Raw genomic sequence first — 230,686 nt, 5'->3', positions numbered from 1 at the left:
TCCTTACGTACAAAGTCAAAGAATGGATGTTTATTTAAAATATGCAAAAGAACTTATAGAAAAAGGTGAAGCATACTACTGCTTCTGTACAAAGGAAAGACTAGACTCACTCAGAAATAATTCAGATACTTATAAATATGATAAACACTGCTTACACCTCTCAAAAGAAGAGATAGAAAAAAACTTAGCATCAGGAATTCCCTATGTTATAAGACAAAACAACCCTGAAGTGGGTGTTACTTCATTTAACGATGAAATTTATGGTAACATATCTGTGGACAATTCTGAATTAGATGACATGATACTTATAAAATCAGATGGATATCCTACTTATAATTTTGCAAACGTAATAGACGATCATCTTATGGGAATAACTCATGTAGTAAGAGGAAGTGAGTATCTTTCTTCTGCTCCTAAATACAATAGATTATATGAAGCTTTCGGATGGGAAATTCCAATATACGTTCACTGTCCCCCAATAATGAAAGATGAGCATAATAAACTCAGCAAAAGAAACGGTGATGCATCTTTTGAGGACTTGATAGAAAAAGGTTATTTAAAAGAAGCTGTGCTTAATTATATAGCACTTTTAGGATGGAACCCAAGGAGTGAACAGGAAATCTTCAATTTAGAAGAACTTGTAAAAGAATTTGACTATAGAAATATCAATAAATCACCTGCCATATTTGATAATGTAAAACTCAAGTGGATGAATGGAGAATATATAAAGAAACTACCTTTAGAAGAGTTCAATTCTCTTGCCCTTCCTTATTATAAGAAAGTAATTTCAAAGGACTTAGATTTTTTAAAGATAAGTAGTTTACTCCAAACAAGAGTTGAGGTATTAAGCGAGATACCAGACTTTCTAGATTTCTTTGAGAAGCTTCCAGAATACACTGAAGACATATATGTTCACAAAAGAATGAAATCAAATTTGGAAAGCTCACTTACAGTACTTGAAAAAATTCTTCCAAAGTTTAAAGAACTATCACCCTGGACTTTTGAAAATATAGAAAAATGCTGCATGGACTTAATATCCGAAATGGATGTTAAAAACGGAGTAGTACTGTGGCCTGTACGAATTGGTCTTTCCGGTAAAAAATCTACCCCTGGTGGCGCTTTTGAAATAGCCGATATTATCGGCAAAGAAGAATCTATAAAGAGAACAGAAATTGGTATTGAAAAGTTAAAAAATGCTCAATAATAAAAACGTACCTATACTTTAGGTACGTTTTTATTATCAGTTTTCTGCTCTGGCATCCCATGTGCTTTCTTTAATTCTCTTACAAATAGTATATTGTAAAATGTTACCATTGTATTATTATCTACTATAACAAATCCTTTACCTACATTTGTAACAGTCTTATTTTTTAAATGCTTAAAGCTTTCTTCACCCTTTGTACAAAGCTCTATAACTTTTCCCTTTAAAGAACTAAAATACTCTCTCATAGTTTTTTCAAGAGGACAGCTAATTTTATAGTTGTCTTCCTCTGATAGCTTTTCCATAGAGGACAGCTTAGTAGAATATAATCCTACTATATTTTTTATAGGTACTACAATATCAGAATCTTCACCATTAAATCTAACAAGTTCCCCATCTGAATGCACTACATTTACCTGTTTAAAAATATCACTTGTATCATTTTTAACATACAAGTCTAATTTTTCATTGCCTAATTTATTCAGCAAACCCATTACTCCTGAATTACAGTTTAAAAAACATTTATTTTTAAACATTATAGTACCATCTTTTTTAATTTTTCCATCCAACTTTTTTAAATTTTTATCTTTTCTATGGGAGCTATGTTTTTTTGATGCTTGCTTTTTATCGTCATTCTTTTTTTCCTCTGATTTATCTTTTTCTTCTTTCTTATCTTTTTCCTCTTTTTTCTCATTTCCCTCTTTTACATTTTTGTCTTTCTCAATAACATTTTTAGTCTTATCTCCTGATTCACTTTTTAATAGATCTATATTTTTTTCTATAATATTTTTCTGTATAAAATCAAATATTTCTTTATTGTCAGCATATTCCTGCTCATAGTACTCTTTTTCATTATCAGAATCAGCATACATCTTATTATATTTTTGTATTCTTTTCATATACTTTGGCACCATATATAAAGCTAATTGCATTAAATCATCTGCATTATTTCTTTTGGACAATTTAAAACACCTCCATAACTAAGGCTATAGGGTAATCCTATAGTATTAGAATATGAAGGCTTTAATTTAAGTTGCAGATTTAATTTTTATTTTTACATATTTATTCTATAGCTTAAGGCATTTGAAAGAAAATAACAAGTCAAATATCCTAGCATACTGACTAGTTATTTCTTTGAAAATGCCTAAACATCTATTTCAGCTTCTTCTCCTAAAATATCTTTGCTTTTATCAAGAAGAGGTTTTATTTGCTGCTGGATAAAGTCAACTACCTGGCCAGGTGCCCTACCTATAAACTTCTTAGAATCCACTAGTGAAAGTATCTCTTCTTCACTCATCTTAAAGAAAGAATCTCCTATTATTCTTTCCAATAAGTCGTTCTTCTTTCCCTCAACTTTTACCACTTTAGCTGCTTCCATAGAATGAACCCTAATTCTTTCATGAAGTTCCTGTCTGTCTCCACCTTTTTTAACAGCTTCCATTATTATGTTTTCTGTAGCCATAAAAGGAAGTTCAGAAGCCACATGAGATTCAATTACCTTAGGATAAACTACCATATTTTCCGATACATTCATATATAAGTTTAGCACTCCATCAAGAGCTAGAAAAGCTTCTGGTATAGATATTCTCTTATTTGCTGAATCATCAAGAGTTCTTTCAAACCATTGAGTTGAAGCTGTTATAGCAGGATTTAAAGCTGTTACTATTATATATCTTGCAAGAGAACCTATTCTCTCACATCTCATAGGATTTCGCTTGTATGCCATAGCAGAAGATCCTATTTGATTTTTTTCAAAAGGTTCCTCCATCTCTTTCATATTCTGCAATATTCTTAAATCATTGCTGAACTTATATGCACTTTGAGCAATTTCTGATAGGGTATTTAATATTATGGAATCAAGTTTTCTAGTATAAGTCTGTCCTGTAACCATAAACTCCTTTTCAAATCCCATTTTCTTAGTTACCATTGTATCTAATCTCTTTACTTTTTCTTCATCTCCATTAAAAAGTTCCATAAAGCTAGCTTGAGTTCCGGTAGTTCCCTTCACACCTCTAAATCTCATATTTTGTATGACAAATTCTATATTTTCAATATCTAAATAAAGGTCTTGAAGCCATAAAGTTGCCCTTTTTCCTACTGTAGTAAGCTGTGCAGGTTGAAGATGTGTAAAACCCAAAGTTGGCATATCTTTATATTTCAAAGCAAACTTAGTAAGATAGCTTATTACATTTATAACTTTTCTCTTTATTATATGAAGGGCTTCTCTCATAATTATAAGATCAGTATTATCCCCCACATAACAACTAGTTGCACCCAAATGTATTATTCCCTTAGCTTTAGGGCATTGTAAACCATAAGCATATACATGACTCATTACATCATGTCTTACTTCTTTTTCTCTTTTTTTTGCATCTTCATAATTTATATTTTCCATATTAGCTTTCAGCTCATCTATTTGCTCAGAAGTTATATTAAGTCCAAGCTCCTTTTCACACTCTGCAAGAGCTACCCAGAGTTTTCTCCAAGTTTTAAATTTCTTTTCATCAGAAAATATATAGCTCATCTCTTTAGATGCATATCTTGTGTTTAAAGGAGTAGTATATGTGTCTCTCATTTTAAAAATACCTCCGTACGTATGTAATATAATTGTTTTTATCATTCATATTATAACATATATTTTTCCTATATTACACGTTTATATTCACTAAAATAATAGATTTAACAAATTTTATCCAATAAATAAAGTATACAAACTGTTCTATTTTATTATATAGCTAATATACTTTAATTAAGAACTAATAAAAAAAGAAAGAGGTGAACTTTATTGGGTTTGGGCAGATTTACCCACCCAGTAAGCAAAATATGTATAAACTTAGTATCATAGATAAAGTTTCTTTAATTTTAGTACTTATCGGAGCCATAAACTGGGGACTAATAGGTTTATTAGATTTTAACATAGTGGAGATTTTATTTGGTGACCCTGTTAATTTAATTGGAAGAATACTATATATACTTATAGGAACTGCAGGAATAGATATGATTATACTATTTTTTAAAGCCAAAAAAGGCTATCAATGAATCTTACTTAGTGGGAATTTTGTTTTTCCCACTAAGTTTAGATGAATTATCTAGGGGCGTAGCTACTGTTAGCTCCCACTTTGATAGAAGTGGGAGTGTTACAGTAGGTAGCCATCAGATAAATAAATATAAGACCTATACTTTTATATAGGTCTTATATTTATAATCTTACTCTTCTAGTGAGTTTATTAATTTAATAATCTCTTCTACTGCTAGTGATTCATCATTACCTGATGCAGTAATTTTAACTTTAGAATCTTTAGTTACTCCTAATGAAAGAACTCCAATTAAACTCTTTATGTTAGCTTTTTTTCCATCAAATTCTATGGATAAATCTGATTTAAATGAAGAAGCTTTTTTTACTAATAGAGTTGCAGGTCTTGCATGTAATCCTGTAGAACTTTTAACTATAACTTCTTTAGAAATCATTTAATTCACCTCTATGCTTTAATATTATATACCACAATGTGACAAATCTTTCTCTACTTATTATACCATTTTTTGTTTACGTTTCAATACAATTTTTTTGTTCTATGACAAAAACTGTCATAGGCTATTTTAATTGAGATATAAACTTATCTATCCTATCCATTCCATTTTGTATATTTTTCATGGATGTAGCATAGGATAACCTTATGTATCCATCTAGTCCAAAACCCAGACCTGGAATTACTGCTACTTTTTCTTTCTCCAATAATTTCTGTGAAAATTCTAAAGAATTATTTATTACTACACCATCTATAGTTTTACCAAAAAGATTTGATATATTTAACATTACATAAAAAGCTCCTTCTGGATTCAAACAAGAAACATTTTTCATTTTATCTATTTTACTTACCATACAATCTCTTCTATTTTTAAACTCACTTACCATACTTTTAATCTGAGTATCTTTTCCATTTAAAGCAGCCACAGCTGCATATTGTGCTATAGAATTAGGATTTCCAGTAGTATGGCTCTGTATATTAGACATTACCTTTATTATATCTTTATTTGCTGCAGCATAGCCTATTCTCCATCCTGTCATAGCATAGGTTTTTGAAACTCCATTTATAACTATTGTTCTGTTGTAAGCATCTTCTGACAAACTTGCTATACTTATGTGTCCATTAGTACCATATATTAATTTTTCATATATTTCATCAGATAAAATGAGCAAATCCTTTTCCTTTGCAAAATTAGCTATTACTTTAAGTTCTTCTTTTGAATAAATAGTTCCTGTTGGATTATTAGGACTATTTAACAAAATCATTTTAGTATTTTTAGTATATGCTTTTTCTAAAGTTTCTAAAGTATATTTAAATCCGTCTTCTTCTTTTGTATCTGCAAATACAGGCACACCATCTGCAAGTTTAACTAGTTCAGGGTAGCTTACCCAATATGGCGTAGGTATTATAACTTCATCTCCAGGGTTCAATGTAGCTAAAAATGTATTTGAAAGACACTGTTTTGCCCCTGTAGATATTATAATCTGATTTATATTATAGTTCAGTTCATTATCTTTTTTAAATTTTTTAACAATAGCCTCTTTCAGCTCTGAAATACCAGACGCTGGAGTATATTTTGTGCACCCTTTTTTCATAGACTCTATTGCAGCTTCCTGAATATTTTCTGGTGTATTAAAGTCAGGTTCTCCTGCTCCAAAACCTATTACATCAATTCCATCTGATTTCATTCTTTTAGCTTCAGCTGTTATAGCTAAAGTTATAGACGGTTGAATTTTTTCAGCTTTTTTTGACAATATCATTTTCATTCCTCCATTACAATTTAATTTACAACATTCTTTATTTATAATAAGATAAGTCAGAGTTTTTTATTCTAACTTCTTGAAACAAGTATTACCCCAAGCATTATAAAAGCTACTCCTAATATTCTTATAAAAGATATGTTTTCCTTAAACATAAAATAAGAAAACACCATAGTTATTATATATCCTAAACTAACCATAGGATAAGCATAACTTAATTCTACCTTACTCAAAACCTTTATCCATAGTAAGAAACTTAATCCATAGGATATAATTCCTAGCATAACGGGTAAATTTTTTAATATGCTTAAAATACTTGGAATTAAATATTTTATAGTAAAGTTTAGATTGAGATTTACTACTCCATACTTTACAAGTACCTGTCCAATGGCTCCCAAAAAAACCGATATTAATATCAATACAATCATGCCCTTATCCCCTTAACTTTCAATAATAGATGCAATAAGTATTTTAAAGAAAAATAACAGCAATAAACAGCTATAAATATTTCTGGGAAGGAATACCTCCCTTGTCCTTCTGTTACAAAATAAACAGAGGTAAACATAAAAAATAACATTACTAAATAAAGTTTAAATTTATCTAATTCATCACTTCTGCCTTTAAAGATACTATAAAGTGTTCTTAACGAATATAACAAAACATATATAATAGTGGATAAAAACACAATTACCCTTATAATATTGTCAATTGCAAACAGAGTGTGAACATAGCTCTTATTAACTCCACTACCATAAGTACTATACGTTACATCATCACTCCAAAAATATGTATTAAGCAATCTTTTAAATCCCAATTCTATAAAATCAACAGGATGGCCTTTTATCCATTTTTTTGCAGCAGCACTTAACATCTTATTTTGTTCTGTTCTATTTGCCTTTTTATATTCAAGTTTATTTACAATAGAATCTTCCACATCTGCTGCAGGCATCCATCTTCCCAAATGATTTTGTGAGTTATTATTTATATAAAGTACTATTCCACCATTATTAGATACAAAAGTACGTTGTCCCATTAATTTTGTGTTTCTATATATCCAGGGAGAAATAACAATTATACTCATTATAAGAACAATAAGAGAATTTCTAAAAGCCCAAATCAACTTTTTATGCTTTATTACATCTACTAAAAATATAGCAAAGAAAAATACTATAAAAAAGGGCTTCACTATTGTATTAAGTCCTGTAAGTATTCCTATAAAAAAATACTTAAATCTCAAATCACTAAAATAAAGACAAGTGGCTGCAAGCATTATACTTGTAAAAATAAGTTCTGTACCTAAAATACTGTTAAAAAGTATGTTATTAGGGAACAACACAAATAATCCAAATATTATTTTCCTATCTATTTCCTTTAAGTTCACCTTATATAAGATAAACTTAAAACACAAGTAATTTATAAAAGTAATACACAAATTAAATATTTTAGCCGTTAATACACTAGCTCCAAATAGCTTAAATATCCCCCCTAAAACTATGGGATAGCCTACAGAAGTATATGTATCTCCCCAAGGAAGTCCTCTTGATATTTCCTTTGCCAAACTATAATAGTAATCAAAATCTGAAAATGGCTTAGCATTCACAAAAATTACCCACAGTATGGATAAAGCCATACCTAAAGCCATCATAATATAATAATACCTATTGTTATTATTGTAGTTATCATTTCTTGATTGGTAGTAATTATATTCAAAAACGTTAGATTTCATTTAAAACTGGTTTCCCTTCTATAATTTAAAGTATATTATAGCTATAACAACTATAATCCATATTAATATATCCGCAAGAAAAGGTATATCTTTTTGAAATACATCCTCCGGCTTTCCACCTATATTTTCTTTATCCATTAAATATTCATATCTGAGTATACCATACAATACAAAAGGAATAGTAAACATCATAGTTCTACTTTGTGTAGAACTAAAAGTATACAGGCAATAAGCCATAAGTACAGATGGGTTTACTATAGTTAACATTTTATCAATATTCTCAATTGAATATTTTTCTAATATCTTTCTAGAAGAACTTCTCTTGTCCTTTAAAGTTACAATCTCACTTTTTCTTTTGTTTAAACCTAAAAACAGTGCTAGAAGTATCGTACATAAAAACAACCAGGGTGAAACCTGAACTCCTGTAGCTATACTTCCACTTTCAACCCTTAATACAAATCCAAAAGCAATAGTCATAACATCTATTATAACTAAATTTTTAAGTTTAAAGGAGTAGAATATATTCACTATAATATACAACAAAAAAATAAGCAAAATTTCTATATTTAGAAATATATAAGTAAGGCATATTACTAAAATAAATAATAGTATATCTAAGGTGATAGCTTTATTTTTAGATACACGGCCACTTGCAATAGGTCTGTTTTTCTTATCAGGATGGCACTTGTCCTTTTCAACATCTACAATATCATTTAATACATAAATAGTAGAAGATGTCATACAAAATAAAATAAAAGTTAATATATTATTCTCTAATACACTGGTGTGTAAAAAATTTCCTGAAAAAATAATTGCAGCGAAAACGAAAAAATTTTTACTCCACTGCTTAGGTCTCATTAGTTCAATTATTGCTCCCATAACTTTCCTCCCTAGCTGTATATATGTTAAAGTTGAATTATGCGTCTTTTTACATTTTAACATAGTCTATATTATAGTCAATATGTCATTTTAATCGTAATATAATAAAGGACTTGAGATAAATCACAAGTCCTTTGATAAAAATTAATTTTTATTGTTATCTTGGCTGTATTATTAATTTAATTGCAGTTCTCTCTTCTCCATCTATTTCAATGTCCGTAAATGCCGGAATACATATTAAATCGATTCCACTAGGTGCTACGAACCCTCTAGCAATAGCTACAGCTTTAACAGCTTGATTTAACGCTCCTGCTCCTATAGCTTGTATCTCTGCTGCTCCCCTTTCCCTTAAAACTCCTGCTAATGCTCCTGCCACCGAATTTGGACTTGATTTTGTTGAAACTTTTAATACTTCCATAATTAAACCTCCTATATATTATAATAACTCTTTACATTAACTTTAATTATTACTACTACATATATATAGTATTCTACAAAAAATCAAAAATTCCTTTTAGGTTACAAAACCTAAAAGGAATATTTTTCTATGTTATAACAATACTATTTATTATTTTGCATATTCAATTGCACGAGTCTCTCTAATGACATTTACTTTAATCTGACCAGGATACTCTAGCTCTTCTTCAATTTTCTTTACTATGTTCCTTGCCATTTCAATAGCACCTGCATCATCAATATTTTCTGGTTTAACCATTATTCTAAGTTCTCTTCCCGCTTGAATGGCATATGACTTTTCTACACCTTCACATGTATTTGCTATTTCTTCAAGTTTTTCTAGACGCTTAATGTAAGCTTCCAGTGTTTCTCTTCTAGCACCAGGTCTTGCAGCAGAAATAGCATCCGCCGCTTGAACGAGTACAGCTTCTAAGGATTGAAATTCTACATCTCCATGATGAGCTGCAATAGCATTTACAATTATTGGTGATTCTCTGTATTTTTTAGCAACCTCTGAACCTATAACGGCATGAGGGCCTTCAACTTCATGATCCACTGCTTTACCTATATCATGAAGCAATCCTGCTCTTTTAGCTATAGTTGGATCTATGCCAATTTCTGATGCCATAAGTCCAGCCAAATAGGCAACTTCCACAGAGTGTTTTAAAACATTTTGACCATAGCTGGTTCTATACTTCAATCTTCCTAATAACTTTACTAATTCCATATGAAGGCCGTGCACGCCAGTTTCAAAAGTGGCCTGTTCTCCTTCTTCTTTAACATTATTTTCAACTTCTTTTTCAGCTTTTTGAACCATTTCTTCGATTCTTGCTGGGTGTATTCTTCCATCAATTATAAGTTTCTCCAGTGCTATTCTTGCAACCTCTCTCCTTATAGGATCAAAGCCCGACAATATTACAGCTTCAGGTGTATCATCTATTATAAGATCTACACCAGTTAACGTTTCAAGAGTCCTTATATTTCTACCCTCTCTACCTATTATTCTGCCCTTCATTTCGTCATTAGGTAAAGGTACAACATGTACTGTAGTCTCTGCTACATGATCAGCAGCACATCTCTGGATAGCACAAGTTATAATTTCTCTTGCTTTTTTATCAGCTTCTTCTTTAGCTTTTGTTTCAATTTCTTTAATCATCATCGCAGATTCATGTTTTATTTCCTTATTAACTTGTTCTAGTAAAATATTCTTAGCCTCTTCAGAACTTAGTCCTGATAACTTTTCTAGCTTTTCTCTTTGTTTCTTATATAATTCCTCTACACTTATCTGTAATTTATCTATGTCCTGCTGTTTTTTATCTAGGCCACTATCTCTCTTTTCAAGAGTATCACTTTTCTTATCTAATAACTCTTCTCTCTGGATTAACCTTCTTTCAAGTCTTTGATTTTCATTTCTTCTATCTCTAGACTCTTTGTCAAAATCATTTCTTAATTTATGAATTTCCTCTTTAGCTTCTAGTATAGCCTCTTTTTTTTGGGTTTCAGCTTGTTTTTTTGCCTCTTCCTTCAATCTATTAGACTCTTCTAAAGCCTGTGATTTTATAACAACTGCTTTCTTTTTGATCATATTGAATTGAACTATCAAGGCAGCTGCTATTAGTATACCAGCAATAACCTCATATATTATTATGGAATTCACATGAACACCTCCTTTGCTCTTATTATGTAAATCTATAATTCAGTTAAATATGCAAGCATAGAAAAGGTGCCATATTTATTCAATTGGTAATTCCTAAATACATGATAAACCAGAATTTGTCTTAATTTTATATTATATTTTAATTATTGTCAAGTTATATGCATTTTATTCTCTTAAACAAAATTTGGTACTTATTTTTACTTATAAAAGGGAGTAAATTACTCCCTTTTATAAGCTATTTATCAGAATGTTTTAAATTATCTTTTTTTGAATCAGTTTTACTACCAGCATTACTTTTATCTTTGTCTTCAAGAGAATTCTTTTTTAAAGAAGGTAATTTATATTTTTCCCTTATCTTGCTTTCTATCTCAACTAATATATCATTATTTTCTTTCAAAAATTGTTTTGCATTTTCCCTGCCTTGTCCAAGCCGTGTTTCTTTATAGGAAAACCATGCACCACTTTTCTGTACCAATTCTTCTCTAACACCTACATCCAACACATTTCCTTCTCTTGAAATACCTTGATTGTACATTATGTCAAACTCTGCCTGTTTAAAAGGTGGAGCTACTTTATTTTTAATAACCTTTACTCTTGTTCTATTACCTACTATGGTATCTCCTTGCTTTATAGAATCTATTCTTCTTACATCCATTCTAACTGAAGAATAAAACTTTAAAGCTCTTCCACCAGGCGTAACCTCAGGATTGCCGAACATAACTCCTACTTTTTCTCTTAATTGATTTATAAATACTGTTACACACTTTGATTTATTTATAGAAGATGTAAGTTTTCTAAGAGCTTGGGACATAAGCCTAGCTTGAAGTCCCACATGTGAGTCTCCCATTTCTCCCTCTATTTCAGCCTTTGGCACAAGTGCTGCTACTGAATCCACTACCAAAACATCTATAGCATTGGATCTTACAAGTGCTTCTGTTATCTCCATAGCCTGTTCTCCAGTATCTGGTTGGGATACAATAAGATTATTTATATCTACTCCTAAATTTTGGGCATAAGAAGGATCTAGTGCATGCTCTGCATCTATAAAAGCTGCAGCACCTCCATTTTTCTGAGCTTCTGCAATTATATGAAGTGCCACCGTAGTCTTACCTGAAGATTCAGGGCCAAATATTTCTATTACCCTTCCTCTTGGAACACCACCTATACCTAATGCTATATCTAAGTCAAGGCAGCCTGTTGAAATGGCATCCACATTTAATACACTGTGTTCTCCTAGTTTCATTATGGCACCTTTTCCAAATTGTTTTTCTATCTGTCCCATAGCTGATTCTATAGCCTGTAATTTCTCATTACTTAAATTTGCCAAGAAGTTCACTTCCTCTCTAATACGAACGCATGTTCTGTATAAATTATATACTATCTACACTATACAGTCAACAGTTTTTTTCATAATTCTGTATTTAGCTTTAATTATGAACACTTAAAAACATTTTAATCAATATGACTTAATTATCTGTCTGTCCTTATAACTTCTTTATTTTTTAGGAAGTAATCTATACCTGAAATTAAAGTCATTATTATAGCTATACCCATAGCAACATCTGTAACTAAATTTAAAACTTTGTGAGGACGGTTCAAAAATCCCCTAAGTAAACTTAATGATACATGATTATAAGTTAAATTTAAAAGAGCAAGAATTATAGCAATTATTTGTGTTGCAGTTTTAGCTTTTCCCCAAGGACTTGCAGCTATTACCATTCCTTCTGCTGCTGCAATTGTTCTCAGTCCTGTAACTGCAAATTCTCTAGCTACTATTATCACCGCAACCCAAGATGGTATTATATGGTACTCTACAAGACATATAAGTGCAGTAGTAACCAAAAGTTTATCCGCTAGGGGATCCATGAATTTTCCAAAATTTGTTATTTGATTTCTGCTTCTAGCTATATACCCATCTAATTTATCTGTAATAGATGCTAATATAAAAATAGCTATTGCAATAAGTTTACCATAGGGCATCCCCTTTACCGTTATAAATATTAAAAAAAACGGAATCAATATCATTCTAAGCATTGTAAGCTTGTTTGCTAGATTCATTTCATACAACTCCTACCAAATCATATTCAAGGCTATGAGTAATTTTTACATTAACCATAGTACCTATTTTTAAAGTTTTTTTACACTTTATGTATATAACTCCGTCTATATCTGGAGCCATTTCATAACTTCTTCCGTACCACAGTTCTCCCTTTTTTCCCTCTACAATTACTTTGTAAGTTCTTCCAATTTTACTCTTATTTATGGAACTCATTACCTTCTTTTGAAGTACCATAAGTTCTCCTTCCCTTGCAGATTTAATCTCCTCAGGAACCTGATCTCTCATTTCTGCAGCTGCAGTTCCTTCCTCTCTGGAATACTTAAATACACCTAAGTTATCAAATTTCATAGTACTTACAAAGTCCTTTAGTTCTTCAAAATTTTCTTCTGTCTCTCCAGGAAAGCCAACTATTATTGTAGTCCTAATTGCAATACCCTTTGCTCTAGCTCTAAGCTTATCTATATTTTCTATTATGTCTAATTTTCTTCCTCTTCTTCCCATAAGCTTCAGTATAGAATCACTTATATGTTGAATAGGTATATCTATATACTTACATACTTTATCATTTATTGAAATTTCATTTATAATTTCATCCGTTAATTCCTCAGGGTAGCAATATAAAAGCCTTATCCACTCTATTCCATTAATTTTAGATATTTTTTGAATGAGTTCAGGAAGCACTTTTTTACCATATATGTCTATTCCATATCTTGTAGTGTCCTGTGCAATAAGTATTATCTCCTTAACACCTTGATTAGCTAAATCATTACATTCGTTTATTATGTTTTCAATGGTTCTACTTCTATACTTTCCCCTTATTTTAGGAATTATACAATAGGTACAATGATTGTCACATCCTTCTGCAATTCTCAAATAAGCAGTGTGTGTTGACGTAGTAAGTATTCTTTTTCCTTCATTTATATTAGAATCACTGTAATCACAATTATAAATCCTACTGTTGTTAGTTTCAATACATTTCTTTATAGTTTCATTTAACTTATCATAATCATTTACTCCAAGCATTATATCTACTTCAGGTAATAACTTCATAAGTTCCTTACCATACCTTTGAGCCAGGCATCCTGTTGCCACAATTAATTTGCAATTAAATTTTTCTTTATACTGTGACATTTCAAGTATTGTATCTATGGATTCCTGCTTAGCTGATTCTATAAACCCACATGTATTTATAATTATTACATCCGCTAATTTAGGATCATGAACTAAACTGTATTCTTGATTTAAATTACTTAACATTATTTCAGAATCCAATCTATTTTTGTCACAGCCTAAACTTATTAGTCCAACTCTTAGTTTATCCACCAAACTTCCTCCTATTTAGTTATTTTTAATCTTATATAAAATATTACTATTGCATTAATTTACGTATTTTCATAATGATTTCTGTCAATTAGAATTTGTCTTGGCTTTGTTCCATCCTTTTTTGATATTATTTCTCTGTCTTCCATTTCTTCTATTATTCTAGCCGCTCTATTATATCCTATTCTAAGCCTTCTTTGAAGTAAAGATGTAGATGCTTGTCCTGCATCTACTACAATTCTAATTGCCTCATCTAAAAGTTCATCGCTATCACTACTAGTTTTCACTACATTTGTATCTATTTGCTCGATTATTTTATCCTCATAATTAGGTCCACCTTGTTCATCTTTTATATAATTTACTACTTTTTCAACTTCACCTTCGGATATAAAGGCTCCCTGTATTCTTATAGGTTTTGCTTCACCTACAGGATAAAATAACATATCTCCTTTTCCAAGTAATTTCTCAGCTCCAGCACTATCCAGTATAGTTCTAGAATCAATTTGACTAGATACTGCAAAAGATATTCTTGAAGGTATATTTGCCTTAATTACTCCAGTAATTACATCTACAGAAGGTCTCTGAGTAGCTATAACCAAATGCATTCCAGCTGCCCTTGCCATTTGAGCGAGACGTCCTATATAATCTTCAATTTCATTTGGACATACCATCATTAAATCAGAAAGTTCATCAATTATTATAACTACAAAAGGAAGCTTACTATCTGTTTTTCCTTCTTGAAACAATTGATTATATCCCTCTATATTTCTTACATTATTTTCTGCAAAGAGCTTATATCTCCTTGTCATTTCTTGTACAGCCCAATTTAATGCACCTGATGCCTTTTTAGGGTCTACAACTACGGGTATAAGAAGATGTGGGATGCCATTATATACATTTAATTCCACCACTTTAGGATCTACCATCAAAAGTTTAACATCATCAGGAGAATACTTATAGATCAAGCTTATTATAAGAGCATTTATACACACACTTTTACCTGACCCCGTTGCACCTGCAATAAGCATATGTGGCATTTTAGTAAGATCTGATACTATACAATTTCCTCCTATGTCTTTTCCAAGACAGTAAGCTAGTTTACACTTTGAATTTATAAACTCCTCTGATTCTACAACTTCCCTTAAATAAACTGGTGTCAAATCTTTATTTGGCACTTCTATACCTATGGCAGATTTTCCTGGTATGGGAGCTTCTATTCTCACTCCTGAAGCTGCAAGTCCAAGGGCTATGTCATCTGATAAATTTACAATTTTACTTACTTTAACTCCAGGACTTGGCTGAAGTTCAAATCTAGTTACAGAAGGTCCCTTGCTTACTTGAAGCACCTTTGCATCTACTCCAAAATTTCCAAGAGTTTCTTCTAGCTTATTGGCACTGCTTATTAATTCCTTTTTATCATGCTTATTTAACTTTGACTGTACATTTTGTCTCAATAAATCCACTGAAGGAAAATTATATACTGAAACTAAGTTTTTTTCACTTTCTGTCATATTTTTTTCAAGCTCTTCATTTATTAATTCACAATTTTTTTTGTAAGTGTCATTTTCAAGTTCAGTAGGATACGTTAAATTTTCACTGTTTTCCTTAGGCTTTTCTGATCTATAATTATCCTTTATATCTGATGATTTCATAAAATCTAATATCTTTATTCTATTGTTTATAGTTTTAATGAAATCATCTTTGTTTACTTCTTCATTTTCAATTTTACCTTGATTTAAAATTTTGTCTTCTATTTTAGTGTCATTGTTTGTATTTTTTTCAAGGAAAAAAGCTTTTATATTATGTAATACATCGTATATAGTAACCTTACTCATTATTATAAAAGATATTATGTAAATTGATATAAATATAACATAGCAGCCTGTTTTTCCAAACAATTTAAAAAGTGGAACATCTATTAGGAAACTTATTATTCCTCCATGAAATACAGTATTTGATTCATACAATCGTTCTATACCTGAAATCAAGCTATATTCTACATAATAGTCAGACATAACTATTAGTTGTATGAATAACAGTGTATTTATAATAAAGAGTAAAATTCCATAAAATTTTTTGTTGAAATTTATCTTATTTTTCTTTGCTATACAGCAGCATCCTATAAATATTATAAAAAATGGTAATATATAAGATCCTATTCCGAATACTGCTATTAAGATTTTTTTTATAAATCTACCGATAATACCAGAGGAAGACGGTGAAAATACACTTATTATCATAAGCACGCCTACTGTAAATAGCACTATGCCCTTTATTTCTTTGTCAAGTACATGAGTTTCTTTTTTTCTGCTTTTAGCCATATCTATATCGCCTCCAGTAAATTACAGACACACTTTAATTTAAAAATAGATATTTCTAAATTAAATATTCTACATAGCTTTCCTTTTTCCTTTAATGTTTTTAATAGATAAGACTTTAAATATTTATATTAAAACATAAATTACCATAGGATAAATCCTATGGCTAATTTAATAAAAGTAAATTTATTTTGCCATCATTTCATTTAGTTTGTTAATAGCCTGACTTATTCCACCCACTTCATCAATTAAGCCTTGCTCCACTGCCTGTTTCCCAATCAATATAGTACCCATATCATTTAAAAGTTCATCTGTCTGAAGCATCAACTCAGTTAACTTTTCTCCAGTTATTTTAGATGTTCGAACTATAAATTCATTTATTCTCTCCTGCATTTTATTAAAATATTCAAAAGTCTGAGGTACTCCAATAACCATACCACTCATTCTTATTGGATGTATAATCATGGTTGCACTAGGAGATATAAAGGAATAATCAGAGGCTGTAGCAAGTGGCACACCTATAGAATGTCCTCCTCCTATAACAAGAGATACCGTCGGTTTACTTAAGCTTCTTATCATCTCTGCTATAGCAAGGCCCGCTTCTACATCTCCTCCTACAGTATTTAAAACTACAAGCAATCCTTCTACTCTTTTATCATTTTCAATTTCTATTAAATTTGGTATCACATGTTCATATTTAGTGGTTTTAGTTTCAGATGAAAGATTTACATGACCTTCTATTTGACCTATTATTGGAAGTATCTGAATATTGTCTCTTCCTTCAGCTACATTTACAGACCCTAGTTCTTTAATATTTTCCAATTTTCTATTCTTAGTTTCATCTTCTGGCATTTTAATCTCCTCCTTGAACAAGTTTAGCTTATGCATTTTAGGAGATTCATATACCTTTCTGAATGGAGCTCATAAGTTGATCTTTTATATTAAAATCATATTTATTTTAATGAACTCTTTTTAAAGATTTTTCTTCTACATCTATTATAATAGTCTTAGCCCCTATTTTTTTTACGTATTCCCAAGGAACTTCTATAAATTCGCTTTTACCAAAAATTGAAAATTTTGATTTACTTTCACTTAAAATAAGTATTTTTAAGTTTCCAGAAGAATCCACTATTATATCATTATTTCCAAGGCAATTGTATTTATTTCCATCATTTACATTTATAATCTCATATCTTTCCATTTCACTATAAAACTTTATATTTTCATCCATATTACATCCCCCTATTCAATTGTATATTAAATATTATGAGGGATATTTTCTCTTTATTACCAACTAATTTTTTAATAATTAAATGCTTTACAATAAATTGTGTTCTGATTTTGGAAATAAATCTGTATCTTTCTCTAATAAATTTTCCATAAGATATATATCTACTTTTTCTCCTACAAAAGCAGAATTTACTATTCCCTTACAAAAAGTATTTTTCATAACCCTTTTAATAGTATCTTGATCTATTTTATTTATTTTGTCTATTATATCCGAGGGAGTACTCAACTTATTTAGAAACAAGACTGATTTCCCATTACTAAACATTTTACTACTCATACTTTCAAGTCCTAGTACGTAATTTCCTTTTAATTGTTCCTTTGCTTTTTTCAATCTGTTAGAGTCTACGCCTTCTTTTACAAATTTTTGCAGTTCATCTTTTATCCTGCATATTACATCATAAGAATATTTCACATTTAATCCAGTATAAATATTAACTACTCCTATGTTATTAAAGGAAGCTGGATAAGAATAAATTGAATAACAAATTCCCATTTCCTCTCTTATTTTTTGAAATAGTATGGAAGAAGTCCCTCCCCCATACACATTGTTTAAAAGCAAAAGTGCATAAATATCATCATTGCCATTTTCAACTCCAGGTACACCAAGACTTATGTGTAACTGTTCTATACTTTTTCTTTTAAAAAGATGATTTTTTAAAAATTGGGGTCTAGAATAATTTATTAGGCTCTTTCCATTGGAATTCCATTTTTCAAAATACTTTTCCATCAATTTTTCAACTGTATTCATGTCAATTTTGCCTGCTATGGACACTACAGAATTTTCAGGTATATAATGAGACCTTATATATTCTAGCAGTTCTTCTCTTGTAAAAGATTTTACAGTATCAGCATTCCCCAGTATTGGTAATGATATCGAATCATCTCCCCACATAGCTTTGCTATGAAGGTCTGAAAGTACATCTTCTGGAGAATCGTCATTCATATTTATCTCCTCAATTACAACTCCCTTTTCCTTTTCTATGTCTTCAGGGGAAAATTTGCTGTTAAATAGCATATCAGATATAACATCTATTGCCAGTTCGAAATGTGAATCCAGTGCTTTTACGTAAAAGCATGTAGCTTCTTTACCTGTAAAAGCATTTATCTGCCCTCCTACATCTTCTATGCATTCAGCTATTTCAAGAGATGTTCTATTTGATGTTCCTTTAAAAAACATATGTTCTATAAAGTGTGAGATGCCATTATTTTCTTCATTTTCATTTCTAGATCCATTTTTTACCCATAGACCTACACTTATAGAATTTACATAATCTATATTCTCTACAATTATCTTAAGTCCATTATCCAATTGAAACAGATTATACATTGGCTTTTACTGCCCTATAGTGATATTAACCCTACACACTATACTGCAAGAGTTTTCACCCCTTTCATCTTTAAAAAATAAAAAGGCATATAAGCCCTTCTATTTATTACTTATTTTGCTTTAAGTTATTTTCTTTAGAACTATTTTCCTTAGAGTTATTTTCTTCAGAATCCTTTATCGCATCTTTTCTGGATAAATTTATTCTACCCTGATTGTCTATATCAGTTACCTTTACTAATATCTTATCTCCTACTGAAACTACATCTTCTACCTTATTAACTCTGGTAAAATCTAATTTTGATATGTGTACTAATCCTTCTTTTCCTGGAAGTATTTCTACAAAGGCACCAAAATTAGTTGTTTTAGTTACTTTACCTAAGTATATTTCTCCTGCTTTTACCTCTCTAGTAAGGTCCTCTATAATCTTCAATGCTTTCTTAGCACTACTACTGTCCTCTGACATTACAAATATTTTTCCGTCTTCCTTTATGTCTATCTTTACACCAGTTTCTGCTATTATCTTGTTGATAACTTTTCCGCCAGCTCCTATTACATCTCTTATTTTATCTGGAGATATAGACATTGTATATGTCTTTGGGGCATACTCTGATAATTCTTCTCTAGCTTCTGGAATACACTTGTGAATTTTATCCAATATAAATAACCTAGCTGTCCTTGCCCTGTTAAGAGTTTCTCTTATACAGTTTTCAGATAATCCATGAATCTTTGTATCAAATTGAATGGCAGTAATACCTTTTTCTGTTCCACCAACTTTAAAATCCATGTCTCCAAAGAAGTCCTCAATTCCTTGTATGTCAGTAACTATTTCTTCCTTTGACAAATCTTCACTAGTTATAAGTCCCATGGCTATTCCAGCTGCTGGTCTCTTTATAGGAACTCCTGCATCTAAAAGTGCTAGTGTACTTCCACATATACTTGCCTGGGAAGTAGATCCATTGGAACTCAATACCTCTGATACAAGTCTTATGGTATATGGGAATTGATCCTCACTTGGTATAAGTGGTTCTAATGCTTTCTCAGCTAACGCACCGTGTCCTATTTCTCTTCTTCCAGGTCCTCTTAAAGGTCTAGTCTCACCCGTACTGTACGATGGGAAATTATAATGATGTATATATCTCTTTGATTCTTCAGTGCCTACTCCATCAAGTATTTGTACATCACCTAAAGAACCAAGGGTGGCAACAGTCATTACCTGGGTCAATCCTCTTGTAAACAATCCAGTTCCATGAGTTCTTGGAAGAATACCAACTTCACAACTTATTGGCCTTATTTCATCAAAAGCCCTTCCATCAACTCTCCTGTGTTCGTTTAACATCATATTTCTTACTATTTCTTTCTTAATCTTATATACTACATCTGCTATATCTGATCCATTATCAGGATACTTCTCTGAAAATTGCTCATTTAACTCTTTATCCACATCTTCTAAAGCTGCATTTCTCTCGTCTCTATCCATTATGTACATGGCATCCTTTATTTTTTGAAATGCAAATTTTCTAACTTCTTCTTCTATGGATTCCTCTACTTTATAGAGTTCTGGTTCTTCCTTTTGTTTTCCATATTTATTCATAGTCTCTTTTTGAAATGCAACTATCTTCTTACATTCTTCAAATCCAAACATTATAGCATCATACATGGTATCTTCTGGTATTTCATCTCCACCAGCCTCTACCATCATAACTCTTTCATCCGTAGCGCATACTGTAAGATTTAAACTGCTTTTACTTCTTTCCTCTAAACCAGGATTTATTACAAACTTACCATCTACAAGTCCTACAGATACTGCTCCTACTGGAGTAGTAAAAGGAATGCTTGACATACAAAGAGCCAGTGATGCACCATTTATAGCTAATATATCTGGTGCATTATCTTGATCTACAGATACCACCGTACAAACGACTTGAACATCATTTCTATATCCTTTTGGAAACAGTGGTCTAAGAGGTCTATCTATTGCCCTTGCGTGTAATATAGCCTTTTCAGAAGGCTTTCCTTCCCTCTTTATAAAACCTCCAGGTATTTTTCCAACAGAATACAACCTTTCCTCATATTCTATACTTAAAGGAAAAAAGTCCACTCCTTCTCTAGGTTTATCTGAAGCATTAGCATTGATTAAAACTACCGTATCACCATAACTTATAAAAAAAGCACAATTAGAAAGTCTTCCTATTTTACCATAATCAACTTTCAAAGTTCTTCCAGCAATAGTAGTTTGAATAATTTCACTCATAAAAAACATACCTCCTCTCAATAGGTTACAATTTTGTTAAAATAATAGAGCGGTTACAGCCGCTCTAAAGATTACTTTCTTAAATTCAACGCTTTAATAATAGCACGGTATCTTTCAATATCTTGCTTAATTAAATAGTTAAGAAGACCTCTTCTCTTACCAACCATCATTAAAAGACCTCTTCTTGAGTGATGATCTTTCTTATGAATCTTTAAATGATCATTTAAATGATTAATTCTCTCAGTAAGTAATGCTATCTGAACTTCTGGTGAGCCTGTATCTCCTTCGTGTCTTGCATATTTCTTCATTATTTCTTCTTTAAATGCCTTTTCCATTTTGTTACACCTCCAATTGTTAATCCCCTATATTCCAAGAATGTCGTCGGCAATTCGGAATTCTTAGCATACGGATCACGATTGTAATTATAGCAAATAAAGTCGTTATTGTAAATTAATTTTTTAAATTAATTTCTATTCTTTTCTTACTTGCATACATCTTATCCTTTTTTAATTGATCTGCCAGTTCTGTTAAACTGCCAAATTTTGATTCATCCCTAATTCTCTCAATAAAATATATCTTTATATTCTTATCATACATGTTTTCATTAAAATTAAGTATATGTGTTTCAATGCTCAACTTATTGTCACAGGTAGTCGGATTATAACCTACATTTGTTATACCTTTAAACAAATCATTATTGCATTCAACTATAGTGTAATATACGCCACCTTTAGGTATAACAAATCTCTTGTCATAATCAAGGTTTACAGTTGGAAATCCTAATTTTCTTCCTAGTTGTTTACCGTGTATTACCTCACCCTGCAGCATAAAAGGTCTTGTTAAAAGTTTATTCGCTTTTTTTATATCCCCTTCATCGGATATAATAGTTCTTATTATTGAACTACTAACTACCTGACCTTTATATTTTACTGAATCTATAACATTTAAAGAAAACTTATGTGCCTTGCTCATTTTTTTAAGTAAGCTTACATCTCCCAAGTTCTTATACCCAAATCTATAGTTAAAACCAACTACGAGTCCTTTAGCTCTATAATTGTTTAAAAGATGAATAACAAAATCCTCAGGACATATTTTCATAAATTCTTCATTAAAGTTAGCCATATTTATTATGTCTAAACCAGCATCTTTCAATACACTTATTTTGGATTCATTATTCATTAAAATTTTAGGAGATACCTCAGGGTTTATTGTAGAAAGTGGATGATTTTTAAAGGTAAACACCATGCTATTTGCCTTGTTATTTCTTGCAAGTTTAACAGTTTTATTTATAAGGTTTATATGTCCTAAATGAAGTCCATCAAAACTTCCTAAAGCAATATATGTACTTTTCGTAAAATGTTTTTTAAAATTATCTTCCATTATTATCATAATTAGTTACCTCTAACGAATAATTTTACCATCTTAAATCCAAAAGTTCCCCTACTTCCAATACCTATAAATTTATTTTCATGTATATATACCCTATAGATTTTACCTTCTTGAACTTTATCTATAAACTCTTTGTCTTTTATTGTGATACCATTTAAAACGTGTTTTAAATATCTATCTCCAACTATAACCTTAGGATATTCTTCTAGTGCTTTATCTACTGGAATAATGTATTTTGATATGCTATCTTTCTGCAGGTCTTCTAGTAAAATGGAATTTGAAATATTAAAATTTCCCGTAGCCATTCTCTTTAGGTTCCACATTATGCCACCGCAATTTAATTTTTCACCAATATCATGGCATAAACTTCTTATATAAGTTCCTTTAGAACACTTAACTTGAAACACTACATAAGGTAATTTCATATTAATAATTTCTATAGAATATATGTTGATTTTTCTTTTATTTCTCTCTATTTCTATACCTTGTCTTGCTAAATCATAAAGCTTTTTTCCATTAATCTTGATTGCTGAATACATAGGTGGAAGTTGTTCTATTTCCCCTTGAAAACTTAAAATTGTATCTCTTACACTTTTTTCATCAAGCTTAACTTCTAAAGTATCTACTATAGTTCCTTCCCTATCATAGGTATCCGTATTAACTCCAAGCTTCAACTCGGCTAGATAAATTTTGTGGCTTTTCATTATATAATCTGCAAATTTTGTGGCACCACCTATACAAATGGGAAGTACTCCTGATGCAATAGGGTCAAGAGTACCTGTGTGGCCAACTTTTTTATTACCTGATATTGATCTAATTTTCTTAACTACATCAAAGGAAGTCATTCCAACAGGTTTATTTATGTTTAAAATTCCATCAATCATATCAGTTCTTTCTCAACCTCTTTTAATATCATATCTTTTACTTCATCTATAGATTTATCACTAACTGCAAGACCACTTGCTCTTACATGTCCCCCGCCATTGAATTTTTCTGCTATCTTTCTTACATCTACCTTTGATTTAGACCTCAAACTTACTTTTATCTTATCTTCTACTTCCTTTAACAAAATTCCAACTTCTACAGTATTCACCTTCATGCCTATATTTACAATATCTGAAGTGTCTGTATCTCCTTCTATACCAACTTGAGACAGCATATCTTTAGTGATACTTATTACACAGATACTGTCTTTTATAAGCTCCATACTCTCAATTGCTTTTCCATAAAGTTTTATTCTACTAAACTTCTTGTTTTCAAAAATTATCCTGTGAATTTCACTAAAATCCATACCTGTATTTATCAAATCTCCTGCTATAGTATGGGTTACACAAGTAGTTGAGGGATATCTAAAGGATCCGCTGTCTGTTATTATTGAAGTATAAAGACACTGAGCTATATTTTTATCCAGTTCAACATCCATAAGTTTTAATAACTGATATACTATTTCAGATACAGCAGCTGCATTAGTATCTACATAGTTTAAATTTCCATATAACTCATTTGTTAGATGATGGTCTATATTTATTACAGTATAGCTTCCTTGCTCAAATTTCAAATCTGCATTTATTCTTTTTACATCTCCGCAATCAAGCACTATAACACATTCTACTTCAGGGTCCACTTCAAACTTTTTGCCATTTATATTTTCACTATAGGGTAAAAAGCTGAAACTCTCCGGAATTTTTTCCTTTGAGAGTATTTCAACTTCCTTTCCCAATTTTCTCATGCCTTGAAATAGTGCTAAAGAACTTCCTATAGAATCACCATCTGGAGAAGAATGAAAAGTAATTGCAATTTTATTACTTCTTCTTATCTCACTTATAATATCATTCATTATCATTTTTCTCATTCTCCTTTATCTCTTGGAGAATTTTATCTATATGCATGCCGTATTCTATAGTATTGTCCAGTTCTATAATTATTTCTGGAGTATTTCTAAGTTTTACTCTATGCCCAACTTCTCTCCTTATAAAACCTGCTGAATTTTTAAGTGCCTCAAAAGTATCTTCCTTTGATTTGCCTTCACCATAAACGCTCACATATACTTTTGCATATTTTTGATCTTTTGTAACATCAACCTTAGTAACACTTATCATAGCAGTAACTCTAGGATCCTTGATATCATTTCTAATTATATTGCTTATTTCCTTTTTCATTTCTTCGTTTATTCTTCCACTTCTGTAGTTAGTCATAAACTACCACCTCACTATTTATAACTCTTTTTTCTTAATTTCCTCCATGGTATAAGCTTCAACTATGTCTCCATCTTTTATATCATTGAACTTATCAATAGAAAGTCCGCATTCATATCCTTCTGCTACTTCCTTTACATCATCTTTAAATCTCTTTAGGGAAGCAAGCTCAGACTCAAATATAACTATACCATCCCTTATTATCCTTACCTGGGAGTTTCTAACTATCTTTCCTTCCTGTACATAACATCCTGCAATAGTTCCTACATTGGATATTTTATAAGTCTGCCTAATCTCAGCTTTTCCAAGCACAACTTCTTTATAATCAGGTTCAAGCATACCAACCATAGCAGCCTTTATATCTTCTATTGCATTATATATAACTCTATAAGTTTTTATATCAACTGATTCTTTTTCTGCCGCTGCCTGAGCATTGCTATCAGGTCTAACATTAAATCCTATTATTATAGCATTTGATGCAGATGCTAATGTGACGTCTGTTTCTGTTATAGCACCAACTGCTCCATGAAGTACTCTTACCTTAACCTCTTCATTTGATAATTTTTGAAGAGATTGTTTTAATGCCTCTATAGATCCCTGTACGTCTGCCTTAACTATTATGTTAAGTTCCTTTACTTTTCCCTCTTTTATTTGATTGTAAAGATCCTCCAGAGAAACTTTATGAGCGGACTGCAGATATTCCTCTCTTACCTTTTGTTTTCTCTTTGCTGCTATATCCCTTGCAGTCTTTTCATCTTTAACTTGATGAAATCTGTCTCCTGCTGCAGGCACTTCTGATAATCCAAGTATCTCTACTGGTATAGAAGGTCCTGCAATTTTAATTTTCTTTCCTTTATCATCAAACATAGCTCTAATTCTACCATAAGTACTTCCAACTATTATAGAATCTCCAACATGAAGAGTTCCATTTTGAACAAGAAGTGTAGCAACTGCTCCTCTTCCCTTATCCAGTTTTGCTTCTATTACTGTTCCCTTTGCATTTCTATGAGGATTTGCCTTAATTTCCTGCATTTCAGCAGTTAAAAGTACCATTTCAAGTAAACTATCAATACCTTCTTTAGTATGAGCAGACACTGGTACACATATAGTATCTCCACCCCAGTCCTCTGGTATTAGCCCATAATCGGATAATTCCTGTTTAACTTTATCTACATTAGCTCCTGGTCTATCTATTTTATTTATAGCTACTACTATAGGTACATTTGCAGCTTTACAGTGATTTATTGCTTCTGCAGTTTGCGGCATTATTCCATCATCTGCAGCTACAACTAAAATAACTATATCTGTAATTTGAGCTCCTCTTGCTCTCATGGCAGTAAAAGCTTCGTGACCTGGAGTATCTAAGAAAGTTATCTTTTCTCCATTTATATTAACAGTATAAGCACCTATGTGCTGGGTTATACCTCCAGCTTCTGTCTCAGTTACTTTTGATTTCCTTATAGCATCTAAAAGAGAAGTCTTACCATGGTCAACGTGTCCCATAACAGTTATAACTGGCGGTCTTTTTTCTGAATTAGGATCATCATCCTCAGCATCTTCTTGTTCCACTGCTTCCTTATTAATGTCTTCTTCTTTTCGAAGTACGGTTACATCAAATTTTTCTCCTAATTTTTCAGCTGTACTAAAATCTATTTCTTGATTTATAGCTGCCATTACTCCCATAAATATAAGTTGTTTAATAACTTCTGTAGATGGTTTACCTATTTTTTCAGAAAACTCTTTTACAGTTATAGTGTCTTCCATTTCTATTTCAGCTCTTTCAGTTTCTTGTAACTCTCCATCCTTTGATTCTTTCTTTCCTTGAGTGTTTTTACTCTTAGTATTATTTTTAACACCTATAGTTTTCTTTTTAACTTTTGGAGAATTTTCCTGCACTAAATTTTTGTATTTATCCTCTATGCCCTCTTCTCCGTCTTCGCTGCTTTCATTTTCTTCCATAAATTCTTTAATTAGTTCTGCATCTTCCTCTTCTATTACGCTCATATGGTTTTTCACTTTTACTCCAAACTCATCTAGAAGTATGGATATTAATGTTTTACTGGATATATTTAACTCTTTGGCTAATTCATATATTCTTATTTTTGACAAATTATACACCCCCGAAACTAAAGTTTCTCATTTTTCTTCAATAAATTCATTAGTGCCTTACCCATGTTTTTATCTGTAACCCCTACAACTTTTATTTCACTTGATCCAATTGCATTTCCAATTTCTTCTCCAGTATATATTGTCTTTACAACTGGTACTTTATATTTATCATTGTAGTTTAAAAATTTTTCCCATGTATTTTTAGAAACATCTTGAGACATTATCACAAAATGCACTCTATTCCTCCTAATTGCTTCTTCACATTTATTATATCCTTCTAAAAGTTTTCCTGCACGCTTTATTAATCCCATAAACTGAAGAAATTTATCTACCATTTTCTATCTGTTCCTTTAAACTTTGGTATAAGGTTTCGTCTATCTGAATTTCAAGATTTTTCTGGAGCCTTTTGTTCTTAAAAGCTTTCTCCAAACATTCCACATTTTTGCATACATAGGCTCCCCTACCATTTTTCTTTCCTGTAGGGTCTACAGAAACTTCACCCTCTTTGCTTTTTACTATTCGTATGAGTTCTTTTTTGGGCTTCATTTCCATGCATCCTGTACACATTCTCTGTGGTACTTTTTTTTGCTTCATTCTAAACACCACCTTAATTAATTTTCTTCATCTTGCGTCTCAGCCTGTGATTTGCTCTTTATGTCTATTTTCCATCCTGTAAGTTTTGCTGCCAGTCTTACATTTTGACCTTCTTTACCTATAGCCAGAGATAACTGATTGTCATCTACTACAATTTGTGCAAATTTAATGTCTTCATTTAAATCCACATCTAATACCTTAGCAGGGCTTAGGGAATTAGCTATATACTCTTCTGGAAGTTTGCTCCATTTTATTATATCTATCTTTTCATTTTTTAGCTCGTTTACTATATTTTGAACCCTTACTCCTTTAGGTCCTACACAAGCTCCCATAGGATCTACATTTTCATCATTAGAGTGTACTGCAATTTTTGTTCTAGAGCCAGCTTCCCTTGCTATGGACTTTATATCAACCGTTCCATCAAATATTTCAGGTACCTCTAGTTCAAACAATCTCTTTATAAGTCCAGGATGAGTTCTTGATATTACAATTTGAGCTCCTTTTGTAGTATTCTTTACCTCAATAATATATAATTTCAGTTTGTCATTGAAGTTATACTTTTCTCCCGGTATCTGTTCATTTGGTCCAAGTACTGCTTCTGTCTTTCCTAAGTCTATAAGTACATTGTTTTTATCTTTTCTTATGACTGTACCTGTTATTATATCGTCTTCCTTTTCCGCAAAATCACTGTATATAATTCTTCTTTCTTCTTCTTTTATCCTCTGTATAACTACTTGTTTTGCAGCCTGTGCAGCTACCCTTCCAAATTTTCTAGGTGTAACTTCTATGTTTGCTATATCACCTACCTCATAACTTGAATCCATGCCTTTAGCATCTTCTACACTTATCTCACCGAATTTATCACAAACTTCCTCTACTACATTTTTTTGTGAATACACATGAATTTCTCCATTTTCTCTATTCATAGTAACCTTAACATTTTGGCTACCTACTCCATGCCCCATATAATTCTTTTTATACGCAGCTACTAATGCATCCTCTATGGTAGTAAATAGTAAATCCTCACTTATTCCCTTTTCCTTAACTATTTCTTTTAAGGCCTCTATAAACTCCTGATTCATTTTAAAATATACCTCCCCTAAAAATCACCTTTTAAATTTACGTTTAAAATTTTGTCCCTTGGAATAGCGATATCTTCTTCTTCACATTTTATCTTCAATTCCTCTGAATTAAAATCCAGAAGTTCCCCCTCATACTTTTTCTTTCCTTTTAAAAGTCCTGATATATTAACCTGTACGCTATATCCAATGTATCTTTTTAAGTGTTCTTCCGTATATAGCTTTCTCTCTAAACCTGGCGATGAAACTTCTAGGTAATAAGGATCTTTTATAGGATCTTCTTTATCCAACATATCACTAACTGCTCTACTTACACTTTCACAATCTTCTAACGATATGTTTCCTTCTCTTTTATCTATGTATATTCTTAAATAATTATTGTTACCTTCTTTTTTAAACTCTAAATAGTATAATTCATAATTTAAATTATTAACTATAGGCTGTATTAATGCTGACATTCTTTCCATAAAAGTATTTTTTGTCATTTAAATCCTCCTCTATTTACAGGTTATACGTTTATGTTATACAATCTTGCTAAAAAAAATGTTAAATAGCTAATTAAATTTAAAAACGCAACTTTCGCTGCGTTTTTCACAAATAGAAAGAGCGGGTTAAAACCCACTCCTACATTCTAAATAAACTTCTGTAGATTTACCATTTATATTTTAACACACTGTAATTCTTATTTCAAGAAAAATTATTCACAAGGTTACCCAAAATGTAAATAATTTGAATTAATCATGCAAAATTTAAATGTTTTTTATCTCTTCTATAAGTGATTCTACTAAATTTTCCTCACTTACTTTTTTTACTATTTTTCCTTTTTTAAATATAATGCCTTCACCTTTTCCACCTGCTATACCAATATCCGCTTCCCTAGCCTCACCTGGTCCATTTACTACACATCCCATAACTGCAACCTTTATGTTTTTATGCATATTTAAAAGTCTTTTTTCCACTTGCTCAGCTATTTTAATTAAATCAATTTCAGTTCTGCCACAGGTAGGACATGATATAAATTCCACACCTTCTTTTATAAGTCCACAAGATTTTAATATTTCTTTTCCCACTCTTACTTCTTCCACTGGATTTCCTGTAAGGGATACTCTTATAGTGTCTCCTATACCTTCCATCAAAAGAGTACCTATGCCTATGCTCGATTTTATAGTTCCGCGCCAAATAGTTCCTGCTTCTGTTACTCCAAGGTGAAGTGGATAATCTACAATTTGAGATATTTTTCTGTAACTTTCTACCATTTGATTTACATTTGAAGATTTTATGGATATGACTATATCATAAAATCCTACATTTTCTAATATTTTTACATGTTCTAAGGCACTATCTACTAGTGCATCTGAACAAACTCTACCATATTTATTTAAAATATCCTTTTTTAATGATCCAGAGTTTACCCCTATTCTAATTGGAATATTAGCTTCTTTTGCTGCTCTTGCCACTTCTCGTACTCTTTCTATGTTTCCAATATTTCCAGGATTTATTCTAAGTGCAGATATTCCATTTTCTATACATTTAAGTGCCAGCTTATAATCAAAATGTATATCTGCTACAAGTGGAATATCTACTTTTTCTATGATTTTTTTCATGGAACTGCAAGCTATATCGTCAGGCACTGCACATCTGACGATATCACAACCTGCTTCTTTTAGCTCAAATATCTGAGCTGTAGTGGTTTCTACATTCCTAGTATCTGTATTTGTCATAGACTGTACGGCTACTGGAAAATCTCCACCCAAAAATATATTGCCCACTTTTACTGTTTTCTTTTTTGCTCTATTCAAAATTTCACCACCAATTTATTCAATTCACAATTCACAATTCACAATTCACAGTTCACAGTTCACAATTTCGGTAGTTTTTTCATTAATACTATGAAAAATCTAAAAACTAAGTAGTATGAACATTAAATTTTTAGATTTTCTGTTACCACAGAAAATCATGCTTAATTGTAAATTGTGCATAGTACATTGTGAATTGATTTTTTAGTATTACTTAAAATTTTATAGGATAGAATATATCCTTTACTGTAACTAGTACCATAAGTGCCATAAGTATTGCAAATCCAACATAATTTATCATTCCGACCCTGTTTTCATCTACCTTTTTACCTGTTATTATTTCAAACAAAAATAAAAATATATATCCTCCGTCCAAAGCTGGAAAAGGTATTATGTTAAATATAGCAAGCTGTATACTTATATAAGCTGAAAATGCCATCAAACTCAATATACCTGCTTTTGCTGCTGCACCTGATATCTTTATTATAGTAACAGGTCCCCCTACATCATTCATAGATGCTTTTCCTCTAAATAGTGTTTTAAAAAAGCTAAATGTCTGCTTGATTAAGGATTTAGTTTCTATAAACCCATAGGATACTGACTGCCCTAAAGTAGGTTTAGTCACTTGAGTTGCTTCAATTCCTACAATATATCTATTCTCTTTTTTATCTTTTACAGGAGTTACTCTAACTTGATTTGTACTTCCACTACGTTCATAAGTTATATTAATTGGATTTCCACTTGTAGTATAAACTTCTGTTACAAAATCCTCCCAGGTAGATATCTTTGAATTATTCACTCTGGTTATTTTATCCCCCAATTTAATACCTGCTAAAGCTGCAGGTTGATTTGGGGTTACTTTATTTACTACAGGAGATAGATACCCCCTTGCAGAAGCTATTATTGCAAACAATATAACTCCAAGTACAAAATTCATTATAGGTCCAGCTATTACTACACTTAGCTTTCTAAGAGGGCTTTTATTATTAAATGCCATAGGATCATCACTTTCTCCCTCATCACCAAGCATTTTCACATATCCACCAATTGGAAGAAGTCTTATATGATATTCCGTCTCCTTGCCCTTTATTCCAAAGAGTTTAGGCCCCATTCCTATAGAAAATTCTTCAACTTTTACCCCATTTAATTTTGCCATAGTAAAATGTCCCAGTTCATGAATTATAATCAATACGCCAAAGGCTATTATCGCTGCTATTATATACAAATGGTATTCCTCCCAATCTTATTTGATAAATTTATCTTTTACATATTTCTTAACTTTTATTTCTACGTTAAGTAAATCTTCCAAAGTGTATTTATTTTGTGAAGTAAATTTATTCATACATTCTTCTAATATATTACCTATATCCAAAAAATTTATTTTATTTGCAAGGAATAAACTTACTGCTTCCTCATTGGCACAATTTAATATAGCTGGCATTGTACCTCCTGTTTTTCCTGCTTGGTAAGCCAATTTAAGTGGTTTAAATGTATCTGTATCAGGCTTTTCAAAACTTAAATTTCCTACACTATAGAAGTCCAATTTATCTATTACAGCTTCCTTTCTTTTCGGATAATTCAGTGCATATTGTATAGGCAACCTCATATCTGCAGTGGCAAGCTGTGCCATAACACTTCCATCCCTATATTCCACCATAGAATGTACTATACTTTGTGGATGAACTACAACTTTTATGTTTTCATAAGGTAAGTTAAATAGGAAGTGAGCTTCTATAACCTCAAGTCCCTTATTCATAAGAGTAGCAGAATCTATCGTGAGCTTTTTTCCCATACTCCAATTTGGATGATTCAACGCCTCTTTTACAGTTACTTGTGAGAGTTGATCTTTTGTTTTTCCTCTAAAAGGTCCACCTGAAGCAGTTAAAATCAAATTAGCAACTTCGTCAAAATTATTTCCTTGAAGGCATTGAAAAACAGCACTATGTTCTGAATCTACGGGAAATATTTTGACATTATTTTCCTGTGATAATTTTGTAACCAGCTCTCCACCTACAACTAATGTCTCTTTATTAGCTAAGGCTATGTCTTTCTTCGCCCTAATTGCTTTTATAGTTGGTACAAGCCCTATCATTCCAACTACAGATGTTACCACCATATCAACTTCAGGAAGACTAGCTATAGTATTTAATCCATCTACTCCAAATAATATTTTTGTATTTGATTTTTTATTACTAAAAATATCTTTAAGCTTTAAATAAGATTCTTTTTCGGTTAGCACCGCATACTTGGGGTTAAATTCATCTATTATATGTAAAAGTTTATCTATACTACTATTTGCAGATATGCCTATAAGCTGAAAATCTCCTTTTTGTTTTCTAAGTACATCAAGAGTTTGGGTCCCTATAGAACCTGTGGCTCCAATTATTGAAATTCTTTTCATTCATAACAACTCCTTATTTCCCTCTAGTCCTTATACCACATTACATAAGATTTTTAACATGATTAACTATACCATATTTATGCTATAAAATAAACATGCACATGATCTATATTAAACTCACAGCTAATACTTGAAATAAAATAATAGAGAAATATACCCCTTTTATAGAATATATTTCTCTATTATTAACTCAACTTTCGCACATATAAAACTTTTTTAATTAATAGTTAAAAATGAAGAATTAATAATTAATGTAGATTTTCATCACTCGTTTGGCTAAAACGAAATATTGCTGATTTATATAAATTTAAGAATTTTTTGCGATAGCTAAAAATCATCCTTCACTATTAACTTTTAATTATTAATTCTTAACTTGTTAAGATTTGGGTTCTAATTTTAGTAACTCCTTCTCCTTTCAGTGGAATGAGTAAGCGATTCACTCCAAATCAAAGATTTGGGTTCTCTGCTTAAATTACAGCTACAAAGGTTAAATAGTAATAAACTATAACTCCTGAAAAAAGTATGCTGTCAAATCTATCTAATATCCCACCATGACCTGGTATGAGATTGCTATAATCCTTTACTCCCACATATCTCTTTATAGAAGAAGCTGCTAGATCCCCGAACTGACAAAATGCTCCACAAATTATTCCCATTACTATATAATGATAAAATGATATGGGAACACCCCTTTGAATTGAAAAAAATCCAAAGATTCCACAAGCCACTGCACTACCAATTATTCCACCTATAGAACCTTCAATAGTCTTTTTAGGACTAACCTTAGGGCATAATTTTCTCTTACCTAAAAATTTCCCCGTATAATAAGCTGCTGTATCACAGCACCAGGAAGATATAACTATAATCCACACTAAATAGTTACCATAACTACTGCTATTTACTAAAACTATAGTGCTAAAAAATACTGCCACATACAGAAAACCAAATAGCGTAGTTGCTACATCTAAAAAATTATATTCCACATCTAAAACTGGAATACAAAGCGTCATAAAAATTGACACTATAATAGCAAAAAATACAAATTTATAATTTACCTCTACTCTTAAGGTTACATAGTAGGATATACAAAGCAGATATCCTACTATATTTATAGAATTTATATTTTTTTGTTTTATTACTTTATAAAATTCATACATTCCCATAAGTGAAATGATCATAATCCCATATTTTAAATAAATTCCACCTAAGAATAATATTAAAATAAATGGTATGAGTGCAAATGCTCCCAAATATCTATTATTCAAAGCTCCACCTCCATAGAATAAAGTATCCATGGGGATTTTAAGTAAACTAACTTACATCCCCAATATACAGTTATTTTAATCCTCCAAATCTTCTATCTCTATTTTGATAATCAGAAATAGCTTTATAAAGATGTTCTTTTTTAAAATCAGGCCACTTTATGTTGGAAGTCCAAAATTCAGAGTATGCACACTGCCACAATAGAAAATTGCTTAAACGCTGTTCCCCACTTGGCCTTATTATAATATCAGGATCTGGCATACCTCTAGTATACAAATACTTTGATATAGTGTCCTCATTTATATCTTCTTCTTTTATTTTTTTAGATTTTATATCTTCATACATAAGTTTAAAAGCCCTTACAATTTCATTTCTTCCACCATAATTTACCGCCAAATTTAGAACAAGTCCGGTATTAGTTTTAGTTTTCTTATGAGATATGATTAATTGCTCTTGACAAGGCACAGGCAGCTTACTTATATCTCCAATATAGTTTATAATAACATTATTTTCATTTAACTCATTTAATTCCTTTTTTAAATATTGAACTAAAAGTTTCATAAGAGCACTTACTTCATCCTTAGGTCTTTTCCAATTTTCTGTAGAAAAAACATATAGCGTTAAATATTTTACATTTAACTTACTGCACTCTTTTACAATCTCTCTTACAGCTTCTACTCCTGCTTTATGTCCCATAGCTCTAGGCAAGTTTCTTTCTTTAGCCCATCTACCATTTCCATCCATTATAATAGCTATATGTTTTGGAACATTGTTTAAATCAATATGTACTTCTTTATCATCTTGGTCTTTGTTTTTATTTAAGCCAAAAAATTTTACCATAGTACACCTCATTTCTTACAATACAAAGTTTTAGTGAAACCATATTTAACAAAAACCTGCGGATTTGCGCAGGTTTTAAAAATCTAAATATATTTTTGATACAATAACTGCTTGCTTTATAATGACATAATTTCATTTTCTTTCTTTCTAATTATTTCATCTATCTTTTTTATAAAATCATCAGTTTTTTTCTGAACATCTGCCTCAGCCTTTTTTATTTCATCTTCAGAAATATCATTTTCTTTTTTAAGAGCTTTAATATTATCATTACACTCTCTTCTTATTGCTCTTACAGCAACCTTTGAATCTTCCCCTGCTTTCTTTACATTCTTTACTATATCTTTTCTAGTTTCTTCTGTAAGTTCAGGTATAACCAATCTGATAACTTCTCCGTCATTAGATGGATTTATACCTAGGTCAGATTTCAATATTGCCTTTTCTATTGCCTTTAAGGCCGTTTTATCCCAAGGTTGTATACAAAGTACCCTTGGTTCTGGAATAGATATGTTTCCCAATTGATTTATAGGAGTCATTGAGCCATAGTATTCTGCCTCTATTCTATCAAGAAGTGCTGCACTAGCCCTCCCTGCTTTCATAGAAGCTAATTCACTTTTTAAAGCATCTATGGTCTTACCCATTTTTCCATCTGCTTTATTTAAAGTATCCTTGATCATAAGAAAATACCTCCTCATTTTTATTCTTTACAAACAAGTGTACCAATTTTTTCTCCAAGAACAATCTTTTTTATGTTTTCTGGATTATCTAATCCAAATACTAATATAGGTATATCATTATCCATACAAAGTGATGTAGCTGTAGAATCCATAACTTGAAGTCCTTTATCCAATACTTGAATATAAGTTAACTTATCAAATTTTTGAGCATCTTTATACTTATGAGGGTCTTTGTCATATACACCATCTACTTTTTTAGCCAAAAGTATAACATCTGCCTCTATTTCTGCTGCCCTAAGAGCTGCAGTTGTATCTGTTGAAAAATACGGATTTCCAGTGCCCGCCGCAAATATAACCACTCTATTTTTTTCTAAATGCCGCATTGCCCTTCTTCTTATAAATGGTTCTGCTACTTCTCTCATCTCGATAGCTGTCTGAACCCTAGTATTTACGCCTAAATTTTCCAGTGAATCCTGAAGTGCCAGAGCATTTATACATGTAGCAAGCATTCCCATATAATCTGCAGTGGTTCTGTCCATACCTTCTCCGCTTCTTCCTCTCCAGATATTGCCGCCACCTACAACTACTCCTACTGATATTCCCATAGATGTGAGTTCTTTTATTTCAATTGCTATACTTTTTGCTACATCAAAATCCAGCCCATATCCTTTTTCTCCTGCCAAAGCTTCCCCTGAAAGTTTAAGCATTACCCTTTTGTATTTAAGATTACCCATTTATATTATACCTCCAAATTATGATAAAATGAAATATAAAACTTAAAAAGTTCATACCCCAAAAAAAGAGAACACGGCGTGTTCTCTTTTCAGTTACTATTTACCTTCCATCTGCTTACGAACCTCTTCGGCAAAGTTTTCTTCTTTCTTCTCTATTCCTTCACCTTTTTCAAATCTAACAAAATCAGAAATCTTTATTTCAGCTCCAACTTCCTTTGATTTATCCTTAAGGTATTTATCGATAGTAAAGTCTGAATCCTTAACCCATACTTGATTTACTAAGCAGTTTTCTTTATAATATTTTTGAACTTTTCCCATAACTATCTTATCAACGATTTTTTCTGGTTTTCCTTCATTTAAAGCTTGAACTTTATATATTTCCTTTTCTTTTTCTAAAGCATCACTATCAACTGTATTCTTATCTAAGAATAGTGGATTAGCAGCAGCTACCTGCATAGCTACATCTTTTGCCACTTCCTTTAGAACAGGACTCTCATTTTCACATTCAAGTTTAACCAAAACTCCTATTCTTCCGCCACCATGAATATAGCTTTCGATTAAACCCTTTGAAACAGAAAACTTCTTAAATCTTCTAAGCGTCATATTTTCACCTAATTTTGCAATTAAGTCTACTAATGCATCTTTTACAGTCTTAGTATCATCTGCTATATATTTTTCTTTTTCTAATTCTTCTACAGTAGTTGCACTTGTTAAAGCTGTCTGTTTTGCTATATTATCTGCAAAACCTACAAAATCTTCATTTACAGATACAAAATCTGTTTCACAGTTTACTTCTACTATTGAAGCAATTTTTCCATCCTCTGAAATATATGTTTTAACTAATCCTTCAGAAGCTACTCTGCTAGATTTTTTAGCTGCAGCTGATAGACCCTTTTCCCTTAATATTTCAATGGCTTTTTCAGTATCACCATTTGCTTCATTTAAAGCTTTTTTGCAGTTCATCATTCCTGCTCCGGTTCTTTCTCTAAGTTCTTTTACCATCTGTGCAGTTATCATAATTATATTCCGTCATCTAAAAGCTATAGATTATTCAAAAATACAATAAAACCTTATAGCTTACTTCTCTGCTCACAGTGTCTGAAGCTTTGTCTTCTTTTGGTCTGACACTCCCAGAGCGTAAATTCGGATGCATTACACCCTACTTATATGGCAATCATAATTTTTAAGCAATTGCCAATCAACGGTTTTTCAGCTCCTCTCCTACTTGTATTCGACCTATATATAAACATTCTCTAATTTTCATATATTATTCTTCTTCAGCTAATTGTTCTCCCTGTCTTCCTTCCATTACTGCATCTGCAACTTTAGACGTAATTAATTTTACAGCTCTTATTGCATCGTCATTTCCAGGTATAACATAATCTATTTCATCAGGATCACAATTTGTATCAACTATAGCTACTACTGGAATGCCTAAAATTTTAGCTTCAGATATAGCATTCTTTTCTTTTCTTGGATCAACAATGAAAAGTGCTCCTACATTTTCAGCATTCATTGTCTTTATTCCACCTAAATTTTTCTCTAACTTTTCTTTTTCATTATTTAACTTTATAACTTCTTTTTTAGGAAGAACTTCAAATGTTCCATCTTCTTCCATCTTCTCTAATTCTTCTAATTTAGCTATCCTTGTCTTTATAGTTGCAAAGTTTGTAAGCATACCTCCAAGCCATCTGTTGTTTACATAATGCATATTGCTTCTTTTTGCTTCTTCTCTAATAGCTTCCTGAGCTTGCTTTTTAGTTCCAATAAATAATATATCTTTTCCTTCTGCTGCAACTTCCCTTATAAAATTATAAGCTTCTTCTACTTTTTTTACTGTTTTCTGCAAATCTATTATATAGATTCCATTTCTCTCTGTAAAAATATAAGGAGCCATTTTAGGGTTCCATCTTCTTGTTTGATGTCCAAAATGAACACCTGCTTCTAATAATTGTTTCATTGAAATAACTGACATTAATTTTTCCCTCCTAGGTTTTTCCTCCATCATCTTCATATTCACAAAATACCTTTTGGCACCTTTTTGTGAATTAGATAATGTGTGTATTAATTACCTTATGTAGTATACCACAAGGCTTAAATGTATTCAATAAAAAATTAGTATTTTTTATTTTATCCGATCGCTACCATTGCCAACCCCCCATCGCACACAGCGAAAGCGACTATCACCAAATCAAAAATTTGGGATATCTGCTTTTCTTCAAAGTGGTGGGATAAGCACTGCTACGCGCCTGGATAAGTTCTTCTAATGTTCAGATGGAGAAAAGGTATTCCTTATAAGCAAATTCCACCTGAACCTAAGAATCACTTGATCTTCTTCAACTCATCCATTAATTTTTCATTTAATATCTTAATATGAGTTCCCTTCATTCCAAGTGACCTAGATTCTATAACTCCTGCACTTTCAAATTTTCTAAGTGCATTTACAATAACAGACCTAGTTATTCCCACTTTGTCAGCTATTTTTGATGCTACAAGTAATCCTTCATTTCCATCTAACTCACTAAATATATGTTCCACTGCTTCTAATTCTGAGTACGACAAAGTTCCAATAGCTAATTGAACTACTGCTTTTTTCCTAGCTTCCTCTTCTATTTCTTCATTTTTAGATCTTAATATCTCAAGTCCAATTATAGTTGCACTATATTCCCCTAATACTAAATCATCATCTGTAAATTTTTCTCCAAAACTTGCCAATAATAAGGTTCCTAATCTTTCTCTATTACCTACTATAGGAACTATAGTTGTAAGCTTATTATCTATATCACAGGAAGTTCCATCTTCAAAAACACAAATCCCATTATTACTTAAATTGGCCAAAGTCTCATGTACATTTAAAAGCTTATTGTTATACTGCTCAGGAAATTTCATTTCATTTATTACTTTCTCCTTAACCATATAACATTCAAAACCATCTGGGAAATTATATCCTAATATTTTCCCTCTCCTGCTTATAATGTAAACGTTACATTCCAAAACTTCACTTAACAATTTACATATATCTTCAAAAGCTACTGGTTCTGTTCCTGATTTCTGTAATATCTTGTTTAATTTTCTTGTTTTGTCTAATAGTGTTGACATTTATAACCCTCCTTGTTACCGCTGCATTATCTCTTACACATAAACATTGCATATACATTCCTACCTATTAATAAAAAAGATATATCTTTTGCAAATATCCGTATAAAAAATTTTCTTTAATTACATTATTAATAATTTAGACTTTTTGAAATATTTAGAATTATTCTTTATCCACTAATTATGATAACATAATAATGATTCTAATTCAATATAATCATTTTAATTCGACTAGATTTTACCTTTATCTACACTCGAAGATTATACTTTTAACTAGTTTTTATTTTAAATGTTTATTAAAATGTAAAATATATAACTTTTACTTAGCTGTTTTTTCATCTCCATCTTCCACAGCTTTATATTCTCTGTGTTTACATTCTGAATTGGAACATTCCAAATAATTTCCTTTGGATTTATTGTACTTTTTTACCATATAATTTCCACATTCTTTACACTTTTCGTTTGTAGGTTCAAACCAACTTACAAAATCGCAGTCAGGGTAATTACTGCACCCATAAAATTTTCTGCCCTTTCTACTTCTTTTTACCAAAACTTTTCCCTGACATTTAGGACATTCTACATCCAACTCTTCCACTATTGGTTTTGTATTCTTACATTCCGGATATCCTGGGCATGCCAGAAAATCTCCAAATCTTCCATGCTTTATAACCATATTTCTACCACATTTATCGCACTTTATATCTGTAACCTTATCCTCTATAGTAATTCTAGCAACTTCCTTTTCTGCTATCTCAATGGATTTTTTTAAAGGTTCATAAAATTCACCTACTACTTTTCTCCAATCATCTTTTCCTTCTTCAACACTATCCAACTTAGACTCCATTGCAGCAGTAAATTCCACATCTACTACCTGCTTAAAATACTGACTTACTATATTATTAACTATATCTCCTAATTCAGTTGGAATTAAAGTTTTCTTCTCCCTCTGTATATATTTTCTATCCAAAAGAGTTGATAAAATTGGAGCATAAGTGCTAGGCCTGCCTATTCCATTTTCTTCTAAGGTTTTTACAAGAGATGCCTCAGAAAATCTAGCTGGAGGTTGTGTAAAATGCTGTTTTCCATCTATAGACTTTCTTAATAATTTCTCTCCTTCTTCAAGCTTAGGGAGGGATATATCGGATTTTTCTTCTTCTGTGGCATATTTGTAGACTTTCATAAATCCGTCAAATTTTATTCGTGATCCACTGACTTTTAATCCATAATTGTTATTCACTATGTCTATAGATTTAACATCGATCTGGCAAGATGACATTTGGCTTGCTACAAATCTATTCCATATTAAATTATAAAGTTTATACTGTTCTGGTTTTAAATTTTCCTTTGCCATTTCAGGTGTTATTTCTACATTAGTAGGTCTTATAGCTTCATGTGCATCCTGTATATTTTTTTTACTTTTAAAGTTTCTAGGCTTTTCTTCAATATACTCCCTTCCAAATTTATTTGCTACAAAATCTCTACAAGCTTCCTGAGCTTCTTGTGCTATTCTAACTGAATCAGTTCTCATATATGTGATAAGACCTATAGTTCCATACCCTTTTATGTCCACTCCTTCATATATCTGTTGGGCTATGGACATAGTTCGTTTAGTAGAAAAGTTTAATTTTTTATAGGCATCTTGCTGTAATGTACTTGTAGTAAATGGAGGAAGAGGAGTCCTATTTTTATTAGTATTTTTTATTGATTTTACAATAAATTGTCCTTCTTTTAACTCTTCTATAATTTTATCCACTTCATCTTTACTACCAATTTCAATTTTTTTCTTATTAAATGTAGTAAGCTTTACATTAAAACATTTACTCTCATTTTCTTTATTGAGCTCACATTCTATAGTCCAGTATTCTTGTGGCACAAAATCTACTATTTTCTTTTCTCTCTCACATATCATTTTGAGAGCCACTGATTGTACTCTTCCTGCACTTAGACCCCATTTAATTTTTCTCCAAAGTATAGGGCTTATCTTGTATCCAACTAACCTGTCAAGTACTCTCCTAGCCTGCTGTGCATTAACTAAATTTATATTTATTAATCTAGCAGATTTTATTGAACTTTTTACAGCATTTTTTGTAATTTCGTGAAATTCTATTCTACATTTTTCATTTTCATCTAATTTTAACGCATGAGATAGATGCCAGGAAATAGCTTCTCCTTCTCTATCAGGGTCAGTAGCCAAATAGACTTTTTCACTTTTTTTTGCTTCTTTTCTCAGCTTATCTAAAAGCTCACCTTTTCCTCTTATAGTTATATATTTAGGAGTATATTCATTATCTATATCAACTCCTAGTTGACTTTTGGGAAGATCCCTAACATGGCCCATTGAAGCCTTGACTACATAATTTTTACCTAAATATTTTCCTATGGTTTTAGCCTTTGCTGGTGATTCAACTATAACTAATTTTTGTCCCATTTATATATACTCTGGTATATTTAATCTCACCCCAGAGTGTACACCCCCCTTAGATTTTAGCCATCATATTTAAACCCTTGACTAAATATTATTTTTAATTAAATTATATGTACTATCTTGTAATACTCTCGCTGCCTTCAGCTTTTACATAATAATTACCTGCAAGACACATTATTTCACCTTTTAACTGCAATTCAAATAATAACTCATATAATCGTTTTATGTCAACATTAGTTGTTCTACTTATTTCATCTATATGCATGGGAATATGTCCTATTACATTACATATTTTTTCTTCTTTACAGCTTAATTTATTCTTTTTTTCACAGGTTTTATTAATATACTCTACAGGTAGTATATCAAATAAGTCCTCTAAACATGTAAATACATAAGCTCCATCTTTTATAAGTTTATTCGTTCCTCTACTCTTAGGAGAAAATATAGATCCTGGTACTGCCATAACATCTTTGCCCTGTTCCAAAGCACAGCTTGCTGTTATTAGTGTTCCGCTTTTATCCCCTGCTTCAATTACAATTACCACATCACTCAATCCACTTATAATTCTATTCCTGAGTGGAAAATTATAAGGATAAGGTTTTGTCTTAGGAACGAACTCTGACAGCACACATCCTCCCTTCAGAATACTTTCATACAATTTTCTATTTTGTCTGGGATATATAACATCTACCCCCGATCCAAGCACAGCACAGGTATATCCATTTTTTTCAACAGCTGCACTCTGTGCATAACTATCAACTCCTCTTGCCATACCACTTATTATACTTATATTATTTACAGCAACTTCCCTACTTATTAATGTAGCTAAATTTTTACCATACAAGCTACAATCCCTAGCACCTACAATAGACACACTAAAATTATCGTTGAGTTTTTTTATATTCCCTTTATAAAATAGAACTGCTGGAGAATCTTCATAATTTTTTAATCTCGCAGGATATACTTTATCACAAAAGTTTATAGCATTAATTCCATTTGTACTGCAGTATTGCAGCATATTCTGCAATTCATAGCCATTCCAAGCCTTTTTAAATTCATCGTATATTTTAGGATAACTTTTGCGTAAAAATGTAAAACCATCGTTGTAAATACTGTGAACATATACTTCTCTTGTACTTTTAAATTTTTTTAAGATAGAAATTTTCAACTTATTTGATATTTTAACACAAGCAAACCACAAATCATATATATTCATATATTATTCACATCCCATATCTATAATTATGTAAAAATTATGCTCATAATCCATACATTTTATTCAAATCAAAATTAGTATTAGCTTCATAATTTGATTTATTCTCACCTATATTTAAAAGTTTAAAATACAAATTTATTGTCAAGAATTAAGTAGAGGTGATAATAATTATGGCAGTTAAACTGAATACAGCTTCATTTTTAGGTGTAGAAGGAAATATAGTATCCGTAGAAGTAGATATAGAAAGAGGGCTTCCCTGCTTTAATATAGTAGGCCTTGCGGATACTTCTGTAAAAGAATCTAAAGAGAGAGTTAAAGCTTCTATCATAAATTCAGGTTTTGAATTTCCTGTAAAAAAAATAATAGTAAACTTAGCTCCTGCTGATATGCGAAAAGTTGGATCTTTATTTGACTTACCTATAGCCCTTGGTATATTAATGGCCACAAATCAAATAAATTTTGCTGATTGCAGAAACTTTTTAATTATGGGTGAATTGTCTTTATCTGGAGAACTTAACAAGGTAAGAGGTGTCCTTCCTATAACAATAGAAGGTATGAAAAACAACATTAAGAATTTTATAGTTCCTATAGGAAATGCAGAAGAATGCTCTGCCATAAATAAAATTAATTGCTATGCATTCAATAATTTAAAGGAAGTTGTATATTTTATAAAATATAGAGATTTGGTACCATTTAGCCATAAAACAATAAATATTGAAAGTAAAAATGCATTAGATTTCTCAGATATATTAGGACAAGAAAGCTGTAAAAGGGCTTTGGAAGTTGCTGCTGCGGGAAATCATAATATACTAATGATAGGTCCTCCAGGATCTGGTAAGACTATGATGGCAAAGAGGATTCCAACTATACTACCAAATCTGAGTTATGAGGATGCCCTAGAAGTAACTAAAATATATAGTGTAACTGGAAGTTTAAACAAAAATGAAGGTCTAATAACAAAGCCTCCCTTTAGAAATCCACACCATACAAGTACAACCGCTTCTCTAATAGGAGGTGGAAAAAATTTAATGCCTGGTGAAATATCTTTAGCCCATAATGGAGTGCTTTTTTTAGATGAAATTTTGGAATTTAGGAAAAATGTCCTTGAAACTTTAAGGCAGCCTTTAGAAGAAAAAAAGATAACTATAAATAGAGCATATGGTAGGGTAACTTTTCCCTGTAATTTTATGACTGTATTAGCCACTAATCCATGTCCCTGTGGAAATTTTGCCTCTAAAAAAGAGTGCAATTGTACTGAATTTCAAAGGAAAAGATATATATCAAAACTATCTGGCCCTATTCTAGATAGAATAGATTTATTTACTTTCGTAAATTCACTAGACTTCAAAGATATTGAAAACTACTCCAGAGGTGAACCTTCTAAAAATATAAAAAGCCGAGTAGAAAAGGCAAGAAAAATTCAAAAACAAAGATTTAAAAATGAAGGAATACACTACAATTCAGAAATGAGCAGCAAATTAATAAGAAAATACTGCTATCTAGATGAACGATCTCTGTTACTTATAAAATCAATTTATGTTAAGTACAACTTAACAACCAGAGCTTATAGCAGAATATTAAAAGTAGCCAGAACTATAGCTGATTTAAACAATAGCAAAAAAATACAAGAACCTCATCTAATAGAAGCTCTTCACTATAGAAAATTTTTAGATGAGAAATTTTTGTAATTTCCATAAAATTCCTGTAAAAGCTTTATTTTAAGTTTTAAAAATTGTATAATAGAATTAAGTTATTTTTTTACATAAAATCAATTTAATAGGAGTGATATGTATGTACTTTTTACTTGTTATACTTGGTATGTTTTTCAGTTTCATATTATTTTTTACTGGAATACAAAACAAAAATTCTGATACCATAAGTATTGGAAGCGTACTTTCTATATTCTTTTTATTGATTTTCATAAATATATATATACCTGATGTTGTACATAGTTTAAAAACAGGCTTAATAAGTATATCTAGCCTATGGTAATCGTATTCATAATTTGAAAAATAAAAGGAGATTTTTATGCATTCTTTTAATAAAGATATAGGTTCTCTAGGGGAGGATATAGCTGAAATTTACCTCAAACAAATTGGATATACTCTGCTAGAAAGAAATTTTCATTGTAAACTTGGTGAAATAGATATAATAGGAAAAGACGGCAATTATATTTGCTTTATAGAAGTGAAAACACGCTGTAATACTCTATATGGCAGTCCTGGTGAAGCCGTAAATTACACCAAACGTATGAGAATATGCAATACCGCTAAAATGTATATAACCCAAAAAAAGCTATTTAGATTCAATTTTAGGTTTGATGTAATAGAAGTTATGGTTAACCCTCATGACGGCATTTCATCTATAAGGCTAATTAAAGATGCCTTTGAAATATGAATTTATCTACAATATGTTTTTTAAAAAACTTACTCTATGTATTTTACAAATTCCATATTTTTTTATAGATTCTATATGATCTTTAGTTCCATATCCAGAATTTTGCTCAAACTTATAATTTGTATACAGATGAGAGTATTCTTCCATGAGACTATCCCTGTATACCTTGGCAATAATTGAAGCTGCAGCTATACTGGCACTCTTTGCATCACCTTTTATTACAAACTCATTATTGGTGGACAAGTTTTTTACCGCATATCCATCAGATAATGCCATAGCTACAGGTAATTTGAGGCCTTCTACTGCTCTTTTTAACACTTCATTATTACACCATGATATTCCCCTCTTATCTATTTCAATATTGTTTATAACTGCAATATTATAAGCAAGAGCCCTTTCTTTTATAGCTTTTGCAAGCTCGCATCTACGTTTTGGCGTAAGCTTTTTAGAATCCTTTATGCCTAAAATCAATTCTCTATCTTCACTATAATTCAAATTGAGTATCACTGCCCCAGCAGCTATTGGACCTGCCAAAGGTCCTCTTCCAACTTCATCTACACCAGCTGTATATATATGATTTCCAAAAGACTTATCAAATTCATACATTTTTCTTACCCTGGAAATCTCTAAATTTTTATTTAAAATAAATTTGTAAAAGCTTGAAGACAACGACCTCACATTTTTTCTTTTGTCTAACTTTAAATTTCCTATAACTTTTTTGATTTCATCTTGATTTAAGTCAAAATAGCCTTCTTCTAAATTTTTTATTGCATACTTTATTTTGTCAAATTTAAAATTTTCTAATTCATTCCACGAAAAATTTTCTTTATTTATATCAAAATCTACACTTTCGCTATCTTCCATTGCTTAAAATACACCTTTCAGAAGTTTAATTCAATTAAAATCTAATGGATCTTCAAGAGAGATAGGTCCTAGCTTTCCTCCTCTAAATTCATCCAAAATTATAACAGAAACTCTATTGTAATCTATTTTTCCTCCAGATACTATAGCTCCTCTTTTTCTTGCTATATTATCCATATTTACTAAAGGATCTTCACTTAGTTCAGATAACTTATATCTATCCATTAGCCTTTTAGGATATCTTTCACATAAGTCCTTCAAAAGGCTTAATGCAAGTTCCTCAATATCCATGATTTCATCCTTTATGGCTCCCGTAAAGGCTAAATGGAGCTGGGTTTCCTGGCTTTCCAGCTTAGGCCACAATATTCCAGGTGTGTCCATTAGTTCTATTCCAATCTTAGTTTTAATCCACTGCTTGCTTCTTGTGACTCCCGGCTTATCTCCTGTTTTTGCTATGCTATTTTTAGCCATTTTGTTTATAAATGAAGATTTACCTACATTAGGTATACCTACTACCATTACCCTATCAGTTATACCTGAAATGCCCTTATTTTTCATTCTATCATGCTTTTCTTTTAAGAGTTCATTTAATAATGGTTTTATACCTTTAATACCCTGTCCTGTATTTGAATTTACAGCAAGAGCCTTGATGTTTTTATTTGATAAATATTTAATCCACTTTTTGGTTACACTATCCTCACTTAGATCATTCTTATTTAGAAGTATTATTCTAGGTTTTGATCCACAAATATCATCTACCTCTGGATTTTTGCTTGACCTTATTATCCTAGCATCTCTCATCTCTATAACTGCATCTACCAACTTAAGATTTTGTTTCATCTCTCTTTTTGTCTTGGCCATATGACCTGGGAACCAATTTATATCCATATAATTTCTTCCTTTCTACTTATTGACTGACTTCAACGTTCCAAATCTGTTAAATGGATATATTCTAAAAGCAGCTCTTCCCACTACTAGTTTATAGCTTACAAAGCCTACATCAGAAAATCTACTATCCCTGCTGTTATTTCTATTATCTCCAAGTACGAATATCGTATCTTTAGGTACAGTAACTTCATTAAAGTCTCCTGTAACCATAGGTTCTAATATATAAGGTTCATCTTTAGCCACATCATTTATATAAAGTTTTCCATTTTCAATCTTAACTTTGTCTCCACCTACTGCAACTACTCTTTTAATAAACTTTTCTTTAGGATTTGCAGGGTACTTTATTACAACTATATCACCAGGCTTTGGAGCCCTAAAATAATAGCTAACTTTTTCTACAATTAATCTATCCTTATTATTTAAAGTTGGATCCATAGAATGCCCATCTACACTTACTGTTTCAAATACAAAAGTTATAATTAAAAATGCTGCTATTATAGCTACTAGTATGGATTTACCTAGATCTAGCAATTCCTTCATAAAAACTTTTCGCCACCTTAAATACAAAAAAAGGACTTATAAAGCCCCCTTTTCTTATTTTAATATCTCTTTAACTTTAGCTGCTTTACCTACTCTATCTCTTAAATAGTATAATTTAGCTCTTCTAACTTTACCTCTTCTAATTACATCTATCTTATCTATTATAGGAGCATTTACTGGAAAAGTTCTTTCAACACCGACACCATAAGCAACTCTTCTAACAGTAAAGGTTTCTCTTATTCCACCGTTTTGTCTTTTTAAAACTACACCTTCGAAAACCTGTACTCTTTCTCTATTTCCTTCCTTAATCTTTACATGAACTTTTACTGTATCACCTACATTGAATTTTGGAAGATCTGTTCTTATCTGTTCGCTTTCTATTTGTTTTATTATATCTAACACTGTGCATTACCTCCTAATAATTATTCAACGTTCTTATCCAGCTTATAGCAAATAGAGGAACGTCTGTATAGCACACAAAATACATTCTAGCATATTTGCATATCAAATTCAATATATAATTAAAAATTTACATTATATGTTTTTTTCATATAAATCCATGAATTTTTTGTCTTCTGTGGATAATTTAAGTTTTTCAAATAAATCTGGCCTCCTATTTTTAGTTATTACAAGCGATTTCATTCGTCTCCATTTTTTTATATTCTCATGGTGGCCAGATAAAAGAACCTCTGGTACGTTATCACCCTCAAAACATTCCGGTCTAGTATACTGTGGATATTCTAGTGATCCATTATAAAAAGATTCTTCCATATAACTTTCACTTTTAGCAAGTACACCAGGAATCATTCTACATATACTATCTACAATTGGGATACATGCCATTTCTCCGCCAGTTATTACGAAATCTCCTATAGATATTTCAGTGTCTACATATTTATAAACTCTTTCATCTATTCCCTCGTAATGTCCGCATAGAAATATCATTTCACTCTCTTTTGAAAGTTCTTTAGCCATAGACTGGTTAAAAGTTTTTCCTCTAGGTCCTAGATAAATCACTTTTCCATCATTTTGACATTTAACTTTTCTTATACAATCTACAATTGGCTGGGCAGCCATTACCATTCCTGCCCCTCCACCATAGGGATAATCATCTACTTTTCTATGCTTATCCCTAGTAAATTCTCTTATATCAAAAGTATTTATTTGTAAAATATCTTTACTAATTGCTCTTCCAATTATACTATAGTTAAATATGTCAAACATTTCAGGAAAAAGTGTCAATATATCTATTTTTACATCCATGTTTTCACCGGCTTTATAACTATCTTTTCTTTTTCTACATCTATACTAACTACAACATTTTCTATAGCAGGAATTAAAAGTTCATTTTCTCCCTTTATCCAGTAAACATCATTACTATGGGTATGAATCACATCTCCAACCTTGCCATAAAAAGTTCCATCCTCATCCACTACACTGCATCCTACTATATCTGTAATAAAATATGTTCCTTCTTCCAATTTAACTGCATCATTTCGTGGAATTTCTATATATCTTTGTTTATAAGCCATAGCTTCTTCTATAGAATCTATACCCTCAATTTTAAGTATAACCTTATTTGACTGGAGTTTACATTCTACTATATTTTTTAGTGTACCATCTATATATGCAGATTTTAATTTTCTAAATCTTTCAATATCATCAGTTAAAGGATATACCTTTAACTCTCCCTTTATTCCATGAGTATTTATTATCTGTCCTACAGTTATAAAATCTTTCATAGAACAATATCCCGAATATCAAAAATTAAGGTTTTAAGCTTAATTTCTAAAAGAGGATAATTTCACTCCCTTCGCCTAATTTTAAAATTATATATATAAATATAAGAGTTAGAATATCTAACTCTTATATTATCTCTACAACAACTCTTTTATTCTCTTTTATAGCCGCTGCTTTTACAACAGTTCTTATAGCCTTGGCTATTCTTCCCTGTTTTCCTATTACCTTTCCCATATCATCTGGTGCAACTTTTAATTCAAGAATTATAGATTGCTCACCTGCAATTTCATTTACTTGAACCATATCTGGGTTATCCACTAATGACTTAGCAATAATTTCCACTAACTCTTTCACTCAATACACCCCCAGTTACTACTTATCAAGTTTATCTTTTAGCCCAGCTTTATCGAAAAGCTTTTTTATAACATCAGTTGGTTGAGCACCATTTTTTATCCATTTGACAGCTTTTTCTTCATCAAATTTAACAGTGGTTGGATCAGTTGTAGGATTATAGTATCCTATTTCTTCTATAAATCTTCCATCTCTTGGAGATCTAGAATCTGCTACAACTATTCTATAAAATGGAGCTTTTTTAGCACCCATTCTTCTCAATCTTATCTTTACAGCCATTAATAATCACCTCCTTAAAATATTCAAGCATATGGCTTTCATATCAATGAATCTTACTTCTATTTTAAAAAGGCATTTTTCCAAATAATCCCTTTTTAAATCCTTTTTTCATTCCATTTAGCTGTTTCATAGTCTTCTTAATCTTTTCAAAATCCTTCAGAAGTTTATTTACCATCTGTATAGTAGTACCAGAACCCAATGCTATTCTTTTTTTTCTTGAAGAGGAACCACTTATAATAGAAGGATTTCTTCTTTCCTTTACTGTCATGGAGCTAATTATACACTCGATTTTTGCAAGTTCCTGTTCTCCCTTAGAAAAATCTATTCCCTTCAATTCCTTCATGTTAACTCCTGGTACCATCTCCATAAGTTTACTTATAGGTCCCATTTTTTTAGTCTGCTGCATTATAGCCAGAAAATCTTCAAAGTTAAACTCCTTGTTCAGCATTCTATTTCCTAACTTTTCAGCTTCTTCTTTATCTATAGATTGCTGTGCTTTTTCTATAAGTGAAAGCACATCTCCCATGCCAAGTATTCTCGAGGCCATTCTATCTGGATAGAATACTTGAAGGTCATTCATTTTTTCTCCCATACCTACAAATTTTATAGGTTTATCAGTCATAGATCTTATGGATAATGCTGCTCCACCCCTCGTATCTCCATCTAATTTTGTAAGTATGACCCCACTTATATTTAACTGTTCGTTAAAGCTGGAAGCCACATTAACTGCATCTTGGCCTGTCATTGCATCTACTACAAGCATGATTTCATCAGGGGTTACATTTTCCTTAATTTGCTTCAATTCACCCATAAGCTCTTCATCTATTTGAAGTCTACCTGCTGTATCTATTATAACTACATTTAAATTGTTGTTTTTTGCATATTCCAGAGCCCCTTTACATATATCTACTGCTGTCACCTTATCTCCCATTGAAAATACAGGAACATCTATTTCTTTTCCAACTACTTGAAGTTGTTTTATTGCAGCAGGTCTATATATATCACAAGCTGCTAGAAGGGGTTTTTTATTCTTTTTCCTAAGTTGAAGTGCCAATTTTCCACACATGGTAGTTTTTCCTGCGCCTTGAAGTCCGACAAGCATTATTACAGTCAATCCATTGGAATTATACTCAATTCCACTCTCATTTTTACCCATCAATAATGTAAGTTCTTCATTTACTATTTTTATAACTTGTTGCGCTGGAGTCAAACTTTTTAGTACTTCTTCTCCCATACATTTTTCACTGACACTTTTAATAAAATTTTTCACAACTTTGTAATTAACATCTGCCTCTAAAAGTGCCAATTTCACTTCTCTCATAGCATCTTTTATATCTTTTTCAGAAAGTTTGCCTTTACCTCTAAGCTTTTTTAAAGTTTCCTGAAGTTTAGATGCCAATCCTTCAAAAGCCATGATAACCCTCCTAAATTCAAATATTATCTATTATGTAATTCTTTATTTTACTAAGCATTTCTTTATTTTCACTACAGCATAATGAATCTATAAATTTTAAAAGAGATTGCTTGCTTTTTTTCAGCTTTTCATTCTTCTCTAACAAATGAAGTTTTTCCTCATACTGCAATAAAAGTTTGTGGCATCTCTTTATTATGTCATATACTGCCTGCCTACTAGTACTAGTGTGTTCAGATATTTCTGCTAAAGAAAGATCCTCATTATAGTACAAATCCATCACATCTTGCTGTTTCTCAGTTAAAAGCTTACCATATATATCAAGTAATATGGAAAGCTGTACTCTCTCTTCCATAATACCATCTCAACTTAAATTAATTTATTAGAAGCTGGACTGCCTAAATTAAAAGCTCTTCATCCAACGAAATATATGATATCAAAATTTGTGAGTGGTGTCAAGTATTTTTACTTAACAGATTTTAAAATAATGCCTCTACAAAATCTCTGCTACAAAATTCTTGAAGATCATCTATGCCTTCTCCAACTCCTATTAATTTTACAGGTATATCTAAACTGTGTTTAATAGATATTACAATTCCACCCTTAGCGGTACCATCTAGCTTAGTGAGTATTATGCCATCTATAGGACATACTTCGGTAAATTGTTTTGCCTGCTGTACTGCATTTTGTCCCGTAGTTGCATCTAATACAAGTAAAGTTTGTTTAAATGCCTCCTTATATTCTCTGTCTATTACCCTATTTATCTTACTCAATTCGTCCATTAAGTTTTTCTTGTTATGCAATCTACCTGCAGTATCACATATGAGCACATCAGCTTTTCGTGCTTTTGCTGCCTGAATAGCATCAAATATAACTGCTGCAGGATCAGAACCTTCCTGATGCTTTATTATATCAACACCGGCTCTCCTGCTCCACACCTCTAATTGATCTATAGCTGCTGCCCTAAAAGTATCTGCAGCTGCCATAATTACTTTATTACCACTATCTTTAAGTTTTGAAGACATTTTCCCTATTGAAGTAGTCTTTCCCACGCCATTTACTCCTATTACAAGGACTATTTCAGGAGTTTTTTCAGGTTCAATACTATTTTTTTCATCCCCCAATATGTCTATAATAACTTCCTTTAAGCACTGGTTTATAAGAGAAGGTTCCTTTATTTTTTGATCTTTTATCTTTTCTTTTAATTTATCTATAATATAAGTAGTGGTTTCAACACCTATATCTGCTGTTATAAGTATCTCTTCCAATTCTTCATACAAGTCATCATCTATACTGACAGCACTAGTTAACATGTCACTTATTTTTCCAGTTAAATTATTTTTGGTTTTTTCAAGCCCACTTTTTAATTTATCAAAAAATCCTTTTAGCATGTTTGACACATCCTTTCATCTTTTTTAGGTATATTTAATATTCGTCTTTTAAACTTACAGAAACAATTTTTGAAACACCTTTTTCCTCCATAGTAACTCCATAAAGCACATCACTTGCCTCCATAGTTCCTCTTCTATGAGTTATAACAATAAACTGAGTCTCATTTGAAAATTTCTTTAGGAAGCTTGCATATCGTGCTACATTTGCATCGTCAAGAGCAGCTTCTATTTCATCCAATATACAAAAAGGAGTAGGTTTTATCTTAAGTATTGCAAATAGAAGTGCTATAGCAGATAATCCTTTTTCCCCTCCAGACATTAGATTTATGTTTTGAAGCCTTTTTCCTGGGGGCTGAACTGTTATATCTATATTCCCACTAAGTTCATCTCCACCTGTAATTATTAAATCTGCACTTCCACCTTTGAACAACTCTTTAAACGTTTCATTAAAACTTTCTTTTAATCTATCAAAATTTTTTTTGAATACGGTTCTCATTTTTTCCGTCATAGCATCTATTACATTATTTAACTCTTCTTTTGATTTTACCAAATCTTCTCTTTGAGTACTTAAGAATGTTACCTTTTCTCTCAAATCACTATACTCCTGTATAGCACCCAAATTCACTATTCCTAATTTGGAAATACTATTTTTCAAACTTACTACATCTGAATTATATTTATCTAAATTTTCTATGTCCTTTTTATATTTTAGAGCTTCCTCATAGGTAATTTTAATTTCATTTTTTAGTTTTAAACACATATTTTCTTTTTCTGAATTAAGCCTAGCTAAAACTACCTGCACTTTATGAAGCTTTTCTTCTTTCTTATTTATTAAAAGAGTTAAACTTTCTAACTTTTCATTACATTTTTTTACGCTATCCTTTAATTTTATAAGTTCTTTATCATTTTCCTCTATACTATTTTTTAAAATTTCTATATTTTTATTTAAAACTTGTATTTTTTCTTTATTTTCATTTACCTTTAACTCTTGATTATGTATATTATTTTCACAATCTTTGTTTTGCTCAATTATACTGGATTTTTTCACGCTTAATTCTTGTATTTCATCTGTCAATCTCTTAAGCTCTCTGTTTTTATTTAAGATACTTTCATCTAATTGAGCCTTTTTTACTTTGAAATCTAAAAGTTTTTCCTTCATTTTTTCTATATTGATTTTATTTTCTTCCAGTTCCTCTTCTATTTTTAAAATAGAACTGTCATTTTCGTTTTGTTGTCCCAAGGAATTTTCTAATTTCTTCTTCTTATCCTCTATATTCTTTTCCTTCAACTCTTTATTCTTAGTCAAAATATCTATCTCTCTATTTGATATTTTCATATTTTCTATTAATTTAGAGCTTTCATTATCTATATTATTTATTTTTCCCTGAATCTTAGTCAATTCTATATTTTCAGAATAACCTTTTTCCTTTAAATCTAAAATTTCTTCATCCAATTCTTTTATACATTTTTTATATTCTTGCACCTTTGCATTTAAATCTTTTAGGGATTCACTTGTTTTTTTTATTTTAATTGCACTTTCTTCTATTTCACGCTTTCGCCCTATTATATTACTGCTCTTTTTTTGAAAACTTCCACCAGTAAGGGATCCTCCTGAATTTACTACATCTCCAGCTAAAGTAACTATTCTAAAACTATATCCACTTAATTTAGCTATTTTAAGTGCACTATCCATATCCTCACATATAACTGTCCTTCCAAGTACATATTCAAGTGCATTTTTAAATTTATCCTTATAATTTACGATCTCATTAGCGACCCCTATATATCCACTTATACCCTTAAACCTTTCACTATTAGAAATCTTTTTTCCCTTTATTATATTAAGGGGCAAAAAAGTAGCTCTTCCCATATTTTTATTCTTCAAATGCTTTATGAGAGCTTTTGCTGTAATTTCGTCTTCAGTTATTATATTGGATATGGCACTGCCAAGGGCAACCTCTATACAAGTTTCATACTCTTTAGGTAACTCTATAACCTCTCCAAGCAAAAAGCAGCTGTTTTCAGGCACTCTTACTGCCTTATCTTTTATATCCTTCATAAGTGATTTTACAGACCTATTATATCCTTCATAGTGCTGCTGTAAATTCAAAAGCACAGTATAATTTGCCTCTAATTTGTTATAAGTTCTATTTAATTCTTTAAGATTTTTTTCTTCTAAAACAAGATTAGTATTAGATTTTGAAATTTTCTTTTTATTTTCTTTAACTTTGTCTTGATATTCCGATATTAGTTTTTTTATACTAGATACTTTTGCAACCAGCATATCTTTAGTACTAGCATTTATTTTTATAGAATGAACATAGCTTTCGCAGGAGCTTTTCATATTATTAATTTTATCAAGTGTATCTTCTATTTCCTTTTGTGCAGAAGATATTTCATTTTTTAAGTTAGATATATTACTTAAATATTCTATCTGATCATCCTTTAATTTCTTATATAAGTCTTCTCTTTCTACTGCATTTTTTTGTACATTTCCTATATTATCGTTATACTCAGATATACTATTCTCTAACTTATCCTTTTCCTCTTTTAACTTAGAAATGCTATTTTTTTGAAGTTCCACCTGCTGCAGCTTTTTTCTCTTAGATTCTTCAACTTGTTTTAACTCTAAAAAATTTTTTTCTATAGTTTCCTTTAAATTTTCTATTCTTTGTTTTAAAAGTTTTATTTCACCCTCTGTTTGTTGAACACGTTCTCGGTCTCCATAGTAATTTGTTTTACAGTTAGAACTTTTATTATTAAAATCCTCAATTTGTTCATTTCCAGTTGCTATCTTACACTTTAAATCCACAAATTCTAAATTCAATTTTTTAACTTCTTTATCCATAAAATCTGTAGATTTTTGGTTTTCTCCAATTTTACTTTCTATTTTTTCCATAGAATGAACTAATAAATTTATTTCCTTTTCCTTCAGCTGCTTTGATAGTTTCAAAAATTCATTGGCCTTGTCATTTTCCTCTTTAAGTGATTCTAACCTTTCAGTATGAGTTTCTAAAATATCCTCTATTCTTACCAAATTGGCATCAGTATTTGATAGTTTTTTTTCTGCTTCTTCTTTTCTCCACTTAAATTTAACAATACCCGCGGCTTCTTCCAGCACACTCCTTCTATCTTCAGGTTTTCCACTCAATAAGGCATCTATTTTACCTTGTCCTATTATTGAATAACCTTCTCTTCCTATACCTGTGTCCATAAATAGTTCATTTACATCTTTTAATCTACACTGAGTATTATTTATGTAGTATTCACTTTCTCCAGATCTATAAAGTCTTCTTGAAACAGTTACATCAGAATAATCAATAGGAAGTTTCTTATCCTCATTATTTAAGGTAAGAGAAACCTGACATAATCCAACTGGTTTTCTATATTGAGTACCAGCAAAAATTACATCTTCCATCTTTCCGCCTCTAAGGCTTTTCACGCTTTGTTCCCCTAACACCCATTTAATTGCATCAGAAATATTGCTCTTTCCACTTCCATTTGGCCCTACTATAGAGGTAACTCCCCCTTTAAATATAAGTTCCGTCTTGTCCGCAAAGGATTTGAATCCTCTTATCTCTATATTCTTTAAAAACATCGAAAAGCAGCCCCTTATCTAAAAAGCATTGGAAGAAGCGTAACTAAAAACATAAGCACTACAAAAACTATCATTACCTTCATCATTTTATCTCTAGTATTCTTTTTCATAATACACACACTCCTTTAAAAAACTCTACCTTTCCTTACACTTATCTGCTATATATTCATCTATAGATACGGATTTAGTTACTTCCTCTTCAATTATAACTATGTTTTCCCTACTAATTGAAGGATCTTGAATAACTTTTACAAAACATTTACCAAATTTTTTTTTCATCTCATTAAAATATCTTCTTTTATTTGCATACAACTTTGAAATATCCCTATTGTTTATCTTTATAACTACATTTCCCTCATAAGACTCTGATATGCTGTCTTCTATCATATTATTGTAAATACTTCCTTCTACCAATTCCCTAAAGGCAGGATGAAAAGGACCCGCTATTACATCTTTACCTACATTTATTTCTTCTGTAGGCTGAAGTCCCATCCTTATTACATTTATTTTATTTTTCCGCAAGATATAATACAAATTTCTGCATATATCCACTGCTTCATCTAATGTATAAGGTTTATATACACCTTTTTTGTACATGGTCTCCATGAAAGTTCCCTTTATTACAAGAGCAGGGTATAATCTGTATATATCCGGATTCATAAGTACGGACTTTTTTACAGTTTCCATATCTTTTTTGAAAGTATCTGAAGGTAACCCCAGCATAATCTGGTGTCCTAATGTGAATCCATACTCCTTTATAAGAGAAGATGCTTTAACAACATCCTCCGCAGAATGTCCTCTTCCTGATTTTATAAGCACTTCTTCATCTAATGACTGTACACCAAGTTCTATAACGTCTACAGAATAGCTTTTTAAGTTATCCAGTATACTTTTGTCTATATAGTCTGGTCTTGTTGACATATGTATAAGATCTATATCTCCTCTATCTTTATACTCTTTAGCCACACTTAAAAGTTCATTTTGCCTTTCCATAGGAATTGCAGTAAAAGTACCTCCAAAAAAAGATACTTCTACTACGGAATTTTCGCGTTTTATAGTTTTTAAATACTCATTTATAGTATTTCTAGTAAAACAGGCATCAACTTTTTCCTCATTTCCTGTAATTGCAGTCTGGTCACAAAATACACAATTATGAGGGCATCCTTCATTAGGTACAAATATAGGTATTATATAATGTTTCATTTTGACTTATCCTCATTCCTAAAGCATACTTACTTTTACATTTAATTTCATCAAAGCATCCCGAGCTGCATTTTGCTCCGACTCCTTTTTGCTGTATCCTACGCCACTACCCAAAGCATTTTTTTCTGTACACACTTCAGTATAAAACTTTCTTCTATGAGGAGGTCCTTCATATTTTACGAGGTTATATTCTATAGATACATCCCCGTCTTTTTGTAAAGTTTCTTGAAGCTTGGTTTTATAATCCATAATTATTCTATTTTTAATAGCATTTTCTATAATATCTTGAAAATTTTCAATTATAAATTTTCCTGTCTTCTCATATCCAAAATTCAAATAAATTGCAGCAATAATCGCTTCAACACAATCTGCCAATATAGAGGTTCTTTCTCTTCCTCCTGTAATTTCTTCTCCCTTACTCATTTTTATGTATTTACCAACATTCCATTTTTTAGCTACATGATAAAGGGAATTTTCACAAACTATAAGAGACCTTTTTTTTGTAAGCTCTCCTTCAGGTTTACTTTTATATTTTAAAAATAAATATTCTGATATGCAAAGCTGCAATACAGAATCTCCTAAAAATTCTAATCTTTCATTGAATTTTATATTTTTTCTACCATTAGCATATGAACTATGAGTCAAAGCTACTTCTATGATTTCCTTATTGCTAAAACTCATATTGAATTTCTTTTCTAGTAATTCAATAAAGCCTACCTCTTCCATTTTCTAATTCTCCTTTTGAAGTTTATTCTTCAGTTTGCCATAGACCAACTATATAAAAAACAAACTCAAGAATAAATTCATTACTGTAATCAAAGATTTAAATTAAAAGTCCCGATTTAACGGGACTTTTAAGCATATACTCTGTTTATCCGATGACTATCTGCTCTAATACTCCTTGGAGTAAAGAGCAGCTACGTCCCTGGATAACGATTTCTAAGCATCAGGTGGAGTTAAAAACTCCACCTGATGCCAAGAACTCTGTTTATTCTTCAGTATGAGCCTTTATGTACTCAACTACATCTCCCACTGTTTTTACCTTCTCAGCTTCTTCGTCTGGTATTTCAATATCAAACTCTGTTTCAAGAGCCATTATTAACTCAACGATATCAAGGGAATCTGCACCTAAATCGTCAATAAAAGATGATTCCATTTTTATTTCATCAGAGCCAATTCCAAGTTGTTCAGATATTATTTTTTGTATTTTTTCAAAAATCATAATTTCGCCTCCAAAAATTTTTCATACATAAATAATATTACATAAGTTATATACCGTCAATAATAAATATATTTATTATACTAACTTATATTATATCAATACATTTATATTATATACTTTATATATTATTACTTTCTGCATTATGTATTTTTTCTATTTCAGATTTTATTTTTCCAACAACATTATTTTCATAACAGCTTATGGCTTGCATTACTGCATTTTTAAAAGCTTTTCCATCAGAACTTCCATGAGCCTTTACACATATGCCATTACATCCTAAAAAAGGAGAACCACCATATTCTGTATAATCAAATTTACTTTTTAAACTCTTAAAAGCAGGTTTTAAAATAAAAGCTGCCAACTTACTGCTAAAGGATTTCATAATCTCTTCTCTTAACATGGAAAATAAATTTAACGCTACTCCCTCATACATCTTTAAAACTGTGTTTCCTACTACTCCATCACAAACTAATACGTTCACATCTCCATTTGTAACATCTCTTGGTTCTACATTCCCTACAAAGTTAAAATCCATGCTTTTCAAAAGTTTATATGCACTTTTAGCCAGTTCATTTCCCTTTTCTTCTTCTTCACCTATATTTATAAGGCCTATAGATGGGTTATTTACTTTTAGTATGCTTTCAAAATATATCTTGCCCATAAGAGAAAATTGCTGCAAATACTGAGGCTTACAGTCCACATTTGCTCCTGCATCTATCACCATAAAGTTTCCATTTTTTCCTGGCATTACAGGAGCTAATGCTACTCTATCTACCCCTCTAATTCGCCCTACGATTAAAGTTGAACCTGCCATAAATGCCCCTGTACTTCCTGCTGATATAACAGCATCCGCTTTACCTTCTTTTACAAGATTCAGTGCCTTAACTAAGCTAGAGTCCTTTTTTTTCCTTAAAGCCATAACCGGGGATTCACCTGTAGTTATAACCTCTTTAGTATTTAAAATATCTATTTTGTCCTTAGGATAATTATATTTAGCTAATTCATTTTCAATTTGCTCTTTTTGGCCGGTTATTATTATATTTACGTCTTGCTTTTTAACTGCTTCTACCACACCTTCCACTACAGCGCAAGGTGCAAAATCTCCTCCCATACCATCCACAGCAATTATCATATTTTCACATCCTATCCTATAATCTGGACCTTTGTTACTTAATATGGTCTAATTTTTGTAGACCCCATGAACAAAAAAAGAAAGTCAAATGACTTTCTTTTATTTATTTTCAGTTGAAATGATTTCCTTACCCTTATAATATCCACAATTCTTACAAACTCTATGTGCAAGTTTCATTTCATGGCACTGAGGACACTCAACTAAACCTGGTAAACCTAATTTAAAAGTCTGTGCTCTTCTTGAATCTCTTCTTGCTTTTGATATTCTGCTGGCTGGATTTCCCACAGTAAACACCTCCTTAATCAGTGAAAAACATATCTTTTAGCTTTGCCAATCTCGGATCAATATCATCGCTTTTGCACTGACATTTAGAATTATTTAAGTTAGTGCCGCACTGTTGGCATAACCCTTTACAATTCTCGTTGCAAAGCCTCTTAATTGGTAAAATTAATATAATGTTATTTTCTATTATTTCCGTAATATCAATGATATTACTATCTATAAAGATGGCTTCATCATCCTTATTTTCCTTATTATTATTTGTAAATCTTTCAGTAATAGCAACATTCACAGCATAAGAGAATTTACTTAGACATCGTGAACAAGTGAGCTCTAGTAAAGTATTAATTCTTCCTTCTAACAGAAGAATATCTTCCTCTTTACTTAAAGTTCCGCTAAACTTTAGAGGCTCTAATAATTTTATGTATTCACTTCCATCATAGAATCCCTTTTCTTTTACTGTAACATTTACATTCTTTGTAACAACTTCTTCACTTAGTAAATCTGATACATTTAATTTCATATCACTCACCTCTATATATTAGCCACAACCTATTATATAGAGATGAGCATTAAAAGTCAAGTCTTATTTATTTTCAACTATTTCTTTTGTATCCCTAGCTATCATAAGTTCTTCATTTGTAGGAATTACTAATACTTTTATCTTTGAATCAGGTGTGCTTATTTCTAGTGCTTCTCCCCTTTTCTTATTCTTTTCTTCATCTATTTTAATTCCAAAATAGCTTAATCCCTTACATATAGCAGATCTGCTAGTAGCTGAATTTTCTCCAAGTCCTGCTGTAAATATTATAGCATCTGCTCCATTTAAAACTGCAACATAAGCTCCTATGAAAGATTTAACTTTGTGATAATACATATTTAATGCAAGTTTTGCTCTATCATTTCCTGAATTTGCAGCTTCTTCTACATCTCTAAAATCGCTGCTTACTCCTGATACTCCAAGTATTCCTGACTTTTTGTTCATTAAAGTATCCATTTCATCTACAGACATACCTGTTCTTTTCATTACAAATGGTATTATAGCTGGATCTATATCACCACATCTAGTTCCCATTACAAGTCCTGCAAGGGGAGTAAGTCCCATAGTTGTATCTACTGCTTTTCCCTGGTTTACTGCACATATACTAGCTCCATTTCCTAAATGACAAGTTATTAGCTTAAGATCTTTTGGATCTTTCTTTAACAACTTGGCTGCTTCAATTGAAACGAATCTATGAGAAGTTCCATGAAAACCATATTTTCTGATATCATACTTTTCAGATATATCATAAGGTATTGCATAAGTATAAGCATAATCTGGCATTGTCTGATGAAATGCTGTATCAAATACTGCTACCATTGGAGTATTTGGCATTAGTTTTTTACAAGCATCTATTCCCATTATATTAGCTGGATTATGTAATGGTCCTAATGGAATACATTCTTCTATTGCTTTCATTACATTGTCATCAATAAGAATGGATGCCGCATATTTTTTTCCACCATGCAAAACTCTATGCCCTACAGCAGATATTTCTGACATATCTTTTATTACACCATGTTTTTTATCTACAAGAGCATTTAATACTAATTGTATAGCAACTTTATGATCTTCCATTGGCTGCTCTGTAACAAACTTTTCTCCGTTAACTTTATGTGTTAAAACTGAACCTTCTGCTCCTATTCTTTCTACAAGTCCTTTTGCCACAACGCTTTCATCTTTCATATCAATAAGTTGATATTTTAAAGATGAACTTCCACAGTTTACTACTAATATTTTCATGTTTAATATTCCTCCTAAAAATGAATCATTTATGCTTTTTGTTATTACTTTTGAGCTTGTGCCTGAACTGCTGTTACAGCTACTACATTTACTATATCATCGGAGTTACATCCTCTTGACAAATCATTTATAGGTTTTGCAAATCCCTGGCATACAGGTCCTATAGCATCAGCTTTTGCAAATCTTTGAACAAGTTTATAACCTATATTTCCTGCTTGGAGATCTGGAAATACAAGTACATTTGCTTTTCCTGCTACTTCACTTTCAGGAGCCTTTAAACTTGCAACCTTTTCTACGATAGAGGCATCTAATTGTAATTCTCCGTCCAAACTTAAATCTGGTTTAGCTTTTTTGGCAATTTCTACAGCATTTCTAACTTTATCTACTAATTCGTGTTTTGCACTTCCCTTAGTAGAAAATGAAAGCATTGCTACTTTTGGATCCATTCCACATAAGTTCTTTGCAGTTTCTGCTGTACTTATTGCAATTGAAGCCAATTGATCACTATCTGGGCATGGATTTACAGCACAATCAGCAAATAGAAGTACACCATTGTCACCATATTCACAATTTGGTACTTCCATTATAAATGTGCTGGAAACTACTGATGTACCTGGAGCTGTCTTTACTATTTGAAGTCCTGGTCTCAAAAGATCACCTGTAGTATGCACTGCACCTGAAACCAATCCATCTGCATCTCCAAGCTTAACCATCATCGTAGCAAAATATATTGGATCTCTTACTATTTTATCCGCTTTTTCTGGTGTTATTCCCTTCTTCTTTCTCAATTCATAAAAAGCATCTGCATATTTTTTTAGTTTATCCGAGGTTTCTGGATCTACTATTTCTGCTCCATTTAAACTTACGCCTAATTTTGATGCCTTCTCCTCTATTACCTTTTCATTCCCTACAAGGATTAAATTTGCAATACCTTCTTTAATTATTTTTTCACAAGCTTGAAGAGTTCTTTCTTCTTCTCCTTCAGCTAAGACAATCTTTTTTTTGTCTTCCTTTGCCTTATTCCAAATTTTTTCCATCAATTTCATGTTTATTTCCTCCCTTTAAATTTAACACAAAATTACACACACTTATACTATAATCCTTTTTAGTTGTATTTTTCAATAAAAATTATTCAAAAATATAACTTTTGCTAAGAAATTTCACAGATTAAAGTATCACAAAATTTTACTAGTCAATACTTTACTCAATATTATACAATGTAAATCAAATAAGTAAAAATTTAATCTGAAAATAGATACTCTATTTAAAAATCCTACACTAATACTTATTTTATTGTTATAATATGTATATATTTTACTTAGGCATTTTCAAATAAATAATCAATCAGTATGCTAGCCTATTTTTTTAAATGCCCTGTACTCTGTACTTATAGTTTTCTAATGAAATAAACAGAGTTCTTGACATGGAATAAAATATTTTAGAAAGGAAAATTTCTATGAACGTAACTGGAATAATAGTTGAATATAATCCCTTTCACAATGGACATAAATATCATATTGAAAGTGCTCGTTCTGCTACAAAATGCGATGCTGTAATAGCAGTTATGAGTGGTAATTTCGTGCAAAGAGGTGCACCGTCTATAGTTGACAAATGGACTAAAACCAAAATGGCACTTCTAAATGGAGTAGACCTAGTATTTGAACTTCCTGTTATCTACAGTCTATCTTCTGCTGAATTTTTTGCCTACGGTGCTGTAAGTCTCTTAGAAAATTTGGGTGTAGTAAAAAATCTTTGCTTTGGAAGCGAATGCAGTAATATAGACTTGCTAAAATCTATTGCAAAAATTCTTGCAATAGAGCCTGACCAATTTAAGTTATTTTTAAAGGAAAAAATGTCACAGGGTATGTCCTATCCTTCTGCACGAAATAGTGCTTTAAATAATTTTCTATTAAATACTAAAAGTTCTCTTGCAAAGTACAATATAGATGAAATACTTCAATCTCCAAACAATATTTTAGGTATAGAGTATTTAAAAAATCTAATAAGGATAAAAAGCAATATTACTCCCATATCAATAAAAAGAATTGGAAGTTCATATAATAGCTTAAATATAGAGCAATCTTTTTCCAGTGCATCATCTATACGTAATTTCTTAAAATTAAATGGCAACATAAATGACTTAAGTTCTAATATTCCAGAAAATGTACTTTCTATTTTAAAGGAAGTTCAATCTACAGGATGTGGTTTTATTTTCGAAGATTGTATGGTACCTTATTTAAGATATAAATCCTTCCTATATGAAAATAGAATTAAAAGTTTACCTGACATATCCGAAGGAATTGAAAATAGAATACTTAGATCCCTACAGAATAATTATTCCTACAACGATATAATAATTAAATCCAAAACAAAAAGATATACTTACAGCAGAATAAGTAGAATATTATGCCAGTTTTTTTTAGGATTTGAAAATTTAAATTCTGAAATATTGAGAAGAAATATATGCCCCTATGGAAGAGTCTTAGGATTTAATTCTACCGGTATAAAAGTACTTAAGGAAATGAAAAATAGCTCTTCCATTCCAATTTATGTAAAGATTCCAAGAAAAATAAATGAAATGCTGCAATTAGACATACAGTCCTCAAAAGCCTATAGTCTGTTAAACAAAAACATATCCTTTAACAGTGACTACCTTCAAAGTCCTATCATAGCAGATCAAATTTAGAATAAGTTTCCTACTTTTTAAATATAATTTAATAAACTGTGTTCCTCCGATGACTACCTGCTCTAATACTCCCACTTCTCCAAGGAGTAAAGAGCAGCTACGTCCCTGGATAACGATTTTCCCTAAAGGATAACGCCTTCTAAGTGCTAAAGCACTAAGAAGCCTGTTAATAAGCATCAGATGGACTCAAACTCCATCTGATACCAAGAACTCTGTTTATATTCAATAAATTTTTTAAAAAGTAGGTGATATTCTTGGAAGTTTTATTTTATCTATTAATATTTGCAATATTAATACTCCTTTTTATTTTACTAAAAGATAAAAATTTACTTATAACTATAGTATGTTCAATTTTTATAATTGAAATTATACTTGCACCAAAACTATGTATAGATGGGGTAATTTCAGGCAGTCTGCTATTTTTTTACAAAGTATTTCCATCTTTATTTTCATTTTTAGTTGTATCCAACATAATACTCTCTTGTGATGGAGTATACATATACTCAAAATTAATAGGTAAAGCCCTGTGCAAACCCTTAAGGCTCCCAACTAGCTGCAGCTTCGTGTTAATCATAAGCACACTTTGTGGGTATCCCCTTGGAGCAAAGTATGCTTGCCAGCTTTATGAAAAAAAAATAATAGACCTTTTCACCTGCGAGAGGCTTTTAAATATAGCTTCTAATGCAAGTCCTCTCTTTATGCTAGGTTCTGTTGGAGTTTCCATGCTAAAGAGTCCTTTTATAGGATATATACTATTACTTTCTAATTTGCTATCCTGTATAGTTATGAGTTTTTTGATACCTTCTAAAAAAATATATTACAACCCTATTGCTTATAGAAATCATTCTCATGAAAGTGAAAACATCGGAAAAGTATTTAAAAACAGCATTGAAGATTCTTTAAAAAATTGCATATCAATAGGTGGATTTGTCATATTATTTTCTGTTTTAAATAGCATTTTAAAAAATAACATTCTATTTAATTTACTAATCAATAGTATTTCAAGTGTAACTCATATTTCGGGTAATATAATGGAAGGAATCTTCCTTGGAATGATAGAAATGACTAATGGATGCAGTTTAATATCGTCTTCTACTGCCTCCCTTAATTTAAAAATTATACTAGTAAGTTTTTTATTCACCTTTAGCGGACTATCAATTATATCCCAAGTATACTCTTTTACCTATAAATTTAAAATATCTTTAAAAAAATATTCTCTTAGGAAAATACTACAGGGAATAATATGCTCCATATTTAGCTTATCACTTTATAAGCTATTCTCACTAAAATTATCGCAAGAAACTTTTCTACCTTATTATAAAATAACTACATACTTCAACAACTTGTTTATACTTACTATACTTTTACTTATTACTCCCTGGATTTTATATAAATTAAAACATTTATTTCATGTCTCTTAGTTCTTTTATATTTGCTCTTATATCTTCAGTCTTTAGATCCATACTATTTACTAAATTGTTTAACATCTTTTGAAGCTCTACTTTCAGCGTTGCTAGCATCTCATCATTTTTCCTTGATAACTCATTGTCCAGCTGGCTTAATAGTTCATCTGCATAGTCTCGAGCGCCTAGTCTTATTGCCTTGGCGTTTTTCTTCGCAGATGATATAATTTCCTCTGCCCTCATATTAGCTTCTTTGGTAATATCATGATTTTCTATTTGACGTCTTAACAAACTCAAATTTTCTTTTTTCATAGTTTCAGATTCTTGTACAGCTTCACTTAAAATTCTCTCTTTTTCGTTTACTATCCATTGTGCCTTTTTAAGCTCGCTAGGAAGGTAATCAACTATTTTTTGTAGCACATCTAAAATTTCCTTTTTATTTACCATAACCTTCCCTGTCATAGGAACTTTTGCAGATGTATCTATAATTTCTTCAAGATATTCTATTAATTTAATAGCATCCATAATTTTTCCCCCTAAGATACCTTAGCACTTTTTATAAACTCTGTTAATCTTGTTTATAATGTCAAACCTTATTTCTTCAGGTACTAAACCTTTAATACATCCCCCAAACATAGCAACTTGCTTTACCGAGGATGAACTCAAATAGGAATTCATGGCACTAGTCATCATAAATACTGTTTCTTTATCAGAATCTAGCTTTTTATTCATAAGAGACATCTGAAATTCATATTCAAAATCTGATACTGCTCTCAATCCTTTTACTATAACTTGAATGTCATTTTTTTTCATAAAATCTATTAATAGACCACTAAAGCTCTCAACTTTTACATTAGGTATATCTTTCACTACCTTTTGAATCAATTTTACTCTTTCTTCAATATTAAATAGACCCTGCTTTTCAGGATTAATTAGTACTCCAACTATTAAATGATCAAATACTTTAGACGCCCTATTTATTATGTCTAAATGCCCATTGGTTATTGGATCAAAACTCCCGGGGTATACCGCAGTCTTCATAATAATTAATCCTCCTTATATTTATAAAAACATACCGTAGTTTTTCCATATTTTCTATGATCCATTAAAACTATATTAATATTTCCTTGATATAGTTCTTCACTGGTATCAATTTTAGTAACTATAATTCCATCTTTTTGCAATAAATTTTTATTTTCAATTATCTCTACAGCTGGTGGAATCATATCCTTTTTATAAGGTGGATCAATAAATATTATGTCGAACATCAAATTTTTTCTTGAAAGCTCCTGTAAGGCTTCATAAGAATCCTTATTAATAGTTTTACATATATCAGAGAACCCTAAATTTCTCACATTTTTGTCCAAAAAGCAAAAAGTGTCACTACTTCTGTCAACTAAATAACATTTTTCTGCACCACGGCTTGCAGCTTCAAGTCCTAAGCTTCCTGTACCTGCAAATACGTCTAATACTTTTGAACCATAGACTCTATTCTGAATTATATTAAACATAGCTTCCTTAACTCTATCTAAAGTAGGTCTTGTAATATCATATCCATTAGGAGACATTAATTTTCTTCCTCTGGCAAGACCTGCAATTATTCTCATAAATTTTCCTCCTATTTTATGTTTTTTACATACTATAGTCATTCTATAATATTTTAGCATATATTTTTATATTATTCAAAAATTATTTAAAATTAATAATGCACCCTGCACAATTCTCAATTACTGTGAATTATACATTAATTCATTTTTCATTTTTCATTATTCTTATATTAAGTTAATTTATCCGATCGCTACCATTGCTAACACCCCCATCACACTCTGTGAAAGCGACTATCACCAAATCAAAGATTTGGGATATCTGCTTTTCTTCAAAGTGTGGGATAAGCACTGCTACGCGCCTGGATAAGTTCTTCCCCTAAAGGATAACGTATTCTAAGTGCTAAAGACACTAAGAATACTGTTAATAAGGTTCAGATGGAGAAAATGTATTCCTTATAAGCAAACTCCACCTGAACCTAAGAATCACTTGATTATGCGGCCGATTTAAAAACTAATTAAAGCTTATAAATTTTGAAGTTCTTTCTAAGTTATTTAATATTTCTTCTTTTATTCTTATATCTTCCTCATCTTTACTTGCTAAAAGTCTTTTAGCTTCCCCATTAGCTTCCTTAAATACATTTATGTCCTCTACCAGATTAGAGAAAACAAGTCCATCTTCCCCGTGCTGCCTAAATCCAAAAATTTCTCCTGAACCCCTTATCTTCAGATCTTGCTCTGCAATAAAAAATCCATCATTACTGCTTCTCATTATCTCCATTCTTTTTCTTATTATGTCATTTTTAATATCTGCAATCAAAATGCAATATGATTTATAAGAGCCTCTTCCTACTCTTCCTCTTAATTGGTGAAGCTGTGCAAGTCCAAATCTCTCTGCATTTTCTATTATCATAACCGTAGCATTTGGCACATTTATACCTACTTCTATAACCGTAGTTGAAATTATAACCTTTATCTCACCATTTTTAAATTTATTCATCTTTTCTTCTTTAAGTTTCGGCTGCATTTTTCCATACAGTATATCTATCTGTATATCTTTAAAATATTTCTCTTTTAATTCTTCATATATATCTTCTACAGAACTTAAATCCAACTCCTCGTTTTCCTCTACAAGGGGACATACTACATATACTTGTCTTCCTCTCTTTATTTCCTCCAAAGCAAATTTATAAACTTTGTCTCTTGAATTTTTATCTCTATAATAAGTATCTATCTTCTGCCTTCCTGGAGGAAGTTCATCTATAGTTGATACATTTAAATCACCATATAAATACAAACTCAAAGTTCTTGGAATAGGCGTAGCTGTCATAATAAGAGTATCTACATGATCTCCCTTATTTACAAGTTTACTTCTCTGCATCACTCCAAATCTATGCTGCTCATCTGTAACTACTATTCCTATATTTTTAAACTCCACATTGTCTTCAATTAAAGCATGGGTTCCTATTATAATATCTATTTCACCCATTTTTAATTTTTCTTTTATTTCATCTTTATTTTTTGGGGTAACACTTCCACACAATAATCCTATACCTACATCAAAGCCCTTCAAAAGCTTCATAGCTTCTTCATAGTGCTGTTGTGCCAATATTTCGGTGGGAGCCATTAGAACTGCTTGATAACCGTTTTTTACTACATTAAAAATAGATATTAAAGCCACTACAGTCTTTCCACTTCCTACGTCTCCTTGCAGCAGTCTATTCATAGGAACATCTCTTTTTTCATCTATAAGTATTTCTCTTATAACTTTATTTTGAGCTTTTGTAAGTTTATATGGTAATTTATTCTTTAGTTCTATTAACTCTGGGGCTATTTTAAAGGCTACTCCCTTTTTATTTTTTCCAAAGTACTCTTTTAACATCAAAATTTTTAGGGAATAAGTAAAAAGCTCCTGAAATTTAAGCCTCTTTTTTCCTTCTCTCAATTCTCTAAAATTAACTGGGTTATGTATTATCCTTATAGCTCTATCCAAACTACAGAGCTTATATTTTGTAATTATCCACTTAGGTAAATTTTCATCTATACTTACTTTAGTAAGTGCATACGATATAAGTTTTATAAATGTATTGTTAGTTATTCCTGACTTTAAAGGATATATAGGAAGTATTTTTTCTTCCATTTTGCTATTTGAATTAACACTTACCACTTTAGGATTTGTTATAACACTACTTCCTCTGTACTGCTGAATTTTACCTGCTATTCTATATTCAGCATCTATCTTAAACTTCTTTTTCACATAAGGTTGATTAAACCATTTTGCCTTAAAAAGTCCATTTCTATTTTCAAAAACAATTGTAGAGATTATTTTACCAGTCTTAGTCCTTATATCTCTTTCTATTGAATTAACTGTACAATCTATCATGACTTTTCCTTCTGTATTCCCTTTTAAATCACTGCAGCTAGAAATAATGTCATAATCTCTTGGAAAATATAAGAGCAAGTCAAGTATGTTGAATATACAGCATCTGTTTAAGTTTTTACAAGTTACCTCACCTACTCCTTTTAATGATCCAATATCCTCCCTTAGATTCACAACCTCTCACCTGCCTTCTTATTAAATACCAAAAATAAAAAAAGCTTTACGCTTTTTTTATTCAACAGAAACTATAAAATAGTATAAAGGCTGTTTTCCACTATAACATTGTACATCCATTTCTGTATACTTCTTCTCAAACTCTTCTACAAAATGCTTTACTTTTTCTTCTTCACAATCTGTACCATAATATATACTTATAAGTTCGCTATCCTCTTTTATCATATGCTTTAAAAGCTTGCCACAAACTTCAAACATATCCTTTCCAACTTGCATTATCTTTCCATCAATAAGTCCTAATATATCTCCTTTTTTTATGCTTATATCATCTATTTCCGTATCCCTAACTGCATAGGTCACAGAACCAGTAGTCACTGTAGTTAGTGCCCTTTCCATAGTACTTATATTTTTATCTATATCCATATCTGAATTAAAAGATGTTATTGCCGTAATACCTTGTGGTATTGTCTTACTAGGCACAACCTTTACATTTTTATTGGATATCTCTTTTGCCTGATTAGCAGACATAATTATATTTTTATTATTGGGTAATATAATTATATTTTTAGCATTTACTTTATTTATACAATTTAATATGTCTTCAGTACTAGGATTCATGGTCTGTCCGCCTTCTATTACGTAATCTACTCCCAAATCCTCAAATATACTCTTAATTCCCTCTCCCATAGCTACTGAAATAAGTGCATACTTTTGTGACTCAGTTTTTTCTTCATAACTAAGTTTTTCACTATCATAAGCCTTATCTTCATTGGAATTTTCCTCAAAATTTTCTATACTTAAAAGATGTCTGTGCTGTTCTCTCATATTGTCTACTTTTATTTTTGACAATTCCCCTAGCTTAATTGCCTCTGAAAGAATCCAGCCCGGATCATTTGTGTGAATGTGCACTTTAATTATATCTTCATCATCCACCACTACCATGGAATCTCCCATGGTCTCTAATTTTTTCTTAAATTCATTTATACAAGTTCCTTTAGAATGGATAAAGAATTCTGTGCAATATCCATATTTTATATCCTGCTGTCCTAAATCTTTAACTGCAGATTTAACTTCTTTATCGTGAGCTTCTTCTACAACTACATTTTCCTTACCATCCCTTAAAGCTTCCTGCATTCCTTGAAGTATTATTAGAAGGCCCATTCCACCTGCATCTACTACTTTTGCTTTTTTTAGAACAGGAAGCATGTCAGGCGTTTTATTCAATATAGTTCTACTATAACTACATACATCTTGAAGTAACTCAGTTATATCCTTTTTACTAGACTTAACAGCACTTTCACCAGCAACCCTTATAACAGTTAATATGGTTCCTTCTGTAGGACGCATAACAGCTTTATAAGCAGATTTTGCCCCCTCCTGTAGGCTATTTGCAAACTCTTCTGAGTTTACCTGTTTTTTTCCCTGAAGACCTTTTGCTATTCCTCTAAATATCTGAGACAATATCACTCCTGAATTTCCTCTTGCCCCCATAAGCGCACCTCTAGCTAATTGTTTAGAGATACTTTCTATAGAACTATCTTTAGAATTACTTACCTCAAGTACTGCACTTTTAAAGGTCATAGACATATTAGTTCCCGTATCACCATCGGGAACAGGAAATACATTTAATGAGTTAACAAAATCTTTTTGATTCTCCAGCTTATTGCTAGCATTTACAACCATGTTGTAAAAGTGATGTCCATCTATATTTAAGTATTCCATTTTTACGAATTACCTCCCTAGACTCTAACACCTTGAACATTTACTGTAATCGTTGATACTTTGAGTCCTGTGTAGTTTTCTACATTATACTTTATCCTCTGTATTATACTATTTGAAATCACTGATATTTTTGTTCCATATTCCACTATTATATATAACTCTATTATAAGTTCGTTATTTTGAGAACGAACCCTTACTCCTTTATTAAAGCTTCCACCTTTTATTAATTCCCAAAAGCCATCTTTTGCGTTTTTGGAAGCCATACCCACTACTCCATAACATTCCATAGTTGATAACCCAACTATGTTTGCAACTACTTCTTCCGAATAGTCAATATACCCATTTTCTTCGGCAATACTAGCTATCATACAAAAACCTCCTTACTAAAGTATTGTATTCTATAATACCATAAACATATTTTATATTAAATAAAACATTTATTCAAGGAAATATTAACTCTATGAAAAAGGACATTTACTTAAATTTTACTATTTACTTGCACTTATTATGCCTTCTGTGATAAAATAAGTGGTGTTTGAATTTTAGAGGACTCATAAGGAGGTGTTTTTAATGTCAAAGAAGTGTGAAATATGTGGAAAAGGTGTAGTATTTGGAGTACAATACAGCCACTCCCACCGTCAATCTAAAAGGACTTGGACTCCAAACGTAAGAAAAGTTAAAGCTATAGTTAATGGAACACCAAAAACTATACATGTTTGTTCAAGATGCCTTCGTTCAGGAAAGGTTCAACGTGCTATATAAAAAATAAAAATGCAGTTGTTTATATACAATTGCATTTTTGTCTTTAAGTACTTATTTTTTTTTAGTAAAAAACTTTATAATCGCAGATAGAACTCCTGGAAGCTTAAATGCAATAATTTTCATTAAACTACCCCCTTATTTATGATAACTTATTAAATACCATCCACAATAAATTAGTCCCATACCTGCAGCTATTATCCAGCCCCATATTGGGATAATAACTGTCATTAAAAATCCAACACCTATAGATAAAGCTATCAATCCTATTTTTTTCTTTGTTCTTCTTCTAATACAGCTTTTCTTTTTCACGCTATTATCCCTTAAAATTGCTTTATACTATTATATGCATAATATCTTCATATCGTTACTACTTTTTATAATTGCAAGCTTTAAATCTATACCATTAGAAGTTTGTCTTATTATCTGTTCAATCCTTGCTGTGCATGCACAAAAGCATACCGCTATCAAATACTATACGTGCTTCCTCTTGAATAAATTCATTAGATACTGTCCTTGCATCACCTAAAGCCAAATCATAATTACTTAACTTATATCTAGCGCCTATTATATTTAGATTTTTGACTACATTACAGTAGGCATGAAGGGAAAATGTTTCGCCAGGATATCCTTTTATTGTCGTTGTCTTGCATAATAACTCAATAGTATTATGTTCATCCTTTATATATGCCTTCACTCCACTGCGGCTACATTTTAAAAGCATACCTAAGTTAGCTAAAACATGATCCACCCTGGTTCCAGTACACCCAAGCATTACTATCTTGTCTGCCTTTAACGCCAGGGACTTTTCTACTGCAATTTCAGTATCCGTAAAATCCTTAGCCCTAGGATATGTATCTATAGAACATTCTTTACTTTTAAAAAACGTTAAAACATCCTTGTCTATAGAATCAAAATCTCCAATTAAATAATCCGGTATAATTTTATACTCATAGAGACAATTTGCCCCTCCATCTGCACAAATCAAAATAGAATCTTCATCAATTTCCTCTTCAATTAATTTTCTAGATGGAGCACTGCCCCCAGATACTATAATTGCTTTCATTTTAAATTTCCCCTCTTAATAATCTTATGTTTTCTTCTATATTTCCACCCTTAAATACAGCAGAACCCGCTACTATTACATTAGCACCGCTATCTACTATTTTTGCTATATTGCCCTTTGAAACACCACCGTCTACCTCTATCATTAAATTTTTATTACATTTATTGCTTAATTCTTTTATGTACTTGAGTTTATCAGAACAATACTCTATATATTTTTGTCCTCCAAATCCTGGATTTACAGACATTATGAGAACCATGTCTAAATAAGGTATTAAATACTTTATATTATCTACTAAGGTAGCTGGGTTTAATGCAATTGCAACTTTTACTCCAAAACTTTTTATATAATTTATAGTTCTATCTATATGCCTATCCGCTTCGAAATGAACTGTTATAATATCTGCTCCTGCTTTTACAAAATCCTCCACATATTTTGAAGGTTCCTCTATCATCAAATGAACATCAAAAGGTAGCTTGGTGAGCGGCCTTATACTTTTAATAATAGGTACTCCAAAAGATATATTGGGTACAAAATTTCCATCCATTACGTCTATATGAATTAAATCAGCCCCATATTTGTCCAGACTTTTTATATCTTCCCCTAATTTTGAAAAATCTGCAGATAATATTGAAGGTGCTATTCTTATCATATGTTTCTCTCTCCTTAATTTATACTGCTATATGAGCAGCTCAATACTTTTTTTTACTTATAATTTCATTTAAAACCTTAATATAAAACTCATATCTTTTTCTATCTATTTTGCCATCTTCGACAGAAGCTTTAATGGCACAATTTGGTTCTTTATAATGGAAACATCCCGTAAATCTACACTGACCTATAAGGTCAGTAAACTCTGGAAAACAATATTGAAGTTTTTCCTCTGATATATCAGATATATCTAGAGAGGAAAATCCCGGAGTATCCACTATAAGCCCTTCTTCTAATTCTATTAACTCACTGTGTCTTGTAGTGTGTTTTCCTCTCTTCAATTTTTGACTTATCTCACCCGTTTCCATAATCTCTTTTCCTGAAATGGCATTTAAAATAGTAGATTTTCCAACTCCCGATGGACCACACAGTACCGTAATATTTCCTTTAAGCTTTTCTTTAATTTTATCAATTCCGCAATTCTCTTTTGCCGTTAAAAATATTACGTCATAGCCTATTTTTTTCATAGTATTAGCTATATCGGATTTTTCCTTTTCTTCTGCTAAATCCAGCTTATTAAAGCAAACTACTATTTTCAAATTATTCAATTCACAGCTTATAAGAAATCTATTCAATAAATCTTCATTTATTTCAGGACGGGTAAATGCAAAAACTACCAGTGCCTGGGTTACATTAGCTACAGCAGGTCTCTTCAATTTAGTTTTTCTAGGATAGATTTTATTAATAACTCCCTGCTCTTTTTCTAGTGCAATATCCACTTTATCTCCTACCATAGGGGAAAGTGAATTATGCCTAAACCTTCCCCTTGCTTTACATTCAATTATCCCATTATCTGTTTTTATATAATAAAATCCTCCTATACCCTTAACTATAGTTCCCTGCATAAATTCCTCCTAATTTGTTTTATCTGAATTTCCTGTACCACCCGTACTTGTATTTCCGCTGCTTCCTGTACCTCCATCAGAAGAAGAACTACCTGTGCCGCTTCCACTATCGGATTTACTTCCGCTAGACCCGCTTCCGCTGCCTGTTCCGCTTACATCCTTACTTTGTCCGTTACTTCCAGTGTTTTTTCCTCCACTTTGATTCCCTAAATTACTGCTTTGATCATTTTGAGTTTCTTTATATTCATAATAAGTTAAGCTTACCGTAGTGCCTTCTTTAACTTGCTGTGATCCTCCTATGCTTTGACTTGTTACAACTCCACTCTGAGATTTATCTGAAGTAACTACTGGATTTTTAGAAACCTTAAGTCCTGAACCTGCCATTATAGAAGCTGCTTCTTCTATGTTTTTGCCTGAAACATCTGGTACCGTTACATATTTTGCATCTGCTCCCTTGCTTACCACAAGATTTACTTTTGTACCATTTTGAGCTTTGCTATCTGCTGTAGGATCTTGGCTTATAACGTCTCCTTCTGCTACATCCTCACTGTGCCTATAAGATACTGTTCCTAAAGTGAGTCCACTATTTGATATAATATCCTTTGCAGTTGCAAAATCTACTCCAACTAAATTTGGAACAGTCAGTGAATCAGATCCAGTGCTTATAATTACCCTTACATCTGAGTTTGCTTTTACCTTTGTTCCTGATTTAGGAAAACATTCTATTACTGTTCCTTCTGGTTTGTCACTTTTTTCTTTGCCTCCTACTACAAAATTAAGCTTTTTGCTTTCTACTAACTGTTTGGCATCATCCTGTTTCATGCCTACAATACTCGGCACAGTTATGTCTCCGCTGCTATATACCTTGTTATACCAAATATAGCCTGAAATTATACCTATTACAACTACAAGAACACCTATTGCAGTTGTCAATATTCTTTTTTTCTTTTTAGGATCCAAGTTTAATTTAACTGGTCTTCTTGCTGGCTCTACTTCTTCATCATAATCGTCCTCATTTTTATAAGCATTATTTACATCTACAGGATCCATTATCCTAGTCATATCACCACTTAAGTCATCATCTTCCAAATTGATTTTTTCATTATTTTCTATCTTTTTCAAGTCCACTAACATATCTTCCATCGTCTGATATCTTCTTATAGGCTCTTTCTCCACAGCTTTCAGAATAAGTCTATTTAAACTATCTGGTATATTTTCATTTAACTGATTTGGTGGAACTACAGGTTCTTGTATATGTTTTAGTGCTATCGACACAGGACTTTCTGCATCATAGGGAACACGTCCTGTAACCATTTCATACATAACTATGCCAAGGGAGTAAATATCTGTTCTAAAGTCTACAAAGCTTCCTTTTGCTTGTTCTGGGGAAAAGTAGTGTGCAGAACCCATTATCTTATTAGAATTAGTTATTGTAACTGAATCCGAGGCTTTGGCTATACCAAAGTCCGTTACTTTTACTATACCATCTTCTGTCACAAGAATATTATGAGGTTTTATATCTCTATGTATAATATTATTCTTATGGGCACATTTCAAAGCTTTAGCTATTTGAATAGCTACTTCTACTGCCCTTGCAGGAGGTATTTTCTTGTCTTCTTTTATTACTTGTTTTAAAGTCTTTCCAATAACACATTCCATTACTATGTAGTTTATATCCTTCTGTGTACCTACATCATATATGTTCACTATATTATTATCTGAAAGACTTGCTGCTGCTGCTGCTTCCCTTTTAAATTTCTCTACAAATTCTCCGTCACTTGAAAATTCTTCTTTGAGAATTTTAACAGCTACGTTTCTGCTCAAGAGGTGGTCTTTGGCTCTATAAACAATAGCCATACCTCCCTCTCCTATTTTTTCAAGCAACTCATATCTATTCCCTAGCATAGTCCCTATCATTTTTTACACTCTCCTTCAAATACAATAACTGATATATTATCCTTTCCACCTCTAAGTTTACTTAGTTCTATTAGCTGCTTGCAAGCATCTTCGTTATTGTTATTCATTATTATATCATACATTTCGTTCATATTTACTCCATTAGATAGCCCGTCAGTGCACATTATTACCCTATTTACATCTTCTAAATTTACTTTAAATATATCTACTTTTACAGACTTATTAGTTCCAAGCGCTCTTGTTATTATATTTTTATTAGGATGAATTGCAGCTTCTTCTTCAGTTATACTACCTTCATCCACCAGTTGTTGTACTAAAGAGTGATCTTTAGTCACTTTTGTTATACCATCATATTTTACAACATAGCAACTACTATCCCCTACATTTGCTACTATCATATCTTTATCTTTTACAAGGCAGACTGTTATAGTTGTCCCCATTCCACCAAATTGACTGTGGCTAATAGAAAGTTCATAAATTTTATCATTTGCTACACTTACAGCTTTTAATAAGTCTTCCTCCATATTTGATGTTTCATTTGATTTCATGTAAGAAATGGTTGTTTCCACAGCAATTTTGCTAGCTACCTCTCCTGCATTGTGTCCACCCATTCCATCTGCTATTACATATAAGTTAAAATTTTTACCATTATAGAAATCTACAAAATCTTCATTTAGCTTTCTTACCTTACCTACATCTGATAAGATCCCCACCATTTTCTACACCCTCTCTATAACTTTTTCGATTCTAAATAACTTCTCCTCAATTGTCCGCAAGCAGCGTCTATGTCTGAACCCATTTCTCTTCTTATAGTAGTCTCTATTTTATTCTTAATCAACCTATGGTAAAATTTCTTTACATCATCAGAAGAAGATTTTTTTAAGTTATTTTCCTTAACTTCATTGACTGGTATTAAATTAACATGGCACAATAATCCACTTATAAGTTCAGTTAATTCATCACAACATTCTAAACTGTCATTTACTCCACTTACCAAAGCGTATTCAAAAGATACCCTTCTACCCGTCTTCTCTATATAATACTTACATGCATCTATTATATCTTTTATGGAATATTTATTTGCAATAGGCATTATTTTTTTTCTCATAACATCATTTGGAGCATGCAGTGATATAGCCAAAGTTATTTGAAGGTCCCTATCTGCTAAATTCCTTATCTTAGGTACTATGCCACAAGTTGACAAAGTTATATGTCTCTGGCCTATGTTGAAACTGTATTCAGAATTTACTATTTTTAAAAATTTTAACACATTTTCATAATTATCTAGGGGTTCCCCACTTCCCATAAGAACTATATTGGATATTCTCTCTCCTACTTCATTCTGGGATTTTAAAATTTGGCCTAACATTTCTCCTGCTGTCAAGTTCCTAACCATTCCATCTATTGTAGATGCACAAAACTTACATCCCATTCTACATCCTACTTGAGTTGAAATACATATGGAATTACCATGTTTATATTTCATAACTACAGTTTCCACCATATTTCCATCTTTATATTCATATAAAAATTTAAAAGTATCTTTAAATTTTGACTCACATTTTTTAACTAATTCAGTAGTACCTATGTAAAAATTTGTTTTTAACTTTTCTAGTAACTTCTTAGGTATATTGGTCATATTGTCAAAATCGCATTGACCATTTTTATATATCCAGTCCATTATCTGTTTTGCTCTGAATTCACTTTCACAATTGTCATTCATCCAACTTTTCAATTCTTCCATATCAAAGTCAAGAATATTATCCATATATTGCACCTACCTATGTTTTATCATTTTTGCAATAAAAAATCCATCCATATTATCATCGGGCAATATAGTTATATATCCCTCTTTATGATAAATTATGTTGTCAAAATCACCACAATAAATTTTTTCTAGTTTATACTGGGGATTTTCTCTAATAAACCAATTTATGTTATCTTCATTTTCACTTTTATTTAAGGTACAAGTAGAATATATAAGTTTTCCACCATCTTTTACATATCTTGAAGCATTTAACATGATTTTTCTCTGCACATTTATAAGGCTATTTAAAGACTTCCTACTTTTATTCCATTTAATTTCAGGTTTTTTTCTTACTATTCCTAGTCCTGAACATGGCACATCTATTAGCACTCTATCTGCTGTAGCTTCAAACTGTTCTACATATTTTTCCGCATCTAACTTATTACACCTTATGTTTTTAATATCCATTCTATTTGCATTTTCTTCTACAAATCTTAATTTATTCTCATGTAAATCATAGGCATATATCACTCCTGTATTTTTCATAAGTTCTGCCATATGACAGGACTTTCCTCCAGGTGCACTGCACATATCAAGTACGGTCATATTTTCTTTTGGTTCTACAATATGTGCTACAAGCATGGCACTTTCATCCTGTGCTGTTATATATCCTTTTTTAAAAAGTGGATTTTTCTCTATATTGCTGCCTCTATTTATTACTACAGCTTCCTTACATATTTCACCTTTTTCTATGTCATATCCATTTTTTAAAAGTTCATCCCAAACACTTTTATAATCAATTTTTAATCCATTAACCCTAACTGTAACTTTAGGTACGTAATTAAGTGCTTGTAATATACTCTCACCTACAACTTCTCCATATTGATGAATAAAAAGCAAAGTCATCCATCTTGGAAAGGAATATTTAAAACACAGGTTATCTATTTTTTTGTCCTTATGTTCACAGTGCAAATTATCCTTATTTCTTAAGTAATTTCTTAGGACTCCATTGACTAATTTTGAGAGCCCCTTTGACTTTTTTTTTGAAAGTTCTACAGCTTCATTCACTACTGCAAATTCAGGTATTTTATCTAAATATCTGAGTTGATATATAGAAATTCTCAGTATATTTACTATATCTATATTCATCTTCTTTAAATTGCTTTTTATAAAATCACCTAGTATAGTGTCAATAGTATACATATATTTTAAAGTACCATATACTATTTCAGTAACTAAACCCCTATCCTTTTTGTTTAAATTATTCTTATTTAAATACGTATTTAAAATTTTATTAGAATATGCATTATTTCCCAATACTTCATTAAGTATTTCTACAGCTGTACTTCTTGCTCCATTCATCTTTTTACCTCTAACTTAAGGCATTTTAAAAGAAATAACCAGTCAGTATGCTAGCCTATTTTCTTCAAAATGCCTAAAATATATATTTTTAATCTCTGTCCCTACTTATATATATAAGTCTTAATAAGTTAGCTATAGCCGTTAATGCTGCAGCTACATAAGTCATTGCAGCAGCACTTAAAACAGATCTAGCTCCAACTAACTCATCAGAATATAATATATTTCTTCTCTCTAATATTTTCAATGCTCTACTTGACGCATTGAATTCTACTGGAAGAGTTATTATCTGAAACAAAACTACTAAAGTAAATAAAATTATACCTATATTCACAAGTCCCTTAATTCCTAAAATAATTCCTGCTAAAAATAGTATCCAGGATGCACTAGAACCAAAGTTAACTGCCGGTACAATAGAGTTTCTTATAATAAGTGGTACATACCCGTTTTTGTGCTGAATTGCGTGCCCTGTTTCATGAGCTGCAACTCCTATTGACGCCACAGAATTTCCATAATAAACTTCTTCTGAAAGTCTCATAACTCTTTTTGAAGGATCATAGTGATCACTGAGTTTTCCTGGTATTAATTCTACTGGTACATCATATAAACCACTACCATCTAATAGCATTCTGGCTACCTGGGCACCTGTATATCCATTTTGACTTCTATATCTTGAATATTTATTAAAAGTGGCCGATACTTTATACTGCGCCCAAACTGCTATTAAAATCGCAGGAATAAGTATAATAAAACTGCTGTCAAAGAAAAACATAGGTTAACCACCTCCACAAATTACTTTTTTAATACAATGTTTTTTTCTATAGAATGTCCCTTTATATATTCACTTACATTCATAGGTTTTCTTCCAGGAAATTGTATTTTCTTTATGAGTATAGTGCCACTACCACAGGCAACTTTAATACCCTCTTTAGACACATCTATTATACATCCTGGTTCTTTATCATAACTTTCATTTAAGCATTCTGCCTCATATATCTTCATATTATCATTCTTATATTGAGTATATGCAATAGGCCATGGATTTAAACCTCTCACAATGTTTTTTATATTTTTGCAGTTTAAATTCCAATCTATCTTTGCCATACTCTTGCTCAACATTCCAGCATATTCAGTTGTAGTTTCTCCCTGCTTTTTTCTTACAATATCGCCTTTTTCCAGTCCCTTTAATGTTTTCACCAATAGCTCTGCTCCATCTTCCATAAGCACATCGTGGAGTTCACCCGCTGTCATATTGTCTGCGATTTTAACACTGCTGCTTAAAAGCATATCTCCTGTATCAAGCCCTGCATCCATAAACATAGTAGTATTTCCACTTTCACTTTCTCCATTTATAATGCACCAATTTATAGGTGCTGCCCCCCTATATTTAGGTAAAAGCGAAGCATGAAGATTTATGCATCCATACTTAGGTATATCCAGCACTTGTTTTGTAAGTATCTGTCCATAGGCAACCACCACTATGAAATCTGGCCTTATTTTCGTTAAAGCAGAAATTGCCTCTGCATCATCTTTTAACTTAAGAGGTTGGTATATTGGAATATCGTGTTTAAGAGCCTCTTCTTTAACTTCGGAAAAAGATAGCTTTTTACCTCTCCCCTTTGGCTTATCCGGTTGAGTAAATACAGCTTCAACATTAAATTCCTCTATTAGTCTTTTTAAAGATGGCACTGAAAATTCAGGTGTTCCCATAAAAACTATATTCATTGCTTCGTTACCTCACCTTTTTTTATGATTTTATCTATGAAGAGTATGCCATTTAAATGGTCTATTTCATGGCAAAGTGCTCTGGCAAGCAGATCCTCACCTTCTATTATAATCTCTTCACCTTTCTCATTTAATGCTTTTACCTTTACTTTCTTTGGCCTTTCAACCTCTCCTTCACTTCCTGGTATACTCAGGCATCCTTCTATATCTACGGCTTTACCCTCAGAATATGTAATTTCTGGATTCACTAGCTTTAAAATTCCTTCTCCAACATCTATAACTATAACTCTCTTTAAAACACCCACTTGTGGTGCTGCAAGTCCTACACCATCTTCTTCATAAAGGGTTTCCTCCATGTCATCTAACAGTACATGGATTCTTTCATTTATTTCCTCTACTTTCCTACTTTTTTTTCTTAATATACTATCTCCATATTTTCTGACATTTCTCAAAGCCATATTATTCGCCGTTTCAATGAAATCTAATATATATTGATAGATTTTTTACGGCTTATTCAACTCCTCCCTGTTTTATCTTTATAATTGCATCTAAATTAATATATCTTACAACATACTGTTAGGATTTCTATCTATACTAACTCTTATATCATTATAAACATCTTTCAATAAATCATAAACTACTTTTTTAACATTTTGTGCAATATTTATGGTTATTTTTCCTTTTAATATTATCTGCCACCTATACAATTCCTTTATTTTAGATATTTGACAGGGACATGGTCCTAATATTTTAATTTTATCATCTTTTTCAAGAAATTTTTTTAAGAATATACCAACATTTTGTATATTTTTTATTAATACATTTTCATTTTTACTATTCATATTTATAAGAAGTATATCTGCAAATGGGGGATAACTCATATTTTCCCTTATTCCAATTTCTTCCCTATAAAAACTACTGTAATCATTTTTAGCTGCATATCTTATGCTGTAATTTTCAGGATTATAGGTTTGAATAATTACTTTTCCAGGCTTTTCTCCTCTACCTGCTCTTCCTGAAACTTGGGTTATAAGTTCATATGTCCTCTCTGTAGATTTAAAGTCCGGCAAATTAAGGGATAAGTCTGCAGCCACTACACCTACTAAGGTTACATTTTTAAAATCCAAACCTTTTGCTACCATTTGAGTCCCTATAAGTATGTCTGCTTTTCCCTGTTTAAAAGTATTATAGATATTTTCATAAGAATTTTTACTTCTTGTAGTATCAAAATCCATTCTAAGTGTTCTTGCTTTAGGAAAATAAGCTTTTATCTGGTTTTCCACCTTTTCTGTTCCCACACCAAAATATTTAACATATTTACTACCACATTTAGGACAAACTTTAGGTACTTCTATCTTGCTTCCGCAATAATGACAAACGAGTTTTCTTTGATTCTGGTGATAAGTATAGGATATATCACAATTATTGCATTTAAATACATAACCACATTTTCTGCAAGAAACAAAAGTGGAATAGCCTCTCCTATTTAAAAACAATATTATCTGTTCGCCCTTTGAAAGTCTATTACAAATATATTGATAAAGTTCCCTACTGAATATAGATTTATTGTTATTTATAAGTTCCTGTCTCATGTCTACAATTTCAACTTCTGGCATAAGTGCACCATCTGCCCTGTTTTTTATATCTATAAGTTCAATTTCACCAGTCTTACATTTATAATACGTTTCTATAGAAGGTGTGGCTGAACCAAGTATCATTTTACAATTGTATTGTTTACATTTCATCTGTCCAATTTCTCTAGCATTATACTTTGGATTACTATCTGATTTGTAGCTCCACTCATGTTCTTCGTCTATTATTATAAGTCCTAAGTTATTAAATGGAAGGAATACCGCAGATCTTGCACCAATTGCAACTTTCACCTTACCAAGCTTTACCCTCATCCATTCATCATATCTTTCCCCATCTGATAACTTGCTATGAAATACACTTATATTTTTTCCGAATCTTCCTTTAAATCTTTCAACCATCTGTGGAGTAAGTGCAATTTCCGGCACCAGTATTATAGATTCTTTGCCTTTATCCATAGCCTTTTCAACAAGATGCATGTAAATCTCAGTTTTACCACTACCTGTTACTCCATGAATCAAAAATATGTTTTTATCTGAGTTTATTATATTGTCTACTGCATACTGCTGCTCACTATTCAGTACTTTTCTAGAATACGTATTATATTGTCTTACATCATACCTATCTACAGTTTTCTCACTAATCACAAGGAATCCATGTTTTATCATAGTATTTATAGATGATAGGGATAATTTATAATTTTTGCTTATATAATTCTTAGTGTATACTCCATTGTTTTCTTTTACTACTTTATATATATCTATGTAGGGTTCCTTATTAAAGTTTCCTTCTAAATCTTTACCAATATGAATCAGGTTTTCCTTTTTCTTTTTCATTCCTTTAAATATTCCCCTTGGAATAAATACCTTTATACATTCTAGATATGTACACAAGTATACTTCTCTCATTTTTTCTATAAGAATCAGATCTTCCTTTGTAAAAAGCGGAAATTCTTCACATATATCACTTATTTCTTTAATCTTCCTATTTTCTATATCATCTTCATACAATCTAACTACAAATCCATCTAATTTATTGTTTCCCATACCAAAAGGTATTTTTACTCTAGAACCTATACTAATTTTTCCACTTAACTTGTCTGGTATTTTATAGGTAAAAATTTTATCTAATTTTACAGAACTATTGTTTACAATTATACCTGCATATGTATACACTAAATCACCCTTTATATAAACATTAAATAAGAGAGGTATTTTAAATTTAAACCCCTCTCAAACATTTAAACCGATATTTTAGATAAATCAAATTACCTTTGGGATAGTATATTGAATAAATTTCGAGCAACTTCTCTCTTACTCATCTTATTTAAATCTACCTTTTTTCCATCCCTTGATAGTATTGTTACCCTGTTGTCATCTGAAGCAAATCCTGAATCAGATGCCGTTATATTATTGGCAACTATATAGTCAAGATTCTTTTTCTCGAGCTTCTTTGAAGCATTCTCCAAAAGATCATTGCTTTCAGCAGCAAATCCAACTAGAATTTGGTTTTTCTTTAATTTTCCAAGCTCCTTCAATATATCCACATCACTAATAAAATCTAATGAAAATTCATCTTCACTTTTCTTTATCTTCCTCTTTGAATAATTTTTTGCTTTATAATCGGATACTGCAGCAGCTTTTATTACTATATCTTGTCCTTGAAAATTATCAAGCACAGCCTTTAACATCTGTGCATTTGTCCTTACATTTATAAAATTAATTCCAAATGGAATACTTAGCTTTGTAGGTCCAGATATCAAAGTTACATCTGCACCTCTGTCCCTAGCCTCTTCAGCTATGGAATAACCCATTTTTCCTGAAGACCTATTTGTTATATATCTTACTGGGTCTATATCTGCTATAGTAGGACCTGCAGTTACAAGAACCTTTTTTCCACGTAAGTCCTTAATGCCATAAAGCATACTTTCAATCACCTGAGCTATAAAATCAGCATCTGGAAGTTTTCCTTCACCACTATCGCCACATGCCAATCTTCCCACAGCTGGCTTTATGAATTCATATCCAAATTTCATAAGTTTGTTTATATTATCCTGCAGAATTGGATTGGAATACATATTTGTATTCATGGCAGGGGCAAAAATTACAGGAGCCTTAGTTGCCATAATAGTTGTAGTTAGAAGATCATCTGCTACTCCATTTGAAACCTTTCCTATTATATTAGCCGTAGCAGGAACTATTGCTACCAAATCTGCTTTCTTTGCAAGAGAAATATGCTGTATTTCAAAAGCTCGTGGTTCTTCAAACATATCAGTGTGCACTATATTTTGACTTAAAGTCTGGAAAGTAAGGGGAGTAACAAATTTTGCAGCAGACTTTGTCATTATTACATCTATATCAAAATCCTTTTTTTTCAACTTACTTATAACATCCAGTGCTTTATAAGCTGCTATTCCACCAGTTACCCCTATGACAACTGTTTTCTTGCCATTTACCATTATTTAATTCCCTCTTTTACAGTTTCATAGGTAATCAAATCTTGATCTATTTCATTAATAGCTATAGTAACTGGTTTAGTTGAATCCACATCTACAAGTGGTTCCGAATCCTGGATTAGTTGTCTTGCCCTTTTAGCTGTTATAGTAACTAAAGTATACCTATTATCTACCTTTTTAAGTAAATCCACAATAGATGGATTTATCATTGAATTATTCATATAAAATACCCTCCTTAGAATTTAATATTTCATCTTTAATTCTGTCTACTCTACATTTTTCAGCTGTAATTATGCTCTCTATATTTTCCACTGCATTGTCTACAGTATCATTTATAACTGCATAATTATATTTTGAAACATAATTTATTTCCTTATAAGCTGACTTAAATCTTAGATTCAAGGACTCAGGTGTTTCACTTCCCCTACCTACAATCCTATTTTTAAGTTCCTTCATTGAAGGTGGAAGTATAAATATAAACACTCCTTCTGGATAGCTTTCTTTTACCTTTAAGGCTCCCTGAATATCAATTTCAAGCACTACATCTTTTCCTTCATCTATGGCTTTCAAAACTTGAGACTTAGGTGTACCATAATAGTTTTCATAAACTTTGGCATACTCTAGAAAATCCTTATTTTTTATTTTATCCTTAAAAGTCTCCTCAGTCAAAAAATAATAATTTACTCCATCTACCTCCCCTTTTCTTGGAGACCTAGTAGTAGCTGAAGTAGAAATCCAAAAATCATTTTTTTTCAGTAATGCCTTGCAAACTGTACCTTTCCCAGTTCCAGAAGGTCCTGATATGACAATTAGCAATCCTTTTCTTGACATTATTCCTCAACCTCACCAATATCATCTTCACCATCTTTGGAAGACAATCTATGTGCTACAGTTTCAGGTTGAACTGCTGAAAGTATCACATGATCACTATCTGTTATTATAACAGCTCTTGTTCTTCTTCCATAAGTAGCATCTATAAGCATTCCTCTATCTCTTGCTTCCTGAATTATTCTCTTTATGGGAGCGGATTCTGGACTTACTATAGCCACCAATCTATTTGCTGAAACAATATTTCCAAATCCTATGTTTATTAATTTTATACCCATACATTTCCTCCTATCTTACTCCACGTTTTGTATTTGCTCTCTTATTTTTTCTATTTCGTTTTTTATATTCAATGTAACTTTAGTTATATCCAAATTTGTTGATTTAGAAGCAATTGTATTTGCCTCTCTATTCATTTCCTGTAATATAAAATCAAGTTTTCTTCCTACAGGTTCCTTCAATGTTAAGGTTTCTTTAAATTGTACTATATGGCTATTTAACCTTACAATTTCTTCATCAATACAAGATTTATCTGCAAATAGTGCTATTTCCATTGCAACTCTATTCTCATCTACTGGATATTTATCCAGCAAATCCTTCAACCTTTCTGAAAGCTTTTCTTTATATTCCTTTACTACTTGAAAAGATTTATTTTCTATAGTATTTAGTAAAGTTTGAATAGAACTGCATTTTTCAAGTATATTTTTTTCTAGTTTCTCCCCTTCTTTTTCTCTCATACCCACTAGCATTTGTAATGCATCATTAAAAGCACTTAATAAATACTTCCATATATTTTCAAGATCAGCATCGTCTTTTTTTACAGTTATAATTTCTGGAAATTTAGCAATAAGTGAAAGAGATATATTGTCTTTTATATTGTATTTTTCCTTAATAACATTTAAACATTCTACATAGCTATTAGCTAAACCTTCATTTAATACAGCCTTTGTAGACTGATCTTCAAAATTCATTTGAGTTATAAAAACATCTACTTTACCTCTGTTTATTTTTTGCTGAACAATTTTTCTCATTCTGTCTTCCAGAGGCATAAGACTTTTTGGCATTTTAATATTTAAATCACAGTATCTATGATTTACACTTTTTATTTCCACTATAAAACTTTGTTTTTCACTTTCTATAGTGCCTCTTCCAAAACCAGTCATACTTTTAATCATTATAATTTCATCCTTCCATGAAGCCTCATCAATCCACATTTTATTATACATACATATTAATAGCAATTTCAAGAAAAATTTACGAGTACTTTAATTTCAATTGATCTATCATAAACCTAAGTTTAAAAGCAAGATTTAAAATGATTATACCATAAAATATCTCCAACAAACAAACCTGGAAGAATGTTCAATAAAATTTATTTTGAGCTATATATATCATTTTAAATTATACTCAAAAATTTAGGACTCTAGACAATATCAAAATCATCTAAAACCCTAAATTTTAAAAGCACAGATGTTAAAATTTACGCCATTATAGATACTTTTAAGTAAAGTAAACCCCATGATGAAACATTAAAGTAAAATGCATATTAATCCGCCGTTACCTTCATTTATGATTTTTTGAAGTGTTTTTTGTATTTTAATTTGAATATCTTCTGGCATTTTATAAAGCTTGTTTTGTAATCCCTCTTTCACTAATATCTCTAGAGATTTTCCAAACATATTGCTCTGCCATATTTTAGATGGGTCGCTTTCAAATTGCTCCAAAAGAGATTTAACCATCTCTTCGCTTTCTCTTTCTGTACCCATAATAGGAGAAATCTCGGTTTCAATATCTGCTCTAATAAAGTGGAGTGAAGGTGCACTTGCCTTTAATTTTACTCCAAATCTATTTCCCTGCTTTACAATTTCAGGCTCTTCTAATTTCATTTCAGAAAGTTGTGGAGCAACTAGTCCATAACCTGTTTCCTTTACTTCCTTTAATGCACCTGCTATCTTATCATACTCCACTTTTGCACTGTGCATTTCTTTTACTATGTTTAATAAGTCACTTTCACCTTCGATTTTTTTCTCACAGACCTCACTTAATATTTTATAATAAAGGTCTTTTCTAGGTGTTAAATCAATTCTGGCAGTACCTTCTCCCATATTTATTTCTTTTACCATAGATTCTCCAATAAATTCTACATCTTTAAAACTTTCTAGTGACTTTGTTATATCTCTAACCTTGTATATATTACTACACATATCTTTTACTAGGCCTATAAAATCTAACTTCAACCAATGTGACGGATCCATTTTTTCTATCCATTCCGGCATATCAATATTTATCTCTTTAATAGGGAATTCTTTAAGTACTCTTTGAAATACATTTGTTATGTCGTCCTCTTTCATATTAAGTACATCCATAGTTTGGACAGGCACATCATATTTACCTTCTAACTCTTTTTTCAAGGCTACCGTATCAGGATCAAAAGGATGCTGAGAATTTAACACCATTATAAATGGTTTATTGATGGATTTTAGTTCATTAACCACTCTTTCCTCTGCTTCAACGTAATCTCCTCTCTCTATATCCGTTATAGAACCATCTGTAGTAACCAAAAGTCCTATGGTAGAATGTTCGTTTATTACTTTTTTTGTTCCTATTTCAGCTGCTTCTTCAAAAGGAATTTCATAGTCATACCATGGAGTAGTAACCATTTTAGCCTCTTCACCTTCCATATATCCAGCTGCACTTTTAACTATATACCCAACACAATCTACCATTCTAACTTTAAATTTAGTTCCTTCGTTTAAATTTATCTCTATAGCCTCATTTGGTACAAATTTAGGTTCTGTAGTGTGAATAGATTTTCCTGAGGAGCTTTGTGGAAGCTCATCTTTAGCTCTCTGTTTTTTATAGGAATTGTCTATGTTAGGAAGAACCATTATTTCCATAAATCTCTTTATAAAAGTTGATTTTCCAGTTCTTACAGGTCCCACAACACCTACATATATATCCCCCTGAGTTCTGTCTGCAATATCTTTGTATATATCAAAATTTTCCAAAATATACCCTCCAATAATCTAATATTATCAGTATATATATATTTTTATAGGGCATATTTTATTACTAATATTATTGATTAATGCACTTCATCCTTTTTTGCTCTGGTCATAAGCTCATATACGGTATACTTAGGCTCTTTTCCTTGAAACAATATACTGTAAAGTGCCTCCGTTATAGGCATCTGCACATTTAATTTTTCTTTTAATTCATAAAAAGCTCTGCAAGCTTTTATACCTTCTACTACCATTCCTACTTCTTCTACTGCTTTATTTACAGGAATTCCCTGTCCTATAAGTATACCTGCCCTTCGATTTCTACTATGAACACTTGTGCAAGTAACTATAAGATCACCTATACCTGTAAGTCCCGAGAAGGTTTCCCTTCTGCCTCCTAATTTTTCACCAATCCTTACTATCTCAGCAATTCCCCTAGTCATGAGAGCTGCCTTTGAATTATCGCCATAACCTATACCATCTGAAATTCCACAGGCAAGTGCAATTACATTTTTAACTGCTCCCCCAATTTCCACTCCTATAATGTCTTCATTTGTATATATCCTAAACTTATTTGTCATAAACAAATCTTGAATTTTTTTCGCATATTCCATATTTTCTGAAGATACAGCTACTGTAGTTGGTATATCTCTAGCAACTTCTTCCGCATGGCTTGGTCCTGAAAGTACCACTACCTTATTTAAAGGTAATTCTTCCTGTATAACTTTAGAAAGCCTCTTTCCACTTTTTTCTTCTATACCTTTAGCTATGTTTACAATTATTTGATCTTCCCTTATAAAGTTTTTAAAATTTATCAAAACCTCTCTTACTGCCTGGGATGGCACTGACAACACCAAGACTTCTCCTTTTTCAATTACATCCTTTGCATCATTAGATGCCTTTACATCTTGTGGAATAACTACGCCGTGCAAATACCTTATATTTTCTTTCTTTACATTTATATCTTCAACTATACTTTCATTTCTATCCCACAAGTTTACCTTTACACCTTTTTTTGCAAGTATAACTGAGAGGGCCGTTCCAAAACTTCCCCCTCCCAAAAAAGATACAGATGAATACACAATTATTCCTTCCTTTCCCTAAACTCTAACTTTATCCCTGTTCCCGTAAAGTCGAAGTTATTTCTCAATTGATTTTCGATATACCTTCTATAAGAAAAATGAACACAGCTAGGGTCATTTACGAAAAATACAAAAGTAGGAGGTTTATTTCCTATTTGAGTTACATAGTAAATTTTTAATCTCTTACCCAATATAACAGGAGGTTCTTTCATCATAACTGCTTTACTTATTATGTCATTTAACACTCCTGTTTTTATCTTCTTACAATAATTATCATAACATTCTTTTATAAGTTGTAAAACCTTATTTACTCTCTGTCCTGTTTTTGCAGATATAAATAAATAAGGAGCATATGGCATAAAAGAAAGACTTGTTCCTATTTCCGTCTTATATTTGTTAACTGTTTTTGTATCCTTATCTATTAAGTCCCATTTGTTAATTATAACCATAATAGATTTACTTAATTCATGAGCATAGCCTATTATCTTTTCATCCTGCTCACTTATACTGTGAACTGCATCCAATATAAGCACACACACATCTGCCCTCTCTATTGCAGTGTAAGTTCTTATTACACTATATCTCTCTATTTCCTCTTTAACCTTACTCTTTTTTCTAAGACCTGCAGTATCTATAAGTAAAAGCTTACCATAGTCCGTTTCCAGGTAACTATCTATAGCATCCCTTGTGGTTCCAGGAATATCACTTACAATAACTCTTTCTTCCCCTAATAATTTATTTATAAGAGATGATTTTCCTACATTTGGCTTTCCTATAAAAGCTATTTTTATATACTCACTGTCTATATCATCATCTTCATCATCTTTAAAGTTTTCCACTACTTTATCCAGCATATCTCCAAGTCCTAATGCCTGTGATGCAGATATAGCCATAGGTTCTCCTATACCTAAGTTATAAAATTCGTAAACATAATCATTTTGATTTATATTATCTATTTTATTCACAACAAGTACAACCGGTTTTTTACTTTTTCTAAGCATTTGGGCTACTTCTCTATCTGCTGCAGTAACTCCTTCTTTTCCATCTACTATAAATATTATTGTATCTGCAGTTTCTACTGCTACCTGAGCCTGCCTTCTCATTTGAGAAATTATTACATCAGTGCTTTCAGGTTCAATTCCACCTGTATCAATTATGGTAAAATTGTATTTTAACCATTCTGCTTCAGCATACACCCTGTCTCTTGTAACTCCAGGTGTATCTTCCACTATAGATATTCTCTTTCCTGCTAATTTGTTAAATAACGTAGACTTACCTACATTAGGCCTTCCTACTATAGCAACTATTGGTTTTCCCATTAGTTATTCCACCTCACTGTTTTCATTTATAATCTGTATTAAATCATTTCCTGTATAATCACATACCAGTATGTTTCTACTTAAAGTTTTTTCTAATTCATCTAAAGTTATATCATCTAAAAACACCCTTTTATCTGAATTTGAAAGTTCATATCCTTTTCTAAGCATACATTCTGGTATTACTATGTTTTTTCCTAATGTCTTATATTCTAATTGTTCCATTATATCTCTTGCCGTAATAAGCCCAGACACAGTTATAGTATGGCCAAAAAAATTATTTATTATTTTTTTTACATCAATTATTATATCTGGACTGTTTTCCATTATTTTTTCTGCTGCATCTTTTATTTCATTATAGGCTAACTCCCCAGTTAAAAATGTAAACGACCCTCGTGCACCTTTATTTAAACTTTTAAGATGACTTGAGATATTATCCCTAAAAAGTCTTACCATGCCCACACCATCTTCCAACTGGCTGTAATTTTCATAAAAATCAGAGTTTGGAATCTCAGTTTCAGAAACAAGATAAAATTCATCAGATAATCTTACAAAAGGAACTCCTATTTCTTCTATATATTTACGCTGCAATTCTTCTGCAATCTTTAATTGGTTAGATGCAGAATTTTTATCGTATCTAGATAATTTAAAAAGGTTCTGCCTGTACTTTGTAATTCCCACAGGAACTACTGCCGCATTTGTGACTCCAGGATATAATCTATACAAATCCTCTACAGTTCTTTTAAATTCTGCTCCATCATTTATACCCGGACATAATACTATCTGACAATTTATTTTTATACCATTTTGGGTAAGTCTTTTTAATAATGTATATATATTGCCAGCAAATTTGTTATTTATCATTTTAATTCTAAGATCTGGATTAGTAGTATGTACAGATACATTTATAGGACTTATCCTATATTTAATTATTCTATCTATGTCCTCATCATTCATATTAGTAAGTGTCACAAAGTTTCCTTGAAGGAATGCCAATCTTGAGTCATCATCTTTAAAATAAAGGGTATCTCTCATTCCTTTTGGCATCTGATCTATAAAACAAAATATGCATTTATTATGGCAACTTTTAGGTTTATCAATAATAGGTTCCTCAAATTCCAATCCCAGTTCTTCATCATATTCCTTTTCTATCTCTAAATCCCACACTTCTCCACTTTGCTTTTCTATTTCAACTTTAATATACTCATCGCTTATCAAAAATTTATAATCTATAATATCCTTGACTTTCTCTCCATTAATAGATAAAAGACAATCTCCCTTTTCTATTCCCATTTCCTCAGCAATGCTTTCAAATTTAATTGCTTTTATTTTATTTCCCATTTATACAACTCCCGAATAAAATTTATGATATGACACTTTTAATCTATTGGGTTACAATATTGAACTCTAGATACTTTAACATACATTTAGAATATAACCTAATATGCATATTTAGTCAATTATTAAACTTTTTAAATAAAAAATCTCCCTAAATTAATAGAAGAGATTTTGTTAAAATTATAGTAAATTTATTAAAAACAATATAATTCCTGAAATAACAGCACAACTTGGTATGGTAAATACCCAGGTTATAACTATATCTTTAACTACAGACCACCTAACTGCTGAAAGTCTTTTAGCTGAACCAACTCCCATTATAGCTGAATTTATTATATGAGTTGTGCTAACAGGTGCCTGAAACATAGTAGCCGTTAGTATTACCGCAGAAGACCCCATTTCCGCTGCAAAACCATTTACAGGCACTATTTTAGCCATTTTAGAACCCATGGTTTTAATTATCCTTTTTCCTCCCATTGCAGTTCCACATGCCATAGCAAGTGCACAGGTTATTTTTACCCATGTAGGTACTGAAAATTCTTTTATAAACCCAGCACTTACAAGAGTCATAGTTATAACCCCCATAGTTTTTTGAGCATCATTTTCACCATGATTTAAAGCTAAAAACATGGTAGAAAAGATTTCAGCTTTTGAAAATATCTTTGTTACAGTAGAAGGCCTCGTATTTACTAGAAATGCTTTTATTATATTCATAATAATAAATCCCACTATAAATCCTATTACTGGCGACAATATGAGCCACAAAATAACTTTCCAAAAAAGAGTTGACCAATTGACAATTAGAAATGTACCCTTATATATAATTGCTGATCCTACTATTCCTCCTACAAGGGCATGGGAAGAACTACTAGGTATTCCGAAATACCAAGTTATTAAGTTCCATATTATAGCTCCAATGAGGGCTGCTATAATTACTTCCTGAGTTATGTTATTAGGATCAACTATACCTTTTCCCACAGTTTCCGCGACTGAAACGCTTAAAAAAGCACCTGCAAAATTTAAAACTGCAGAAATTACAACAGCCTGCCTTAAAGATAAAGACCTTGTAGATACAGCACAGGCTATAGCATTAGCACTATCATGAAAACCATTAATAACATCAAATATAACTGCAATTACAACTATTAAAATAGTTATTACTAAAGTACTAGGCATTTTTCATTACTACTCCTTCAATAACATTAGCTAAATCCTCACAAGCATCTAAAGTATCCTCAAGATATTGATATATTTCTCTCCATTTTATAACATCTATAACTTCTATGTCTTTTCTAAATATATCACCAATAGCTTTTCTTGAAACTACATCTCCCTCTTCTTCTATCCTATTTACTTCTATTATTTTCTTTGATAACTGTTTACTTGTCTTCATATTTTTTAATTCTTCCATTATAATGATAAGTTCCTTGCAACACTGAACTATCATTTTGCTTAATGAAATAGCATCTTCCGTGCATTCATTTACATTAAACATAACAAATCTACTAGCTGTAGATTCCATATAATCAATAATATTATCCATGTCGTTTGCTATTGCATATATATCTTCCCTATCAATTGGGGTAATAAATGTCTTATTTAGCTGTTCCAATATCTCATGCTGTTTTTTATCTCCTTCATGTTCCACCTCTTTTAATTTTTTTAAATTTTCTTCTGAATTTTCCAAGTTATTTAAAAAATCTAACAACAATTTTGCTTCTGTATAGGCAATATTTGCAGTTTGCACAAAGAACTCATAGAATTTGTCTTCTTTTGGAGTAAAAGCAAACATTATATCCCTCCCTATTATTGAAAATATATATTTTCGACCTTATAAAGTATAACATATAATTAACTAAAATTAAATACAAAATTAACCTCTATATTATATGCGAATATACGATTAATATGCTAACTAAATGCATGAACTATACCATTTTAATATATTACATGACATTAAAAATAAAAAACAATTAAAAATTCTACAAGAATTTACTGATAGCTTAATTTACACCAAAGGCTAATATTTTGCAAAATAAATGCACCTAGTTTCCTAAGTGCACTGCTAAATATATTTATTCATTTAAATCTTTTTGTTCTCCTGTAACTAAATATATGGCCTCTTCACATATATTAGTTACGTGATCTGCTATTCTTTCTAAATATTTGCATACAAATAACAATTGGGCAAATTGATTTATCTTGCTTTTATCTTTATTCATCAATTCCAGCATTTCTTTAAATACACTTTTATATAATTTATCTACCTCATCATCCATTTTGCAAACTTCATACGCTTCTTCCACGTTTCTGTCCACATAAGCATCTAATGCCCTCTTTATCATCTTATTTATTATCTCAGCCATTTGAGGTATATATATAAGCTTTCTTTCATACTTTTCACTTTCCAGTCTCAATGTAACTTTCGCTATGTCTACAGCATGATCAGCTATTCTTTCCAGGTCAGTTACTAATTTAGATGTAGTAAATATTATCCTCAAATCCGTAGCAATAGGTTGTTCTCTTGCTGTCAATCTTATACACTTATTTTCTATTTCTTTCTGCAAATCATCTACTAAATCGTCATTTTTTATAGTTTGTTTTGCAATCTTTACATCTTGATTAACTAAAGCTTCTATACATTGATGAATTTGCTTTTCAACTACACTTCCCATCCTAAGTACATCATTATGCATTTCCGATAATTCATAATCAAATTTACTTCTCGGCACAATATCACCTCTCTTAAATATAATATATACTTTTATTTTAAAATTATAGTTTAGCCAAATCTTCCTGTAATATAATCCTCTGTTCTTTTATCTTTAGGTTTATAAAAAATATTTTCTGTTTTTTGTGCTTCTATAACTTCTCCATTTAGGAAAAAAGCAGTATAATCTGATATTCTACCAGCTTGTTGCATATTATGCGTAACTATTATTATAGTATATTTTTTCTTTAATACATCCATTAATTCTTCTATTTTTAATGTAGATATAGGATCTAATGCAGAAGTAGGTTCATCCATAAGAAGCACCTCTGGTTCTACTGCAAGAGTTCTTGCTATACACAATCTTTGCTGCTGACCACCAGAAAGCCCTAGTGCACTTTTATTTAACCTATCTTTAATTTCATCCCAAATGGCTGCCCCTTTTAAACTATTTTCAACTAATTCATCCAATTTACTTTTGTCCTTTATACCATGTATTCTAGGTCCATATGCTACATTGTCATATATTGACATAGGAAATGGATTAGGGCTTTGAAATACCATTCCAACTCTTTTTCTCAAATCTATTACATCATAATCCTTATATATGTCCTTGTCTTCAAAAAACACTTTTCCCTCTATCTTGACTGAATCTATTAAGTCATTCATTCTATTTAAAGTTCTCAAAAACGTAGATTTTCCACATCCGGAAGGTCCTATTAATGCTGTAACAGAGTTTTTTTCTACATTCAAACTTACTTTTTTAAGAGCCTGAGTAGACCCATAATACAAATCAAGATCTTTAGTATATATTATATCCATCAACTTTCCTCCTTATTTTTTACCAGTATAGGATTCATATATCTTTCTTCCAAGTACTCTGGCTAAAAAATTAAACAATAATACCATAATTACCAAAACTGCAGAAGCCTTATTAGCTATTTGTGCCGCATCTGGTACCATTCCCTCAGAATTTAACTTCCATATATATACTGCTATGGTTTCTGCAGGTCTCATTAAGCTAAAAGCAGAACCATTGTCAATCAAACTTACATAGGAAAAATTTAATTTAGGTGCACTCATTCCTGCTGTATATAGAAGTGCTGCTGCCTCTCCAAATATTCTTCCTGCTGCAAGTATTATACCTGTCAATATTTGTGGTATTGCCGAAGGAAGAACTACTTTTGATATAGTCTGCCATCTAGTTGCCCCAAGTCCAAGACTAGCTTCTTTTACAGGAATTGATGCTATCCTTACAGCATTTTCACTTACCCTAGTTAAAGCTGGCAAATTCAATATAGATATGGCTAGTGCCCCTGATAATAGCGTAAATCCCCAACCGGTCATATTTACAAATATGAGGAGCCCAAACAATCCTACTACAATAGAAGGCAAAGAAGACATGGTTTCTATGCACAATCTTATCATATTTAAAAGCTTTCCTTCTCTAGCATACTCTGCTAAGTATATTCCCCCTCCTATGCCAAAGGGAACACTTATAATAAGTGCAACTATTAACATGTAAAAGGAATTAAAAAGCTGAGGTCCTATACCTCCTCCTGCTTCTCCAAATTTTGCACTTCCAAATAAAAACGATGGTTTAAAAAATCCTATGCCCTTAAACAATATATATCCTATCAAAGCTACCAAAAGAGCTACTATAAAAACAGTTACTGCATAAAAGACTCCAGTCCAAATTTTATCTTTAACTTTAGCATCCATTATTTCATTTCACTCCTTTTTTCAATAGCTCTTATTATTATAATAAATATAAAAGAAATTATTAAAAGAAATAGTGCTAGAGACCATAATGCGTCATTCCATGCAGTTCCAGATACCGTATTTCCCATATCCATAGTCAAAACGCTGGTGAGTGTGGATGTAGGACTCAATAAACTTTTAGGGAATTTCACTGTATTTCCTATTACCATTTGCACTGCAAGAGCTTCTCCAAAAGCTCTTGCAAGACCTAATACTACTCCAGTCAATATACCGCTTTTAGCAGATGGAATTATCACTCTGCTTATAGTCTGCCATCTAGTGGCACCAAGTCCATAAGATGCTTCCATATAATTTTTAGGAATAGTTTTTACAGCATCTGCAGATATGCTTGCTATAGTAGGTAAAATCATTATACTTAAAACCAATATACCTGCAATTAAGCTAAAACCAATTCCTCCAAAACCTCTCTTCAAAAATGGAAGAAGCACACTAAATCCTACCCACCCATATACAACTGAAGGTATACCTACAAATAATTCTAGAGAAGGTTGTAATATCTTAGAACCTACCTTAGGAGATATATAATGCATAAATACAGCAAGTGCTATACCTATAGGTGCACTTATTATAACTGCTCCTACAGAAACAAGTATAGATCCTACGAAAAATATAGCTGCCCCAAGTTTTGGATTGCTGCTGTCAGGAGCCCAATTAGAAGTAAATAAAAATTCAGTTATAGGATATCTCCATTTTATAAATGTATTTATGCCTTTTGAAGCTATAAAAATTATTATGCTAAGCGTAAGAACTATAATAATTAGTCCACAAAGTGTGGCAAATCCTCTTCCTATATACTCATTTTTCAGTTTATTCCAAAATAACTTTTTTTCCATATTCACCGACCTCAAATTTATATTTTTAATGGCTGACTGCTTTTGCAGCCAGCCATTAAAATTTTCCAAATTATTTTTCATTCATATCACTCATTGGTATATATCCAAGTTTTTTTATAGTATCTTTATTTTCATTGCTAAGTACGTAATCTATATATGTTTTTGCCAGTCCTTTTGCTTCTCCCTTTGTATACATATGCTCAAAGGACCAGAAGGGATACTTTTTAGAAGTTATATTGTTTGTTGAAGCTTCAACACCTTCTATTTTTAAAGTTTTAACATTATTTTTTGCTGATCCTGTTAAATAGGAAAGGGCTAAATAGCTTATGGAACCTTGAGTAGTCTTGATTGAATTTTCTACATTTCCATTAGAATCTTGAGTTGTTCCAAGTCCTTCCTTTTCATCTTTTCCGCCCATTACAGTATCTTTAAATGTAGCCCTTGTACCAGATGACTTGGTTCTATTTATTACATTTATCTTAATGTCATCTCCACCTACATCCTTCCAATTAGTAATTTCTCCTGTAAATATTTTTTGTATTTGATCTTTTGTTAGAGAATCTACTTTAACACTAGGATTTACTACTACTGCAAATCCTATTGCACATACTTTATGATCTACTAACTGCTTTGCCTTATCTGCATCTAATTTTGATTCTGCTGTTACATCAGAATTTCCTATATCAGCCGTACCTTGAAGTGCTAGATTTAATCCTGTACCACTTCCTCCACCTTGAACATTAATAGTTGCCTTTGTATTTTTTTCAGAAAATGTCTTTCCAATTTGATCTGCTAAAGGCTGAAGTGCAGTGGATCCTGCTAATGTTATAGCTCCTGATACTTCCTGTTTAGATCCTTCTGATGTACTTCCTGAACTATTTTGATTTTTGCTTCCACCGCATCCAACAAATGCTCCTGCAACTACGGTAATAGTTATCGCTGCTACAAGAGCTCTTAAGCCTTTTTTCTTCATAATATTAGACCTCCTTAAAATTTGATCCCTAACAATGTGTTTTTATGAAATACTTAATTACTACAATGTTTATAATATCCCTCAAAGGTTACTCCTTTATTACATTCATGTTAATTAAAATTAACATCCATACTTATTTTTTAAGTACAGATGTTAATTCATTGCTTAACTATATATTTTCATTTTTACTATTAGCATCTAGAGGGATTTTAACTGTAAATTTACTCCCCTTTCCAACTTCACTTTGGAGGTCTATAGTTCCACTAAGTCCTATAACTATGTGTTTTACTATAGCAAGTCCTAGTCCTGTTCCACCCTGGCTTCTGGATCTAGCTTTATCCACTCTATAAAATCTTTCAAAAAGCCTATTTTGATGTTCTTCTGAAATTCCTACACCGTTGTCCTCTACCCATAGAACGCAATTATTGCCTTGAAGCATTGTTCCAACTTTTATCGTGCCACCATCATTGGTATATTTTATTGAATTGTCCATGAGGTTTATTACCATTTGCTTAAATCTATCTGCATCAGCCCATATGCTAGGTACTTTATCTCCTATTTTTTCTATCTTAATATTCTTTTTATCTGCTGCAGTTTTCATCATATAACATACATCTTTTATTATGTCATCTATTTTTACTTTTCCTAAGTTATCTATACTATTGCTTTCTATATGAGAAAGAGTTAATATGTCATTTATTAACCTGGTAAGCCTGTCTGCTTCATCGTTTATTATATTTAAAAATCTATTTTTATTTTCAGCATCATCTACATACTTTAAAGTTTCTGCAAATCCTTTTATGGAAGTAAGTGGAGTTTTTAATTCATGAGAAACATTAGCTACAAATTGAGACCTCATATTTTCCAACTTTTTTATATCCGTTATATCTTGAATTACTGCCACTTTACCTATTTTTTTACTGCTATTTATAATATAGGCTGTTTTTATCCTTAATTCTCTCTCTCTTGGCCATAGTATTTTGATTTCTCTGTAGTCATCCTCCATACTTTTAAATATATCTTCTAGTTCAAAATCCCTTATATTATCTATCAAACTTTCACCCATTATATCTTTTTTTATACCAAATATCTTTTTTGCATAGGGATTTATCATTATAATATTGTACTTAATATCAACAGCTATTACACCACTGTCCATACTTTTAAGTATTGCCTCTAGTTTGTTTTGCTTATCTAGAGAATCCTTTAGGGTACTTTGAAGAGCATCTGCCATATAATTAAATGTATTTGCCAATTCCCCTATTTCATCTTTAGAATTAATTCTCACTCTCTTATCCAATTCTCCACTTGCTATACTAGCTGTAGTATACTGAAGCTTTTTTATAGGGCCTACTATGGACTTTGAAAGCTTTAAGGCAAATACTATAGAAACAAGTATGGAAAAAAGGGTTATAATTATATAATATTTAAAATAATTATCCTCAAATCCCTTAATTGTCTGCATGGTAAATGCACTTCTTACTACATATCCATCTTTAAATATAGTGGCAAAATAAAGTGTTTTTTTACCCGTAGTATCACTCACTCTTATATCATAACCAGTCCCACTTTTTCTTGCTTCTTGAATTTCCTTTCTGTGATTGTGATTATTCATATCCTTTTCTACTGCCACAGAATCACTTATTACTTTGCCATTCCTATCTATTAAAGTTTCTCTTATAAGTTTATTTTCAAATTGCTTTTTAAAAAAACCTCCCCTGTTATCTATCTTTTCATTTTTCAGTACATTTATTATAATCTGGTTATTCACTTTTAAAGTTTGTTTCATGTTCTCAATGTATTCATGATTTTCAATTACTATAAATAATATAGTTGTTATAACCATATTAAATATAAGAGTACAAAGCATGGAAACCGTTAATCTTTTTTTCATTTTTATCACCAACTACTCTTCTGAGTTAAATCTGTAACCAATACCACGAATAGTTTCAATATACTTAGGTTTGTTGTCAAAGTCCTCTATTTTTTGTCTTAAATGCCTTATGTGAACATCCACTGTTCTAGTTTCTCCAACGTATTCATATCCCCATATTTTATCTAGCAGAAAATCTCTAGTCATTACTCTTCCCCTATTTTTTATAAGCATTTTTAAGAGCTCAAATTCTTTTAATGTTAATTCTACCTTTTCTCCATTTTTAATCACTTCATGTTTATCAAAATCTATGCTTACCTGTCCAAATACATAGCATTTATCTACAGGTTTTACTGCAGTTCTCCTGAGTACAGCTTTAACCCTAGCAACCAATTCCCTTATAGAAAAAGGCTTTGTCATGTAATCATCTGCTCCGAGTTCTAGTCCTAGCACCTTGTCAAATTCCTCTCCTCTTGCAGTTATCATTATTACAGGAATAAAAGATATGGAATTGTCCTTTCTTATTTCTTTACATACATCATATCCATCCATTCCAGGCAGCATTACATCCAGTAAAATTAACTGAGGCATCTCTTCCCTTACAATTTTCAGTGCATCTATTCCATTTCCTGCCACAATGGCCTTATATCCATTTTTCTCAAGATTAAATTTAATAAGTTCACAAATATGTTCTTCATCATCTACTATCAATATCTTTTCTTGTAACATAATAGTCCCCCATTTTTATTTTAGATAAATAAACGAAAACATTCTTCCATAGTCTTTATTTTTTCTATAAGAATGCATTTCATATTCAGTATTACAATAAGTACATATATCTAAATATTTTATATTTTCACTTTCTATATCTCTGTCCTGGAGTTGATACAATATACATTTTTTTAGATCAAGATTTCTATCTCTAAATACATCCTTAAATCTATAAAAATCAGAGTTTTTAAATTTGTCCATTACTTCTTCCCCAACTTCATAACAGCAGCCGTGAATATGTGGCCCTACACATACTATTATGTCTTTAGATTTACTTTTGAAATCCCTTTCAAGTTTTTCAATGGTTTTAGAAAGAATACAAGCTAAAGTACCTTTCCATCCACTGTGAACTGCTGCTATAATCTTATTTTTTTTATCATATAAAAGTATTGGAATACAATCAGCATTAAAAACCCCTACAGCTGTGTTATGCTCATTTGTAATTATTCCATCTGCATCCTCTTCATCTTTGCCCGTATAAACTACACTCTGGAACCCATGAACTTGATTCAAATATCCCACAGTTTTTAAATTAAACCATCTTTTTAAATTTTTAATATTTTCCTTTCCAGCATCTGTGGATTTATTAAAGCTTAAATCATTTTTAGCTGTTGAAAATATTGCTTCTGCACCTGGCAAATCTATTTTTATAAATTCATAACCTTCTACTGTAACTTTCTCCATATTAATCCTCCATCTAGAATTTATTTCAAAATCAAAAATATATTTAGAATTATCTTAAATATATTTTAACATTGTTTTTTTAATTGATGGGACTATAAATATCTTTTAACTTTAATTTAACATAAAATAAATGGTATGCCTTTAAGCACACCATTTATTTATTTGAAATAAGATTTTTTATTTCCTGCATAAAAGTATTTATATCTTTAAACTGCCTGTAAACAGACGCAAACCTGACATAAGACACTTCATCCACCTTTTTTAAATTCTCCATAATAATTTCCCCTATCTCCGAGGAACTTATTTCTGTAATCATATTATTATTTATCTTTTTCTCTACTTCATCGGTTATATTTTCAATTTGTTTTCTTGAAACAGGACGTTTTTCACAAGCTTTTATCAATCCTTTTAATATTTTTGTCCTGTCAAAATATTCTCTATTCATATTTTTCTTTACAACTAAAATGGGTACATTTTCAATTTTTTCATAAGTGGTATATCTTTTATTACACCTTAAACATTCTCTTCTTCTTCTTATGGCCATATTGTCATCTGTAGATCTGGAGTCCACTACTTTAGTTTCATTGTATCCACAATAAGGGCATTTCACTTTAATTCACGTCCTTCATATAAGATAGTATACATATTATAATTATATACTTATTTTGTGGAAACTTCTACTCCTCTACAAGATTTTTCCCATCGACTAAAATTACATCTACACCTATTTTTTTTACATTATCCCATGGTATTTCTATATCTTCATTTTTGCCAAATAACGATATTTTAAAAGTTTGAGATGGTAAAATAATTGACATTATCTTATGCTCTTCACAATTTATCTTTAGATCTTTTATAAAACCTAATTTTGCACCCGTATTTATATCTATTATTTCCATATTTCTTAGATTAGTTAAAGAAAATAAATCTCCTTCTAACTCCATTTATGTACATCCTCCCATTTTTAATTATTTCCTAGCTTAACTTTCACAGTTTAAAAATTTTGTGAAGCAAAGCTTCGCAAGTTAAGAATTAATAATGAAGAATTAATAGTAAATGATGATTTTTAGCTCTCGCAAAAAATTTTTAAATTTATATAAGTCATCTCTTAGTAATGTTTTGCTTTAGCAAAACGAGTGGTAAAAAGCTTAATCAAAAATTTTTTGTAGTGTAACGGAAAAAAATCCACATTAACTATTAATTTTTAATTCTTAACTATTAACTAAAAAAATTACGTCGTAATTTTTTATATTAAGTCAAAATTTCGTATGTGTGAAAATTGAGTTTATAATTATAATAAATTAAACATTATACCTATTTATATATATTTTCGCATATGCCTTAAGGCAGTTTTCTCTAACCTAGATACCTGTGCTTGTGATATGCCTATTTCATCTGCTACTTCCATCTGAGTCCTTCCATCAAAAAATCTTAAATTAAGTATCAATTTCTCCCTGTCATTTAATTTTTTCATGGCTTCTTTTATCGATATGTTTTCCAACCAATTTTCATCCAAATTTTTAGTATCACTTATTTGATCCATTACATAAATTGCATCACCACCATCATGATATATTGGTTCAAACAGGGAAACTGGATCCTGAATGGCATCCAATGCAAATACCACTTCCTCCCTTGGTATATTTAATTCCTCCGCTATCTGTGATATAGTTGGCTCTTTATTATTTTCCCTTATTAATTTATCTCTAACTTGAAGTGCTTTATAAGCAATATCTCTAAGAGATCTACTTACCCTTATGGAATTATTATCCCTTAAGTATCTTCTTATTTCTCCTATAATCATAGGTACAGCATAAGTTGAAAATTTAACATTTTGACTTAAATCAAAGTTGTCAATGGCTTTTATAAGCCCTATACATCCTACTTGAAATAGATCATCTACATTTTCTCCCCTGTTATTAAATCTCTGTATTACACTTAACACCAATCGTAAATTACCCTTTATAAACTTTTCTCTGCATTCATTATCTCCCTGTTGCATTTTTATTAAAAGTTCTTTCATTTCCTTTCCCTTGAGAACTGGCAATTTTGATGTATTTACGCCACAAATTTCTACTTTATTAATTATCATGTAATCAGCCCCTTTAGAATATATAGCATTTTAAGTATTTACTAAGAAGCTGAGTTTTATACTAAAGACAACCCTATAACATTTTATTTATTTCTTTTCTAAGTCTCTTTATTATTCTCTTTTCAAGCCTTGATATATAAGATTGTGATATTCCAAGTAAGTCTGCAACTTCTTTCTGAGTTTTTTCACTTTTGCCATTTAATCCAAACCTTAGATTAACTATCTCCTTTTCTCTGTCACTTAATTTTTTCATGGCTAACATTAGAAGCTGCTTATCCACTTCATCTTCTATAAAATTGTAAACTACGTCATTGTCCGTTCCTAAAATATCAGAAAGCAATAATTCATTTCCATCCCAATCTATGTTGAGTGGTTCATAAAAAGAAATTTCTGCCTTTGTTTTACTATTTCTTCTCAGATACATGAGTATTTCATTTTCTATGCACCTAGAAGCATAAGTAGCTAATTTTATTTTTTTCTCAGGATTAAATGTATTTACTGCTTTTATAAGTCCTATGGTACCTACTGATACTAAATCTTCCACATTTACCCCTGTATTTTCAAACTTTCTAGCTATATAAACTACCAAGCGCAAATTTCTTTCTATAAGAGTAGATCTTACCTTCTCATCTCCAGAAACTAGCTTCAAAACCAAATCCTCTTCTTCTTTTTTGCTAAGTGGAGGTGGTAGTACATCATTTCCCCCTATATAGTATATATTTTTTATTACAAATTTAAATTTTGTAAGTATTCTGTTCAACAATATTTTTAACCTAAGCATAATCATAGCCTCCATCATTTAATTTCCTTTTACATAAGCACATGATGCCTATATCACTCCCCTAGAAAGAAGTGCATGATAATCGTCAAATTTACTCAATTTATCCTTGCAAATAGCAATTATAACTTCTCTATATTTAGTCTCTTGTCCAAAGTCTATTTTTACTACATCTGGTTTAAATCCCTGAAGCTTGCCACACTTGCCGTTTATAACTCTATAGGGTATATAAAACTTATCCATTCCCTCCAGATTTATATTTTGGAATACAGATTTCTCAACTATCACTACTGGCAAATTGGTAGCTGGCTCCCTAAGTTCGTTCCCGGTATCCAAAAAAGCCTTTACAGTCTTGCTTTTGTTTTTAAATACAATATCTACATCATAAATTAGTTTAAACACCTTGTTCCTATCCTTAACATAAATTACTAACCTATCAATTGTTATGTACAACACCATGATAGAAATAAAAAGCCATTCATAAGGGAAATTAATTATCATATAATCTCCTGTATAGGAGCAATTACTATATTCCACAAACATACAAATACCTGCCAGCAGCATAGAATATAAAATAAATACAGCTGAAATTTTGAAATTACATATAAACCCCCTATTACCGAAAGAAATATAAATTAGCATAGCTGCTACCAAAATTTTAAAATAGAAAGCAGAAAATACATTTAAGGCTGGATAAATTAATGTAACCGTATAACCACTTCCTATGGCTGCAGCTAAAATCATAAATTTAAGTTTTACCTTTAACTTAAGAGTTCTTCCTGTAATATACAATAGAAAAAAGTTTACTATAAAGTTTATTAAAATTAGCAAGTCTGCATATACTACCAATTATAAACTCACCTCCACTTTTGTTTTCCTGTATTTACCTTTATTATATACTTATATATTTCAAAATTTTGTCATTTTCTAATCATATACAATATTTTTATTTTCTATATTATGCCAGAAAATCTTTTTTTAGTACTATTTAAAATCATTTCAATTAAAATGATTTACATAAACAGAGTTCTTGGTTTCAGGTGGAGTTTTTTCTCCATCTGAAACTTATTAACAGGATTCTTAGTGCTTTAGCACTTAGAAGGCGTTATCCTTTAGGGGAAATCGTTATCCAGGGGGCGTAGCAGCCGTTATCCCCCCACTTTATAAGAAAAGCAGATGTTCCAAATCTTTGATTTGGCGACAGTCGCTTTCGCTGTGTGCGATGGGGGGATTTACGGCTGGTAGCCATCGGATAAAGTTAGATAATAAAAAATCCGTGTATAGCTTTAAACTATACACGGATTTTTTCTACTTTCTCTGTCTCCTTAGGAAAGCTGGTACTTCCAAATTATTTTCATCAATTTTCTCATATTCCACGGAAGCTGCTGCTTCATCTTCATTATTCATCATACTTCGCCTTGAAGATTTGATATCAGATTTTGTATCCCTCTTAACTTCATCCTTTCCCGTTTCAAAACCTGTAGCTATTACAGTAATTCTTATTTCATCTTTTATTTCCTCATCTATAACGGCTCCAAATATTATGTTTGCATCAGGATCTGCTGCATCTTGAACTATCTCTGCAGCTTCATTTATTTCTAAAAGTCCTAGATCCTGTCCACCCGTTATATTCAAAAGTACTCCAGTAGCCCCTACTATGGAAGTTTCAAGAAGTGGACTTGATATTGCCTGTTTTGCTGCATCCTGTGCCCTATTATCACCATTTCCCTTACCTACGCCCATATGTGCAAGACCCTTGTCTATCATAATTGTTCTAACATCTGCAAAATCTAAATTTACAAGTCCAGGTATAGTAATTAAATCTGATATACCTTGAACGCCTTGTCTTAATACATCATCTGCAAGCCTAAAGGATTCCATTAAAGTTGTCTTTTTATCCACCACAGAAAGTAACCTTTCATTTGGTATTGTAACCAAAGTATCAACTTTATCCTTCAAATCCTTTATTCCCATTTCTGCATGAAGCATTCTCTTTCTTCCTTCAAAAGGAAAAGGTTTAGTAACCACACCTACAGTAAGTATACCCATTGATTTTGCAATTTCTGCAATTATAGGAGCTGCTCCTGTACCAGTTCCACCACCCATACCTGCTGTAATAAATACCATATCCGCACCTTTTATAGCTTGAGATATTTCATCCTTATTTTCCTCTGCAGCCTTTTTTCCTATTTCAGGATTTGCCCCTGCACCAAGTCCTTTTGTAAGCTTATCACCTATTTGTATTTTTTGCGATGCTTGTGAAAGCATTAATGCTTGCTTATCTGTATTTATGGCTATAAATTCAACATTTTTTAATCCTTCTTTTATCATTCTATTTACGGCATTGTTTCCTCCGCCACCGCATCCTATTACTTTTATCTGAGCAAATTGTTGAACATCAACATCAAAATCTAACACAATACCCTGCCTCCTTTATTAAAAAAAATCTGTAAAGAATTGTTTTATTCTTGATACAAAACTACTATCTTTATTTTTTTTACTTGTTTTTTCTTTTTGATCTGCTTCCTCATAATCACATATATCTTTATTTTTAATCGGATCTGTAAATGCCGTATTTTTAACTTTTATTGAATTTGAAACATCTTTTACTACTCCAACTGCTGTAGCATACATAGGACTAGCTGCTCCTATGTATTTTGGAATTCCAATTCTTACAAGCTTCTTCAACACATTTTCGCCAAATTTTTCTATTCCATTTATAGCAGCCATTCCGCCTCCTACCATAACTACTCCTGAAAGTTTATCATAATACTCAGAATTTCTTATTTCCTTATCTATTATAGAAAATAATTCTTCTACCCTAGCTTGTATAATTTGAACTAAAATATTATAATCAACTTTTACTTTGTTATTATAATCAGCATCGACTTCTATCTTAAAGTTTTCTTCATCATGGTTTATTTCAAGACTTCCATATTTTATTTTGAGTTTTTCTGCCTCTGAAGCAGAAAGTTTTAAACAAACTCCAATATCATTTGTTATTATATTTCCACCTAAGCCTATAGTACTTATACTCCTCAAATTTCCACCCTCATAAATATAAATATTTATAGACTCCGCTCCTGCATCAACAAGAGCTACTCCCCGTTGAATTTCATCTTCTTTTAATACTACTTCAGATATAGCTATTGGTTGAAATACTACCCCTAAAACTTTTATTCCTGCTTTATTTACACTTTTAAAAATATTATTTACTATTGCTGACTGAGCCATTATTATTTGTGAGTCTACTTCCAATCTTAATCCGCTCATACCTATGGGATCCTTTATTTTGTCGTAACCATCAATTATGTATTGCTCAGGTATTACCCCTATTATTTCTTTATCATTTGGAACCGTAATAATCTTAGATGCTTTTAAAACTCTTTTTACATCATTTTGTTTTATTTCACGATCTTCTGAAGATACAGCAACTACACCTTTATTCCAAATAATCTCACTTATTCCTCCTGGTAAAGATATATACGCTTCTGATATTTTAGTATCAAGCATTCTTTCTAGAGAACTTATACATTTTTTTATAGATTCTGAAGTATTATCTATATCTACAACTATTCCTCTTTTCACTCCCGTACAATTTGAAGAAGTTATACCCATTATCTGTACTCCAGCATGTTTGTCCACTTTTCCAGCAGCAGCACATATATTGGACGAACCTATATCTATGCCAATTATATACTCATTCATTAAAGTATTTTTTCCCTCCTTTGCATAAACATAATTCCTAGATTCAACTTTTTGAATCTTAGAAGACGTTATCCATGTACGCAACCGCTCCTCAATTTCATAAAGTAAAGATCTTTTTACATTCATACAGTTTTTATTATAAATATAAAATATTATCACATATTAGAGCACGAGCAGGTAGTCATCGGATAAAGAAAACTATAGAAAATACACATTCAAAATATATATTCAACAAAAAATCTAATTTTCCTCTTATATTTTATCACATTTTAATAAAAACTCAAATTAAGTTAAACAATATTAAATTAATTTGGGAATAAATCCTGTTCAAATACACCCCAATAAGGGGAAAAGACTTGCAGCCTTTTCCCCAATAAAAATTTATTTAATTAGCTTTTTCTAAATCCTTTATCTTTACACTTCTACTGTGAATAGTATGATTCCATTCTTTATCGTTTTTGTATATAATTCCTTGAAGAGAAATTGGAAACCATGTTATAACATATAGAGGATAAATTATGTAATACCCAAATATCCTAAGATCTAATTTTTTTTCTAAAATAAGTATAAAAGGAGTATATACAAATTGTAATATAGAAAATAGCACCGCTATAATCGTAAATAAATCAAAATTTATAGAGTATACAACTGTATTGAAATTAGATATTAAATTATATGTCTTCATAAAATATTGAATTACACCGCTTATAGCAGAAATTCCTATAAGAACAGTTACTATAGGTTGAATACTATAAAATGCACAATCAAGAAGTACAAAATTGCAACTTTTTATTGATTTTATCAAAAGTTTAAAAAAATATCTGCTAGATACATCTGCAAATCCCTGCATCCACCTTTTTCTCTGTTTCCAAGACTGGAAAAGTGTAAGTGGCTTTTCATCATATATTATGGCATCATGTGCCCATCCTACCTTATAACCATGCAATACCAATTTACATGTAAACTCTAAATCTTCCGTAAGACACGTGGCACCCCAACCTAATTTTTTTAAAACAGTTATATCTATGCAAAAACCAGTTCCACCAAGTTGAGTTGACAAGCCTAAATTACTTCTAGCTAGTTGAAACATCCTGTTACAGGTCCAAAATGCTATAGAATAACTTCCTGTAATCCACGTATCACAAGGGTTCTTACTATCCAAATAACCTTGAACAACTTTATAGCCTTTGCAAAGCTGCTTATTCATCTCCTTCAAGAAATTTCTATTAACCAAATTATCAGCATCAAATATAGCAACAGCATCGTACTTTTTTTTCATCTTAAAGATCTTATCAAACATCCACTCCAGTGCATAACCTTTACCTCTTTTTCCTTCGGTAAATCTTTCATACACAATGGCTCCTTTTTTTCTAGCCTTTAATGCAGTTTTATCTGTACAGTTATCTGCAATTACAAAAATGTCGTATAATGCCTTAGGATAATCAAGTTTTTTTAAACTTTCTATAATGTCATCAATTACAACTTCTTCATTGTGAGCTGCAACAATTAATGCAAAACTTTTTTCTGGTTTTACCTCTCCAGTATCTTTTTTTCTCCGTATGCCAAAAATTGATATAAACAAATAATAAATAGATATTATATAAACTGTATAAGTTAAAACACGAGAGGCATTATGAATTAATTCCTTAAAAATGCTCAATTTAATCCCCCCTAATTCAAAGTTATTTTAGCACAAATAAAAATTAATTACTATAGTAATTATAATAATTCAGAGATTTAGCACCTAAATTCCAGTGAAAATTTTATTTTTACTGGAATTATATTTTTTTACACTTATTTAAAGGTCTGGTAAGCCCTTAAACCGGTAGATCGTAAAAATTGTTATACACTCCCCTACCCCTAAAAATCTTAATGCAAAGTTTCCAGTTTTTATTTTAAAATTACGTCTTTATGAATAGTGGATTATCCCAATCATCTTCTATAGTAAATCTTTCATCTTTTATATCTTCAATAATATCTATTTGGAGCATTTTTTTCTTCCTAAAACCTCTGATACACCTAAAAAAATATAACTGCATTAAATTAAATGCTAGTATCATAAACATTAAAACTGTCTCTACCCCTGTAGAACTGTGAAGAAAACAATGATCTAAATGCCATTCAGTTTTCAACTGATGAAATACATTATTTTCAATATCCCATCTTTTATGCATTATTTTCCATAAAGTTTCTACTGATATAAATTTATCTGTTGTTATGATCCATTCTTCTTTAATTTCTGCTTTATCTCCAGTATGAATTTCTTCTATAAATTTTATGAATCTTACTTCTATACTTGAATCAGACATTTGAAAATTATCATCATCCCACGCTTTAATCTTTCTATAGGTATTTACATTTTCCTTTACAGTCCAATCTTTATCTGCCTCCCGGCATTTAAATAGGGCTAATGCATCTTTTACAATGTGCAGCCTTTCATCTTTTACTCTTACCAATGCATCCATTCCTATAGAAAGAACTTCTTTTATCCAAGTAGATTTACAGTAAAGAGCATCAGCCACTATGATGTCAGCGAAATGATGATACTTCTTATATAACTTCTTAATTAGTCGTTTACTACCCGTAATTTCACCTTCATCTTTACTTGAACTATCTTTTTTAGGTTCAAGCATCTCTTGACCTAAAATAATATGTGGGTCTGATCCTACTGTTGCACACACTACAGATCTATGAAAATAATGGGTAGTTCCATCTCTATTCTCTCGAGAAAGGCATTTATTGCAACATTTTTTAGTACTTTCAAATAACTCTACACCATCTATGGCAGCTACTTTTAAACCATCAATAGTACCATTTCGAAATACTTTGTTTTTTATAGTTGTTTTTATTATGCTGATATGAATGTTTTTCAAGCCATCCATATCAAAGTTACTTAAACACCGCCTGACTGCGTCAATGTGCAGCATTTTAGTATTTTTAGGTAACACTTTTTTAAATTTATTCTTTTCAATCCAATGTTCTAATCTATTGAAACTTCTTATTTGAAGCATGAATCCAAATAACACTACGAAAACTATTGTTGAAACTTTTACTGGAGATTTTACTCTTTTATCTTTTAAACTATTGATTTTTTCACCTATATCATATACTTTATTAATATAAGTAAGTAATTGTTTTAAATAACTTTTACTCATTTTATCAGCATCCTTTTATTTTTAGTTTTCAGCAAAACCATTATAAAAAGGATGCTTTTATTATGCAAATTTTTTCCGTATAATTTCCAGTAAAAATCGGAATCTATTACTTCTACTGTAAATATTCATAAGACTTTATAATCCAAAGGACTACCGTCCTAAAAATTTTTTAAGTGCTAAACTTCTGATAATAATTAATTAAAATATTTTATTTATGTAAAAAAGCAGCACTTAAAAGTTCTACCTTTTTATATAAATTCTCTATAAAGAAATTATTTTAGTTATTATATTTGCATCACAAGCATAGGCAATGGCAGATTCATAAGATATTAATCCTTTTTTATAAAGTTCCGCCAGTGCTATATCCATTGTCTTCATACCATACTTTGATCCTGTTTGCATTGAAGATTCTATTTGATAGGTTTTTCCTTCTCTTATCATATTTTTAATGGCTGGAGTGGCAATCATAGTCTCAACTGCTGCTACTCTTCCCTTACCATCTTCTCTATGTATAAGCTGCTGAGATACTATTCCCCTTAAGACTGCTGCTAATTGTATTTTTATCTGCTGTTGTTGATACGGTGGAAATACATCTACAATTCTATCTATAGTTTTAGCTGCTCCTATAGTATGTAACGTCGAAAATACCAGATGTCCAGTTTCAGAAGCCGTAAGCACAACAGATATAGTTTCAAGGTCTCTCATTTCTCCCACTAAAATTACATCTGGATCTTCTCTAAGCACTGACTTTAAGGCATTAGCATAGCTAATAGAATCTTTTCCTATTTCCCTCTGATTTATTATAGACTTGTTGTGCTTATGTAAATATTCTATAGGATCTTCTAGAGTTATTATATGTGACGCTCTTGTACAATTTATTTCATTTATCATAGCTGCTAAAGTTGTACTTTTTCCACAACCTGTAGGACCTGTTACCAAAATCAGTCCTTTTTTATAGGATAAAAGATTTTTTATTACCTGTGGAAATTTAAGTTCATTTAAAGTAGGTATTTTCAATCCTACAACTCTCACTGCAATGGCACTACTTCCCCTTTGCTTAAAAATATTTACTCTAAATCTACCAAGCCCAGCTACAGAAAATGATATATCAATTTCTCCAATTTTCATATATTTATCATAATCTTTATCTAATATTTCTTTACTAAATCTTTCTGTATCTGATGGCTGTAGTTTTTCCTTTCCAAGTACTTCAAGTTCTCCATTTACCCTTATTACAGGAGGTACCCCTACAGTAAGGTGCAAATCTGATGCCTCTTCTTTAATAGTTATTTCTAATAAATCTTTTAGTGATAGCAATTTAAGTTCCCCTCTCTAATCCATCTATATTTTCAATAATTATTTTATACAATAAAACTTTAACTCCAAAATTTAAAAGTTATTTATAAAATTATATTATACCTTATTATATTCGTCATTTATGTCTACTTTTTTATAAACAATTTTACTTTTGGCCAAAGTTATTTATAATTATCAAAAAATAAAATAAATTCCATATGCATTTACATAAAATTGTGCAAAAATACATAATGGAATTTATTAAAACCTTTACTCTCTAAGTTTGATCCAAAATTATCCTGTACCGTAATTTAATTCTTTGTACAACTTTTTTAAAGCCTTTTTTTCAATTCTTGATACATAAGATCTTGATATTCCTAGAAGCTTAGCTATCTCTCTTTGAGTCCTTGGTTTTCCCTCCAAAAGGCCATATCGCATTTCTACAACACTTTTTTCTCTTTCAGATAAACAAGTGTTTATTTTAGAATATAATTTTTTTACCTGTAATTTTTGTTCTACAATCTCAATTATAGAACCTTCATCACTACTGAGAACATCCATAAGAGATATTTCATTGCCCTCTTAATGTTATATGTATGTGTTTGAGTTCCTTCCTATATTATATGTTATAATACATAAATATTATTCTATATTATTACCATTATTATGCTTTTCTATTTTAATAACGTCCTCTGCTAAAAAATCAATCTTTTTAAGAAGTTGTTGTTGTTTTATCAAAATGTCTCTATTGTCTAATTTTTTTGCCACGTTACGCATCCCCTTAACTTTTGTTTTTTATTTTATGCAAAGCATATGCTTAAGAACCAAATTTGATTCATACTTATAATTTGTAAATTAGTTTTTAATCGTCCTGACACGCATGATTATACTATATTGTATAAAATTTTTCATATTTTTCGTTTCTCATAATTCGATTTTTAAATTCCATTAAAATACAAAACGGAACTGTGAGTTTCGTTTTGGAAATATATGTTGAAACCGATAGTATTTTTTGTTGAATATTGTCATATTTTCTTGTATAATTTTTTTGAGATTACATAAAGGAGGTACCTCGGTTTACCTATGCAAATAAAAATTAAGCCCTATAGAATTGCTTTTAACTTAACTCTATCTCAAATGTCTAAAAAAACTAATATATCTAGAACACATTTGAGTAATATAGAAAGGAATCTTGAATTGCCTTCACCATTAGTTTTTAATAGACTCTACAACATATTCGAAATATGCCCATATGATCTAATCGATTTTTGCAATGATTGTACATTAAAAAAATGTCCCAAAAATGAAGTTTAATGACGTCATAACGGTATGATGCTTTGATTGCATTATTTAAAATGTGAATGAGGTGTTATGTTATGAATGAAAAGACTACTTTATATTTAGAAGAGGATCTTAAACAAAACGTTAAAATACAGCTTATAAAAAACGGAGAAAATCAAAGCCTTTCTAATCTAGTAAATCAACTTTTATTAAAATGGTATCAAGAACAAAAACAAAAGGAGTAACATATTTACCCCTTTTTTAATTTCAACCTATAAGCTATGTAATAAACTTTTTCAATTCTTCCAATTCGTTCAACCCTATTTCGTCACTCACTTCTACTAGCTTTTCCTCACTTTGAGTAACTACATTATTATCAAGTAGCTCACTTTTACTCACTTCTACTGGCTTTGATTGACTTTGAGTAATTTCCGAGTGAGTAACTTTAAGTAACTGTGAATTACTATTACTTACTACACTATAGAGTATTTCTTTTATAGTACTATTGGGGTTTACAGAAGAATCAAGAAAATTAATTATGGCTTTTTCTTTTTCTTTATCTGCATTAAGTGTAAACTGAACCCTTCTACTATTCTTGCTTATTGCCACAGTTCCACACCTTCTTAGCAGCTTCCCACGCTCCTGTTACATTGCTTGTTTCTGCATTTTCTAATACAATACTACTTTTAAATTTTAATGATTCTATTTGTTCCTTTAGCATTAAACTTGTACCACCAGTCCAGTAAACTTTATAGGTATTAATATTTACATATGGCTTTATCGCGTTTAATATATTATCTAAAAAAGCAATATATTCTTTTGGATCTACTGTTATTATTTCATTATTTATTAACCTTTGTATATCCTCTTCAACATAATCTTTGTTTTCTATGTTTTTAATTTTAGTATAGAAGTCATAACTTCCAAGTTTAACTGTTTGCAGCTTAACGATTTTTCCATTTTCAAATATGGCAATATTTATAGTACGGCTTCCTATATCTAAAATGCAGATATCACCCTTTTTTTGTTCTTGTGTTAAACTGAAGTAACTTGCATAACCTTCTGGAAGGATAAGAGTATCTTTTATATTAACAGTTCTATCCTTTCCATTAAATTTAAAACTTAGATTCTTATATTTATTAAGTAAATTCATAAGTTTTTGCTTGTTTGCCATCTGCATTATAGGAAGTAATATGCTTACTTTTGTATCAATAGTTTTGTCCAACGCATTTGCCATGCAAATTCCATACATAATCTGTGTGATAAGATTCTCTTTATTGGTCTTATCATATTCCTTGCTAAATTCCCCTATAGTTAAGTAAGTAATAAAGCCATCTATTTCTACACGCTGAAAACTATCTGGATAACTCTGATAATCTGTAGTACATTTAGCACTAAATTTGCCTTTGCTAACTCCAATGTATTTCACAAAATAATTTCCCATATCCAACGCTGTTATTTTATTTGTATTTACTTCTTTACTCATTTACAAAACCTCCAAATTTTTAAATTCGTCTAAAAAATATTTAAAAATATTATCATTACTATCAGTCTTTTTAAATACTAACTTTTCAGGTCCATTACTTAAAATTATTTTTTGCCCTTTATTTTGGATTTTATAGCCACCTAAGTCTTTTATATCTTTTATAATGTATAAAGTCTCATCCTCTATTTTTTCTATCTCCTCTTTTCTTACTAAATATTTATGTATTAATCCGCAATCTATAAGCACATAACTTTTTTCCATAATATTCACCTTCCTATACAGGCAATTCATAAAATTTGCCATGCAGTAATGCACTTTCTAACTTTTTGAAATCATAAGTTCTCTGTTTGAAATTGTTGAATGAAGGCTTCTTTTTATTGCTAAATATATTTACGTGATTTGCCAGATTCTTTACTGCCCATTTGGTGTACTTAAATATATTTCTTACATCGTTTTGCTCTTTAGCATATTGGTAGCTCTCCATTACTTTAGAAGTATTATTATTAGCAGCTTCTAAAATTTCTTTAGATTGTTCATCTGTAAAACCTGTAGATTTAGAAATTATCTTTATGTCTAAATCTGTTACAGACATCTCTTGCTTTGTATCAAGCCTTTTTCCTGCCGCATTACCAACTGGCGGCTGTTTTTCTTCTGGCACTTTAGGCTTTTTTATTTCTTCATTAGTGTTTAAGACATACTTATAAATATATCTTCCTTTTTCTCTTAACTTAGCTTCTAGCAATAATCCCTTTTCTTTCAACTCCTTCCAAACTCTGCGGAAAGCAGTTTCACCATAACCGCTAATACCCTTTACGTAATCTCGCCTTATTATAAAATTAGGTATTGTAGATAAATGTTTAAGTATGGAATAAAGTCCTTTAGCTTCTAGGCTTAGACTTGAATTAAGTAATATATTGTTATCCACTTTTGTAAATCCTTTAGTCATAGCTCCGCTCCTCCTTGAATTATTATAAAAATTTGATATAATAAATTTTGTAACGACAACTAATTGTGTTGTAGTTATATGTGTGAGGAAATCTGTAAACTTTGGACGGTGAGCAGGTTTCCTTTTACTTGTTTGATTTTTTTAAGCTGAATTTGACTTCCTTTTGAATTTCAAAATCTCCGTTGATATAGCTTTCCATAAATGCTTCTAATACATCGTTCATTTTAGCCTTATTTTTAGTACAAGTAACTCTGAATTTATCTTGTATATTATCATCTATGGTAGTGGTAAATGGAATTCTTTTCATCTAACCACCTCCTATGTTTAAATTATATATCATTTAAACATATTTGTAAACATATTTGTAAACATATTTTTAAAAATATGTTTACTATGCTACTAAAAATTTGGTTAGTTGTTTATATATTATTATTTATAAATTCTTATTAAGTATAGTCTTATTAAGTGTGGTGTTATTAAATGTGTATGGTATCCACATGTTTGTTTTGGACGTGTGAATTTTAATATGTTTGTTCTAATAGGTTTATTATTCTTATGAACATTTGCTATATTTCTTACAAAAGGTAATTTAAGAACCTAGCAGATTTTATCACTGCTAGGTTCTTAAATTACCTTTTGTAATATTTTTTTCTAAGATCATCCTGTTCTAATTTTCTTTTTTCAACATCTTCTCTTAAATAGATTCCCTTTTTTATTGCTGTTAATTTTCCCTGCCTATTCATATCGGAAAGACGCTGTTTACTTATACCTAAGTATTCTACAACCTCACTTGAATCCATAGTCTTCTCCTGAACTAATTTTATAAGCTCATCACGATCCATAATTCACTCCTTATTCTGCTTTTTTAATAACTTATTTTTTTCATCTTCTAATTTATTCTTTTTTATCTTAACAAACATAAGTCTACATCCTAATGTCACAATTATTATTGCACAAATTATCAAAGAAAAGTTTAATATTTTCATATTATCGTGTATAATAAATAAGTAAATAAAATATTTTTTAGAGAGGGAAGTTATTTCCCTTCCCTCAGTTTTTGGATTTCCAGCTCTAGTTTTTTAATTTCTAATTTCGTTTTCCTGTAAGTCGCGTTCAGTTGACGAATTGTTAGTATTGAAATAACTAGGGCTATTAATTTACTTATCCATTCCACTTCTTCACCTCCTTCTCCTTACAATTATATTATATCAAATCTACGTAAAAAGTCAATAGATATACTAGATTTTTATTACTTTTTTTCTAAAAAATATAAAAATAATATCCTAGAGTAATTTTTATACCACCCTAGGATATTATTTTTATATACACATCTACATTAATAATTTCTAATGATTAATTCACTATATTTATGATCTTTATTTTTGTACCTACCTATAAGATTATGATTTCTTGCAACCTCATCTATATTAAAATCTTTATATAGATTCCTTACAAATTCGCAATTATTATATGAAAGAATAAATTTTCCCTTTACATTTTTCAAACAATTACTTAACCTTATATGATCTTCTTTTGAAAACCTATTCTGATAGTACCTTTCAGTGCCATAGTATGGAGGATCTAAATATATAAGTGCCTCTTCTTTATCATATACCTTAAGTAAATTTTGAAAATCTTTATTTTCAATAACTACTCCTGAAAGTCTCTCTTGAATATCTGTAAGATATTTAGTCATTATATTAATATCTTTTTTAACACAACCGTAAGACTCTAAATTACTTCCATAGCTTGTCTTAATTAGCATAAAGAATCTTGCTGCCCTCTGTATATCTGTCATTCCTCTAGTGTTATATTGATTTATAAAATCATAAAATAATTCTCTTGAATTCAACATAAATGAAAGTTCTTTCTGTAATTCTCCACAGTGATATTTTACACATCTAAATAAATTAACCAGGTCACTATTTACATCATTATATACTTCCATATTAGCTAACTTATCTTTTGAGAATAAAACCCATGCCGCTCCTCCAAATACTTCTATGTACCTGTTAAATTTTTCAGGAAATCTTTTAACTATTTCTTTTCTTAACAGTTTCTTTCCACCTATCCATCCTATAAAACTATTCATTTATAATTTCTCCTTTGTATTTTTGAACTTATGTTCATCTAATAGTAAAAATATATAGTGGCCTGTAAAGACCACTATAATAAAATAAAATTTACTGAACTATTGTACTTCCAGTACCTTGAGAATTAATAGAAGAATTATCTAATTTTTTATTAGTATCTACTACATCTGCCATATCTTTTATGTTATTAAAAGCAGGAGCTAAAATTCCACTAGATACAACTCCTGCATTAACCTTTCCACAAATAGTTTCCCTGAAGTGATCCAGTTCCTCCTGAGATATTCCTGGTATTTTCTCAACTAGCAACTCATCAAATTTCTTTTTCTTTTGTTCTCCTGCTTGAGAAATAAATTTAAACTGTTGCTCTACTATATAGTAAATATCCTGTGCCATCTTATAATCTTCGTTGTACTGATCCGCACCAAGCTGTTTTATTAAAGCTTCCCTTTTCTTCTTAAGATAAGTAACTCCAACAGCTACACCATAAGAAGCTAAAGCTCCTAAAACACTTAATACTCCACTTGAAATTATATTTGCTACTTCATTTCCTAACATACTTTTTTCCTCCTAAAATTTTATTTATATTTTTTATAATTTATAAAAAGGCTATTTTACTAGCCTTGTAAAACAAAATTCTCATCATATCTTTTCATCAATAAAATAAGAATTAAAATAACACTTTAGATCCACCTTGACCTTTGTTATTGTTGTAAACTGCCAATGGTGCTCCACCTTTTCTAATTACTAAATAATTTCCTCTGTCTAGATGAATTCCCATATCGCCATCAGCTCTTGGTTCTATATAAAATTTGGTACCTGGAATCTGAAACACTCCTTCTGGAATTGTTTCAGGATATGTAGGTACTGGTTGTACTACTGCTTTAGGTGTGGTTGGTTGGCTTGATACTGTTTGCCCTGTAATTCCTTTTACAATAGCTGTTGCTAGTTTTTCAGGATCGTACTTGTCACAATCTGACTTTGTGTCACAGAAAAATGGTTCTATAAGAATAGCAGTCATGTTTGTATACTTTAATACATAAAGTCCTGTCCTTAATTGACTACCTCTGTTTCTAAATCCTAATGAACTAGACATTTCAGCACATATCCTATCAGCATAATTTTTACCTGAATCACTTATATACTCTACTTCACAGCCATTGGCCTTATCAGTTTCATAGGCATTAACATGCATACAAATATGGAGCTGTGAACCTATAGAATTAGCTTTGTTAACTCTATAAGCAAGACTTTGTCCTAAAGATAAGCCTGGGCTTGCTGAAGGCGTACAATCATAGCAGGTATGTCCTAGTTGCTGCAATTTCTTAATTACAAGTGCTCCATATTCTCGACAGTCATGTTCCTCGTTTCTATATCCAGATGCACCACGATCCTCACCGGTGCCATGCCCAAAATCGTAAGTAATTATCATGTTATTACTTCCTTCCTATTTAAATATTTTTTCTTTTATATCCTTGATATCATCTTTAATACCTTCGACAATATTAAATTTTTCAGTTAGTTTACTGATTATATTCTGGTTTTCCTTAATGGTTGCTTGATAATTCTTTTCTCTTTCCAAATTATCATTTTGCACTTTATCAACAAAATTTTTATAGTCTTGCCTTTGAAAATACCAAAATATTAACATCAGCGCTAATATTGGCGAAGCCTTTGCCACCTCCATAAATAGATTTTCCATCTTTAGCCTCCCATTTAAGTATTTTTAGGCAAAATAAAAAAAGCTATCTCTAGCTTCTATTTTGCCTTATATTCTAAACTGTTGTACTACTTAAAGCTGCTTGTACTGCTGCTTTATAGTCCGTATTTATAATATCATTTATCGCGAAAGGCTTTCCTGTTTTTATATTTATAGTCCCATTTCTAATAAAAGCAACTAGCCAATTTACGTATTCCTGATTCATTTATATTACCCCCTGTGACTGTAATAATTGCTGCTGCAAAGTTGCTATTTCTGCATCTTTGTCAACTGGTGGATCATAAAGTTCATCAAACACCACAGTTTTCGTTGTTACATCCACATGATAAGATTTAACCCTATTAAACTTATCACTGTCCTGGCCATATAGTAAATCAATATAATCAAGAGAATTAATAGCGACTCTAGGTTCTCCCTGACCTTCTCCTAAATCTAATAACACTTTTCCTGACACACTATCATATATTATTCTTCTTCCAATATTCATCTCAATCCCTCCTTATAATTCCAAAACTGTATAAGTAACTGTTCCAGTTAATGCATTTCCATTAGTTTGCCATACTGTTACTGTACCATCTGAGTTAAAATCTATATCTAAATTACCACCACTACTATTACCTCCACCTGTGCCAACATTCTTTATTCCATATGCTTTTGTATAACCTGGATAATTTGCAATTATAATACCAATAGTAAAACCTACGTCAATAGTTATTTTATATGTTGTATTCGAAGGATTTGAAATAGTTGAACTAGCATATTTTTTACCTACATCTAGTGAACCAGTAATACCACCTATATTTACATCCTTTTTTATATTACTAGCAATTAAATTAGCAAAATTTGCATTAATGCTACCACCTTTTGTATAACCTTCTGGAATACTTATAGATTGTCCTTGATTTGTGATAGTTCCACTTATGGCTCCATTATTAGCCATAGAGCCAGTCCTAAGTTTCCCATCTGAATTAGAAAAAGTAGCTCCACCTAATACTTCACTTTCTACCGCATTTCCCTGTCCTTTTGCTATAGCTTTTATGGCATTTATTACATCATCCCATGTAGCACTAGTACTTAAATTTCCTCCTTTACTATTTACGGCACTAATCGCATTAGATTTTACGTTAGTGCCAGATTGAAAAACCTCATTTATAGCATTTACAAAACTATCTTTAGCAGAAGTTTTTAAAGCAGTAGCATCCCCCAAATGTGAATCAATGGATTTTCCATCACCCATAAATACGGCGGATGATTTTGTTTGTGGATAATAAACATTTCCTGAGTCATCTTGTATCTGTATAGTCCTTTCCTCTGCCATTTACCTCACCTCCTACACCTGTTTGAAAAATAACTTAACACTACTTGCTGTACTATAATTTGTCCCATACTTTAAAGTATCTCCCGGATCTCCTTTGTCCCCTTTAGCTCCTTGTGAACCTGTAGGTCCAGTTGGCCCGGTTGCTCCTGTGTCGCCTTTCGTACCTTGCACTCCTTGAATTCCTTGAGGTCCAATAATACTAACTCCTGTTGGCCATAATCCACTTGCTTTAGGTCCAAAAATCTTATGTGAATTTGTGTTTATATAAAAGTCTCCATCCGTTCCAGTACTGGAAGTTGGATCACTTGTGCCATTCCATATAGTCTTTCCATCTGTACCCTTAGCTCCTGTTGCTCCTGTATCTCCTTTTTGAAGAACTAAACTTGATAGATATGTTTCTAAATCCTGTCCATTAGCAAGTTTTACTCCTTTGGCCTGGGTTAACGGGAAAGCATCAGAAACTACTTCTCCTGTAGTGGAATCTAGTAACTGTATTTGTATTAATGTATCAGCCATATAACATTACCTCCTATACTGTTTTTACGCCCATAGTAGGGCTTACTTTTATAGTTTCATTTGTTGTTGGTGCCTGGTCTGTAACTACAAAATAAACCGCACCCTTTTTTCTTTCAGCAACCGGAATATCTTCTTCAGTTATAACTACACCAGCCTTTTCAGCAAGTTCACGAAAATTACTATTCACCTTGTTATGCCAATCTGATTCGCCTTTAATCAAGTCTTCCATCTAAGCCACCTCCATTAAATTTATTAACATACTTTTAGTTTCTGTTTTATCACTAGAAGCTAAAATATATTTGCTGCTATTTATTTGTTGCAATACAGGGCTTCTAATTAAATAGTTTGCAGGTACATAAATTTTCACATTGTTTGTATCTGGATAACCTATTTTTGCATTAACCAAATAACTCTCTGTACCTCCTGCAGGTGTTTCTCCAGCTCCTCCTACTCCTGCACCATAATTAGTGCAAATGCACCTAACATTAGGGTATGAATTAAAGTTATGTGGAATTGTTATAAGCTCTTTATTTACCAGAGTTTCACCCTCAAAATAATTCAATCTATCATTTAAATTGTCAAAGGTTCCTCTAGCTGCAGATAATTCTAAGTTAGCATCTACATGCTGCATACCTACAAAAGCTGTCTCCCTTGCTGTCTCATTTTGAATTCTAGTAGCTTCATTGTTTTGCCTAACTATTTCATTTTGTTTTCTAGTAGTTTCGTTGCTCTGTCGGACAGCTTCATTGGACTCTCTAGTTTGCTCATTGGACTGCCTAATATCTTCATTTTGCTTTCTAATTGCTTCATCAGTGTCCATTATTTTTTTATAACCAGACCACTTATCATCCATTTTAGTTTCATAATCAGATTGTTCTTTTCTTTGAGCAGTTTGAAAGTCATTTTCATCTTTAGTCAAATCAGATTTATAATTATCAAATTCAGTATCTATCTTATTTTCATAATTTGATTGCTCCTTCTTTTGAGCATTTTCAAAATCTGCCTGTTCTTGATTTTGAGTATCTTCGTATTTATTAACCTCGTCTGCAATTTTAGTAATTCCATCTGCAAGACTACCTCTTACCTCTATTCCATAAGTTTTATGTCTTATATAATCAGCTTCTTTACTTACATCAACTGCCACCTTTATCACCTCCACTGCTCATATGAGCTAATGCGAATTGCTCTGTAGCAAGTCTCTGTCTTATCCCATTAGAATTAACAATAAATGCTACTCCATTACCATTACCATCATCAGCATTTATTTCAGCCTTTACCTCACCATTTGAATTTAATGCTTCTAATACTCCAAAATCTCCACTTTTAGATATGCCTAACTTAAAACGAGGTTTATCAGAACTCTTATTATAACCAATTAAAGTGGCTCCTACATTGTCACTACTCCCAGCTTCAACACCAATTTTAAAGACTAAATTACCATCTATATCATATATATTTTTAATGCCACCATATTCATTAAAAGTATTTTCTATTAACACTTTCCCATCTTTGGTTATTTTTTGTATACCATCCATTATTAAATTACCAGAAGTATCAATATAAAAAACCTGTTTACTATCATTCTTTATTTCAATTCCTACTTTTGGGTCTATGCTTATTTGGGTATTACCTCTATGGAGTTTTATATACCCATCTACCATATTTACATTTCCATCTGCATCCAAATAGAATACTTCTTTGCTGTCATTTTTAATTATTATGCCTTCCTTTCCATTTATAAGTATTTCTACGGAATTATCATGACTTACAACTCTAAGACCATATTTATAACCTAATTGAACTCCTCCATAAGTAGCCATTCTATTAATGCTATTTGATTGAATATCTTCTATAGTCCCACTAAGCTTTGAAGCCTTATTACTTATTGTCAATTTAGGATTCCATGGTTTAGTTAAATCATCATCAAGTTCCACTACCTTGTAGGTATCGTCAACTCCAAGAATTGGGCATCTTATATGGACGGATGTTGCTGTATCTATGCTGTCAACAGATGTATTTGCAAGAGTGCTCAAATCCAGTGCAGATATGTCAAGACTTCCTGCAGGTTGAGTATACTGACTTAAATCAGCAGTACACTCAGTCTTCAATTCCTCGTCGTCATCGATATCTGAGTAGTCAGCTTTCTTATAAATGATTCCGTATTTTTTAACTGCAGCAGGATCTTCGATATAGCTCTTATTGTCATTTACCCTTTCAATTGTCAGGCCATTAGAACCTACTGGAATGATTCTTGTACCAAATACCTGGCTATCATCTATGGTTAAAGATTTAAGATTTTGACCTATAGATACCTCTGCAATTTTATCCTGTGGAGGATTAGCCATATAGTCTAGATAATTTGTTCCGTCCTCAGTTCTAAATTTCAAGAAACCTTTATTTTCATCATAAACATATTTTTCAATTGCTTCTAAAGTCGTTTCAAAGTCTGTAGTAAAAAACAACCAATCCTCTACGTCTATAATTCCAGGTTGCACTTTCTTATAATCTTCAACCTGTGTATTATGGTAGTTCAGAAAATCAATTATAACATCTTTAGGTGTTTTATCTTCATATATAACGCTTTGTACAATAGTATCCTGAAGATAGTTCATTTTGCCTTCACATACAATATCCTTTTTAAATTCTCCACTTTCTGTCATACTAGGCTTAATGCTGAATATTCTACCGCTAAATATTTCTCCATCGTCTCTTACGTCTATACATCTTACCTTAGTTACGAACCTAGTGACTAAATTATATCCTGGATTATCCCAGGGAATAGAAAAAGTCAAGCTGCCTGCCTGACTTCTTTTTAAATTTAGATGCGGGTCTGAAACTTTTGGTGCTTCCGGATCTGGATAATGTACAACTATTTCATCACTTCCATTTATAATAGAAATTTTATACACTACAAAACCTCCCATCTAAACAAAATCTTTGCTGTACCGCTGCCACTGAATAATAAATCATTTCTGCCATTTTGTAGTTTTAAACCCCAAGGTTTATTGTCTCCTTTGGTAAGATTATAAGTTTTACCGTTATAGACTAATGTCATGTCAGAACTACAGTTTATTACTGGAGTTATTGACCTTCCATTGTTATACATAGTTACAGCATTTTCACCATTTATAGCAAATTCATTTGTATATTGGGTATAGTCTGTCAAAAAACAAAATGTATCCCAAATATCATCTCCCATATAACTTGTACTTACTTTGAATGGTTGTGCTGTAAAGCTTATTGTTAAAGTACCCATCTTTATAGTTTCTTCAAATTCTGGTGTATCTTCAACCTCTGCAATAAAATAGAATCCAGGTATGTTATCAAACATTAATTCCTGCCTTCCCGTATCTTCAAGCCATTCAAGAATAAGTTGATATACTATATATAACTCTTCCTTACTTTTAGTACGAAGTCCAAGTTTAACCTGTATTTTTCTTTCTCCATATACCTGATCTCCATTACTTCCAACAGTGCTAAAGTCATATGTGCCATTCATAAAAGGGACGGACTCTTTTATTTTTGTCTTTGCTGGAGGCTGTATTTTTTTCTCCTGAAGCCATACATTAAAATCTTTAAAAGAATGTTTTCCATTAAATATAAAGCCATCTTTTACACTCATTTTTACAACCCCCTTGCACTTAAAGCATTTATTGCGCCTAAATTTTTATCAATATACGGTGTTGATGTTTCGGCCACTTGTTTACCATCTAAATATGTTTTAGTTACTATAACTATAGGTTGGCTGCTCTGTATACTTTTAGGTGCAGTATAAGTTTGCTGTATATTACTTGTAACTGTATTATTTACGTTAGTTGAAAGTGGACTTATAGATGATAAATTTACATTGGTATTTAAATCATTTATTTGTGATTTTAAATTACTTATCATGTCTGAAATTGAAGTAAGAGAACTTTTAAATCCAGCTGCAAATCTATCTCCTAGCGATGAACCTGTAATCTCATAATCCTTACCATAACTTTTAAGCAGTGTTATTATTTCACTTTGGTTATCGTTTATTATCATTTTTTGTGCCTCAGCATCTATATTTGCATCCTTAAGTTTATCAGAGTAAAATTCTTCTATATTTTTAATCATATTATCATTGCTTTCCTTTAACTGGTCAATTTGCTTTTGCAAATCATCTTTTTGCTGGGTAATAGACTCTTTCTGGTGCCTTCTTTCCTCTGTTTTATTAAGATCATCAAGTTCCTCTTGAAGCTCCTTCTTCTTTGCAGCTCCATAATGCATAGATAACTGTCTTTCAAGTTCGGCTCTTTTATCAGCGTCGTCTTCGTCCTGATACTCTATGTCAAGGTCACTTTCTTGCTGATCTAAATTATCTATTTTTGCCTGTAATATTTTGGTTTGGGTATCTGTTGCAAGGTTAACCTGCTTTTCTGCAGCATCCTGCTCATCTTGATACCTTTGTTTTAACGCATCTTTAATCTTATCATCAACCTCATTTATACCATCTATCTCAGATTTTTTAAGATTATCAACTAAAGTTAAAATGTCAGTACCACTTTTTTGATAAGCATCTTTAACATCCTGTATTTTTTTTAGAGCATCCAATGCTTTGTCCGAGTTATACCCATATTGAGTTCCAAGCTTGTTATATTCCGCTGTAAGTATATTTATTTCTGTACTTTGATCTGTCATAACACCTAGCAGATTTCTTGTATCTGTTTCAAAATCGCCAGTCGAGGTTTGAAGATTTTTTATATCAACATCCAATTTAGTTACAGCAGCATCTGAAGAAATAACACCTTTACTATAATCTTCAAAATATTTGCTTCTTGCATTTCTTTCATTCATGACAGAATTGGCAAGTACTGTGTTAAGTTTAACTACGCTGTTATTTATATACACTTCATTGTCATTTAGAGCCTTAGCAAGTTCATTCTTAAACTCATCCCATGCATCATATTGTTTTAATGAGTTTCCAAAAGCATTACTTGCTGCTTTCCCAATATTGGACATTGCGTTACTTATTAAACTTATCTTGCTGCTTATTCCATCTGCTATACCTTTTATAAGTGATGCTCCTATTGTCTTTCCATTGCTATTTGATGAATTAGCACTTAAAACTTTTGATGTATCACTGGCATTTAAAATGGTCTCTCCTCCGCTAGGAGAATACTCTAATTCAGGGCCATTCTCCCCTACTATTCTCCATCCTGCCACAGCATTGGTTGTACCAGCAGCATAACCAACATATGATCCACCACTTGCCATACTCCTTATACCCGGTACGTTCCATATGCTTCCATAGGTTGCTATCATATATCTAATAGCTGCTACAGCATTATCTATAGGATTCCATATATTATCCATACCTGGAAGTGCATACTGCATGTTATCATCTATTAGTTGCATTAAACCTTTGGATGGATGACCTGCTGCTGCGTTACTATCCCATAAATTTATTGCCATGGGATTTCCTCCGCTTTCATGCATTGCTATTTGTTCAAGTGCTGGAAGTGCTGACATAGGCTGTCCTGTTAATGCAAGTGCAGCAGTTAGCCAACTTGCAATCTGTCCACTAGCACCCTCCGCAAAGTTAAGCATGCCACCAATTTTATTCTTAAAGAAATTAAGTACATCTTTCTTGGACATACCATTTATAAAGCCTTGTATTACATTTTCACCATATCCTGTTGTCTTTTTAGAAGGGCTGTGTATATCGAATCCGTCTGGTCCGGTAAAAGCATCTAAAACTTTTTGTGTAAGCTCATGGGCTATACTAACAGCATTGGCTTCGGCAGATTTCATTCCTTCAGAAAGGCCATTGGTAACATTCTGTCCTATCGGGTTTGCAGATGCAGCAAAATTATTTAATACATTTTTATTGTCATTTGATACCTTATTTGTTGCAGATAGTACATTGGGAGAAGCACTATTTATTCCAGCAGTCAGATTTGACATGGAATTAGCTCCATATGTCGTATGGAGCTGTACATAATCACTTAATATAACTTTATTATCTGTAGTTACCTTGGTATTTGCATCAGTAACTACACCTTCATTCCCTGTTATGGCAGTTCCAAGATTGTCCATAGAAGATGTCCCGTAATCAACATGAACCTTGGAATAAGCATCTAAAATACTCTCATTATCATCTGTTACCTTATTTACAGCATTATTTGCAACTGACTCATTTCCTGTTATCCCAGTTCCTAAATTAGATATTGAATCTTGTCCATACTTTGTAAAAGACTGAGTAAGATTAGACGCCGAGGTACCTATTTTCTTATTTAAAGTATTTACTGGATTTATTGCAGAGGCTGAACTTTGAGTTATGCCTAGTCCCATATTTTTACTACTCTGCTGTCCATAACTAAGATATTTTTGTATAAATGAAGTCATTAAAGTATTTACGCTATCTTGTAATACATTTAATGGTTTGGATACTGTAGATATGCTGCTTTCCAAACCATTAGCAAAATACTTATTTAAATTTTCTCCATACTGCTCTGTAGCTCTCAATTGTTCTCCGCTGTCATTTTGGGATGAACCACTACTACTTTTATTTACCTGGCTTAATATTTTATTAGTAGATTTTGCATCTATAACAGTTTCGCCACCAGCAAAATAATAAAGTTCAGGTCCTTCTTCACCAACGATATGCCATCCGGTTGATGCACTATCAGTTCCACTTGCTAAGCCAGGTATACCACCAAGACCATTTCCAGAACCTATACTACTAGTGGCCGGAATTTTTTGGTCTCCACTCCCACTGTGGGCAAATAAACCGCTAAGCCATTTTTTGAAATCTGTCCAAGCTTGTTTAATATTTTTAATTAATTTTGTCCATGGGGCAAGCATATTTCCAGTATCAGTATCCATGTTTTTTAATACTTCGCCATCCATTTTACTTAGATGATCTACAACTTGAGTTCTCTGCTCATTTGCTGCTTGTACACTTTGGTCTCTCTGATTTCCTGCATCTTTTATAACCTTATCAGCCTGGTCGGCAGTCATAGAGTGCGTTACATCTCTTTGATATATTGCATTAGCAACAACATCATTGTATTGTTGATTAGCTGCTGCTATAGCCCCATCACGTTGTTTATTGGCACTTTTTATTATATCCTGTGCCTGCTGCTCAGTTATACTTGTACCATAACTTTTTATTCTTTCTAATATAACCTTGCTTTCTATTTCATTTTGGCTTAAAGATTGTACAGCATTGGTTCTCATTTTATCTTTTAGAGAATTAACTTGCTGTTGTTCTTGCACAGTTAAGTCTCTATGATTATTTGAAGCTTTTTGATATATAGCTGTTATTTGAGCTTCATACTGAGTTATTTTTTGTTTTTTGTTATTATTGTCTTTCTGCATATTCTGCAATATTTTCTGCTCATCTTGAGTACTTAAAGCACTGCTTTTATCAAAAAAATTCTTAAGAGTTGTATATCTGTCATTAGACTGTTTATCCATACCTTCTTTTATTTTCGTACCCATAGCTGTAATTTGCTGGGTTATAGTATTTACTTGCTGCTGGGTTATTCCAACGGACTGCGTCAAGCCATCTCTGAAATTCTTAACCATAGCTTCTTTCTGCTGTTTTGTAAGCCCTGAAACTTTATTTACCATATCAGAATATTTTGCAACAATCTTTTCTACATTGTCTTTAGTCAAATTTCCCGTCTGAGATACCATCTGCTTAAATTGGTTAATAGAATCAGTTTTCATTCCTGTGTTTAAAATTTTGGTGCTATTAGTCATGTCAGTATATTGACTTATAACTGATTTTTTAGTTTGATCGGTAAATTTATCAGCATTAATGTATATGTCTGTCATGGTTTTCTTTACATTATCATCCATTTGGATATAAGACTGAACAGCTTTTTTAGTAGCATCCGATATTTTTATGGTGGTTTGCGTTGTGTCTAAGCCTGCTTTATTAACAGATGCATTAATGCTAGATGTTGATGATTTTATACTACTATCTAAATTTTTAAATGAACCAGAAGCTTTTTCAGTGTCATTTATAGTTCTGTCTGCAAATAGGTCTACAGCAGGTACTGCTTGTTCAGTCATAACATGATGCACAGCAACTCCTGCTGCCACAACACCGCCAATTGCCAATACATATGGTCCGGCTGCTAAAGCTACACTTCCTAGGCTTGCTATAAGTCCACCACTAGCAGCTGTTGCACCTGCCGTTTCAACTCCAGTTTCAGCAGCAGCAAGGCCTACTTTTTTTATCCCTTCTCCGGCTGCTTCAGATGCAACTTTCGCTTCGGCAGACTTTTTCACATGCTTACCTAAAAAATCCAGGATACCACTTCCGCCCTTCACTACACTACCTATAGTTTTCGATGCTACGCCTGCAACTAGAGTGAATCCAGCCACATCAGCTATAGCTCTCTGCATACCTGGGCTTAAATTTCCAAAAGCCTTTACAAGATTGGTAGTCTCTTTTACCATAGGAATTAACGTTGGCAACACATTCTGTCCAAATTCAACTCCTAGCGTATGGACGGATGCACTCAACTCTTTAAATTTATTTGCAGATGTATTTTTCATGCTATCAGATAATTTCTTTACTTCTCCATTAGCATTATCTGCATGAGTGGATAAATCACTTAAATAATCCCCACCTTTATGAACAAGAACATTCCATGTAGCAAGAGATTCTTTGCCAAATATAGCAGCAAGGGCGGCCTGTTTTTGTTCGTTAGTCCAACCTTTTGTACCTTTTTCTATGTTATTTAATAGAGCAGGTAAATCTTTCATATTACCTTTACTATCAAATACCTGTAAATTCATTTCCTTCATAGCTGCCGCCATTTGATCTGTAGGTTTTGTTAAGTTTACAAGTCCCGCTTTTAAGGCATTTGCAGCAGTACTTGCATCAATACCATTACTCTCAAGTATTCCTATAGCCGCCGCAGTTTGTGTCATTGGTATTTTCATTGCATAGGCTGTTGAACCCGTAATACTAAAGGCTTCACCTAAAGATGATATACTAGCTTTTGTATGGTTACTTATATATGTAAAAGCATCAGCCATATGAGCCATGTTCTGTGTTGTTTGAGCTGCATCATTTGTTTTCATTCCATAAGCTTCAAGAGAACTTCCCAACTGGTCTACAACTACAGCTAAATCTTCATTAGCACCACGAGAGGTATCTAATGATGTATTCATAACCTTTATAGATTCATCTGCACTATAGCCATCTTTAACAAGAGTTAACAAACCTTCATTTATATCATCTGTGCTTTGTCCAAAATCTCCAGACCACTGCAGGGAATCCTCTGCCATTTCAGACATAACGGAGTTTACTTTTTCAGTACTTGCTCCGCTTGCTTCAACTTCTTTTCTAATATCAGCTATTTCATGATCAAAACTTGTGGCTGCTTTTGCCGCAACTCCAAGTCCAGCTACTACAGGTGTGGAAAATTTTAATGCTGCGTCTCCAATTTTGCTAAACCCTTCTCCAACAGATTTAAATTTTTTACTTGTTTCTTCTAAAGAGGTACTGAGTGAAGTTAATTTAAAATTAGCAATTTTTTTATTTGTTTCATCCAATTGCCCTTCAAAACCCTTTAACCTGCTTTGTGCATTATTCAGCTGAATTGTGTATCCTTGTACACTCTTTTCATTATTTAAAACAGTTCGCTCATTATTTTTATACTTTTCAGTAAGATCATTGAGACTTTTCTCCAGCTTCTTTGTCTCTTCATTTTCTGATCCTAATGTAGCTTTACTTTCTTCATACGCAGTTTTAGTTGAATCAACTTTACTTTTTAATTCCATCATAGACTTAGAGCTATCTTCTAAAGTCTTCTTTGATTTTTCTAGTTGTTCTGAATAACTTTGAACTATTTTTCGTTGAGTTTCTATTTTATCTCCTAGAGATTGAGCATTGCTTTTCAGGCTATCAAGATTTTTGCCCCAATCTTTTACACCTGCAACACTACTTTTAAATTCACTATCAATTGTCCCTAAATTTCTTTTTAAGTTCTGTATACCCTTGCTAAAGCTTGAATCATCAAGTGCAACCCTTACCGCTAAAGAACTTATTTCTTCATTTTCTGCCACAACTTTCACCTCCTTCCTTGATTATTTTTAGATAAAATAAAAAAGCCTTATTTCTAAGACTTTTTATTACTCTTATTCTTTTTCAATTATAGTAGCAACTATATGGGGAGCCCCAAAACTATCTTTACCATCTACTGTTCCAAATATTTTAACTTTATTATTTTTTACTATATCTTTGCCTACATTACCATGGTCAATATCAAGCGAGGTAATTCCATACATTCCGTATCCATTACCTTCTTGTGCTGATATCGTAAATTCACCACCAGGATTATTTTCATTGGTCACATTAGAAACAGTGCCTTCAATAAATACTTTTTTGCCTTTATATTGATCTTCATGTCCATTGAGTTGGACAAAATCTGCCTTTGTAGCTTCTTTTTTTAATTTAGCATTTAATTCAGCTTGTGTTGGCTCATTTTTTGAAGGTTTCTTTTGAACAGTTTGCTTTGTTGACTCATTACCTTGTTGATTATTAGAAGTATCTCCGCATCCCATAAAAGATAAGCATACAATAATTCCAACGAACAATGATATTATTTTTTTCATAATATCCCCCCTAAATTTAGTATATATTTCTATAATACCAAAATAAGAGTATGTTTTCCATATGGCACAATGTTTCTATGAGTTTCGTGCTATATCTTTTTCATCAATCAAAATATTTATTACTATTTTTTCAGATATCTTATATTAAATTCTCAATAGTGGTTTTATTTACTTCTCTTTCTTCATCTTTATTTATTTTATATATAAGTAAATCTATATAATAAAAAAAGTCCATGTTATCTATTGATTCCATAGACTCACCAGCCGTTAATCTATCCAAGTATATTTCTTTTATAAAATCCTCCAGAGTTATTTTTCTTTTTCCTCCGGAGTTTCGCTGTTTGGGATTTTATTTAAATGTAAACCTAAATTTGATATTACTGCATTTACACACTCATCAAATTTAGGTTTTATGTCTTTAGCATCTAAACCGTCATATACGTCATCTATACTAAACTGTTTTCCAAATGTATCACATATATACTCAGCAATTTTGTCTAGATCTTCCGGCTTTACATTAGCATAATTTATCTTAGTATCATTTAAAAAAGCAAGAGTATCCCTTATAACCCTTGCTTTTGGACGTGGCATAATATATTCTTTATCATTTAACTTTATTTTTATAATTTTTATATCTTTCATTTAATTTACCTCCATTGGACATTTATCCTATATAATTACCTGTAAGTTAAGAAGTCACCCTAACAAGGTTGTATCATCTATACTGCAAAATTAACTACAACATTATTTGCAGGAGCTGACCCTTGTGCAGTTTTAATAGCTTTTGTTGCTATTGCAACATAATTTCCCGCATCCAAAGTGCTCTTAGGTTTCAATGTTACTGTCTTAGCATCTGTGCTTATTACTATAGTAGAATCTATTATAGTACCATCAGCTTTAATTAAAAATGCTGACGAATCATTTACAGTATATGAATTTATTGCTTTACTAAATACAAAGTTAACACCACTAGTTGCTGCAACTCCTGTAGCTCCGTCTGTTGGATTGGTCTCAATAGAAAGAGGAGTATTATCTATATTAGGCTGGTATACTGCATCAAACCAATGTTCCATTACATCATTATCCATACCATTGTTTTCATCAGCAATAAATTTCCAGTTATCATCATCCCTTGTAACAAATGTGGCCTTAAGAGATGGAGTGGCAAAATCAACTTTATCAGATTTAGTTTTATATTCCTCTGTTATTTCTTCAAATTTTCCCTTTAAAAGCCATATAAATCTATAAGTATTATCTCCCTTAAGAGATTTAAACCCTATCGCTACATATGGAGCATTATCATTTCCACTATGAACTAATACTCCTTTACTATCTATAGTGTGTCCTAGTAAATCTGCTTGAGATTGTAAAGGTACATCCTGTGTCTGCAATTCAACATCTATTTCACCTAATGTAGTTGCATTTTCAACTGACTTATCATCAGCATACTGTGTAGCAGTGTTAGTTTTTGGAGTTATTTTAGCTTGTATTGCAGGACTTAATATTTTAGGCGCATCGTATGTTATCCCATCCTCATGCATCTTTGCATAAACTAAATTCTTTAATCCTACTTGTCCACTATGCTTACTCATTATTATTCCTCCTCATTTTTTAATTAAATCTTTCATTTCATTTTACAAATAAAAAAGAACATTTCTATCAATGTTCCTCTGTGTACTTAAATCTTATTATTTTGTGGTTAAGCTTTGTGTCAGTTTCATAGTCTTCAGTCGCATAAGTTCGGCACCAACCCGCTACAATCATAAGATCTAAAACCTGCTTGTATAAATCTTCAAGTTTGCCTTTTGTAAAAATATTTATCTGAACCGAATACGCTGTTACTACCTCTTTATCCTCTGCAAAAACTTTACCATATTCATTGTAGAACTGGTATGTTATATAAGGGTCTTCCCGGCCTGTATAAAACAAGTGCTTAATTGGAGCACCTATAGATTTTAAAATACTTTCTATATCATTCATTTTAAAGCCTGCCTTATCTCTTCTTTAATAATCTCCACCGCTTCCTTCTTATGTCTTTCATAAGCAGGCTGTATAAATGGTTTAGCCACTTCATGGCTACTACCAAATTCTATAAATTTACCATAGTAAACTGCTGATATATCATTTTTATCAATACCTATCTGTATAGATTTAATCCCATTTTTACTTCTTATACTTCCAATAGATAAATCATCTCTTAAATCACCGCTTCTATCTTTAAATGCTTTAGTTGTTTTCATATCATCAAGTATAGGCCGTGCTCCAGCTTTTAACGCCTTATTTTCAACACTATTAAATTTAGCATTTGTAGCTTGAAGTTTTTCAATAAGTTCAGATATTCCAGTAAGTTCAACATCAACACTCATTCACATCATCTCACTTTCAATGTTAAATCTCTGCTAGGAGGGTTAGTATCATATTTATCCTGAATTATCATAATATCATAATCCACACTATCAATAGTTGCATGGTCATAGGTATCTATATTGTCAAGCTGCGGTATTTTTATTACCTTATCTACTTTCATTTGATTAGCATCAGCCTGAAAAAATCTTGTAAGACCTAAAACACACTTAGTAAAGCCAAGATTCTCATACTTGTTATTTTTGTTTCCATCATCATCCTCACTATAAATACTACAGACACCATCACTAAAAGAGACAAAATTAGTAGGTGTTTTTATTTTCATACCATCACCCCACTGTTACATCTGTTTTTCCTGCTCGAATTGCCTTATTATTTTCATCTACTTCAACTATTAAAATTTCATCACCTGAAGTAACTTCAATTTCAGAACTTCCATCCCATATTAAATATCCATTTACAAAATTACATATATCAAAATAGCCAGGGGGAGTAAGCTCTGCACCCAATTTGTATACATAGCTGTCGCCATCATCAAGTCCAGGTGATACAATTATCTTTGTGTGTCCCGCCATTGTTCCTGCTATAGAGACAGTCATCAACTTTTGGGGTTCTTTAAGCTGGTACTGCAGGTGCAAATCAAGAAGCTCACTTTCAAAGTTCTTTTCAAACATTTCAAGAGCCTGGCTATTTGCATACCTGCAATAATCTAAAAGTAGAGACTTCGGCTGGTCATGTGTTATAAAATCAAGAGAAGGCACACCTGCAATATCTTGTAAACGTGCCATACCTCTACTTATGAAACCTTTTAAATTATTGTCCGTATTATCATCCTTCCAAGTTATATGAAGATATGATTTTACTTCCGATAATAATTTTTCTACCCCAATTGTATCAGCCATTTAAATCACCTCAATTAAGCCTGCTCTTTAGTTTTAACAACATTGTTTACTGATACTTGTAGTGTAGCTGGTTCAATATTACTTATATCAAGCAATATAAAAGCATTATCATCAAGTGCCCTGCCATTACCATACATCCTAGTTAAATAAACTCTTTCATCATCTAAAAACTTAAATTCATCAGAATATTCTATTTTACCGCCTCTTTCGCCTGAACCTAAGCCCATGAAATATTTATTTGCTATTCCCACAACAGCCTCATTGGCAGCAACCGCTGGAGATTGTATAACAGTAGTAGGAAACGGAAATACATCATGGCTGTAAGTTCCGTCCGCAGCTCTTACAGTTGTTGCTGGAAAAATCTTAGTAAAATAATCCGAAGGATTTACAACTAAAAGCACATTTGTAATTGGCCTTGTTTTGCCATTAGGTGCTTTAGAAAGTTGTCCCAATATAGCACCATATGAAACTGGATCAAATGCTGTTAATACTTTTGCAGTTTTCTTTGGGTATACTCCACCTGTTACAGTTACATCATCTGCAACACTTCTATCCATTCCTATAGGTTCATCCTTGCCGGTACCATCTATAATAGCTGTTTCTAGCGCAAGAGCTATAGCTTCGCTTAATGTTCCTCTTACATACGCATCTATCCATGTTGGTCCTACATTGAGCATATCTTTACTTATAGGCATATAGGCAGTTAATTTGCAAATAGTTAAATCTATTTTTCCAATAGCTCCTTCAAGTTCTTTAGTTATCTTAGAGTTTAAAGCACCCCACGAGGCTAGTTGAGAGCCTTGCTTATTTACAAGCATTTTAGTCAGTATAGTAGTATTAGTAAAAGTTATTTGATCTAATAACGGATGTGCTGTTGTTATATCATCTAAAATATTATCAATTATTGTCTCTGGAAAGGCTACATCAATGTCACCTATAGCCTGTTTAGGATTACTAGAAGTTGCCGCATTTATAAAAGCTTGATAATATTTTTCTTCTTGAGAAGTTAGTTGGTGTATGCCTCTTTTAGCTAAAATATTAGAATCCTGTGTTTTCTGATACGTGTTATATTCTTCAAGTACATTCTGCTGTACAGTCTCAGCAAAATTAGTGAAAGCTTGTGTTATAGCATCAGGATCTTCAGATTTAAATGCATCCGCCAAATTTTGTTTTAATTCCTGTTGTATTAAATCTTTACTTTTCATTGCCATATTATTTCTCCTCCATTTTCTTTTTAAATATTGCCATCATTTTTTCAGCATTAGTTTTTTGCTTTTGAAATTGTTTTGGTACCTCAATTTTATTTTGTACTTGCATTATCTGTTCTTTTAAAGATTGCTCAAATCTCTGCTGCGCTGCAGATACATTCTTATCTTCTTTGCCTGCTATTTCGTCAGCTAACCCATATTGAAGGCACTGGTCTGCAGTAAGCCATGATTGAGCATCTAAAAGTTGGTTCAAAGTATCTTCATCTAGTTTATCTCCCGCTTTTTGTAAATAACTTGAGCAACTCGATTTATCAATTACTTCAATATCATTGGCAGCTTTTCTAAGTTCATCAGCATTGCCAAAGGCTCCCATGGCTGCATGATGTATCATCATCAAAGTGTTAGGTCCCATAACAACCTTATCCCCAGCCATAGCAATTACACTAGCTATAGAACATGCAAATCCATCAACATACACTGTTTTTTGCGCCGGATGCCTTTTAAGTAAATTGTAAATTCCAAGCCCTTCTTTAACTTCACCGCCATAAGAATTAATATAAATATTAATCTGGCTGATATTTTGAGCCTGTTCAAGCTGTTCTTTTATATAATTAGCAGATGTTTCACTTTGTATAGTTTCACCAGTCCACCAATCTACACCATCACTTTGCACATAGTCATAAATATAAAGTTCTAGTGTATTTGGTTCATCTGCTTGTTTTATTAAAAAAATTGGTTTTGACATCATTTATCACCTCCTTCAATTGTATTTACATCTTGATAATTTTTAGTTATCCAATGCCTTTTACTCCAATCTGTATTCAAAGGTGTATCACCTGCCTTTATCCTTAAATCATCTATAGAATAACCTCCACTAGCAATAAGTTTGTCAAATGCCTCACTTATGTTAAATATATCTATGTGGCGAATACATGTTGTATCTACTTTTATATAGGACCCATTTATAAAAGCTTGTTTTCCATATCTTTTACGGGTGGCTTCCTCACCTATAATTGTTACTAGAGGATCTATACAGAAACTTAAAAAATTATCTGTAATCTTTTCTATATCCGCTATATCACCTCTTAATAAAGATGGTGGTATTCTAAAGGCTTGTGCTATCCTGTCAAAAGCTTCTTTGGTTATATTTTGGATATCTGTTATTTCGGATGTACTTTTCTTAGCTGAGGTATCCTGTTGCTCCGCATATTCCATACCACTATACAAATGTATAACTGCATTTTCAGCTTCAAAGTATTCTTTAAACTGATTTTTAAATAAATCATCAACTTTCTTTTGAAATTCTTTATCTCCATTAGCTGGTTTGTTTAAATGAACAATTCCCTTTCTGCCACCACTGCGTTTATATTTGCCCTCTGCCATATTATTTAGTTCTTCATAGCCATTCACCAAGTCAGCTAATAATGTACGTATATTGGTATCATTCAGCCTAAAATACATAACCTCAGACATCTTAAAGGTTCTGCTAAAATTCATTGTCTTCACAGATACATCTGTAAAATAATTTTCTACTACTGCATATTCAACTTGATTGAAACTATCTGCTACAAGCAGCTGACCATTTACATCTATAACCAAGGCTTCGCCATAAAAAAGTAAATGAGATATAAGCCTTTGTGAAAATTGTGTAGAACTTTCATTTAAATTTGGTTCTATATTCCACAAGTAGTATTCATCACCTTTTACTTCTTTACCGTTTAAAAAGGTTTTAAATTCACATTTGCTTACAGCATTTGCAATAAAATTAATGGCCATTACAATTCCAAACCTTTCTATGTTTAATTTATTGCTTTGTTCTATAGCTTTTTGTGTAATATAGATTGTGTCTTTATCAGGTCCAAAGAAATGTTTAGTCCAATCCCAAAATCCCAAATTCTCACCACCTTTCAAAATAAAATAAAAAAGCCCTTACCGGCTTTAATTATTTTAACTCTTTTTCTCTATATAACCCTTTGAATTCAAAACGTATTTCTTCTCCAAACGAATCATAAAGTTTTTCTTCACGTAAATTAAGAGATTTTGAATTGCAGTTATCTATAAACTCGCATATTCGCTTTTTATATTTTTCTTTCAATTGCTTATCTTTCACAGCTTTTTTATATGCTGCATCTGCAGCACCTTTATTATAATGCCATGCGTCACAAATAGGTATTACTGAGCTCCCACACTTTGGACAACATAACCCATCTTTATCATATCCTATAAATTCAGTATTACATTCTTTGTTTAAGCATTTATATACTATTTTTTTCAATGTACTTTACTCCTTTTTAATAAGTATAAACTCCTATATCAAAATCAACCTCTTCCCCGCTATCTTCAAGTCCAACTCCACCAGCACACATTGCAGCTATAAAAGCCATAAATCCATCTGTTTTCCTTGACTTAGGTTCTATCTTGCCATAAGTCATATTGTCATACTTTTCAGGATGCTTACATGTGTTATTTGTATACCAACGCATCAAAGGATTATCGCCATATACAATATTATGATTTACAAACAAGCTGTTTATAGTTGGAGCAACTAACATCTGGTTACTTGGCCTTGTGAGTTTTATATTATTTGCTCCCTGTTTGTCTGTATCAAATCCAACTTCTCTAAGAGCCTTAGCAAGTAGTGTATATCTGTAATTATCCATACCTAGAGTAGTTATATTATATTTTTGTCCCTGTTCTGCAAGCCATTCCGCAGGAATTGAGGGGGCTATTTCTACATCATTTATAAAAGTAAGTAGTTTCCCACCCTTTTCAGTTTCCCATTCTTCAAGCGGTGCTTTTATTCTTCCAAGGTCATTACATTTTCTACACACCCAAGTATGAGTAATCCAATAATATTTACCTTTGTATTTGAATAGCAAACCCGCTACAACAAAATCTGTAGTATACGCATAGTCAATTCCAGCAATACAAGTACATCCTGTAAGGTCTGGAATAGGTTGATTAGTAGCTAAAATATTATCCCATGAAGTAACTTCAACATCCTTATTTCCTTTAGGAATATTCATTCTTTTAGTCATAAAAGCACTGTTACTAATAGGGTCTTCCTTATAATCAATATGTTCCTTTTCTATTTCTCTAAAAAGTTCTTCATTGTAATGCAAGGTAGGATTAGCTTTATTCCACATTTTTTTATTGCTTGCTTCCTTCTCATTGTCCAACTTACAAATAAAAGGAATCATCCCATTGTCTCCACCCTGTTCATTTAATATTCTTTTTGCCCTTGCTTTTATATTGTCGAGTGGTCCACCTCTAACATCTCCATCAGTTGTAGTTATAGTAGTTCTAGGGTTCTTCTTTTTTCCCAAGCCAGTTTTAAAAACTTGTATAGATTTATAATCCTCATACTGGTGGTATTCATCAAAATCCACTTTTCCAGGTCTACCACCATCTTTTGTTTTAGCATTAGAAGTTCTAAACCTTAGTTTAGATTTTGTTCTTAGATTCTGTATATATTCTTTGTTCCAGTAAAAGTGTTTTTTTAATTTTCTTTCATTATCTTCAAGAACGTTATATACATCATCAAAAGAAGTCTTGGCCTGATCCTCTGCATTGGCACAAATATCAATGTCATAATTTTTAATTTTGTTATATTCAGATATCAAGCAAAAATCTTCAAAAGATAAGTATCCATTTTTGCCAGAACCCCTTCCAACATAAATGAATAAATCTGGCCATCTTAAAATACCTGGCTTTGAGTAAGTACAATTATGGAGAGTAAAGCAAAATACTTCCCATTCATATAAATCAAATGGAAAGTATTTCTGTAAACTTAAATATTTATGGAGAAGATCTTCATCAACAAAGAGATTTTCTTCTTCAAAACATTTTTCAACATAATCGCATAACTGAAACTGTTCTTTACATATTGCTATTGTTCCACTTCGAACTAAGTCAATATAATTTTGTATTTCTGGTATAAGTTTAGAGTTCATCCTCATCATCACTTACAACATTTTCTGTAGTCAGTTCCAGCTCTTTTAGAATTGCTAATTTTTGTTTATTGTAAAGTACTGCGTTTTTGACGGAGGGATTATCTTTTTCATATTCTTTGCCAGATGCAGAAATAGTTTCATAGGTATATCCTCGCTTTTTCACATCCTTTTGCATTAATTTTTCCTGATTAAAATACCAAATATAATCATCAATTAACCCTAAAAAATGCTCTACATTTGCACTTTTATCTTCAAGCTGTTTTATTAAAGATTCCTTGATTTTCTTAGCACTAGCCATACTTTTTATCCCTCCCTTTAAATGTAAATTTATGTCATATATAGGCCAATTTTTCTTCACGCGCGCGAGGCAGACATCTTGTCGTCCCTATATCCCGTTCTCCCAAAGCTCAAGATTTTTCCATTTTTTTGACCGGGGGGTGTGTTGTTTTGTCTCTGCCACTTGCTAAATCTATTCCAACATAGCCTATAAGAATTAAATGTCCCCCACATTTCTTACACATTCTTCTATGATTTGAAACTCTTACAATCTCTTGGCTGGCACATTCTAAACATTCATATAGCATATCCATATAATCACCATCTTTCTTTATTCAATTGAGGTTTTCGTTTACGATAAAATTTTTCTGGATGTTCTTCATCATGGCAACTATTACACAATGAAGTTAAATTACTTAATGTTAACGCAAGCTCTGGATGTTTCTTCAAATGTTCCTTATGATGTACACATTGAGCTTCACTATACAATCCTTTAGCTTTACACTTCTGACACTCATTGTTATCTCTCTCTAATGCTTTAATCCTTACACATTTCCAAAGTTTAGAATTATAAAAAGCTTTTATATTATGTTGCCTTATTAAAGCATTAATCCATTTTACTAACTGTACTGTGTCCATTTAGTTTTCCTCTTTATATTTTTTAATTAAAGTACATGACAACAAATAATTAAGCATAAGAAAAGCACCTAGCTTTTAACTAAGTGCTCTACAAATCTCTGTATAAATGAATTTCTACTATACTTAGTATACTACTTTAAATGGCTTCATTACTGCACACTTTTCAAAAACTTTTATATTCTTAGTCCTCTTTTTTCTGCAAACAACTTTCTTGCTTCTCTTAGCCAGTTATATATCCATCTTTCACTGGCGGGAATATATAACTCTGCTTCATGTACTCTAGTATGTATATCACCTCTTTTTAACTCCTTGTCCACATCTTTAAAATAAACAAGCTTTATAGCTTGTACAATAGCTCTGCCCTGAGTTTTAATTCTAAGTTCTGAAATGGTAAGCTCCACAGCTTCCATATCTCTAATTTCTGCTAGCTTCTTGTTAACTGCTTTTTCCGCTCTCATTATTGCGGCTTCTGTTGGACAGCTTACTCCGCTACCCTTTTGTTTCCTCTGATACTCTTCTAATGCTTCATCATATATTTTTTTCTTGTATTTATCTGCCGACATACTCTGTTTAGCATAAAACCTAAATGCAGCAGTTGCGTAATCTCTAATATGATTTTTCATATTGTCACCTCTAGCATTACGATTTTGTTATTTAAAAATATCCTGCATCTTTATACCCGCTTTTTCAAATAACTTTTGATAATATACACCTATACTATTTTTAGGGAAAGAATGTCCATGTATATATGCCGCTATTATCATTCTTATGCCAAGTTCTATTTCACTATATGCTTTACCTGGCTTATGCATTGTATAAGTAATAACTTTAAAAATATAATCTATCTTTCTTTTAGTTATTCCAAAAATTGTACACATCGGAAACAACTCAGGATATTTCTTTAAAAACAATAAATCTTGTTTTGTAAAATTTCTTTTGATATTTAATTTTAAATACTTTTTATTCTTAACACTTTTGTTCATGATAATTGCCCCTAAATTTAATGCCTCTCATTTAAATCACCTTCATATTCCCATAAACTTAATTTTCCCTTTGCAGGTATTGGATTTTTAAGTAATTCAACTCTATCTAAAATCCAAGCATATCTACCTGGAGTAAAATCTCCAAGCTCTAATTCATTTCCCGTTATTGCTTTACCATTTTCAAGAGTTGCTTTAATGACTTTTAATGAAGTATCTGAAAACCAATCTTTCATTTTTATACAATCAATAAGCTCACATTTTGCAATAATTAAACCTGTTGGAAGATTCTTTTCTGTGCATCCATGATTTTTTAAAGTCGATTTAATTGGTTCTCTTAAACATGATTTTTTATCAATACTTTTACCAGCATGAATTAATAATGGTCCACGATATTTACTTTTCCATGATCTAGTTTCAATTTTCTTTTTACCCAGGGCTATCAGCGTAGCCCAAGGTTGTCTTATAGTTAATGTTTTCACTTTTTTCAACACCTCCTGGACGTAAACTCTTTGTATTACGCATCTATCGCCTTGCATTTCTCTTCTTTATAAACTTTGAAATAAAAGATATTATCGATACATATACCTATAGTCGTTAAAATAAATGCAATGTTACTTGGTATATTAAATAATAAACTTACTGTAAATCCTATTAAACTACTGCCATTTGAAGCTACAACTATATTGTTGTCAAACTTTTCTCTTTCATTTTTTAAGTATCTAGTTGCTTTTAATTTGTTGTTTCCACAAATTAAATTTTTAGATACTATAGAAAATATAAAAGTATCTAGGATACAATAAGCTACATTACTTATAATATTATTTAGAATAAGCAACATCAAAATAATATACCCTATAGTTTCAGCTATTAGAAAGTGTCCATATTCTTTATATATTTTATCTGAAAACTTATTCCATAGAGTAGGAACTATAACACCTGATACACATACAACAATAGAATTAAAAGCTATTATTTTGCTTCCAACAGCAGAAATCAGAATATACTGTATGGTAGGCGCTGCTACAGAATAAAATAAATTGCTTAGAAAATTTGCTGTTATTAATTCATCTGTAAATAGTTTTTTAATATTCTTCACCTCCTGGACGTAAAAATTTCTTAGCCTATTTTAAATACCATCATTAGGTTGTGTAACTGAGGTACATCTGTAACTTTCTTATAGAATTTACCTTTCCCAGATATAAAACCATATTTTACTTTGCATGGCTTGTGTCCAAATTCTTCCCATGCTCCTTTTGCTCCAAGTACTCCATAATAATTAATCCAAGATTTCTTTTCTTTTTCAGGCAATTCATCCCATGTTTTATATAAACTATCTGAATCCTCTATATCACAGATCCTTTTCCATCCTGGATGCTCTTCACACCATTTCAAGGATTTTTGAGCTGCTTGTTCAGTAGTATAAGATTCTTTACTATTAGCATTAATACAATCATTTACAGTGCATCTATTTTCATATGAAGTCCTAACATTGCAATCGTCAGCAAGTATACTATATTCAGGGCAATTATCACATGTCTTATATATAAAGCATGGACATGTTTTACAATTATGCAATTCTATCACACTCATTCTCTCCACCTCCTGGATATACATAAAAATATCATTTTGCATATTAAATATTATCTTCTACAGTTTTGAAATTTCTTCCACAATTATTACAGATAACGATTCCATCATCCGTCCAAAATTCTAAGTCTTTCTTTTCTCCACAAAATGGACAACATTCTATTTCTAAAATATCAACTTCTTTTGCCATTTATAACTCCTCCCACTGAAATTTATTTCATTTATTAAAACAAAACCTTTAGGATCTATTCTCTTTATAGAGTGCCACCGCTTCTGGCATTGTTTTTATTCCATATTTTTTTATCTTTTCAAAAGTCTTATTTGCTTTTACTTTATCAGTTAAAAATTCATGTATATGGTTATAAATTAACTTTCTTAATGTATTTAGCTGCCTTTCATTTAATTCCTTCTTTTTCAAATAGACCACTCTCCTTTATTTTTGCAATTATTTCACATGAATCTAACAATAAGTTATCTCTTATACCTCCATCAAATTTAGTTACCATTTTCATATACATTGCATAATCTATTAAATCATTAAAAGTTTTTATTAGCTTTTGCATAAGCTCCTCTTTGTTAACTTCTTTACTCATTCAAAAGCCCTCTTTCATCTTAGCGACAATATCACAAACCGCTTCTTTATATTTTTCTTTAGCTTTATCATCTCGTATTTCTGATAAAGTATTAATTAATGCTTCAAATGTCTTAGTAAACTCTTTGAGGTATATTGAAAATTTAATTGTTGGCTCATTATTAGAGACTTTTTCTCTAAGATCTTGAAGTTCCTTTTCAACTTCTTCAGGAACTTTTTCAATAGATGCAACTACTTCTATTGGCTTTTCCTTTAATTCTTTTTTAAGCTCATCTATTTCTCCCAAAGCATCTTGAAATTTATTTTGAGTTTCTTCTAAAGACAATTGAAGTCTTTCAATTTCATCATTATCATTGCTAGATTGAGCTTCTAATAATTTTTCTTTACTCTCTTTAATGTAAATTCTAAGGTTTTCAATTTCTACTTCTTTATTAGTCAATGTCTCCTTATTGCGAACTTTTTCCTTTGATGCTTCTTCTTGAAGCATTTTTAACTTATTCTCTAATTTATGATTTTCTTTTATAAGTTTTTGAAGCTCTCTCGTTGACATATTCTCTACATCATTTTTTTCTATAAATCCTTCTCTTTCATCTTCTGGTATTTCTAGTAGAGCTATTGCCTGAGAATAGCTTAAATTGGCAAACGCTTGCGACTTTGAATTATCACCAATAAGTGTAATCTGATCCGCTCCATATTCTTGAAATATTCTCATGAGGTTATTTGCAGTTCTCTGAGAATAATCCACCGATTCTTTTAGCCATTTTCCCCACTCTCCATGAGCCAACATTTGTTTTGCTTCAACCAACCGTCTCCCAATTTCTATACTATTGTATAAGACCATTTTTCTGGTCTTCTCTTTTATATTGTTAATTTCTGCTGCTATTAATGTTACATCTCTATTTATAGGTATATCCTCTATAGAAACTTGGTCCACTTTAGGTTGATTTATTTTATCAATACTTTTAGGCTCTTTAACATCTTCTTTTCCTTTGGATTTATCACTAAGTAAATCAGCCATGTTAAACTTTTTACTCAATTCCCTTTTCCTCCTCTCTGGTTATTTTTAATCACATTCCAGATACTCATTTACTAAAGACAAATAATCTTTTGCCGCAGTACTATTTTTCGCATATTCTTGCAACGATTGACCTGTAAAAGTTGTTTCATCTACTTTTACCGTATTCCTTATAATGGTTTTAAACATAGGATAATTTCCATTATTCCTTATCCATTCCGCTCCCTGCATATTAACTTTATTTTTCCTAAACATAGTTATAAAGCATCCTTTAAATTGTAGATGTTCATTAAATTCCTTAACCTCTTCTATCTGTTCGGTAAGCTGCTCTAACCCCTGACTTACGGACAGTAAATTGGGCTAAATATGAAAGTAATACATAAAAATTATTTATTGTATTATAAATACAAATGAGTTTTATGTACAAATATCCTTATGATGATATTTATACTTATACATGAATTATCTTCAAGCTGAAATAGGTATACTTGTCCCATATTTTTAAGTAAGCTATTTACTTTTTTTACCATACTAAATATCGTAAAGTATAAAACTAAATTTTAACCTGTATTTTTTTCTATCAGAATCATAGCATCTATTAAACCAGGCTAATCCACTTCTAAATAGGCTGTATATTCTAACTGTCTTATTCTTTATTTTCTTAGTTACTCCTATGATTTTGCTCTTCTTATTTTTAGAGCAATCAGCACCTAATACTATCATCCATGTATATGCTATACATAAACATAGATACAGGTTTTCGAAATATACAACATTGTTTGTCCAGGTACCTTCCATATTAAATCCACTGGACTTTAGATCTCTAAACATTTCTTCTATATCAAATCTCTTTTTATATTCATTAACAGCCCTCTTGCTAGACATATTAGTTGCTAGATACCATGTATCCTCTGCTTCTTCAGCCTTACATACTGCTAAATTACATACGTATTCCTCTGCACTCAATAAGACTTTATTGAACTTTTTAACACTTTTCTTTAGAGGTTTTATATATCTAAGGTATTTTATTTTTTCATTTTTCTCTATTTTCACAAGCATATCATTAGTGCATCTTATACAATATTTCCATCCAAGCCCATCTATAAATCTGAATAAATCTATACTTTTAAAGCCTCTATCTGCAAGCAGTATAACTTCATAATTGTATGAAGCAAAAATATCATTGAGTTCTTTTATTCCCTGCTTTACATGTTTAAAACTTTTGCTGCCTCTTTCCTTATACTTGAATATTTTGTACCATAGGGGAATAACCCTTTTACCTACTTTCAATGAAAACTGCAGTATTAAGAATTTATCCTCTATAGTTGTATGGTCAAATATTATGATTATCTTATTATTGTTACTTCTCTTAATGTATTTTCCCATTACCTCAGCAATGAAGTTGTAATATATGTACTCTGATTTTATTATAGAACTTGTTAAAAATCTAAATATTCTTTTTATCTTGCTGGCTTCACTAGCTTCTGTATAATCATCTTTCAGCTTCTCTGATATTTCTGATAGTACAACTGATTTTGATAGTACTATTCCTACTACAATATATACCAAATTTTTTAGTTTGTTGGATGATATGGGTAAAATGTTATATAGTATTTTTCTTAATTCTGTTGTAATATATTCTTGATTGTTTAGCATAGCTAGTCCTCCTAATTTAGTTTTATAACTCATATTCTAGGACTTGGCTATGTTTTTTTCTACCACTTTTTATTGGTAATTTCAACTCATGTATGCGTTTTTATCCTTTATTTATAAACTTATCCTTTTTACTGTCCGTAGGTCAGGCTCTAACCCATCAAATGCAAACTTGTCCACCTTTATTGGTACTAATACATCATCACTAGCAACAAGGGCATTAATAATACTCATATTTATATCCGGAGCATTATCTATAATGCAATAATCATATTTGTATTCAATTTTCTTTAAAGCTCTTTTTAACCTTGTTTGCTGTGGTCTGGACACATCCATCAATATTTCTTTATTCGCCCTTAATAAAGTCATATTTGCTTGTACCACATCCAACCCACTATACTTTGTATTTTTTATTACTCTTTTTATATCGAAATCTTTTATTGTAAGTACCTCAGATATACCTGGTTCATCATAATCATGCACATTGAAAAACTTGCTTGTATTGCCCTGTTTATCATTATCTATAATCAGAACACTATTTCCTTTTGATGCTAATATACACGCTATATTTATAGAGCTTATAGTTTTACCTACTCCACCCTTTAAATTTATTAAAGATATTACTTTCATATCATTTCACCTTCTCCCAAATAATCTAATATTTCTTTTGAAGCTTCTTCCCATCCCTTACAAACTATTGCATAATATCCTTGGGCATTTAAAGCTTTAAGCCAACAATCTTGATTCTTTGTAGTTCCATTTCCTTTTTTCTTTTTAAGCTCTATGTATAATCCATGAAAGCCATTACGTGCAACTGGCAGATGAATGTCAGGTACTCCTGATTTTACGCCTTCCATTTTCAACCTTTTTGCTGTAGTAATATTTCTTTTTCCCCCATTAGGGATATGATGCATAAGTGCTAATTCTGGATATTTTCCCTCTTCATATGCTGCCCACCTAAATAAACATATTTGTTCTACACTTTCACTTGCTACTGGTAATTCATTTTTCCTCATAACATTCTCCTTTCATGTTGATAAGTTGTGCATAAGATGTTAATAACTTGTGCATATTTTTATTCTAGTTTTCTCACAGTCCCGTTAGGAATCTTTATCATGGTATAACTTAAATATCCATATCCAGTAAATTTGCTAATACCTTTTTTAATAGAATTTTTATCAATATAGTATCCTTTTTTTGGAATTACATTTGTTCTAAACCATTCCCTATGACTTACTATTGTTATCTTTGGTTCTGGAATTATTAAGTTTTTACTAGCGTTCCACTTCTTCCCTTGCAGCTCTTTACTTTTGCTAGTATATTTTATTAGATAAGCCGCTAATTCTCCATATTGACCAGTATCATCCAACGGAAAAACTTTAACTCTTCCTTTTATCCAACATTTTTGAAGTATCCTAGTATCTATATAATTTATAACTAAGTGATGATGTATTGCTCCCTTACTACCAATTTCTGCAACTTGTATATATTTCAATTCTCTTCCTTGCTTTTTAAATTCTCCTCTTAATTTTCTGAGAGCTTTATTTAAATCTTTTCGCATTTCTTCTTTTGTATGAGGTCTTTCCTCTTTTCTGTAATCAAATATTATATGGAAATCACCTTTACCAAAATTTGCATTTATCCTACGCCTTAATTTTTTTTCTGCTTGCCTTAAATTTATTTTCTCTTGTTCCTCACTAGTAGGATTTTTTGTTTCACCTCTCTTTACTCCTTTAGCTTTATATCTAAATGTGTAATATTTCTCTACTTCTACTGTCTTACCAGCTTTGGTTACACTCATAACATATGGCATATCTATAACCTCACTTTTTACTCTTCTGTAATATAAATTTTTCTATTTATGTCCTAAAGCTAATAGATTTATCAAGTCTTAAAGCCTTTATCAAAGCTTCATTTTATTTGATTTTTTGCCATACATTTGATATAATGTACTTAGTTAAAACATTGATAAATGTATAGCTTTATGGCTATGATTGTCCTGAAATCATAGCCATATTTTCATATCAAACATTTCATTCTCCTAGCAGCATCTTTTAAATGCAATAGCACATCTTTCAGCAACAATTATTACATCTCGTGCGCTAACTCTTTTACCAAAATCTACAAAATTGAATTTTATATCATCAGCTACCATTTTATTAATTTGTCTAAATTCTTCATCCGAGATAGTTTGTCCAATTTTCCTCTCTAAAAAACTTTTAAATATATTTTCTTTAATCTCTTCCTTTTCTAATCTTCTGGATTCAATTTCAAAAATAGCTTTTGCCATTATTATTTCCCCTTACTCTTTTAATATTTTGGTACTAATTTTCAGCCTATTACATAGAATATATTAGTTAGCTATTTTCATTTTTATTTATAAAAATTTTATAGGCTTTTCAGCCTACTTTATTTTATATGTGTTCTATTGTGCATTCCCCTTGTGTAATAGCTTCTAATGCCTCAATTACTTCTTTCAGGTTTCTCTCATTTTCTTCTTTTGAGATGTCAGGCTCTACTATAATTACTCTTGCCATTCTAAACACCTCAGTATTTTATATGAAATTATTAGTTGTAGTATTCATTGTTGTTTTTCTACAACCATTTGGATTTTTAGATTTTTCAGACAAGAAATCAACCTTTTTTAAAAGTTGCTCTTGCTTCTTTAAAATCTCTTCTCTATTCATTTTTTCCCTCCTCATACATTTCTTTTATAGCAGTAACATCAATACCATAAAAATTTGAAAACTTAGTAGCAACACTTGTTGTTAAATTTACTCTTCCTGCCTCGATATCATTTAAATGTTTGCCACTAATTCCAATCTTTGTGGCAACAAATTTTCTTTGAAATCCTCTATCAGATCGGAGTTCTTTTAAGTCCATTCAAATCACCTTCTTTGTTTTCTGTGCTTATATATTCTCACATTTTGAAAGAATTGTACAACCTTATATTTAATCATTTAAATAAAATAACTCCTTAAAGCTTAAAATAATTACAATTTTCCCCATTTCTCACATTTTGAAAGAAAAAAATGTAGTAAAAATTCTCTTGAAATGTGAGAATATATAAGATATTATAATAGATGTTATCTATTATAATATCTATTATGATTACGAGGTGTTATTGTGAATAAATCATTTTCAGAAAGGTTAAAAGCATATAGGAAAGAACTAAGTATAAAGAGAAATGAAAAAGTCGGTCAGGTTCAACTTGCTAACGAACTTGGAATTAGTAAAGGTGCTATTGGTAATTTGGAATCAGGTGATCGAATCCCATCAAAAGCAATATTAATTAAGCTTGTAGAACATAGCAAAAAATCTTTAGAATATTGGATGAACGGAGTAGAAAACTATGAAGCACCAAATACCGTGGATTTAGTTTTAGATAAAATGATAGAAAAAAATGTAATTAAAAAAGGCGAGTCCATAAGCAACGAAGCTTGGGAAATAATAAAAGAAGCAGTTGAGCTGGAAATTGAAAGGAAACTTCAATAGGAGGCTGTGCTTATATGAAAGTGTGTATATATTTAAGAAAGTCTAGAACAGATGAGGAAATTGAAAAGACTCTAGGTCAAGGCGAAACTTTAAGAAAGCATAGAAAAGCATTGTTAAAATTTGCTAAAGAAAAGGAGTTTAATATAGTAGAAATAAAAGAGGAAATAGTCTCTGGTGAAAGCCTGTTTTTTAGGCCTAAAATGCTTGAGCTTTTAAAAGAAGTTGAATCTAAAACCTATGATGGTGTTTTAGTCATGGATATGCAGCGTTTGGGTAGAGGTGACATGAAGGATCAAGGAATTATTTTAGAAACTTTCAAAAAAAGCAATACTAAAATAATAACACCCATGAAGACGTATGACTTAAACAATGATTTTGATGAGGAATATTCTGAGTTTGAAGCTTTTATGAGCAGAAAAGAGCTTAAAATGATAAATAGGCGTATGCAGGGTGGGCGAGTTAGAAGTATAGAAGATGGAAATTATATTTCACCTAATCCACCGTATGGATATGACATCAAATGGATTAATAAATCCAGAATTTTAAAACCCAATCAAATTGAAAGTGAAGTAGTAAAGCTAATATTTAAAATGTATATCGAAGGTAATGGATCAGGAGCTATTGCAGATAATCTAAATTCTTTGGGGTATAGGACTAAGTTTAATAATGAATTTGAAAGAAGTTCAATTATATTTATTTTAAAAAACCCAATTTATATAGGCAAAGTTACTTGGAAAAAAAAAGAAATAAAAAAATCCAAAAATCCAAACAAAGTTAAAGATACTCGAACGAGGGATAAAAATGAATGGATAATAGCTAACGGAAAGCATGAAGCCATAATTAGTGAAGAAGTATTTAACCAAGCACAGGCCATATTGAAAAACAGGTATCATATTCCATATAAATTAAATAATACTCCTGTTAACCCTCTGGCTGGCTTAATAGTTTGTTCATCATGTGGAAGTAAAATGGTAATGAGAAAATTAAGAGGTATAAATAGAATACTCTGTGTAAAAAAATGTGGAAATGTGAGTTGTAAATTTGATGAATTAGAAAAAATAATACTTGATGAATTAGAATTGTACTTAAAAAAATATAAGGCACAAATTAAAAATAAATCAGTTAATAAAAACACTATTAATATTCATAAAAAGCAACTAACTATATTAAATAATGAATTAATAACTCTTAACAATCAAAAACTAAAATTGTTCGATTTGCTTGAACGTGGTATATATGATGAAAATACATTTTTAGAAAGAAGTAAAAACATAGATGAACGAATAGTAAAAGTAAATGCAGCTATATTAAAAACAAATAAAATTATCAATGACGAAGCAAAATCTTTTACTAAAAATGATATTATAACACTGAAAAATGTAATTACAGCTTATAAAAAAACATCAGATATAAAAAAGAAAAATCAACTAATGAAATCCCTTTTATATAAGATAGAATATAAAAAAGTGAAAAGAGGAAATGACTTTACAATAAAGATATTTCCTAAGATCAAGCCATAAACATATAACATGTTTATGGCTATTCATTTCCTTCTTTATCAACACCTATAGGATCTTCCAAGTATACTTCATTTCTAATTTTCTTATTATTTCTTATAAGCATCAATATCTCATTTTCTATACACTTTGCTGCATATGTTGCTAGTCTAGTTCCCTTAGACATGTCAAAAGAATCTATTGCTTTAATAAGACCAACAGTTCCAATGGAAATTAGCTCATCTACTTCTTTACTAGGATATGAATATTTTTTTACAATATGTGCTACTAGTCTTAAATTTCTCTCCACTAAAATACTTTTAGCAAGCAAATCTCCCTGTTCTAATTTTTTGAGATAATATTCTTCCTCTTCATCACTTAAGGGTTGTGGAAATGAACTACTATTTGTAACGTAAGCCGTCATAAATACTACATTTCCCAGGATATCTAATAAGCAATTTGTTAAAAACACTTGTTGCTCCTCCTAACAGTGCTTATTAATATACTATGAATATATTTTAAAAAAGTGCACACATAAATAAATTTATTTAATTTCACTTTAAATACTGCTGTACTTTCAAAATTATATTTTTAAAAATAGGAGCTGCAGTATTTCCTCCACTTTCGCTGTCTTTATTTATATCTTCAACAAAAACTACCATCGAATAATATCTTCCATTTGCTTTAAAGAAACCGGAAAACCATCCATCTGAATGTTCCTGTGCAGTTTTGCTGCTGCCAGTAAGTTCCACTCTCTGCGTGCTTCCAGTCTTTCCTCCTACTTCCTGGTCATTTATATACGCTGATTTTGCTGTACCCATGTCAACTACATTTATCATCTGCTTCTTCATTTCCTCTGCTGTAGATTTCTCAATTACAGAATTACTTGTAGTATTAACTTGTTCTATAACATTATTTTTATCATCTACGTAACTATCTACTACATACGGTTTAACATATACTCCATCATTTATAACTGTATTAGGTATACTTATAGCTTCTAGTGGAGTTATTCTTACATTTTGACCTATAGCTGCAAGTCCCAGGCTTCCATCACTATAACTTGGGTTTTTCACCTCAAATCGGCCCTCTTTTTCACTATCCAAATTTAACACTTTTTGAAACAATCCTTGGGATTTTGCATTGTCATAAAAATTGTTAAATCCAACCTTATTTCCTATTTGAGAAAATACATCATTACATGACAGTGTAAGTGCTCCCTCTGGAGTTAAAGTTCCGTGATGGGACTCATCTTTTTCTTCATAAAGTCCTCTACATGTAAACTTATCATTTACACTTATCATATTCTTATCGAGTCCTGCTTCCTCCACTAAAACTTTGAATATAGATCCAGGGAAAAATCCATGATTAGTAGAAACCCCTAAATTTACATTTGGCTTATTATCATCTTTCTGCACTAGAGCTTTTATCTTTCCTGTATTTGCCTCCATTAAAACTACACCAATCTGGCCATAGTTTTTATTTTCGCTGCTATTTAACACCTCTTTTATTTTATCTTCTATATCTTTGTCTATAGTCAACCTAACATTTACATTGTTTTTAGGTAAATTGGTCTTTTTCCCTATTATATTTCCATTTACATCTCTCTCAAATACTACCTGAGATTTTTCGTTGTTCTTAGTTTTATTATATATCTGCATTTCCAAAGAATTCCCAGATTTCATCTTATTATCCTTAGTTCTTCTAGGGTTTTCAAGTAAATTTTCTATGCTCCACACTCCACTCCTATTTAATGGGGAGTATATATAAGTATAAAATCCATTTACACCTTTTATATCTTTTAGTTTATTATATGTACTCGCGTCAATTTCATAATATACTTTTTGACTGCTATTTAGCACAGCTATCTTAGATAAATCATAACTACTATTATAATTTCTAAGAGTGTATACAAGTGTCAAAACTTTCTCTGAATCTGCATTTTGATTATCTTTTAAAAACACTTCCGGCAGTATTACAACATAATATTTTTTATTGTAACTCATAAGCTGTCTTCCATAAGAATCAAATAATTTATAATTGGCATCTGTTAGATCTTCTTTGTAGGAATACTGAGCATCCGCCATTACACTTAATTTGTTCCATCCAAAATATTGCACCTTTATTATTTTAAAATATAATACTGAAAATATTAAAATAATTACTATAAATAAAAAACACTGTCTTTTTCTAATTACATTTCTATTAATCTCAAACATAAAAAACACCTCATCTAGACTAAAATTTTGTCCAAAATAAGGTGTTTTATTCATAATGTTATGATTTTTACCATATTTATTTTTTACTTATCATTTTTTGCTTTTAAAAGCATATCTCCCTTTTCCATTTTGTTACTTACTTTAGCTGTAAATATCATTTGGGCTACGGGTGCCGATTCTATTTTTTCTCCCTTTTCATTTCTCATATCACAAAGGCGTATACAAAAGCCATCATCTTTAGGTCTAAGCACTTCTACTTCATCTTCGTTAAGAACCTTATTCCTCTGTTCTATAACAACCCTTTCTTCAAGGCTATCATAATCTTTCACTATTCCTACTATATCATAATTTCTTATATATGAAGAGGTTTCATATATCTGTTTGCCCGGATCTCCAAAATAGAATCCAGTATAATATACTCTATGGCTTGCTTTCATTAAATCATCCAACCATACTTTTTTAAATTTATATGAATCTGGATTTTCAAAATAAGCATCTATTGCCCTTCTATAGGCTTTTACTACAGTAGCCACATAATATGAACTCTTCATTCTTCCTTCTATTTTTAATGAATTTATGCCACTCTTAACTAGTTCAGGAATATGCTCTATCATGCATAAATCTTTAGAATTTAATATATAAGCTCCTCTATCATCTTCAAATACTGGGAAGTATTCCCCTTGTCTTTTTTCTTCCATCAAATAATATTTATATCTACATGGCTGGGCACATTGGCCTCTATTGGCATCTCTCCCTGTCATATAATTTGAAAGTACACATCTACCAGAATAGGACATACACATTGCCCCATGGACAAAAGCCTCTATTTCACAACTCTCCGGTAAATGGCATCGTATCTCACTTATTTCTTTAAGCGATAACTCTCTTGCAAGTACTATTCTCTTTACTCCTTGGTTGTGCCAGAACATAGCTGATTTCCAATTCACATTATTGGCCTGAGTACTTAAATGAAGTTCTAAATTGGGAACAACTTCTTTCGCAGTCATTATTATTCCTGGATCAGATACAAGTATTGCATCTGCTTTTAATTCATATAATTTTTTTAAGTAATCTTCCATTCCCACTAAATCTTCATTATGAGGGAACACATTTACAGTTACAAATACCTTTTTACCCCTTTTATGGGCGTACTCTATTCCTTCTTTTAATTCATTATCTGCAAAATTATCTGCAAAAGCTCTTAAATTCAGCTTACTGCCTCCAAGATAAACTGCATCAGCACCAAAGTTTATAGCTGTCTTCAGCTTTTCAAGATTACCAGCTGGTGCTAGAAGTTCTGGTTTTTTCATCTTAATTCCTCCTCACTGTAACAGCTATACCATCTCCCATAGGTATAATTGATGTTATAAATTTATCATGATCAGATATGGTATTTAAGTACTCTCTCATTCTTTTTACTATAGTTATCTTTCTTCTCTTCACCAATTCATCTGAAGCAATCATTCCTCTAAATAATGCATTATCTGCTACTATCATGCCTTCTTCATTTAAAAGTTTTAAACAATAAGGTAAAAAATGATTATAGTGTGCTTTGCCTGCATCCATAAATATAAAATCATATTGTTCCTTCATACTTTTAAGTACTTCCAGGCAGTCTCCTTCTATAATGTCAATGTGCTGCTCAAATTTATATTTTTTCACATTTTCCCTGGCGATTTCTATCATGTGCTTATCTCTTTCAACCGTTGTTATATGACTTTTTTTATGGGAACTTAAGCTCATGAGAATAGCAGAATAACCAATTGCCGTTCCAAGCTCCAAAATTTTTAAGGGCTTTTTAACAGTTATCATAAGTTCTAAAAATCTTGCCACTTCCTTATGAACTATTGGAACAGAATTTAATCTAGCGTATTCTTCCATCTCATTTAATATCCCATCATGTTCTCCTATCAATGATCTTATATAATTTTCCATGTATTCATATGCAACACCGCTCATTTTTTCCTCCAAAATAACTTCAAATTAAATAGTTATTCTTATGTTTAAAAACTTTTACTATTTTCTCCTTGCAGCCTTTTTTCTAAGATCTGTATTTAATATTCTCTTTCTCATTCTTATACTCTTAGGAGTAATCTCCACTAATTCATCCGATGCTATAAACTCTAGTGATTTTTCAAGACTCATTTTATTTACAGGAACTAACTTTAATGCATCATCTGCACTTGAAGTTCTTGTATTTGTCAAATGCTTCTTTTTGCATACATTTACCTCTATATCCTCAGCTCTTGAACATTCACCAGCTATCATTCCTTCATATACTTCTGTTCCTGGCTCTATAAAAAGAATTCCTCTTTCTTGAGCATTAAAAAGTCCATAAGTTATAGCAGTACCTGGCTCAAATACTACAAGTGATCCTCTTGTTCTTTCTGGTATATCACCTTTGTATTGTTCATAACTATCCAATACATGGTTCATTATTCCATTTCCCTTGGTATCTGTCATAAATTCGTTTCTGAATCCAATAAGTCCCCTTGCTGGTATTTTAAATTCCAATCTTGTATATCCATTAACTGCGGAAGTCATATTTACCATTTCAGCTTTTCTAGGTCCAAGCTTTTCCATAACAACTCCCATAAACTCTTCAGGCACATCTATAGTCAAATATTCAATAGGTTCTAATTTTTTTCCATTTTCTTCTTTAAATATAACTGTTGGTTTTGAAACTTGAAATTCATAGCCTTCTCTTCTCATAGTTTCTATTAAAACTGAAAGATGAAGTTCTCCTCTACCGCTTACTTTAAAGCAATCTGCTGAGTCAGTTTCCTCTACTTTAAGGGCAACATTTGTTTCAAGTTCCTTCATAAGTCTATCCCTTAAATGTCTTGAAGTTACATAATCTCCTTCTCTGCCAGCAAAAGGTGAATCATTTACCATAAAGTTCATATTCAATGTAGGTTCATCTATCTCTACAAAAGGAAGTGCTTCTGGTTCTGAAGCATCTGCTATAGTTTCACCTATATTTATATCAGGGATACCTGATACCGCAACTATATCACCAAGTTTTGCTTCATCTACCTCTTTCTTTTTAAGTCCATCATAAACATAAAGGTTAGACACTTTTACATTTTCTATTTTATTTCCTTTTCTTATAAGTGCAACTTGCTCATTTTTCTTTATACTTCCTCTTGTTATTTTTCCTACACCTATTCTGCCTACATATTCATTGTGGTCTATAGTTGTAATTAACATTTGAAGTGGCATATCTAAATATCCTTGAGGTGGAGCAACATGCTTTATTATTTCATCAAATAAAGGTTCCATATTATCTGATTCATCTTCCATCTCTTTTTTAGCAAACCCTGCTTTTGAAGAACAATAAACTACAGGAAAGTCAAGCTGTTCATCATTAGCACCTAACTCTATAAATAAATCAAAAATTTCATCCAATACCTCAGAAGGTCTTGCATCCGACTTATCTATTTTATTTATAACAACTATTGGTTTTAGTTTTAATTCCAATGCTTTTTTCAAAACAAATTTTGTCTGAGGCATAGGTCCTTCATAAGCATCTACTAATAATAAGACACTATCTACCATTTCAAGTACACGTTCTACTTCTCCTCCAAAATCTGCATGGCCCGGTGTGTCTACTATATTTATTTTAATTCCTTTATGCATTACAGAAGTATTCTTTGATAGTATAGTAATACCTCTTTCCTTTTCAAGATCATTTGAGTCCATGACTCTCTCTTCAACTTTTTCATTTGATCTAAATATATTGCTTTGTCTTAATAATGCATCTACCAATGTGGTCTTACCATGATCGACATGGGCTATTATTGCCACATTTCTTATATCATTTCTTGTAAACAAATTCATTATTACTCCTCCAATTTTACACTTAAACTGACTAAACATATTAAAATTCTGAATAAATACTCAAAAAAATTGGATACTTCCCTGTATCCAATTTAAAGTAACATATTTATTTTAATATCATAGTGTTAAAAAGTCAACTTTCTAAACATCATTCTAATGGTTTTCACGTAAAAACTATTTTTTATTTTTACCTGTTCCAAAAGAAAAGTCTATTCCTATGGCATCATTTAGCACCTTTAATATATTCTGCCACATAATACTGAATCTCTGTTCTGTCTGTATATAGTTATTTACAGAAGGATTCATAGATACTACAGAACCTATATTTTTAAATTTTTGTTTAGTTTTCTCAGAGACCTCTCCATTTTGCATTTGCTCTGAATAAGCCTCCATTTGTATTTTCCTAAAGTCATCTAACATTTTTATATTTGCTTCACTTTTTTCTATTTCCTTACTTGCCTCTCTTAATGCAGTCACTTCTTCACAGTTTTTAAGCTCTGCTGCAAGCTCACTTGCTTTATCGCATATACTCATTTCAACCATCCTCCCTAGACAATATTTCCAAATATTATATTTCCATAATTATAGGTAATATCATTGGTTTTCTCTTTGTCTTTTCGTATAAGAATGATCTAAGGACTTCTTTTACATTTGATTTTATACTTGCCCATTCAGTAATGTGTTTCTCCTCACATTCATTTAATGCACCTCGTACAAGTTCCTTTGCTTCTTCCATTAAATCTTCTGATTCTCTTACATATACAAATCCCCTGGATATTATATCAGGGCCAGCAATAACAGTGCCAGTTTGTTTTTCAATGGTAATTACTACTGTAAGTATACCGTCTTGTGAAAGATGTCTTCTATCTCTTAAAACTATATTTCCAACATCTCCTACTCCAAGTCCATCTACAAATATCTGTCCAGATACTACTGTACCCGTTTTCTTTATAGAGTCTCTTGAAACTTCTATTACATCTCCATTATCTGCTATAATTACATTGTTTGAAGGCATTCCTAAGCTTACGGCAAGATCTTTATGCTGCTTCAAATGCCTGTATTCTCCATGCACTGGCATAAAAAATTTAGGTTTTACAAGAGTATGAATTAATTTTAATTCTTCCTGACAGGCATGACCTGAAACGTGCACATCTGCCAGTGCTTCATATATTACTTCTGCTCCCTTTTTAAACAGTTGATTTATAACTCCAGAAACTAATTTTTCATTTCCAGGTATAGGATTTGCTGAAATTATTATTGTATCTCCTGGAATAATATTTACTTTCTTATGTTCGGAAGCTGCCATCCTGGAAAGAGCCGACATAGGTTCGCCTTGACTTCCAGTAGTTATTATAACTATTCTATTGCCAGGATATCTATTTATATTATCTATATTAATAAGAGTATTTTTTTTAATGTCTATATATCCCAAGTTCATAGCTACTTCCATTATATTTTCCATACTTCTCCCGGAAATTGCAACTTTCCTGTCATATTTTTCAGCAGCAGTAATTACCTGTTGTATTCTATGAATATTAGAGGCAAATGTAGCCACTATTATTCTACTTTTTGCAAGCGAGAAAAACTTTTGAAAAGTTGTTCCCACAGTTCTTTCAGACATAGTGTACCCCGGTCTTTCTACATTAGTACTATCTGCTAACATAAGGATTACACCTTTTTTACCTAGTTCTGCAAGCCTAGCAAAATCAATTACACTTCCATCAATAGGTGTATAATCTACCTTAAAGTCACCAGTATGAAATATAATGCCTATTGGTGTATGTATTGCAAGGGCAGTTGAATCAGCTATACTATGGCTAGTTCTTATAAATTCCACAGACATACTATCCAATTTAATTACGTCCTTTGCCTTTACACACTTTAATTTTACTACATCATTTAAGTTATGTTCCCTTAACTTACTCTCAACAATCCCCAGGGTTAACTTCGTACCGTACACAGGAACATTAATTTCTTTTAGCACATAAGGTAACGCTCCTATATGGTCTTCATGTCCATGAGTTAAAAATATTCCTCTCACCCTGTCAATATTCTTTTTTAAATAAGTAATATCGGGTATAACTATATCTATGCCCAGCATATCTGCATCTGGGAAACTCATGCCACAATCAATTACTATTATGTCATTTTTATACTCTATTACTGTAAGATTCTTTCCTATTTCACCTAGACCACCTAATGGAATGACTTTTACTTTATCTTTTTCTTTACGCAAAAAAATCTTCCCTCCTTTTTATATTTTAGTTTTTTATACTTATTTTGATTTTTTTGTACATTTATTACATATGCCATAAAATTTTAAACTATGGTTTAAAATTTTAAAATCATACTTTTCTTCTATCTTTTTTTCTAAAGGTTCCAACAAATCATCCGTCACTTCAATTATCTTAGAACATTTAGTACATATTAAATGATGATGCTGATGGTTTTCTTCTTCATGTACTATTTCGTATCTATTGCATCCATCCTCCAAATCCAATTTACATATAACGCCTATATCCTCTAAAAGCTGTACTGTCCTGTAAACTGTAGCCAAACCAATTTCAGGACATTCACTCTTAACCTGGTCATATATTTCTTCTGTAGTAAGATGTTTTCCTTCATTTCTTATTATAATATCAACTACAGCACGCCTTTGTGGCGTAAGTTTATATCCCTTTTCTTTTAAGCTATTTTTTAATCTCTCTATTTCTGAAGAGGAAAGTTTTGGCATTACTATACCCCATTTCAACCTAAATTTGTCCCATGACCACCTTTTCTGCTGCTCAACTGTGTGTGATGGTAGTATTACAGATGATAGCCATCGGATAAAAACACTGTTTAAAAATTACAATACTATAAGTTTAATATAGTATAAGGTTATTGTCAATTGAAAATCAATTAATATAAAAGCTAAAGGCTAAAAGCTATCTAAGCCACAGCTTTTAGCCTCTAGCTTTTATATTAACTAAGCTTCATTTCCAAATAAACTTTCATAAACTTCTAAAACCCTATCAAATTCATCCTCATCTTCTACTGTTACAAGAACTTCTTCTCCATTATCATCTTTTACTATTTTAAGTGCTATAGCTGTATCTTCATCAGCACATTCTTCAGGTACCGCAATTATATATTCTTCTTCTTTTATATCAAATTTAGTAACCACCTGGAACTTAACTTTTTTCCCATTTTCATCTTCTAACATTAAATCTGCTACGTTATTATCCATATTGAGTTTTCCTTTCTTCTAAATCCAAATTTATTCAATAACTACTCTCTTTAACACTTAACAATACTTTGTAAAAATCCTTCACAAAAATTATAGATTTTAATTTTCTGATTTTCTTCAAAACTATGATAAAGAGAGGCTGTGTCCCTAAATAAGTTCAAACAAGTTTCACTTAATACTATTTTGAAATGCTATCCAAATATCCTTGAAGTATATAAATAGCTGCCATCTTATCTACTATTTTTTTTCTCTTTGCCCTAGATAAATCTCCCTCTATCATAGCTCTATGAGCTGCTACAGTAGTTAATCTTTCATCCCACATCTTTATGGGTACTTCTATACTTTGCTCTATAATCTTGCAAAAACTTAACACTTTTTCACTCTGAGGACCTAACGTACCATTCATATTTTTAGGAAGCCCAGAAACAATAAGTTCCACACCGTATTTTTCACATATAGACTTTAATTCCTCAATATCCTTTTCCTGATTTTTTCTTCTCACAGTTGTAATTCCTTGTGCCGTTATCCCAAGTGGGTCACTTAGTGCCACTCCTATAGTTCTGTCACCTATATCTAATCCAAGTATTCTCAAACCTTCACTCTCCTACTTTATATTATTCTCATATTTAAAATAAAAATGTCCAAAAGGACATTTTTATTTTATGTCTAAGTATGCTTTTAAGACTTCTTCAAGTATTTCATCTCTCTCAAGCTTCCTAACCAATGACCTTGCTCCATTATAATTTGTTATATACGTTGGATCACCAGAAATCAAGTATCCTACTAATTGATTTACTGGATTATAGCCTTTTTTAATTAGCGAATCATAAACCTCAGTCAATATTTCCTTTGTCAATGCTTTTTTACTTTCAGAAATGTCAAACTGAATAGTATTATCGTTACTCATATATATCACCCCGCTAACATTCTAATAAATATATTATAAAACATATTTCATAAAATGTATACTACTTAACTAATTTTGTAATAATTGTACTACTTTTTCCTATAGCTTCTTGTAACTTATCTGGAAGCTTTCCTCCTGCTTGAGCCATATCAGGTCTTCCTCCACCGCCGCCACCTGTAATGGCTGCAACTTCCTTTATGATTTTTCCACAATGTATTCCACTTTTTACTGCTTCTTTAGTTGCCATAGCTACAAGCTGCACTTTTTGTCCTATGCTGCTTCCAAGCAAAACTACACAATTTCCAGATTTGCTCCTGATTTTATCAGCTAATTCCCTAAGAGAATTTCCATCTACATCTTTCAATATACCTGTAAATAAATCTACTCCTTTTATTTTCTCTACTGACTTTAGAATATCATCTTCTGCGCTTCCTGCAACTTTCAATTTTAATTCTTCAATTTTCTTTTCCAATTCTTTCAGTTCACTAGATTGCAAATCTAATTTATGAACAATTTCTTTTTCAGAACATTTCAGTTTGCTTGATATTTCTCTTAGTATATCACTTTTTGAATTAACATATTCAACAGCCATCTTACCTGTAACTGCTTCTATTCTTCTTATACCAGCTGCTATTCCAGTTTCAGAAGTTATTTTAAACAAGCCTATCTCCCCAGAATTACTTACATGAGTACCTCCACAAAGTTCCTTGCTGAAATTTCCTACGGAAACTACCCTTACTTCATCTTTATATTTGTTGTCGAAAAGTGCTATTGCACCACTTTCTTTGGCTTCCTCTAAGGACATTATAGTTGTTTTTACAGGATAAACTTTCATTATACTTTCATTTACCAAGTTTTCAATATTCCTTAATTTTTCATAGCTTACAGCTTCAAAATGATTGAAATCAAACCTTAGCCTAGATTCATCTACATAAGAACCAGACTGATGTACCTGTTCTCCTAAAACTTGTTTTAAAGCAGAATCTAATAGATGCGTTGCAGTATGATTTTTTCTTATATTATTTCTTCTATCCTCGTCTACACTCAGTTCAATTGTATCCTCCAAATTTATACTTCCTGAAATAACTTTAACAAAATGTAGTACCTTTCCTGCTAGGTTTTTCTTACAATCTAAAACTTCTCCTTTGAAGTTTTCACTAAATGCAGTTCCCCTGTCTCCTACCTGGCCTCCCATTTCAGCATAAAAAGGCGTATTGGAGGTTATAATAACTCCTTCTTCTCCTTCGTTTAAAACAGATACAAATTCTTCGTCTTTTACCATTAATTTAACTTTGGAACTGGATTTTAATCTATCATATCCTTCAAATAGCGTACTTATTTCAAAAGGAATTTTATTTAATACAGTATTTTCTGCTCCCATATAATTGGTCTCTGCTCTAGCAGATCTTGCTCTTTCCCTCTGATCTTTCATATTCTGATTGAATTCATCTAAATCTACAGTCATTCCTTTTTCTTCTAATATTTCTTGAGTAAGTTCTATAGGGAAACCATACGTATCATATAATTTAAATGCCTTTTCACCCTCAAGTATAGTATTTTTATTTGACTTTAAGTCAGATATAAAGTCATTTAAAATTTGCATTCCACTGTCTATAGTTTCATCAAATCTTTCCTCTTCTAGCTTTATAATCTTTTTTATATACTCTTCTTTTTCCTTCAATTCAGAATAATTTCCGCAAGAATTGTTTATGACAACTTCTGTAAGTTTATACAAAAATCCTTCCTTAATGCCAAGGGACTTTCCATGCTTTGCAGCCCTTCTTAAAAGTCTTCTGAGCACATACCCGCGGCCTTCATTAGATGGAAGTATTCCATCACTTATCATAAATGTAACACTTCTCACATGATCTGTTATTATTCTCATGGACATATCACTTTTTTCATTTTTACCATACTCTATACCAGCCATATTGCTTACTGCTTTTAATATGGAATTTATAGTGTCTACTTCAAATATACTGTTCTTACCCTGCATTATAGTTGCCATTCTCTCAAGACCCATACCCGTATCTATATTTGGATGAGAAAGCTTATTGTAGTTTCCTTCTTCATCTTTATCAAATTGTGTAAATACCAAGTTCCAAAATTCAACTACCCTATCACTATCACCTGCTTTTACAAATTCATCTACTGTAGTTATCTTTCCTTCGCCTCTGTCATAATGAATCTCCGAACAAGGTCCACAGGGTCCTGCTCCATGTTCCCAAAAATTATCTTCTTTTCCTAGTCTGAATATTCTAGATGAATCTATGTCCGTCTTTTTCACCCATATATCATAAGCTTCATCGTCATCTAAATATATGGTAACATATAATTTATCTTTAGGAATTTTTAAAACATCAGTAGTAAATTCCCAAGCCCAGGGAATTACTTCTTCTTTAAAATAGTCTCCAAAAGAAAAATTTCCAAGCATCTCAAAAAAGGTACCATGTCTGGATGTCTTTCCAACATTTTCAATATCCCCTGTCCTTATACATTTCTGACAGGTAGTCACCCTTTTTCTAGGTGGAACCTTCAATCCTGTAAAATAAGGTTTAAGAGGTGCCATTCCTGCATTTATAAGAAGTAAGCTCTTATCATTATTGGGGACTAAAGAAAAACTTGGCATTCTCAAATGACCCTTCTTTTCAAAAAAACTTAAATACATCTCTCTAATTTGATTTAATCCTAATTTTTCCATATGTATCTCTCCTCTTCACTCATATGTAATCAAATTTTGCCATTTTATTATATAAAAAATAATTTTAATTAAAAAGCTCCCATCCCTGAAAAGGGACGAAAGCTGAATCCGCGGTACCACCCTAATTAAACAGATATGTAAAATAAAAAACCTGTATCTCTTAAATTATATGTTATGACTCATAGATAGCTTCAATATATATTATAAGAAGTTTACACCATCCACTCCCTCTCTTTGTATAATAAAATATTTACTTTTTCTATTCATTGCCTATATTCCATTATGATACAAATTATAATTTAAATACACTTTTATGTCAATATTGTAGGCTTTTATAGTACCTTATACTAATTAAAAATTCTCACTAAAACATATAGTAATTCAGATCCTCATATATGACTTTAACTACAACTCCAAAAGGTACTGCTAATACCATTCCAATAAATCCTGATACTTTCCCTCCAACTATTAATAAAAGAATGACTATAAGAGGATGCATATCTATGCTATCTCCTGTGACCTTAGGTGATAGTATATTTCCTTCTATCTGCTGCAGGAGATAAAGCCATATCGCTGTCCATAAAGCCGTTTCTGGAGATTTTATAAGGGCTATAACTATAGCCGGGAGAGCGCCAAATATAGGTCCAAAATAAGGTATTATATTAAAGAATGCATTTAATATAGATAATATTATAGGAAATTCCACTTTTAAAAATATAAGTATAAAAAAAGTAGCTATTCCCACAAGGGCACTCAATATGAGCTGACTTGCTATATATCGTCCTAATATCTTATCTGCATGGCAGCATATTTTTTTAATAGGTTTTCTACTATTTACTGGGAATGCCGAAAGTAGACTTTCATTTATACATTTATCATCTGCTAAAAAATAATAAGTTATTATTGGTATAACTACTAAATACAATATATTTTCTCCCATATTCATTAAGAAATCAAATATTTTAGCAAATACAGAAGCAATTTCACTGTCAATCCTTCTATTTAAATTATTTACTAATAAGTGCATTGTCCTATTGCCCTGGATTAACTTTAGCTTTGCATAAAATTTGTCTATTAATGTCTGAATACTGGCGGCAGTGGCATTTAACTTTAAGCTTTCCTTAAACAAAGATGGTATAAGAAGGGCAAATGTAGAAACAACTAATAAAATCAGTATACCTATTATAATAATGGCACTAACTTTTTTATTTACTCCAGCATTAACCATTTTTATTTCTATAGGTTTTAGAGTATACGCTATTAAAAAAGATATAAAAATTAAATATAACATTTCCCTTAATACAGAACTTTTAGCAACAAGCAAAGCAGCAGCTGCAAATATAGCTATTATAAGTACATATTTGGCGACATAATTTTTACTAATATTCATCATATCATCTTCCACAATTTTAATTATATCTGAGTATTTTCCTTTCTTAGACATTTTCAAAGAAATAACCATTCAGTATGCTAGCCTATTTTCTTTCAGATACCTTATCTGAGTTAAATAGTGCATGAGGAGAATTAAAAAATTTTAAATTCTCCTTTTTCCCTCTGTAAAATAAGTTTTCTTCTCCTAAAGTCAAATCATCTATAAGCAATATTTTTTTTCCCCTTATAAAATTATTTATAAGTCCAGTGGAGAGTATAACTGCCTTTATACAAAAACTTTCTTCATCAAATAATATATCTTCCACCATTCCTATTAAACATCCTTTTTCATCCACTACATTCATTCTCTTTACATCATTAAATTGAAAATACTTATCCTTATTTGAATTAGTAACAACTATTACAGATGTTAAACTGACTATATCCTTTATAAATACGTTTAAACTTTTTTTAAATATGTTGTTAGGAGTTATAACAAACCCCTTTACTTGTTTTTTGTTAAAATCCAAAAATATATCACTTATAAATCCCAGTAAATTTCCCGAAAGATTTACTGCATCCATAAATATAAAATCTCTTATTCTATACAAAGATATCACCTTAATTTAAAAATATATACCTGTAGTTTATCCAAAAAATAAAAATATAACCTCATAAAGAGGTTATATTTTTATTTAATAAACAAAGTTAAAATTCTATATATTACAGATAACTTACTTATACATTATTAAATTATTATTAATTTCCATGAACATGTTCGTGGATAGTTTCAGAATGATTTTTAGTTGCCCATGGTTCAAGTCCCTGTGACTCTCTATAATCGTTTATTGCCTTATGGATAGCTTCTTCTGCTAAAACAGAACAATGCATCTTTACTGGTGGAAGTCCATCCAGTGCCTCTGCAACTGCCTTGTTAGTAAGCTCCCATGCATCTTCTAATTTTTTTCCTTTTATAAGTTCAGTTGCCATACTGGAAGATGCTATAGCAGAACCACAACCAAAAGTCTTAAATTTTATATCTTTTATCACATCATCTTCAACTTTTATATATATCTTCATTATATCTCCACATTGTGGATTTCCAACTTCTCCAACACCATTTGCATCCAGAATTTCACCTACATTTCTAGGGTGTCTAAAGTGATCCATAACCTTTTCGCTGTACATCATAATTGTTCTACCTTCTCTCCTTTATTTTGTGTTTTAAGAAAGTCTTCCCAAAGCGGTGACATTGCCCTTCTTCTAGCTACTACCTTCGGAATTACCTGCAGTGCATAATCTACATCTTCTTCAGTAGTACCAGCACCTAAAGTTAATCTAAGGGAACCATGTGCCACTTCGTGAGGTAACCCTAAAGCTAAAAGTACATGTGACGGATCCAATGAAGCCGATGCACAAGCACTTCCTGTAGAAACAAATATACCTGCATCATTTAAATCTAGAAGCAAAGTTTCTCCTTCTATTCCTATAAAGCTCAAATTAACATTTCCAGGGAGTCTCTTATCTCCACTAGGTCCATTTACTTTAGCATAAGGTATTTCTTCAACTAATCCTTTTATAAGTTTATCCCTTAATTCACTAAGTCTTTTACTTTCTGTATTCATTTCAGAAGTTGCTAATTCTATTGCTTTTCCTATTCCAACTATTCCTGGAACATTTTCAGTAGAAGCTCTCTTTCCTCTTTCCTGTGCACCACCATGTATCAGGTTTTCAATTTTTACTCCCTTTTTCAAGTACATTGCTCCTATTCCCTTAGGCCCATAAAACTTATGTCCTGCCATAGAAAGAGCATCTATATTCATATCCTTTACATCTATGTTAACATGTCCTACAGCTTGAACTGCATCTGTGTGAAAATATATCTTCTTTTCTTTACATATTTCACCTATTTCCTTTATAGGTTGAATGGTTCCCACTTCATTATTTGCAAACATTATAGATACAAGTATTGTAGTATCCTTAATTGCTTTTTTTAAATCCTCTAAATTTATAAATCCATACTCATCTACAGGTAAATAAGTAACTTCAAATCCATTTTTTTCAAGAAACTTACATGCATGTAGAATGGCATGATGTTCTATCTTAGTAGTTATTATATGATTTCCTTTATTTTTATTTGCAAAAGCTATTCCCTTTAATATCCAGTTATCACTTTCTGACCCACCTGCTGTAAAAAATATTTCATTCTTATCTGCATTTATTGCCTTAGCCACTCTTTGTCTAGCTGTATTAATTGCCTCTCTTGGAACATCTGACATTGAATACAGAGAAGATGGATTTCCAAAATTCTCAGTAAAATAAGGAATCATTTCTTGTAATACCTCGGGTTTTGTATAAGTAGTAGCTGAATAGTCCATGTAAACCTTCTTATCCATTTATATATCCCCTTTCGTTTTTTCTTGTTTCATTTGAATATAATCATCTACCATGTCTTGTAAAGTTGTAGACTTCATAACTTGTTCTATACTTTCTTTAATTCTACTCCATAAAAGTCTGGTAGCACAGCAGTCCATATTACTGCAGGAATTTTCATTATTTTCATCTACACAATCTGAGATTTCTATAGGTCCTTCTAAAACTTTCATTATATCAGCTACAGTTATATCTTTGGGTTCTCTGTTTAAAATGTACCCACCTTGTGCGCCTCTAATACTTTTTACTAAATTAGATTTTCTAAGGTTCGAAAATAACTGTTCTAAATAATATTCTGATATATTTTGTCTTTCCGATATACTTTTTATAGATGACGGCTCATCACTATAGTGAATAGCTAAATCTACCATAGCTTTTACCCCATATCTTCCTTTTGTGGATAGCTTCAATTAATCACTTCCTTAAACCAATGTATGATTTGATACTGTAATTAATATTATAGTATCAAATCCGAGTAAAATTGTCAACAATAAAAAATCAACTTTTTACCTTTATTCTTTTCTTAGTTTTATCCGATAATTACTTACTCTAAAATTCTTTTTTTAAATAAATTATATGAATTCAATAAAGTTTTACTTTATTGAATTCATATAATTTTGTGCAGACCTTTCCATCTTGTTCTCCCCTGGAATATAATACTTCACATCTTTCAACTTATCTGGCAAATACTGCTGATCTACATAATGATTTTTATAATCATGAGGATACTTATAATCTATACCCCTGCCTAATTTTTCCGCACCGTAATAATGGCTGTCTTTCAAGTGGCCTGGTATATCCCCTATATCCCTACTATTTATATCATTTAAAGCTCCGTCAATAGCTTTGTAGCAGGAATTAGACTTAGGTGCTGTAGCTAAAAGTATAACTGCCTCTGAAATAGGAATTCTAGCTTCTGGTAATCCCACATAAAGGGCACTTTGAACTAATGAATATACAATTCCTGCTGCCTGAGGATATGCAAGACCTATATCTTCAGAAGCTATTACAAGTAATCTCCTACAAATTGCAGATAACTGCCCACCTTTTATAAGAAGTGCCGTATAATATATAGAAGCATCCGGTGAGCTGCCTCTTATGCTTTTTTGAAGTGCACTTAATGCGTCATAAAAATAATCTCCATCTTTGTCAAAATTAAAACCTTTCTCCTGAAGACATTCCTTTACATTTTCTAATTTTAGATTTACCTCATTGCCTTTTATGGATTTTGTAGAATAAACTACAACTTCTAAAAAATTAATGGATCTCCTTACATCTCCACCACATATAGAAGCTATATACTCAAGTATACCTTCTTCAATACTTATACTTAAATTGTCTTCTTGTTTTAATATATTTAATATTCTATTTAAGTTTCTTATTATATGACATTTCTGAAGAGGCTTAAATTCAAATACTATAGATCTACTTAGTATTGCATTGTAAACGCAATGATAAGGATTTTCTGCTGTACTTGCAATTAGCGTTATTCTTCCATCTTCAATATATTCAAGGAGAGATTGCTGTTGTTTCTTATTAAAATTTTGTATTTCATCCAGGTAAAGTACTACCCCTTTGTAACCCATAAAACCATCTAAACTTTTAACTATATCTTGAATATCCCTAACAGAAGCATTAGTTGCATTTAATTTATACAACTTTTTGTCCATACTTCCAGATATTATATTGGCTACAGTAGTTTTTCCAACCCCAGGGGGACCGTAAAAAACCATATTCATTATTTTCTTGTTCTTTATCATGTTACTTAAAACTTTTCCATTCCCCAATATATGTTCCTGTCCAACTACATCACAAATGTCCCTTGGTCTCATTCTTTCCGCTAGTGGTTGCATTTTCTAACCTCCTTAAAATATTCATTTAAATCCAAAGTAAAAAATAAAACACATACTGTATAAATACTATGTATCAACCATCACGGTATTTATACAACATATGTTTCACCTATAAAAATTAAATATCTTTACAATGAGAACTTTATTTTTCATAGCAATTTACTATTTCTCCATAATAGACTGTATGATAATCTCCATCAGGATAACAATTTGAATCTACTTCCTTTGTCAAAAGTTCTTTTTTCATGTCCTGTTTATATATAACCTTACATTCATAATACATGTCACATCCTGCTATCACCGGACTATCTACACTTCTACCTGAATTAAGCTGTAAATTACACATCTTGAATTTATCTATATCTCTACCGGATTTAGTTCCACATATTGCAAGGACCTTCTTCATGTCATTGCTAAAAGGAACACTCACTGTAAAATTACCGCTGTTTTCTATAAATTCCTTAGTATATCTGGATTGTCTCACAAGCACAGTGAACACAGGTTTCCTCCACACAAAACCTATGCTTCCCCATCCTATTGTCATAGTATTTACTTTTCCATTATATTTACTTGTAAGGAAAGCTCCTTCTTTACCTAATTGCTTGATTACTTCAGCCGAATTATTCGTAAAATCCATAATCTACACCTCTTTATCATACTCTTCTTTTCTATTTTTAAAATATACTATTTTTAAATTACACCTTCTAGCAATTTCTACTGCTTCTCTAAAGTTACTTCCCATAGATTCTAAATTATGAGCATCAGACCCTACTGTTATGTATTTTCCTCCTAATTCATTAAATCTTTTATATATTTCCAGCATATTTTTTACTGAATCTTGATTTTTAAGTCTCCTGGTATTTAACTCCAAACATTTTTCTTTATCTATAATCACTTTGAATATCTCATCTATTATATCTGGAAAATCACTATAATATAATTCTTTATCCTCAAATTTAGCATATCTAGCTATATAATCAATATGACCCAAACTATCTATAAATTCAAATTGTTTTAAATTTTCTAGCATATCTTGCAAATATTTAAAATAAGCCTCTTTTTTACTTTTGCCTTCATAATAATCTGAATAATAGAGATCTAAGTTCTCCACTAAATGTATAGATCCAATTACATAATCAAAAGAATTATCCTTTATTAACTTTCTGCTTTGTTCTAAACAATCCTCCTTCATTCCAAGCTCTATGCCGAGAAGTAGATTATCATTTTTATATTTTAAATACTTGTTTAAATATTCATCTACGTCAAAACAAAACAGACCTTCTTTTGGAAAATTGATATCCATATGTTCTGTTATTATAAAAGATATGCTTTTTTCTTTTGCAGATTTTATAGCTTCTTCTATTTTCATATCAGAATCTGTAGAAAAATTAGTATGTACATGTGTATCAAACAATATGTAACCCTCCTTCAAACTTTAGTTAGAAATTGTATACATATAACTACAATAGGGATAGTAATCATTGAAATTATAGTAGTTATAAAAACGCTTCTAGCAGCCAATTTGCTATCTGCTCCATATTGCTGCGCAAGCACAGAAGCTAGAACAGCTGATGGCATTGCTTCAATTACAGCACATATTTGAATCATAAAACTGTCTGCCTTCATAAGTTTTAAGAGTAAAACAGTAACTAGAGGAACTAATATCAATCTCATAAATGAAGTATAATATACTTGGAATCCCGAAAAGATATCTTTGAGTTTCACTCCTGCCAGCATAGTTCCTACTATAATCATAGAAAGCGGTGTGGTCATGGAACCTACACTACTCAATGTGGTATCTACAACATATGGAAGTTTTATAGAAAATACAAACATTAAAAATCCAACAATAGTTGAAATTATAACTGGATTAGAAATTACATTCTTTATATTTTTAATATCATTTTTACCTGTATATATGGCAATTCCTACACTAAACATAAATATGTTAAGAGGTATATTAAAAATCGCTCCATAAAAAATTCCCACTTTACCGAAAAGTCCCTCTAATACTGGATATCCCATAAATCCACTGTTAGAAAATATAATAATAAATCTCATTACTTTCTTTACTTTGTCTTCATATTTATAAGCACAAACTTTACTCAACAATATAATTACTATGTGAATAATAATTGAATACAAAAATATACTTTCTGCATTAGCAATCATCTTTTCTGAATACCTATAGTTAAAGGAAGTGATGAGAAGTGACGGAAGAGTTATATTAACTAAAAAACTCGACAGACTTTTTTCTCCTTCTTCAGTTATTATATTTTTCTTTTTTGCAAAGACTCCTATAAGCATCATAAGTGATAAAATTATTACTTGGTTTATTACCCTGACGTTCAAAAACTTTCCCCCTAATTAGGCATTTGAAAGAAATCTACCGATGCAGCATGATAAAAATAGACTAACATACTGACTAGTTATTTCTTTGAAAATGCCTTTTGATGCCCCTAGATTTAAGTACATTAATATTAATCTTCCTCCATGTCAGCATACATTCCCATATCTGCATACTTTGAAATTAAGTCCGACATTTTTTTTATAACTTCATCAGTGTCGTCTTTTAATATATTAACTGCAAATTCCCTATTTTGAGATAAAAATTGATATATATTCAATACTATATAATCCCTTATACGACAATATAGATAATCTTCTTCCATATAGGCCAATCTTTCATTCATGTTTTTTATGGAACTATATCTCTCTATAAATTCTAAATCATCTTTATATGGTTCATCTCCATTTTTAAAAACTGCTTTTCCATTTAATACTTCTGTTTCACATTTCTTTTCCATATTTGAAATTGTTTCACTTATTTCCGATGTGGAAGGCATATTTTGCTTTTTACCCCAAGAACATAGAGTATCTAGTTCTTCTTTCCAGAGCCTTTTTATACTCAAAATATCAGCCTTTAATTCTAAAAAATACTTATTTTCATCATTTATAGAATCCTTCTTTGCCTTCAAAACATTGTACACACTAGCATGCCAATAATTTCTGACCTGAAGTACAGGTTTTGCAGCTACTTCCACCAGTTCATCTAACAAGGTGATTTTATCCATTTATATTCCTCCTTTAAAAGCCATATTTATATTATAATCTATTAGAATAAAAATTTGAATGTAATTTGTGTAAAATATTGTTCCTATGCCCTACTATCTGCCAAATTGAAGATTACATCAAATACCATATAACCAGAAGAATATTCTGCCTTTATTTTTCCACCTTGAATTTCCACAATACTTTTAGCAATGGCGAGTCCAAGCCCACTTCCTCCTGTATTGGAAGATCTGGATTTATCCAATCTATAAAACCTATCAAATAACTTACCAACTTCTTCTTTACTTACAGGCTCGCACTTGTTTTTTATAGAGATTACTGCAGCGCCTTTTTCTTCTTTTAATGAAACTTCTACATCTCCTGGTTTTATACTATATCTTATAGCATTTATAAATAAATTTTCAAACACTCTTGCAGTTTTATTCGGATCTAAATAAACAAGAAATTTGTGTTTTGGAAAATTTCTAGTAATAGTTACCCCTGTCTCTTCACAAATTGGAACCAATTCTTCTATAAGTTGCTCTAGTAATCCATTTAATGATATACTCTGCCTATTTAAATTAACTGCTTTATTGGTAAGTTTAGTGTATTCAAACAGATCATTTATTAATTCTTCTAACTTTTCAGATTTATTGTAAGCAATATTAATATATTGTTTCATTTGTGTTTCATCCTCATATCTTTTATCTTTAATAAGAGCTAAATACCCTTTAATAGAAGTAAGTGGTGTTCTTAAGTCATGAGATACATTAGTTATGAGCTCATTTTTTATTCTCTCCTCTTCCCTTTCAACTTTCATTTTATTGTTTAGTTCTTCTGCCATAAAATTTATATTATTTGATAGCAAGGCCAGTTCATCTCTTCCTTGACTCTTTATTCTATAATCTAAATTTCCCCTTGATATTTCTATAAGTCCAGAAGATATATTTTCTATATATTTCATTTTTTTATTAGTTATAAAATAAAACATTGTTAGAAATGATATAAAAGATACAATGGTCCCAGGAATGGGATTGTATCTTTTTTCATAAATTATTTCATATTGCGGCATACCCTTAATGACTAAATAGGCTTTTCCATCAATAAAATTTATAGGATAAAAACTGATATATTCTCTATTTTTACTTATTTCATTACCTCTATTAGTTGCATATATGTTTTGAATATTTTTCATCATTTCAAGAGAATTTTTTATAGAATTCTTTATAGTAGTATATACATCTATTTGTGTTTCATCTGCATTATTTGATTTGTACAAAACCTTTCCGTTTAAATCCGTAATCATTATCTTTTCCAAATCTGAAGTATCATTACAACTATCTATAATTTTTTGTATTTTATTCTTATCGTCTATACTTATACTTTTACTCTTTATTTCATCCCCTATTAAGTTGCCATTTACAGACATCCTATCTATACCTTTACTATAATCTATTCTAGCAGTGATATTCCTATTTTGTAAAAAAACGCCTGCTACTTTTCCAAGTGCAGCAGACGTGACAAAACAAAGGGCAAATACAAATATAAGTTCCAGCCTTATACTGTTTTTCATTTTACTCAAGCTAGATTCTAAAGATATTTTAAAATCATTTTTCAACTTTATATCCCACCCCCCAAATAGTCTTTATAAAACGAGGTCTTCTCGGATTTTCCTCTATCTTTTCTCTTATTTTTCTTATATGTACCATTACAGTGTTATCAGATTCAAAAAAATCCTGTTTCCATACAGATTCATAAATCTTTTCAATACTAAACACTACACCCCTATTTGAAGATAAAAGTTCTAAAATTTCAAATTCTCTTGGAGTGAGTTTTACATCCTTGTTACCAACTTTTACTTGGTGATTTTTAGTGTTTATCACTAAGTCGTCTACTTCAATTACTTCCTGGTCAACTTTTTTAGGTATATTTAGCCTTTTATACCTTCTCAGTTGAGATTTTACCCTGGCTACAAGTTCTAGGGGATTAAAAGGTTTTACTACATAATCATCGGCTCCCGTAGTAAGACCTAATATTTTGTCTAAATCCTGACTTTTAGCTGACAACATTATTATAGGCATGTTTTTACTTTTTCTTATTCTCATACAAACTTCAATTCCATCCATTTTAGGCATCATTACATCTAAAATTACTAAATCGACTTCATTATCACTTGAAATTTGTAAAGCTTCTAAACCATTGGAAGCTTTTAATACCTTATATCCTTCATTTACCAAATATATCTCAACTAAGTCTCTAATTTCTTTTTCATCGTCAACCACCAACACAATTTCTTTTTCCATATTAGTCCCCTTTCCAAAATGAAACCAGCAACAAACCTATAGATTATCTCTGCCAATAGTATAGCAAAAATCAGATCTAAAATCACATGCTGTTTTACAAATTGAGTAGACACTATTACAGATATGCCCATAAAATTCATAGCAAATTTTATAAAAGGTTTTTTATCCAATTTTCTTGATGCTATCATTATTATATAACTTGCAAGCACATGTATGCTTGGAAAACAATTAAAAGGTTTATCCCAGCTATAGGTAAACCTTACAGCACGGGAAAAAATATCATTTCCACTAACAACAGGCCTTGGCACCATGGTCTGAAAGAAAAAATAGATTATATAACATGTAATCATACCTATAACCATAGTTATCACACATTTGTAATAGCTATTTCTATAATTAAAACACAGATATACTAGTGATATAAACATAAATGGGAACCACATCCAATATGCAATTATAAATTGTTTTATAAATGGAAGGGCCGTATCTAAACTAGTAACTAAACTATGGCATCCTCTAATTGTATTATTTAGTAGGCCATAGGACACATTTATTATAGGTATAATTAGTAGTAAACTCAATGGTAGTAAATTTAATTTTAAACGCTTCAATGCAACACCAACTCTCAAATTTAAATACCTAACTTTCTAAAATTATTATATAACATTCTATACTTATTATTATAGAAAAAATTTCTTAATATTTGTTAATTAAATTCTTAAAAATTTCTTAAATTATAAGATTACTCATAAAGTTTATAAACAAAAAATCAACTTATGCTGCGAATATTTTTACAATCACAAGTACGTTAAATATTTTGATACGTCTAAACAGAAAATTCACAAAAACCTAAGGACTTTTGAAAACTCGTACCTCAGACAATTCAAAAGCCCTAAGTTTTTTTATGAATTTTCTACTAAGACGTATATACAAAATATTTAAATGTACTTGCTTATTGTAAAATATTTCTACGCATAAGTTGATTTTTAAGTTAGAAAAGTTATAAAAGTAAGCTGTGTTTGAGCATAAAGAACACGGCTTACTTTTTTCATTTAAGATCAAAGACTATAAAGTTTTCAATTGAAATTTAAACTTATAGGTAACATGTAATGACAAAATTAAAGGAACATTTAAAAACTTTTCCATAAGTCTTAGCGAGGCATTTTAGAAAATCTTAGGAGCTTAGATATGTTTGAGGTACGAGTTTAGCTAAGGTTCTTAGATTTTCTAAATGCCAAGCTTTAGACTTATTAAAGTTTTTAACGTGATGAAATTTGTCATTACATGCTTTGTATAAGTTAACTTTCAAGCTGCAAACTCACACTAGTGTATTCCTTCTATGATATTTCTTTCAGGTTTTTTATTACATATTTTCTGTCTTCTTTTACCAAGTTCTTCTGATAAGTCATCTAAAGTTATATTTTGATTTGACATTAAAACTAAAAGGTGATATATCAAATCACATATTTCATAAACTTCCTCTTTTTTATCATTGTTTTTGCTTGCAATTATAACTTCTGCACTTTCTTCCCCTACTTTTTTTAATATCTTATCTATTCCTTCTTTAAATAAGTAACTGGTATAAGAACCTTCTATAGGATCTACTTTCCTCTCCTCTATAACTTTACTTAATTCCTCTAATATAGTTTGAAATTCCATAAAAATATTCCCCCTTCAATTTAATATAATTTTCTATAAAAACAGCTCCTGTTTCCTGTGTGACAAGCTGCTCCTATTTGCTCAACTTTTATCAAAATTGTGTCATAATCGCAGTCCACACTTATACTTTTCACATTTTGATAATGGCCTGAAGTAGCTCCCTTGTTCCAAAGCTCATTTCGGGATCTACTAAAGAACCAGGTTTTTCCCGTTTCGATAGTTCTTTTTAACGATTCCTCATTCATATACGCCATCATAAGTACTTCTTCATTTTGAAAGTCCTGGACAATTGTAGGTACAAGTCCTTTCCCTTTTTTAAAATCTATGTTCTTTAAAATTTCTCTTTCCATATTTTCACCTTTGTTCATATTTTTATACCCTCACTGGTATATCCTTAGTTTTTAAATATTGTTTAACTTCACCTACAGTAAGCTCTCCATAGTGGAAAAGTGAAGCTGCAAGGGCTGCATCTGCTCCTGCAGCATTAAATACATCATAGAAGTCATTTAAAGAGCCACATCCTCCTGAAGCTATTACTGGAATATTTACCAGATTAGTTACAGTTCTTGTAAGTTCTATATCATATCCATTTTTAGTACCATCTGCATCCATACTAGTTAAAAGTATTTCGCCTGCGCCTAAACTTTCTGCCTTTTTAATCCACTTTAATGCATCTATTCCTGTATTTTTTCTTCCGCCTTCTATAAATACATCCCAACCATCTCCTGAATCCCTTTTTTTAGCATCCACTGCAACTACTACACACTGTGATCCAAATTTGTCTGCTGCCTCATATATTAAGTTAGGATTCCTTATAGCAGAAGAATTTATTGATATTTTATCTGCACCTGCTCTAAGTATGTTTTTAAAATCATCTATCTGAGATATTCCACCACCCACTGTAAGTGGTATGAACACTTTTTCTGCAGTTCTTTCTACTAAATCAATTATGGTTTTTCTCTTTTCATGAGTAGCTGTAATATCCAGAAATACTATTTCATCTGCTCCCTGCCTATTGTAATGTTCAGCTATTTCAACAGGATCTCCTACATCTTGTAGGTCAACAAAGTTTATTCCTTTAACAACCTTTCCCATATTCACATCTAAACATGGAACTATTCTTTTTGTAAGCAAAATCTTAGCTCCTCTCTATCTCATCTATTATTTCTTTAATTTTATCTATAAAAAATTTCATATCTTCATCTGATCCTATACTTACCCTTAAGTAATTATCTATTCTATCCTTGTTAAAATATCTGACAAGAACTCCTTTTTCCCTTAACTTTGTAAAAAGTTCTTTTGCAGCATATTTGGCATGACTTATAAAAACAAAATTTGATTTTGAAGGTATGATATTAAAGCCCATTTTTTCTAATTTATTTACAGTTGTTTCTCTCGTATTTATTACTTTACTAACACATTTTTCAAAATAATCCTGGTCTTCAAAAGCTGCTATCGCTGCTGCATTTGAAACTCTGTCTACAGTATAGGAATTAAAAGAATTCTTTATTCTATTTAGTCCATTTATAAGATCTTCTTGTCCAAGTGCAAATCCCACACGAATTCCAGCTAAAGAACGTGATTTAGATAATGTCTGTACTACCAAAAGATTAGGATAGTTTTTTATAAGACCTACTACAGAATTTCCTCCAAAATCCACATAAGCTTCATCAATTATGACTACTTTATTTTGATTATATTTCAAAATTTCTTCAATTTTTTTGGTTTCAAGACATCTTCCTGTAGGTGCATTTGGATTTGGAATTACTATTCCTCCGTTTTCAGTTAGAAATTCCTGAAATGGAATTGAAAAATCTTCATTTAACTTTGCAAGCTTATAATTTAGATTATATAAATTACCATATACAGGATAAAAACTGTAACTTATATCCGGAAAAATTATAGTTTCATCCTTATTAAAAAAAGTTAGAAAAGACATAGCCAGAACTTCATCAGAACCATTGCCTATAAAAATTTGGTTTTTATTTAAACCATAGTATTTGGAAATAACATCCCTTAACTTATCGCAATCTGGATCTGGGTACAATCTCAAATCTTCATCTGCAGCATTTTTTATTGCCTCAATTACCTTAGGGGATGGTGGATAAGGACTTTCATTGGTATTTAGCTTAACATATTTTTTATCCTTAGGCTGTTCACCACACACATAAGGCTCTACACCCTTTGTAATTTCACTCCAATACTTACTCATGATTCATTCCACCTTCTACCTTAATTTTTATTTGCAAATTTCTATAGCTTCTTTTAAATCTATGTTTCCAGAATATATAGCTTTGCCTGTAATAGCACCGTAAATATCCATTTTACTTATATCCTTCAAATCGTCTATATTTTTTATTCCACCAGAAGCTATTATCCTGCAGCTTACACTGTTTTGAATTTTAAAGAGTTGATCTAAATTAGGTCCCTTTAGCGTTCCGTCTTTACTTATGTCTGTAAAAATGATAGTTTTAACTCCTATGTCCTCCATTTGTTTTGCAAAATCTATGTAATGGACACTGCTTACATTAAGCCATCCATTCACTGCAACTTTCTCATTTTTTGCATCTATTCCCACTGCTATTTTTTCTCCGTATTTTTTTAGTGCTTTTTTCACAAAATCAGGATTTTTTAAAGCTGCAGTTCCAAGTATTACTCTTGATATTCCTATTTCTATAAGCATATCTATGGTTTTTATATCTCTTATACCTCCACCAAGTTCTACTGGAATCTTACTTGCGTCTATTACTTTTGATATGACTTCTATATTTTTTATTTTTCCATCAAGTGCCCCATCTAAATCCACCATATGAATATACTCTGCACCGCTTTTTTTAAAACTCAGTGCTACCTTTACTGGATCTTCTCCTACTATCTCTGATTTTTCAAATTTTCCTTGATACAATCTAACACATTTTCCATTTCTTAAATCTATAGCTGGAAGTATCAACATACAAAAGCCCCCTTACATTATCCAATTAAGCTGTTATCTTCACAAAGTTTTTGAGCATTTCAATACCTATGTCACCACTTTTTTCTGGATGGAACTGAGCTCCATAAACATTATCTTTACTTACAACAGCTGGTATGTTTATTTCCCCATAAGTGCTATAGGCATTTAAATTTTCCTTAGATTGTAACTCTCCATAAAATGAATGTACAAAGTATACATAGCTATTTTCAGATACACCGTCTAAAATCTTACACTGTTTATCTATTATTAAATTATTCCATCCCATATGTGGTATTTTTATATCTCCATATAACTTTGTTATTTTTCCTGGTATCAGGCCTAATCCTTCACACTCTTCTATTTCTTCTCCTATGTCAAATAAGAGCTGCATTCCAAGGCATATTCCCATAAAAGGCTTTCCACTTCCTGCTTCCTTTTTTAACACTTTATCTAAATTTCTCTTTTTCAAATTTTTCATAGCCTCGGGAAAGGCACCTACCCCAGGAAGTATAATTGCTTCACTTTTTTCTATTTCACACTGATCTGAAGTTATCTTGCTATCTGTTCCTATATATTTAAGTGCTTTTTGAACACTCTTTAAATTTCCCATACCATAATCTACAATGGAAATCAATTTTACACACCCCTTTCTTCAATGCACAATGCACAATTATGGATAATTTTCTTCATCAACTTTCCACTCACTATTAATTATTAATTCTTAACTATTAATTTATTTATATAGTTCCTTTCGTAGACATTATTCCATTTATACTGCTATCTATACATACTGCTTCTTTAAGTGCATGACCAAATGCCTTAAATATTCCTTCTATCATATGGTGTGTATTTTTTCCGTAGATCACTTTTATATGAAGTGTCATTTCTGCATTAAAAGCAACTGCCCTAAAAAATTCTTCTACCAATTCCGTATCCATTTCTCCTACTTTTTCAGTTTTAAAATCAGCATCAAATACTAAATAAGGTCTACCACTCAAGTCTATAGATACCATTGAAAGACTTTCATCCATTGGTATAAAAAATGTTCCATATCTTTTTATATTTTTTTTATCTCCTAGGGAATCTTTTATACATTTTCCCATGACAATTCCTACGTCCTCCATAGTATGATGAAAATCCACATCAAAATCACCTTTTGCAGCTATATCAAGATCTGTCATCCCATGTTTTGCTATCATGCACAACATATGATTAAAAAAGCCTATTCCCGTATCTATATTGTATTTTCCACTGCCATCTAAATTTATTTTTACATTCACATCAGTTTCATAGGTCTTTCTAGAAAGTTCTCCTATCCTCAAACAAAACACCTTCTTTTAATGAAATATTTACTACTTAGTTCTAACTTTTATTGAATTTGCATGAGCTGTAAGTCCTTCTGTTTCTGCTAGCTTTATAATTTTGTCTCCTATTTTTGAGAGAGCCTCTCTGGAATATCGAGTAAAACTTGATTTTTTTATAAAGTCATCTACAGAAAGAGGAGAAAAAAATCTAGCTGTTCCACTTGTAGGAAGTATATGATTTGGTCCTGCCATATAATCTCCAAGAGGTTCCGGTGCAAAATCCCCCATAAATATGGAACCTGCATTTTTTATATCTCCAAGTATGGAAAAAGGATCCTCAACACATAATTCCAAATGTTCTGGAGCTATTTCATTTGCCACATCTATGCCTTCTTCTATGCTATCTACTATAATTATGGCTCCACGATCTTTCAGAGATTTTAGTATTATATCCTTTCTTTCCAAGGATTGTACTTGTCTTTCAAGTTCCAGTTTTACTTTCCCTGCCAATTCTTTCGAAGTTGTAACAAGTACTGCAGATGCAAGTACATCATGTTCTGCTTGTGACATCAAGTCTGCTGCCACATATTTTGCTTTTGCCCTTTCATCTGCAATTATAAGTATTTCACTTGGCCCTGCTATCATATCTATATCTACCTGGCCATATACGCTCTTTTTTGCCATAGCTACAAATATATTTCCAGGTCCCACTATTTTATCCACTTTAGAAATACTTTCTGTTCCAAAAGCTAGTGCTCCTACAGCTTGTGCTCCTCCTGCTTTATATATCTCATCTACTCCAGCTATATCAGCAGCTACTAAAATATTAGGATTTATACTTCCATCTTCTGAAGGTGGGGTTACCATTTGCAAATTTTTAACTCCTGCTACTTTTGCAGGAATTGCATTCATTAAAACTGAGGATGGATATGCAGCTGTTCCCCCCGGTACATATATTCCTACATTCTCCAATGCCCTAATTTGCTGCCCAAGTATTACTCCTTCTTCTTTTGTAATTATCCAAGAAGTTTTCTTCTGCTTTTCATGAAAAAATTTTATGTTTGCCGCTGCAGTTTTTAATGCATCTATAAACTCATCTTCTACAAACTCATAGGCTTTTTTTATTTCCTCTTGCGTTACTTTTATATTACTTTTAGTAACCTCTTTACTATCAAATAAGTTTGTATATTTTAGAAGAGCCTCATCTCCATTTTTCTTTATATCTTCAAGTATTTTAGCAACTTTTAAAGTTACATCTTCCTGTATACTCTCTTCTATATTTCTAAAATTTTTTAAATACTTGCTTCCTTCTTCCGTATCTAAATATACTGTTTTTACAATTTTATCTTCCATGAATTTTCCTCCTAATTTGTCAATATATCTCCTGCATTTATCTGCATTTGAACTCTATTTATTATGTCCTCTATTTCATTTTTCTTCATCTTCATACTAGCTACATTTACTACCATTCTGGCACTTATGTCACATATATTTTCATAAACCACCAGTCCGTTTTCTTTTAAAGTAGTTCCAGTTTCTACTATATCAACTATGGCATCTGCTAGTCCCAATATAGGAGCTAATTCCACAGATCCTTCTATTTTTATGATTTCCACATCCTGTCCCAGTCTTCTAAAATAATTTCTAGCTACGTTGGGATATTTTGTAGCAATTTTTTTTCTATTGTACCCGGAATAAAAATTAGAATTTTTAGGGCCTGCTACAGAAAATTTACACTTTCCAAAACCCAAATCCAGTACCTCATAAAAATCTCTATTTTGTTCCAGTAAAGTATCTTTTCCAACTATGCCCACATCAACTACTCCATGTTCTACATAAGTGAGCACGTCAGGTGCTTTCACAAGTACAAAATCTATATTATCTTCTTCATTGTGAAATATAAGTTTCCTGCCTTTATTTATAACTTCACTGCAATCTATACCTGCCATTTGAAATATATTTACAGCTTCTTTTTCAATTCTACCCTTAGTTAAAGCTATTTTTACCCTCTTCATGTTTGACATATCAATTCTCCGCTCCTATATTTTTGTAAATTCCATATTCTTTTTATCTGCATATTTTCTTGCTTCATTTTCATCTCTAAAAGGACTTAACTCTGCAACTATGCCCTGCTTTCTTAAACTCTCAGCTTTTTCATAAGCTTTTCCAAAGTTTTCTCCTCTATAATATACAAGAACCTTAGTATTTTTTTCGCAGCACAATTGTCCATTTTCTTCAAGTGAAGTGATTATTCCATCTACATCCATGGCAAATCCTGTAGCAGGCTGACTATCTCCAAATTGAGCTATCAAATTGTCATATCTTCCTCCACTTAATATATTTCCTCCAAACCCATGAGTATAACCTCTAAATATTATGCCAGTATAATAATCTATGTTGTGTACCATTCCTAAATCAAGAGCTAGATATTTTTCAAAACCAATGCTCCTTACAATCTCATACACCTTTTTTATACTTTCTAAAGCCTTCAATGCTCTCTTGTTATCTTCCATAAGATGAGAGGCTCTTTCAATTACCTCCATTCCACCAAATAACTTAGGAAGTTCTTCCAAAGACTTTAAAGAGCTTTCTTCAAATTTATCTTTGTTTTCAAGAAGTATGTTATTTAAAGCAGTAAAATTTTTATTATTTATACTCTTTCTAAGTTTCTCTCTTTCTTCATAATCCAAATCTACACCATCTACTAATGCTTTAAATAATTCTGCATGTCCAAGTTCTATTTTGAAATTCTCAAGTCCGCAACTTAAAAGTGCTTTTATTCCTGTTACTATAACTTCAGCGTCTCCTCCAATACCTTCTATGCCTATTATTTCAATACCAGATTGAGTTATCTCACTATTTTTTCCATTTAAACTTTCGCTGACTCTATACACATTGGAAGTATAACAAAGCCTTAGAGGATGAACTACTTCCTTCAATTTTGTACCTGCAATTCTAGCAATAGGGGTAGTCATATCTGCCCTCAAAGCCAAAATTCTTCCCTGGTTATCAATCAATTTATATATTTTTTCCTGCGGTAAAGTTGCATTTTCCCCATTAAACACATCATAGAATTCTAATGTTGGTGATTTTACTTCCATAAATCCACTTTGTATATAGATTTTTTTTAATATATTTTCTATCTTCACTTTTTCCGCACATTCATTAAACAAAATATCTTTTGTTCCCTCAGGTATATACTTTTTCCAATTAGTCACAAGTATCACTTCCTTATTTTATTGCAGTATCACTTTAATTCGATGTAGTGATAAATTAAACGTTATTGATATAATAACAGTTAATTTATAAAATTTCAATATGTTTTGCAAAAAAAATTACTACTGAATTTAAATACAGTAGTAATTTCTTATATTTATCCGATATTCATTTATCTTTTATTTCCCAAAAAACAAAGCGAAAGCATCCCACTACCGCAGTGAGTAGCCATACCCATACCCAGCGTGTTTACGATAAATTTATTGTTTGGAAATTCTCTCTCTATTATACTTTTTAAAAGCTTGGCATCTTCTATACAATTTCCATGAGATATACCTATAACCTGATTTTCATTATCTAAGGCTCTTTCTCTAAATCTTTCTACCAGGTATTTTATAGCTTTTTTTCTTCCCCTAACATTGGTTACATTTTTAAGTTTTCCTTGATTTTCAATATATATAATAGGCTTTACATCCAAAAGAGTACCTATAACAGCTTTAGATGAAGATATTCTACCGCCTCTCTTTAAATGTTTTAAATCCTCTACCACAAACCAATGATTCATCTTTAGCCTATTATTGTTTACCCAATTTATAATCTCATCTTTACTTAAACCTTGCTGTGCCATTTTACAAGCGTAGTATACTAAAATTCCAAGTCCAATAGAAGAACTTTTGCTATCTATCAAAGTTATATCTACATCTTCAAATTCGCTTAAAATTGCATTCTTTGCTAGTTTTGAGCTGTTAAAAGTTCCACTTATTCCAGATGACATTCCTATGTATATGATAGGCCTTTTCTGTTTCATCAATTCCCTGAATTTTTCAGTAAACCTGTATTCATTTATCTGTGATGTATATGGCATTTCTCCATTTTCAAGGCCCTTATAAAATTCCTCATAGCTTAAGGATTTACCAAAATTATCCTCATAATCTTTGCTTTTAAAGTGACACATCAACCCCAAAAATGGTATCTTATTTTTTTCCATAAAGCTTCCTGGTAAATCACAGGATGCATCTGTCATAATTATAGGTACTGCCACCAATATCTCCCCCAATATAAGATGTTATCTACACCATAGTTTCCTTACATATGTTTCCATATAATATTATATCAAAAATATAGTATATTAGCCATACTAACATATGTAAATTTCAAACAAATTTTTGATAATTGAGATTTAAAAGTATGAAGTTACTAACTCCTATGTGTTAAAGGCTTTATAGCATAATAAAAGCAGTATATCATTATAAATATTTCTGGAAAAGCATATCTTCCCTGTCCTTCTGTTATAAAATATACACATGTAAACATATAAAACAATATTACATTGTATACAGTATATTTATTTAAAAGATGGGTTTTTCTTTTCCATATAGCTCTTAAAATTGCCATACTATAAATTAATATATATATTATAGCTGGCACAAAAATCACGTTTCTAATACTATTAGTAAAAGCAAATAAATTAGCTTCGGCAGCACTGCTTATATTGCTTCCATGAGTACTGTAAAGTATGTCATCTCCCAGAAAATATACATTACATAATCTTTTGAAACCTAATTCTATAAATCTCATCGGATGAGACTTTATCCATTTTTTAGCCGCATTTGTGAGCATCTTATTTTTCTGCGTCATATTAGCCTTCTTGTATTCTTCTGTTTTCACAATAGAATTTTCTACTTGATCTGCAGGCATCCATCTCCCCATCTTATTTTGAGAATTATTGTTTATATATAGAACAATTCCCTTATTATTAGATATACAAGTATATTGACCTATAAGCTTTGTGTTTCTGCATATCCATGGTGCTATAGTGATAGCACAAACTATCAAAACTACTAATGAATTTTTTATAGAAGCAATAATTTTTTTCTCTATTAATAATTCCAATAAAAATATAACAAAGAAATAGACAATAAAAAAAGGCTTTACTAATGCATTTAATCCCACAAGCAAACCTATGTAAAAATACTTATGTTTAATATCTCTAAAGTATATAAAAGTAATAAAAATAAGTATAGTAGTAAATAAGGGCTCCGTCGCCACCAAACTATTGTAAAATATGTTATTAGGCATAAAAACAAATAATGCAAATATTATCTTTCTATCTCTTTCTTTTAAATTTATTTTTCTTATAACACCATAAAACAGTATATAGCTCGCAAAAGTTAAAAATAAATTAAGAAGCTTTGCCTTAAATAAACCTGCCCCTAAAAGTTTAAAAACTCCACCAAGAAGCATACAATATCCAACTGATGTATAAGTATCTCCCCATGGAAGACCATTTGCTATATCTACTGATAGTCTATAATAATAGTCAAAATCCGAATATGGTTTTGTGTCCACAAGCAATATCCATAATATGCATAATACCATTCCTAAGATCATTACAATTTTGTAATAATTTTCATTTTTAAAAATAAATTTTTTTATATTCAATTATTTCACCATCTCCCTAACTTTAATATAAGTAATCCCAAAATTTGTTTTAAAGTGTTCATATATATATTAGCTTTTTTTATAATTCTAAACCATTGAATAACATAACAGAAAGCTAACAGTTTTGTTACTTAAGCATCAGGAGAAAATCTATGATTTGCTTAATCGGCCCTATGAAAATAGCCAACCAATATTTAAAACCTTTTCTCTGCATATTAATAAATATGCACAAAATAAAGAGAGAACACAATTTGTGAACTCTCTTTATAAATGAATCTTACTTAGTGGCAGTTTGTTCTCCCACTAAATTTAGATGAATTATCTAGGGGCGTAGCTACTGTTATCTCCCACTTTGATAGAAGTGGGAGTGTTACAGCAGGTAGCCATCAGATAAATAAAATGTCAATAAATCTCAAATTTAAGATTTTCCCAACATAGAGGATAAAAATCCTTGTTTACTGTTCATTTTTAATCGTCAATTTTCAACTTTAAAACCTACAATTTAAAGTAATTTACACCTGCTTCAAATAACTTTTGGTCTTTTACTCCTGGAACATTTTTTATAACACTTTTTCCAATTCTTTCTGAATGTCCCATTTTTCCTAGTATTCTTCCATCAGGACTTGTTATACCTTCTACAGCAAAACATGATCCATTTGGATTAAACTTTATGTCATAACTTGGATTTCCTTGAAAATCTACATACTGTGTAGCTATTTGACCTTTATCTTTTAAATTTTTAATTACGGAATCACTTGCTATAAATCTTCCTTCTCCATGGGAAACAGGTATTGAATGTACATCCCCTACAGATACATTGCTAAACCATGGAGACAAATTTGAAACAATTCTAGTATTTACTATACAGGATACATGTCTTCCTATTTTATTATACGTAAGGGTAGGACATGACTCATCTATATCCCTTATTTCTCCAAAAGGTAACAGTCCCAATTTTATAAGTGCCTGAAAGCCATTGCATATTCCAAGTATAAGTCCGTCTCTCTTATTTAAAAGCTCCATTACAGCTTCTGCTATTTTAGGATTCCTAAAAAAAGTAGCAATAAACTTTCCTGATCCATCTGGTTCATCTCCTGCACTAAATCCACCTGGAAGCATTATAATCTGAGACGAATTTATTCCGCTCACTATTCGATCTACTGATTCTTCTATCTGATTTCCAGTTAAGTTTTTAATTACAACAGTATCAACTTCTGCTCCTGCATTTTTAAAAGCCCTTCCCAAATCATACTCACAATTAGTTCCAGGAAATACAGGTATAATAACCTTAGGTACAGGAATTTTTACAACTGGAAAACTTTTATGATTGCTTTCAAAACGCTCAAACTTTATTTTTTTATCTTCAACTTCAGTATGTGTAGGGAATACACTTTCCAAAGTTTTTACCCAATATCCTATCATATCTGAAATATTCATTTTAATCCCGTTTATACTGATACTTTGTTCTTTTTGTGTAACACCAAGAATCTTATAAGAAAGCCCCTTAAAGCTCTTTTCAAAGTCTACAGATGGATCCATTTCTACAACTATTGAACCATAATCTGGTGCAAAAATTTCTTCACCTTTCATAGGTTCTGTAAATTTCATTCCTATCCTATTTCCAAAACTCATTTTACTTACAGCCTCACATATTCCTCCTGTTTTAACAGTAGAAGCTGCTAATATTTCGCCTTTTCTTATCATAGAACTTACAACACTATACATTTTTTTAAGTTCTTCAAAATATGGTAACTCAAATTCATCTTTAGAAGCTTTCAAAAGTATTACATTATTTCTGTATCCTTTAAATTCAGGAGACTCAAGTTTATCTGCCTCCCCAAGTGCTGCAGCAAAAGATACTAAAGTAGGTGGTACATCCATATCTTTAAAACTTCCAGACATACTGTCTTTTCCACCTATCGCTGCTATTTCAAATTCTCTCTGAGCATGTAATGCTCCTAAAAGGGCTGAAAGTGGCTTTCCCCATCTAATAGGTTCTTTACCTAGTCTTTCAAAATACTCCTGAAAAGTTAGCTTTATACTATTAACATCTCCACCTGAAACTGCAATTTTAGCTACAGATTCAACTACCGCATACAAAGCTCCATGGAATGGACTCCACTTAGCTATATCCGGATTATATCCAAAACTCATTAAAGTAGCTGTATTTGTTTCACCATCTAATACCGGTAATTTTGCAGCCATAGCTTCTATTGGTGTATCTTGATACTTTCCTCCAAAAGGCATAAATACAGTAGAAGCACCTATTGTGCTATCAAATCTCTCTACAAGTCCTTTTTGACTGCATACATTTAAATTCTTTAGTGTTTCGATCCACTTATTTAAAATCTCGCCGTCATTCATATTCTTGTATTGCTTACTGCTCTCAAAATAACTATTTTCTTCTGGGGCTTTTATAACAACTTCTGTAGTTGCTCTAACTCCATTAGTATCTAAGAATTCTCTGCTTAAATCTAAAATAAGTTTTCCCTTCCAGTACATTTTAAGTTTATCGTCATCTGTAACTTCTGCTACTGTAGTAGCTTCAAGATTTTCTTCTGATGCATATTCTATAAATTTCTTTTCATCTTCCTTTGATACAACTACAGCCATACGTTCTTGAGACTCCGATATTGCAAGTTCCGTTCCATCCAATCCTTCATATTTTTTAGGAACTAAATCCAGATTTATTTTAAGCCCGCTTGTAAGTTCTCCTATAGCTACAGAAACTCCACCTGCTCCAAAATCATTACATCTTTTTATCATCTTGCTCACTTTTGATTTTCTAAAAAGTCTTTGAATTTTTCTCTCTGTAACAGGATTACCTTTTTGCACTTCAGCTCCTGAGGTAATAAGTGATGTTTCTGTATGTTTCTTAGAAGATCCAGTTGCTCCTCCACATCCGTCTCTTCCAGTTCTTCCTCCTAACAGTATTACCACATCAGAAGGTTTTGGTTCTTCCCTTTTTACATTTTCAAACGGAGCTGCACCTATTACAGCACCTATTTCCATTCTCTTTGCCCTATAGCCTTCATCATATATTTCAGAAACCATACCTGTTGCAAGACCTATTTGATTTCCATAAGAACTGTATCCCGAAGCTGCTCCTAAAGTTATTTTTTTCTGAGGAAGCCTTCCTTTTATAGTATCTTCTATTTTAGTTCTAGGATCACCACTTCCGGTAACTCTCATAGCTTGATAGACATAAGATCTTCCAGAAAGAGGATCTCGAATCGCTCCTCCAAGACAAGTTGCCGCTCCTCCAAAAGGTTCTATCTCTGTAGGATGATTATGAGTTTCATTTTTAAACATTATGAGCCATTTTTCAGTTTTTCCATTTATATCAGCATCTACAACTACGCTGCAGGCATTTATTTCATCTGATTCGTCTAAATCCTTTAATTTACCGTCTTTTCTGAGCTTTTTCATTCCAATAATAGCTAGATCCATAAGACATTCAGTTTTTTTGTTTTCCCCATATATCTCATCTCTTAAATTTAAGTAATTTTCATAGGATTTTTTTATAGGTTTGGAAAACTTTCCGTCTTCTATGGATACTTTACTTAATTCGGTAGTAAAAGTAGTATGTCTGCAGTGATCTGACCAATATGTGTCTATAACTTTAATTTCAGTTATAGTAGGATTTCTCTTTTGTTCTTTGAAATAATTTCTACAAAAAATCAAATCTTCCAAACTCATAGCAAGACCAAGTGAATTTAAAATGTCCTTTAACTCATCATCATTTTTTTCTATGAATCCATCCAAAACTTTTACAGAAGAAGGTGCGTCTAATTTTTCACTTAAATGATCTATTTTTTTCAAAGAAGCTTCTCTGGAATCTACTGGATTTATACAATAATTTTTTATTTTCATAAATTGTTCTTTAGATATGTTTCCATAAAGTAAGTATACTTTTGAAGATTTAACCTGAGTTTTCTCACTCTGGGTTAATATTTGAATACATTGAGATGCAGAGTCAGCTCTTTGGTCATACTGACCTGGAAGATATTCTACGGCAAAAATTTTAGCATTCGTTTCAGCTTGTAATTCTTCTTCATATATTTCATCTACAGTTTTCTCTGAAAATATTATATACTTTGATCTTTCATATTCACTATCATCAATATTTTCTATATCATAACGATTTACTACTCTTATATTTTCTAAATCATGAATATTGAGGCTTTCTCTAATATCTTTCATAAGGCCTTGAGCTTCTATGTCAAATCCTTTTTTCTTCTCTACAAATAGTCTTTTAACACTCATTGTACTCTCTCCTCATTACTTATTTTTCGAACGTTTTTTGCATTTTTGTCATAATAGTTCGTACATATTATATCATATATATATATCGTTGTGAATAATATAGTTATAAGTTATTATATTTTACATTAATCATATTAAAAAAATAACTAGCTACTATGCTAGTTTATTTATCTTTAATGAACCTTAATTGATAATACTTCCTTTACATTTTTACCTAAGTTATAATGCCTATTATAACAGCATCTATTTTTGGAAACTATGCCCTTAATTACATGTCCTGTAAAAGTAATTATTTCTGCCTGTTCTCCCATCTCACAATCTCTTAAACATGCACCTCTTGAAAATACCTTAATTATTTGTCCACCATCATAATATTTTGTATTTTCCACTTCAATTAAACTTCCTCTTTTTATCATAATAATATCCTCCCCACTATACTTCCTTTATACTTCCTTTAATATAAATTGTATGTACAAACATAATAAAATATTATTTCAATTTTAAACAATATACTATATGTGTGAAAGTTGAGTATTCAACAAACTATTGTATAATTGAAATATCAGAAAGGTTGGTAATTATAGTGAAATATTATTCCATAAAAGATGTTTCAAATGCAACAGGTCTCACCTCTTATACCATAAGATATTATGAAAAGATAGGATTTTTACCATGGTTAAAAAGAAACAAAAATGGAGTTAGAATATTTACAGAATCAGATATAAGGTATCTAGAGTGTTTGATATTTTTCAAAAAAATAGGAATGTCACTTGATGATATCAAGGAAATCATTAAAGAAGGCTGTATGATAAAAGATTTTAAAAATGGTTTAAATATACATGATATAATTCAGAAAAGATTAAATATATTGGACACTCACATACAAAAGCTAAAAAGGGAAAGAGAAGAATTAAATAAACTAATCGAAGTTTCTATAGACAGGAGAAATATCTATAAAAAAATTTTAAAATCACCATTGACTTAGAGTCGACTCTAAGGTTTATCCTCTTTATATACAATATATAGAAGGGATAGATGAAAATGATTATAGACAGCCATGAACATGTAATACTACCTACAAAAAAACAAATTGAGATGATGGATGAAGCAAAGGTTAATTTAACTATTTTATTTGCCACATCAATACACCCAGAAGGTGCTAAAACAGTAGGTGAAGTTAAAAATGGCATATTAGCTTTAAACAATATCTTAGTTGGTAATACAAATTCTTTAGAATCAAGGAAAATTATAAATAAAGAATTAGCTTCAGTTGTAAAAAACACCCCTAAGAGGTTCAAGGGATTTGGAAGTGTTCCAGTTGGTATTTCGGAAGATGAAACTAGCTATTTTATTGAAGATCAAATTATAAGAAACAACTTTATAGGTATTGGTGAATTTACTCTTGCTTCTGGATGTACGAACTTACTTAAAACTGTATTCAACTCAATGAACAATTTTAAGCCAATACCTATATGGATTCACACCTTTAGTCCTTTAACTTTAAGTGACATAAAAGGTATAGCAAATTTAGCTAAATTAAATCCAAATATACCTGTAATACTTGGCCATATGGGAGGACTTAACTGGCTTGATACTATTGAAATTGCCAAGGAAATAAATAATATATATTTAGATACATCTGCAGTTTATGCAACTATTGCGTTAAAGTTAGCTGTGGAAGCACTTCCAGAAAGAGTTCTATTTAGTTCGGATGCTCCCTGGGGAAATCCCCTAGCATCAAGAACTATGGTAGAAGCAGTAATTGAAGATAATGGTAAAAAGCAATTAGTGCTAGGTGAAAATATATTAAGCCTTATGTAATATTTACTATATATGAAATTAGCCGCACAAATCAAAGATTTGGAATATCTGCTTGCACACAGCGAAAGCGACTATCACCAAATCAAAGATTTGGGATATCTGCTTTTCTCCAAGTTTACGTTGCGATCAGCTGCGTCCCTGGATAACGATTTTTCCTAAAGGGTAACGCCTTCTAAGTGCTAAAGCACTAAGACGCCTGTTAATAAGCATCAGATGGAGTTAAAACTCCATCTGATGACAAGAACTCTGTTTATAAATTCACATTATATAGAGGAAACTTATGACATAGTTCAACTACTTCTTCCTTAATTTTAGAAAGATCACCATCTCTGTTCTCTACAGCACTATTTATAAAATAAGCTATTTTCTTCATTTCCTCTTCTTTAAAGCCTCTTGTAGTTGCCGCTGGAGTACCTATTCTAATTCCACTTGTAATATTTGCCCCTAATTTATCAAAAGGAACTGCATTTTTATTTACTGTTATACCTACTTTCTCTAGGACTTCCTCAGTATCCTTTCCTGTTATGTTTTTATTGGTGAGATCTACTAAAAGAAGATGATTGTCGGTTCCACCGCTTACAAGTCTAAATCCATACTTTGTAAGCTCTTCTCCCAAAATTTTTGCATTTTTAACAACCTGGTCTATGTAGTCTTTATATTCAGTTTTTAATGCTTCACCAAAACAAACTGCTTTAGCTGCTATAATATGCATTAAAGGTCCCCCTTGTATTCCAGGAAATATAGTTTTATCAAGGTCTTTACCATATTTTTCTTTACAAATTATAGCTCCTCCCCTAGGTCCTCTAAGTGTCTTATGTGTAGTAGTAGTAACAAAGTCTGCATAAGGTACTGGTGACATGTGCTTTCCTGCTGCAACTAATCCTGCAATATGAGCCATATCTACCATCATATAAGCTCCAACTTCATCACATATATCTTTTATTGTCTTAAAATCTATCTCTCTTGAATAAGCGCTTGCTCCAGAAACTATCATCTTAGGTCTATGTTTAAGTGCCAGCTCCCTTATCATATCATAGTCAATTCTCTCTGTTTCCTTGCTTAACCCATAAGAAACAAAATTATATAATTTTCCTGAAAAACTAACTTTACTTCCATGAGTTAAATGGCCTCCATGACTTAAATTCATCCCCATAACCGTATCCCCTGGTTTCAAAACTGACATGTAAACTGCCATGTTAGCCTGTGACCCTGAGTGAGGCTGAACATTAAAGTGTTCTCCTCCAAATAGTTCTTTCATTCTCTCTTTAGCTAAATTTTCAACTTTATCAACTACAAAGCATCCTCCATAATATCTTTTTCCAGGATACCCTTCAGCATATTTATTTGTAAGAAAAGAACCCATTGCTTCCATTACAGCTTTACTAGTAAAATTTTCTGATGCAATAAGTTCTATACCATTTTCCTGTCTTCCATACTCTTCTTTGATTATTTGATAAACAGCATTGTCTCCATTTTTAAGGCTACTAAAATCCATTTTTTTCTCTCCTTTTTCAAAAAATTTTCAGTATAATTACCTATAATAAAGAATTATACTGTCTAGTGCTTAACTTTATTAATATATTACTTTATAAGTTCCTTTTACACAAGTATAGTTTTTAATATTCCAGTATTGCCATTATTGCTATAAGGTGATAGAATTTTTATGCTATATAAATGCATAGTTTATTTTTGGTATAGGGAGATTAAGCATGGATATAAATAGAATAATAAATTTGGCTGCTTATGCGGGAAAAATAATGCTAAAAAGTGGAGCTGAAATATATAGGGTAGAAGAAACTATAACCAGGATATGTAAAAGTTATGACATATGTGATGTAGATGCTTTTGTAACTTTGAATGTAATTATAGTTTCAGCATCAGATGAATATAATCAGACTATATCGATTGTAAAAAGAGTAAAGCAAAGAACCTTAAACTTAGAAAAAATATCCCAAGTAAACAACGTTTCCAGACATATTAAAGACCAATGCTATACTCTAGATTCAATTGAGAACAAGTTGTCTAAAATAGATTCAGTGAAACCTTATCCTTTTAGAGCAAATGTTCTGTTCTCTGGAGTTGCCGTAAGTTTTCTTTGTCTAGCCTATGGAGGTAATATAGTAGATTTCATAATATCCTTTATTATAGGCTGCCTTATAAGCTTGATTTCTACAGGACTTAACTCTCTTCAGACAAATGAATTTTTCATAAACATAATATGTGGAGCTACTGCTACCTTAATAGCACTTATGTGTACTAAACTTCATGCAGCATCCCATACCAATACCATAATAATAAGTTCTATTATGCTATTAGTCCCTGGTCTTGCAATAACTAATGCTATAAGAGATACAATATCAGGAGATTTAATCTCGGGAATTTCAAGGGGATTAGAAGCCTTTTTAGTTGCAGTAGCAATTGCAGCAGGTACTGGTGTTATATTGCGATTGTGGATTATTTTAGGAGGATTTAAATTATGATAACAAGTATAATAATAAATTCTGTATATACTTTAATTGCCACCCTTGGTTTTAATATACTAGAGAATGTACGAGGTAAAAACTTAATATTTACTTCCCTAGGAGGTGGATTAACCTGGTTTGTATATTTAATTAGTTCCTCCCACATAAATTTTTCAAGTGCAGTTTGCTTTTTCATAGCTTCAGTATTTGCATCTACTTATTCTGAAATAATGGCTCGTATACTAAAAACACCTGTAACAACTTTCGTCATAGGAGCAATTATTCCTCTAGTACCTGGAGGAGGTATGTATAACACAATGCTTCAATCTATACAGGGCAATATAAATGCTTCCCTTTCAACTGGTCTTAAAACACTAGCTACTGCAGGAACTATAGCTGTAGGTGTATTTTTTGTATCCTCTGTCTTTAAAGCTTCTTCACTTTTTAAAAAGAGATTGTTTAAGAACAAAAAATTTAAATTGCATTGTTAAGTATAGCTATCTCTATTTTAAAAACATAGTGAGAGTTGATACTAAAGATTCTATTTTATCATTTTTACATCTCGTGTCCCCTTCTTCAAAAAGACAGGTTTTTGCATAGTTTTGTATCATCAACCCTCCCACTTTGTTTACTGCTGCTCTCACTGCTGCAATTTGTATTAAAACATCCTTACAACACATATCATTTTCAATCATTTTTTCAATACCCTTTATCTGTCCCTCTATCTTCTTCAATCTAGTTTGAATTTGTTTTTTTTGTTCCAAAAATATCACTCCCAATATAATCCAGAATAATAAACCCATACAATTATATTATAACTTTCAGATAAACTTTTTTATAATTTCCCCTATTGCTCCATTATTATTATCCTTTTCTGTCACATAATCTGCAGACTTTTTCAAAAATTCCCTTGCATTGGCCACAGCAATTCCAAGACCTGCTTCTTTTATCATACTTTCATCATTTTCATCATTTCCCACAGCTATACATTCATTTAGAGGTATGTGGTAATAGTCTGCCAAGAACTTCAATCCACTCCCCTTAGAAACGCCTTTACTAATTATTTCAATGTTATGTATATCTGATTTTGTAGTATCAATTTTAGATACTTTATTTATCTTTTCCCTCAACTCATTTAAATAATCTATATCCTTATCTATTACTACTATTTTATTTATACATGAACCATTATTTTGTATAAACTCTTTAGAATCTTTTATAATCTTTATCTCCAGCCTAAAATCTTTATCCATATTCTCATTAAATTTATAAAACTTTCTTGTAGCATGACTAACTCTTTCACTATATAGTATATTATCACTGTAAAAATGATAATATGTATCTTTTTTTTCCCTTAAAATGTCTATAACTTTTAAAATAGCTTCTTTGTCTAATAAATTGGATTTTATAATATTTTTATTTTCATCCAGTACTATAGACCCATTACAGCATATTACAGGCTGATTTTTAAATACTGTATCTATATAAAATCCTAATGTTACAGGAAGTCTGCCAGAGGATATAACCACCTTCACACCTGATCTCATCGCTTTATGTATCATTTCTTCATTATATTTCGATATAGATTTATCATCACTTAAAAGAGTACCATCCATATCCATTGCAATTATTTTATAATTCATTGGTATCTATCTCTCCTTTTAACTATCAAAATTTTTTATCCGATCGCTACCATTGCTAACCCCCCATCGCACACAGCGAAAGCGACTATCACCAAATCAAAGATTTGGGATATCTGCTTTTCTACGAAAGTGGGAGATAAGCACTGCTACGCGCCTGGATAAGCTCTTCCCCTAAAGGATAACCTATTCTAAGTGCTAAAGACACTAAGAATACTGTTAATAAGGTTCAGCTGGAGAAAGTCATCCTTATAAGCAAACTTCATCTGAACCTAAGAATCACTTTATATAATTCTTTAATTTTTATCTTATATGGTATAAACTGCAAAACACAAACATAACTTTATCTAGAATACTTTTGTCAGGTGATATAAATGAAAAAATTTTTTATGTTTTTAAGTACACTTTTAATTATAATTATTGCATTTTCAGGATGCAGTTATAAATTAGGTAATTACATGTTTTCTACAAAAAAACCTAACAACTTTTATTATACCAATTTACTTGCTAAAAATCTTACCATGTCTTCCTCCTTAAAATGCATTATAGAAGAAAATAATTTTCACAACGAAACAGAACTAAAGAATGAAAATATTACAGATATAAAAAACATGTTAAAGTATCTAAATAAGACCAGTTTTATAAATAAACCAAAAGACCTTCCACAAAAAACTGCCTACATAATTTATTTTACTTTTAATAAAGAAAAACTGGTGATAAACGTATATAACGAAAAATATCTATCAATATATCCCTGGGACGGAAATTATCCTGTAGATTATATAGATATGAGCAAAGTACCTGCTTCATTAAATTTATATTATTTGGGAAAATATATTTTCAATGAGTATTAAAGTACTTTATTATTGTATCACAGATACTAAAATACACATATATTATTAGTGTATCAATTTAATGAAAGGTGACTGTAATGTTTATTTGCCCTTATTACAGCTATGAAAGTTTTTACAGAATGCCTGAAATAGATCCTATTTCTTATATAAGGTTTTTAAATGCCAGTCCTAATTCTCCTGCAATAGATGTGTATTTAAATGATAGACGTATCTTCAAAAATTTAACCTATAAATCTTTCTCTGATTATGTAAGTGTGCCTTCAGGGGTATACAACATAAAAATTTTCCCATCAGGAAATAATTTGAATCCTATTTTGGATAAAAGGTTGCCTATACCTGCTGGAAAAATATTTACTATTTCTTCTATAGGCAATTATCCAAATATGGGTTTACTATCTATAGAAGATGTAAGACGTCCTAAGATACCAGGTAAAGCTTTTATAAGATTTGTCCATCTTTCCCCAGACGCACCTAGTGTAGATGTAAAATTGCCTAATGGAAATGTATTGTTTCCAAATGTATCCTATAAAGGAATTACTAAATATCTTCCTGTAAGGCCTGGCAAATATACATTAGAAGTATTTACCTCTGATTCTGGTAAAAAAGTTCTTTATATCCCAAACATCAGAATTATTCCAAACAGATTTTACAGCGTATATGCCGTAGGTAATGTATCACGTGATCCTAAACTTCAAGTTCTAATTCCTCTAGATGGCAACAGTTATTTACATTAAAAACGATATATAAGCTTATACTAAATTTTTTATTTTTTCTACTCATAACTACAGAATTTTTCAGAACCACAGATAAACAGATTTCTAAGCATCAGATGGAGTTTTAACTCCATCTGATGCTTAGAAACAGGCTTCTAAGTTCTTCAGCACTTAGAAGGCGGTATCCTTTAGGGATTAACTCTATTTACAGCTGTTCTAATAGTTTATCACACTAAAATTTAAGTTTTTACTACAGTAACATTGTAAATGCCCTTTTGTTATAGTAAAATCATAGAGAGGTTACCAATTAATTTTCTGTAATTATACAAAGTATGGGAGTGTTTGTATGAAAAAAGGGGATAAGATTGCTGCAGTATTAATTTTAATACTAATAATTGCAAGTTGTGCTGGAGTATTTATATACCGTTCATATGTAAAGGGTTCACATAAAATAGCTGTAATAAAGCAAGATGGTAAAATTATAGATACAATAGACTTAACTAAAGTAAAAACCGCAAAAGAACTTACAGTAAAGTACAATAAATCTCACTATAATTTGATAGAAATAGAAAATGGTAAAATACGCATAAAAGACGCAGACTGCCCTGATAAAATTTGTGTAAAAACAGGATGGATATCTGAACCAGGTCAAAGTATTATATGTCTTCCCCATAAATTAATAATTAAAATAGAGGGAAATAATTCTAAATATGATGATATATCCAGTTAAAATTATATTTAAAATCAAGGTGTGATTAATGAACAAAACAAGGAAAATGGTTTTTTTAAGCTTTCTAACAAGCATAGCTCTAGTCATCTACATAATAGAAGCTCAAGTTCCAGTTTTATTTCCCGGAATAAAGTTAGGACTTGCAAATACAATTTCCCTAGCTGCACTTATACTTATAGGATGGAAAGAAGCCTTACTAATTATGTTTTTAAGAACGCTTCTAGGATCTATGTTCGGTGGAACAATGTCTACCTTTATGTTCAGCATAGCTGGAGGAATTTTAAGTAACATTGTTATGATTCTTCTATACAAATATTTTAAAAATTCCTTAAGTCTATGGACTATAAGCATATGCGGGGCAATATTTCACAATATAGGCCAACTCTTAGTAGCTTCTATAGTAATTCAAGACTTTAGAATATACATATATCTACCGGTGCTTTTAATCTCTGCTATAATCACAGGATACTTTATAGGTTGGTGCGTAAAATTTCTAACTAATAACTTATATAAAATTCCTATGTTTAAAGAATTAAAAAATAAATAACTCCACCATAGGTATAAAAAATGTGCTGCAAAATCGCAGCACATTTTTTATCCGATTGCTACCACTGCTAACACCCCCATCTTATTCAAAATGGGGGATAAGCACTGCTACGCACCTGGATAAGTTCTTCTAAGGTTCAGATGGAGAAAAGTGTATTCCTTATAAGCAAACTCCACCTGAACCTAAGAATCACTTGATATTACTCTAATTATATTATTAATATCAACAAATTTAAGCTTTGTTCCACTGCCATTATGAATTTGCAGCAGCTTCATTCTTGCTCTGCTGTTGTAAGTCTGTACCGCTTACAATAGCCTTAATAGCTCCTGTAGGACATTTAGCAAGACAGGTAGCTTCACTACATGACGCACAAATACTTTGGTCTACTACTGCTAGATTGTTCTCTACTTTAATGGCATCATTTGGACAATTTTTAGCACACAATCCACATCCAAGACATCCTACACTACATGCCTTACGTACAGCTCCACCTTTATTTTTAGAATTACAATTAACCATTACTTTAGAACCTACAGGCCTAAATCCAAGTACCTGTTTTGGGCACGCGCTTACACAGGTACCACAACCTGTACATATATCTGTATCAATTATTGGAAGTCCATTTGAACCCATTGCCATAGCTCCAAAAGGACAGCTCTTTACACATGTCCCAAATCCCAGACATCCATATTTACAAGCTTTAGGTCCACCTTCAAGTAAATTTGCAGCTACACAATCATGTATACCTTCATATTCAAAATTTTTAACTGCCTTTGTACAATCTCCACCACATCTTACATGTGCAACTCTAGGTTCAATAGGTGGAGCAGATTTACCCGTTAACTTTGCCACCTGTTCTGCAACTGCTGCTTTTCCAGGTACACAAAGATTTGGAGGTACACTCTCATCTAAAACAACAGCTTCTGCATAAGCTTTACATCCTGCAAATCCACACCCTCCACATTGGCCTTTTGGAAGTACATCTTCTACTAAGTCCACAAGTGGATTTACTTCCATTGCAAATCTTTTATTTACATAGGCTAAAACAAGTCCAAATATAAGACCTATAACAGTCATTACAACTAAAATCATAATTACAGTATTCATTTTATTAGCTCCTTTCTACATAGAAATCATACCTGAAAAACCAAGGAAAGCTAGGGCTAACATTCCTGCTAAAATAAAAGCTACTCCAAGACCTTCTAAAGGTTTAGGTACATCTGCTAATCTCAATTTTTCTCTAAGGCTTGCCATCAAAATTATAGCCATAGCAAAGCCTAGCCCAGATCCTATCGCATTAACAACACTCTGTAAAAAATTAAAGTTAGAATCAGCATTTAATATAGGTACAGCAAGTACTATACAGTTTGTAGCTATTAAAAGAAGGTATATTCCCCACATATTATATAGGGCTGGTGCCTGCTTTTTAATAATAGTCTCCAAAAGCTGTACAAAACTAGCAATAAGAAGTACAAAAACTACTGTCTTCAAGAAAGTTAAATTAAATGGTATAAGTACAAAATGATATACTACCCAGGCCAATATTGAACTCATAGTAATAACAGAAGTAACAGCCATACCCATACCTACAGAAGCATTTAAATTCTTAGAAACACCAAAGAATATACAAAGTCCCAAAAACCTTGTTAAAACATAGTTATTTACAACTACTGCACTTATAAAAAGAGTAAGGTAAGATGCCATTATGCTTCACCTCCATTTGCTTGTTCTAATTTTTGCATTTTAATTTTCTCCATATGTTGGTTATAAACTTTTACTATAGCAACTAAATATCCTATAAGTATGAATCCTCCAGGTGGAAGTATCATAATCAAAGCTGGATTATATGAAGCCCCAAATACATTAAAACCAAATATAGCTCCAGATCCAAATAATTCACGTATCATTCCTATTATAGTAAGTGCCAAAGTAAATCCACATCCCATTCCAAGTCCATCAAAGAAAGAAGGAACTACAGGATTTTTAGATGCAAATGTCTCTGCACGGGCAAGTATTATAGCAAATACAACTACCAATGCTAAATAAATTCCCAATTGCTTATATAATAGAGGTGCATAAGCCTGCATAACAAGTTCCACTACTGTAACTATAGTTGCTATACAAGTGATATATACAGGTACACGTACCTTAGGATTTACAAAATTCTTAATTATAGAAACCACAGTATTATTACAAGTTATAACAAATAGCACGCAGAGCCCCATGGTAAATCCATTTACAGCTGTACTTGTAGTTGCCAGTGCTGGACACAAACTAAGTGCAAGTACGAATATGGGGTTTTCTGCAATCAATCCTTTTTTAAATATATTCCACAAATTCTTCATAATTACTTACCTCCCGTAAACGTAGTAACTTGCCCAACAGCTTCTTTAACTCCTTTAGTTACAGCTTTTGACGTAATTGTAGCTCCTGTCATAGCTTGAATGTTTTTAGTGTTAGACTTATCTTTTACAACTGTTAAGGCATCCGCCTTTTTATCCTTAAACTGTCCCCTAAAAGAATCCTTTGAAGCATTTGCTCCAAGTCCTGGAGTTTCATTATGAGATACAATGCTGAAATCTATTACTTTTCCATCTGGAGTAACAGCTACCAATAGCTCTATAGCTCCACCGTAACCTTTACTCTCTGCAGGTACAACATATGCAATTGTCTTGTTTCCTTTTTGAGCTGCATACCAATCCTTTTTACCATTTACTTTATTAAATTTATCAGCATCATTGACTAAAACTTTCATGGTATCATTTTGTATTTGAACTTGTTTTTGTGCTGCCACTGGTGATGTTACATAATAAACCGCAGCTATTATAATTCCAGATATAAAACACGTAATGGTTAAGTTCTTAGTAATTGCAAAAATACTATTTTGATCTTTATCTTTAGCCATTAAAGCTTACCTCCTTGTCCCAAATTTAACTGGCTGTGTAAACTTATCTATTAGAGGAGTAACTGCATTCATAAGTAATATTGAATAACATACGCCTTCTGGATAACCACCTTTTAATCTTATAAGTGATGTAAGCGCACCTGCACCTAATGCAAAAATAACCTGTCCTTTAATAGTCATAGGAATTGTTACCATATCAGTAGCCATAAAGAAAGCTCCAATTACAAGTCCGCCTGCCATCATATGAAATACAGGATCTCCTGTAAAAAGTCCCGTAGTTCCTCCAAAAGCCCAGGTAAGTATTCCTACAGTACCGATCATTACTACTGGAATCTGCCAGTTAATATATTTTTTATATATTAGATAAAGTCCACCTAAAACAAGTAATATTGTAGAAGTTTCTCCTATACTTCCATTTCTAGTACCTAAGAACATTGCCTTGTAAAGTGCACCTTGACCTCCAAAAGTCTCAAGTAATTTTGAATAACCTTGAAGCTTTAAAATTCCAAGAGGAGTTGCTGTGGTTACAGCATCTACACCACTGGCACTTAATTTTGACCATGTTGTCATTGCTACAGGCCAGGAAACCATTAGTGCAGCCCTTCCAATATGAGCTGGATTAAATATGTTCTGACCAAGTCCTCCCATAGAATGTTTAGCTATTGCTATTGCTATAAAAGATCCTATAGCTACCATATAAGGTGGAATATCAGGAGGTAAACACATAGAAAGTAAAAGTCCTGTTAAAAAAGCACTTCCATCTGTAATAGTTATAGGTTTATTTCTAACTTTTTCTACAAGGTACTCTGTAACTACAGCAGCTATAATTCCTGTTATAATTACTTCTAAAGCATGAATTCCAAAATTAAATACGCCAAAAATCGCAGCTGGAGTTAGTGCTAAACAGACACTCCACATTATCTTAGAAACAGATTCATCACAACGAACATGAGGTGATGACGAAATAGTAAAAATATTTTTCTTTATCTGTGCTTCCGCCATTTTATTATCACTCCTTTATTATTTTAAGACCTCTTCTTTTTCTTTCTTTTCTTTAGCCTTTTCTGCTTTAGCCTTTTCCCTTGCCCCTGCAGCTCTATTTTCTGATTTTAAATATCTAATATACTGTACAATTCTTCGTTTAGCAGGACATGTATATACACAGCTGCCGCATTCTACGCAGTCCAAAAGATTATATTCTTCCTTAGCTTCTTGATATAAATCTTTTTGTCCAAGAATACTTAACATACTTGGATTCAAGTGCATAGGACAGGCTTTTAGACATCTGCCACATCTAATGCAAGAAGATTCTTTTCCATCATTTACATCATTTTTAGTTAAACCAAGTATTCCTGATGAACCCTTCATTATTGGAATATCCAAATTTGATTGGGCAAATCCCATCATAGGTCCACCTGAAATTATTTTAACTGGTTCTTCCTTAAATCCTCCACAAAAATCAATGGCATCTTTAAATGTAGTTCCAATTCTAACTAATATATTTTTAGGCTCTTTAATAGCACCTCCACTTATAGTTGTAACTCTCTGTATAAGTGGAATTCCTCTCTCCACTGCATCGCTTATTGCTATGCATGTACCTACATTTTGAACAACCGCACCTACATCTGCAGGCAATCCACCTGATGGAACTTCTCTACCTGTCAAAACATTTATAAGCATTTTTTCAGCACCCTGAGGATACTTGGTAGGAAGGCCTACTACTTGTACTTTTGTACCTTCAAAAGCTTTTTTCATAGCTTCTATGGCATCTGGTTTATTATCTTCAATACCTACAAATGCTTTTTCCACATTGAGGATTTTCATAATTATTTGAACTCCAGCAACTACCTTATCTGATTTTTCCAACATGGACCTATAATCTGCAGTTAAATAAGGTTCACACTCAGCACCATTCAAAATAAAAACATCTACTTTTTTATCTGGTGGTGGTGCAAGTTTAACATGAACAGGAAAAGTTGCGCCTCCCATTCCTACAATGCCTGCTTCTCTTATTATTCCAAGCATTTCTTTTGCACTTAGCTCTTTCCAATTACGTGAAGTTGGTATTCCTTCTACCCACTCATCTTTTCCATCTTTTTCAATAACTATAGCTTGACACTTTCCAAAACCAGGATGTGGGTAATCTCCTATATCTACAACCTTTCCAGAAGTAGATGCATATATATTGGCTGAAACAAAAGCATCACTCTTCGCAATAAGTTGTCCCTTTTTTACCTCATCTCCTTTTTGTACTACAGGAGATGTAGGAGCACCTATATGCTGTCTAACGGGAATAAACACCTTGTCTGGTATAGGTGCTATTTCTATAGGTTTATTAGCTGTGTACTTTTTGCTATCATCCGGGTGTACTCCACCTCGAAAACTTTTTAACACTCTTAAACACCTCTTTCAATAATTTTTACAGCATGTATATAAACGAAACTGCAAAATAAATATAAACATAATTTTTATAACAGATTATAGAATTTTCCATAATCCGTTATAAAATTATATACTATAGGAAATAATATATAATGACAATTTATCTATTAAATGTCAGTTAACTTTAAAAGATACTCTTATTAATTAAAGTTTGTACACAAATTACTTAATACAATATCTTTGTGATTACTGGTTTTGCATTTTCATTTTTGCTTGTAGATCTATCAAATATTTTTACATATATCAATGATAAAATAAAAAATACTACTCCCCCACCTATTTGAAACTCTCTTAAAGAATGACCTAATTTTCCACCTATCCATGTTCCTATTAATGCACCTATAAAGATTCCAATAAGCGGTAGTATATATACAATAAAGGCAGCCCATAACATATTTGCATCCTTTATTTCAAAAATAACATGTTGACCAGGTTTTGCTCCAACCGGATTTTTTGCATCTACAACTATAGCATTATCACCAGGACAAGCACCACAGCTTTTACAATCTCCGTGTCTACTAGCTCTTACTTTTGCAATACTTTCACTTATTTCAATTACAATACCCTCCGATTCTCTTTTCATATAATACATCTCCCTATTTATTTGTTAGCGTTTTCACGGGGTGTAAATCTAAATTATTATATTTTATATTATACCACAAATTTATATTTTTTTCTTCTGTATTATAAATTTTTTTTATCTGTATCGATATTGAACAGTATTACCTTCAATGCAACTATTATGTGTTATAATTTTTTTCTAATCTTGTATACATATTTTTTATCTAAATAAATGCACTAAAATATCCTAACTATCTCTATCTTACTTTTAATTATACATGTGAAAAATTTAATTAAAATAATATAATAAAAATTATTGATATAAAAAATTAACAATTTTTGTTATATTTATGTTTGATTTTTTACTTTATACTTAAAACAAAGTACTTTTTCTAATATAATATTGAATATATGTAATAATTATACATAATTATTACATATCAATTTTGCTTACTTAATGTATGCTAAAAGAATAACTATTACGCTAACTATTGATTTCAAGCAGTTTTATGCAAATTACCTTTTTCAAAATTGCATAAAAACTTGTTTATTTACATATCAAAATATGATTTAATAAATATATTAGGTTTTAAAATTAGGAGATGATAATAGATATGAGCATTTCTGAGAAAACTTTTTTAGAAAATGTATGTAAATATTGCATTAATAAATATACTATTTCAAATAATGGTCCTTTAATAGCTTCCCTTATATGTCAAATTTGCAAACATGAAGATATGGATGTTCCTGCTATGCAAGGCATATTGCGTATCTACATAAATGAACACTACAGTAGAAGTTTTGCCCATTGTTTTAATATATACCGAGGTATTATTGTCGATGCTTCACTATATCAATATGCACTTGTAAACAAGCCTATAGAAAATCTTTTTCCGATTTATATAGTAGATACTACTCCACCTCATATAGAATATACTATATATAATGAAATTAAAAAAGATTTCCAAATTAAATTTAGTGATAAGTTTCTAGAAAATGCTTTAAAAAGTATAAAAAAAAACGATCCGTATTCTACAAAAAGATTCACTTTACTAGAAGACTCAAAAAAAGAAGAACTTTTTTTCTGTCGTTAAATGGAAGTAATTAGTTCACAATTAAAGAAGATTTTCTACTGTCACAGAAAATCTAAAGAAACTTAGATTAAATGAAATTTGGTGGTGTTTCAATAGCAATTTTTAGATTGCTTTGAACAGTCCCTTAGTTGAACGTACCCAGGGATATAGCCTCTCCTTATCACACCTTGAAATTTTAACTTATATATAAAATATACTAACAAAATGGAAATCACACTTAAAAACTTTTTTTATAAGTCTTAGCGAAGTATTTTAGAAAATCTTAGGAGCTTATATATGTCTCAGGTACGAGTTTATCCGATGACTATCTGCTCTAATATTCCCACTTATCCAAGTGGGAATAAAGAGCAGATACGTCCCTGGATAACGATTTCTAAGCATCAGGTGGAGTCAAAACTCCATCTGATGCCAAGAACTCTGTTTATATAAGCTTCTTTAGATTTTCTAAATACTGAACTTTAGACTTATAAAAAGTTTTTAGTGTGATGATTTTTGTTAGTATATGGCTGGTATAAGTAAACTTTCTACTTAGAAAATCTATAGAATTTCTAAGTTAAAAGGTCCATTTCATAAATTTTTTCACTTTTATGCTATTGGAAGCTCTAAGGGACGTACTATATATCTTTTTATCCCCTTCATATATACAAAGCATTCCTATTCTATCACCCTCGTTAATTGAATATTTTATTCTTTGAGGTTTTATAATTTTAACACTGCACTTGAATCCATTTTTTATAGGCACTATAACATCATCTTCACACTCTAACTTTAAATCTTTTTTATTTACTCTTAGCTCTAGAACTTTATCTCCTTTAGAAAATAACTTGTTAAACTTAAAATTTTTATCAACATATTTATATATTTTTTCCGTTTCTTCCCATCTTCTAGGACAATTCAAAACTACTATTATAACATCGTTTCCTTGAACTTTTGTAGATGTAACTAAACATTTTCCTGCCTTACCAGTATAACCTGTCTTAACTCCATTTGCATCTGGAATTTTCCAAAGAATTTTATTGATATTGTGATAACTTCTTGTAAATCCATTTTGGGATCCATCCACATCTTTTGAACTAACAATTTCATTAAACAATGCATTGTTTTTAGCTATAGATGTAAGTACTGCAAGATCATAAGCTGTGGAATAATGCTCTTCTTTGTCTAGTCCATGAGGCGTCTTAAAGTGGGTATTTATTACTCCTATTTCGCTAGCATACTCATTCATAAGTTTTACAAACTCTTCTACACTTCCACTTACACCTTCTGAAATAGCTATAGCCGCATCATTTCCTGACCTCAACATAAGTCCATATAGAAGTTCCTTTAAAGTTATATTTTCTCCTTTTTTATAACCTACCACAGATCCCCTTATCCCTGACGATCTAGATGATATTTGTACTTTTTTATCTAATTTTCCATATTTCATTGCAACTAGTACTGTCATTATCTTAGTTGTACTTGCCATCGGTACTAACTCAGAAGCATTTTTTTGATACATAACTACTTTCGATCTACTATCCATAGCTATGGCACAGCGTGCATTTATATTAGGTTCTCGAAAAGATGAATTTTTATCATCTGCAAACGCAGTATAGCTGCAAATATTAAAAGTTATAAATATTATTACTATATATGATAAACTCTTTTTTAATTTCATAATTTCTATAGTTTATCTCCTTCCTCTCAATAGATTATTAAGTATTTTTCCCCAAAGCAAATATATTACTAGTAAAACTCATTCTAAATTAGTATATAATTCACTATTAAGGTAATAATTATTAATAATAAAACCTTTTAAATGGGGGGATTTAAATATTGATTAAATTACTTATTTTATTTATCTTAATATTATTTGTTTTGGTATTTATTCCTATACCTCTTAAAATAAAAATGAACTATAGCAATAAAACCTTCTCACTAAAAATCTATAATTTAAATGTTATAGATAAAATTAATTTAAAACATAACAAACCCCCTCTTGAAGGAAAGAAAAAGTCCTCATCCCTCATAAATAATTTCAAAGTAAATTTGAAGTCCCTTAAAAAATTAAAATTTAAACCCCATATAAAAATTAAGGTAAAACTCATTTATGGGTTAGATGATGCAGCCTATACTGCCATAACTTATGGGCTTATACCAACATTAATCACTTTTATATTTGCTCTAATTAAAAACATTTTTGTAGTGAAGAAAAAAGAAATTAAAATAAAACCTGTTTTTAACTGTTTTTATTTTAATTTAGAAATATCAAGTATAATTTACATTAGTTTAGCTAAAGTTATTTATATGTATATAAAACTATTTAAGCACAGCTAAAAGTGTAAAAAAACTATAATCTATGCATATTTTTGAGTTAAGAATTAATAACTAAGAACGAATAGTAAAGGAGGAATTTTTATGGATAATCATCCTATAGAAAATTTATTAAAAAGCACTATGGAAAATTTAAAAGATATGATAGATGTAAATACCATAGTAGGCGATGCTGTAGAGTCAAAAGACGGTTCTCTTATAATACCAATTTCAAGGGTATCCTTTGGGTTTGCATCTGGAGGAAGCGAATTCGACGTAAGCCATGAAGAATCACCTAATCCAGAATATCCTTTTGGTGGTGGCTCAGGAGCTGGAGTTACGGTAAAACCTGTGGCTTTTTTAGTCACAAAAGGTGACTCTATAAGACTTTTATCTTTAGACCAAAATAATACCTATGATAAAATAGTAGATTCAATTCCACAAGTAATGGATGTAATAAGGGGAATGATGAATTCTAAATCTTCAAAATCCAAGCATAACTCTGATAAGAAGAAGGAAGAAGAAAAAAGTGAAGAGGAATAGTCATTTCTTCTTCACTTACCATAATACACTATAATTTTTTGAATACACCTAAATTAATCAAGATGAAATTCCTCAATACTCGGAATTTCATTTATATTTTCAAGCCCAAAATATTTCAAGAACTCTTCCGTAGTACCATATAGTATAGGCCTCCCAGGTACACTCAATCTTCCATTTTCTTTTATCAGTTTTCTTTCAACCAAAGTTGATATTGCCCTATCACTTTTTACTCCCCTTATTTCATCTATATCTATTCTAGTTATAGGCTGTTTATAAGCAATAATAGCTAAAGTTTCCAGGGATGCTTGAGATAGGGATTGTCTTGAGTTATTCCCAAGTAATTCTTCAACATAATAACTATTTTCCGTTTTAGTAACTAAACTGTACTTATCTTCACTGTTTAAAATTTTTATTCCTCTAGATTTCTGTCTGTACTTAACTGTCATATCCTTAAGTAAATCCTTTGTACCTTTACTACTGAGTTTCATTATTGAAGCAATTTGCTTAAGAGTAAGAGGTTCACCAGATACAAACAATAATGATTCTATTATAGAAAAATATTCATCTTTTGTTAAGTCCTTTTCTTGAGTAATTTCGCTGCTAGTACTTTCCTCATTATTATTTCTCATTTTCAATTATCCTTTCCACATAGATTTCATCAAAATTTTCATACTGTATTACGGATACTACTTTAAGTTTTATAAGTTCTAAAAGTGCAATAAAGGTTACGACCTTCTCTATTTTAAAAGAACATTTTTTTAAAACAACAGAAAACCTAATTTGAGGCTTAGTTTGAATAATTTCTCGTATATATAACATCTTATCCTGTAATTTAAACTTATCTAAGGATATTTCCCTGCCCATGACATTTCCGTTGTTAAGTTTATTTACATAGCTATCCATAAGATGACTGTAAACCCGATACAAATCTAACATAGTAATTCCCTTTAAAAATTGTTCCGGACTTGTACTCATATTAACTTGTTCAATTATCTCTGGTTTTTTTCCAAACATTTTTTCTAAGCCTATCTCTCTCTTTTTCAAAAATTCAGCTGCTGCTTTAAATTTTTTATATTGAAGAAGCTTGTCTACTAATTCTTTTCTAGGATCTTTTTCATCCTCATTATCATCTTCATTTAACTGAGTTTTAGGTAAAAGCATTTTTGATTTTATTTCTATAAGTGATGCTGCTATAACTATAAATTCAGAGGCCACATCTAAGTCCATGTCTCTCATATTATTTACGTACTGAAGATATTGTTCCGTAATCTCATATATTTTTATATCATATATGTTCATTTTATTTTTTTTTATAAGGTGAAGAAGCAGATCAAAAGGACCCTCAAAATTTTCTATTTTTATATTTAAAGACATCTAAATAATCTCTCCTAAATTTTTTACTAAATATTTTTTTCCATACTTTATCATAGAATTTAATTCAATCTTTGTCATGTAATTTAAAACTTCTCCTATAGCTTTTCCATTTTGTATTCCAATAGAACTTATGAATTTTCCATTTAAAGACGATTTATAATGATACATATTATGACCATAATTATAAATCTTATACTTAAGTTTGTCATTCCATTTTAAAAGTATAAGTCCATAATCATTTATGTTCTTTAATATTTTATACAATTCATAATTATCCATAGCATTTAGAACTGCGCCGGTTATTTTTTGATAATTTTCTGTAAAATTTTTTATTGAAATTTTTAACTTACTATCTAAAACCGAATTTTCACCTAATATATGAGCACACTTTTTGTCTTCAAGCGCATAAAATAATCTTAAAATTCTTTTATTTATATTATTGTAATTTTCGTTTGCTATTTCTAATTTTTCTCTATTAACATTAAAAATCTTCAAATTACCGCACATTAAAATACTTTTTATCCACATTTTTTCCTCACATAAGAGGTATATTTCCTTCACTATTCTATCATTGCTTATCAAATTAAACACGCCTTCATTCACACAATTAATTATTTCATCCTTATCTTTTAAATCAAAACCATATCTTACTGCATACTTTACTGCTCTGAATATTCTAGTAGGATCTTCTCTATAACTATTTAAATGTATCTTTTGTAGGCTTTTATTTTTTATATCTTCCAATCCACCATAAATATCTATTAAACTTCCTGTTACTATATCATAAGCCAATGCATTAGCCGTAAAGTCTCTTCTTTGCAAGTCATCGTATATGTCCGACGGATCAATTATAGGAAGTTCACCATCTCTAGCATAGTATTCTTTTCTACACCTTATTAAGTCTATATTTACCTCATTTTGAAATAACAAAGAAGCTGTTTGGAATTTATCATAATACTGAAAGCATTTAATTCCATTCAATTTACCTATAATAAAATTAGGATTTTTGTCTATACATATATCAATATCTTTTACTTTATTTTCAAGGAACGCATCTCTAACGGCCCCTCCTACTATATAAGCCTTTATACCATTACTTTTACATATAGCTTTTATTAAATTTATAATTTGTATTTGCTCTATAGTAAACGCCTTTAAAATATTCATGTTTTTCTTTCCTTTCCTGCGCTTTAGGCATCTTTGGCTTGTTATTTTCCTTCAAATGCCTTAAACAAATCAACAGGAAATTCAACGAGTTTTAAAAATCCAATAACCCTAATCGAATTTCCTGTTTTCATTATACATTATATATTAAAAATATATAAACTATTGCCCTTTCTGTAAAATATTTTTTAAACTATCTTTAAAGTTTCCAAATATACCCAACTTTTTTACATCCCTGTCGCTATATAAATTAACTTTCCCTAAAGCCTCTCCATTTACATATACGTCACAATACCCAACTTTTTCACCTTTTTTGTATTGCTTTTTATTTTTATCTATTACACACTTATAAGTAATTTTACTTTCTTTTCCCTTTTCAACTACCACCTTTAAATCTTCTGAAGCTTTGGCAATAAAAAATCTATCTCCTGCTTTATTTAGAGGAATCTTTTCTACATTAGCTCCCTTTTTTAAAATATTCTTTGCAAAGTACTTGGAAAATCCATAATTCATCATCATAGATGCATCTTTATTCCTCACCTTATATGTAGGAGAGCCCATTATTACAGCCAACATTCTTGCACCATCTCTAGTTGCAGTTGCAGATATACAGTACTTAGCAGAACTGGTAAACCCAGTTTTTAATCCATCACATCCTTTAAAAAACCTTACTAATTTATTATGGTTTACTAACTCTATAGGACTTTTTCTGCCTTCTGATATTGTCTCCATATATGTTCCAGTATATTTCAGTATCCTTGTATGCTTAAGTAACTCTCTAGACATTAATGCTATATCATAGGCTGTAGTTAAATGTCCATCTTCACTAAGTCCTGTGCAATTTTTAAAACTTGTATCTTTCATTCCAAGTTCTGCTGCTCTTTTATTCATAAGCTGTACAAATTGATCTTCACTTCCTCCTAAATATTCTGCCATAGCAACTGCTGCATCGTTGCCTGAAGCTATTCCTATTCCCTTTATTAAATCTTCCACACTTCTAACTTCTCCAGTATCTAATAACATCGAGCTTCCACCCATCTTTTTTGCATTTTCACTTACGGTTACCTTATCGGACAATGATATTCTTCCTGAGTCCACTGCCTCCATAGTTAGAAGCATAGTCATTATTTTCGTAACTGAAGCAGGTTCTAATTTTTCATGAGAACCTTTCTCAAAAATTACTTTTCCACTTGCAGGTTCCATAAGCAATGCCGACCTAGCATTTATATTTAAACCTGATTCTGTACTATTCATCTCTTTTTTATGAGATTCACTTAAAGGTTCTGCATTAACAACTGGTAACCACACTACTGTAATAAAAAATAAAATTAATATATTGCTTACTATTCTAAAAGCTCCTTGCTTTTTCCTCATTTTATTTCTCTCCTCCTTTGAGATGTATTCTTTCCTTAAGTCAAGAAAATTATCACATAAAAATAAAGGATTTGATGTTAAAATTGGCTTTAACATCAAATCCTTTGTTCTCTTCATTAACTTTTAAATATTTCCTATGCTCTAGGATGATACTTTTTATATACTTGTGCAATTTTGTTTCTTTTTATCACTGCAGAGTATATCTGAGTAGCAGATAATTCTTTATGTCCTAAAAGTTCCTGTACAGATTTAATATCCGCTCCATTTTGAAGTAAATGTACTGCAAAAGAATGCCTCAGTGTAAAAGCATTTATATTTTTATCTATATTTGCCTCTTTTGCATAATACTTTACTATTTTCCAAAACCCCTGGCGACTCATTTGCACTCCCCTTAAATTGAGAAATAAAACATCCAAATTATATATATTTAATTTAGGCCTTATATTTAAATAATTTTTCAAATATTTCACAGCCACAGAACCTATAGGCACTATCCGTTCCTCTTCTTTTAAGCTTCTACACCTTACATAAGAAAGTTTTAAATCTATATCATAGATAGTTAAGCTTAAAAGCTCCATTACCTTCATTCCTGCAGCATACATAACCTCTAGCATAGCCTTATCTCTTATTCCTTTATTAGTATCTAAATTCGGTGATCCCAGAAGCTTGTCTACTTCTTCTATAGTTAATATCTTAGGAACTTTATGTTCAACTTTTGGAATTTGATAATACAAAACAGGATTTTCATTTAGAACACCTTTTAGCATCAAATACTTATAAAAGTTTCTTAAAGATACTATATTTCTTACTATTGAGGAGATAGCTCTCCCTTCTTTTTGAAGATACTGTACATATGCCATTATAGATACAACTTCTACATTTTCTACATTTTCTTCCCTATCTTTTATAAAATTATAAAACCTGGTTATGTCCCTCACATAGGCATCCATTGTATTTTTACTCATGTGTTTCTTTTCTAAGGTTTCTTCATAACCTAATAAAAGTCCATCCAAAATTACCACCTACTCTTCGAGAGTTATAATTTTAAAACTTAAGAAATTCGTTAAAAACAATAGTGTAATTATATATTATGTTCATATTTTTAGTAAATATGCTATAGACAAATATACTATTGTCATAAGAATGAGGCTTAACAACAAAGTTATATATAACAAAGTCTATACATCTAGGTAGAAATACGCCAAAAAATACAAGTATAAAAAAGCATTTTAATGTTACTATAATAAATTCTGACTTTTTCTCATCTAATATCATACTATCATCATCCCAAAACTTGCTGCAATAAGTTTAATCATATTTGGGGTTAAATATGCTTCCATAAAAAAGCCTATAAACATGACAGTAGTTACCAGTAAAAAACAAACAGAGTAGGATGTAAATCTAACCAAAACATTGGATTTCCATTTAAGTCCAGATCTATCTTTAAATATCATAAGCGAAAATTCCATAGCAAGCACTGATGAAAATATTATACAGGGTATATATATTATATTTTGTGGAAGTATACCTAAAAGTGAAATCCACATACCCTTTATTCCCATTCCACTTATTATAAAGCTCATAGCAAATCCAATGGTAAATCCCTTTATTATATCTATTATAAGTATTACTGGTATTCCTATCATTGTAAGGCCCAAAAACCAAACAGCTAAAATTATTGGAATATTATTTTTTAATGTTTCTAAAAAAATAGATTTATAATTTACACTTCCTGATCCTATTGTAGTCGTAAAATTTTTAAGGTAGCTCAAAAGATCACTTTTCTCAAATCCGCCCATGTATCTAACGCTATATATACCTAGTACTATCCCTGTAAATACACATAATATACTTATAACATATAACCAAAAATTATTTTTAATGTGTCCATTTATTAAACTTGATAGTTTATTTTCCAACATAACTTTATCCCCCTTTTGTTCATCATCTTTTTATAATTTATGATTTACAAAAGAGTTATATGACTATGTTATACCATCATAAACGCACAAATGGTCTTTGCATCTATTATTTCTCCCTTTTTTATCATTTCCTTAATTTTATTCAATTTAACTTCCCGCACATTTATGAATTCATCTTCATCGCAAATATCATTTCTTCCCTTATATAAGTCTTCAGCTTTGAAAATATATATATATTCATCACAAAAACCAGGGCTCGTAACTACCTTCCCCAGATATTCAAATTTTTTGGCCTTATATCCTATCTCCTCTTCCAGTTCTCTTCTTCCGCAGCTTTCCATATCTTCATTTTGCTCAATTTTACCTGCTGGTATTTCAAGAAGCACATGTTCTATAGGTTTTCTAAACTGTTCCACCATAAACAATGTATTACTGTCTTTATATGCCAGTATTGCTACTCCACCACAGTGATTTACTATTTCCCTTTTAGATTCTCTACCATTGGGAAGTTTTACAGTATGGACATTAACATCAATAATTTTTCCTTTGTATATGTTTTCTTGCTTTATAGTTTTTTCAGTAAAATCCATATTTATGCACCTCTTTATTTATTTTGTAAAATTACTACTTAAAACTCTATAAAATTAATTATTTTAATTAATTTTATACTTTACCAATCCCATTGTCAATTAAGAGAAGTTAAAGTTGTTTTTCTATGTTCTTTGCTAATGTTTTATAATATCTTATAATTTGTCTTAGCTCCTCTTCCTTATCTGAATCATTTGACATTTTCTCTCTAAGTTCATTTATTCTACTTTTAATTAAATTTTGTATATTCTTTATATCTTCCAATTCTAACTCTATTTTCATGGGTTATATGCTCCTTTTAAAAAACTTCCATTCTTTAAATTAAAATGAATGGAAGATATTTTAACTTTTTAGCTTACCTTATTTTTTAATCTTAATTTATCAGCAACCATAGCTATAAACTCTGAATTTGTGGGCTTACCCTTATCATTATGTATAGTATAACCAAAAATTTTATTTATAGTTTCCACCTGTCCTCTAGACCAAGCTACTTCTATAGCATGCCTTATAGCCCTTTCTACCCTACTTGCAGTAGTATTATATTTTTTAGCTATAGATGGATATAACTCTTTTGTGACTGCCGATAATAGTTCCATATCGTTTACTACCATGGTTATTGCCTCTCTCAAGTACATATATCCTTTTATATGTGCTGGAACACCTATTTCGTGTATTATATTAGTTATTTCCTGTTCCAAATTAGTAGGATCATCTCTTGAAAATCTTATTTCTTCATTATCCATAATGGATACGGTTTTCTTTACTTCATCTCCACTACTTATAACATTATTAAACATCTGTCTTATTCTCTTTGTAAACACTTCCATATTAAAAGGCTTTACTACATAATAATCTGCACCTAATGTTATAGCTCTTTGAGTTATTTTATCCTGCCCTACTGCAGACAAAACTATTACTCTTGGCATTGGACTCATATTCATATTATTTAATCGCTCTAAAACACCTAGTCCGTCAAGGTGAGGCATTATTATATCCAGTACTACTAAGTCTGGCTTTTTTTCTTCAATTAATTTAAGAGCCTCTATCCCATCCTTTGCAATTCCTGTAACTAATATATCCCTCTGATTTAAAAGATAATCATTGAGAATACTGCAAAATTCAGCATTATCATCTGCAATAATTACACTTATTTTTGATTCCTCCATACTATTTACTCCCCTCTTTTTAGTTATATTGCCATATCTTAACAAATAATAAATTCGACAAAGGAATTTTAATTCCTTCTTTTTATATAAATTACATGAAAATTTTATTACGAAAAAAATTAAAAGATAGCATATTAAATGCTATCTTTAGTATCATATACTATACTATTTTTATTTTACCATATTTTTTATAATTATTTAAAACATTTTGTACTCTTTATTTTGACATTATATTTGCATCTTTGAGCATCCAGTCTACATAAATTCCATATCCTACCTGAGGCTTATTTATAAGCACATGAGTAACAGCCCCCACTAATTTGTTATTTTGTATTATGGGACTTCCGCTCATTCCCTGAACTATTCCACCAGTTTTGGCTAAAAGTCTAGGGTCCGTTACTTTTATAACCATGCTCTTAGGTCCAGGTGAATTTTGTGATAATAGTTTTTCTATTTGTATATCATAATATTCTGGTTTTTCCCCAGATATAGTTGTAAAAATCTTAGCAGGACCTTCCTTAATGTCTTTTTTGGGGCATATTTTTATGCTTTTAGAACCCTTACATTTAAAATTTGTATTTGCCTTTCCAAAAACTCCACATTCTGTATTCCTTGTTATATCTCCTAGTTTCACATCTTCATTTACAAATATACCTTTTAATTCTCCAGGATTTCCCTCAACACCTTTCTTAATTGATATAATAGAGGCACTTACTATTTCTCCTGAATTTATATTTAGCTTTGTGCCTGTATCTATATCTGTTATAGGATGACCTAATGCTGCAAACATACCACTTTTTTCATCATAAAAAGTCAAAGTACCTATTCCTGCGGTAGAGTCTCTTATCCAAAGTCCTATCTTATAATTATTACCTTCTAATGCACTTACTGGCTTTACTGTTTTTTCTATATTTTTTCCATTTCTCTCTACTAATATTTTTATACTTTTTTCCTTTGCTTTATTTATTTCAGCTTGAGTTTGTTCGGCATTTTTTACATAAACATCATTTATTTTAATTATATTATCTCCTACTTGTATTCCTGCTAGTGCAGCAGGGCTTGTAACTTTTCCCTTTGAAGTTTCTATATCTGAAAGAGCTACTACCAATACTCCTTTAGTATTTAGTTTTACCCCAATAGGTTCTCCACCTAAGTATACATTAACATTACTGGCTGCAGCTGTATTAAATGCTGATTTAGCGTGAGAAACTTGAACTAAATTGGATCCTTTTCCATCATCATACAATGCATAATAGGCAGCTAACATCATAAACAGGATAGGAATGAACATCCAGCATAATCTGTTTTTAATTTTTTTACCCATGCTTTTACCTCCTGTGTTACACTGTTTTCTACATTTAAGTTGCCCTTTTAAATATCTTATTATGCTATCATATAGATGCATTTAAAGTTAATGTATTCTTCAAAAATATAAATTTTATTCAAAAAGTTAAAAGTCACCTCCTGACTTTTGGAGATAACTTCTTTAATTTCTACTATTTAATTTTACACTTTTTAGAATCTGCCATCCTAACAAGTTCTTTCGCATGTTCTAAAGTAAGTTTTGTAACTTTTTCCCCTCCTATCATTCTAGCTATTTCACATTCTTTTTCTATTTTTTTCATCTTTTTAACTTTCGTATAGGTTTTATTGTTACTAATATTTTTTGAAACCCAATAATGGATATCAGACATACATGCTATTTGAGGTAGGTGTGTAACACAAAAAACCTGATGTTTTTTAGATATAGCATACATTTTTTCCGCTACACTCTGTGCTATTCTTCCACTTATTCCTGTATCTATTTCATCAAATATAACAGATGGAATATGATCCTTATCTACAAATACAGTTTTTAACGCTAACATTATTCTTGAAAGTTCTCCTCCTGAAACTACATTTTCCAAAGGTTTTAGAGGTTCACCTGGATTAGTAGATATACAAAATTTTACTTTATCCATTCCTTTTGAAGTAAATTTATCTTCAAAGTTAATTTCTATTTTAAATATACTGTGTTCAAGTCCTATGAAATTTAACTCATTTTTTATATTTTTTTCTAAAACATGAGCCGTTTTACATCGCATTTCATGAAGTTTTTTACTTTTAACTTTAAGTAAACTTTCTAATTTTATTTTTTCCGAATCTAAATTTTTTATTATATCAGAGGCATTTTTCATTTCCTCATATTGAGTTTTTATCTTATCTCTATAATTTAATATGTCCTTTATAGTATTACCATATTTTTTTTTTAAACCATTTATCTGATATATTCTATTATTTATATATTCTAATTCATTTTTATCACAATAAACACTGTCTTTCATACTTCTTATTTCATCTATATTACCTTCTATAGCATAATATATATTTTCAAGTGAAGTGCACATATCTCCTATTTGAGGCATAATATCTTTTATGGAATTCAACTGTTTTAAAACTATTCCAAAATTATCATATATAGAATTTTTTTCTTCTTCTCCACTATAAAGGGTTATATAGCATTTGTTTATTACATTGTTTATTTTTTCAGCATTAGATAAAACATTAAATTTTTTATCCAGTTCTGTTTCTTCTGTTTCTTTTAAATCTGCTGAATTTATTTCATTTATCTGGTACTTTAAAAAATCTATTAACTTTTCTCTATCTTCACTTTTACCTGAAAGTTCATATATTTTATCTTTTATATTATTTAAATTCTTATAACTTTTTCTATATTCTTCCATTGTCTCAGAAATAAAATTTTCACCATAATAGTCCAAATAATCTATATGGTTTTGCTCTGAAAGCAAATTTTGATTATCATGTTGGCCATGTATATCAAGCAGTGTACTACTTATATCTCTTAAATCAGACAATAAAATAGATTTACCATTTATCTTTGCTACAGTTCTTCCTGATTGAAAAGATTCTCTGCTTATTATTACTAAATCTTCTTCTGATTTCACATCTTTTTCTTCTAGAATTTCAAAAGTTTTTGGATTTTCTATAGTAAAAACTGCTTCTACAAAAGTTTTATTTTCCCCTGTTCTTATCAAATTCTTATTAAATTTTCCTCCAAGTGCATAGTTTATTGCATCAATCAATATAGATTTACCTGCTCCAGTTTCACCAGAAAATACATTAAAACCTGATTCAAAGGATATAGTCAACTTTTCTATAAGTGCAAAATTTTTTATATTCAATTGAAGCAGCATAAAATAGCCTCCTACTCAGAAATCATTTTTTTCATTTTTTGAGTTATTATATGAGCATTTTCCACGTCTCTAGTCATTACAAATATAGTGTTATCACCAGCTATACTTCCAGCTATTCCAACAAAATTTAAAGAATCTATGGCTTCAGCTGCTGCAGAAGCAGACCCTGAAATTGTTTTTACTATTATGAAATTTTCTATATTTTCCACGCTTGTTACAGTTTGAGAAAATATATTTACAAGTTTATTAGATAAGAAATTTTTCGTATGTGAAATAGTTGCATATTTATATTTTCCACTATCAGATAATACTTTTATAAGTTTTAATTCTTTTATATCCCTTGAAACTGTAGCTTGTGTTACATTCATTCCGCTTTTTTTTAGTCTATCCGCTAATTCTTCCTGAGTTTCAATATCATTTGAATTTATAATTTCAAGTATCTTGGCATGTCTAGTTACCTTCATATACTTCACCTTCTTTTGCCTTAAAATTAATTTTATCTTTTAATGTGTCAAAATAATTATTATCATCAAATTTTATAAATTTCCTTTTATTCTTAGATCTTCTTACTTGTATGGTATTTAGACCATTTACTTCAATCCATTCCTGACCATCTATTGATAAAAATATATTTTTTAAACTTTTTCTAACTGCTATAGTTATACAGCATTTATTGTCCAGCACAATAGTTCTAGATGTTAAAAACTGCGAATACATAGGAGTAAGGCATAATATATCTAAAGATGGATATATTATAGGTCCCCCTGCAGAAAGATTATATCCTGTAGATCCTGTAGACGTAGATACAATAATACCATCACCACTAAATGTATTGTAAAAGTTCTCATTTATATAAACATCATATCTCTGTATTCTTGACTTAATTCCCTTGTATAATACTACATCATTTAATCCATCATATGTCTTTGGTCCATTTCCACTATCATAGATACATTGAATCATATTCCTCTCTTCAATTACATAATTTCCCTTAAATAATTTTTTGAGTGCGTTCTCTATACTGTTTACCTCTACCTGTGCCAAGAAGCCTAAATGCCCTATGTTTACTCCCAGTATAGGTGTATTTGAATCAAGTATATGTTTTGATGTATTTAATATAGTACCGTCCCCTCCTAATACTATAATTACATCTAACTCAGTGCTTTCATCCTTATCTAATCCATCACAATTTTCATATACTTTTACTTTCACACTTTTATCTATACTATGTATTGTTTTTTTTATGAAATTTAACATTTTTTTATCTGGATCTTTTGTTGTATTAACGTTAATTCCTATATTTTTCATAGTTCCTCCCCATTTAGTTCACAATGAGATGAGTTTACTATGTTTATTATATCTTCATCTATGAACGACTCCTTAAAATCACTTTTCTTAGTAAAATAAACCAAATACTCTATATTTCCTTCCGGACCCTTTACAGGAGAATAACTCAATGAAATTATTTTTAAATTATTTTCTCTCAAAAAAGTTATAATTTCATTTATCACATCTATGTGAGTAGATTTTTCCCTTACTACACCTTTTTTTCCTACCCTTTCTCTTCCAGCTTCAAACTGTGGCTTTATAAGTGCCATTATACTGCCATTTTCTTTCAGTAAGTTACTAACTACAGGTACAACTTTTTTTAGAGATATAAAGGAAACATCTATACTTGCAAAATCTGCATATTCACCTATATCCTCAGGCGTTACATACCTTATATTTGTTCTTTCCATACAAACCACTCTGTCATCTATCCTGAGTTTCCACGCAAACTGCCCATATCCCACATCTATTGAAAATACTTTTTTAGCTCCATTTTGAAGCATGCAATCTGTAAACCCACCTGTAGATGCACCTATATCCATGCATACTTTATTATTTAAGTTAATATTAAACTCTTTTACAGCTTTTTGTAATTTCAATCCTCCCCTACTTACAAAAGGAAGTTTTTCTCCTCTAAATTCTATATTGGAACTTTTTTTTATCTTCTGTCCACATTTATCTACTCTCTGTCCATTAATAAATATTTCTCCAGCCATAATACTGGCTTTAGCCCTCTCTCTAGATTGAAAAATGCCCTTTTCTACTAAAAGTACGTCCAATCTTTCCTTTGGTTCTGACATAATAAACTACCTCACTATTAAAATATATGACTTGCCTCTGCTGCTTTAAGTACACTATTTACGATACCTTTAGGATCCAGACCATACAGCTTATACAAAATATCCGATTTTCCATGCTGTACAAACTTATCATCAAACCCTAAGTTTACTATTTTTACTTTTTTATTTAATTTATTTACATATTCTAATATATAGGATCCTAATCCTCCTCTTATTATATTGTCTTCAACAGTAACGATAGTTACCTTTTCTTCAATTAAACTGTTTAACATTTCCTTGTCCAGTGGCTTAATAAAGCATGCACTTATAATCCTCACATCTATACCTTTTTCTTTAAGCTTTTTTCCTGCTAACACTGCATTTTGTACCATTTTCCCTTGAGCAATTATTGCTACACTGCCTTCATTTGAAATACAGTCCCACTTTCCAAGTTTAAAATTTTCTACAGGATTGAGACATACACTATCTCCTCCCCTTGGATACCTTATAGCTACAGGAAAACTCTGGCCTAATGCCCATTTTAACATATATGGAAGTTCATCTATACATTTAGGAGACATAAGCGTCATATGTGGCATTTCCGTTAAATAAGATAAATCAAATATTCCCTGATGTGTCTCCCCATCTTCTCCTACAATTCCAGCTCTATCTATAGCAAAAACTACTGGAAGTTCTTGCATACATACATCATGAATAAGTTGATCGTAAGCTCTTTGAAGAAAAGTAGAGTAAACTGCAAATACAGGTTTTAAATTTGCCTGTGCCATTCCAGCTGCCAGAGTTACAGCATGCTGTTCTGCTATTCCCACATCAAAAAACCTTTCAGGAAACTTTTGAGAAAAACTTTTAAGGCCTGTTCCGTCCCTCATAGCTGCAGTTATAGCCACTATTCTATCGTCTTTTTCTGCTAGCTTTACTATTTCATTTCCAAAGGCCTTGGAATAAGTATTTGAGGAGCCAGCATCAAGTTCACCATTGGCACAATTAAAAGGCCCTATTCCATGAAACTTACCTGGATTTTTTTCTGCAAATTCATATCCTTTTCCTTTCTTAGTTATTATATGTATAATAACTGGACCTTGTATGTCTTTAGCAGAAGCGAGTACATCTGTAAGTTCTTTTATATTATGACCATCTATTGGTCCTAAATACTTAATTCCCATATCTTCAAAAAACATTCCAGGCACTACCATTTGCTTTATTGCATTTTTTACCTTTTCAAGGTATTTTGCCATTCCTGTTCCTATATTCGGTATCTTTTTTAATTTAGCTTCTACATCTGCCTTAAATTTATTGTACTTAGGGTCCACTCTAAGTCTATTTAAATATTTAGATACTCCACCTACATTTTTTCCTATGGACATTTGATTATCATTTAATATTATTATAAGCTTCGTTTTTCTATAACCCACATCATTTAGAGCCTCTAGTGCCATACCTCCAGTGAGCGCTCCATCTCCTATAACTGCAACCACATTATATTTCTCGTGCTTTAAATCTCTAGCCCTAGCCATTCCAAGTGCTGCAGATATTGAAGTACTACTGTGCCCTGTTTCGAAAAAATCATATATACTTTCGCACCTTTTAGGAAATCCACTTAATCCTCCAAATTGTCTTAAAGTATCAAATTTATCCTTTCTTCCCGTGAGGATCTTATGAACATAAGCCTGATGTCCCACATCCCATATAAGTTTATCATAATTTAGATCAAATACACTAAATAAACTCAAAGTGAGCTCCACAACCCCCAAGTTAGACGCCAAATGGCCTCCTGTCTTAGATACTTTGTCTATTAAAAATTTTCTAATTTCTCTAGCTAGCTTTTTTTTCTCATTTAAAGACATCTTCTTTACGTCATTTATATCTTTATAATTATCTAATAAATTACTCATCCTTATCTATCCCTTTAACAAAGTAGTTTTAAAATTTTTAGCACAGCTTAAACTTCACTTTTCCCTATTTAATAAAAATGATGTTAAATCTTTTAGATAAGAAGTATCTCCACTTATCCCATTCAGTACTTCTATGCATTCACTTGTAATTGAATTACACATTTCTTTGCATTTATTTATTCCATAAGTACTTATAAATGTAGTTTTGTTATTATTTAGATCACTTTTTACCTTTTTACCTAAAAGAGCAGTATCTCCTGTTAAATCCAATATATCATCCTTTATTTGAAATGCCAATCCTAACTTTTCTCCATAATAGCTTAATTTATCTATTTCATCTTTACTTGCTCCCGCATATACTGCTGCAGATATTATAGATCCTTTTATGAGTGCTCCTGTTTTTTTACTGTGCATATAATAGAGCTGGTCTATAGGTATCTTAGTGTTCTCACTTAAAATATCCACTGTCTGGCCACCAACCATTCCATCAGCTCCTGCACTTTCAGAAATAATACTACAAGCTCTTATAGCATTATTATTTTTCCCAACACAATGTCTAAACATCAAACTCATTGCTTCATTTAAAAGTCCATCTCCCGCAAGTACAGCAATAGCTTCTCCAAATACCTTATGATTTGTAGGTTTACCCCTTCTTAAATCATCATTGTCCATAGCAGGTAAATCATCATGAATTAAGGAATAAGTGTGTATCATTTCTATAGCTGCTGCTATATCCATAACATCACTACAATCTGCCTTATAAAGCTTATAGGTCAAAAGAAATAGCAGAGGTCTTATTCTCTTTCCTCCTGCATCTAAGCTATACTGCATAGCTTCATATACCCTTTTATTATAAGATCCTTTTCCATCCATATAGTCATGGAGGTATTTATTCAATTCCTCTCTTAATGTTTCAATCACACCTTTAATTTCCATAATACATTCTCCATTCTATGTAAATAGCCTTATTAATTCAGCATATTATTCTCGAGGTTTAACATTAAAATCTTCTTCTCCTTCTTCAGTAAGAATTTTTATTTTTCCTTCCGCATCGTTTAATATCTTATATAATTTATTGCACAATTTTACTCCTTCTTCGTAACTCTTCATACTGTCTTGTAACGATAATTCCCTATTATCCATAGAATCTACTATGCTTTCTAATTTTTCCATTATATTTTCATAACTTTCCGTTTTCCTAGGCATACAAGTACCTCTTTTCTAATAATGAATTAGCTTAAATTTAGAAGTTCCATCTTTCATAGTTACTTTAATCTTATCTTTTTTATTGAGTTCTTCAATGGAGTTTATTCCATTATTCTCATCATCTTCTATTATAGAGTATCCCCTATTTAAAATATTTAATGGATTATGGGCAGAAAGCAGTGCATTTATCTTTGCTAATTTCTCTTTTTTCTCATTGATTTTAACATTTAGTTTGAAATTTAAGAGTTCTTTGAGTTTATCCACATTACTATACTGATTTGCTATATATATAAGGGGACTGTTTAAATCTAAAGTTTTTTTCAAAAAATTAAGTCTATTCTTTTCATCTTTTATTTTATCCTTAGCACAAGTGTAAAGTCTATTTTTATAATTATTGAGTTTTTGTAAAGTTTCTTCTAGGTTAAAAACCGCAATTTCTGCTGCCGCAGAAGGTGTAGGTGCTCTTCTGTCAGATACAAAATCCACTATAGTATAGTCAATCTCATGTCCAACTCCTGTTATTATAGGCTTCTTTGAGTTATAAATTGACTCTGCTAATTTTTCATCATTAAAACACCAAAGTTCTTCTATGGACCCTCCTCCTCTTGCTATAATTATAAGATCTACATCTTCTATAGAATTTAATACTTCAATTCCTTTTATCACATCACTGCTAGCATTTGCCCCCTGAACTAGTGATGGATAAATCAAAAGTTGTACCTTTTTGTTTCTTCTTTTAGTTACATTTATTATATCCTTAACCGCAGCTCCTGTAGAAGAAGTAATTACACCTATTTTCTTGGCATAAGTGGGTATTTTTCTTTTATGTGATTCATTAAACAATCCTTTTTGTTCTAACTTTACTTTTAATTTTTCAAAGGCTAAATACAACTCTCCCATACCATCTGGTTTCATTTCCTTGCAATAAAGCTGATATAATCCTTCCTTTTCATATAGAGACACCCTTCCTTTAACTATTACTTTCATACCATCCTCAGGTATAAAATTTAAATTCTCGGCATCTCCTCTAAACATAATGCAGTTTATCTTACTAAACTTATCTTTTAGGGAAAAATATATATGTCCGCTTGTATGTAATTTCAAATTAGATACTTCTCCTTTAATAGAACAGTTAGCAAGTATGAAATCATTATCCAAAGTCTTTTTTATATAATTGTTAATATCAGACACAGTTAATGTTTTAATATACATATTATTTAACCCCTTGCGTTTAATCTGTAATTTATTAACTTTGGCAGCTTAAAAAAATTACCATGTAATTTTTTTAGTTAATAGTTAAGAATTAAAAATTAATAGTTAATGTGGATTTTTTCCGTTACACTACAAAAAATCTTTGAATAAGATTTTCACCACTCGTTTCGCTAAAGTGAAACATTGGTGATTTATATAAATTTAAAGATTTTTTGCGACAGCTAAAAATCATCCTTCACTATTAATTTTTCATTATTAATTCTTAACTTATGAAGCTTTGCTTCGCAATATTTTTATATTAAATCAGAATTTCATATGTGTTAAAATTAAGTACTTACTGTTTACTTATGCTTTTGTCTTTTATCATATTTCCAAGTACACCATTTATAAATGGTGCAGACTTCTCGGAAGAATACTTTTTAGCAAGTTCTATAGCTTCATTTATAGATACCTTTTCAGGAATATCCTGTTCGTATAAAAATTCATATGTACAAATTCTTAGTATTGCAGCATCAACTTTTGGCAGTCTGTTTAA

The 230,686-nt window shown here is 31.1% G+C and carries 252 protein-coding genes, 2 pseudogenes and 1 other annotated feature (2 of these 255 running past the window's edge); of the genes and pseudogenes, 23 read left to right on the top strand and 231 right to left on the bottom strand.

Annotated elements, in window-relative coordinates; genetic code table 11:
- On the top strand, window positions 1–1,204 hold the 3' portion of the coding sequence (gene gltX / locus B5S50_RS18160) for a glutamate--tRNA ligase (RefSeq protein WP_217302473.1). It extends 239 nt beyond the left edge of the window; the window shows 1,204 of its 1,443 coding nt (coding positions 240–1,443); its start codon lies off the left edge, out of view; it ends in the stop codon at window positions 1,202–1,204.
- Between the two features lie 11 nt (window positions 1,205–1,215).
- On the opposite strand, the gene B5S50_RS18155 is transcribed toward gltX, so the two are convergent.
- Both B5S50_RS18155 and purB read right to left on the bottom strand, forming a co-directional pair.
- On the bottom strand, window positions 1,216–2,163 hold the full coding sequence (locus tag B5S50_RS18155) for a hypothetical protein (protein WP_217302472.1): 948 nt from the start codon (window positions 2,161–2,163) through the stop codon (window positions 1,216–1,218).
- A gap of 182 nt (window positions 2,164–2,345) precedes the next feature.
- Window positions 2,346–3,776 carry an adenylosuccinate lyase gene (purB, locus tag B5S50_RS18150; RefSeq protein ID WP_217302471.1) on the bottom strand — a complete coding sequence of 477 codons (1,431 nt, stop codon included), beginning with the start codon at window positions 3,774–3,776 and terminating at the stop codon, window positions 2,346–2,348.
- Between the two features lie 248 nt (window positions 3,777–4,024).
- On the opposite strand from purB, the gene B5S50_RS18145 reads away from it, so the two are divergent.
- Complete coding sequence (locus B5S50_RS18145; RefSeq protein ID WP_217302470.1) at window positions 4,025–4,240, top strand: DUF378 domain-containing protein; 216 nt, start codon at window positions 4,025–4,027, stop codon at window positions 4,238–4,240.
- A gap of 168 nt (window positions 4,241–4,408) precedes the next feature.
- On the opposite strand, the gene B5S50_RS18140 is transcribed toward B5S50_RS18145, so the two are convergent.
- The 37 genes from B5S50_RS18140 to dprA all read right to left on the bottom strand — a co-directional run bounded on the left by B5S50_RS18140 (window position 4,409) and on the right by dprA (window position 43,081).
- Window positions 4,409–4,669, bottom strand: a complete 261-nt coding sequence (locus B5S50_RS18140; RefSeq protein ID WP_013238000.1) for an HPr family phosphocarrier protein — start codon at window positions 4,667–4,669, stop codon at window positions 4,409–4,411.
- A 124-nt stretch (window positions 4,670–4,793) separates the two neighbouring features.
- Window positions 4,794–5,987, bottom strand: coding sequence for a pyridoxal phosphate-dependent aminotransferase (locus tag B5S50_RS18135; RefSeq protein ID WP_217302469.1), 1,194 nt, complete (start codon window positions 5,985–5,987; stop codon window positions 4,794–4,796).
- A 71-nt stretch (window positions 5,988–6,058) separates the two neighbouring features.
- On the bottom strand, window positions 6,059–6,415 hold the full coding sequence (locus B5S50_RS18130; RefSeq protein WP_217302468.1) for an SMR family transporter: 357 nt from the start codon (window positions 6,413–6,415) through the stop codon (window positions 6,059–6,061).
- A complete protein-coding gene (locus B5S50_RS18125) occupies window positions 6,412–7,713 on the bottom strand; it encodes a hypothetical protein (RefSeq protein WP_217302467.1) in 1,302 nt (433 codons plus the stop codon). Before B5S50_RS18125 ends, B5S50_RS18130 begins: the two co-directional genes overlap by 4 nt.
- A gap of 18 nt (window positions 7,714–7,731) precedes the next feature.
- Entirely contained in the window at window positions 7,732–8,592 is an 861-nt protein-coding gene (locus B5S50_RS18120; RefSeq protein ID WP_254306619.1) for a decaprenyl-phosphate phosphoribosyltransferase, read from the bottom strand.
- 157 nt (window positions 8,593–8,749) lie between these two features.
- Entirely contained in the window at window positions 8,750–9,010 is a 261-nt protein-coding gene (locus B5S50_RS18115) for a stage V sporulation protein S (protein WP_023163135.1), read from the bottom strand.
- Window positions 9,011–9,160: 150 nt separating this feature from the next.
- On the bottom strand, window positions 9,161–10,705 hold the full coding sequence (gene rny / locus B5S50_RS18110; RefSeq protein ID WP_217302465.1) for a ribonuclease Y: 1,545 nt from the start codon (window positions 10,703–10,705) through the stop codon (window positions 9,161–9,163).
- 235 nt (window positions 10,706–10,940) lie between these two features.
- Complete coding sequence (gene recA / locus B5S50_RS18105; RefSeq protein ID WP_254306768.1) at window positions 10,941–11,987, bottom strand: recombinase RecA; 1,047 nt, start codon at window positions 11,985–11,987, stop codon at window positions 10,941–10,943.
- Between the two features lie 188 nt (window positions 11,988–12,175).
- The gene (pgsA, locus tag B5S50_RS18100; protein WP_013237992.1) at window positions 12,176–12,763 is read right to left on the bottom strand and encodes a CDP-diacylglycerol--glycerol-3-phosphate 3-phosphatidyltransferase; all 588 of its coding nucleotides are present in this window, start codon (window positions 12,761–12,763) and stop codon (window positions 12,176–12,178) included.
- A gap of 1 nt (window position 12,764) precedes the next feature.
- Window positions 12,765–14,087: a 30S ribosomal protein S12 methylthiotransferase RimO gene (rimO, locus tag B5S50_RS18095; RefSeq protein ID WP_217302463.1), complete on the bottom strand. Its 1,323-nt coding sequence runs from the start codon at window positions 14,085–14,087 to the stop codon at window positions 12,765–12,767.
- A gap of 59 nt (window positions 14,088–14,146) precedes the next feature.
- Entirely contained in the window at window positions 14,147–16,405 is a 2,259-nt protein-coding gene (locus B5S50_RS18090) for a DNA translocase FtsK (protein WP_065077420.1), read from the bottom strand.
- Between the two features lie 183 nt (window positions 16,406–16,588).
- On the bottom strand, window positions 16,589–17,254 hold the full coding sequence (locus B5S50_RS18085; protein WP_065077421.1) for a ClpP family protease: 666 nt from the start codon (window positions 17,252–17,254) through the stop codon (window positions 16,589–16,591).
- 106 nt (window positions 17,255–17,360) lie between these two features.
- Entirely contained in the window at window positions 17,361–17,633 is a 273-nt protein-coding gene (locus B5S50_RS18080; RefSeq protein WP_065077422.1) for a YlmC/YmxH family sporulation protein, read from the bottom strand.
- 87 nt (window positions 17,634–17,720) lie between these two features.
- On the bottom strand, window positions 17,721–19,019 hold the full coding sequence (locus B5S50_RS18075; RefSeq protein ID WP_217302462.1) for a pitrilysin family protein: 1,299 nt from the start codon (window positions 19,017–19,019) through the stop codon (window positions 17,721–17,723).
- Between the two features lie 106 nt (window positions 19,020–19,125).
- Window positions 19,126–21,270: a polyribonucleotide nucleotidyltransferase gene (locus B5S50_RS18070; RefSeq protein ID WP_065077424.1), complete on the bottom strand. Its 2,145-nt coding sequence runs from the start codon at window positions 21,268–21,270 to the stop codon at window positions 19,126–19,128.
- A 71-nt stretch (window positions 21,271–21,341) separates the two neighbouring features.
- Window positions 21,342–21,605, bottom strand: a complete 264-nt coding sequence (gene rpsO / locus B5S50_RS18065; RefSeq protein ID WP_063557328.1) for a 30S ribosomal protein S15 — start codon at window positions 21,603–21,605, stop codon at window positions 21,342–21,344.
- Window positions 21,606–21,720: 115 nt separating this feature from the next.
- On the bottom strand, window positions 21,721–22,659 hold the full coding sequence (locus tag B5S50_RS18060) for a bifunctional riboflavin kinase/FAD synthetase (RefSeq protein ID WP_065077425.1): 939 nt from the start codon (window positions 22,657–22,659) through the stop codon (window positions 21,721–21,723).
- Window positions 22,660–22,661: 2 nt separating this feature from the next.
- Window positions 22,662–23,540, bottom strand: coding sequence for a tRNA pseudouridine(55) synthase TruB (gene truB / locus B5S50_RS18055; protein ID WP_065077716.1), 879 nt, complete (start codon window positions 23,538–23,540; stop codon window positions 22,662–22,664).
- The gene (locus tag B5S50_RS18050; protein ID WP_065077426.1) at window positions 23,540–24,502 is read right to left on the bottom strand and encodes a bifunctional oligoribonuclease/PAP phosphatase NrnA; all 963 of its coding nucleotides are present in this window, start codon (window positions 24,500–24,502) and stop codon (window positions 23,540–23,542) included. Before B5S50_RS18050 ends, truB begins: the two co-directional genes overlap by 1 nt.
- The gene (gene rbfA, locus B5S50_RS18045) at window positions 24,489–24,854 is read right to left on the bottom strand and encodes a 30S ribosome-binding factor RbfA (protein WP_065077427.1); all 366 of its coding nucleotides are present in this window, start codon (window positions 24,852–24,854) and stop codon (window positions 24,489–24,491) included. Before rbfA ends, B5S50_RS18050 begins: the two co-directional genes overlap by 14 nt.
- Before the next feature lie 18 nt (window positions 24,855–24,872).
- On the bottom strand, window positions 24,873–26,963 hold the full coding sequence (gene infB, locus B5S50_RS18040) for a translation initiation factor IF-2 (RefSeq protein WP_217302461.1): 2,091 nt from the start codon (window positions 26,961–26,963) through the stop codon (window positions 24,873–24,875).
- Between the two features lie 17 nt (window positions 26,964–26,980).
- Window positions 26,981–27,298, bottom strand: coding sequence for a 50S ribosomal protein L7ae-like protein (locus tag B5S50_RS18035; RefSeq protein ID WP_063557323.1), 318 nt, complete (start codon window positions 27,296–27,298; stop codon window positions 26,981–26,983).
- Window positions 27,288–27,557 (bottom strand): YlxR family protein, encoded by a 270-nt coding sequence (locus tag B5S50_RS18030; protein WP_013237978.1) that lies wholly within the window; start codon window positions 27,555–27,557, stop codon window positions 27,288–27,290. Before B5S50_RS18030 ends, B5S50_RS18035 begins: the two co-directional genes overlap by 11 nt.
- A gap of 17 nt (window positions 27,558–27,574) precedes the next feature.
- Window positions 27,575–28,639: a transcription termination factor NusA gene (gene nusA, locus B5S50_RS18025; protein WP_063557321.1), complete on the bottom strand. Its 1,065-nt coding sequence runs from the start codon at window positions 28,637–28,639 to the stop codon at window positions 27,575–27,577.
- A gap of 17 nt (window positions 28,640–28,656) precedes the next feature.
- Window positions 28,657–29,121 (bottom strand): ribosome maturation factor RimP, encoded by a 465-nt coding sequence (gene rimP / locus B5S50_RS18020; protein WP_065077429.1) that lies wholly within the window; start codon window positions 29,119–29,121, stop codon window positions 28,657–28,659.
- A 264-nt stretch (window positions 29,122–29,385) separates the two neighbouring features.
- Window positions 29,386–30,435 (bottom strand): flavodoxin-dependent (E)-4-hydroxy-3-methylbut-2-enyl-diphosphate synthase, encoded by a 1,050-nt coding sequence (gene ispG, locus B5S50_RS18015; protein WP_065077430.1) that lies wholly within the window; start codon window positions 30,433–30,435, stop codon window positions 29,386–29,388.
- 211 nt (window positions 30,436–30,646) lie between these two features.
- The gene (gene rseP / locus B5S50_RS18010; protein WP_065077431.1) at window positions 30,647–31,657 is read right to left on the bottom strand and encodes an RIP metalloprotease RseP; all 1,011 of its coding nucleotides are present in this window, start codon (window positions 31,655–31,657) and stop codon (window positions 30,647–30,649) included.
- A gap of 18 nt (window positions 31,658–31,675) precedes the next feature.
- Complete coding sequence (locus tag B5S50_RS18005; RefSeq protein ID WP_065077432.1) at window positions 31,676–32,833, bottom strand: 1-deoxy-D-xylulose-5-phosphate reductoisomerase; 1,158 nt, start codon at window positions 32,831–32,833, stop codon at window positions 31,676–31,678.
- A gap of 467 nt (window positions 32,834–33,300) precedes the next feature.
- Window positions 33,301–34,098, bottom strand: coding sequence for a phosphatidate cytidylyltransferase (locus tag B5S50_RS18000; RefSeq protein WP_065077433.1), 798 nt, complete (start codon window positions 34,096–34,098; stop codon window positions 33,301–33,303).
- A gap of 70 nt (window positions 34,099–34,168) precedes the next feature.
- Window positions 34,169–34,936, bottom strand: coding sequence for an isoprenyl transferase (locus tag B5S50_RS17995; RefSeq protein ID WP_065077434.1), 768 nt, complete (start codon window positions 34,934–34,936; stop codon window positions 34,169–34,171).
- Window positions 34,937–35,052: 116 nt separating this feature from the next.
- Complete coding sequence (gene frr, locus B5S50_RS17990; protein WP_065077435.1) at window positions 35,053–35,610, bottom strand: ribosome recycling factor; 558 nt, start codon at window positions 35,608–35,610, stop codon at window positions 35,053–35,055.
- A gap of 20 nt (window positions 35,611–35,630) precedes the next feature.
- Window positions 35,631–36,344 carry a UMP kinase gene (pyrH, locus tag B5S50_RS17985; RefSeq protein WP_065077436.1) on the bottom strand — a complete coding sequence of 238 codons (714 nt, stop codon included), beginning with the start codon at window positions 36,342–36,344 and terminating at the stop codon, window positions 35,631–35,633.
- Window positions 36,345–36,440: 96 nt separating this feature from the next.
- Entirely contained in the window at window positions 36,441–37,361 is a 921-nt protein-coding gene (gene tsf / locus B5S50_RS17980) for a translation elongation factor Ts (protein WP_217302460.1), read from the bottom strand.
- A gap of 250 nt (window positions 37,362–37,611) precedes the next feature.
- Entirely contained in the window at window positions 37,612–38,319 is a 708-nt protein-coding gene (gene rpsB / locus B5S50_RS17975; RefSeq protein ID WP_065077438.1) for a 30S ribosomal protein S2, read from the bottom strand.
- Between the two features lie 347 nt (window positions 38,320–38,666).
- Window positions 38,667–39,443, bottom strand: a complete 777-nt coding sequence (gene codY / locus B5S50_RS17970; RefSeq protein WP_065077439.1) for a GTP-sensing pleiotropic transcriptional regulator CodY — start codon at window positions 39,441–39,443, stop codon at window positions 38,667–38,669.
- Window positions 39,444–39,759: 316 nt separating this feature from the next.
- Window positions 39,760–41,868, bottom strand: coding sequence for a type I DNA topoisomerase (gene topA / locus B5S50_RS17965; protein WP_065077440.1), 2,109 nt, complete (start codon window positions 41,866–41,868; stop codon window positions 39,760–39,762).
- A 112-nt stretch (window positions 41,869–41,980) separates the two neighbouring features.
- Window positions 41,981–43,081: a DNA-processing protein DprA gene (gene dprA / locus B5S50_RS17960; protein WP_065077441.1), complete on the bottom strand. Its 1,101-nt coding sequence runs from the start codon at window positions 43,079–43,081 to the stop codon at window positions 41,981–41,983.
- Between the two features lie 170 nt (window positions 43,082–43,251).
- On the opposite strand from dprA, the gene B5S50_RS17955 reads away from it, so the two are divergent.
- The 3 genes from B5S50_RS17955 to B5S50_RS17945 all read left to right on the top strand — a co-directional run bounded on the left by B5S50_RS17955 (window position 43,252) and on the right by B5S50_RS17945 (window position 45,478).
- A complete protein-coding gene (locus tag B5S50_RS17955; protein WP_065077442.1) occupies window positions 43,252–44,769 on the top strand; it encodes a YifB family Mg chelatase-like AAA ATPase in 1,518 nt (505 codons plus the stop codon).
- Between the two features lie 103 nt (window positions 44,770–44,872).
- A complete protein-coding gene (locus tag B5S50_RS17950) occupies window positions 44,873–45,073 on the top strand; it encodes a hypothetical protein (protein ID WP_065077443.1) in 201 nt (66 codons plus the stop codon).
- Window positions 45,074–45,109: 36 nt separating this feature from the next.
- The gene (locus B5S50_RS17945) at window positions 45,110–45,478 is read left to right on the top strand and encodes a YraN family protein (protein WP_065077444.1); all 369 of its coding nucleotides are present in this window, start codon (window positions 45,110–45,112) and stop codon (window positions 45,476–45,478) included.
- Between the two features lie 6 nt (window positions 45,479–45,484).
- Here B5S50_RS17945 and B5S50_RS17940 read toward each other — a convergent pair whose 3' ends face one another.
- The 21 genes from B5S50_RS17940 to pta form a co-directional block, all read right to left on the bottom strand.
- Entirely contained in the window at window positions 45,485–46,342 is an 858-nt protein-coding gene (locus B5S50_RS17940; RefSeq protein WP_065077445.1) for a ribonuclease HII, read from the bottom strand.
- Window positions 46,343–46,372: 30 nt separating this feature from the next.
- A complete protein-coding gene (gene ylqF / locus B5S50_RS17935; RefSeq protein WP_065077446.1) occupies window positions 46,373–47,227 on the bottom strand; it encodes a ribosome biogenesis GTPase YlqF in 855 nt (284 codons plus the stop codon).
- Between the two features lie 15 nt (window positions 47,228–47,242).
- Window positions 47,243–47,767, bottom strand: coding sequence for a signal peptidase I (lepB, locus tag B5S50_RS17930; protein WP_065077447.1), 525 nt, complete (start codon window positions 47,765–47,767; stop codon window positions 47,243–47,245).
- A gap of 54 nt (window positions 47,768–47,821) precedes the next feature.
- Entirely contained in the window at window positions 47,822–48,169 is a 348-nt protein-coding gene (gene rplS, locus B5S50_RS17925; RefSeq protein ID WP_065077448.1) for a 50S ribosomal protein L19, read from the bottom strand.
- 132 nt (window positions 48,170–48,301) lie between these two features.
- Entirely contained in the window at window positions 48,302–49,030 is a 729-nt protein-coding gene (gene trmD / locus B5S50_RS17920) for a tRNA (guanosine(37)-N1)-methyltransferase TrmD (protein ID WP_065077449.1), read from the bottom strand.
- A complete protein-coding gene (gene rimM, locus B5S50_RS17915) occupies window positions 49,021–49,509 on the bottom strand; it encodes a ribosome maturation factor RimM (RefSeq protein WP_065077450.1) in 489 nt (162 codons plus the stop codon). The genes trmD and rimM overlap by 10 nt, the downstream gene beginning before the upstream one ends.
- 124 nt (window positions 49,510–49,633) lie before the next feature.
- Entirely contained in the window at window positions 49,634–49,861 is a 228-nt protein-coding gene (locus B5S50_RS17910) for a KH domain-containing protein (protein ID WP_013237955.1), read from the bottom strand.
- Between the two features lie 18 nt (window positions 49,862–49,879).
- Window positions 49,880–50,137, bottom strand: coding sequence for a 30S ribosomal protein S16 (gene rpsP, locus B5S50_RS17905; protein WP_065077451.1), 258 nt, complete (start codon window positions 50,135–50,137; stop codon window positions 49,880–49,882).
- A 64-nt stretch (window positions 50,138–50,201) separates the two neighbouring features.
- Complete coding sequence (ffh, locus tag B5S50_RS17900) at window positions 50,202–51,551, bottom strand: signal recognition particle protein (protein WP_065077452.1); 1,350 nt, start codon at window positions 51,549–51,551, stop codon at window positions 50,202–50,204.
- 16 nt (window positions 51,552–51,567) lie between these two features.
- The gene (locus B5S50_RS17895; RefSeq protein WP_065077453.1) at window positions 51,568–51,903 is read right to left on the bottom strand and encodes a putative DNA-binding protein; all 336 of its coding nucleotides are present in this window, start codon (window positions 51,901–51,903) and stop codon (window positions 51,568–51,570) included.
- A gap of 124 nt (window positions 51,904–52,027) precedes the next feature.
- Entirely contained in the window at window positions 52,028–52,939 is a 912-nt protein-coding gene (ftsY, locus tag B5S50_RS17890; RefSeq protein ID WP_217302459.1) for a signal recognition particle-docking protein FtsY, read from the bottom strand.
- A gap of 34 nt (window positions 52,940–52,973) precedes the next feature.
- Complete coding sequence (gene smc, locus B5S50_RS17885) at window positions 52,974–56,537, bottom strand: chromosome segregation protein SMC (protein WP_217302458.1); 3,564 nt, start codon at window positions 56,535–56,537, stop codon at window positions 52,974–52,976.
- Between the two features lie 14 nt (window positions 56,538–56,551).
- Window positions 56,552–56,647 carry a hypothetical protein gene (locus B5S50_RS17880; protein ID WP_023163115.1) on the bottom strand — a complete coding sequence of 32 codons (96 nt, stop codon included), beginning with the start codon at window positions 56,645–56,647 and terminating at the stop codon, window positions 56,552–56,554.
- 25 nt (window positions 56,648–56,672) lie between these two features.
- A complete protein-coding gene (locus tag B5S50_RS17875; RefSeq protein WP_065077456.1) occupies window positions 56,673–57,740 on the bottom strand; it encodes an elongator complex protein 3 in 1,068 nt (355 codons plus the stop codon).
- Window positions 57,741–57,758: 18 nt separating this feature from the next.
- Entirely contained in the window at window positions 57,759–58,466 is a 708-nt protein-coding gene (rnc, locus tag B5S50_RS17870) for a ribonuclease III (RefSeq protein WP_065077457.1), read from the bottom strand.
- Window positions 58,467–58,728: 262 nt separating this feature from the next.
- Window positions 58,729–58,962: an acyl carrier protein gene (gene acpP, locus B5S50_RS17865; protein ID WP_013237947.1), complete on the bottom strand. Its 234-nt coding sequence runs from the start codon at window positions 58,960–58,962 to the stop codon at window positions 58,729–58,731.
- 118 nt (window positions 58,963–59,080) lie between these two features.
- A complete protein-coding gene (gene plsX, locus B5S50_RS17860) occupies window positions 59,081–60,094 on the bottom strand; it encodes a phosphate acyltransferase PlsX (protein ID WP_217302457.1) in 1,014 nt (337 codons plus the stop codon).
- Between the two features lie 99 nt (window positions 60,095–60,193).
- Window positions 60,194–60,379, bottom strand: coding sequence for a 50S ribosomal protein L32 (gene rpmF / locus B5S50_RS17855; protein ID WP_065077459.1), 186 nt, complete (start codon window positions 60,377–60,379; stop codon window positions 60,194–60,196).
- 13 nt (window positions 60,380–60,392) lie between these two features.
- Window positions 60,393–60,896 (bottom strand): DUF177 domain-containing protein, encoded by a 504-nt coding sequence (locus B5S50_RS17850; RefSeq protein ID WP_065077460.1) that lies wholly within the window; start codon window positions 60,894–60,896, stop codon window positions 60,393–60,395.
- Between the two features lie 63 nt (window positions 60,897–60,959).
- Entirely contained in the window at window positions 60,960–62,156 is a 1,197-nt protein-coding gene (locus B5S50_RS17845; protein WP_065077461.1) for an acetate kinase, read from the bottom strand.
- A 44-nt stretch (window positions 62,157–62,200) separates the two neighbouring features.
- Window positions 62,201–63,202: a phosphate acetyltransferase gene (gene pta / locus B5S50_RS17840; RefSeq protein ID WP_065077462.1), complete on the bottom strand. Its 1,002-nt coding sequence runs from the start codon at window positions 63,200–63,202 to the stop codon at window positions 62,201–62,203.
- A gap of 410 nt (window positions 63,203–63,612) precedes the next feature.
- Here pta and B5S50_RS17835 point away from each other — a divergent pair, with 410 nt between their 5' ends.
- Together B5S50_RS17835 and ylbJ are read left to right on the top strand one after the other, a co-directional pair.
- A complete protein-coding gene (locus B5S50_RS17835) occupies window positions 63,613–64,842 on the top strand; it encodes a nucleotidyltransferase (protein WP_065077463.1) in 1,230 nt (409 codons plus the stop codon).
- A 254-nt stretch (window positions 64,843–65,096) separates the two neighbouring features.
- Complete coding sequence (ylbJ, locus tag B5S50_RS17830; protein ID WP_065077464.1) at window positions 65,097–66,263, top strand: sporulation integral membrane protein YlbJ; 1,167 nt, start codon at window positions 65,097–65,099, stop codon at window positions 66,261–66,263.
- On the opposite strand, the gene B5S50_RS17825 is transcribed toward ylbJ, so the two are convergent.
- The 6 genes from B5S50_RS17825 to B5S50_RS17800 form a co-directional block, all read right to left on the bottom strand.
- Entirely contained in the window at window positions 66,246–66,770 is a 525-nt protein-coding gene (locus B5S50_RS17825; protein WP_023163109.1) for a hypothetical protein, read from the bottom strand. The genes ylbJ and B5S50_RS17825 overlap by 18 nt on opposite strands.
- A gap of 21 nt (window positions 66,771–66,791) precedes the next feature.
- The gene (coaD, locus tag B5S50_RS17820) at window positions 66,792–67,286 is read right to left on the bottom strand and encodes a pantetheine-phosphate adenylyltransferase (protein ID WP_013237937.1); all 495 of its coding nucleotides are present in this window, start codon (window positions 67,284–67,286) and stop codon (window positions 66,792–66,794) included.
- A gap of 5 nt (window positions 67,287–67,291) precedes the next feature.
- Window positions 67,292–67,852, bottom strand: coding sequence for a 16S rRNA (guanine(966)-N(2))-methyltransferase RsmD (rsmD, locus tag B5S50_RS17815; protein WP_065077465.1), 561 nt, complete (start codon window positions 67,850–67,852; stop codon window positions 67,292–67,294).
- Between the two features lie 451 nt (window positions 67,853–68,303).
- Complete coding sequence (gene recG, locus B5S50_RS17810) at window positions 68,304–70,343, bottom strand: ATP-dependent DNA helicase RecG (protein WP_065077466.1); 2,040 nt, start codon at window positions 70,341–70,343, stop codon at window positions 68,304–68,306.
- A gap of 57 nt (window positions 70,344–70,400) precedes the next feature.
- Window positions 70,401–72,065: a DAK2 domain-containing protein gene (locus B5S50_RS17805; protein ID WP_065077467.1), complete on the bottom strand. Its 1,665-nt coding sequence runs from the start codon at window positions 72,063–72,065 to the stop codon at window positions 70,401–70,403.
- A 17-nt stretch (window positions 72,066–72,082) separates the two neighbouring features.
- On the bottom strand, window positions 72,083–72,433 hold the full coding sequence (locus B5S50_RS17800) for an Asp23/Gls24 family envelope stress response protein (protein WP_065077468.1): 351 nt from the start codon (window positions 72,431–72,433) through the stop codon (window positions 72,083–72,085).
- 202 nt (window positions 72,434–72,635) lie between these two features.
- Between B5S50_RS17800 and rpmB the strand changes: the two genes are divergently transcribed.
- Complete coding sequence (rpmB, locus tag B5S50_RS17795) at window positions 72,636–72,827, top strand: 50S ribosomal protein L28 (RefSeq protein ID WP_013237932.1); 192 nt, start codon at window positions 72,636–72,638, stop codon at window positions 72,825–72,827.
- A 135-nt stretch (window positions 72,828–72,962) separates the two neighbouring features.
- Here the strand turns inward: rpmB and B5S50_RS17790 are convergent, their stop codons facing one another.
- The 43 genes and pseudogenes from B5S50_RS17790 to B5S50_RS21870 form a co-directional block, all read right to left on the bottom strand.
- Complete coding sequence (locus B5S50_RS17790; protein WP_154104942.1) at window positions 72,963–73,136, bottom strand: hypothetical protein; 174 nt, start codon at window positions 73,134–73,136, stop codon at window positions 72,963–72,965.
- 118 nt (window positions 73,137–73,254) lie between these two features.
- Window positions 73,255–73,890 (bottom strand): thiamine diphosphokinase, encoded by a 636-nt coding sequence (locus B5S50_RS17785; protein ID WP_065077469.1) that lies wholly within the window; start codon window positions 73,888–73,890, stop codon window positions 73,255–73,257.
- A gap of 1 nt (window position 73,891) precedes the next feature.
- Complete coding sequence (rpe, locus tag B5S50_RS17780; protein WP_065077470.1) at window positions 73,892–74,542, bottom strand: ribulose-phosphate 3-epimerase; 651 nt, start codon at window positions 74,540–74,542, stop codon at window positions 73,892–73,894.
- A 40-nt stretch (window positions 74,543–74,582) separates the two neighbouring features.
- On the bottom strand, window positions 74,583–75,446 hold the full coding sequence (gene rsgA, locus B5S50_RS17775; RefSeq protein WP_065077471.1) for a ribosome small subunit-dependent GTPase A: 864 nt from the start codon (window positions 75,444–75,446) through the stop codon (window positions 74,583–74,585).
- 9 nt (window positions 75,447–75,455) lie between these two features.
- Window positions 75,456–77,363 (bottom strand): Stk1 family PASTA domain-containing Ser/Thr kinase, encoded by a 1,908-nt coding sequence (gene pknB, locus B5S50_RS17770; protein WP_065077472.1) that lies wholly within the window; start codon window positions 77,361–77,363, stop codon window positions 75,456–75,458.
- Window positions 77,360–78,079, bottom strand: coding sequence for a Stp1/IreP family PP2C-type Ser/Thr phosphatase (locus B5S50_RS17765; protein WP_065077473.1), 720 nt, complete (start codon window positions 78,077–78,079; stop codon window positions 77,360–77,362). The genes pknB and B5S50_RS17765 overlap by 4 nt, the downstream gene beginning before the upstream one ends.
- A gap of 14 nt (window positions 78,080–78,093) precedes the next feature.
- Window positions 78,094–79,131 carry a 23S rRNA (adenine(2503)-C(2))-methyltransferase RlmN gene (gene rlmN, locus B5S50_RS17760; RefSeq protein WP_217302456.1) on the bottom strand — a complete coding sequence of 346 codons (1,038 nt, stop codon included), beginning with the start codon at window positions 79,129–79,131 and terminating at the stop codon, window positions 78,094–78,096.
- A gap of 9 nt (window positions 79,132–79,140) precedes the next feature.
- Window positions 79,141–80,472, bottom strand: coding sequence for a 16S rRNA (cytosine(967)-C(5))-methyltransferase RsmB (rsmB, locus tag B5S50_RS17755; protein WP_065077475.1), 1,332 nt, complete (start codon window positions 80,470–80,472; stop codon window positions 79,141–79,143).
- Window positions 80,473–80,560: 88 nt separating this feature from the next.
- A complete protein-coding gene (locus B5S50_RS17750; protein WP_065077476.1) occupies window positions 80,561–81,241 on the bottom strand; it encodes a zinc metallopeptidase in 681 nt (226 codons plus the stop codon).
- Window positions 81,242–81,261: 20 nt separating this feature from the next.
- Window positions 81,262–82,194 carry a methionyl-tRNA formyltransferase gene (gene fmt, locus B5S50_RS17745; protein WP_065077477.1) on the bottom strand — a complete coding sequence of 311 codons (933 nt, stop codon included), beginning with the start codon at window positions 82,192–82,194 and terminating at the stop codon, window positions 81,262–81,264.
- On the bottom strand, window positions 82,191–82,652 hold the full coding sequence (gene def / locus B5S50_RS17740; RefSeq protein WP_065077478.1) for a peptide deformylase: 462 nt from the start codon (window positions 82,650–82,652) through the stop codon (window positions 82,191–82,193). Before def ends, fmt begins: the two co-directional genes overlap by 4 nt.
- 105 nt (window positions 82,653–82,757) lie before the next feature.
- On the bottom strand, window positions 82,758–84,959 hold the full coding sequence (gene priA, locus B5S50_RS17735) for a primosomal protein N' (RefSeq protein WP_065077479.1): 2,202 nt from the start codon (window positions 84,957–84,959) through the stop codon (window positions 82,758–82,760).
- Between the two features lie 92 nt (window positions 84,960–85,051).
- The gene (coaBC, locus tag B5S50_RS17730) at window positions 85,052–86,242 is read right to left on the bottom strand and encodes a bifunctional phosphopantothenoylcysteine decarboxylase/phosphopantothenate--cysteine ligase CoaBC (RefSeq protein ID WP_065077480.1); all 1,191 of its coding nucleotides are present in this window, start codon (window positions 86,240–86,242) and stop codon (window positions 85,052–85,054) included.
- Window positions 86,242–86,460, bottom strand: coding sequence for a DNA-directed RNA polymerase subunit omega (rpoZ, locus tag B5S50_RS17725; protein WP_013237918.1), 219 nt, complete (start codon window positions 86,458–86,460; stop codon window positions 86,242–86,244). Before rpoZ ends, coaBC begins: the two co-directional genes overlap by 1 nt.
- On the bottom strand, window positions 86,453–87,070 hold the full coding sequence (gene gmk / locus B5S50_RS17720; protein ID WP_065077481.1) for a guanylate kinase: 618 nt from the start codon (window positions 87,068–87,070) through the stop codon (window positions 86,453–86,455). Before gmk ends, rpoZ begins: the two co-directional genes overlap by 8 nt.
- On the bottom strand, window positions 87,070–87,345 hold the full coding sequence (gene remA / locus B5S50_RS17715; protein ID WP_013237916.1) for an extracellular matrix/biofilm regulator RemA: 276 nt from the start codon (window positions 87,343–87,345) through the stop codon (window positions 87,070–87,072). Before remA ends, gmk begins: the two co-directional genes overlap by 1 nt.
- Window positions 87,346–87,360: 15 nt before the next feature.
- Complete coding sequence (locus tag B5S50_RS17710; RefSeq protein WP_065077482.1) at window positions 87,361–88,239, bottom strand: YicC/YloC family endoribonuclease; 879 nt, start codon at window positions 88,237–88,239, stop codon at window positions 87,361–87,363.
- Window positions 88,240–88,593: 354 nt separating this feature from the next.
- Window positions 88,594–90,072: a stage IV sporulation protein A gene (gene spoIVA, locus B5S50_RS17705; RefSeq protein WP_065077483.1), complete on the bottom strand. Its 1,479-nt coding sequence runs from the start codon at window positions 90,070–90,072 to the stop codon at window positions 88,594–88,596.
- Between the two features lie 77 nt (window positions 90,073–90,149).
- A complete protein-coding gene (locus tag B5S50_RS17700) occupies window positions 90,150–91,148 on the bottom strand; it encodes an NAD(P)H-dependent glycerol-3-phosphate dehydrogenase (RefSeq protein ID WP_065077484.1) in 999 nt (332 codons plus the stop codon).
- A 2-nt stretch (window positions 91,149–91,150) separates the two neighbouring features.
- Window positions 91,151–92,467: a ribosome biogenesis GTPase Der gene (der, locus tag B5S50_RS17695; RefSeq protein ID WP_217302455.1), complete on the bottom strand. Its 1,317-nt coding sequence runs from the start codon at window positions 92,465–92,467 to the stop codon at window positions 91,151–91,153.
- A 3-nt stretch (window positions 92,468–92,470) separates the two neighbouring features.
- Window positions 92,471–93,805: a DUF512 domain-containing protein gene (locus B5S50_RS17690; protein ID WP_065077486.1), complete on the bottom strand. Its 1,335-nt coding sequence runs from the start codon at window positions 93,803–93,805 to the stop codon at window positions 92,471–92,473.
- A 177-nt stretch (window positions 93,806–93,982) separates the two neighbouring features.
- Complete coding sequence (locus tag B5S50_RS17685; RefSeq protein WP_065077487.1) at window positions 93,983–94,978, bottom strand: inorganic phosphate transporter; 996 nt, start codon at window positions 94,976–94,978, stop codon at window positions 93,983–93,985.
- Window positions 94,971–95,594, bottom strand: coding sequence for a DUF47 domain-containing protein (locus tag B5S50_RS17680; RefSeq protein WP_065077488.1), 624 nt, complete (start codon window positions 95,592–95,594; stop codon window positions 94,971–94,973). Before B5S50_RS17680 ends, B5S50_RS17685 begins: the two co-directional genes overlap by 8 nt.
- A 283-nt stretch (window positions 95,595–95,877) precedes the next feature.
- Window positions 95,878–96,534, bottom strand: coding sequence for a phosphate signaling complex protein PhoU (gene phoU, locus B5S50_RS17675; RefSeq protein ID WP_065077489.1), 657 nt, complete (start codon window positions 96,532–96,534; stop codon window positions 95,878–95,880).
- A 50-nt stretch (window positions 96,535–96,584) separates the two neighbouring features.
- Window positions 96,585–97,334 (bottom strand): phosphate ABC transporter ATP-binding protein PstB, encoded by a 750-nt coding sequence (gene pstB, locus B5S50_RS17670; RefSeq protein WP_217302454.1) that lies wholly within the window; start codon window positions 97,332–97,334, stop codon window positions 96,585–96,587.
- Between the two features lie 12 nt (window positions 97,335–97,346).
- Window positions 97,347–98,234, bottom strand: coding sequence for a phosphate ABC transporter permease PstA (gene pstA, locus B5S50_RS17665; RefSeq protein WP_065077491.1), 888 nt, complete (start codon window positions 98,232–98,234; stop codon window positions 97,347–97,349).
- Complete coding sequence (gene pstC, locus B5S50_RS17660) at window positions 98,234–99,127, bottom strand: phosphate ABC transporter permease subunit PstC (RefSeq protein WP_065077717.1); 894 nt, start codon at window positions 99,125–99,127, stop codon at window positions 98,234–98,236. Before pstC ends, pstA begins: the two co-directional genes overlap by 1 nt.
- A gap of 70 nt (window positions 99,128–99,197) precedes the next feature.
- The gene (locus B5S50_RS17655; RefSeq protein ID WP_065077492.1) at window positions 99,198–100,100 is read right to left on the bottom strand and encodes a phosphate ABC transporter substrate-binding protein; all 903 of its coding nucleotides are present in this window, start codon (window positions 100,098–100,100) and stop codon (window positions 99,198–99,200) included.
- Window positions 100,101–100,269: 169 nt separating this feature from the next.
- Window positions 100,270–101,994, bottom strand: a complete 1,725-nt coding sequence (gene pnpS, locus B5S50_RS17650; protein ID WP_217302453.1) for a two-component system histidine kinase PnpS — start codon at window positions 101,992–101,994, stop codon at window positions 100,270–100,272.
- Window positions 101,995–102,006: 12 nt separating this feature from the next.
- On the bottom strand, window positions 102,007–102,702 hold the full coding sequence (locus B5S50_RS17645) for a response regulator transcription factor (protein ID WP_065077493.1): 696 nt from the start codon (window positions 102,700–102,702) through the stop codon (window positions 102,007–102,009).
- A gap of 15 nt (window positions 102,703–102,717) precedes the next feature.
- Window positions 102,718–103,428, bottom strand: coding sequence for a peptidoglycan editing factor PgeF (gene pgeF / locus B5S50_RS17640; RefSeq protein WP_217302452.1), 711 nt, complete (start codon window positions 103,426–103,428; stop codon window positions 102,718–102,720).
- Between the two features lie 154 nt (window positions 103,429–103,582).
- Entirely contained in the window at window positions 103,583–104,038 is a 456-nt protein-coding gene (nrdR, locus tag B5S50_RS17635; RefSeq protein WP_065077495.1) for a transcriptional regulator NrdR, read from the bottom strand.
- Window positions 104,039–104,105: 67 nt separating this feature from the next.
- On the bottom strand, window positions 104,106–104,372 hold the full coding sequence (locus B5S50_RS17630) for a YlmC/YmxH family sporulation protein (RefSeq protein WP_065077496.1): 267 nt from the start codon (window positions 104,370–104,372) through the stop codon (window positions 104,106–104,108).
- A 374-nt stretch (window positions 104,373–104,746) separates the two neighbouring features.
- Window positions 104,747–105,520, bottom strand: a complete 774-nt coding sequence (gene sigG / locus B5S50_RS17625; RefSeq protein ID WP_065077497.1) for an RNA polymerase sporulation sigma factor SigG — start codon at window positions 105,518–105,520, stop codon at window positions 104,747–104,749.
- Between the two features lie 73 nt (window positions 105,521–105,593).
- Entirely contained in the window at window positions 105,594–106,301 is a 708-nt protein-coding gene (gene sigE / locus B5S50_RS17620; RefSeq protein ID WP_065077498.1) for an RNA polymerase sporulation sigma factor SigE, read from the bottom strand.
- Between the two features lie 48 nt (window positions 106,302–106,349).
- Window positions 106,350–107,147 carry a sigma-E processing peptidase SpoIIGA gene (gene spoIIGA / locus B5S50_RS17615; RefSeq protein WP_065077499.1) on the bottom strand — a complete coding sequence of 266 codons (798 nt, stop codon included), beginning with the start codon at window positions 107,145–107,147 and terminating at the stop codon, window positions 106,350–106,352.
- Between the two features lie 459 nt (window positions 107,148–107,606).
- Complete coding sequence (gene ftsZ, locus B5S50_RS17610; RefSeq protein ID WP_065077500.1) at window positions 107,607–108,716, bottom strand: cell division protein FtsZ; 1,110 nt, start codon at window positions 108,714–108,716, stop codon at window positions 107,607–107,609.
- Window positions 108,717–108,734: 18 nt separating this feature from the next.
- Entirely contained in the window at window positions 108,735–110,006 is a 1,272-nt protein-coding gene (ftsA, locus tag B5S50_RS17605; protein ID WP_065077501.1) for a cell division protein FtsA, read from the bottom strand.
- Window positions 110,007–110,391: 385 nt separating this feature from the next.
- The gene (locus B5S50_RS17600; protein ID WP_065077503.1) at window positions 110,392–111,666 is read right to left on the bottom strand and encodes a glycosyltransferase family 2 protein; all 1,275 of its coding nucleotides are present in this window, start codon (window positions 111,664–111,666) and stop codon (window positions 110,392–110,394) included.
- A 241-nt stretch (window positions 111,667–111,907) separates the two neighbouring features.
- A complete protein-coding gene (locus B5S50_RS21685; protein ID WP_254306610.1) occupies window positions 111,908–113,161 on the bottom strand; it encodes a transposase in 1,254 nt (417 codons plus the stop codon).
- Between the two features lie 261 nt (window positions 113,162–113,422).
- Window positions 113,423–114,478: a type IV pilus twitching motility protein PilT gene (locus B5S50_RS17590; RefSeq protein WP_065077504.1), complete on the bottom strand. Its 1,056-nt coding sequence runs from the start codon at window positions 114,476–114,478 to the stop codon at window positions 113,423–113,425.
- Between the two features lie 273 nt (window positions 114,479–114,751).
- Window positions 114,752–115,039: pseudogene (locus tag B5S50_RS17585) on the bottom strand (sigma-70 family RNA polymerase sigma factor); the annotation flags it as partial.
- 60 nt (window positions 115,040–115,099) lie between these two features.
- On the bottom strand, window positions 115,100–115,225 hold the full coding sequence (locus B5S50_RS21870) for a hypothetical protein (protein WP_302180673.1): 126 nt from the start codon (window positions 115,223–115,225) through the stop codon (window positions 115,100–115,102).
- A gap of 315 nt (window positions 115,226–115,540) precedes the next feature.
- On the opposite strand from B5S50_RS21870, the gene B5S50_RS21970 reads away from it, so the two are divergent.
- The gene (locus tag B5S50_RS21970; protein WP_217302451.1) at window positions 115,541–115,771 is read left to right on the top strand and encodes a helix-turn-helix transcriptional regulator; all 231 of its coding nucleotides are present in this window, start codon (window positions 115,541–115,543) and stop codon (window positions 115,769–115,771) included.
- A 62-nt stretch (window positions 115,772–115,833) separates the two neighbouring features.
- Window positions 115,834–115,983 (top strand): hypothetical protein, encoded by a 150-nt coding sequence (locus B5S50_RS17575; protein ID WP_217302450.1) that lies wholly within the window; start codon window positions 115,834–115,836, stop codon window positions 115,981–115,983.
- A gap of 34 nt (window positions 115,984–116,017) precedes the next feature.
- On the opposite strand, the gene B5S50_RS17570 is transcribed toward B5S50_RS17575, so the two are convergent.
- The 52 genes from B5S50_RS17570 to B5S50_RS17325 all read right to left on the bottom strand — a co-directional run bounded on the left by B5S50_RS17570 (window position 116,018) and on the right by B5S50_RS17325 (window position 152,471).
- On the bottom strand, window positions 116,018–116,347 hold the full coding sequence (locus B5S50_RS17570; protein ID WP_217302449.1) for a hypothetical protein: 330 nt from the start codon (window positions 116,345–116,347) through the stop codon (window positions 116,018–116,020).
- Complete coding sequence (locus tag B5S50_RS17565) at window positions 116,328–117,224, bottom strand: ParM/StbA family protein (protein WP_217302448.1); 897 nt, start codon at window positions 117,222–117,224, stop codon at window positions 116,328–116,330. Before B5S50_RS17565 ends, B5S50_RS17570 begins: the two co-directional genes overlap by 20 nt.
- Window positions 117,225–117,485, bottom strand: a complete 261-nt coding sequence (locus B5S50_RS17560; protein WP_217302447.1) for a hypothetical protein — start codon at window positions 117,483–117,485, stop codon at window positions 117,225–117,227.
- Between the two features lie 13 nt (window positions 117,486–117,498).
- Complete coding sequence (locus B5S50_RS17555; RefSeq protein ID WP_217302446.1) at window positions 117,499–118,170, bottom strand: hypothetical protein; 672 nt, start codon at window positions 118,168–118,170, stop codon at window positions 117,499–117,501.
- A gap of 124 nt (window positions 118,171–118,294) precedes the next feature.
- On the bottom strand, window positions 118,295–118,477 hold the full coding sequence (locus B5S50_RS17550) for a hypothetical protein (RefSeq protein WP_217302445.1): 183 nt from the start codon (window positions 118,475–118,477) through the stop codon (window positions 118,295–118,297).
- A 322-nt stretch (window positions 118,478–118,799) separates the two neighbouring features.
- A complete protein-coding gene (locus tag B5S50_RS17545; protein ID WP_217302444.1) occupies window positions 118,800–119,012 on the bottom strand; it encodes a helix-turn-helix domain-containing protein in 213 nt (70 codons plus the stop codon).
- A gap of 194 nt (window positions 119,013–119,206) precedes the next feature.
- Window positions 119,207–119,344 (bottom strand): hypothetical protein, encoded by a 138-nt coding sequence (locus tag B5S50_RS17540; RefSeq protein WP_217302443.1) that lies wholly within the window; start codon window positions 119,342–119,344, stop codon window positions 119,207–119,209.
- A gap of 162 nt (window positions 119,345–119,506) precedes the next feature.
- Entirely contained in the window at window positions 119,507–120,262 is a 756-nt protein-coding gene (locus B5S50_RS17535; protein ID WP_217302442.1) for a Dam family site-specific DNA-(adenine-N6)-methyltransferase, read from the bottom strand.
- 91 nt (window positions 120,263–120,353) lie between these two features.
- On the bottom strand, window positions 120,354–120,818 hold the full coding sequence (locus B5S50_RS17530) for a hypothetical protein (RefSeq protein WP_217302441.1): 465 nt from the start codon (window positions 120,816–120,818) through the stop codon (window positions 120,354–120,356).
- 112 nt (window positions 120,819–120,930) lie between these two features.
- Window positions 120,931–121,692, bottom strand: coding sequence for an N-acetylmuramoyl-L-alanine amidase (locus tag B5S50_RS17525; RefSeq protein WP_217302440.1), 762 nt, complete (start codon window positions 121,690–121,692; stop codon window positions 120,931–120,933).
- 15 nt (window positions 121,693–121,707) lie between these two features.
- Window positions 121,708–121,962, bottom strand: a complete 255-nt coding sequence (locus tag B5S50_RS17520) for a BhlA/UviB family holin-like peptide (protein ID WP_217302439.1) — start codon at window positions 121,960–121,962, stop codon at window positions 121,708–121,710.
- 73 nt (window positions 121,963–122,035) lie between these two features.
- Window positions 122,036–122,185 (bottom strand): hypothetical protein, encoded by a 150-nt coding sequence (locus tag B5S50_RS17515; protein WP_217302438.1) that lies wholly within the window; start codon window positions 122,183–122,185, stop codon window positions 122,036–122,038.
- The gene (locus B5S50_RS17510; protein WP_217302437.1) at window positions 122,186–122,467 is read right to left on the bottom strand and encodes a hypothetical protein; all 282 of its coding nucleotides are present in this window, start codon (window positions 122,465–122,467) and stop codon (window positions 122,186–122,188) included. It lies immediately after the preceding gene.
- A gap of 12 nt (window positions 122,468–122,479) precedes the next feature.
- Window positions 122,480–123,298, bottom strand: a complete 819-nt coding sequence (locus B5S50_RS17505; protein ID WP_217302436.1) for a hypothetical protein — start codon at window positions 123,296–123,298, stop codon at window positions 122,480–122,482.
- Window positions 123,299–123,310: 12 nt separating this feature from the next.
- Window positions 123,311–123,814 carry a collagen-like protein gene (locus B5S50_RS17500; RefSeq protein ID WP_063600466.1) on the bottom strand — a complete coding sequence of 168 codons (504 nt, stop codon included), beginning with the start codon at window positions 123,812–123,814 and terminating at the stop codon, window positions 123,311–123,313.
- A 13-nt stretch (window positions 123,815–123,827) separates the two neighbouring features.
- Complete coding sequence (locus B5S50_RS17495) at window positions 123,828–124,043, bottom strand: hypothetical protein (protein ID WP_217302435.1); 216 nt, start codon at window positions 124,041–124,043, stop codon at window positions 123,828–123,830.
- Window positions 124,044–124,958 (bottom strand): hypothetical protein, encoded by a 915-nt coding sequence (locus B5S50_RS17490; protein ID WP_217302434.1) that lies wholly within the window; start codon window positions 124,956–124,958, stop codon window positions 124,044–124,046.
- On the bottom strand, window positions 124,948–126,723 hold the full coding sequence (locus B5S50_RS17485; protein WP_217302433.1) for a phage tail protein: 1,776 nt from the start codon (window positions 126,721–126,723) through the stop codon (window positions 124,948–124,950). Before B5S50_RS17485 ends, B5S50_RS17490 begins: the two co-directional genes overlap by 11 nt.
- Window positions 126,723–127,436: a distal tail protein Dit gene (locus tag B5S50_RS17480; RefSeq protein WP_217302432.1), complete on the bottom strand. Its 714-nt coding sequence runs from the start codon at window positions 127,434–127,436 to the stop codon at window positions 126,723–126,725. The genes B5S50_RS17485 and B5S50_RS17480 overlap by 1 nt, the downstream gene beginning before the upstream one ends.
- 2 nt (window positions 127,437–127,438) lie before the next feature.
- The gene (locus B5S50_RS17475) at window positions 127,439–133,867 is read right to left on the bottom strand and encodes a phage tail tape measure protein (RefSeq protein ID WP_217302431.1); all 6,429 of its coding nucleotides are present in this window, start codon (window positions 133,865–133,867) and stop codon (window positions 127,439–127,441) included.
- A gap of 72 nt (window positions 133,868–133,939) precedes the next feature.
- Window positions 133,940–134,416: a DNA-binding protein gene (locus tag B5S50_RS17470; RefSeq protein WP_217302430.1), complete on the bottom strand. Its 477-nt coding sequence runs from the start codon at window positions 134,414–134,416 to the stop codon at window positions 133,940–133,942.
- 309 nt (window positions 134,417–134,725) lie between these two features.
- On the bottom strand, window positions 134,726–135,058 hold the full coding sequence (locus tag B5S50_RS17465) for a hypothetical protein (RefSeq protein WP_082853501.1): 333 nt from the start codon (window positions 135,056–135,058) through the stop codon (window positions 134,726–134,728).
- Between the two features lie 77 nt (window positions 135,059–135,135).
- Window positions 135,136–136,008 carry a major tail protein gene (locus B5S50_RS17460; protein ID WP_063600473.1) on the bottom strand — a complete coding sequence of 291 codons (873 nt, stop codon included), beginning with the start codon at window positions 136,006–136,008 and terminating at the stop codon, window positions 135,136–135,138.
- Between the two features lie 67 nt (window positions 136,009–136,075).
- On the bottom strand, window positions 136,076–136,396 hold the full coding sequence (locus B5S50_RS17455) for a hypothetical protein (RefSeq protein ID WP_063600474.1): 321 nt from the start codon (window positions 136,394–136,396) through the stop codon (window positions 136,076–136,078).
- The gene (locus B5S50_RS17450) at window positions 136,393–136,782 is read right to left on the bottom strand and encodes an HK97-gp10 family putative phage morphogenesis protein (RefSeq protein ID WP_063600475.1); all 390 of its coding nucleotides are present in this window, start codon (window positions 136,780–136,782) and stop codon (window positions 136,393–136,395) included. Before B5S50_RS17450 ends, B5S50_RS17455 begins: the two co-directional genes overlap by 4 nt.
- Window positions 136,783–136,787: 5 nt before the next feature.
- Entirely contained in the window at window positions 136,788–137,105 is a 318-nt protein-coding gene (locus B5S50_RS17445) for a hypothetical protein (RefSeq protein WP_063600476.1), read from the bottom strand.
- A 4-nt stretch (window positions 137,106–137,109) separates the two neighbouring features.
- On the bottom strand, window positions 137,110–137,682 hold the full coding sequence (locus B5S50_RS17440) for a hypothetical protein (RefSeq protein WP_063600477.1): 573 nt from the start codon (window positions 137,680–137,682) through the stop codon (window positions 137,110–137,112).
- Between the two features lie 14 nt (window positions 137,683–137,696).
- Entirely contained in the window at window positions 137,697–138,893 is a 1,197-nt protein-coding gene (locus B5S50_RS17435) for a phage major capsid protein (RefSeq protein WP_254306618.1), read from the bottom strand.
- A 1-nt stretch (window position 138,894) separates the two neighbouring features.
- Complete coding sequence (locus B5S50_RS17430; RefSeq protein ID WP_217302429.1) at window positions 138,895–139,635, bottom strand: head maturation protease, ClpP-related; 741 nt, start codon at window positions 139,633–139,635, stop codon at window positions 138,895–138,897.
- Complete coding sequence (locus tag B5S50_RS17425; protein ID WP_217302428.1) at window positions 139,635–140,783, bottom strand: phage portal protein; 1,149 nt, start codon at window positions 140,781–140,783, stop codon at window positions 139,635–139,637. The genes B5S50_RS17430 and B5S50_RS17425 overlap by 1 nt, the downstream gene beginning before the upstream one ends.
- 49 nt (window positions 140,784–140,832) lie before the next feature.
- Window positions 140,833–141,165 carry a hypothetical protein gene (locus B5S50_RS17420; protein ID WP_217302427.1) on the bottom strand — a complete coding sequence of 111 codons (333 nt, stop codon included), beginning with the start codon at window positions 141,163–141,165 and terminating at the stop codon, window positions 140,833–140,835.
- A 16-nt stretch (window positions 141,166–141,181) separates the two neighbouring features.
- A complete protein-coding gene (locus tag B5S50_RS17415; RefSeq protein WP_217302426.1) occupies window positions 141,182–142,843 on the bottom strand; it encodes a terminase TerL endonuclease subunit in 1,662 nt (553 codons plus the stop codon).
- The gene (locus B5S50_RS17410; protein WP_063600481.1) at window positions 142,833–143,141 is read right to left on the bottom strand and encodes a P27 family phage terminase small subunit; all 309 of its coding nucleotides are present in this window, start codon (window positions 143,139–143,141) and stop codon (window positions 142,833–142,835) included. The genes B5S50_RS17415 and B5S50_RS17410 overlap by 11 nt, the downstream gene beginning before the upstream one ends.
- A 296-nt stretch (window positions 143,142–143,437) precedes the next feature.
- Window positions 143,438–143,758 (bottom strand): HNH endonuclease, encoded by a 321-nt coding sequence (locus tag B5S50_RS17405; RefSeq protein WP_063600483.1) that lies wholly within the window; start codon window positions 143,756–143,758, stop codon window positions 143,438–143,440.
- 173 nt (window positions 143,759–143,931) lie between these two features.
- The gene (locus B5S50_RS17400; RefSeq protein ID WP_063600484.1) at window positions 143,932–144,381 is read right to left on the bottom strand and encodes a hypothetical protein; all 450 of its coding nucleotides are present in this window, start codon (window positions 144,379–144,381) and stop codon (window positions 143,932–143,934) included.
- Between the two features lie 27 nt (window positions 144,382–144,408).
- Window positions 144,409–144,741 carry a hypothetical protein gene (locus B5S50_RS17395; RefSeq protein ID WP_063600485.1) on the bottom strand — a complete coding sequence of 111 codons (333 nt, stop codon included), beginning with the start codon at window positions 144,739–144,741 and terminating at the stop codon, window positions 144,409–144,411.
- A gap of 17 nt (window positions 144,742–144,758) precedes the next feature.
- A complete protein-coding gene (locus B5S50_RS17390; RefSeq protein ID WP_063600486.1) occupies window positions 144,759–145,220 on the bottom strand; it encodes an ASCH domain-containing protein in 462 nt (153 codons plus the stop codon).
- 35 nt (window positions 145,221–145,255) lie between these two features.
- Window positions 145,256–145,837: a hypothetical protein gene (locus B5S50_RS17385; protein WP_217302424.1), complete on the bottom strand. Its 582-nt coding sequence runs from the start codon at window positions 145,835–145,837 to the stop codon at window positions 145,256–145,258.
- A 20-nt stretch (window positions 145,838–145,857) separates the two neighbouring features.
- A complete protein-coding gene (locus tag B5S50_RS17380; RefSeq protein WP_217302423.1) occupies window positions 145,858–146,331 on the bottom strand; it encodes a hypothetical protein in 474 nt (157 codons plus the stop codon).
- Window positions 146,332–146,374: 43 nt separating this feature from the next.
- Complete coding sequence (locus B5S50_RS17375) at window positions 146,375–146,518, bottom strand: hypothetical protein (RefSeq protein ID WP_156496363.1); 144 nt, start codon at window positions 146,516–146,518, stop codon at window positions 146,375–146,377.
- Window positions 146,519–146,566: 48 nt separating this feature from the next.
- Window positions 146,567–146,746, bottom strand: coding sequence for a hypothetical protein (locus B5S50_RS17370; RefSeq protein WP_063600489.1), 180 nt, complete (start codon window positions 146,744–146,746; stop codon window positions 146,567–146,569).
- Window positions 146,724–146,921 carry a hypothetical protein gene (locus B5S50_RS17365; RefSeq protein ID WP_217302422.1) on the bottom strand — a complete coding sequence of 66 codons (198 nt, stop codon included), beginning with the start codon at window positions 146,919–146,921 and terminating at the stop codon, window positions 146,724–146,726. Before B5S50_RS17365 ends, B5S50_RS17370 begins: the two co-directional genes overlap by 23 nt.
- Window positions 146,922–147,956: a DUF3102 domain-containing protein gene (locus B5S50_RS17360; protein ID WP_217302421.1), complete on the bottom strand. Its 1,035-nt coding sequence runs from the start codon at window positions 147,954–147,956 to the stop codon at window positions 146,922–146,924.
- Between the two features lie 27 nt (window positions 147,957–147,983).
- A complete protein-coding gene (locus tag B5S50_RS17355) occupies window positions 147,984–148,190 on the bottom strand; it encodes a ParA family protein (protein WP_217302420.1) in 207 nt (68 codons plus the stop codon).
- Window positions 148,191–148,466: 276 nt separating this feature from the next.
- The gene (locus B5S50_RS17350; protein WP_217302419.1) at window positions 148,467–149,591 is read right to left on the bottom strand and encodes an IS4 family transposase; all 1,125 of its coding nucleotides are present in this window, start codon (window positions 149,589–149,591) and stop codon (window positions 148,467–148,469) included.
- A 111-nt stretch (window positions 149,592–149,702) separates the two neighbouring features.
- The gene (locus B5S50_RS17345) at window positions 149,703–150,218 is read right to left on the bottom strand and encodes a ParA family protein (protein ID WP_217302418.1); all 516 of its coding nucleotides are present in this window, start codon (window positions 150,216–150,218) and stop codon (window positions 149,703–149,705) included.
- Window positions 150,215–150,604 (bottom strand): VRR-NUC domain-containing protein, encoded by a 390-nt coding sequence (locus tag B5S50_RS17340; protein WP_217302417.1) that lies wholly within the window; start codon window positions 150,602–150,604, stop codon window positions 150,215–150,217. The genes B5S50_RS17345 and B5S50_RS17340 overlap by 4 nt, the downstream gene beginning before the upstream one ends.
- A gap of 59 nt (window positions 150,605–150,663) precedes the next feature.
- Window positions 150,664–151,401 carry a hypothetical protein gene (locus tag B5S50_RS17335; RefSeq protein ID WP_217302416.1) on the bottom strand — a complete coding sequence of 246 codons (738 nt, stop codon included), beginning with the start codon at window positions 151,399–151,401 and terminating at the stop codon, window positions 150,664–150,666.
- A 228-nt stretch (window positions 151,402–151,629) separates the two neighbouring features.
- Window positions 151,630–151,878 (bottom strand): hypothetical protein, encoded by a 249-nt coding sequence (locus B5S50_RS17330; protein WP_217302415.1) that lies wholly within the window; start codon window positions 151,876–151,878, stop codon window positions 151,630–151,632.
- Between the two features lie 124 nt (window positions 151,879–152,002).
- A complete protein-coding gene (locus tag B5S50_RS21865; protein WP_302180672.1) occupies window positions 152,003–152,125 on the bottom strand; it encodes a hypothetical protein in 123 nt (40 codons plus the stop codon).
- Between the two features lie 18 nt (window positions 152,126–152,143).
- Entirely contained in the window at window positions 152,144–152,275 is a 132-nt protein-coding gene (locus B5S50_RS21860) for a hypothetical protein (protein ID WP_302180671.1), read from the bottom strand.
- Window positions 152,268–152,471: a helix-turn-helix domain-containing protein gene (locus tag B5S50_RS17325; protein WP_217302414.1), complete on the bottom strand. Its 204-nt coding sequence runs from the start codon at window positions 152,469–152,471 to the stop codon at window positions 152,268–152,270. The genes B5S50_RS21860 and B5S50_RS17325 overlap by 8 nt, the downstream gene beginning before the upstream one ends.
- Before the next feature lie 243 nt (window positions 152,472–152,714).
- On the opposite strand from B5S50_RS17325, the gene B5S50_RS17320 reads away from it, so the two are divergent.
- Entirely contained in the window at window positions 152,715–153,083 is a 369-nt protein-coding gene (locus B5S50_RS17320; RefSeq protein ID WP_217302413.1) for a helix-turn-helix transcriptional regulator, read from the top strand.
- A 14-nt stretch (window positions 153,084–153,097) separates the two neighbouring features.
- Entirely contained in the window at window positions 153,098–154,603 is a 1,506-nt protein-coding gene (locus tag B5S50_RS17315; protein ID WP_217302412.1) for a recombinase family protein, read from the top strand.
- Between the two features lie 22 nt (window positions 154,604–154,625).
- Here the strand turns inward: B5S50_RS17315 and B5S50_RS17310 are convergent.
- The 39 genes and pseudogenes from B5S50_RS17310 to B5S50_RS17120 all read right to left on the bottom strand — a co-directional run.
- Window positions 154,626–155,051: pseudogene (locus tag B5S50_RS17310) on the bottom strand (sigma-70 family RNA polymerase sigma factor); the annotation flags it as partial.
- 82 nt (window positions 155,052–155,133) lie between these two features.
- Complete coding sequence (locus tag B5S50_RS17305; RefSeq protein WP_065077505.1) at window positions 155,134–156,798, bottom strand: penicillin-binding transpeptidase domain-containing protein; 1,665 nt, start codon at window positions 156,796–156,798, stop codon at window positions 155,134–155,136.
- Window positions 156,799–156,881: 83 nt separating this feature from the next.
- Window positions 156,882–158,108, bottom strand: coding sequence for a U32 family peptidase (locus tag B5S50_RS17300; protein WP_065077506.1), 1,227 nt, complete (start codon window positions 158,106–158,108; stop codon window positions 156,882–156,884).
- Between the two features lies 1 nt (window position 158,109).
- Window positions 158,110–158,757 (bottom strand): O-methyltransferase, encoded by a 648-nt coding sequence (locus B5S50_RS17295; RefSeq protein ID WP_065077507.1) that lies wholly within the window; start codon window positions 158,755–158,757, stop codon window positions 158,110–158,112.
- A 57-nt stretch (window positions 158,758–158,814) separates the two neighbouring features.
- On the bottom strand, window positions 158,815–160,638 hold the full coding sequence (gene typA / locus B5S50_RS17290) for a translational GTPase TypA (RefSeq protein ID WP_065077508.1): 1,824 nt from the start codon (window positions 160,636–160,638) through the stop codon (window positions 158,815–158,817).
- Between the two features lie 174 nt (window positions 160,639–160,812).
- Entirely contained in the window at window positions 160,813–161,172 is a 360-nt protein-coding gene (locus B5S50_RS17285) for a YlbF family regulator (protein ID WP_065077509.1), read from the bottom strand.
- A 34-nt stretch (window positions 161,173–161,206) separates the two neighbouring features.
- The gene (locus B5S50_RS17280) at window positions 161,207–162,874 is read right to left on the bottom strand and encodes a ribonuclease J (protein WP_065077510.1); all 1,668 of its coding nucleotides are present in this window, start codon (window positions 162,872–162,874) and stop codon (window positions 161,207–161,209) included.
- Between the two features lie 39 nt (window positions 162,875–162,913).
- Entirely contained in the window at window positions 162,914–163,372 is a 459-nt protein-coding gene (locus B5S50_RS17275) for a Fur family transcriptional regulator (protein WP_013237884.1), read from the bottom strand.
- 234 nt (window positions 163,373–163,606) lie between these two features.
- Entirely contained in the window at window positions 163,607–163,867 is a 261-nt protein-coding gene (locus B5S50_RS17270; protein ID WP_065077511.1) for a DUF1292 domain-containing protein, read from the bottom strand.
- Window positions 163,868–164,045: 178 nt separating this feature from the next.
- Complete coding sequence (gene ruvX, locus B5S50_RS17265) at window positions 164,046–164,459, bottom strand: Holliday junction resolvase RuvX (RefSeq protein WP_065077512.1); 414 nt, start codon at window positions 164,457–164,459, stop codon at window positions 164,046–164,048.
- 63 nt (window positions 164,460–164,522) lie between these two features.
- Window positions 164,523–164,774 carry an IreB family regulatory phosphoprotein gene (locus B5S50_RS17260; RefSeq protein ID WP_013237881.1) on the bottom strand — a complete coding sequence of 84 codons (252 nt, stop codon included), beginning with the start codon at window positions 164,772–164,774 and terminating at the stop codon, window positions 164,523–164,525.
- Window positions 164,775–164,835: 61 nt separating this feature from the next.
- Window positions 164,836–167,475: an alanine--tRNA ligase gene (gene alaS / locus B5S50_RS17255; RefSeq protein ID WP_217302411.1), complete on the bottom strand. Its 2,640-nt coding sequence runs from the start codon at window positions 167,473–167,475 to the stop codon at window positions 164,836–164,838.
- Between the two features lie 88 nt (window positions 167,476–167,563).
- Window positions 167,564–167,751 (bottom strand) — a binding site (T-box leader).
- An 88-nt stretch (window positions 167,752–167,839) separates the two neighbouring features.
- Window positions 167,840–168,919: an AI-2E family transporter gene (locus tag B5S50_RS17250; protein ID WP_338030849.1), complete on the bottom strand. Its 1,080-nt coding sequence runs from the start codon at window positions 168,917–168,919 to the stop codon at window positions 167,840–167,842.
- Between the two features lie 31 nt (window positions 168,920–168,950).
- Window positions 168,951–169,466: a PRC-barrel domain-containing protein gene (locus B5S50_RS17245; RefSeq protein WP_254306617.1), complete on the bottom strand. Its 516-nt coding sequence runs from the start codon at window positions 169,464–169,466 to the stop codon at window positions 168,951–168,953.
- Between the two features lie 139 nt (window positions 169,467–169,605).
- Window positions 169,606–170,034, bottom strand: coding sequence for a Fe-S cluster assembly scaffold protein NifU (nifU, locus tag B5S50_RS17240; RefSeq protein WP_154104950.1), 429 nt, complete (start codon window positions 170,032–170,034; stop codon window positions 169,606–169,608).
- The gene (nifS, locus tag B5S50_RS17235) at window positions 170,034–171,242 is read right to left on the bottom strand and encodes a cysteine desulfurase NifS (RefSeq protein WP_065077516.1); all 1,209 of its coding nucleotides are present in this window, start codon (window positions 171,240–171,242) and stop codon (window positions 170,034–170,036) included. The genes nifU and nifS overlap by 1 nt, the downstream gene beginning before the upstream one ends.
- The gene (locus B5S50_RS17230) at window positions 171,243–171,689 is read right to left on the bottom strand and encodes an Rrf2 family transcriptional regulator (protein WP_013237875.1); all 447 of its coding nucleotides are present in this window, start codon (window positions 171,687–171,689) and stop codon (window positions 171,243–171,245) included.
- A 183-nt stretch (window positions 171,690–171,872) separates the two neighbouring features.
- Entirely contained in the window at window positions 171,873–173,132 is a 1,260-nt protein-coding gene (locus B5S50_RS17225) for a replication-associated recombination protein A (protein ID WP_217302410.1), read from the bottom strand.
- Window positions 173,133–173,274: 142 nt separating this feature from the next.
- Window positions 173,275–173,769: a flavin reductase family protein gene (locus B5S50_RS17220; RefSeq protein WP_065077518.1), complete on the bottom strand. Its 495-nt coding sequence runs from the start codon at window positions 173,767–173,769 to the stop codon at window positions 173,275–173,277.
- Window positions 173,770–173,772: 3 nt separating this feature from the next.
- Window positions 173,773–174,546, bottom strand: coding sequence for a histidinol phosphate phosphatase (locus B5S50_RS17215; RefSeq protein WP_217302409.1), 774 nt, complete (start codon window positions 174,544–174,546; stop codon window positions 173,773–173,775).
- A 14-nt stretch (window positions 174,547–174,560) separates the two neighbouring features.
- Window positions 174,561–175,484: an AEC family transporter gene (locus tag B5S50_RS17210; RefSeq protein ID WP_083985565.1), complete on the bottom strand. Its 924-nt coding sequence runs from the start codon at window positions 175,482–175,484 to the stop codon at window positions 174,561–174,563.
- 128 nt (window positions 175,485–175,612) lie between these two features.
- Window positions 175,613–176,206 (bottom strand): hypothetical protein, encoded by a 594-nt coding sequence (locus B5S50_RS17205; RefSeq protein WP_217302408.1) that lies wholly within the window; start codon window positions 176,204–176,206, stop codon window positions 175,613–175,615.
- A gap of 83 nt (window positions 176,207–176,289) precedes the next feature.
- Entirely contained in the window at window positions 176,290–177,801 is a 1,512-nt protein-coding gene (locus B5S50_RS17200; RefSeq protein WP_217302407.1) for a HAMP domain-containing sensor histidine kinase, read from the bottom strand.
- Window positions 177,791–178,486, bottom strand: coding sequence for a response regulator transcription factor (locus B5S50_RS17195; protein WP_065077522.1), 696 nt, complete (start codon window positions 178,484–178,486; stop codon window positions 177,791–177,793). Before B5S50_RS17195 ends, B5S50_RS17200 begins: the two co-directional genes overlap by 11 nt.
- On the bottom strand, window positions 178,432–179,097 hold the full coding sequence (locus tag B5S50_RS17190; protein ID WP_217302406.1) for a phosphatase PAP2 family protein: 666 nt from the start codon (window positions 179,095–179,097) through the stop codon (window positions 178,432–178,434). The genes B5S50_RS17195 and B5S50_RS17190 overlap by 55 nt, the downstream gene beginning before the upstream one ends.
- Window positions 179,098–179,809: 712 nt before the next feature.
- Complete coding sequence (hisE, locus tag B5S50_RS17185; protein WP_217302405.1) at window positions 179,810–180,145, bottom strand: phosphoribosyl-ATP diphosphatase; 336 nt, start codon at window positions 180,143–180,145, stop codon at window positions 179,810–179,812.
- Between the two features lie 20 nt (window positions 180,146–180,165).
- A complete protein-coding gene (gene hisI / locus B5S50_RS17180) occupies window positions 180,166–180,513 on the bottom strand; it encodes a phosphoribosyl-AMP cyclohydrolase (RefSeq protein WP_242872093.1) in 348 nt (115 codons plus the stop codon).
- Between the two features lie 4 nt (window positions 180,514–180,517).
- Window positions 180,518–181,279, bottom strand: coding sequence for an imidazole glycerol phosphate synthase subunit HisF (gene hisF, locus B5S50_RS17175; protein ID WP_217302404.1), 762 nt, complete (start codon window positions 181,277–181,279; stop codon window positions 180,518–180,520).
- Window positions 181,280–181,283: 4 nt separating this feature from the next.
- On the bottom strand, window positions 181,284–182,357 hold the full coding sequence (gene hisC / locus B5S50_RS17170; protein WP_217302403.1) for a histidinol-phosphate transaminase: 1,074 nt from the start codon (window positions 182,355–182,357) through the stop codon (window positions 181,284–181,286).
- Window positions 182,358–182,384: 27 nt separating this feature from the next.
- Window positions 182,385–183,098: a 1-(5-phosphoribosyl)-5-[(5-phosphoribosylamino)methylideneamino]imidazole-4-carboxamide isomerase gene (hisA, locus tag B5S50_RS17165; protein WP_217302402.1), complete on the bottom strand. Its 714-nt coding sequence runs from the start codon at window positions 183,096–183,098 to the stop codon at window positions 182,385–182,387.
- Window positions 183,099–183,123: 25 nt separating this feature from the next.
- Entirely contained in the window at window positions 183,124–183,708 is a 585-nt protein-coding gene (gene hisH / locus B5S50_RS17160; RefSeq protein WP_302180684.1) for an imidazole glycerol phosphate synthase subunit HisH, read from the bottom strand.
- Window positions 183,709–183,835: 127 nt separating this feature from the next.
- Window positions 183,836–184,420, bottom strand: coding sequence for an imidazoleglycerol-phosphate dehydratase HisB (gene hisB / locus B5S50_RS17155; RefSeq protein ID WP_217302400.1), 585 nt, complete (start codon window positions 184,418–184,420; stop codon window positions 183,836–183,838).
- A gap of 30 nt (window positions 184,421–184,450) precedes the next feature.
- Complete coding sequence (gene hisD / locus B5S50_RS17150; protein ID WP_217302399.1) at window positions 184,451–185,755, bottom strand: histidinol dehydrogenase; 1,305 nt, start codon at window positions 185,753–185,755, stop codon at window positions 184,451–184,453.
- Between the two features lie 11 nt (window positions 185,756–185,766).
- On the bottom strand, window positions 185,767–186,426 hold the full coding sequence (hisG, locus tag B5S50_RS17145; protein WP_217302398.1) for an ATP phosphoribosyltransferase: 660 nt from the start codon (window positions 186,424–186,426) through the stop codon (window positions 185,767–185,769).
- 15 nt (window positions 186,427–186,441) lie between these two features.
- A complete protein-coding gene (locus tag B5S50_RS17140; RefSeq protein ID WP_217302397.1) occupies window positions 186,442–187,620 on the bottom strand; it encodes an ATP phosphoribosyltransferase regulatory subunit in 1,179 nt (392 codons plus the stop codon).
- 170 nt (window positions 187,621–187,790) lie between these two features.
- On the bottom strand, window positions 187,791–188,642 hold the full coding sequence (locus B5S50_RS17135) for a DegV family protein (RefSeq protein ID WP_217303821.1): 852 nt from the start codon (window positions 188,640–188,642) through the stop codon (window positions 187,791–187,793).
- A 173-nt stretch (window positions 188,643–188,815) separates the two neighbouring features.
- Entirely contained in the window at window positions 188,816–190,009 is a 1,194-nt protein-coding gene (locus tag B5S50_RS17130) for a hypothetical protein (RefSeq protein WP_254306767.1), read from the bottom strand.
- A 546-nt stretch (window positions 190,010–190,555) separates the two neighbouring features.
- Complete coding sequence (locus B5S50_RS17125) at window positions 190,556–194,326, bottom strand: phosphoribosylformylglycinamidine synthase (protein WP_217302395.1); 3,771 nt, start codon at window positions 194,324–194,326, stop codon at window positions 190,556–190,558.
- Window positions 194,327–194,499: 173 nt separating this feature from the next.
- The gene (locus tag B5S50_RS17120; RefSeq protein WP_065077534.1) at window positions 194,500–194,742 is read right to left on the bottom strand and encodes a hypothetical protein; all 243 of its coding nucleotides are present in this window, start codon (window positions 194,740–194,742) and stop codon (window positions 194,500–194,502) included.
- A gap of 167 nt (window positions 194,743–194,909) precedes the next feature.
- On the opposite strand from B5S50_RS17120, the gene B5S50_RS17115 reads away from it, so the two are divergent.
- Together B5S50_RS17115 and B5S50_RS17110 are read left to right on the top strand one after the other, a co-directional pair.
- A complete protein-coding gene (locus B5S50_RS17115) occupies window positions 194,910–195,311 on the top strand; it encodes a MerR family transcriptional regulator (RefSeq protein ID WP_217302394.1) in 402 nt (133 codons plus the stop codon).
- A 50-nt stretch (window positions 195,312–195,361) separates the two neighbouring features.
- Window positions 195,362–196,147 (top strand): amidohydrolase family protein, encoded by a 786-nt coding sequence (locus tag B5S50_RS17110; protein ID WP_242872094.1) that lies wholly within the window; start codon window positions 195,362–195,364, stop codon window positions 196,145–196,147.
- Between the two features lie 250 nt (window positions 196,148–196,397).
- On the opposite strand, the gene glyA is transcribed toward B5S50_RS17110, so the two are convergent.
- The gene (gene glyA, locus B5S50_RS17105) at window positions 196,398–197,642 is read right to left on the bottom strand and encodes a serine hydroxymethyltransferase (RefSeq protein WP_217302393.1); all 1,245 of its coding nucleotides are present in this window, start codon (window positions 197,640–197,642) and stop codon (window positions 196,398–196,400) included.
- Between the two features lie 214 nt (window positions 197,643–197,856).
- Here glyA and B5S50_RS17100 point away from each other — a divergent pair, with 214 nt between their 5' ends.
- A complete protein-coding gene (locus tag B5S50_RS17100; protein ID WP_217302392.1) occupies window positions 197,857–198,627 on the top strand; it encodes a threonine/serine exporter ThrE family protein in 771 nt (256 codons plus the stop codon).
- Window positions 198,624–199,100 carry a threonine/serine exporter family protein gene (locus tag B5S50_RS17095; RefSeq protein WP_013237813.1) on the top strand — a complete coding sequence of 159 codons (477 nt, stop codon included), beginning with the start codon at window positions 198,624–198,626 and terminating at the stop codon, window positions 199,098–199,100. Before B5S50_RS17100 ends, B5S50_RS17095 begins: the two co-directional genes overlap by 4 nt.
- A gap of 12 nt (window positions 199,101–199,112) precedes the next feature.
- Here the strand turns inward: B5S50_RS17095 and B5S50_RS17090 are convergent, their stop codons facing one another.
- Together B5S50_RS17090 and B5S50_RS17085 are read right to left on the bottom strand one after the other, a co-directional pair.
- Complete coding sequence (locus tag B5S50_RS17090; protein ID WP_063601629.1) at window positions 199,113–199,412, bottom strand: metal-sensitive transcriptional regulator; 300 nt, start codon at window positions 199,410–199,412, stop codon at window positions 199,113–199,115.
- A gap of 18 nt (window positions 199,413–199,430) precedes the next feature.
- Window positions 199,431–200,252 (bottom strand): Cof-type HAD-IIB family hydrolase, encoded by an 822-nt coding sequence (locus tag B5S50_RS17085; RefSeq protein ID WP_217302391.1) that lies wholly within the window; start codon window positions 200,250–200,252, stop codon window positions 199,431–199,433.
- 371 nt (window positions 200,253–200,623) lie between these two features.
- Between B5S50_RS17085 and B5S50_RS17080 the strand changes: the two genes are divergently transcribed.
- The 4 genes from B5S50_RS17080 (at window position 200,624) to B5S50_RS17065 (ending at window position 203,093) form a co-directional block, all read left to right on the top strand.
- Window positions 200,624–201,103: a DUF4883 family protein gene (locus B5S50_RS17080; RefSeq protein WP_217302390.1), complete on the top strand. Its 480-nt coding sequence runs from the start codon at window positions 200,624–200,626 to the stop codon at window positions 201,101–201,103.
- Between the two features lie 77 nt (window positions 201,104–201,180).
- On the top strand, window positions 201,181–201,837 hold the full coding sequence (locus B5S50_RS17075; RefSeq protein WP_217302389.1) for a DUF4397 domain-containing protein: 657 nt from the start codon (window positions 201,181–201,183) through the stop codon (window positions 201,835–201,837).
- Window positions 201,838–202,162: 325 nt separating this feature from the next.
- Window positions 202,163–202,546 (top strand): NusG domain II-containing protein, encoded by a 384-nt coding sequence (locus B5S50_RS17070; RefSeq protein ID WP_065077542.1) that lies wholly within the window; start codon window positions 202,163–202,165, stop codon window positions 202,544–202,546.
- A 28-nt stretch (window positions 202,547–202,574) separates the two neighbouring features.
- Window positions 202,575–203,093: a Gx transporter family protein gene (locus B5S50_RS17065; RefSeq protein WP_217302388.1), complete on the top strand. Its 519-nt coding sequence runs from the start codon at window positions 202,575–202,577 to the stop codon at window positions 203,091–203,093.
- Window positions 203,094–203,345: 252 nt separating this feature from the next.
- Here the strand turns inward: B5S50_RS17065 and rnfB are convergent, their stop codons facing one another.
- The 7 genes from rnfB to B5S50_RS17030 form a co-directional block, all read right to left on the bottom strand.
- Window positions 203,346–204,200: an RnfABCDGE type electron transport complex subunit B gene (gene rnfB / locus B5S50_RS17060; protein ID WP_065077544.1), complete on the bottom strand. Its 855-nt coding sequence runs from the start codon at window positions 204,198–204,200 to the stop codon at window positions 203,346–203,348.
- 15 nt (window positions 204,201–204,215) lie between these two features.
- Window positions 204,216–204,797, bottom strand: coding sequence for an electron transport complex protein RnfA (locus B5S50_RS17055; protein ID WP_065077545.1), 582 nt, complete (start codon window positions 204,795–204,797; stop codon window positions 204,216–204,218).
- Window positions 204,797–205,438, bottom strand: a complete 642-nt coding sequence (rsxE, locus tag B5S50_RS17050; protein ID WP_065077546.1) for an electron transport complex subunit RsxE — start codon at window positions 205,436–205,438, stop codon at window positions 204,797–204,799. The genes B5S50_RS17055 and rsxE overlap by 1 nt, the downstream gene beginning before the upstream one ends.
- Before the next feature lie 2 nt (window positions 205,439–205,440).
- Entirely contained in the window at window positions 205,441–205,998 is a 558-nt protein-coding gene (locus B5S50_RS17045) for an RnfABCDGE type electron transport complex subunit G (protein WP_065077547.1), read from the bottom strand.
- A gap of 6 nt (window positions 205,999–206,004) precedes the next feature.
- Window positions 206,005–207,000 (bottom strand): RnfABCDGE type electron transport complex subunit D, encoded by a 996-nt coding sequence (locus B5S50_RS17040; RefSeq protein WP_065077548.1) that lies wholly within the window; start codon window positions 206,998–207,000, stop codon window positions 206,005–206,007.
- An 18-nt stretch (window positions 207,001–207,018) separates the two neighbouring features.
- Window positions 207,019–208,392 carry an electron transport complex subunit RsxC gene (gene rsxC, locus B5S50_RS17035; RefSeq protein WP_065077549.1) on the bottom strand — a complete coding sequence of 458 codons (1,374 nt, stop codon included), beginning with the start codon at window positions 208,390–208,392 and terminating at the stop codon, window positions 207,019–207,021.
- Between the two features lie 214 nt (window positions 208,393–208,606).
- On the bottom strand, window positions 208,607–209,023 hold the full coding sequence (locus B5S50_RS17030; RefSeq protein ID WP_065077550.1) for a SoxR reducing system RseC family protein: 417 nt from the start codon (window positions 209,021–209,023) through the stop codon (window positions 208,607–208,609).
- Window positions 209,024–209,615: 592 nt separating this feature from the next.
- Here B5S50_RS17030 and B5S50_RS17025 point away from each other — a divergent pair.
- A complete protein-coding gene (locus B5S50_RS17025; protein ID WP_254306616.1) occupies window positions 209,616–210,095 on the top strand; it encodes a hypothetical protein in 480 nt (159 codons plus the stop codon).
- Window positions 210,096–210,648: 553 nt separating this feature from the next.
- Here B5S50_RS17025 and B5S50_RS17020 read toward each other — a convergent pair.
- Window positions 210,649–211,752: a D-alanyl-D-alanine carboxypeptidase family protein gene (locus B5S50_RS17020; RefSeq protein ID WP_065077552.1), complete on the bottom strand. Its 1,104-nt coding sequence runs from the start codon at window positions 211,750–211,752 to the stop codon at window positions 210,649–210,651.
- 158 nt (window positions 211,753–211,910) lie between these two features.
- On the opposite strand from B5S50_RS17020, the gene B5S50_RS17015 reads away from it, so the two are divergent.
- Window positions 211,911–212,411: a DUF2953 domain-containing protein gene (locus B5S50_RS17015; RefSeq protein WP_083985570.1), complete on the top strand. Its 501-nt coding sequence runs from the start codon at window positions 211,911–211,913 to the stop codon at window positions 212,409–212,411.
- Window positions 212,412–212,492: 81 nt separating this feature from the next.
- The gene (gene ytfJ / locus B5S50_RS17010) at window positions 212,493–212,930 is read left to right on the top strand and encodes a GerW family sporulation protein (RefSeq protein WP_065077553.1); all 438 of its coding nucleotides are present in this window, start codon (window positions 212,493–212,495) and stop codon (window positions 212,928–212,930) included.
- Between the two features lie 53 nt (window positions 212,931–212,983).
- Here the strand turns inward: ytfJ and scpB are convergent, their stop codons facing one another.
- The 20 genes from scpB to nusB form a co-directional block, all read right to left on the bottom strand.
- On the bottom strand, window positions 212,984–213,559 hold the full coding sequence (scpB, locus tag B5S50_RS17005; protein ID WP_065077554.1) for an SMC-Scp complex subunit ScpB: 576 nt from the start codon (window positions 213,557–213,559) through the stop codon (window positions 212,984–212,986).
- The gene (locus B5S50_RS17000; protein ID WP_217302386.1) at window positions 213,549–214,304 is read right to left on the bottom strand and encodes a segregation/condensation protein A; all 756 of its coding nucleotides are present in this window, start codon (window positions 214,302–214,304) and stop codon (window positions 213,549–213,551) included. The genes scpB and B5S50_RS17000 overlap by 11 nt, the downstream gene beginning before the upstream one ends.
- Window positions 214,305–215,471: a CCA tRNA nucleotidyltransferase gene (locus B5S50_RS16995; RefSeq protein ID WP_065077556.1), complete on the bottom strand. Its 1,167-nt coding sequence runs from the start codon at window positions 215,469–215,471 to the stop codon at window positions 214,305–214,307.
- A gap of 159 nt (window positions 215,472–215,630) precedes the next feature.
- Window positions 215,631–216,842 (bottom strand): D-alanyl-D-alanine carboxypeptidase family protein, encoded by a 1,212-nt coding sequence (locus B5S50_RS16990; RefSeq protein ID WP_065077557.1) that lies wholly within the window; start codon window positions 216,840–216,842, stop codon window positions 215,631–215,633.
- Window positions 216,843–216,976: 134 nt separating this feature from the next.
- Window positions 216,977–217,807 carry a site-specific tyrosine recombinase gene (locus B5S50_RS16985; RefSeq protein WP_242872102.1) on the bottom strand — a complete coding sequence of 277 codons (831 nt, stop codon included), beginning with the start codon at window positions 217,805–217,807 and terminating at the stop codon, window positions 216,977–216,979.
- A 79-nt stretch (window positions 217,808–217,886) separates the two neighbouring features.
- The gene (locus B5S50_RS16980) at window positions 217,887–218,117 is read right to left on the bottom strand and encodes an endonuclease III (RefSeq protein ID WP_065077559.1); all 231 of its coding nucleotides are present in this window, start codon (window positions 218,115–218,117) and stop codon (window positions 217,887–217,889) included.
- Window positions 218,114–218,764, bottom strand: a complete 651-nt coding sequence (spoIIM, locus tag B5S50_RS16975) for a stage II sporulation protein M (protein WP_065077560.1) — start codon at window positions 218,762–218,764, stop codon at window positions 218,114–218,116. The genes B5S50_RS16980 and spoIIM overlap by 4 nt, the downstream gene beginning before the upstream one ends.
- Window positions 218,765–218,832: 68 nt before the next feature.
- Complete coding sequence (locus B5S50_RS16970) at window positions 218,833–219,354, bottom strand: NUDIX hydrolase (protein WP_013237789.1); 522 nt, start codon at window positions 219,352–219,354, stop codon at window positions 218,833–218,835.
- A gap of 109 nt (window positions 219,355–219,463) precedes the next feature.
- Window positions 219,464–219,634, bottom strand: a complete 171-nt coding sequence (locus tag B5S50_RS16965; RefSeq protein ID WP_167351554.1) for a hypothetical protein — start codon at window positions 219,632–219,634, stop codon at window positions 219,464–219,466.
- Window positions 219,635–219,702: 68 nt separating this feature from the next.
- Window positions 219,703–220,518, bottom strand: coding sequence for a sporulation transcription factor Spo0A (spo0A, locus tag B5S50_RS16960; RefSeq protein ID WP_065077561.1), 816 nt, complete (start codon window positions 220,516–220,518; stop codon window positions 219,703–219,705).
- Between the two features lie 217 nt (window positions 220,519–220,735).
- On the bottom strand, window positions 220,736–221,842 hold the full coding sequence (gene spoIVB, locus B5S50_RS16955; protein WP_217302385.1) for a SpoIVB peptidase: 1,107 nt from the start codon (window positions 221,840–221,842) through the stop codon (window positions 220,736–220,738).
- 172 nt (window positions 221,843–222,014) lie between these two features.
- Window positions 222,015–223,712 (bottom strand): DNA repair protein RecN, encoded by a 1,698-nt coding sequence (gene recN / locus B5S50_RS16950; protein WP_065077563.1) that lies wholly within the window; start codon window positions 223,710–223,712, stop codon window positions 222,015–222,017.
- 11 nt (window positions 223,713–223,723) lie between these two features.
- On the bottom strand, window positions 223,724–224,176 hold the full coding sequence (locus B5S50_RS16945) for an arginine repressor (protein ID WP_065077564.1): 453 nt from the start codon (window positions 224,174–224,176) through the stop codon (window positions 223,724–223,726).
- Entirely contained in the window at window positions 224,163–225,020 is an 858-nt protein-coding gene (locus tag B5S50_RS16940; RefSeq protein WP_065077565.1) for an NAD(+)/NADH kinase, read from the bottom strand. Before B5S50_RS16940 ends, B5S50_RS16945 begins: the two co-directional genes overlap by 14 nt.
- Window positions 225,017–225,841 carry a TlyA family RNA methyltransferase gene (locus B5S50_RS16935; protein WP_065077566.1) on the bottom strand — a complete coding sequence of 275 codons (825 nt, stop codon included), beginning with the start codon at window positions 225,839–225,841 and terminating at the stop codon, window positions 225,017–225,019. The genes B5S50_RS16940 and B5S50_RS16935 overlap by 4 nt, the downstream gene beginning before the upstream one ends.
- A 17-nt stretch (window positions 225,842–225,858) precedes the next feature.
- Window positions 225,859–227,733: a 1-deoxy-D-xylulose-5-phosphate synthase gene (gene dxs, locus B5S50_RS16930; RefSeq protein WP_065077567.1), complete on the bottom strand. Its 1,875-nt coding sequence runs from the start codon at window positions 227,731–227,733 to the stop codon at window positions 225,859–225,861.
- Window positions 227,734–227,787: 54 nt separating this feature from the next.
- A complete protein-coding gene (locus B5S50_RS16925) occupies window positions 227,788–228,669 on the bottom strand; it encodes a polyprenyl synthetase family protein (RefSeq protein WP_065077568.1) in 882 nt (293 codons plus the stop codon).
- A gap of 45 nt (window positions 228,670–228,714) precedes the next feature.
- Complete coding sequence (locus B5S50_RS16920; protein WP_065077569.1) at window positions 228,715–228,939, bottom strand: exodeoxyribonuclease VII small subunit; 225 nt, start codon at window positions 228,937–228,939, stop codon at window positions 228,715–228,717.
- Window positions 228,940–228,954: 15 nt separating this feature from the next.
- Complete coding sequence (gene xseA, locus B5S50_RS16915; RefSeq protein WP_065077570.1) at window positions 228,955–230,151, bottom strand: exodeoxyribonuclease VII large subunit; 1,197 nt, start codon at window positions 230,149–230,151, stop codon at window positions 228,955–228,957.
- Window positions 230,152–230,485: 334 nt separating this feature from the next.
- Window positions 230,486–230,686 carry the 3' end of a transcription antitermination factor NusB gene (nusB, locus tag B5S50_RS16910; protein ID WP_217302384.1) on the bottom strand. 276 nt of this gene lie beyond the right edge of the window, so the window shows 201 of its 477 coding nt (coding positions 277–477); its start codon lies beyond the right edge, outside the window; it ends in the stop codon at window positions 230,486–230,488.

Origin of the sequence: Clostridium sp. 001 (assembly GCF_019056555.1) — a bacterium.
In the GTDB taxonomy this organism is placed as follows: Bacteria; Bacillota; Clostridia; order Clostridiales; family Clostridiaceae; genus Clostridium_B; species Clostridium_B ragsdalei.
The sequence above is the reverse complement of the archived record's forward strand: the minus strand, read 5'-3'. Positions and strand labels throughout refer to the sequence as shown.

What these genes read in the sequence shown, in the direction of transcription:
- purB (WP_217302471.1), bottom strand. Translation starts at nt 3,776, where the DNA reads ATGAGAGACACATATACTACTCCTTTAAACACAAGATATGCATCTAAA.
- B5S50_RS18145 (WP_217302470.1), top strand. Translation starts at nt 4,025, where the DNA reads ATGTATAAACTTAGTATCATAGATAAAGTTTCTTTAATTTTAGTACTT.
- B5S50_RS18140 (WP_013238000.1), bottom strand. Translation starts at nt 4,669, where the DNA reads ATGATTTCTAAAGAAGTTATAGTTAAAAGTTCTACAGGATTACATGCA.
- B5S50_RS18135 (WP_217302469.1), bottom strand. Translation starts at nt 5,987, where the DNA reads ATGATATTGTCAAAAAAAGCTGAAAAAATTCAACCGTCTATAACTTTA.
- B5S50_RS18130 (WP_217302468.1), bottom strand. Translation starts at nt 6,415, where the DNA reads ATGATTGTATTGATATTAATATCGGTTTTTTTGGGAGCCATTGGACAG.
- B5S50_RS18125 (WP_217302467.1), bottom strand. Translation starts at nt 7,713, where the DNA reads ATGAAATCTAACGTTTTTGAATATAATTACTACCAATCAAGAAATGAT.
- B5S50_RS18120 (WP_254306619.1), bottom strand. Translation starts at nt 8,592, where the DNA reads ATGGGAGCAATAATTGAACTAATGAGACCTAAGCAGTGGAGTAAAAAT.
- B5S50_RS18115 (WP_023163135.1), bottom strand. Translation starts at nt 9,010, where the DNA reads ATGGAAGTATTAAAAGTTTCAACAAAATCAAGTCCAAATTCGGTGGCA.
- recA (WP_254306768.1), bottom strand. Translation starts at nt 11,987, where the DNA reads ATGGGACAGATAGAAAAACAATTTGGAAAAGGTGCCATAATGAAACTA.
- pgsA (WP_013237992.1), bottom strand. Translation starts at nt 12,763, where the DNA reads ATGAATCTAGCAAACAAGCTTACAATGCTTAGAATGATATTGATTCCG.
- B5S50_RS18090 (WP_065077420.1), bottom strand. Translation starts at nt 16,405, where the DNA reads ATGGCTAAAAGCAGAAAAAAAGAAACTCATGTACTTGACAAAGAAATA.
- B5S50_RS18085 (WP_065077421.1), bottom strand. Translation starts at nt 17,254, where the DNA reads ATGCCAGAAGATGAAACTAAGAATAGAAAATTGGAAAATATTAAAGAA.
- B5S50_RS18080 (WP_065077422.1), bottom strand. Translation starts at nt 17,633, where the DNA reads ATGGATGAAAATATAAAGTTTTATAGTGAAATGGAAAGATATGAGATT.
- B5S50_RS18075 (WP_217302462.1), bottom strand. Translation starts at nt 19,019, where the DNA reads ATGTATAATCTGTTTCAATTGGATAATGGACTTAAGATAATTGTAGAG.
- B5S50_RS18070 (WP_065077424.1), bottom strand. Translation starts at nt 21,270, where the DNA reads ATGAGTGAAATTATTCAAACTACTATTGCTGGAAGAACTTTGAAAGTT.
- rpsO (WP_063557328.1), bottom strand. Translation starts at nt 21,605, where the DNA reads ATGGAAAAGGCATTTAAAGAAGAAATAATGAAGAAATATGCAAGACAC.
- B5S50_RS18060 (WP_065077425.1), bottom strand. Translation starts at nt 22,659, where the DNA reads ATGATAATAATGGAAGATAATTTTAAAAAACATTTTACGAAAAGTACA.
- B5S50_RS18050 (WP_065077426.1), bottom strand. Translation starts at nt 24,502, where the DNA reads ATGATAATGAATGATATTATAAGTGAGATAAGAAGAAGTAATAAAATT.
- rbfA (WP_065077427.1), bottom strand. Translation starts at nt 24,854, where the DNA reads ATGACTAACTACAGAAGTGGAAGAATAAACGAAGAAATGAAAAAGGAA.
- B5S50_RS18035 (WP_063557323.1), bottom strand. Translation starts at nt 27,298, where the DNA reads ATGGTAGATAAATTTCTTCAGTTTATGGGATTAATAAAGCGTGCAGGA.
- B5S50_RS18030 (WP_013237978.1), bottom strand. Translation starts at nt 27,557, where the DNA reads ATGAAGCAAAAAAAAGTACCACAGAGAATGTGTACAGGATGCATGGAA.
- nusA (WP_063557321.1), bottom strand. Translation starts at nt 28,639, where the DNA reads ATGAATCAGGAGTTTATAGAGGCCTTAAAAGAAATAGTTAAGGAAAAG.
- rimP (WP_065077429.1), bottom strand. Translation starts at nt 29,121, where the DNA reads ATGACAAAAAATACTTTTATGGAAAGAATGTCAGCATTAATACAGCCT.
- B5S50_RS18005 (WP_065077432.1), bottom strand. Translation starts at nt 32,833, where the DNA reads ATGAAAAGAATTTCAATAATTGGAGCCACAGGTTCTATAGGGACCCAA.
- B5S50_RS17995 (WP_065077434.1), bottom strand. Translation starts at nt 34,936, where the DNA reads ATGGTAAAATTTTTTGGCTTAAATAAAAACAAAGACCAAGATGATAAA.
- frr (WP_065077435.1), bottom strand. Translation starts at nt 35,610, where the DNA reads ATGATCAAGGATACTTTAAATAAAGCAGATGGAAAAATGGGTAAGACC.
- pyrH (WP_065077436.1), bottom strand. Translation starts at nt 36,344, where the DNA reads ATGGGTAATCTTAAATACAAAAGGGTAATGCTTAAACTTTCAGGGGAA.
- tsf (WP_217302460.1), bottom strand. Translation starts at nt 37,361, where the DNA reads ATGATAACTGCACAGATGGTAAAAGAACTTAGAGAAAGAACCGGAGCA.
- rpsB (WP_065077438.1), bottom strand. Translation starts at nt 38,319, where the DNA reads ATGTCAGTTATTTCAATGAAACAATTATTAGAAGCAGGTGTTCATTTT.
- codY (WP_065077439.1), bottom strand. Translation starts at nt 39,443, where the DNA reads ATGTCAACACTATTAGACAAAACAAGAAAATTAAACAAGATATTACAG.
- topA (WP_065077440.1), bottom strand. Translation starts at nt 41,868, where the DNA reads ATGGGACAAAAATTAGTTATAGTTGAATCACCAGCAAAGGCTAAAACC.
- dprA (WP_065077441.1), bottom strand. Translation starts at nt 43,081, where the DNA reads ATGAATATATATGATTTGTGGTTTGCTTGTGTTAAAATATCAAATAAG.
- B5S50_RS17955 (WP_065077442.1), top strand. Translation starts at nt 43,252, where the DNA reads ATGGCAGTTAAACTGAATACAGCTTCATTTTTAGGTGTAGAAGGAAAT.
- B5S50_RS17950 (WP_065077443.1), top strand. Translation starts at nt 44,873, where the DNA reads ATGTACTTTTTACTTGTTATACTTGGTATGTTTTTCAGTTTCATATTA.
- B5S50_RS17945 (WP_065077444.1), top strand. Translation starts at nt 45,110, where the DNA reads ATGCATTCTTTTAATAAAGATATAGGTTCTCTAGGGGAGGATATAGCT.
- B5S50_RS17940 (WP_065077445.1), bottom strand. Translation starts at nt 46,342, where the DNA reads ATGGAAGATAGCGAAAGTGTAGATTTTGATATAAATAAAGAAAATTTT.
- ylqF (WP_065077446.1), bottom strand. Translation starts at nt 47,227, where the DNA reads ATGGATATAAATTGGTTCCCAGGTCATATGGCCAAGACAAAAAGAGAG.
- lepB (WP_065077447.1), bottom strand. Translation starts at nt 47,767, where the DNA reads ATGAAGGAATTGCTAGATCTAGGTAAATCCATACTAGTAGCTATAATA.
- trmD (WP_065077449.1), bottom strand. Translation starts at nt 49,030, where the DNA reads ATGGATGTAAAAATAGATATATTGACACTTTTTCCTGAAATGTTTGAC.
- rimM (WP_065077450.1), bottom strand. Translation starts at nt 49,509, where the DNA reads ATGAAAGATTTTATAACTGTAGGACAGATAATAAATACTCATGGAATA.
- rpsP (WP_065077451.1), bottom strand. Translation starts at nt 50,137, where the DNA reads ATGGCTGTAAAGATAAGATTGAGAAGAATGGGTGCTAAAAAAGCTCCA.
- ffh (WP_065077452.1), bottom strand. Translation starts at nt 51,551, where the DNA reads ATGGCTTTTGAAGGATTGGCATCTAAACTTCAGGAAACTTTAAAAAAG.
- B5S50_RS17895 (WP_065077453.1), bottom strand. Translation starts at nt 51,903, where the DNA reads ATGGAAGAGAGAGTACAGCTTTCCATATTACTTGATATATATGGTAAG.
- ftsY (WP_217302459.1), bottom strand. Translation starts at nt 52,939, where the DNA reads ATGCTAAAAGGATTTTTTGATAAATTAAAAAGTGGGCTTGAAAAAACC.
- smc (WP_217302458.1), bottom strand. Translation starts at nt 56,537, where the DNA reads ATGTTTTTAAAGAATATAGAGATAAGAGGATTCAAATCCTTTGCGGAC.
- B5S50_RS17880 (WP_023163115.1), bottom strand. Translation starts at nt 56,647, where the DNA reads ATGAAAAAGAATACTAGAGATAAAATGATGAAGGTAATGATAGTTTTT.
- B5S50_RS17875 (WP_065077456.1), bottom strand. Translation starts at nt 57,740, where the DNA reads ATGAAACATTATATAATACCTATATTTGTACCTAATGAAGGATGCCCT.
- rnc (WP_065077457.1), bottom strand. Translation starts at nt 58,466, where the DNA reads ATGGAAGAGGTAGGCTTTATTGAATTACTAGAAAAGAAATTCAATATG.
- acpP (WP_013237947.1), bottom strand. Translation starts at nt 58,962, where the DNA reads ATGATTTTTGAAAAAATACAAAAAATAATATCTGAACAACTTGGAATT.
- plsX (WP_217302457.1), bottom strand. Translation starts at nt 60,094, where the DNA reads ATGATAATTGCTGTGGATGGTATGGGAGGAGATTTTGCACCTTGCGCT.
- B5S50_RS17850 (WP_065077460.1), bottom strand. Translation starts at nt 60,896, where the DNA reads ATGAAATTAAATGTATCAGATTTACTAAGTGAAGAAGTTGTTACAAAG.
- B5S50_RS17845 (WP_065077461.1), bottom strand. Translation starts at nt 62,156, where the DNA reads ATGAAAATATTAGTAGTAAACTGTGGAAGTTCATCTTTAAAATATCAA.
- pta (WP_065077462.1), bottom strand. Translation starts at nt 63,202, where the DNA reads ATGAAATTGATGGAAAAAATTTGGAATAAGGCAAAGGAAGACAAAAAA.
- B5S50_RS17835 (WP_065077463.1), top strand. Translation starts at nt 63,613, where the DNA reads ATGAACGTAACTGGAATAATAGTTGAATATAATCCCTTTCACAATGGA.
- B5S50_RS17825 (WP_023163109.1), bottom strand. Translation starts at nt 66,770, where the DNA reads ATGGATGCTATTAAATTAATAGAATATCTTGAAGAAATTATAGATACA.
- coaD (WP_013237937.1), bottom strand. Translation starts at nt 67,286, where the DNA reads ATGAAGACTGCGGTATACCCCGGGAGTTTTGATCCAATAACCAATGGG.
- rsmD (WP_065077465.1), bottom strand. Translation starts at nt 67,852, where the DNA reads ATGAGAATAATTGCAGGTCTTGCCAGAGGAAGAAAATTAATGTCTCCT.
- B5S50_RS17805 (WP_065077467.1), bottom strand. Translation starts at nt 72,065, where the DNA reads ATGGAATACTTAAATATAGATGGACATCACTTTTACAACATGGTTGTA.
- B5S50_RS17800 (WP_065077468.1), bottom strand. Translation starts at nt 72,433, where the DNA reads ATGATAGCTAGTATTGCCGAAGAAAATGGGTATATTGACTATTCGGAA.
- rpmB (WP_013237932.1), top strand. Translation starts at nt 72,636, where the DNA reads ATGTCAAAGAAGTGTGAAATATGTGGAAAAGGTGTAGTATTTGGAGTA.
- B5S50_RS17785 (WP_065077469.1), bottom strand. Translation starts at nt 73,890, where the DNA reads ATGAAAGCAATTATAGTATCTGGGGGCAGTGCTCCATCTAGAAAATTA.
- rpe (WP_065077470.1), bottom strand. Translation starts at nt 74,542, where the DNA reads ATGATAAGAATAGCACCTTCAATATTATCTGCAGATTTTTCAAAATTA.
- rsgA (WP_065077471.1), bottom strand. Translation starts at nt 75,446, where the DNA reads ATGCAGGGAACTATAGTTAAGGGTATAGGAGGATTTTATTATATAAAA.
- pknB (WP_065077472.1), bottom strand. Translation starts at nt 77,363, where the DNA reads ATGATAGGGACTATGCTAGGGAATAGATATGAGTTGCTTGAAAAAATA.
- B5S50_RS17765 (WP_065077473.1), bottom strand. Translation starts at nt 78,079, where the DNA reads ATGGTGGGGATCTTATCAGATGTAGGTAAGGTAAGAAAGCTAAATGAA.
- rlmN (WP_217302456.1), bottom strand. Translation starts at nt 79,131, where the DNA reads ATGGATAATATTCTTGACTTTGATATGGAAGAATTGAAAAGTTGGATG.
- rsmB (WP_065077475.1), bottom strand. Translation starts at nt 80,472, where the DNA reads ATGAATGGAGCAAGAAGTACAGCTGTAGAAATACTTAATGAAGTATTG.
- B5S50_RS17750 (WP_065077476.1), bottom strand. Translation starts at nt 81,241, where the DNA reads ATGTTTTTCTTTGACAGCAGTTTTATTATACTTATTCCTGCGATTTTA.
- fmt (WP_065077477.1), bottom strand. Translation starts at nt 82,194, where the DNA reads ATGAATATAGTTTTTATGGGAACACCTGAATTTTCAGTGCCATCTTTA.
- def (WP_065077478.1), bottom strand. Translation starts at nt 82,652, where the DNA reads ATGGCTTTGAGAAATGTCAGAAAATATGGAGATAGTATATTAAGAAAA.
- coaBC (WP_065077480.1), bottom strand. Translation starts at nt 86,242, where the DNA reads ATGGTAAATGGCAAGAAAACAGTTGTCATAGGGGTAACTGGTGGAATA.
- rpoZ (WP_013237918.1), bottom strand. Translation starts at nt 86,460, where the DNA reads ATGAATAATTCAATGATAAATCCATCTATTGTGGATTTACTTAAAAAG.
- gmk (WP_065077481.1), bottom strand. Translation starts at nt 87,070, where the DNA reads ATGTCAAGAAAAGGATTGCTAATTGTCATATCAGGACCTTCTGGAACT.
- remA (WP_013237916.1), bottom strand. Translation starts at nt 87,345, where the DNA reads ATGGGTATAAAATTAATAAACATAGGATTTGGAAATATTGTTTCAGCA.
- B5S50_RS17710 (WP_065077482.1), bottom strand. Translation starts at nt 88,239, where the DNA reads ATGATTAAAAGTATGACTGGTTTTGGAAGAGGCACTATAGAAAGTGAA.
- der (WP_217302455.1), bottom strand. Translation starts at nt 92,467, where the DNA reads ATGGGAAAACCAATAGTTGCTATAGTAGGAAGGCCTAATGTAGGTAAG.
- B5S50_RS17690 (WP_065077486.1), bottom strand. Translation starts at nt 93,805, where the DNA reads ATGGGAAATAAAATAAAAGCAATTAAATTTGAAAGCATTGCTGAGGAA.
- B5S50_RS17685 (WP_065077487.1), bottom strand. Translation starts at nt 94,978, where the DNA reads ATGCCTAGTACTTTAGTAATAACTATTTTAATAGTTGTAATTGCAGTT.
- B5S50_RS17680 (WP_065077488.1), bottom strand. Translation starts at nt 95,594, where the DNA reads ATGTTTGCTTTTACTCCAAAAGAAGACAAATTCTATGAGTTCTTTGTG.
- pstB (WP_217302454.1), bottom strand. Translation starts at nt 97,334, where the DNA reads ATGGATATAATATATACTAAAGATCTTGATTTGTATTATGGGTCTACT.
- pstA (WP_065077491.1), bottom strand. Translation starts at nt 98,234, where the DNA reads ATGGATGCTAAAGTTAAAGATAAAATTTGGACTGGAGTCTTTTATGCA.
- pstC (WP_065077717.1), bottom strand. Translation starts at nt 99,127, where the DNA reads ATGGAAAAAAAGTTATTTTGGAATAAACTGAAAAATGAGTATATAGGA.
- B5S50_RS17655 (WP_065077492.1), bottom strand. Translation starts at nt 100,100, where the DNA reads ATGAAGAAAAAAGGCTTAAGAGCTCTTGTAGCAGCGATAACTATTACC.
- pnpS (WP_217302453.1), bottom strand. Translation starts at nt 101,994, where the DNA reads ATGAAAAAAAGATTAACGGTTTCCATGCTTTGTACTCTTATATTTAAT.
- B5S50_RS17645 (WP_065077493.1), bottom strand. Translation starts at nt 102,702, where the DNA reads ATGTTACAAGAAAAGATATTGATAGTAGATGATGAAGAACATATTTGT.
- pgeF (WP_217302452.1), bottom strand. Translation starts at nt 103,428, where the DNA reads ATGGAGAAAGTTACAGTAGAAGGTTATGAATTTATAAAAATAGATTTG.
- B5S50_RS17630 (WP_065077496.1), bottom strand. Translation starts at nt 104,372, where the DNA reads ATGGAGTTAGAAGGAGATTTATTTTCTTTAACTAATCTAAGAAATATG.
- sigG (WP_065077497.1), bottom strand. Translation starts at nt 105,520, where the DNA reads ATGATAATTAATAAAGTAGAAATTTGTGGCGTAAATACATCAAAATTG.
- sigE (WP_065077498.1), bottom strand. Translation starts at nt 106,301, where the DNA reads ATGCTTAGGTTAAAAATATTGTTGAACAGAATACTTACAAAATTTAAA.
- ftsA (WP_065077501.1), bottom strand. Translation starts at nt 110,006, where the DNA reads ATGAATGAGTATATAATTGGCATAGATATAGGTTCGTCCAATATATGT.
- B5S50_RS21685 (WP_254306610.1), bottom strand. Translation starts at nt 113,161, where the DNA reads ATGAGTAAAAGTTATTTAAAACAATTACTTACTTATATTAATAAAGTA.
- B5S50_RS21970 (WP_217302451.1), top strand. Translation starts at nt 115,541, where the DNA reads ATGCAAATAAAAATTAAGCCCTATAGAATTGCTTTTAACTTAACTCTA.
- B5S50_RS17575 (WP_217302450.1), top strand. Translation starts at nt 115,834, where the DNA reads ATGAATGAAAAGACTACTTTATATTTAGAAGAGGATCTTAAACAAAAC.
- B5S50_RS17565 (WP_217302448.1), bottom strand. Translation starts at nt 117,224, where the DNA reads ATGAGTAAAGAAGTAAATACAAATAAAATAACAGCGTTGGATATGGGA.
- B5S50_RS17560 (WP_217302447.1), bottom strand. Translation starts at nt 117,485, where the DNA reads ATGGAAAAAAGTTATGTGCTTATAGATTGCGGATTAATACATAAATAT.
- B5S50_RS17555 (WP_217302446.1), bottom strand. Translation starts at nt 118,170, where the DNA reads ATGACTAAAGGATTTACAAAAGTGGATAACAATATATTACTTAATTCA.
- B5S50_RS17550 (WP_217302445.1), bottom strand. Translation starts at nt 118,477, where the DNA reads ATGAAAAGAATTCCATTTACCACTACCATAGATGATAATATACAAGAT.
- B5S50_RS17545 (WP_217302444.1), bottom strand. Translation starts at nt 119,012, where the DNA reads ATGGATCGTGATGAGCTTATAAAATTAGTTCAGGAGAAGACTATGGAT.
- B5S50_RS17535 (WP_217302442.1), bottom strand. Translation starts at nt 120,262, where the DNA reads ATGAATAGTTTTATAGGATGGATAGGTGGAAAGAAACTGTTAAGAAAA.
- B5S50_RS17530 (WP_217302441.1), bottom strand. Translation starts at nt 120,818, where the DNA reads ATGTTAGGAAATGAAGTAGCAAATATAATTTCAAGTGGAGTATTAAGT.
- B5S50_RS17525 (WP_217302440.1), bottom strand. Translation starts at nt 121,692, where the DNA reads ATGATAATTACTTACGATTTTGGGCATGGCACCGGTGAGGATCGTGGT.
- B5S50_RS17520 (WP_217302439.1), bottom strand. Translation starts at nt 121,962, where the DNA reads ATGGAAAATCTATTTATGGAGGTGGCAAAGGCTTCGCCAATATTAGCG.
- B5S50_RS17515 (WP_217302438.1), bottom strand. Translation starts at nt 122,185, where the DNA reads ATGAATCAGGAATACGTAAATTGGCTAGTTGCTTTTATTAGAAATGGG.
- B5S50_RS17510 (WP_217302437.1), bottom strand. Translation starts at nt 122,467, where the DNA reads ATGAATATTGGAAGAAGAATAATATATGATAGTGTGTCAGGAAAAGTG.
- B5S50_RS17505 (WP_217302436.1), bottom strand. Translation starts at nt 123,298, where the DNA reads ATGGCAGAGGAAAGGACTATACAGATACAAGATGACTCAGGAAATGTT.
- B5S50_RS17500 (WP_063600466.1), bottom strand. Translation starts at nt 123,814, where the DNA reads ATGGCTGATACATTAATACAAATACAGTTACTAGATTCCACTACAGGA.
- B5S50_RS17495 (WP_217302435.1), bottom strand. Translation starts at nt 124,043, where the DNA reads ATGGAAGACTTGATTAAAGGCGAATCAGATTGGCATAACAAGGTGAAT.
- B5S50_RS17480 (WP_217302432.1), bottom strand. Translation starts at nt 127,436, where the DNA reads ATGAGTGTAAAAGATGGCTTTATATTTAATGGAAAACATTCTTTTAAA.
- B5S50_RS17470 (WP_217302430.1), bottom strand. Translation starts at nt 134,416, where the DNA reads ATGAAAAAAATAATATCATTGTTCGTTGGAATTATTGTATGCTTATCT.
- B5S50_RS17465 (WP_082853501.1), bottom strand. Translation starts at nt 135,058, where the DNA reads ATGAAAGATATAAAAATTATAAAAATAAAGTTAAATGATAAAGAATAT.
- B5S50_RS17460 (WP_063600473.1), bottom strand. Translation starts at nt 136,008, where the DNA reads ATGAGTAAGCATAGTGGACAAGTAGGATTAAAGAATTTAGTTTATGCA.
- B5S50_RS17455 (WP_063600474.1), bottom strand. Translation starts at nt 136,396, where the DNA reads ATGAATGATATAGAAAGTATTTTAAAATCTATAGGTGCTCCAATTAAG.
- B5S50_RS17450 (WP_063600475.1), bottom strand. Translation starts at nt 136,782, where the DNA reads ATGAGTGTTGATGTTGAACTTACTGGAATATCTGAACTTATTGAAAAA.
- B5S50_RS17445 (WP_063600476.1), bottom strand. Translation starts at nt 137,105, where the DNA reads ATGAAAATAAAAACACCTACTAATTTTGTCTCTTTTAGTGATGGTGTC.
- B5S50_RS17440 (WP_063600477.1), bottom strand. Translation starts at nt 137,682, where the DNA reads ATGGCTGATACAATTGGGGTAGAAAAATTATTATCGGAAGTAAAATCA.
- B5S50_RS17435 (WP_254306618.1), bottom strand. Translation starts at nt 138,893, where the DNA reads ATGGCAATGAAAAGTAAAGATTTAATACAACAGGAATTAAAACAAAAT.
- B5S50_RS17430 (WP_217302429.1), bottom strand. Translation starts at nt 139,635, where the DNA reads ATGTCAAAACCAATTTTTTTAATAAAACAAGCAGATGAACCAAATACA.
- B5S50_RS17415 (WP_217302426.1), bottom strand. Translation starts at nt 142,843, where the DNA reads ATGAACTCTAAACTTATACCAGAAATACAAAATTATATTGACTTAGTT.
- B5S50_RS17410 (WP_063600481.1), bottom strand. Translation starts at nt 143,141, where the DNA reads ATGGCTAGTGCTAAGAAAATCAAGGAATCTTTAATAAAACAGCTTGAA.
- B5S50_RS17405 (WP_063600483.1), bottom strand. Translation starts at nt 143,758, where the DNA reads ATGGACACAGTACAGTTAGTAAAATGGATTAATGCTTTAATAAGGCAA.
- B5S50_RS17400 (WP_063600484.1), bottom strand. Translation starts at nt 144,381, where the DNA reads ATGAAAAATCATATTAGAGATTACGCAACTGCTGCATTTAGGTTTTAT.
- B5S50_RS17395 (WP_063600485.1), bottom strand. Translation starts at nt 144,741, where the DNA reads ATGAACAAAAGTGTTAAGAATAAAAAGTATTTAAAATTAAATATCAAA.
- B5S50_RS17380 (WP_217302423.1), bottom strand. Translation starts at nt 146,331, where the DNA reads ATGAGTGTGATAGAATTGCATAATTGTAAAACATGTCCATGCTTTATA.
- B5S50_RS17375 (WP_156496363.1), bottom strand. Translation starts at nt 146,518, where the DNA reads ATGGCAAAAGAAGTTGATATTTTAGAAATAGAATGTTGTCCATTTTGT.
- B5S50_RS17365 (WP_217302422.1), bottom strand. Translation starts at nt 146,921, where the DNA reads ATGAGTAAAGAAGTTAACAAAGAGGAGCTTATGCAAAAGCTAATAAAA.
- B5S50_RS17355 (WP_217302420.1), bottom strand. Translation starts at nt 148,190, where the DNA reads ATGTTTAGGAAAAATAAAGTTAATATGCAGGGAGCGGAATGGATAAGG.
- B5S50_RS17350 (WP_217302419.1), bottom strand. Translation starts at nt 149,591, where the DNA reads ATGCTAAACAATCAAGAATATATTACAACAGAATTAAGAAAAATACTA.
- B5S50_RS17345 (WP_217302418.1), bottom strand. Translation starts at nt 150,218, where the DNA reads ATGAAAGTAATATCTTTAATAAATTTAAAGGGTGGAGTAGGTAAAACT.
- B5S50_RS17340 (WP_217302417.1), bottom strand. Translation starts at nt 150,604, where the DNA reads ATGAGGAAAAATGAATTACCAGTAGCAAGTGAAAGTGTAGAACAAATA.
- B5S50_RS17335 (WP_217302416.1), bottom strand. Translation starts at nt 151,401, where the DNA reads ATGCCATATGTTATGAGTGTAACCAAAGCTGGTAAGACAGTAGAAGTA.
- B5S50_RS17330 (WP_217302415.1), bottom strand. Translation starts at nt 151,878, where the DNA reads ATGGCAAAAGCTATTTTTGAAATTGAATCCAGAAGATTAGAAAAGGAA.
- B5S50_RS21865 (WP_302180672.1), bottom strand. Translation starts at nt 152,125, where the DNA reads ATGGCAAGAGTAATTATAGTAGAGCCTGACATCTCAAAAGAAGAAAAT.
- B5S50_RS21860 (WP_302180671.1), bottom strand. Translation starts at nt 152,275, where the DNA reads ATGAATAGAGAAGAGATTTTAAAGAAGCAAGAGCAACTTTTAAAAAAG.
- B5S50_RS17325 (WP_217302414.1), bottom strand. Translation starts at nt 152,471, where the DNA reads ATGGACTTAAAAGAACTCCGATCTGATAGAGGATTTCAAAGAAAATTT.
- B5S50_RS17315 (WP_217302412.1), top strand. Translation starts at nt 153,098, where the DNA reads ATGAAAGTGTGTATATATTTAAGAAAGTCTAGAACAGATGAGGAAATT.
- B5S50_RS17305 (WP_065077505.1), bottom strand. Translation starts at nt 156,798, where the DNA reads ATGTTTGAGATTAATAGAAATGTAATTAGAAAAAGACAGTGTTTTTTA.
- B5S50_RS17300 (WP_065077506.1), bottom strand. Translation starts at nt 158,108, where the DNA reads ATGAAAAAACCAGAACTTCTAGCACCAGCTGGTAATCTTGAAAAGCTG.
- B5S50_RS17295 (WP_065077507.1), bottom strand. Translation starts at nt 158,757, where the DNA reads ATGAGCGGTGTTGCATATGAATACATGGAAAATTATATAAGATCATTG.
- typA (WP_065077508.1), bottom strand. Translation starts at nt 160,638, where the DNA reads ATGAATTTGTTTACAAGAAATGATATAAGAAATGTGGCAATAATAGCC.
- B5S50_RS17285 (WP_065077509.1), bottom strand. Translation starts at nt 161,172, where the DNA reads ATGAGTATATGCGATAAAGCAAGTGAGCTTGCAGCAGAGCTTAAAAAC.
- B5S50_RS17275 (WP_013237884.1), bottom strand. Translation starts at nt 163,372, where the DNA reads ATGCCAAAACTTTCCTCTTCAGAAATAGAGAGATTAAAAAATAGCTTA.
- B5S50_RS17270 (WP_065077511.1), bottom strand. Translation starts at nt 163,867, where the DNA reads ATGGATAATAACGTAGCAGATTTAATGTTAGAAGATGAAAATGGGAAA.
- B5S50_RS17260 (WP_013237881.1), bottom strand. Translation starts at nt 164,774, where the DNA reads ATGAGTAACGATAATACTATTCAGTTTGACATTTCTGAAAGTAAAAAA.
- alaS (WP_217302411.1), bottom strand. Translation starts at nt 167,475, where the DNA reads ATGGAAAAATTAGGATTAAATCAAATTAGAGAGATGTATTTAAGTTTT.
- B5S50_RS17250 (WP_338030849.1), bottom strand. Translation starts at nt 168,919, where the DNA reads ATGTCTAAGAAAGGAAAATACTCAGATATAATTAAAATTGTGGAAGAT.
- nifU (WP_154104950.1), bottom strand. Translation starts at nt 170,034, where the DNA reads ATGTACAGCGAAAAGGTTATGGATCACTTTAGACACCCTAGAAATGTA.
- nifS (WP_065077516.1), bottom strand. Translation starts at nt 171,242, where the DNA reads ATGGATAAGAAGGTTTACATGGACTATTCAGCTACTACTTATACAAAA.
- B5S50_RS17225 (WP_217302410.1), bottom strand. Translation starts at nt 173,132, where the DNA reads ATGCAACCACTAGCGGAAAGAATGAGACCAAGGGACATTTGTGATGTA.
- B5S50_RS17220 (WP_065077518.1), bottom strand. Translation starts at nt 173,769, where the DNA reads ATGGATTTTACGAATAATTCGGCTGAAGTAATCAAGCAATTAGGTAAA.
- B5S50_RS17205 (WP_217302408.1), bottom strand. Translation starts at nt 176,206, where the DNA reads ATGGATAAAATCACCTTGTTAGATGAACTGGTGGAAGTAGCTGCAAAA.
- B5S50_RS17195 (WP_065077522.1), bottom strand. Translation starts at nt 178,486, where the DNA reads ATGGAAAAAGAAATTGTGTTGGTGGTTGACGATGAAAAAGAAATTAGA.
- hisE (WP_217302405.1), bottom strand. Translation starts at nt 180,145, where the DNA reads ATGGAATTTCAAACTATATTAGAGGAATTAAGTAAAGTTATAGAGGAG.
- hisI (WP_242872093.1), bottom strand. Translation starts at nt 180,513, where the DNA reads ATGAACAAAGGTGAAAATATGGAAAGAGAAATTTTAAAGAACATAGAT.
- hisC (WP_217302403.1), bottom strand. Translation starts at nt 182,357, where the DNA reads ATGAGTAAGTATTGGAGTGAAATTACAAAGGGTGTAGAGCCTTATGTG.
- hisA (WP_217302402.1), bottom strand. Translation starts at nt 183,098, where the DNA reads ATGTTGATACTTCCAGCTATAGATTTAAGAAATGGAAAATGTGTTAGA.
- hisH (WP_302180684.1), bottom strand. Translation starts at nt 183,708, where the DNA reads ATGGGAAATTTAAAGAGTGTTCAAAAAGCACTTAAATATATAGGAACA.
- hisD (WP_217302399.1), bottom strand. Translation starts at nt 185,755, where the DNA reads ATGGAAGATAAAATTGTAAAAACAGTATATTTAGATACGGAAGAAGGA.
- hisG (WP_217302398.1), bottom strand. Translation starts at nt 186,426, where the DNA reads ATGTCAAACATGAAGAGGGTAAAAATAGCTTTAACTAAGGGTAGAATT.
- B5S50_RS17135 (WP_217303821.1), bottom strand. Translation starts at nt 188,642, where the DNA reads ATGACAGATGCATCCTGTGATTTACCAGGAAGCTTTATGGAAAAAAAT.
- B5S50_RS17130 (WP_254306767.1), bottom strand. Translation starts at nt 190,009, where the DNA reads ATGATCTTAGGAATGGTATTATGCATATTATGGATATTGCTTGTGGAC.
- B5S50_RS17125 (WP_217302395.1), bottom strand. Translation starts at nt 194,326, where the DNA reads ATGAGTGTTAAAAGACTATTTGTAGAGAAGAAAAAAGGATTTGACATA.
- B5S50_RS17120 (WP_065077534.1), bottom strand. Translation starts at nt 194,742, where the DNA reads ATGATAAAAAGAGGAAGTTTAATTGAAGTGGAAAATACAAAATATTAT.
- B5S50_RS17110 (WP_242872094.1), top strand. Translation starts at nt 195,362, where the DNA reads ATGAAAATGATTATAGACAGCCATGAACATGTAATACTACCTACAAAA.
- glyA (WP_217302393.1), bottom strand. Translation starts at nt 197,642, where the DNA reads ATGGATTTTAGTAGCCTTAAAAATGGAGACAATGCTGTTTATCAAATA.
- B5S50_RS17100 (WP_217302392.1), top strand. Translation starts at nt 197,857, where the DNA reads ATGGATATAAATAGAATAATAAATTTGGCTGCTTATGCGGGAAAAATA.
- B5S50_RS17095 (WP_013237813.1), top strand. Translation starts at nt 198,624, where the DNA reads ATGATAACAAGTATAATAATAAATTCTGTATATACTTTAATTGCCACC.
- B5S50_RS17090 (WP_063601629.1), bottom strand. Translation starts at nt 199,412, where the DNA reads ATGGGTTTATTATTCTGGATTATATTGGGAGTGATATTTTTGGAACAA.
- B5S50_RS17085 (WP_217302391.1), bottom strand. Translation starts at nt 200,252, where the DNA reads ATGAATTATAAAATAATTGCAATGGATATGGATGGTACTCTTTTAAGT.
- B5S50_RS17080 (WP_217302390.1), top strand. Translation starts at nt 200,624, where the DNA reads ATGAAAAAATTTTTTATGTTTTTAAGTACACTTTTAATTATAATTATT.
- B5S50_RS17075 (WP_217302389.1), top strand. Translation starts at nt 201,181, where the DNA reads ATGTTTATTTGCCCTTATTACAGCTATGAAAGTTTTTACAGAATGCCT.
- B5S50_RS17070 (WP_065077542.1), top strand. Translation starts at nt 202,163, where the DNA reads ATGAAAAAAGGGGATAAGATTGCTGCAGTATTAATTTTAATACTAATA.
- B5S50_RS17065 (WP_217302388.1), top strand. Translation starts at nt 202,575, where the DNA reads ATGAACAAAACAAGGAAAATGGTTTTTTTAAGCTTTCTAACAAGCATA.
- rnfB (WP_065077544.1), bottom strand. Translation starts at nt 204,200, where the DNA reads ATGAATACTGTAATTATGATTTTAGTTGTAATGACTGTTATAGGTCTT.
- B5S50_RS17055 (WP_065077545.1), bottom strand. Translation starts at nt 204,797, where the DNA reads ATGGCATCTTACCTTACTCTTTTTATAAGTGCAGTAGTTGTAAATAAC.
- rsxE (WP_065077546.1), bottom strand. Translation starts at nt 205,438, where the DNA reads ATGAAGAATTTGTGGAATATATTTAAAAAAGGATTGATTGCAGAAAAC.
- B5S50_RS17045 (WP_065077547.1), bottom strand. Translation starts at nt 205,998, where the DNA reads ATGGCTAAAGATAAAGATCAAAATAGTATTTTTGCAATTACTAAGAAC.
- B5S50_RS17040 (WP_065077548.1), bottom strand. Translation starts at nt 207,000, where the DNA reads ATGGCGGAAGCACAGATAAAGAAAAATATTTTTACTATTTCGTCATCA.
- B5S50_RS17030 (WP_065077550.1), bottom strand. Translation starts at nt 209,023, where the DNA reads ATGAAAAGAGAATCGGAGGGTATTGTAATTGAAATAAGTGAAAGTATT.
- B5S50_RS17025 (WP_254306616.1), top strand. Translation starts at nt 209,616, where the DNA reads ATGAGCATTTCTGAGAAAACTTTTTTAGAAAATGTATGTAAATATTGC.
- B5S50_RS17020 (WP_065077552.1), bottom strand. Translation starts at nt 211,752, where the DNA reads ATGAAATTAAAAAAGAGTTTATCATATATAGTAATAATATTTATAACT.
- ytfJ (WP_065077553.1), top strand. Translation starts at nt 212,493, where the DNA reads ATGGATAATCATCCTATAGAAAATTTATTAAAAAGCACTATGGAAAAT.
- scpB (WP_065077554.1), bottom strand. Translation starts at nt 213,559, where the DNA reads ATGAGAAATAATAATGAGGAAAGTACTAGCAGCGAAATTACTCAAGAA.
- B5S50_RS17000 (WP_217302386.1), bottom strand. Translation starts at nt 214,304, where the DNA reads ATGTCTTTAAATATAAAAATAGAAAATTTTGAGGGTCCTTTTGATCTG.
- B5S50_RS16995 (WP_065077556.1), bottom strand. Translation starts at nt 215,471, where the DNA reads ATGAATATTTTAAAGGCGTTTACTATAGAGCAAATACAAATTATAAAT.
- B5S50_RS16990 (WP_065077557.1), bottom strand. Translation starts at nt 216,842, where the DNA reads ATGAGGAAAAAGCAAGGAGCTTTTAGAATAGTAAGCAATATATTAATT.
- B5S50_RS16985 (WP_242872102.1), bottom strand. Translation starts at nt 217,807, where the DNA reads ATGAGTAAAAATACAATGGATGCCTATGTGAGGGACATAACCAGGTTT.
- B5S50_RS16980 (WP_065077559.1), bottom strand. Translation starts at nt 218,117, where the DNA reads ATGATATTAGATGAGAAAAAGTCAGAATTTATTATAGTAACATTAAAA.
- spoIIM (WP_065077560.1), bottom strand. Translation starts at nt 218,764, where the DNA reads ATGTTGGAAAATAAACTATCAAGTTTAATAAATGGACACATTAAAAAT.
- B5S50_RS16970 (WP_013237789.1), bottom strand. Translation starts at nt 219,354, where the DNA reads ATGGATTTTACTGAAAAAACTATAAAGCAAGAAAACATATACAAAGGA.
- B5S50_RS16965 (WP_167351554.1), bottom strand. Translation starts at nt 219,634, where the DNA reads ATGAAAATAGAGTTAGAATTGGAAGATATAAAGAATATACAAAATTTA.
- spo0A (WP_065077561.1), bottom strand. Translation starts at nt 220,518, where the DNA reads ATGGAGGAATCAAAAATAAGTGTAATTATTGCAGATGATAATGCTGAA.
- spoIVB (WP_217302385.1), bottom strand. Translation starts at nt 221,842, where the DNA reads ATGGGTAAAAAAATTAAAAACAGATTATGCTGGATGTTCATTCCTATC.
- recN (WP_065077563.1), bottom strand. Translation starts at nt 223,712, where the DNA reads ATGCTGCTTCAATTGAATATAAAAAATTTTGCACTTATAGAAAAGTTG.
- B5S50_RS16945 (WP_065077564.1), bottom strand. Translation starts at nt 224,176, where the DNA reads ATGAAGGTAACTAGACATGCCAAGATACTTGAAATTATAAATTCAAAT.
- B5S50_RS16940 (WP_065077565.1), bottom strand. Translation starts at nt 225,020, where the DNA reads ATGAAAAATATAGGAATTAACGTTAATACAACAAAAGATCCAGATAAA.
- B5S50_RS16935 (WP_065077566.1), bottom strand. Translation starts at nt 225,841, where the DNA reads ATGTCAGAACCAAAGGAAAGATTGGACGTACTTTTAGTAGAAAAGGGC.
- dxs (WP_065077567.1), bottom strand. Translation starts at nt 227,733, where the DNA reads ATGAGTAATTTATTAGATAATTATAAAGATATAAATGACGTAAAGAAG.
- B5S50_RS16925 (WP_065077568.1), bottom strand. Translation starts at nt 228,669, where the DNA reads ATGGAAATTAAAGGTGTGATTGAAACATTAAGAGAGGAATTGAATAAA.
- B5S50_RS16920 (WP_065077569.1), bottom strand. Translation starts at nt 228,939, where the DNA reads ATGCCTAGGAAAACGGAAAGTTATGAAAATATAATGGAAAAATTAGAA.
- xseA (WP_065077570.1), bottom strand. Translation starts at nt 230,151, where the DNA reads ATGTATATTAAAACATTAACTGTGTCTGATATTAACAATTATATAAAA.